The following is a 185925-nucleotide window of genomic DNA, read 5'->3' as shown; positions in this document are numbered from 1 at the left end:
CAATTCGAAAGGCCCTCCGTCGAAAGCGCAGGCGTCAACGCGCGGGGAAAATAGCGCTTACTCTGTTCATAGCTGCAGGCTCGATCAATAGAGAACATCATCGGCTTTCCGCACGGTGAAACCAGTCGGCGGGATTGCCATCTCCCTCCGCTGTGCCCAACGTCTCGACACTCCAGAGGTTCCGACGTGGGCGTCACCGCAAAGCCGCTTTTTGCACCAGAACCAGATCGGGAACAAACGCCCCGCGAGTCGGTTGTTCTGACGGCAGAAAGGAACAAGCATGTCCAAGTTGCACAAGAGCAACCCTGCACAGGTGCGGGGGGACATCCAGCACGGAAGGACCGGCGACAAGAAGCCGGGCTTCGATCCGGCCGCAGCGCCGCTTGAAACCGACGGCGAGGCGGCGGGCACTCCGCTCAGCGCGGAGGCAACGCAAAAAGCCCGGGCAGCGCAGCTTCATGGCGCACCAACTTTGTCGACCGAATTCGGCGATGCGATGCGCCCCTTCGCCACGGCCGAACCCGGTCAGTCCTCCAGGCCGCAGTTGGGACTGTCGCTGCTGATCTCAGGCGTCGTGCTCGCGGCAACCGTTCTGGTCTACGCTATCGCCGCCGATTGGGTGTGACGCCGGTTGGAGACGCCCCTCCTGCCGCAATGGAGACAACGAGGCGAACCGAAGGAGTTTCGAATGCCTGATCCTCGCCCCGATAGAAGAAACCCGCTCCCGGAACTGTCCGCCCGGGAAGAGGCGCTTTACCTGCGCCGGTCTTCGACACGCTTTCTCGAATGTGCCATTCACCTCTGTGCCACGCACATGACGCTTGAAGAGGTGGCCGAGCTGCTCGAGAAGGAAGCGGAGCAGCTGAGGCGGTTTGGCTAATCGCATCGCGTGGTCGTCAACGACTCACAGCGCAAGGAAGAGCGCCGGTGACGTTGACTGCATGCTTCAGTCGAAGATGGCCCCTTTTGCGCCCTCGTATTCCCGCGCGAGGGTTTCAATGGCGGCAGACGCCTCTTTGAAACTCCATCCGGCCTCTTCGGCCCTATGCGCCAGAGCGACCAGATCGCCGGTCATTTCTCCGCCGATGGCCGCAACAATGCTGTCCTGGGACGCTGCAGCAAGGTCCGCGACGGCCGGCCTCAGAGCGGCAATACAGTCTGCCTGCCGGCCCGGATAGTCGGCGTCTCGCTGCGGACGGGAAATCGCCTGTGAGTCCTCCATGTCTCTCTCCTTCGCGTTCAATCTGGATCCCTCTTGCAACGGAGGGAGTAATGATCGGTTTCCGCGAATTGTTCCTGCGGCGGTGGTCCACCGCTGTTATTCGGCGATGATCCGGAACACTCGAGCATGCAGAAAGGCTGCCGAACTATGAGGTGGAGTGCTGGGCGAGCAAGCCGGCTTCGCTTTCCCAGGTTCCGGAACAATTTTCTGCGTGGCGAATTATCTAGGCATCGCCCCACAGATGGGAGCGACAATCAAGTCCCCCACCTTCGCTGTAGGCAGTGTCCGCATCTGCGGGCACTGCTGGGATGTTTGCCGGCTAACGGGTAATGCCCGACGAGGTTGGCTGTGCCGAGGTAAGGCGCATGACAGACGCGCCGTCCGGTCCCGTCAGAGTAAGCGTCGCGCCATCCACTTTCCAGGTGAGCTCTTTTTTCAGCGTGCCGAGGAATCTCTGCTCCTGCTCCATTATGGCGGGGGCGCAGATGGTGCGCCCTGCTTCGACCGAGCCGAAGGCGATGGTTCGTTCCGATAGGCTGAGCACGCCGGTGAACATGTTGCAGCCACCCATGCCGCCATAAGTACCGTCCTCGCGGATATCGAGAACCGCCTCCGGGTCGCCGATAGCTCCGCCATCGCCGACGTCCTCGGCGCGCCAGGAGCCGATCAGTTCCCCCGGCACGTTCATCGCAGCGACGGGGCGCACGGAGGCAAGTTCGATCAGGACGCAGGCACAGGATGCGACCGACAGGGCATTGAGCATCGAAACTCCTGATGCGAATCGGCACGGCATTGTCGCCGCGCCGATCGTTACTCCAGCGGTGCTGCATGGAGAAGAGCGGCCGCATCTACCCTTGTTGCCGGCCGCTTTCGGCTGTAGAGCCTATCTAAATCGTTCAAACAAGAAGAATACGGGATTTTGGCAATGGCATCCGGCGACGAAGGCAAGCGCCGTCTGACGATCCTGGGCTCCACCGGGTCGATCGGAACCAACACGCTCGACGTCGTCGCCCGGGTCGGCGGGCGCGACCGCTTCGAAATCGCCGCTTTGACCGGAAACGGCAACATACCGCTTCTCGCCGACCAGGCGCGACGGATGAGTGCGGAACTGGCGGTCACCGCCGACGAACACCGCTATGGCGAACTCAAGGATGCACTTTCCGGCAGCGGTATCGAAGTCGCCGCCGGGCGGAGCGGCCTGATCGAGGCGGCCGAACGCGATGCCGGTTGGGTGATGGCGGCAATCGTCGGCAATGCGGGGCTCGGCCCCACCCTTGCAGCCGCCCGCCGTGGTGCCGACATCGCGCTTGCCAACAAGGAATGTCTTGTCTCCGCCGGCAGCCTGTTCATTGAGGCCGTCGCCAGGGGTGGCGGCCGGCTGCTGCCCGTCGACAGCGAGCACAACGCGATCTTCCAGGTGCTGGAGAACGATCAGCGCCATGCCGTCGAGCGCGTCGTCCTGACGGCCTCCGGCGGCCCGTTCCGCACCAAGTCCCTCGAGGAGATGCGGCATGTGACGGCCGACATCGCCCGCGCCCATCCGAACTGGTCGATGGGGCTGAAGATCTCGATCGACAGCGCCTCGATGTTCAACAAGGCGCTGGAAATGATCGAAGCACGCCATCTCTTCCGGCTGCGCCCCGACCAGATCGAGGTGATCGTCCATCCGCAGTCGGTCATCCACTCGATGGTCGGCTACAGCGACGGATCGGTGCTGGCGCAGCTCGGCTGCCCCGACATGCGCACGGCGATCGGCTATGCCCTATCCTATCCGAAGCGCTGCGACCTGCCGATCGAGCGGCTCGACTTCGCCAAGCTTGCCCGGCTTGATTTCGAGGCACCGGACGAGGTCCGCTTCCCGGCTTTGCGCCTGGCGCGGCGCGCCATGGAGGCGGGCGGCAGCCAGGGTGCGGTGTTGAACGGCGCCAAGGAAACCGCCCTCGAGGCCTTCATCAAGGGCCGCATCGGCTTTCTTGCCATGGCGGAGATCGTCGAAGAGGTGATGGACAGCCTCTGCGACTTGCCGGCTGCTGTGACCATGGACGATGTCTTCGCAGCGGATGAAAAAGCCCGGCAGACGGCTGCCGGGCTGATCAGTTAACAGAATTCGGTTCGTCGCACCTTACGCGACAGCCCTCGCCAGCGCACAGCGCGACCACAGGGAATGCAGGGCGCTGACCAGATGGTCGATATCGGCATCCGAATGCAGCGGCGTCGGCGTGATGCGCAGCCGTTCGGTCTTCTTTGCCACCGTCGGATAGTTGATCGGCTGGACATAGACGCCGAAATTGTCGAGCAGCAGGTCGGAGATCCACTTGCACTTGGCCGCATCGCCAACGATCACCGGGACGATATGGCTCGGATTGACCATGTGCGGGATGCCGCGCTGGTCGAGCAGCGAGCGCAGCCGACGCACGCGCTCCTGATGGGCGAAGCGCTCGAGCTGGCTTTCCTTGAGATGCCGGATCGAGGCGAGCGCGCCGGCGGCCAGTGCCGGCGGCAAGGCGGTCGTGAAGATGAAGCCGGAGGCGAAGGAGCGGATGAAGTCGCAGAGCGCGGCCGAACCGGTGATGTAACCGCCCATGACGCCGAAGGCCTTGCCGAGCGTACCCTCGATCACCGTCAGCCGGTGCATCAGACCCTCGCGCTCGGCGATGCCGCCGCCGCGCGGACCGTACATGCCGACCGCATGGACCTCGTCGAGATAGGTCATCGCCCCGTATTTGTCGGCGAGATCGCAGAACTCCTTGATCGGCGCGATGTCGCCATCCATCGAATAGACCGACTCAAAGGCGATGATTTTTGGCGCACGCGGATCAGCGGCGGCGAGCTTGGCTTCAAGATCGGCCACCGAATTGTGCTTGAAAATGACCCGCTCGCATTTCGAATGACGAATCCCCTCGATCATCGAAGCGTGATTCCCGGCGTCCGAGAAGACGATAACGCCAGGAATCTTCGAACAGAGCGTGCCGAGCGCCGCCCAGTTGGAGACATAGCCGGAGGTGAAAAGCAGCGCCGATTCCTTGCCGTGCAGATCGGCAAGCTCGCGCTCGAGCAGGACGTGGTAGTGATTGGTGCCGGAGATGTTGCGGGTTCCGCCGGCGCCGGCGCCGCATTCGTCGATCGCCTGCTTCATCGCTTCGGTGACGATCGGCGACTGGCCCATGCCGAGATAATCATTCGAGCACCAGACCGTGACCTCCTGGGAGCCGTCGGCCGTATAGCGCGTCGCCTTGGGGAATTCACCGCGGTGGCGGGCGAGATCGGCAAAAACCCGATAGCGGCCTTCCTGGTGCAGCCCGTCCAGCTCGATCTTGAAGAAACTCTCGAAATCCATCATCAACTCCAGTGCCTTGCCGTCTTTTTTCCTTCAAAGCGACCAGGGGTCAACCCCGGAACGGCCCCCACGCCTGCGGCAAAAGGCCCTTAGTTTTGAACTATTCCAAAACAGCTAACGCAACTCAATCCCTTCAACTTTGATCGAAGTCAAGCAATTGTGACAAAGGACGGCCGCAGCCGCCCTTTTTCACGACTTAAGTAGGCCCCTCAGGCCGCAGCCACCGCGCGCTTCGTCATAACCTTGACGAGGTTGGCGCGGTACGCCGCGCTGGCGTGAAGGTCTGTCAGCAAATCCGAGGCATCGACCGTCACATTCGCCACCGCATCCGGCGACCACTTGGCGGAAAGCGCCGCCTCGAGGCCCGGATGGCGGAAGACGCCGCTCGAGCCCGCCCCGGTCACCGCGACACGGACACCGCCATTGTCGCGCCCGGCCACAAAGACGCCGGCCATGGCATAGCGCGAGGCCGGATTGGCAAACTTCTGGTAGGCCGCCTTCGCCGGCGCGTCGAAGCGGACCGCGGTGATGATTTCGCCCTCCTCCAGCGCAGTTTCGAAGAGACCCGTGAAGAAGTCGCCCGCCTTGATCTCGCGCCTGTCGGTGACGATCGTCGCGTCGAGCCCGAGCATCGCGGCCGGGTAGTCGGCCGCCGGGTCATTGTTGGCGATGGAGCCGCCGATCGTGCCCATATGGCGCACCGCGGGATCGCCGATGTGACTGGCGAGGCCGCAGAGCGCGGGGCAGACGGCCCGCAATTCGGCCGAGGTGGCGACCTCCTCATGCGTGGTCGCAGCGCCGATCCGGACCGAGCGGCCATCGACGGTGATCCCCTTCATCTCCGCAATGTGGCGGAGATCGACAAGGTCGCTCGGCGCGGCGAGCCGCAGCCGCATCGTCGCGATGAGCGTCATACCGCCGGAGAGATATTTACCCTCGGTCGCGGCCGCCATCATTTGCACTGCCTCCTGGACCGAGGAGGCTCTGTGATAGTTCGTCTGGTACATCTCGGTTCCTCCCGGTCAGTTGGCGGCGTGAGCGGCTGCCCAGACTTTTTCCGCCGTCGCCGGCATGGTCAGTTGATTGTTGCCGATCGCGTCGGTGATCGCGTTGATCAAGGCCGGCGGCGAGCCGATCGCGCCTGCCTCGCCGCAACCCTTGATGCCGAGCGGATTGTTCGGACAGGGCGTGTTCGAGGTCGACACCTTGAAGGACGGCACGTCGTCGGCGCGCGGCATGGCGTAGTCCAGGTAGCTCGCCGTCAGCAGTTGACCGCTGTCGTCATAAGTGACCCCCTCGAGCAGCGCCTGGCCGATGCCCTGCGCCAGGCCGCCATGCACCTGGCCCTCGACGATCATCGGATTGATGATGTTGCCGAAATCGTCGGCTGCGACGAACTGGACGACCTTCGTCCGGCCCGTCTCCGGATCGACCTCCACCTCGCAGATGTAGCAGCCGGCGGGGAAGGTGAAGTTGGCCGGATCGTAGAAGGCGCTCTCCTTCAGTCCGGGCTCGAGGCCGGGTGGTAGGTTGTGGGCGGTATAGGCCGCAAGCGCCATCTGGAACCAGGGGACCGACTTGTCGGTGCCGGCGACCTTCAGCGCGCCGTCTTCGATGAGGATATCGCTCTCGTCCGCCTCCATCAGATGCGCGGCGATCTTCTTCGCCTTGGCCTCGACCTTGTCCAGCGCCTTGGCGAGAGCCGACATGCCGACCGCACCGGATCGCGAACCGTAGGTGCCCATGCCCATCTGCACCTTGTCGGTGTCGCCATGCACGATGTTGATGCTGTCGATCGGCAAGCCGAGTCGGTCGGCAACGAGCTGGGCGAAGGTCGTCTCGTGACCTTGGCCGTGGCTATGCGAGCCGGTCATCACCTCGATGGTGCCGACCATGTTGACCTTGACCTCGGCCGACTCCCACAAGCCGACCCCGGCACCGAGCGATCCGACGGCCGCCGAGGGCGCAAGTCCGCAGGCCTCGATATAACAGCTCATGCCGATGCCGCGTTTCATTCCGCGCTGTTCGGCCTCGGCCTTGCGTGCCGCGAAACCGTTCCAGTCGGAGGCCGCCATCGCCGCGTCGAGCGAGGCTTCATAGTCGCCGGCATCGTAATTCATGATGACCGGCGTCTGGTGCGGGAAGGAGCGGATAAAATTAGTGCGACGGAGCTCGGCCGGCGAGATGCCGAGCTCACGCGCCGCCGTCTCCATTGTCCGCTCGAGAAGATAGGTCGCCTCCGGACGGCCGGCGCCGCGATAGGCATCGACCGGAACGGTATTGGTATAGACGGTGCGGACGTTGGCGTGGATCGCCGGGATATCGTATTGCCCGGAAAGCAGCGTCGCATAGAGATAAGTCGGCACACAGGAAGAGAAGAGCGACATGTAGGCGCCGAGATTGGAGATAGTGTCGACCTTCAGCGCGGTGATCCGGTTGCCGGCGTCAAAGGCCATCTTCACGGTCGAGACGTGATCGCGGCCGTGGGCGTCGGTGAGGAAGGCTTCGGTGCGGTCGCACGTCCACTTCACCGGCACGCCGGTCCGTTTCGAAGCCCAGAGACAGACGATCTCCTCCGGATAGATGTAGATCTTCGAGCCGAAGCCGCCGCCGACGTCGGGCGCGATCACCCTCAACTTGTTTTCCGGCGCGACATTGTAGAAGGCGCTCATCACCAGCCGCGCCAGATGCGGATTCTGGCTGGTCGTGTAGCAGGTGTAATGTTCGTCGCCGGCATCGTATATCCCGAGCGTCGCGCGCGGTTCCATCGGATTGGGCGCCAGACGGTTGTTGAAGATTTTCAGCTCCGTCACATGCGCCGCGGCCGCAAGCGCCCGATCGACCGCGCCGGCATCGCCGAGCTCCCAATCGAAGATCAGGTTGTTCGGCGCTTCGGGATGAAGCTGCGGCTGGCCGTCGGCGAGCGCCTGGACCGGATCGGTGACGACCGGCAGGAAGTCGTAATCGACGACGACCGCTTCCGCCGCATCGCGCGCCTCGGCGACACTGTCGGCGACGACGATCGCGACGGCGTCGCCGACGTAGCGCACCGTCTTGTCGGCAAGCGGCCGCCAGGCGCCCATCTTCATCGCCGAGCCGTCCTTGGAGTGGATCATCCAGCCGCAGATCAGGTTGCCGATCCCGTCGGCGAGCAATTGCTTGCCATCGAGCACGTCGATGACGCCGGGCATCGCCTTGGCTTCCGTCGCCTCGATCCCGACGATGGTCGCGTGCGCATGCGGACTGCGCACGAAAACCGCATGCTTCATGCCGGGCACCGACATGTCGTCCGTGTAGCGTCCCTTGCCGGTCAGGAACCGCCTGTCTTCTTTGCGCGCCACACGCGCGCCGATGCCATCAACTCCCATTGCCTATCTCCTCCCGAGACATTCAGCTGGATTGGTTCGAGCAGTCTGCCACTCATTCCGCGGCCTGGCGCACGCCGCCCATTTCATGGGCTGCGGCGAGGATCGCCTTGACGATGTTGTGGTAGCCGGTGCAGCGACAGATATTGCCCTCGAGTTCGGAACGCACCGTCGCCTCGTCGAGATCGCTGCCGTGACGTCGGATCATGTCGACCGCCGTCATTACCATCCCGGGCGTGCAGAACCCGCATTGCAGGCCGTGATGCGCCTTGAAGGCCGCCTGCACCGGATGGAGCTCGCCGTTTTGCGCCAGCCCCTCGATGGTCGTGATCGACGACCCCGCTGCCTGTGCGGCAAGGATCGAACAGCTCTTCACCGACTGGCCATCCATATGGACGACGCAAGCGCCGCACTGCGACGTGTCACAGCCGACATGCGTACCGGTCAGTCCGAGATTTTCGCGGATAAAGTGCACCAGCAGCGTCCGGTCCTCACAGACACCGCTCACCTGGCGGCCGTTAACCGTCATTGTTATTTTCGCCATTTCGCTCCTCCGGGGTCGGTCCGTACCAAGGCGAGCGCGGCTTCAAATCGGGTGAGATACGTTCACGCGACTGAAAGTACGCGCCATGATATCAATGCCCTTTGCCAGCGGCCCGCTCCTCCCGGACCGATTGGCGACGTTGTATCATTTGTTTTTTTTCCGAATGTCGCAACCGTCTCGGCCGCAGAAGGGCAAAAAAATGCGATCTGGCATGTAACGCCGGAGACAGCGCCTTCATCTTCTGTTCAGGAAGGATCGCATTATCTTGCAGCCGGACGATCTCGCCGCCTCCAGTGGACTTTCCTGGGCGGCGGGGTATTTTCCGCATTGCAAGTTCAAGTGGAGGGACGCGGGCTGCGTCTCGCCACCATTACTGAAGAGACGGACGAAGCGGTAGGCTGACATCCGTAGAGATCGGAGAGGACAATATGAAGAAAGCCATCGCACTTGTTCTGGTCGCCCTGTCGGTCGCAAGCTGCACGCAGACGGAAAAGGGTGCCGGCATCGGCGCGGCGTCGGGCGCGATCATCGGCGGCGCCATCACCAACGACGTGCGCGGCGCGGCCGTCGGCGCCGCCATCGGCGGTGTTTCCGGCGCCGTGATCGGCAATGTCACCGAACAGCCGGGCCAGTGCTACTATCGCGACCGCTACGGCCGCCGCTACATCGACCGTTGCTGATTGCTGCGGCAATCATCAGACAGACGGCCCCGGAGCGATCCGGGGCTTTTTTGTGTGGAACAGGGAGCGGCCGAGGGATGCGAGCTATCGCGGACCTGATTTCATCCATCTAAGATCTCGAGACAACCTGAACAGCCGGAGCGACCCGCGAGGGAGTCATCGAGTCTCGCGGGGAAAAATGGCCGATGAAGCAAGTCCATCAGCTCGGTACGATCGACCTAATCGCGAGAGGGAAGATAGCTCTCCGTGTCGCACCAGAAATTGACCTAAAGCCTAATATTAATTTCAACGTCGTTACCGGCACTGTTTGCGCGGCCCGCCATCATAAGGCTGGTAACTGTTGTCTTCCGGGCGATATGACCGATAGCGGCTGAAGCAATAGCTGACGTGTTCCTGCGTCAGGACTGTACCTTCACTGGCATCGGCCGATAAGTAATCCATCTGGACTGATGGGTCGTCTACGTCTTCCGCATAGCTGTCGGGCGGTGGCGGCGAAACGTCTTCTGACGGCTCCCCGGTCGCATCCATATGGGGCGAGATGCAGGTCCGCCGGCCGCCACTGAAGGATAAGTAGCTGTTATCGTGTGGGCGGTAAGACCGGTAGCGGTTCGCACACCATTCGACGTGCGCAGCCGGCCGGTTAGATGACATCGCTTCCTCCTCGCTGGGCATCGATTGAATCGAGGCGGTGACCGTCCTGTCCAAAGGCTCCGAAGGGAGCTGCTTCTCTGCGTCATTGCCGATTGTGGTCACGCTAGGCTCCGAAGGAGGCACCTGCTCAGCCTCGTTGCCAATTCTGGTCACGCTAGGCTCCGACGGGAGGATCTTCTCGGCCCCATTTCCCCTTGCGGTAAGTCCAGGGTCTCTGGAAGAGAGATCCGTTACGGCCGAGCGGGCCGCGCGCGCAGGGAGTCGCTCGAATTGCTGGGCCGCGGTCTCCACTGCCCGCGGGTGCTCGGTCCATATTTCCGACTGATTCATGTCCAGCCGTGGCTCGCGCACTGGATTCCCGGTGAGTATGAAAGTGGCCACAGCCGCCCCGCTTAGGAATAACGCGAGAGACAGTGCGAATCCGCAAAGTCCCGCCAACAACCCTTTCACTTTAACCCTCCTTCATGGTCCATACCAAGAACGCCGCGGCTCCATCTCAAGTTCCAGCAAGGCATGAGAATGCTTGAGCCACGGGCGGCTGTCGCCCGGCCCACGGACTCCGATATTTTCAACTCACTGAGAGGGGGAGAGTGCCCTTTGTCCTCTTTCAGGATGAAGGTAGGACCGCGTCAACGCGAAGTACCGACCTCGATCGGGGAGGCTTCCCCCTTGAGCTCCAGCATACAGTCGCTGCTCGGCAAGTCACGGGGCCTGCCTCTGCTCCACGCTGCCTCTATGACCGGAAGCTCGCCGGGGCCCGCCCGAGATGCCAGGCGTGCCACTACATTCACCACATCTCCCACTGCGGTGAAATCGCCGGCCAATCCCTCCCCGACGGAACCGACATAAGCCGTGCCGGAGTGGACGCCGATGCCGATGCCGATGGCAGCCAAGGTCCACAGGGCTCGCCATGCGCGGTAGCCGAAAGCAGGCGGTGGCGGAATGGTCGGCGACGAGGGCGGGAAGGAACAGGCCAACAACCTCGTCACCGGCAAACTTGTCCACCAGCGCGTCGCCGCCGGTCAAAGATCGAGCTGCCACTCGGCGGTAGCGTGAAGCATGTCTGTGGCTGGCCCGGCTCATGCGCTCCTTGGTTTCTTCTGGGAGCGGCCGGCGGCTCGCACCGACATATTCAGCGCCACGGCGGCGCGAATGAGCGCCTTCAGCGCCTCTTCATCGATCTCGTCGTTCTGATGGATATCGATGGCACGCCTGGTATTGCCTTCGAGGCTGGAGTTGAACAGCCGTGAAGGGTCCTCCAACGCGGCGCCCTTGGCGAAGGTCAGCTTCACGACATTCTTGTAGGTCTCGCCGGTACAGATGATGCCGGCGTGCGACCACACCGGAACCCCCCGCCACTTCCACTCCTCGATCACCTGGGGATCGGCCTCTTTGATAAGCGTCCGGACCCGAGCGAGCGTCTCGCCCCGCCAATCGCTCAGTTCGTCAATTCTCGCATCTATCAGCTGAGAGGGAGAGATTTCTCCTTCCTTCGAGCCGCTCATGCTCTTCTCCATGGCTGTTGTCGCTTTCTTCATGATTGTTGTCGCTCGGCCGTCACGCACGCACGTCTTTCTGGCCGCTCACATTCGTCCGCCCGGCAATTGGCTGGCTTGCTTCACCCAATCGGCGAACTGGGACTCGTCGAGCGCGTCGTCCTCGTGAATGTGAAGATAGCGCACCTCCTTCTGCTTCGACTCGCCGGGAGGGACAGGATGCAGCGATGCGCCGCGAAAGAAAGCCACTTTGATGTATTTCGTGAAGCAATGGATGCCGAGGAACCAGCTTTGGTCCTCCATGCCGTATAGCGGCGAGTTCCATTTGACCGCCTTGCGCACATCGGGGACCGTGCGCTCGATGAGCGCGTCGAGGCGCCGCCCGACGTCGCTTTTCCAGCCCGGCATGGCCGCGATGTAGGCCTGCACGGGTGCGTCGCCGTAGCCTTTGGCGATCTGCGGGTTGCCGCCTGAAAGGAGGGTCGGCTTCGTCGCCGCTGCGGAACCCTCGCTGTTTGTTTCCGTGGTTTCGGGCACTGCATGGTGCGCCGGCAGTCCCTTCGCAGCGGCGTTCCTCGGCTTGCGGGCCGCCGATTTGGTGACCGACTTACGCGGCTCGGCCACCTTTTTTACCACCTTTGTCGACTTGATGGGCGTCTTCTCGGCCATTGAACTCACTCCACTGATAGTGTGCCGCACAGGATATGCTGCGCCGAGTGGCAGATGTTGCCATCTATACCAGCGCGTGTGCCCGAGATGATAGCGTCTCACTGTGGCTGTAACCAGCCTCCCGGTCAGGTCGGCAGTGCTTTGGGCGAGTCAGCATGTAGGCGTTCAGACGCGGCCGGCAGCGATCGAGGGACGTGCAAAGAGCGCAGCCCGAGCGATCAGCCTTCCAGCCAACGCACCTCTTCCGGAGCAAGCGCGATCTGAATGGCCGAGAGGCTGTCTTCCAGTTCCGCCACGGTCCGCGGGCCGATGAGCGGGATGATCGGGAACGGCTGGGCGATGACATAGGCGAGGGCGATGTGGATCGGGCTGCAGCCGTGCTTCTTGGCGAGTTCGATTGCGCGATCGCGGCGCTCGAAATTGCGGCCGGAATACCAGACCCGGACGATTTCCTCATTATCATGCTTGTCGCGCCCTGCCCTGTCGGTGAAAAAGCCCCGCCCCTGGCTCGACCAGGCGAAGTTGGGAATCTGCCGCTTCTTCAGCCAGTCTTTCCAGCAGTCGTCGGACGCCGCGACGCAGCCGGGCCAGATGGGATCGAGCATCTGCGCCAGCGAGAAGTTGTTGGAAAGAGCGGCCGGGCCCGCCTTACCGTTCTTCTCGGCATACACGATCGCCTCGTCCATGCGTTCGCGCGTCCAGTTGGAGCCGCCGAAAATGCCGCGGATACGCCCGCGCCGGAGCTCGGCGTCCATGGCATCGACGAATTCGCCGACCGGGATGTCCGGATTATCGCGATGCATGAAGTAGACGTCGACATAATCCGTCTTCAGCCGTTCCAACGACTGATCCAGTTGTCTGGCAATCACGTCCGGATAGCAGAGCGGCGAATGGGCGCCCTTGCCGATCAGAACGATGTCCTCGCGGTTGACCGTGCGGCTCGTATGCCAGTCGCCGAAAATCCGCTCGGTCCTGCCGGCACCATAGACGAATGCGGTGTCGAACAGATTTCCGCCCGCCTCGTAGAAGGCATCCAGCGTCAGCGAGGCGGAGGCGAAACTTGGGAAGAACTCGAAGCCCAGCGCAACCGTGGAGGCCGGCTTGGCTACGCCGGGGATCTGCCGTTTGAGCACGTTCTTGCCGGCAACGACAGCCACGCCCGCTAGGTTGGTGGTCCGCCTGGCGGCCGTCTCGATCCCGTATTCGAGACCGATGGATGCGCGCCAGCGATCGAGAACGCTGAGATTGGCGCGCGTATCTTCGGCGTTCATGCCGGGGAAGGCGAATTCGGTGCGGCCGGCACGGATCGCCTCGCCCACCGCATCGACCTCGAACGAGTAGAGATGGCGCTTCTCCTCGACCTTGATTGCCTGCTGTCCATCGTTCCGGATGATTTCGATGCACCCGACCCCGCCCTGCTGACCGGAGGCGAACCAGAAGTCCTTCACCTCAATGCGGCCTTTCGAACCGATGATGCGCAGCATGTTGTCCTGCTGTGCCATGATCGAGCAGGACACCTCCGCGACTATGTCGTTGGGGAACTTGAGGACCGCCGACGCCCACTCGTCGACGCCGGACGGCCCCAGCCGGGCAGCGCCAGACACCGTCAGCGGCTCGAGGAAGGGCTTTTTCTCGGCAGCACCGGCGAGCATACACACCATGGAGACCGGGTAGCCACCGACATCGAGAATGCCGCCGCCGGCGAGATCATTGGCAAAGAGGCGGTGCTCAGGGCTATAGCCACCCATGTCGAAGCCGAAACTCGAGCGGATAATCCGCACTTCGCCGATCGTACCGTCCCGCACCAGTTCGACGAGACGGGCCGTCTGCGGATGGAACCTGTACATATAGGCTTCGCCGGCGAAGACGCCGGCCTTTGTCGCCTCGTGGAAGATCGATTGTGCATCGAAGGCTGAAAGCGCCATCGGCTTTTCGACCAGCACATGCTTGCCGGCGCGCACCGCCTTGACCGCCCATTCGGCATGGCTGGTATGTGGCGTGGCGATGTAAACCGCGTCGATCGCCGGATCCGCGAGAAGCGTGTCGTAACCCTTCACGATGCGCGCGGCCGGAAAGCCCTCGCCGAGGCCGGGCTTGTCCGGATTGCGGGTGGCGATGGCCAAGAGGCGGCCGGTCGCCGATTGGGCAATCCCTTCGGCGAATGTCCGCGCGATGGTGCCAGGGCCGATGATACCCCAACGGATCGGTTGTTCTGAGCTCATGGAAACATCCTTTTCGGTCAGTCCTGGGAGAGGGATGGGATCGATCAGCGCAGCCGCTTGCCTTCAGCATCGACCGCTAAGCAACGCCTGACATAGCTGGTATGACCGAGATGCTCCGCGACCGCGCGGAGGGAAAGGCCGGCGGCGCCTCCGCCACTGCCTGATTGGCCGGATCGCCACGAGAGGTGCCCCGAAATGCCTGAAGCACATTGAAAACCTCCCTTTTCAATTGTCGTCCTTCAGCGAACATGGGCACATTATCGTCGGGCGAAAATCTGTCTCGCACAAAGGGAACGTGGATTTGGCGAAAAGTAAGATTGTCGAACGAGCGACCCATCAGCCGGGTGCCTGCAGCATTGAGGGCATGCCGACCAGGCTGCATTTCTTCCACGCCCATCCCCCGATAATGCTGCACGCGCATTGGCATGCGCAGATCGAGGTAAACTACGTGATGCGGGGCTCGGTGCATTACCGCATGGCCGGCCATGATCTGAGGCTCGGCGCCGGACAGATGTGCCTGTTCTGGGGCGGGCAGCCGCACCGGATGGACGAATCCTCTGACGATTCCATCTATGCAGGCGCTCATCTGCCGCTGGTGCATTTCTTCCGCATGCGGCTGCCGCCGGCAATATCGCAAATGCTGATGGGCGGCGCTACAATGCTGACATCCGCGACGGATTGTGCCGACGACCGTAACTTTCCACGCTGGCGCAGCTGGGCTAATTCCGGAGACGAGGTGAAGGCCCAGCACGCTGTGGAAGAACTGCTGCTGCGCGTCGAACGAATGTTCATGGAGCCTTACACGATTATTTCATCCGGCAAGGAATGCGAGGCCGAGAGCGCCTCGGCCCCGCCCTCGCTCGGCGTCGTGCGCATGTGCGATTTCATCGCTGCCAATTTTCTCGAGGAGATCGATGCGGTCGATATCGCCGCCGCAGCGGGATTGCATCCGAAATACGCCATGAACTTGTTTCGCAAGTCGACGGGCATGACGCTGATCAAGTACGTGACCCTGCTGCGGCTTTCACGGGCGCAAGCCATGCTGATGAATGGCAACGACGGCATTCTGCAGGTAGCCCTGGATAGCGGCTTCGGTTCGGTGAGCGCCTTCAACAAGGCTTTCCGGCAAATCGCGGGCATGCCGCCCTCGGAATTCCGCCGCGACGTTCGCGCCGCGGCTAGGTGAGCGTCAAGAAACGTCCGTTTACCTGCCTGCATCTCGCCTCTCCAGTCCGGCAATCGACGGTTTTCCAAGCGTTGGCCTTTCCGGCGAGGGAGACCTGATCAACACTTTCGCCCCGTCAGGTCCGGCGGGGGAGTTCAACGCCGCGCGAAATTCAAGATCTCGAGGGCCCCCCGCTTCACTTGCCGGCCGTAATCAGTGGCTTCGTCGGAATCCCGACGTAGTTGTTACTCGCATCATTGATGTTCCGGTGCCAAAGTATCCGAAGATCCGCAACGAGCGATGAGCAGTGAATGGACCTGCGCCTCGGCCACGAGGCGCGGCAATTCCCACAAATTTGGAGGTGTAAGCCATGACCACAGCCACCGAGAACGGACGGAAAGGCGGGGAGCCCGCCATGCACACACCACCGGTCGTGTCGCCGCAGGCGTGGGAGACCGCCCGCCAGCAGCTGCTGGTGAAGGAAAAGGCCCAGACCCGCGCCCGTGACGCGCTCGCCGCCGAGCGCCGGCGTATGCCGTGGATGGCCGTGGAGAAGGCGTATCAGTTCGACGGGCCCGCCGGCAAAATCAGCCTCACCGACCTGTTCGACGGTCGGCGTCAGCTGATCGTCTATCGCGCATTCTTCGAGCCAGGAGTGTTCGGCTGGCCGGATCACGCCTGCCGCGGCTGCTCCATGGTGGCCGATCAGGTCGCCCACCTCGCCCACCTGAACGCCCGTGACACCACCCTCGTTTTCGTCTCGCGGGCACCCCAAGCAGATATCGCAAGGTTGAAGGCGCGGATGGGCTGGGAGATGCCGTGGTTTACCATCACGGACAGCTTCGACGCCGACTTCGGCGTGGACGAGTGGCACGGCACGAACGTGTTCTACCGCGACGGCGACCGCGTCTACCGCACCTACTTCATCAACAACCGCGGCGACGAGCAGATGGGGAGCACCTGGAACTATCTCGACATCACGCCGCTCGGCCGTCAGGAAGTCTGGGAGGATTCGCCCGAGGGCTATCCTCAAACGCCGACCTACAAGTGGTGGAACTGGCACGACAGCTACGTCGAAGGTGCTGCGCCCGACAAGAAGTGGGTCGAGGTGTCGGACGCCGGAGAGGCGGCGTTCCGAAACGAGGACGTGAACACGAAGCCCTGAGCCATGTCCCGGTGCATCCGACAGGTGGCGGCGAGATCGACGCTTCCGGGGGTGGAGAAAAGCAGTTGGCTACCTATTTCGGAAGAGAGCGGATGGGGAAACACGGCCGAAATCTTGGCTTCACAGCGAAAGGAACACTCAAAATGGCAAAGAATACGATTTGCCTCTGGTACGACAAGGACGCCGAGGCTGCCGCCCGCTTCTACTCCGAGATCTTTCCTGACAGCGTGGTGAGTGCCGTGCACCGTGCACCGGGCGACTACCCAGCCGGCAAAGAGGGCGATGTGTTGACCGTCGACTTCACGGTTGCGGGCATTCCTTGCATCGGCCTCAACGGGGGTCCCGCGTTCAAGCACAACGAAGCCTTCTCGTTCCAGATCGCTACCGACGATCAGGAGGAGACCGACCGCTACTGGAATGCCATCGTCGGCAACGGCGGCCAGGAGAGCGCATGCGGCTGGTGCAAGGACAAGTGGGGGATTTCCTGGCAAATCACTCCACGCGTCCTGACTGACGCGATGGCGGCCGGCGGCGATGAAGCAAAGCGCGCGTTTGATGCCATGATGACCATGAAGAAAATCGATGTCGCCGCGATCGAGGCGGCACGGCGCGGCTGACGCTCCATCGGTCGTGCAGCCAAATTGCTGCCAGAGCGTGTCGCTTGCAGACATGCTGTGCCCTGCGCTCCGCGCAAGGCTGCGATGTTACCTAGGGCACTATTCAGCGATGCGGATTGATCTATCCTCACCATTGTCAAGTGCAGCTCCTCCTCCCGCTGCGCACGACCTCGATCGGTTCCACTCCTCCTCCCAGGACCGATTGGTTTCAAGACCCCGACGCCTCCTCCCGGCTCGGGGTCTTTTTGTGTCGCACCGCGCGTCAACATCCTGCTTCCTTGACCACCACCCGCCTTCCCTTACAATCCCTCCCGGACACAGAGGAGTTCCGCCATGAGCGAAGACGCCTTCAACATGTCGACCCGCAAGTTCCTGAAGGAAGTCGGCATCACCTCGCAGCGCAAGATCGAGGAGACGGTGCGCGACGGGCAGACCGGCGGCAAGAAGCTGAAGGTCCGCATGACGCTCACGGCAGAAGGCACCGACCTCAACCACGTGGTGGACGGCGAGATCGAACTTCCATGAGAAGCATCAAGCGGGACGTCTCGTCCCACGTCATTTCCCTGAGGGAACACGTCAGCACCGGACTCATCCACCATTGGCTTCAATGGCTACGGCGTCGTTGTCCGCAAAGCTGGGGGAGCCATCACGAGCTACCTTGGCGAGCGGCCGCCATTCACCCATTCCGCTCATTCCGGACCGCTTCGACACGGCCGCTCTAGCCCGAAGTCGCCTGAACCATGGCGGTATCTATCCTCCTCCTTTGTGCCCGAAGCACCACAGAACGAGTCCTTTTGCCGAGAATCCGACCAGAATCGACGCTTCGGGGGTGGATGCGGCCGGCCCTGATCGTTAACAAATGGAAAACTTTGGCCTGCTAGAGTGCCCATTGCCGCACATGCAGGCAGTGAGTAAAGAGTCGCCTGAAACGGGATGCGGAGGATGTCTCCACCACGCTCGAGTATTGCGTATCGAAAGGCGGCGACGGCATTCGCTCTTGCGGCCTCGACGGCGCTCGGGCCGATTTTCGCCGGCCAGGCTCACGCGATCCGAATCTTCGGCATGCGCTTTTTCGAGAGCGCCGAAGAACAGGTTCAGGTTCTCGATCCCGTCAACTATGCCCTGACTTTCGAGCCCGGCACGGACGATGAGGAACTGCGCGAGGCGCTCGAAAACGCCTCGCAACTCAACCAGGATCAGGAAAAGCCGGTCTCCGGCGACCTCGGCCTCTTGATCAAGGCGCGCGACGACCGGGAGCGGCTGCTTGCCGCCCTCTATGAAAAGGCGCACTACGGCGGCACCATCACGATCCTGATCAATGGCCAGGACATCGACAGCCTGCCGCCCGACCCCTCCTTCCCCGATGGCCAGGCCGTGCCGGTGACGGTGCGCGTCATGCCTGGGCCGGCCTTCGCGCTCAATTCGATAAGGTTCGAGGGCGATGCCGCGGGGCTCGATCCGGCGACCTACGATCTGACGCGCGGCGCCCGCGCCGACTCGACGCTGATCATCAAGGCGGGCGAGCAGATCGTCACCGATCTCAAGGAACAAAGCCGGCCGCTCGCCAAGATCACCGAACGCAGCGTCGTCGCCGACCATGCCACCTCGACCGTCGACGTGACGATCAGGGCGGATTCCGGACCTGTCGCGCCCGTCGGCGCTCTCACCGTCACCGGCACCAAGACCGTCGACCCGGGTTTCGTGCGCGACTATTCGCGGCTCAATCATGGTCGGCCCTATTCGCCGGAGAACATTCGCAAGGCCGCCGAGCGGCTGCGGACGCTGAACGTCTTCTCCAGCGTCACCATCGTCGAGGCCGATCAGCTTGCGCCGGATGGCACGATCCCGATGAACATCCAGGTATCCGAGGGCAAGCACCGCTATTTCGGTTTCGGCGGCCAGGTCTCGACAACCGACGGCCTCGGTCTGCAGGGCTATTGGGGCCACCGCAATCTCTTCGGCCGTGCCGAGTCGCTCCGCATCGAGGGCTCCGTCGACCGGATCGGCGAGACCACCGACGTCGGCGGGCTCGACTATTCGGCCGGCATTCTCTTCGCCAAGCCCGGCGCCTTCGGGCCGGCATCGACCTTCACGGCGAGCGTCAAGGCGGCAATCGTCGATCCGGATGCCTATAATGCCAAGACGATCACCGCCGCGGCCGGCGCCGGTTTCGAGCTTTCACCCGAGGATACGGTATCCGTCGGGGCGGAGCTGGGCTGGGCGGATATCGACGACGCCTTCGGCTCGAATTCCTATCTGACCGCGGCGATCCCGCTCGAATATGTCCGCGACACCCGCGACGACAAGCTGAACGCCACGGAAGGCTACCGGGCGATGCTCAACGCGAAGCCGAGCTATGAGATCGAGGGAAAGACCTTCTTCAGCTCCTTCGAGACCTCCGCCTCCACCTACTATGCGCTGGGCAGCGAAAAGCGTTTCGTGCTTGCCGGCAAGCTTGGCGCCGGCGTGCTTGTCGGCGGCGACGAACTTTCCGACATTCCGGCGACCCGGCGCTTCTTCCTCGGCGGCGGCGGCTCGGTGCGCGGCTATGCCTTCCAGGAAATCAGCCCGCGCAATGCCGATAACGAGCTCACCGGCGGCCGCTCCTATGTGAACGGCTCGCTGGAGGTCCGCATCGCGGTAACCGATACGATCGGCCTCGTGCCCTTCATCGACGCCGGCAGCGTATCGTCAGGCACGGCGCCGGATTTCTCAGACATCCGCGCCGGGGCCGGCATCGGCCTGCGCTATGCGACGCCCTTCGGCCCCATCCGTCTCGACTTCGCGGTACCGCTCAACAAATATCCGGGCGGCACCGACTACGGCATCTATGCAGGCATCGGCCAGTCTTTCTGATGCTAGGCTGCGATGCCGTGGTAGAATAGGCAATTCCGCCCTACAGCGCCGTGCGTCTTCTCAGACGCACAAAGGTCGCTGCAGCACTTTGAATCGCTGCATGTTTCCCCAAATCGGCTACGATTCAAGGAAACATGCAGCAGGGGCGATGCGCTTCCGTGCTGCCGATTCCAGAGCGGCGTAAGATGGTCTATGGATAGGACATGAATCAGGTCATCGGCACATTTGGATCAGCGCTGCGCTACTTTTTCGCCTTTCTCGGCGCAGCTTTGGTCGCGTTGGTTCTCCTCGTCGCGTTTCTGGGCTTCACCGTGCCCGGCGCGCGCGTCGTCGCCTGGGCGATCGAAAAATATGCGGCAACCCCCGACCAAATCGTCCGAATCTCCGATCCGGGCGCGCTGCTCACCGGCGACTTCACCGCCGGAACCGTGACGCTCTTCGACGGCGAGGGGATTTATGCGGAGGTCCGCGACCTCTCGGTCGCCTGGACCCCGGCCGAACTTCTGTCGATGCGCTTCGATGCAAGCAGCATCTCGGCGGCTTCCGTCCGCCTCGAGCGGCTGCCGGTCCCCTCCACCGAAACGAAAGAGGTGCGAAGCACACTCGCCCTGCCGGTGGACGTGAACATCGATGCCCTCGATCTCAAGGAGGTCGTCATCGGCAAGGCGATCGCCGGCCAGGACCAGTTCCTGACCGCCAAAGGCAGGGTCAACGCCACCAACTCGAGCATCGCACTCGCCTTCGATGCGGCCGAACGTGACCGGCCCGAGGCGCGCGCCGTCGCCGATCTCGTCTTCAATCCGGCCGGAAACGAGCTGAAGCTCGAGGCTGAGGTCGCCGAACCCAAGGGCGGACTGCTGGCGAAACTGCTGCGGCTGCCGGGCGAACCTTCGGTCGATATCCAGCTCACCGGACAAGGACCCCTCTCCGACTGGACGGGCTCCGGCACCGCATCGCTCGACGGCAGCGAGATTCTGCGGCTTGAGGGACAACACGTGCTGACGGCCGACGGCATGCACAACCTGAAGCTCTCCGGCGGCGGTGCTTTCGCCCAGCTGATGCCGCCCGCCTTCAGGCCGCTTTTCGAGGGATCGACCAGCATCGACCTGACCGCCGCCTTCGACGAAAAGAGCCGTATCCGGATCGAAGCGGGCAAGCTTGCGACCGGCTCCCTGACGCTGAACGCCTCGGGAACGGTTGACAGCCGCGGCGAGAACAACCTTCAGGCAAGCGTAGCCGGCGCCAGCGGCCCGTTCGATTTCCGCTGGCCGCTGAAGGACGGAGAGCTGCAGGCACGGATCAACACCGCCAACCTGTCGCTGATTGGCGATGGACAATCGGCGATCCTCGACATCGCCGCCGATGTCGCCTCGCTCGGCCTGCCGCAGGGGAATCTCGGCGCCATCCGGCTCTCGGCGCAAAGCGACGCCTTCAACCTCGAAACGCAGTCGGGGTCGCTGAAGACGGCCGTGGAAATCGGCGAAACCCGCTTCGCAAGCGCCGATCTTGACCGGGCGATCCAGGCTCCCGTGAAGCTCGCCGGAACGATCGCGATCGCACCGGACGACATCCGCTTAGACCCCGTGACGATCGAGAGCGCCAGCATCGGCGGCTCCGTGACGGGCAGCCTCGATCGCGCCGATATCTCGCTCGAGGCGGCATTCAAGCTCTTTGCCGTTCCGGCCGTGCTGCCGACGGGGCTCGCGGAAAAGTTCGAGAAGACGATTGCCGTCTCCGGCAATCTGGTGACCGAAGAGGACGGCAGCGTCCAGGTGAGCGGCCTCGAACTCCAATCCGAAGCGGTCGAGGCCTCCGGCTCGCTCACACTTTCAGGCGAGACCCTGACGGCCGATTTAAAGGGCACGGTCCCAGATCTCGGCCGATTTCTGCCTGAGGCAAAAGGTAGCGCGGCCTTCCAGGCCGCCGCCTCCGGTCCGTTGAGCAAGCTCGGCGTCAAGGCGGAGATAAAGTCGAGCGGCGCGACGCTCGCCGGGCGCAGCTTGAGCGATCTGACGATCAATGCCGATGCGACGGCGACGCCCGGCAGCCCCGAGGCGAAGCTCTCCGCCACCGGCACGCTCGACGGTCAGGTGATCGACATTCGCGCCGACGTGGTCTCGAAAGACGGCCGCACGTCCGTTCCCGCACTCGAAGCGAAAATCGGCGGCAACACGCTCACCGGCGCGATCGACCTGACGGCGGACTTCAAGCCGAACGGCAAGCTCGACTTCAGCCTCCCAGACCTTGGGCTTCTCGCCGCCATGGTCGGCCAGCAGGCCTCCGGTGACCTTGCCGGTTCGGCAACGCTGCAGACCGTAAACGGCGTCACGTCGGTCGCAATCAAGGCCAGCGGCAGCAGCGTGCAGCGCGACGCGCTGACGATCGCCAAACCGGCGGTCGATCTCGGTATCGCAGACATTGCCAGGCTCGCGATCAAGGGCACTGTCAGCGCGGAGAGCATAGCGCAGGGTGAAAACCGGGTCTCGGACCTCAATCTCGCTTTCGAACAGCAGGGCGGCCGTACCGGCTTTTCGGCCGAGGGCCTCTATGACGGCGCACCGTTGACGGCGGCGGGCGAGCTGACGAGCGACGCCGGCCGCACCGAGATCCGCCTCGCTTCCCTCGCGGCGACACCGAGGCGACTGCCGCTGCAACTCGCAGAGCCGACCCTGATCGCGATCGAAGGGGGCATCGTTCGCCTCGATGGCCTCACCATCCAGGCGTCGACGGGTACTGTTACCGTCTCCGGCACCGCCGGCGACAGACTCGACCTTAGCGCGAGGCTGAACAACCTGCCCGCCGTGCTCATCAATAGCTTCGCGCCGACCCTTGACGCGGAAGGCATCGTTGCCGGCACCGTCGATATCGACGGTGAAACGCAGGCGCCGGTGGTCGCCTACAACCTCGCCTGGCGCCGCGCATCCGTATCCTCTTTGCGATCCGGCGGACTTGCCGCGCAGGATCTGACCGCCAAGGGCACGGTCACCGTCACGGAAACAACCATCAGCTTCGATCCGACGACGATCGAAAGCCCCGGTTTCCGCGGCAATCTCACCGGCAGCCTCGCCCGTGCCGAGAAAACGGCAACGGCGAATTTCGAAGTCCAGGCCGAGCCGAGCTTTCTGCCGGGCGGTCTGGCAACGAGGTTCGACACGCCGGTGACCGTCTCGGGGAAGGTCGAGACCGGCGGCGATGGCAGCGTCAAGCTGAGCGCCCTCGAGGTCCAGTCCGGCACGGTCGACGCCAGCGGTTCGGCGGCCATCGCCGGAGGCCAGCTGACGGCCGAAGTGGAGGGCACGCTGCCCGATCTCGGCAAGCTGCTCCCCGATGCGGAAGGCAAGGCTGGCTTCAACGCCGCGATTTCCGGACCGCTCGATGCGCTCGCCATCAAGGGAGAGCTGACTTCGAGCGGCGCAAGGCTGGCCGGCCGCTCGCTGTCGGACCTGATAGTCACCGCCGACGCAACGGTCAAACCGGGGAGCCCGCAGGCGAAACTCACCGCAACCGGCGGGCTCGACGGCCAGGCGATCGACGTCAGGGCCGAAGTGGTTTCAACGGAAGGCCGCACATCCATCCCAACGCTCGAGGCGAAGATCGGCGACAATCGCGTGACGGGCGCGATCGACTTGACGGCGGATTTCAAGCCGAACGGCACCATCGACTTCAACCTGCCCGATCTCGGGCTGGTCGCTGCCATGGCCGGCCAGAAGGCGTCCGGGGACCTTTCGGGTTCGGCTTCGATTGCGACTGCGAACGGCGTGACCTCCGTCTCGGTCAAGGCCAGCGGCAGCAACATCAAGCACGACGCGCTGACGATCGCCAAGCCGGCGGCTGATATCCGCATCGCCGATATCGCCGCTCTGGCAATCCGCGGAACCGTCAGGGCCGAAAGCGTCGCACAGGGGCAGAATCGCATCTCCGCCGTCAACCTGACCTTCGAACAGCAGGGCGGCAGGACAGGCTTCGATGTCGCCGGTCAATATGACGGCGCTCCGCTCTCGGCCAAGGGCGATCTGGCGAGTGCCGGGGACCTCACCGAAATCCGCCTCGCTTCCTTCGCGGCAGCGCCGCGGAGACTGCCGCTGAAGCTTGCCAGACCGACGGTCGTCGCCATTGAGAATGGTGTCGTTCGCTTGGGCGACCTGACCATTCAGGCATCGAGAGGCACGATTGCCGTCGCCGGGACCGCCGGCGCGACGCTCGATATCTCGGCGAAGCTCAATGCCGTGCCCGCCGGCCTGATCAACACCTTCGCGGCGACGCTCGGCGCCGAAGGGACGATCGACGGAACGGTCGAACTCAGCGGCACCGCCGCTGCGCCGATCGTCAACTACGATCTGCGATGGAGCGGTGCTTCGGTTGCGGCTGCGCGGGGCGCTGGGGTGACGGGGCTCCAAATCTCCGCGAAGGGGCGGTTTGCCGGCAACCGCGTCACACTTGATGCGACCGTCTCGGGACCGGGTGGCCTCTCCTTCCGGGGCGGCGGCCAGGTCGACGTCGGCGGCAACATGCCGATGTCGATGAAATTCGCCGGCGACGTTCCCTTCGCCCTGCTTGCCGGCACGCTTGCCGAACAGGGCTTCACCCTCACCGGCGCGGCGAAGGTCGATCTTTCCCTCTCCGGTTCGGCCAGAGCGCCGCAGATCACCGGTACGGTCTCGACCGCCGGCGGCCGGCTCGTCGACGTCAGGCGCAATCTCGCCCTCAATGATCTTGCGGCCAATGTCACGCTCGACGGCAGGCAGGCGACGATCACTAGGCTTTCCGGCAATCTTGCCAGCGGCGGATCCATCGAGGCAAGCGGCACGGTGGGCATCGCGGCCGGCTCCAATTTCCCGGCCGACCTCAGAATTCGCCTCAACAACGCCACCTATGTCGACGGCACCGTCTTCACCGCCAACCTCGCCGGCGACCTGACGCTCAAGGGCCCGCTCGTCGCGACGCCCGTGCTGGGCGGGCAACTGACGATCCGCAGGGCCGCGATCACCGTGCCGGAAAGGCTGCCGACCTCACTCTCGGCGATCGACATAAAGCACAGGAACGCGCCTGCCGGGGTGCGGCAGATGGCACGCGACGTGCGCAGGGAAACGTCTGCATCCGGCGGTGCGGGCGTCAACGCCGGCGGCGTCATCGCCTTCGATCTCGCCGTCCGCTCGCCGGGGCAGTTCTTCGTGCGCGGGCGCGGCATCGATGCCGAACTCGGCGGCGACCTGACGATCCGCGGCACCGCCGTCCGGCCGAGCGTCTCCGGCGATTTCGACATGCGGCGCGGCCGGCTCGAAATTCTCGGCAAGCGGCTGACTTTCACGGACGGCCATATCGGCTTCGGCGGCGACCTTATTCCGACGCTCGATCTCGACGCCACCTCGAGCGCCGGTTCGACCACCATTACGGTCAACATCGCCGGGCCCGCCAACAACCCGACGGTGACCTTCTCCTCCTCTCCGGCGCTGCCGCAGGACGAGATCCTTGCGCAGCTGATCTTCAACCGATCGCTGAACAACCTGTCGGCCTTCCAGATCGCCCAACTCGCCTCCGCCGTCAGCCAGCTCGCCGGCGGCGGCTCGACGTCGCTGCTTGACGGCCTGCGCAACAAGCTCGGCGTCGACGACCTCGATATCACCACCGACGAGAGCGGCGGCGCCCAGGTGCGGGCCGGCAAGTACCTCAACGACCGGACCTATCTCGAATTGCAGCAAGGCTCGGATTCGGCCTCCAGCAAGGCGATCATCAATCTCGACATCGGCCGCGGCGTGAAGCTGAAGGGCGAGGCGGCCGGCGACGGCGCGGCCGCCGGCGGCATCTTCTTCGAGCGAGAGTACTAGGCCTTCTCGCCCCAAAAAGACCCCTCACCACCCCTCCCCACAAGGGGGTAGGGCTTCCCGGTGGCACCCACCGCACGTGAACCGAAACGGTGGGTCCTTGTGGTCAACGTGAGCACAAAGGTCGACATTGAGACGGAAACGGGGCGGCCAGTAAGCCCCTCTCCCTTGTGGGATGGGGGGAACCTGAGCCAAGTGCACGACCCCCACTCAAGCCGCATTCCGCTCCACCCCGAACGCGTCCAGAAGTTCGCTTTCGTCGATGGCCGTGAACAGTGCCCAGATATGGCCGAACGGATCGATGAGCGCGGCGACGCGGTCGCCCGTCGGCAGGGTCTCGACGGCGTTGCGCAGGCTGGCGCCGGCGCCCATCGCGCGCGCGAGCACGCGATCCACATCGCCGACATGGAGTTCGAGGATCGCCGCGGTCGTGCCGAGCGCGTGCGGCGAGCGCGGCCCGCCGAGGTGCGGCTCTGCATCCCGGCGCGGATTGGCTCCGGCCACCCGGAAGATCGAGTCACCGATGCCGAGATCGGCGCTCGTCAGAATGCCGCTCCATTCATGGCGCTGGAGCAGTTCGGCACCGAAGACGTCACGATAAAAGGCGATTGCGCGCTCCTCGTCCCCATGCCTGACGAACAGTTTGATGCAGATCTGCCGCGCCATTGGACCGCCGCCGGAAATGGCCATGACATCCTCCCCTTGTTCGCTGAGACACAACATCTTAAACGAATATGAGAACAAATCAAGAACAAACCGCAACAGGCGATCAGAAGGCACCGATCATCTTGCTGGTCTTGAGCAGGATGTTCGTTTCCGTGACGGTGATGCCGTCGATAAGGCGAATGCGGCGCAGGGTTTCGTCGAAACTTGCCAAATCGCGGTCCTCGAGCTCGGCGATGAAATCCCAGCGGCCATTGGTGCTATGCAGTGCCCTCACCTGCGGCAGGCCGCGCAATTGCTCGGCGACGCGATCGGCCATCTTGCCGTGAACCTCGATCATCACGACGGCGCGCACCCCTGAGGCGGGGATTTCGGACCCCGTCCGGATGGTGAAGGCGGCGATCGTTCCATTCGCCACCATGCGGTCGATGCGCGCCGCGATGGTCGCGCGCGATACGCCGGTCATGGCCGAAAGCGTTGAGACCGGGGTTCGCGCATTTTGCCGAAGGGCGCTGATGAGGGCCTGGTCGAGATCGTCCATTCTCTGTCACTTTGTCAAGGATTGCTTATCAGTATGCGAAGAGTAGCCTTCTTATCGGCAGTTTTCCATCTTTTTGCTGTCACAGCTTTTGGCGATAATCCTCGCCTGAACCCACAGATTCGAAGGAAGAGAAGAGGCGGACATGAAGACCATCACGTTGATCGGTGCACCGATCGAGGAAGGTTCCGGACGCCGCGGCGCGGCCATGGGCCCGACGGCGCTCAGGATTGCCGGCATCGATACGGTCCTCGCAGAACTGGGCCATACGGTTCACGACGAAGGCGACCTGCGACCGTTACCAGCGCGCGACCTCCCGAACCATCCGGGCGCCAATAATCTGCAGATGGTCGCCGCCTTTGCCCGGGGCCTCAACGACGCGGTGCACGACACCGCCCGCAAGGGGCATTTTCCGATCATTCTCGGCGGCGACCACGCCCTCTCGATGGGCAGCGTCTCCGGCATGGCGCGCTACGCGGACGAAGTCGGCCGGCCGCTCTTCGTGCTGTGGCTCGACGCCCATGCGGATTTTAACTCGCCATCGACCTCGCCATCCGGCAACATGCACGGCATGCCGGTCGCCTTTTTCTGCGGCGAGGCGGAATTCACCCCGATCCTTGCCCCCAACCGGCCGCTCGTCGATCCGAAAAAGGTCTACCAGGTCGGCATTCGTTCCGTCGATGCACGCGAGCGCGAGGAGATCGCCGAACACGGCGTCAATGTCTATGACATGCGCGCCGTCGACGAGATCGGCATGGCCCATATCATGCATCAGATCCTCGACGAGGTGCGCGCCGCCAACGGCCTCTTGCACGTGAGCCTCGACGTCGATTTCATGGATCCGGAGTTTGCCCCCGGCGTCGGCACCACCGTTCCGGGTGGTGCCACCTTCCGCGAGGCCCATCTCATCATGGAGATGCTCTGCGACAGCGGCCTCGTCTCCTCGCTCGATGTCGTCGAACTCAACCCGTTCCTCGACGACCGCGGCAAGAGCGCCCGCATCCTGGTGGAGCTGACGGCGAGCCTCTTCGGCCGTCGCATCCTTGACCGTCCGACCCGGAGCGCCTGAGAATGGTTCGATCCGTACCGCCGCCTATCCGAAGCGGCGGCCGGAAGCAGACAGGGGAGAGGCATTGATGAAGACCACGGCAGGCCTGATCGAGACCGAACATCTGCTCGGCGCTCACAATTACAAGCCGCTCGACGTCGTGCTGACGCGCGGCGAAGGCGTCTTTGTCTGGGATATCGAAGGCAATCGCTATCTCGATTGCCTCTCAGCCTATTCAGCCGTCAACCAGGGCCACTGTCACCCGAAGATCTTCAAGGCAATGGTGGAGCAGGCGCAGAAGCTGACGCTCACCTCCCGCGCCTTCCGTAACGACCAGCTCGCTCTCTTTTACGAGGAGGTCGCCGCACTCACCGGCTCGCACAAGGTGCTGCCGATGAATTCCGGCGCCGAGGCGGTGGAGACGGCGATCAAGGCCGTTCGCAAATGGGGATACGAAGTCAAGGGCGTCGCCGACGACCAGGCCGAGATCATCGTCTGCTCCAACAATTTCCATGGCCGCACGATCGGCATTGTCGGCTTCTCAACCGATCCCGAGGCGCATGACGGCTTCGGACCCTTCGCGCCTGGCTTCAAGATCGTCCCCTTCGGCGACATCGATGCCTTCCGGGCAGCGATCAGCGAAAACACCGTCGCCTTCCTGGTCGAGCCGATCCAGGGCGAGGCCGGCGTCATCGTGCCGCCCGCCGGCTATTTCAAGGCGGTGCGCGAGCTTTGCACGAAGCATGGCATCACGCTTGTTCTCGACGAGATTCAGACGGGCCTCGGCCGCACCGGCAAGCTGCTGGCGGAAGAGCACGAGGGTATCGAAGCGGACGTGACGCTGATCGGCAAGGCGCTCTCCGGCGGCTTCTACCCGGTTTCTGCCGTGCTTTCGAATTCGGAGGTCCTCGGCGTCCTGAAACCGGGCCAGCACGGATCCACCTTCGGCGGCAATCCGCTCGCCTGCGCGATCGCCAGGGCGGCACTCAAGGTGCTGAGCGAAGAGGACATGATCGAAAATTCGGCGCTGATGGGCGAGCGCTTCATGAAAAGTTTGACCGACATTCGCTCCAACATCATCAAGGAAGTCCGCGGCCGCGGCCTGATGCTCGCCGTGGAACTCGTGCCGGAGGCCGGCGGCGCCCGCAAATATTGCGAGGCGCTGAAGGAGCGCGGCATCCTCGCCAAGGACACCCACGGCGACACGATCCGCATCGCCCCGCCGCTCGTCATCACCGCTGCGGAGGTCGACTGGGCCCTCGAGCATTTTGCGGCGGTACTCGCTTCTATCTGAGCCGTGCCATGGCCACGGACCGGAATGCCAGTCCTTCAAGGCTTCGCAACAAGCAAGTCTTAACGATTCCCGGCCTAGGATGCCGCCAAAGCGCAAGGCGGGCTCCCCGCGCATGATGCGGCTTGCGCCTCGCCGGATGTCGTCGGCGGACCACATCACCAGGTCGCGCCTCGCGGGCGCCGACGGGAAGCCGGAAGGAGCTTTAAATGACAGGCACGTTGAAGACGGCTGGATTTGACGGCGAGACGCTGGAGATCATCGCGTTCCGCCTCCACGATCAGGAATTCTGCGTCAAGACGACGACGATCCGCGAAATCCGCGGCTGGGCGCCCTCGACGCCAATCCCGCATTCGCCGCCGGAAGTGATCGGCGTCATGAACCTGCGCGGCACGGTGATCCCGATCATCGACCTCGCCCACAAGCTCGGCATGAAATCGACCGTCGCCAACGAGCGCAGCGCCATCGTCGTCGCGGAAGTCCACAATATGGTGATCGGCCTCGTCGTCGACCGCGTCTCCGACATTCTGACGGTGCAGGGCAGCCAGGTGCAGCCGGTGCCCGAAGTCACCGCCTCCTTCGACAAGAGCTTCGCCGAAGGCATCATCGCCAACGAGAACGGAATGATCTGCTTCCTCAACCTCGCGCGCATGTTCAAGGAGCGCGAGGTGGAAGACCTCGCCGCCTGACGTTAGTTTAGTCCCCGCCGACCAAGGCCGTCTCGTCCTCGCGAGACGGCTTTTTTGTTGTTGGCGTCGTTGGGCATCGGACAGACAAAATTCGAGTAGCAAATACAACCTCGCGCGAGGCGGAGGCTCTCTACGGCCTCCTCCGGCAATTCCGGATCGGTGAGGACATCAACGGTGGCCCGACCGACATTCGCGCCGATGCGCCGGCACGGCTTCCCGCAGCAAGACCGACAAGAGGCGCCCAAAAGCGAAACCTGGCGGTCGTGCCCGCCGCCGAAGCCTGGCAGAACTTCTGAGTTCAATCCCCGAACCCCACGCTCGAAGAAGGGGAGGTGGCATCAGTGGCCGCCCTCCCCGCAAGACCATTTTGAGGTTAAGCCAAGAACTTTGCAGGCCCCTCCCCACAAGGGAGGGGCTCGGCGCGTGCGGCCGCCCACAGTGCCAGTTCCAACTTCCAAGCCTTCAGGACCGGTCGAGTCGGGAACGGGGTGGCACGGCATCGAAAGCCCCCTTGTGGGGAGGGGTTGGGGAGGGGTCTTTTTGCGTGCTGCGTCGGTAAGCGCCTCTTCCGGCTACTGTCCCTGGGCTACGCCGCTTCCGGACGGCGGATCTTCGGCGCTGCTTCAAGGACCAACGGGTTCAGTCCCTCGCCGCCGTGCTCGATATGCTCGAACAGTTTGCGGCGCATGCGCGGCTCCCAATATTTGTTGATGTGCGTCGCCACGCCTTGCGCCGCCTCTCTCGCTGGCTGGCTCTGGAAGAAGGTCGCGATCTGGTTCGCCATGTGGATCAGCTTGGCATTGGTATCTGCAGACATCGCGACAGCTCCGCTTCTCTCAAAATGAATCAGTGCGGGAGGCGCGCGTGGAAAACGGCGCCCGTTCTTCCTCGTCCCGCTCAATGCGCTCTGGGTGGGTAAAGATTTCGAATTCGTCGCCGCGCACAAGCGCGATCAGTGTCATGCCGGCCTCCTCCGCCGTGCGGATCGCAAGCGCCGTCGGCGCCGAAATGGCGATGATCACCGGGCTTCCGGCAATCGCCGCCTTCTGAACCATCTCGACAGAGACGCGCGACGTGACGACGACGGCGCCTTGTGTGCCCTTGAAACCGGCGCGTGCGGCGGCACCCGTCAGCTTGTCCAGCGCATTGTGGCGACCGACATCCTCGCGCACCGCGATCAGCCCCTGGCCCGGCACGTAGAACGCCGCGCCATGCACCGCACGCGTCTCGATGTGCAGCGGCTGCTGGCCGTTGAGCAGGCCAACGGCCTGTACGACATCCTCATCGGAGAGCCTCAGCGACGAGCCGGAAACGTCCGACGTCGCTCGCACGGCTTGCTCGATCGATTCGATGCCGCAGAGCCCGCAGCCGACGGGCCCGGCCATGTGGCGGCGGCGCAAACGCAACGCCTCGTTCTGCTCGTCCCTGAGGCTGATTTGCAGGTCGATTCCGTTGTCCTCGGCGACCACCTCGACCGTTTCGATTTGATCCGGGTCGGTGATGATGCCTTCCGTCAGGCTGAAGCCGATGGCGAAGTCCTCGAGATCGGCGGGCGTCGCCATCATCACGGCGTGCGTCGACCCACCATAGCTCAGCGCAATCGCTGTCTCCTCCGGCACGACGCGCGATTGCCGTACGAGCACGCCCGCACGCCGCGCGTCTTCCGGAACCTTCGCCGTCGTCCTGAAGCGGGTCCTGTCGGCCGCGCCGACCGTGACGGCAGTGGGAGAGGACGGAAGTCGTTTGCCTACCATTCCTTCTCCTACTCCGCCGCCTCCAGCTTGCCGGCGATCCGCCGCGATTGGCGGGCCTGCTCGTCATAGTCGACCTGCCAGTCCGAGGGGCCGTTCGACGGCGACACCTGCACGGCCGTCACCTTGTATTCCGGGCAGTTGGTCGCCCAGTCGGAAAAGTCCGTGGTGATGACGTTCGCCTGCGTCGTCGGATGGTGGAAGGTGGTGTAGACGACACCAGGCGCGACGCGGTCCGTGATGAGCGCCCGGAGCGTCGTCTCGCCCGAGCGGCTGGCGAGCCGGATCCAGTCGCCGTCGCGGATGCCGCGCTGTTCGGCGTCATGCGGATGGATCTCCAGCCGGTCTTCCGGGTGCCAGACGACATTCTCCGTGCGACGCGTCTGGGCGCCGACATTGTAGTGGCTGAGGATGCGGCCGGTGGTGAGCAGCAGCGGGAAGCGCGGCCCGGTCCTCTCGTCGGTCGGCACATATTCGGTGCGGATGAACTTGCCCTTGCCGCGCACGAAGCCGTCGACATGCATGATCGGCGAACCGAGCGGCGCCTTTTCGTTGCAGGGCCACTGCACCGAGCCCATCTTGTCGAGATAGTCATAGGAGACCATGGCGAAGGTCGGCGTCGTCGCGGCGATTTCATCCATGATCTCGGACGGATGGCCATAGTTCCAGTCGAGACGCATGGCCTGGGCGAGTTTCTGCGTCACCTCCCAGTCGGCATAGCCGTTCTTCGGCCGCATCACCCGGCGAACGCGATTGATGCGGCGCTCGGCATTGGTGAAGGTGCCGTCCTTTTCCAGGAAGGTCGAGCCGGGCAGGAAGACATGCGCATAGTTGGCCGTCTCGTTGAGGAACAGGTCGTGCACCACGACACATTCCATCGCCGCGAGACCGGCGGCCACGTGCTTGGTGTCCGGGTCGGACTGCAGGATGTCCTCGCCCTGGATATAGAGCGCCTTGAAGGTGCCTTCGACCGCTGCGTCGAGCATGTTGGGGATACGAAGGCCCGGCTCGTTGTTGAGCGTCACGCCCCACAGCTTCTCGAAGGTCTCGCGCGTCGCGTCGTCCGAAATATGCCGGTAGCCCGGCAGCTCGTGCGGGAAGGAGCCCATGTCGCAGGAGCCCTGCACGTTGTTCTGGCCGCGCAGCGGATTGACGCCGACGCCGGGCCGACCGATGTTGCCGGTGACCATGGCGAGGTTGGCGATCGCCATGACCGTGGTCGAACCCTGGCTGTGCTCGGTGACCCCGAGGCCGTAATAGATCGCGCCGTTGCCGCCGGTGGCGTAAAGGCGAGCAGCCCCGCGCACCAGTTCGGCCGGAACGCCGGTGTAAGCCTCGGTCGCTTCCGGGCTGTGGTAGGGCTCGGCAACGAACGCCGCCCAATCCTCGAATTCCGACCAGTCGCAGCGCTCGCGGATGAAGGCTTCGTTGGCGAGGCCCTCGGTGACGATGACATGCGCAAGCGCCGTCAGGATGGCGACATTGGTGCCGGGTTTGATCGGCAGGTGGTAGGAGGCTTCGACATGGGCCGAACGGACGAGATCGATCCGGCGCGGATCGATGACGATCAGCTTGGCGCCCTCGCGCAGCCGCTTCTTGAGCCGCGAGGCGAAGACCGGATGGCCGTCGGTCGGGTTGGCGCCGATGATGATGGCGACATCCGTGTGCTCGACGCTGTCGAAATTCTGCGTGCCGGCCGAGGTGCCGAAGGTCTGGTTGAGGCCGTAGCCGGTCGGCGAATGGCAGACGCGGGCGCAGGTATCGACATTGTTGTTGCCGAAGCCGGCGCGCACCAGCTTCTGCACCAGATAGGTCTCCTCGTTGGTACAACGCGACGAGGTGATGCCGCCGACGGAATCTCGGCCATACTGATACTGGATTCGGCGGAACTCGGAAGCGACGTGCGCAAAGGCCTCTTCCCAAGTGACCTCGCGCCAGGGATCGGTGACCTTGTCGCGGACCATCGGGTTGAGAACGCGGTCCTTGTGGTTCGAATAGCCATAGGCGAAACGGCCCTTGACGCAGGAATGGCCGCGGTTCGCCTGGCCATCCTTCCACGGCACCATGCGGACAAGCTCCTCGCCGCGCATCTCCGCCTTGAAGGAGCAGCCGACGCCGCAATAGGCACAGGTGGTGACGACCGAATGCTCCGGCTGGCCGATCTCGATCACCGATTTTTCGGTCAGCGTCGCCGTCGGGCAGGCCTGCACGCAGGCGCCGCAGGAGACGCATTCGGAGGAGACGAAATCCTCGCTCATGCCGGCGGAAACACGCGAATCGAAGCCGCGGCCGCTGATCGTCAGCGCAAAGGTGCCCTGCACCTCTTCGCAAGCACGCACGCAGCGCGAGCAGACGATGCACTTCGCCGGATCAAAGGTGAAATAGGGATTGGATTCGTCCTTCGGCGCCCATTGGCGATTGATCTCGCCATTGTTGCGCGCCTTCACATGGTTCGCGCCATCATAGCCATAGCGCACGTCACGCAAGCCGACGGCGCCGGCCATGTCCTGCAGCTCGCAGTCGCCGTTGGCGGCACAGGTCAGGCAGTCGAGCGGATGGTCGGAGATATAGAGCTCCATGACGCCGCGGCGCACATCCTTCAGCCGCTGCGTCTGCGTCGAAACGCTGATGCCGGGCGCGACCGGCGTCGTGCAGGAGGCCGGCATGCCGGCCCGCCCCTCGATCTCCACCAGACAGAGCCGGCAGGAGCCGAAGGCCTCCATCATGTCCGAGGCGCAGAGCTTCGGCACCTCGACGCCCGCTTCCATCGCCGCCCGCATGATCGACGTGCCTTCCGGCACGCTGATCTCCCGCCCGTCGATCATCAGCGTCACCAGCTTTTCGGATTTGGAAGCAGGAGTGCCATAGTCGATTTCACGCACCATATTCATTGCACTGCTCCCATGCCGACTACACTAGGGGTCAATCGTTCTCGCGCTGTTTGCGCCGAAAACTCGACAAGCTCCAGCGGCGGCAAGTCTTCAGAGAAGGCCGAGAAGGTCATGCGGCCGTCTTCGTGCCAATAAAACACTTCGAGCACTGCGTGCGTTCCGCCACCAATTTGCTCGTTGACTTCAATATACATCCCATCGCGCTGTATCATTCCGCAGCGTCCACCGCCGGCGCCGGCGAAAAGTCCTCCGGGAAATGCGTCATGGCGCTCATCACCGGATAGGGCGTGAAGCCGCCGAGCGCGCAGAGCGAGCCGAACTTCATCGTGTTGCAGAGATCGGCGAGCAGTTCGCGGTTCTTTTCCGGCTCGATGCCGGCCGCGATATTGTCCGCCACTTCGACGCCGCGCATCGAGCCGATGCGGCAGGGCGTGCACTTGCCGCAGCTTTCGACCGCGCAGAATTCCATGGCGAAGCGGGCCTGCTTCAGCATGTCGGCCGTGTCGTCGAAGACGACGATGCCGGCATGGCCGATAAGCCCGTCCTTCGCCGCGAAGGCCTCGTAGTCGAAGGGCGTGTCGAACAGCGCCCGCGGGAAATAGGCGCCGAGCGGCCCCCCCACCTGCACCGCCTTGACAGGACGGCCGCTCGCCGTGCCGCCGCCGATCTCGTCGACGATTTCGCCGAGGGTCAGGCCGAAGGCGGTCTCATAAAGGCCACCGTGCTTGATGTTGCCGGCAATCTGGAGCGGGATCGTGCCGCGCGACCGGCCCATGCCGAAATCGCGGTAGAAGGCGGCGCCCTTGTCCAGGATGACCGGCACCGAGGCGAGCGAGATGACGTTGTTGATGACGGTCGGGCAGTCGAACAGACCTTTGTGCGCCGGCAGCGGCGGCTTGGCGCGCACCAGACCCCGCTTGCCCTCGAGGCTGTTCAACAGCGAGGTCTCCTCGCCGCAGACATAGGCGCCGGCGCCGGTCCGAACTTCCATGTCGAAGGCATGCGCCGATCCGAGCACCGATTGACCGAGCACGCCGGCGGCGCGGGCGATCTCGATCGCTTGCGTCATGGCGGCAATGGCATGCGGATATTCGGAGCGGGTGTAGACGTAGCCCTTTGTCGCACCGGTGGCGACGCCGGCAATCGCCATGCCCTCGATCAGCACGAAGGGATCGCCTTCCATGATCATTCGGTCGGCGAACGTACCGCTGTCGCCCTCGTCGGCGTTGCACACGATGTATTTCTGGGCGCCTGCGGTTTCGAGGACGGTCTTCCACTTGATGCCGGTCGGGAAGCCGGCACCGCCGCGGCCGCGCAGGCCGCTTTCGGTCACCTCGGCAACGATCGCCTGCGGCTGCATGGCAACCGCTTTCTCGAGGCCGCGCAAGCCGCCATGGGCGCGGTAGTCGTCGAGCGACAGCGGATCGATGAGGCCGCAGCGGGCGAAGGTCAGCCGCGTCTGCTGCTTGAGGAAGGGAATTTCTTCCGTCTTGCCAAGACAGAGCGGGTGCGCAGCGCCTGAAAGCAGCCCCGCATCGAGAAGTGAGGCGACGTCGCGCGCCTTAACCGGACCGTAGGCGACGCGGCCCGCCGCGGTTGCGACCTCGACCAGCGGCTCCAGCCAGTGCATGCCGCGCGAGCCGTTACGAACGATCATCGCGTCGAGACCGCGCGCCGCGATCGCCTCGGCCATCGCCGTCGCCACCTTTTCGGCGCCAAGCGCAAGTGCTGCGGCATCGCGCGGAATGTAGATCTTGACGGTCATCGGCGTGCCTCCGCGACCAGCGCCTCGAGCTCCGCGTCGTCAACCCGGCCATGCACCTCGCCGTCGAGCATCGCCGACGGCGAGCAGGAACACAGTCCAAGACAGTAGACCGGTTCGAGCGTTACCGCCCCGTCCGGAGTGGTCTCGTGGAAATCGATGCCGAGCAGCGCCTTGGCACGCTCCGCGAGCCGGTCACCGCCCACCGCCTGGCAGGATTCGGCGCGACAGAGTTTTAGGACATGCCGCCCGGCCGGATGTTCGCGGAAATCATGATAAAAGGTGACGACGCCATAGACTTCGGCGCGCGACAGGTTGAGTTCGCGGGCGATCACCGGCAGGCATTCCTGCGGCACATAGCCGAACTCGTCCTGGATCTCGTGCAGGATTGGCAGAAGCGGACCTTCGAGCGCTTTGAGTTCGCCGACAATCGCCAGCGTACGCTCGGTCACGTCTGCGCCTGGCAGATGAATATTCACGCGAAGAGCCCTCCCGGCTCGTGGTGCGCCGCGATCAGAGCCCTGCTCGATCGCCAGCACGCCCAAACTCGATTCTCGCAGAGCCCGGAGCCTCGTCGGCCTCTGCACAGGCTACAAGCTTCGCGCTTAAGGCCAGAAGGGTCAATAATGCTGTTCCGTTGATCGATAGAAAAAATCTATTGAACGCCGTTGCGCTCGCTGAGGATGCGCGCCTCGTGCAGCAGGGCGGAGACCAGCGGAGTAAACGGCTCGCGGTAGGTCGCGACCAGACCTACCGTATGGTGCACATCCGGATCGATGATCGGGATCATCCGGATATCGTCGTGAAAGCCAAATGATTTCGCAACGTTATAGGGCATGATGCTTGCCCACCGCCCGGTCCGGACGTGGGAGAAAAGGACGATCATCGAATTCGATTCGAGCGTCGGGCTTGCCACCGCGCCGGCTTCGGCGAAATGCTGATTAATGATACGCCGGTTCTGCATGTCGGCCGTCAATAGACAAAGCCGAATATTGCTAACGTCTTTCCAGGTCACGCTGTCGCGATCCGACAGGGCTGTGCCGGCGGCGGCAACCAGATGATATTGCTCGATCTGCAGCGGCACGCTGGTGACTCGGCCGAGCGGTTCGTTCTCCAGATAGGTAAGCCCCGCGTCGATTTCGAGATTTTCGAGCAGCGCCAGGATCTGCAGCGAGGTGGTCGAAAGTACCGAGAAGGTGACGTCGGGATGCTTCTCCTGAAACGGTGCCGTGATGAGCGGCACCATGGAGAGTGTTGTCGGGATGGCGGCAAGGCGAATGTGGCCGGAGAGCCCCTTGCGCGCCGCGCGCATCTCCTCGCGCATTGTGCGCGCATCGCCGACGATCCGCCGCGCCCATTCGAGCACCCGCTGGCCTTCGGGGGTCAGCCCCTGAAAGCGGGATCCTCGATTGACAAGAATGACGCCGAGCTGGTCCTCCAGCTGGCGGATCGCCGCCGACAGCGTCGGCTGCGTGACGCCGCATTCCTCCGCCGCACGACCAAAATGCCGTTCGCGGGCGAGGGCGAGAAAGAACTCCAGCTTGTCGATCATGCCTGCCCCATAAGTTAAAGAGTAAGTCGCCGCTCACCCTAGGCCTCTCCCCGCATGCGGCGAAAGGGGACTGAGACTGTGCGGCATATCCCTTCGCCCCGTTCGCGGGAAGGTGCCGGCAGGCGGATGAGGGGGCGGAAGGCGCACGCCCTTCGTAGTCCCGCTTAGGCGATCAGCTGGCCCCCGTTCACCTCCAGCACCTGGCCGGTGATATAGCCGGAAAGCGCATGCGAGGCGAGGAAGAGATAGGCGGGCGCACAGTCCTCGGCGGTCCCGAGTCGCCCGAGCGGGATCGATTTGCGGGTCGCCTCGAGCTTCTCGGGCGTTGAATAGCGCTCGTGGAAATCGGTGGTGATGGTGCCGGGCGAAACGCAATTGACGCGAATCCCGTCCGGCGCCAGTTCGCGCGCCAGCGCCTTGGAATAGGTGGCGACGAAGGCCTTGGTGGCGGAATAGATCGACGAGCCGGCGCTGCCGCCGGAGCGCGCCGAGATCGACACGGTGTTGACGATCGCCGGATGCGTGCCCTTCAGCAACAGCGGCAGCATCGACCGGGTCATCTCGACGACCGAGGTCTGATTGAGCTGGACGATCGTTCGGTACTCGTCGTCGGTCAGGTCTGCCGCCGGAAAGCGACCGACCATCGTGCCGGCATTGTTGACGAGCACGTCGAGGCTTTCGAAACGGCTTTTCACCTCGTCGGCGAGCGTCTCGACGCCTCCGGCGGCAAGAAAATCCGCCGCCGAGAGGAATGCCCTGCCCTCAGCCGCCGCCAGGTCGAGAAAATCTGGGCGCGGACCGGAAATCGACCGGCCGACATGGACCAGCACCCGCGCACCGCAATCGAGGAACTGCCGGGCGACCTCGAGGCCGATGCCCCGACCGCCGCCGGTCACCACCACATTCATGCCCTTGAACAAGGCCGGATGATACATGGGCTTTCCTTCCTCCTCGCGAAAAACCACGCTGGCGCATCCAAGGATGGATTGCAACACTGGCATCGGCACTAGCGGCACCGAAGATAAAACCGCAATTAATCGCTGATTCTGAAATTGCGTGGCTTTCGTTTTTGCATATTATGAAAGAAAACGAAAGCAGAGGGAGCGAAGCATGTACCTCACTGGACGGCAAGCGGAGATTCTGGACCTAGCAAAGGCGGAGGGCCGCGTGCTCGTCGAGGAACTCGCCCAGCGTTTTTCGGTGACGCCGCAGACGATCCGCAAGGATCTGAACGACCTCTGCGATGCCAGGGTGCTCAACCGCATTCACGGCGGCGCGATCTTTCCGAGCGGCAAGGAGAATGTCAAATACGACGCCCGCCGCCAGATCGCCGCGGCGGAAAAGCAGGCGATCGGCCGCGCCGCCGCCGCACTCATCCCCGACAACGCCTCGCTCTTCATCAACATAGGCACCACTACCGAAGCGGTCGGCGAGGCGTTGCTCGACCACAAGGAATTGATGGTTATTACGAATAATATCAATGTTGCCAATCGCTTGCGCGTCTTTCCCTCGATCGAGGTGGTGATCGCCGGTGGCGTCGTACGCGGCTCGGACGGCGGCATCGTCGGCGAGGCGGCGGTCGACTTCATCAACCAGTTCAAGGTCGATTTCGCCGTCATCGGCGCCTCCGCGATCGACCCTGATGGCGCGCTTCTCGATTTCGATTTCCGCGAAGTGAAAGTCGCGCAAGCGATCATCGCCAATGCGCGCCACGTGATCCTGGTTTCCGATTCGACAAAGTTCGAACGTACCGCGCCGGTCAGGATCGGCCACATTTCCCAGGTCCAGACCTTCATCACCGACCGGTGCATCGTTGAAAACGTTCGGAAAATCTGTTCCGAGCAAGGCGTCAAGCTGGTCGAGACCGAGGACTGACCGCACCCATCCAGGGACTGACAAGATTCGAGAAGCATTCGTTTGACATTCGAAATATTTTCGTTTTAACTGCCTTCACTTTCGCGATTGCGTCAATTTGTGCGTTGCGAAAAGTGGGAGGGGAAATCGCGGTGTCAGAGCAGGCAATCTTCGACGTCTTTGTCATAGGCGGCGGCATCAACGGATGCGGCATTGCGCGTGATGCGGTCGGCCGGGGATATTCCGTTGCGCTCGCCGAAATGGACGATTTCGCCTCCGGCACCTCGTCCGGCTCCACCAAGCTCATCCATGGCGGCCTTCGCTATCTCGAGCACTACGAATTCCGGTTGGTGCGCGAAGCGCTGATGGAGCGCGAGGTGCTTTGGGCCATGGCGCCGCACGTCATCTGGCCGATGCGCTTCGTCCTGCCCTATCACAAGGGCGGCCCGCGCCCTGCCTGGCTGATCCGACTCGGCCTATTCCTTTATGATCATATCGGCGGGCGCAAGCTGTTGCCGGCCACGGGCACGCTGGATATGACCCGCGATCCCGCCGGCGCGCCGCTGAAGCGCCTCTTCACCAAGGCCTTCGAATATTCCGACGGCTGGGTCGACGACGCCCGTCTCGTAGTGCTCAATGCCCGCGATGCCGCCGACCGCGGCGCCCGCATCTTGGCGCGCACCCGCGTCGTTTCGGCCCGGCGCGAAAACGGTCGCTGGGCGATCGAAACCGAGGACGCCCAGACGGGAGGGCGCGAAACAGTCCGCGCCCGCATGCTCGTCAACGCCACCGGTCCCTGGGTGGACCGGGTGCTCGGCGACGCGATCGGCAAGAAGGACGTCCATAATGTCCGCCTCGTCCAGGGCAGCCATATCGTCGTGAAGAAGCAATTCGACGACCCGCGCGCCTATTTCTTCCAGAATCCGGACGGGCGGATCATGTTCGCCATTCCTTACCAAGGCGATTTCACCCTGATCGGCACCACCGACCGGGATTTTACCGGCAATCCCGCCGAGGTGCGCATCAGCGATGCCGAGATCGACTATCTCTGCACCTCGGCCAGCGAATATTTCAGCGAACCGGTAACCCGGCAGGATATTGTCTGGACCTATTCGGCGGTGCGCCCGCTCTTTGACGACGGCGCAAGCAAGGCGCAGGAGGCGACCCGCGACTATGTGCTGCGCCTCGAAGGCCAGAATGACCAGGCGCCGCTGCTCAACGTCTTCGGCGGCAAGCTCACGACCTATCGGCGGCTGGCCGAATCGGCGCTCGATAAGATCGGCGAGGCGATCGGCGCAAAGGGCAACAAATGGACGGCCACGTCGCACCTGCCTGGCGGCGACTTTCCGGCAACCGGCTACGACGCGGAAGTCGAAAGGCTGAAGGCGCGCTACCCTTTTCTCGCTGCTTCGCATGCCCGCCGGCTGGTCCGGCTCTACGGTACGCATGCTGCAAAGCTGCTCGGCCGTGCCGCGAGCCAGACGGATCTCGGCAAACACTTCGGCGCGGATCTTTACGAGGTCGAGGTCGACTGGCTGATCGGACAGGAATGGGCGCGGCGTGCCGAGGACGTGCTCTGGCGCCGCACGAAACTGGGATTGAAGCTGACGCCGGCCGAGATCGCGGAGTTGGAGGACTACATGCACGGCGCCGTCAATGCCGCCGCCTGATCCCGCGATTGAAACTGCCGATGGCTGGGTGGAACACCGGAGAATTCAATGCTTGAAATGAAGAACATAACCAAGGTCGTGGGCGGGGAGACGCATATCCACCCGACCGACCTTGTGCTGGAGAGGGGATCGCTGAACGTGCTGCTCGGCCCGACGCTCTCCGGCAAGACGTCGCTGATGCGGCTGATGGCCGGTCTCGACAAGCCAGCCTCCGGTTCGATCCATTTCGACGGTGCCGACGTCACCGGCGTACCCGTGCAGCGGCGTTCCGTTGCGATGGTCTATCAGCAGTTCATCAACTATCCGGCGATGACGGTCTACGACAACATCGCCTCGCCGATGCGCATCAAGGGTTCCGACAACGCAGTAATCGACCGGGAGGTCCGCAAGGCCGCCGAACTCTTGAAGCTCACCGCCTATCTCGACCGCACGCCCCTCAATCTCTCCGGCGGCCAGCAGCAGCGCACCGCGCTCGCCCGCGCCATCGTCAAAAATGCCGATCTGGTGCTGCTCGACGAGCCGCTCGCCAACCTCGACTACAAGCTGCGAGAGGAACTGCGCGAGGAACTGCCGAAGATCTTCGCCGCCTCCGGCGCCATCTTCGTCTATGCGACGACCGAACCTTCGGAGGCGCTGCTGCTCGGCGGCAACACCGCCTCGTTGAGCGAAGGCCGCATCACCCAGTTCGGACGCACCATCGACGTCTACCGCCGTCCGGCCGACATCATCACCGCCCGCACCTTCGCCGATCCGCCGCTCAACACGATCGAGCTGGTGAAGGCGGGATCGGATTTCACACTCGAAGGTAAGCCGGTCCTTTCCGTCCCCGCGCATCTTGCGGCGGTTTCGGACGGCCCCTGCACGGTCGCCTTCCAGCCGCACCACCTCTCTTTCGACCGGCCCGAGGGAAGCGGCGATCCGCTCATCGTCAAGACGGCGATTTCCGAGATCGCCGGGTCGGAAAGCTTCATTCACGTCGGCTTCGCCGATGCGCGCTGGGTCATGCTGGCGCCCGGCATTCACGACATCGAACCGGACGCGACCCTCGACGTCTTCGTCGACACCCGCCACCTGATGGCCTTCGGGCCGGATGGCCGGGCAATCGACGGGACCGCATAAGGAGGCGCTGGGAGGAGACCATGGCACGCATCAATCTCGAACATGTCCGCCACGCCTATGGCGCCAAGCCGAAGTCGGAAGCCGATTACGCGCTGAAGGAAGTCCATCACGAATGGAACGACGGCGGCGCCTATGCCCTGCTCGGCCCTTCGGGCTGCGGCAAGACCACGCTGCTCAACATCATTTCGGGGCTGATCAACCCGTCTGAGGGTCGCATCCTCTTCGACGGCACCGATGTCACGCATCTGACGACGCAGCACCGCAACATCGCCCAGGTGTTCCAGTTCCCGGTCATCTACGACACGATGACCGTCTACGACAACCTCGCCTTCCCGCTGCGCAACCGCCATGTGCCGGAGGCCGAGGTCGACCGCCGCGTCAAGGAGATCATCGAGATGACCGGCCTTGGCGGCTGGGCCAAGAAGACCGCACGGGGGCTGACGGCCGACCAGAAGCAGAAGATTTCGCTCGGCCGCGGCCTGGTGCGCTCCGATGTGAGCGCCATCCTGTTCGACGAGCCGCTCACCGTCATCGATCCCGAGATGAAATGGGTGCTGCGCTCGCAGATCAAACGGCTGCACAAGCAGTTCGGCTTCACCATGGTCTATGTCACGCACGACCAAACGGAGGCGCTCACCTTCGCCGACAAGGTCGTCGTCATGTATGACGGCCAGATCGTCCAGATCGGCACGCCGGCCGAGCTCTTCGAGCGTCCGCGCCACACCTTCGTCGGTTACTTCATCGGTTCGCCGGGCATGAACGTCCTGCCGGCCGAGATCGCCGGCAATAGAGCGGCAGTGGGCGGCGAAAGCATCGCCCTCAATTTCCAGCCAAGGGTCGCGCCCGGTGCCAAGACCGAACTCGGCATTCGTCCCGAATTCATCTCGCTCGGGCGCGACGGCATGCCGGTGGCGATCACCAAGGTCGAGGACATCGGCCGCCACAAGATCGTGCGCGCCCGCTTCGCCGATCGGCCGATCTCGATCATCGTCGACGAGGACGGCGAGATCCCGGCCGAGCCGCGTGTCAGCTTCGACCCGAAGGCAATCAACATCTACGCCGATTCCTGGCGCGTCGGCGAGGAGGCCTGACCATGGAAAAGACCTGGAACAACAAGGCCTGGTTCATGGTCCTGCCGGTCCTGGTGCTTGTCGCCTTCTCGGCGGTGGTCCCCCTGATGACCGTCGTCAACTATTCGGTGCAGGATACCTTCGGTAACAACGAGTTCTTCTGGGCCGGCACCGACTGGTTCCTTGATGTGCTCGAATCCGACCGCTTCTGGGACGCGCTCACCCGCAACCTGATCTTTTCGTCGATCATCCTGGCGATAGAGATCCCGCTCGGCATCGTGATCGCCCTCAACATGCCGAAGAAAGGCATCGGCGTGCCGATCTGCCTCGTCCTGATGGCGCTGCCGCTGCTCATTCCGTGGAACGTCGTCGGCACCATCTGGCAGGTCTTCGGCCGCGTCGACATCGGCCTGCTCGGACGCACGCTCGCAGCGCTCGGCATCAACTACAACTACGTGCAGAACCCGCTCGATGCCTGGGTGACGCTGATCATCATGGATGTCTGGCACTGGACCAGCCTCGTCGTGCTGCTCTGCTATGCCGGTCTCGTATCGATCCCGGACGCTTACTACCAGGCCGCCAAGATCGACGGCGCTTCGCGCTGGTCCGTGTTCCGCTACATCCAGCTTCCGAAGATGAAACGGGTCCTGCTGATCGCCTTCCTGCTGCGCTTCATGGACAGTTTCATGATCTATACGGAGCCTTTCGTCGTCACCGGCGGCGGCCCGGGCAACTCGACGACCTTCCTGTCCGTCGACCTCGTCAAGATGGCCATCGGCGAGTTCAACCTCGGCCCCGCCGCAGCCCTCTCGATCATCTACTTCCTCATCATCCTGCTGCTCTCGTGGATCTTCTACACGGTGATGACCACGAGCGACGCGCAGGGCTGAAAAAGGAGGAGGAACACATGATGACCAACAAGCAACCGCTTTCGCAACGCCTCTCCTGGCTGGTGCCGACGATCTACATCGTCTTCCTGCTCCTGCCGATCTACTGGCTCGTCAACATGAGCTTTAAGGAAACGAGCGAGATCCTCAGTACGTTCTCGCTCTGGCCGCAGAACCCCACACTCCGCAACTACACGGTGATCTTCACCGATCCCTCGTGGTACAACGGCTACATCAACTCGATCACCTACGTCGTCTTGAACACGCTGATCTCGGTGACCGTGGCGCTGCCGGCGGCCTACGCCTTCTCGCGTTATCGCTTCCTCGGCGACAAGCACCTGTTCTTCTGGCTCTTGACCAACCGGATGGCGCCGCCGGCGGTTTTTGCGCTGCCGTTCTTCCAGCTCTATTCCGCCTTCGGCCTCATCGACACGCATATCGCCGTAGCGATCGCCCACTGCCTGTTCAATGTGCCGCTCGCCGTCTGGATTCTCGAAGGCTTCATGTCCGGTGTGCCGAAGGAAATCGACGAGACGGCCTATATCGACGGCTATTCCTTCCCCCGCTTCTTCGTGAAGATCTTCGTGCCGCTGATCGCCTCCGGCATCGGTGTCGCCGCCTTCTTCTGCTTCATGTTCTCCTGGGTCGAACTGCTGATCGCCCGTACGCTGACGACGACTGCCGCCAAGCCGATTGCCGCGACGATGACGCGCACGATTTCGGCCTCCGGCCTCGATTGGGGCGTGCTTGCCGCCGCCGGCGTGCTGACGATCATCCCGGGCGCGCTCGTCATCTATTTCGTCCGCAACTACATCGCCAAGGGCTTTGCCCTGGGGAGGGTCTGATGGCAATCATCGCCACGCGCAAGAACCGCTGGCCAGTCGCACTGGGCGCCGTGCTCGTCGTCTATGTCGTAGCTGCCGGCCTGCTCTTTTCAGCTCTGCCGATCAAGGACGGCAAGCGCGACTGGTTTGCCTCGCTGATCCCGGGCGGCTGGATGGCCTGGTCATTTCCGACCGCCATGTTCTTTCTGACGATCTTCGCACTGCTGTCGCTGATGGCTGTGTGGGAATATGCCCGACCCGGCGGCAACCCACGCCTCGGCATCCTGCGCTTCGAGACGACGCGCGGCGACCGGCTTTTCGTATCGCTGCTCGGAAGCGCATTCATTCACCTCGGCTGGCTGGGGCTCGTCGGCGCAAATCTCTGGTGGGCGGTCGCCCTCTCGGCGATCTACGCCGTCGGTGTCTTCCGCTACGTCTGAGGACGAAAATGAAGGGCGCGCTTACCCGGGCGCCTTTCGAAACTGCAAGGAAACGCAATCGCAAAACCCAAGGGAGGACTTGATGCGACGGCACCTTTTCACAACGACGGCGGCCATGCTGCTGGCACTTACCGGCACCGCCTTCGCCGGCATGGATGAGGCAAAACAATTCCTGGACAAGGAAGTCGGCGATCTGTCCACGCTCGACCGAGCTGGGCAGGAAGCCGAAATGCAATGGTTCGTCGATGCGGCGAAGCCCTTCGCCGGGATGGACATCAAGGTCGTTTCCGAGACCATCGCCACGCATGAATACGAATCGAAGGTGCTGGCCCCGGCCTTCACCGCCATCACCGGCATCAAGATCACCCACGATCTGATCGGCGAAGGCGACGTCGTCGAGAAGCTGCAGACGCAGATGCAATCGGGCGAAAACATCTATGACGCCTATATCAACGACAGCGACCTGATCGGCACCCATTGGCGCTACCAGCAGGCGCGCAGCCTGACCGACTGGATGGCAAACGAGGGCAAGGACGTTACCAACCCGAAGCTCGACATCGACGACTTCATCGGCAAGTCCTTCACCACGGCCCCGGACGGCAAGCTCTACCAGCTTCCCGACCAGCAGTTCGCCAACCTCTATTGGTTCCGCTACGACTGGTTCAACGACGAGAAAAACAAGGCGGACTTCAAGGCCAAGTACGGCTACGATCTCGGCGTTCCGGTCAACTGGTCGGCCTATGAGGACATCGCCGAGTTCTTCACCGGCCGCGAGATCGACGGCAAGAAGGTCTATGGTCACATGGACTACGGCAAGAAGGACCCGTCGCTCGGCTGGCGCTTCACCGACGCCTGGCTGTCGATGGCCGGCAATGGCGACAAGGGCATCCCGAACGGCAAGCCGGTCGATGAATGGGGTATCAAGGTCGACGAAAACTCGCGACCCGTCGGCTCATGCGTTGCTCGCGGCGGCGACACCAATGGCCCGGCTTCGGTCTATGCGATCCAGAAATATCTCGACTGGATGAAGGCCTATGCCCCGGCCGCTGCCCAGGGCATGACCTTCTCTGAGTCCGGCCCGGTTCCCTCGCAGGGCGAGGTCGCCCAGCAGATGTTCACCTACACGGCCTTCACGGCCGCCTTCGTGAAGGAAGGTCTGCCGGTCGTCAACGAGGACGGCACGCCGAAGTGGCGTTTCGCTCCGAGCCCGCACGGCGTCTATTGGAAGGACGGAATGAAGCTTGGGTACCAGGACGCAGGATCCTGGACGCTGATGAAATCCACCCCGGACGATCGCGCCAAGGCCGCCTGGCTCTATGCGCAGTTCGTCACCTCCAAAACCATCGACGTGAAGAAGAGCCATGTCGGTCTCACCTTCATCCGCCAGTCGACCCTCGACCACCAGAGCTTCACCGAGCGCGCACCGAAACTCGGCGGCCTGATCGAGTTCTACCGTTCGCCGGCCCGCCTGCAATGGTCGCCGACCGGCACCAACGTGCCTGACTATCCGAAGCTGGCACAGCTGTGGTGGCAGGCAATCGGTGACGCTTCTTCCGGTGCCAAGACGGCGCAGGAAGCCATGGATTCGCTTTGCGCCGAACAGGAAAAGGTGCTGCAGCGCCTCGAACGCGCCGGTATCCAGGGCGACATCGGTCCGAAGCTCGCCGAGGAGCACGATCTCGAATACTGGAACGCGGAAGCCGTCAAGGCCGGCAACCTCGCTCCGCAGCTGAAGGTCGAGAACGAAAAGGACAAACCGGTCACCGTCAATTACGACGAACTGGTCAAGAGCTGGCAGACGAACTAAGCCATTGACAAAGGCGCCGCCCGGAGTTTCGGGCGGTGCCGCGATACCGGAGATGCGGCACCGGGGCTGGAAACAGCCCCGGTTTTCGTTACTGCATGTTTGGTCAAACCGTACCCGATTTAAGGGCAAAAACATGCAGTAGAGATCTCCCGCCCAGGGAGATCTCACCACACTTCGATCGGTACCGAAGCATCCATCTCTCCGGCGAGGTTAGAAGAGCGGCATGGACTCGCTTTAAGGATTTGATCGATGATCGCTGCCGCCAAGACAAACATCGCTTTCGAACTATTGCTTCTTCTCGCGCTCGCGACGCTCTGGGGCGCTTCTTACACGTTCATCAAGATCGGCGTCGAAACCATTCCGCCGATAACGCTGATCGCCGCCCGGACCTTGATCGCCGGGGCGATCCTTCTCGCCGTCATCGGCTGGCGCGGTCTCTCGCTGCCGCGTGACGCGGCCACTTGGCGGCGCCTTCTGTTCCAGGCCTGCCTCAACAGCGTCCTTCCGTTCACGCTAATCGCATGGGCCGAGCGCACGATCGACGCCGGCGTCGCAGCGATCCTCAATTCCACCACGCCCATCTTCGCCTTCCTGCTGACGGCGCTAATCACCCGCCACGAGGCGGTTACCACGCGCAAGTTCGTCGGCGTCGTTGCCGGGCTGACAGGCACGAGCTTGGTCATCGGTTTGGAGGCCTTTCGCGGGATCGGTGATCAACTCGCGGCACAGATCGCGGTGGTCATTGCGACGGTCTGCTATGCGGGCGCCGCGATCTTCGGCAAGGGGTTCAAGGGCCTGGATCCAATCATCCCCGCCGCCGGATCGCTGATCTCGGGCGCCGCTCTGCTCGTCCCGGCGAGCCTGATCATCGACCAGCCGTGGACGCTCGCGCCTTCGGCCCAGTCTCTGGCGGCGCTCCTCGGCCTCTCGGTCTTCTCCACGGCACTCGCCTTCGCCATCTATTTCCGGCTGATCCAAACGCTCGGCTCCGTCGGTGCGACGGCTCAGGCTTACGTTCGCGTTCCCATCGGCGTTGCGATCGGAGTGCTGTTTCTCGGCGAGACGCTGTCAGCGACCGCGTGGCTGGGGCTCGGCTGCGTCATCCTCGGCGTCGCCGCCATGACCATGCCCGCCGGACGCGCGGTGCCGGCGGTCGTCCCGAAAGGCTGAGCGCTCAGTCCTTGCGCTTCCGGCAATAGAGCTCCAGCCGGTGGCGCACCAGGTCGTAGCCGAGCTCGGCGGCGATTTCCGCCTGCAACTGCTCGATCTTGTCGGAGCGGAACTCGATCACGGCACCCGTTTCGATGTCGATCAGATGGTCATGATGCGGCACGTCCGCCGTCTCGAACCGGGCAGTCGCGCTCTCGAAGGCATGACGCTGCACGACGCCCTGCTGCTCCAGCGCCGACAGCGTGCGATAGACGGTCGAGAGCGACACCGTCGCGTCGATTTCCTTGGCGCGCCGGTGCAGTTCGCTTGCATCGGGATGGTCCTCGGCCTCGGCCAGAATCTTGAGGATCGCCGCCCGTTGGCGCGTGACGCGCACGCCGCCCTCGCGCAGGATTCCCTCCAGTTCCTCGATCCGATTCTTCGTCTGTCTCATCCGGCGACACTAGCCAAGGGCCGTCTGTTTGAAAATAGCTAGTTGCAAATGGTTCTCATTTGCATTGACTTATGCAGGCCATTCGCTTACCCATAATGTAGGTCTGCAAAGAGGAGAGCTGAATGATCGATTCGACGAGGCGCATGATACTGGCGGCAGCAGCGGCAATGGCTGCCTTTTCCTTCCTGCCCGGCACGGCCGCCGCAGCGGAAAAGTTCAAGGCCGTCACCACCTTCACGGTCATTGCCGATATGGCGCGGAACGTTGCCGGCGACGCGGCGATCGTCGAATCCATCACCAAGCCCGGCGCCGAGATCCACAACTACCAGCCGACCCCGCGCGACATTCTCAAAGCGCACGATGCCCAGCTTGTCCTCTGGAACGGCCTCAACTTGGAGCTCTGGTTCGAAAAATTCTTCCAAAACTTCGACGACATTCCGGGCGTGGTGGTCTCCGAAGGAGTCGAGCCGATGGGTATCGCCGAAGGCCCTTATACGGGCAAGCCGAACCCGCATGCCTGGATGTCGCCGTCGGCGGCAATGATCTATGTCGACAATATCCGCGATGCCTTCGTGAAGTTCGACCCCGACAATGCCGAGGCCTACAAGGCGAATGCCGAGGCCTACAAGAAGAAGATCGAGGCGACCATCGCGCCGATCAGGGCCGAGCTCGAGAAGATCCCGGCGGAAAAGCGCTGGCTGGTCTCCAGCGAGGGCGCCTTCAGCTATCTCACGCGCGATTTCGGCCTGAAGGAGCTCTATCTCTGGCCGATCAACGCCGACCAGCAGGGCACGCCGCAGCAGGTGCGCAAGGTGATCGACGCGGTCAGGGTCAACCACATTCCGGTCGTCTTCTCCGAAAGCACCATCTCGCCCGATCCAGCCAAGCAGGTGGCGCGCGAGACGGGTGCCAAATACGGCGGTGTGCTCTATGTCGATTCCTTGAGCGAGGTCGACGGACCGGTCCCGACCTATATCGATCTCCTGCGTGTCACGTCCGAAACGATCGCGAAAGGTCTTTCGCAATGAACCTTCAGGTAAAGGCCCGGCCTACGCCGCGGCCCGGCCCTCTGGACGAGGGCAGCGGCATTCGCGTCAGCAACGCCACCGTGACCTATCGCAACGGCCACCGCGCGCTGCATGACGCCTCGTTCGAAATCCCGACCGGCACGATTGCCGCGCTGGTCGGAGTCAACGGCAGCGGCAAGTCCACGCTGTTCAAGGCGATCATGGGCTTCGTCCGGCTGGCCAGGGGCGATATCTCAGTCCTCGGCCTCACCGTGCCGCAGGCGCTGAAGAAGAACCTCGTCGCCTATGTGCCGCAGGCCGAGGAGGTCGACTGGAATTTTCCTGTCCTCGTCGAGGACGTGGTGATGATGGGCCGCTACGGCCACATGAACATGCTACGCATACCGAAGCGGGCCGATCACGAGGCGGTGGAGGCAGCGCTGGCGCGGGTCGGCATGAGCGAGTTCCGCAAGCGTCAGATCGGCGAGCTTTCCGGCGGCCAGAAGAAGCGCGTCTTCCTTGCCCGGGCGCTGGCCCAGGAGGGCCAAGTCATCCTGCTTGACGAACCCTTCACCGGCGTCGATGTGAGGACCGAAGACGCGATCATCCGCCTGCTTCTCGCACTTCGCGACGAGGGACGCGTGATGCTCGTCTCCACCCACAATCTCGGCAGCGTGCCGGAATTCTGCGACCGGACCGTGCTGCTGAAGAACACCGTTCTCGCTTACGGCCCGACCGAGACGACCTTTACCCGCGACAATCTCGAACTCGCCTTCGGCGGCGTGCTGCGTCATTTCGTGCTCGGCGGGGAGAGCCTCCACGATGACGCCGATCCGCGCCAGCTTTCCGTCATCACCGACGACGAACGCCCCCTGGTCATGTATGGCGCGAAGGGTCGGATGGTGACCCAACCGGCGAAGCCCGAGGCTGAGGCGGACAGCGAATGATCGCCCTGCTCGCCGAACCCTTCACCTATGGCTATATGCTGAATGCCATGTGGGTCAGCGCGCTTGTCGGCGCCGTCTGCGCCTTCCTCTCGGCCTATCTGATGTTGAAGGGCTGGTCGCTGATCGGCGACGCGCTCTCCCATTCGATCGTCCCCGGCGTTGCCGGCGCCTATATGCTGGGGCTCCCCTTCTCGCTCGGCGCCTTCTTCTCCGGTGCACTTGCCGCCGCCGCCATGCTGTTCCTGAACCAGCGCACGCGGTTGAAGGAGGATACGATCATCGGCCTGATCTTCACCTCCTTCTTCGGCCTCGGCCTCTTCATGGTGTCGCTGTCGCCGACCTCGGTGAACATCCAGACGATCGTGCTCGGCAACATCCTCGCCATCACCCCGGCCGACACGCTGCAGCTCGCCATCATCGGCATCGTTTCGCTCCTGATCCTGTCGGCGAAATGGAAAGACCTGATGGTGACCTTCTTCGACGAAAGCCACGCCCGTTCGATCGGCATCAACACGACGCTCATCAAGGTGCTGTTTTTCACGCTGCTCTCGGCTTGCACCGTGGCGGCACTTCAGACGGTCGGCGCCTTTCTCGTAATCGCCATGGTCGTGACGCCCGGCGCCACCGCCTATCTGCTCACCGACCGCTTCCCCCGCCTCATCCTGATCAGCATCGTGATTGGCGCCCTGACGAGCTTCGTCGGCGCCTATGCGAGCTATTTCCTCGATGGTGCAACCGGCGGCATCATCATCGTGCTGCAGACTGCGATCTTCCTGCTCGCCTTCGTGCTTGCTCCGAAACATGGGCTGCTCGCCGCGCGCCGCCGCGCATCCGAGGCGCTGGAGACCGCATGATGCCATCGCTCGATATGCTCCTTGCCGTCTTCGAATTCGAGTTCATGCGCAACGCCCTGCTGATCTCGGTTCTGGTCGCGATCCCGACGGCGATGCTCTCCTGCTTCCTGGTGCTGAAGGGTTGGTCGCTGATGGGCGACGCGATCTCGCATGCGGTTTTCCCGGGCGTCGTCCTCTCCTACATCGTCGGCCTGCCGCTTGCCGTCGGCGCCTTCGCCGCCGGCATGTGCTGCGCGCTACTCACCGGCTATCTCAAGGAAAACAGCCGCATCAAGCAGGACACGGTGATGGGCGTCGTCTTTTCCGGCATGTTCGGCCTTGGCCTGGTGCTCTACACCAGCATCCAGAGCGACGTGCATCTCGACCACATCCTCTTCGGCGACATGCTCGGCATCGGCTGGGGCGACATCCTGGAGACGGGCCTGATCGCGCTTCTCGCCGCCGGCATCCTCTCCTTGAAATGGCGCGACCTGCTGTTGCACGCCTTCGATCCGGGCCAGGCACGTGCGGTCGGCCTGCCGGTCGGGTGGCTGCATTACGGGCTGTTGGCAATCCTGTCGCTAACGATCGTCGGCGCCTTGAAGGCCGTCGGTCTGATCCTCGCCATCGCCATGCTGATCGCCCCCGGGGCGATCGCCTTCCTTCTAACGCGGACGTTTCGCTCCATGCTGATCGTCGCCGTCGTCGTCGCTGTCGCCGCCTCCTTCTCGGGCGTCTATCTCTCCTTCTTCATCGACAGCGCCCCGGCCCCGACCATCGTCCTCCTGATGACGGCGATCTTCCTCTTGGCCTTCGCCTATTCCACCTGGCGGACGGCGCGCATGGAAGCGCAGCGGACACGCGTGGAGTAGAAAATCAGACGCCCCATCCCCTCCCCCTTGCGGGGATGGGGAGGGGTTCTTCGCCCAACGCCAACCGCGCCTTTTCGAGCATGAAGTCTCTTGGACGCCGGCGCCATGATCCCGTATGGTGCGCCGTCTAAAAAGTTTGAGCGGTCGCGGACGAAACCGCCGACCTGCTCTTTGGCGGAGCAACGGTGGCATGGAGAAGAAGCAGAAAGGCCGGTCCGGCGTCGCTTTCTTCCTATCAGCCGTGGCGCTGATCTTCACGGCGATCCTGGCGACCGCGCTGCTTGCCAACGAGCAACGCAATCTGAAACATCTGCTGACGGCGATGGGGCTGCAGGAGGTGCTCCCTGCAGCCCCGCAAGTGCCGGCGTCGAAGCCAATCCGTCAACGACTCAAGAAAGCGGAGCCGTCGAGAGTGCTGCTGCCGGTTCGAACATTCGAGGACCTGCATACGCCCGAGCAGCAATTCATCCGCCAGATTCGCAGCGACCCGCGCGCTCTGTGCGAGGGCCTGCGGGACGCGGGCTTCCGCGAACTCGCATGGAAATCCGCCGAGAGCGGCCGATGGGAATGTTCCTCGCTCGTTCCTTTTGCCCGCCCGGGCGTGGAGAAAAGCTCGTCGATCTTCATCCTCGTCAAAGGCACCGACGAGAATGAAATAACCTCCTTCCGCGTAAAGCTCAACATAGAGCATCCCGACGATACCCAGGCGGTTACCAGTGCCGCGGCGACGGCCGCTTCGGTTTTCCTGAGTGAGGTTCACTGGGCCGACAGCGAGAGCATCGCCTTGAAGATTCAGGCGCTCGGCGAATTCGATCTCAAGCGTTTCGGCAGCCGTATCCAGTTCAGGCGGGAATCGGGCGACACGCCACGCTACAATTTCCTCGCCAATCAGGCGGCGCGTGCACGGCCGAAGAGCGCCGCCGAGCTCTACTTCGACCGCGAGAAATGGCTTGCGCCCGGCGATGGCTCGATCGTTTCCGTCATTCGCGGCCCAGGCGCCTGGAACACCGGATCCGGTAGCAGCGCGCGCTGAATGGCGGAGCCGGTCAGCGGTCGATGCGCGTCGAGAGAATGATCGATGACAGCGTCTTCTCGACACCCTCGATTTCACCGATGCGATCGATCAGCAGATCCAGCTCGCTGATCGAGGCTGCCGCGACGATGGCAATCAGGTCGAAGCTGCCGCTAACCGAATGCAGTGTGCGGATCTCGCGGATCGCGCCGAGTTCCGGCGTGACACGGCTCAGCGCCCGCGCCGCGATGGTGATCAGCACATGCGCCTTCACCAGCCCCTTTTCATAGCTTTCGGCAAGCCGCACGCCATAGCCGGCGATCACCCCCTCGCGCTCCAGCCGCTCGATGCGAGCCTGCACCGTCGTACGCGACAGGCCGAGCCGCCGCGCGATCGTCGCGGTCGGCATGCGGGCGTTCTCACTGAGGACGGCAAGAAGTTCGCGGTCTTTGTCGGTAACTTGCATATCGCCGATCCACTTCGGCAATACGCCGATTAAGCACCGACGATGTAGCTATTTTGCCGCTTCGAATCAACATCCACTTAGCGGACAATAGCAAACGAAGAGGCTCATACCCCGGGGATAAAAATTATGAGAGACATCGTTGTCATCGGCGCTGGCAAGATCGGCTCGACGATTGCCAGAATGCTGGCCCATACCGGCGACTACCGCGTCTGCGTCGCCGACCACAGCGCCGAGCAATTGCAGCAGGTCGAGAGCCACGAGGCGATTTCCACTGCCGTCATCGACATCGCCGACAGACAAGCCCTCGTCGGCCTGCTGACCGGCAAGTTCGCCGTCCTCAGCGCCGCACCGTTCCACCTGACGGTGGCGATCGCCGAGGCTGCCGCCGAAGCGGAGGTCCACTATCTCGACTTGACTGAAGACGTCGAATCGACCCGCCAGGTCAGGGCGATCGCGGCCGACGCGAAGACCGCCTTCATCCCGCAATGCGGTCTCGCACCGGGCTTCATCTCGATCGTCGCCAACGATCTCACCAGTCATTTCGACACGCTTGAAAGCGTGCGCATGCGCGTCGGCGCCCTGCCGCAATATCCGTCGAATGCTCTGAACTACAATCTCACCTGGAGCACCGACGGCGTCATCAACGAATATATCGAGCCGTGCGAGGCGATCGTCGAGAGTGCGCTGATCGAGGTTCCCGCCATGGAGGAGCGCGAGGAATTCTCGCTCGACGGCGTCACCTACGAAGCCTTCAACACCTCCGGCGGCCTCGGCACGCTTTGCGAGACGCTGAAGGGCAAGGTCCGCACCCTCAACTACAAGACGATCCGCTACCCGGGCCATGCAGCGATCTTCAAGGCACTGCTGAACGACCTCGGCCTGCGCCATCGCCGCGAGGTCCTGAAAGACATCCTAGAGAACGCGCTGCCGACCACGACCCAGGACGTCGTCGTCATTTTCGTCACCGTCTCCGGCTTCCGCCAAGGCCGCCTGATCCAAGAGACCTATGCGAACAAGGTCTATAGCGGCGTTGTTGCGGGACGCATGCATAGCGGCATCCAACTCACCACGGCCGGCAGCATCTGTGCCGTCCTCGACCTGCTCGCCGAAGGCAAGATCCCGACCACGGGCTTCGTCCGCCAGGAAGACATTTCCCTCGACACCTTCCTCGCCAACCGGTTCGGGCACTACTACGCCCAGAAGCACGAAACGGAACGCGCTGCCGGCTGAAGCGGGCTGCATGCCGGCGAGATGGAAATGCCCGGGTCGATCCCGGGCATTTTTTCGTTGCGGCATGGGAATCAACCACTCCAAGCCGGGAGCGATGAGACCCGGCAAAGCGGGATAGGCACAAAGGTCGTCAAGGGGCTCGTTGCAATCAGCTCGGACGCGCTGAAGCACAAAAAAGCCCGCGCGAGGCGGGCTTTTTGTCTATCCGTCGTTTCCCTTATCGGGATGTCCCTTTCAGGCGGGGATGACGATCTCCCCGAGCGTCGTCAATTCGGCGATGAACTGTTCGATGCGGGTCTTCTTTTCGTCGATCGCGCCTTCAAGCTCGGCACGCGCCTCATCGATGCGGTTTTCGAGCACGGTGCGATCGAGCTCGTCGACGTGGACCGCCGATTCGGCGAGCAGCGTGCAGCCGGTGGGCAGGATATCGGCGAAGCCGCCGAAGACGGCGAAACGCTCGGTCTTGCCGTCGGCGGTTTTGACCGTGACCACACCCGGCTTGATCGTCGTCATGGTCGGGGCGTGGTTGGCCATAACGGTCATCTCACCCTCGGTTGCCGGAATGACGACTTCGGTCACCTGGGCGGAAAGCAGCAGGCGCTCCGGGGAAACAAGCTCGAAATTGAAACTGTCGGCCATGACCATTCACTTCTGGTAAGCGCGCCGCGGATCGGCGGCTGTGCATGTTCTCAGCCGCTTGCGCCGCGGCGGAATGAAAGCCGTGGCGCGATCGGTCCGCGCCACGGTTCACGATGCCTATCAGGCCGCTTCGGCAGCCAGCTTCTTGGCCTTCTCGATCGCTTCCTCGATGGAGCCGACCATGTAGAAGGCAGCTTCCGGCAGGTGGTCGTACTCGCCGTTGACGAGGCCCTTGAAGCCCTTGATCGTGTCTTCGAGAGCAACCAGCTTGCCCGGCGAACCGGTGAAGACTTCGGCGACGAAGAACGGCTGCGACAGGAAGCGCTCGATCTTGCGGGCGCGGGCAACGGCGAGCTTGTCCTCTTCGGAAAGCTCGTCCATGCCGAGGATGGCGATGATGTCCTGGAGCGCCTTGTAGCGCTGCAGGGTCGACTGCACCTTGCGCGACACTTCGTAGTGCTCTTCGCCGACGATCATCGGGTCGAGCATGCGCGACGTCGAGTCGAGCGGATCCACGGCCGGGTAGATGCCCTTTTCGGCGATCGAGCGCGACAGAACGGTCGTCGCGTCGAGGTGGGCGAACGAGGTCGCCGGCGCCGGGTCGGTCAAGTCGTCGGCCGGAACGTAGATCGCCTGAACCGAGGTGATCGAGCCCTTGGTGGTGGTGGTGATACGTTCCTGCATCTGGCCCATGTCGGTGGCGAGCGTCGGCTGGTAGCCCACGGCCGACGGAATGCGGCCGAGCAGAGCCGACACTTCCGAACCCGCCTGGGTGAAGCGGAAGATGTTGTCGACGAAGAAGAGAACGTCCTGACCTTCGTCGCGGAACTGTTCGGCAACCGTCAGACCGGTCAGAGCGACGCGAGCACGCGCGCCCGGCGGTTCGTTCATCTGGCCGTAGACGAGTGCGGCCTTGGAGCCTTCGCCGCCGCCGTGCTTGTTCACGCCCGATTCGATCATTTCGTGGTAAAGGTCGTTGCCTTCGCGGGTACGTTCACCCACACCGGCGAAGACCGAATAACCACCATGCGCCTTGGCGACGTTGTTGATCAGTTCCATGATCAGAACGGTCTTGCCGACGCCTGCGCCGCCGAACAGGCCGATCTTGCCGCCCTTCGCGTAAGGCGCGAGCAGGTCGACGACCTTGATGCCGGTGACGAGGATCTGCGCTTCCGTCGACTGTTCGACATAGGAGGGAGCGTCCTGGTGGATCGCACGGCGGGCCGAGGTTTCCAGCGGGCCGGCTTCGTCAACCGGCTCGCCGATGACGTTCATGATGCGGCCGAGCGTTTCCTTGCCGACCGGAACCGAGATCGGGCCGCCCGTGTCGGTGACCGACTGGCCGCGAACCAGACCTTCGGTCGAGTCCATGGCGATCGTGCGGACAGAGTTTTCGCCGAGATGCTGCGCGACTTCGAGAACTAGGCGGTTGCCCTTGTTGTCGGTCTCCAGCGCGTTCAGGATCTGCGGGAGCTGGCCTTCTTCGAAGGCGACGTCGACGACGGCGCCGATGACCTGCGTGACGCGGCCGACAGCACCCGTAGCCACAACAGCGGCTGTCTTGGCGGTAGCTGCCTTACGCGGTGCAGCGGGCTTCTTCACCGCCGCGGTTTCTTTCGGGGTAGCTGCCTTAGCCATAATTCTTACCCTCTTCTCGTAATCTTAGAGCGCTTCCGCGCCAGAGATGATTTCAATGAGTTCCTTGGTGATCTGCGCCTGCCGCTGACGGTTGTAGTTGAGCGTCAGCTTGTTGATCATTTCACCGGCATTGCGCGTCGCATTGTCCATGGCACTCATCTTGGCGCCCATTTCGCCGGCGACGTTCTCGAGCAACGCCCTGAAGATCTGGACGGAAATGTTGCGCGGAATGAGATCGGTGAGGATGGCCGCAGCGTCCGGTTCGTATTCGTAGATCGCTGATGCGCCGTCTGCCTCGGCAGCAACCGTGTCGGTCGAGGCGGGGATCAGCTGCTGGGCGGTCGGAATCTGCGAAATGACGGACTTGAACTCGGAATAGAACAAGGTGCAGACGTCGAACTCGCCCTTTTCGAAAAGTTCGATGACCTTGTGACCGATCCGGTCGGCGTTCTCAAAGCCGATCTTCTTGACCTCGCGCAGGTCGACGCGGTCGATGATCAGCGACGCGAATTCCCGCCGCAGGATATCGAACCCCTTCTTGCCGACGCAGATGATCTTGACCGTCTTGCCCTGGGCGAGCAGCTTGCGCACGTGATCGCGGGCAAACCGGGCGATCTGCGAGTTGAAGCCGCCGCAGAGGCCGCGTTCAGCCGTGCAGACGACCAACAGGTGCGTGTTGTCCTTGCCGGTGCCCGTCATCAGCTGTGGCACGCTGTCGTCCGCGCCGACCGCCTGGGCGATATTGGCGAGAACGGCAGCCATGCGCTGCGAATAGGGCCGGGCGGCCTCGGCCGCCTCCTGCGCACGCCGAAGCTTGGCCGCGGCGACCATCTTCATCGCCTTGGTGATCTTCTGCGTCGCCTTGACGGAGGCGATCCGGTTCTTCAGATCCTTAAGTGAAGGCATCCGTTGTCCGTCCTAACTGAAATCCGCTCAGGCGAAAGACTTGGCGAAGCTGTCGATTGCGGCCTTGAGCTTGCCCTTGACGTCGTCCGAGATCGCCTTTTCCTTGCGGATGGCTTCCAGCAGGTCCTTGCCTTCCGAACGCAGATAGGAAAGCAGGCCCTGCTCGAACTTGCTGACCTGGTTGACGGGCAGCTTGTCGAGGTAGCCGTTGACGCCGGCGAAGATCACCGCAACCTGCTCTTCCGTCTTCAGCGGCGAGAACTGCGGCTGCTTCAGGAGTTCGGTCAGGCGGGCACCGCGGTTCAGGAGGCGCTGCGTCGCGGCGTCGAGGTCCGAGCCGAACTGCGCGAAGGCCGCCATTTCGCGGTACTGCGCCAGTTCGCCCTTGATCGAGCCTGCGACCTGCTTCATCGCCTTGATCTGTGCGGCGGAACCGACGCGCGAAACCGACAGACCGACGTTAACGGCCGGACGGATACCCTGGTAGAACAGGTCGGTTTCAAGGAAGATCTGACCGTCGGTGATCGAGATCACGTTGGTCGGAATGAACGCGGACACGTCGTTGCCCTGGGTTTCGATGACCGGCAGAGCCGTCAGCGAGCCGGCGCCATTGTCGTCGTTGAGCTTTGCAGCGCGCTCCAGCAGGCGCGAATGCAGGTAGAAGACGTCGCCCGGATAGGCTTCGCGGCCCGGCGGACGGCGGAGCAGCAGCGACATCTGGCGGTAGGCGACGGCCTGCTTCGAAAGGTCGTCATAACCGATCAGGGCGTGCTTGCCGTTGTCGCGGAAATATTCGCCCATCGTGCAGCCGGCGAACGGCGCCAGGTACTGCATCGGCGCCGGATCGGAAGCGGTCGCGGCGACGATGATCGAATACTGCAGCGCACCGCGCTCTTCGAGCACCTTGACGAACTGCGCGACCGTCGAGCGCTTCTGGCCGATGGCGACGTAGACGCAATAGAGCTTGTCACCTTCCGGACCGTTGTCGTGAATGGCCTTCTGGTTGAGGATCGTGTCGAGAATGATCGCGGTCTTGCCGGTCTGGCGGTCGCCGATGACGAGCTCGCGCTGGCCGCGGCCGACCGGAATGAGTGCATCGATGGCCTTGAGGCCGGTCGACATCGGCTCATGCACCGACTTGCGCGGAATGATGCCGGGCGCCTTGACGTCGACGCGGGCGCGCTGCTTGGCGTTGATCGGGCCCTTGCCATCGATCGGGTTGCCGAGCGCGTCGACGACGCGGCCGAGCAGTTCCGGACCGACCGGAACGTCCACGATGGCACCGGTCCGCTTGACCGTGTCGCCTTCCTTGATATCGCGGTCGGAGCCGAAGATAACGACACCGACATTGTCGGCTTCGAGGTTCAGCGCCATGCCGCGAATTCCACCGGGGAATTCGACCATCTCGCCTGCCTGAACATTGTCGAGGCCATAGACGCGGGCGATGCCGTCACCGACGGAGAGCACCTGGCCGACCTCGGAGACTTCTGCTTCCTGGCCGAAATTTTTGATCTGATCTTTAAGAATTGCGGAAATTTCCGCGGCGCGGATATCCATCAGCCGACCTCTTTCAGTGCAAGCTTAAGGGTAGAGAGTTTGGTGCGAAGGGAGGTGTCAATCTGGCGGGACCCGACCTTGACGATCAGACCTCCAAGAATAGACGGGTCGACGGTGACGTTGACCGCCACGTCTTTGCCGGTAACGCCCTTGAGCGTCGCCTTCAATTCGGTTTCCTGCGCCGCTGTCAGCGCATGCGCCGACGTGACGTCGGCGGTGATTTCGCCACGGTGGCGTGCGGCAATCAGGCGGAACGCCCTGATGCTGCCTGGCAGCGCGAAGAGGCGGCGATTGCGCGCCACCACCTTGAGGAAATTGCCGACGAGCCCGGAGAAGCCAAACTTCTCGACGAGTGCCGAAATGGCCTTGAACTGATCCTCGGCAGAAAAGACCGGGCTCACGACCAGGCGCTTCAGGTCGTCGCTGCCGTCAATCAGCGCCTGGACGCGATCGAGATCGGCACCGACCGCCTCGACCGAACCAGCCTCCAGGGCGAGTTCGAAGAGCGAGGACGCATATCTTTCTGCAACACCGGAAATAAGCTGGGATGTGTCGGCCACGGGCACAAGCTTCTCTCAAAATCATCCAAGAGCGTCAGCAGCGGCGAACCGATTACGTAACATCTTGAATTTGCTGCAATAACTCGCAGGCTATCGAGGCCTTTCGACCCACTTCCCCCGCAATTCGCGGTTCGTCTAGCATAGGATGTTTGGACTCGCAACACGCCAACGGCAGGAATGCGGCATAACACCGCCCCCTTCGACGGAATTTTGCCGTAAATTCACGTTGCCCGGATTTAGGCTTGACGTGGGCCTGTCAGATGAACCCGAAAACATAAGCAAGCGGCAGGATCGCAAGCGCCGTCTGGACGACGAGTGCTGACCAGTTGAAAAGCGTCGCGCCGTTGTCGCTCATCATCGACAATATGCGGCCGAACGCCGCGAGCGCAAAGGCGGCCCCGACGGCGAGATAGACCATCGGCTGGGCAAGCAGGATGGCGCCGAGGCCGAGACCCACATGCATGCCGCCCATGGTGGAGCGCGCCTCCGCCAGCCCACCGCGCCGTCCCTCGGCAATGCCGATACCGGCGGCGCGAAAGGCGAGACGCGGCGCGAAGAGCATGACGAGACCGATCAGCATCGCCGCCCCCGCCGCGCAAAAAGCCAGGAACTCCCCGGTTTCCGTCGGGATGTAGAACTCCATTGCCGTCCTCGCCCGTTACCCCCTGCGCCCTCCTCCGCATGACGTCGGACAGGTCGCGCAAAGAGGTCTAGCGCATGTTCTGTCCGATGTGAATCGGCTGAATGGCAAAGAACGAAGTGCCGTCACAGAAAACTCTGCGGATCGACATCGAGCTGCACGCTGATCGATCCGCGCTCTTTCGGCCCCCCCGCAATCATCGCCTTCACGAAGGACTGCATGTCGCTGTTGCGCCGTCCGTGGACAAGCAGCCGGAATCGGTGGCGGCCGCGGATCAGTGCGAGCGGCGCTTCCGCCGGCCCGAGGACCGAAATGCCGTCGACGCGCGGAGCGGCGTTGCGCAAGGCGCGTGCATGCCCCTCGGCATCGCTGCGCGTGTCGGCAGAGACGATGATCGAGGCAAGCCTGCCGAAGGGCGGCAGCGCCGCCCGTTCCCGCTCGTGGATCTCGCGGTCGTAGAAGGCGTCCGAATCACCAGACACGATGGCCTGCATTACCGGATGCTGCGGCTGATAGGTCTGCAACAGACCGAGGCTCTTCAGGCCCGTTCGTCCCGCGCGCCCGGTCACCTGCGACAGCAATTGAAAGGTCCGCTCGGCCGCACGAGGATCGCCATTGGCAAGGCCGAGATCGGCATCGACGATGCCGACCAGCGTCATCATCGGGAAATTGTGCCCCTTGGCGACGAGCTGCGTGCCGATGACGATATCCGCCTCGCCGCGGGCGATTGCTTCCAGTTCCAGCCTTAGCCGCTTGACGCCCATCAGGTCGGAGGAGAGGACGATGGTGCGGGCTTCGGGAAAATGTCGCTCGACCTCCTCGGCGATGCGTTCGACCCCCGGGCCGCAGGCGACCAGGTGATCGAGCGTGCCGCATTCCGGGCAGGCCTCGGGGGTGCGTTCCGAATAACCGCAATGATGGCACTGGATCTGGCCGCGAAAGCGGTGCTCGACCAACCAGCTCGAGCAGTCCGGGCACTGGAAGCGATGACCGCAGACGCGGCAGAGCGTCAGCGGCGCGTAGCCGCGGCGGTTGAGGAACAGGAGTGACTGCTCGCCGCGGCCGATCGCCTTGCCGACCTGGTTCAAGAGCACCGGCGAGAGAAAGCCGCCGCGCTCCGGTGGATGGCGGCGCATGTCGACGATGCCGAGATGCGGCAGCGCCGCATCGCCGAAACGGGTCGGCAGGTGGATCGGCCTGTAGCGGCCGACCTCGCCGTTCACCCGGCTCTCGACGGAAGGCGTTGCGGAAACGAGTACGACCGGAAAGCCGCTGAGCCGCCCGCGCACCACTGCCATGTCGCGGGCATTGTAGAAGACCCGGTCCTCCTGCTTGTAGGCAGGGTCGTGCTCCTCGTCGACGATGATCAGGCCGAGCTCCTCGAAGGGCAGAAACAGCGCCGAGCGGGCGCCGGCGACGACGCGCACCTGGCCGGTCGTCACCTGCCGCCACACTTTTTCGCGCATGCGCGGCGCGAGGTCGGAGTGCCACTCCGCCGGCTTGGCGCCGAAGCGATACTGGAAACGCTCGAGGAAACTGGCGGTGAGCGCGATCTCCGGAAGCAGGATCAGCACCTGCTTGCCGGCCCTAAGCGTCGCGGCGACCGCCTCGAAATAGACCTCGGTCTTGCCGGAACCGGTGACTCCATCGATCAGCGAGACCGAAAACTTTCTTTCTTCGACGGTCGTGAGCAGGTCGGCGGCGGCCTCCTTCTGCGGCCCCTCGAGGCGCGGCGCCGCGAAATCCGGATCGGGTGCGGCGACCACCGGCGGCGGCGGCATGAACACCGTTTCGAACACGCCCTGTGCGGCAAGTCCGTCGATCACTCCCGTAGAAACACCGGCTGCGTGGGCAAGGCCGGAGCGGGTCCAGGAGAAGCCATCGCTGGCCGTTGCAAGGACGCGCTCGCGCGCGGCGGTCATCCGTTCAGGGCGCCGCTCGGTCAGACGCAAGGCTTCGACCATCGGCTCGGGATCGAAGGCGGTCGGCGCGCGCAGCGCCATGCGGGCGACGAGGCCAGGTGGCGTGATCGTATAGGACGCCACCCAATCGAGAAAGGCGCGCATGTCGCAGGTGAGCGGCGGGCAGTCGAAGACCTTCTCGATCTCCTTCAACTTCTTCGGATCGACTGTGCCGTCGTCGAGGCCGTCCCAGACGACGCCGACGACAAGCCGCGGCCCGAGCGGCACCTGAACGATCGAGCCCGGCTCGACCGCCATGCCCTCTGGCACCGCATAGGAGTAGGGCCTCGGTGCCGGCATCGGCACCAGGACGGGCACCACGCGGCGGTCGAAGAGAGCGCCGAATAAATCGGTTGAATCAAGCGTCATTTTGCCGTGACCTTGCCACCGCTTTCGGTTAAAGAAAACTGCACAGCGAACCGCCGCCTTTGCAGGAGCAAGGGTTTGTCACGGTTCCACCCGAGTTTCAACGCGCGCGATTTCCGCCGTGGATTTTCCCGTGAGCGGAGAGGCGCCTGAACGGCTTAGTGCCAGAGGAAGACTCCCATGAAATTTTTCGTTGATACCGCCGATGTGAAGGAAATCCGGGAACTGAACGATCTCGGCCTGCTCGACGGCGTCACCACCAACCCGTCGCTGATCCTGAAGTCGGGCCGCGACATCGTCGAAGTCACCAAGGAAATCTGCTCGATCGTCGAAGGCCCGGTTTCGGCCGAAGTCACGGCAACCGAATACAGCGAGATGATGAAGGAAGCGGCTGCTCTTGCGAAGATCGCCGACAATATCTGCATCAAGCTGCCGCTGACGCTTGACGGCTTGAAGGCCTGCAAGGCGCTGACCTCGGACGGCCACCACACCAACGTCACCCTTTGCTTCTCCGCCAACCAGGCGCTGCTCGCCGCCAAGGCCGGCGCGACCTTCGTTTCGCCCTTCATCGGCCGCCTCGACGACATTGCCGTCGACGGCATGGACCTGATCCGCGAAATCCGCCACATCTTCGACAACTACGGCTACGAGACGGAAATCCTTGCCGCCTCGATCCGCACCGTTAACCACGTCAAGGAAGCCGCCCTGATCGGCGCCGACGTGGTCACTGCCCCGCCGGCCACGCTGAAGGCGCTGGTCAAGCACCCACTGACCGACAAGGGCCTGGAAATGTTCCTCGCCGATTGGGCCAAGACCGGCCAGAAGATCGGCTGATCGACACCGAGCTCGCGCACTGTATTGCAGGGCCTCGCAAAGATGCGGGGCCCTTTTGTCATTTCACCGGACTTTTGGATTTCTTCCAAATAGCGAAGCAGGGCAGCCGGCGAGCTATTCTTCCTCGTCAGCCGCCGAGGACATGCCGCCCTCCTCGGCGATCTCATAGGCAAGCTTGCCGCGCACGGCCGATTGGACGAGTTGCAGTGCGCGGTAATTTGCCGACGCCGTTCTCGCCGATGAAGAGGTTGACCCCGGTCAGATCCATGCGGATCGATCGCAGCGAACGGTAGTTCTCGGCAAGCATCGAGCGCAGCAAGCATGGACAAGTCTTAGCCGATCGGCGGCGCCACAGAACCATCAGGTCCCGATTTTCGTTTCTTCGGCAGAAGCGCGGGCAGAAAACTGCATAGTCGGCTTAGCCAAAATGGCGAAAACGGCGTCGCTATCGCGCGCAAGCTCGAGGACCGTATGGCGCTCGAGGGAGCGGGTCACTTCCATCGGGTCGCCATCAAGCGCCTCCGGAGGGATGAGATTGCCGACGCGAAAATCGAAAAGGTCGCCCTTCTTGTTCAGGAGCTCATGGAACACCGTCATGTCGCGCAGTTCCGTCGACCATTTGGCGAACCAATAGAACAGTCCGGAATTGCGCGCGCTCATATGCACCGGCAGGATCGGCAGGTTGTACTTGCGGGCAAAGCCGACGGCAGAGCTTTTCCAGGGGCGTTCATTGAGGCGCCCATCGGCCCAGTAGGCGATGCGACCGGACGGAAAGAGCACGGTTGCCTTACCTTCCTCAATCGCCCGGTTGGTGACCTGCAAAGTCTCGCGCGCCTTGAGCTTGCTCTTGTATTCCTCGCGCCATTCGACCGGGATGACCATCTCGACGAAACGTGGATTGATGCGGATGGCGTCGCGATTGGCGAAGAACATCATGTCGGGGCGGCGGCTCTTCAAGAGATCGAAAACCGCAATGCCGTCGGCGATGCCGGTCGGGTGGTTGCTGACGAGGAGAAATCCACCTCGTGCCGGAATCCGCTCCGCCTTGTCGACGCGGATGTCGAGATCGAGCAGCGAGCTCAAGTGTTCGAAAGCCTGGAAGCCCGGCATATTGGCGACGGAATTGGCGAACTCGATCGCCTTGCGGTAGTTGAGCAAGGTGTGGAGAAAGGGCCGCATCACCGGCCACAGAGGATGGCGAACGATCTTCTGGCCGCGCTCGGCGATCAGCGTGTCGACGATATGACCGGGCCGCCCCTGCGAGACCAGCGCAACTGCCTCTGCAAAATGCGCCAGCGCGCTCGCCGAATCACGTCTCGCCATGGTCCCATCCGCCGTTGCTGACCGAAGATCGCAATTCAATATGATCGAAGAATGACAAATTCCAAGAGGATGTTAGCGAAAACATAAGGGCCCGGCGGCATGCTCGGCAATGGAAAACAGTCAAAGAGCGATCGTCGGACCGACAATGAACGAACTTCTAGTGATAGGCCATCCCGAGGTGATAGCGGAGCGTCAGCGGTGGCTTGCAAACCTTGCGGAAGAACGCCGCCTGGCCGACAAGACGATCGAGGCCTATGAGCGGGACACGCGGCAATTCCTGACCTTTCTTACCGGGCATCTCGCCGGGCCGCCCAGGCTCGCAGATATCCGCACGCTCAGGCCGGCCGATCTGCGCGGCTTTCTCGCCCAGCGCCGCAAGGCCGGCGCCGGCGCGCGCACGCTTGGGCGCGGGCTTGCGGGGCTGCGCTCGTTCCTGCGCTACCTCGAGAAAAACGGCCTTGCCAACGCCGCCGGCGCCGGAGCCGTGCGCTCGCCGAAACAGCCGAAGTCGCTTCCGAAGCCCTTGACCGATCGGGATGCCCTGAAGGTCGTGACGGCGGATGCGCAGCTTGCCGAGGAGCCGTGGATCGTCGCCCGCAACGCGGCCGTGCTCACCCTCCTTTACGGCTGCGGATTGCGCATATCGGAAGCGCTCGACCTGACGCCCGACGATTTTTCAGGGGCGGCGTCGCTGCGCGTCACCGGCAAGGGCGGCAAGACCCGGATCGTCCCGCTGATCGCCGCGGCGATGGAGGCGGTGGCGACTTACCGGAAACTCTGCCCCTATCATGTTGGCTCTGGAGAGCCGCTCTTCCGCGGCGCTCGCGGCGCCAAGCTGCAGCCGGCGATCATCCAGCGCGAGATGCAGAAGCTGCGCTCTGCCCTTGGCCTTCCCGATTCGGCGACGCCGCATGCGCTGCGCCATTCCTTCGCGACTCATCTGCTCGCCGGCGGCGGAGATCTCCGCACCATCCAGGAACTGCTCGGCCATGCCAGTCTCTCGACGACGCAGGTCTATACCGGCGTCGATTCGGCACGGCTGCTGGAAATCTACGATCGAGCCCATCCGCGCGCCTAAAAGGGGCAAGATCCAAAAACGCTCACGCTTTTTTTCATCCGGCTCTACAATCGCCAGGCTCGCGCGTTAACCAAGCGCGTTAAGGAAGCTGTGACGGAGGGGGCTTAGTGTCACACTCATGACGACGATGACCAGACCCGTTCGCGATTTCGCGGCCAAGGCGGCCGACGGCCTGTCGTGGCTGATCGCACTCATGCACGTGCTGTTGGCCGCAAGCCTCCTCGCAGCCTTGCTCTCCGTCTCGGAGGCCGAGGCCGCGGAAGGCGACGACTGCGGTGGCAGCAATATCCTCGCAGGTCTCGAGCGGTCCGATCCGGCCCGTCTGGCGGCGATACGCCGCGAGGCGGATGCCGTACCGAACGGCAAGGGCCTGCTCTGGAGGATCGAAGGGCAAGGATTGGCGCCGTCCTTCCTGCTCGGCACCATGCATGTGACCGATCCGCGCGTGCTGGCCATGCCCGCCGGCGGCGCGGAAGCCTATGCCGGATCGCGGACCGTCGTCGTCGAATCCGACGAGATCATCGACGAGAGAAAGGCGAGCGCCGCCATCATGATGCGCCCCGATCTCACCATGTTCGCCGACAACCGGACGATTAACGATTTCCTGGAGCCGAAGGACCGAGCACTTCTCGAAAACGGCCTCAAGGCGCGCGGCATTCCCCTGCCGCTGGTCGCCAAGATGAAGCCCTGGATGATCGCCAGCTTCGTCGCCCTGCCGGCCTGCGAATTCAGCCGCAAGGCTGCGGGCGCATCGTTCCTCGACAAGAAGCTCGCCGAGGATGCAGTGAGCCAGGGCAAGACGCTGAAGGGACTGGAAAGCCTGGTCGAGCAGCTTTCCGCGATGGATTCGCTTCCCGTCGAGTGGCATCTAAGGGCGCTGATCGACACGCTCGCGCTCGGCAAGACGATCGACGACGTGCTGGCGACGATGACCGACCTCTATCTCGCCGGCGACACCGGCATGATCATGCCGATGATGCGGTCGGTGGCCGAAAAGATCTCGCCCGGCGATCTCGGCTACGCCGATTTCGAGCAGCGAATCATCATCGATCGCAACCGGATCATGTCGGTGAGGGCTGAACCCATCCTGAAACAGGGCAACGTCTTCATGGCTGTCGGCGCGCTGCACTTGCCGGGCAAGGAAGGACTTGTCGAACTCCTGCGCCAGCAGGGCTTCACCCTCACGCCGGTCAACTGACCGGCCGGCGCGCCGGTTCGTTGACTTGAGCGAGCAAGGCCGGAACGATCGCCTTGTGAAAGGGCGTGATCGCGGCGAGATAGAAATAGCCGAACAGGTTCCTGCGGCGCACCAGCGTCGTGACGCCGATCACCTGGCTGTCGGCCGGCCCATCGCGCACCTCCACGACGATCCGGAAATCCAGATGCCGGTCGTCGAGGCCGAGGACCATCTCTCGATCGCTGCCGCTGAGGATCGGGAAGGCACCGACGAGGCTGGCATCTCCGGACGGGGCGCCGGCCTTGAGGCTGAGCGGCGCAACGACGCGATTGCGCAAGGCCAGGAGGCTGCGAATCCAGCGCGGTGCGCTTCCAAGCGCCCGCCGTGCCGCTTCATGCGCCGTCATGCGTTCGCCGAGAAAGAGAAGCTCATAGCAGTCCGCCCAGTCGGCCCCGGGCAGGCAGGCGTTGGGCAAGCGGGCGGCAACGCTGCGAGGTTTCATGAACGCGTCCTTTCGCTATCGCCGGTTGGCTCCGGCGGCGGTCTGAGGGTGGAGCGTTCATGATTGCGCCGGATGACGACTGAAGGCAGGGGGCGGCTTGTCGCAGCCCCCGCGCCAATTGTCACACGGACCGATCACATGTGGATCGGCTTGAAGAAGGTCGCAAGCGCTGCTTCCTTGACCGCCTCCGACATGGTCGGATGCGCGTGGCAGGTGCGGCCGAGATCCTCGGACGATCCACCGAACTCCATCAGCACGGCGATCTCGTGGATCATCTCGCCGGCGCCGAAGCCGATGATATGGCCGCCGAGCACCCGGTCGGTCTCCTTGTCGGCGAGGATCTTCACGAACCCGTCGGCCTGGAGCATGGCGCGGGCACGGCCATTGGCGGTGAACGGGAATTTGCCGACCTTGTAGGCGACGCCGGCCGCCTTCAGTTCCTCTTCGGTCTTGCCAACGGAAGCGACCTCCGGCTGGGTGTAGACGACACCCGGAATGACATCGTAGTTCACATGGCCGGCCTGTCCGGCGATTATTTCCGCCACGGCCACGCCCTCGTCCTCGGCCTTGTGAGCGAGCATCGGCCCGCGCACCACATCACCGATCGCGTAGACGCCGGCGATGCTCGTCTGGAAGTGGCGGTCGATCTCGACCCGGCCGCGCGCGTCGAGCACGACACCGGCCTTGGCGAGACCCATGCCTTCGGTGCAGGGCTTGCGGCCAGTCGCGACCAGCACGACCTCCGCATCGAGGGTCGTTGCTTCGCCGCCCTTGACCGGCTCGAAGGTCACCCTCACAGCGTTTTCCGACTTCACGACGCCGGTCACCTTGGCACCGAGCTTGATGTCGATGCCCTGCTTCGCCAGCATCCGCTGGAGCTGCTTGGCGACCTCGCCGTCCATGCCGCCAAGGATCGTGTCGAGGAACTCGACAACAGTTACCTTGGCGCCGAGACGCGCCCAGACCGAGCCGAGCTCGAGGCCGATGACGCCGCCGCCGACGACGATCATGCTGGCCGGGACCTTCTCCAGCTCGAGAGCGCCGGTCGAGGAGATGATCACCTTCTCGTCGAACTCGAGCTCGACGCCCGGAATGCCGGCGACATCCGAGCCGGTGGCGATGACGACGTTCCTGGCTTCGAGAACCTGTTCCTCGCCCTTGTCGTTGGTGACGGAGACCTTGCCTTGGCCAAGCACCTTGCCGGTACCCTGGAAGCCATCGATCTTGTTCTTCTTGAAGAGGAACGACACGCCGTCGACATTGGCCTTAACGGTGGCGTCCTTGTGGGCCAGCATTTTCTGGAGATTGAGTTTCGGGCTTGCGACCTCGACGCCCAGCGCATCGAGGCCATGCGCGGCGTGATGGAACATCTCGGAGGCATGCAGCAGCGCCTTGGAAGGAATGCAGCCGACATTGAGGCAGGTGCCGCCATAGGTGCTGCGCTTCTCGACAACCGCAACCTTCATGCCCAGCTGCGCCGCCTTGATGGCGCAGACATAGCCGCCGGGGCCGCTACCGATAACGATGAGATCATAAGCCATGTGATAATCCTTCTGGGAGGCTTGTTGAAAGGGCGGTCATCGCCCGCCGCTGACATTGAGGATGGCTCCCGTCACATAAGCCGCCTTATCCGACAGGAGATAGAGAATTGCGTCGGCCACTTCGCCGGCCGTGCCGGGGCGCTGCATCGGGATCGACGGCGCCATGTCGCGGGCCCGATCCGGCAAGCCGCCGGACGCATGAATATCCGTGTCGATGATGCCGGGGCGAGCGGCATTCACACGGATACCCTCGGACGCCACTTCGCGTGCGAGACCGACGGTGAAGCTGTCGATCGCGCCTTTCGTGGCGGCATAGTCGACATATTGACCCGGCGCGCCCAGCACGGCCGCGACGGAGGAGAGATTGACAATCGAGCCGCCCGATCCGCCGTGCCGCGTCGACATCCGCAGCACGGCTTCGGCCGCGCAACGGATCGCGCCGGTCACATTGACGCGGAACATCCGTTCCAGCCGCTCCGTCGCGATGTCATCGATCCGCTGCGGCGACCCGATAATGCCGGCATTGTTGACCAAACCGTCGAGCCGGCCGAAGGCGGCATCGACCGCCGAAAAGATCGCCTTCACCCCATCCTCGGAGCCGACATCGCCCTGGATGGCGATCGCCGAGCCGCCTGCCCCGGCGATTTGACGAACGACATCGTCGGCCGCCTGTCGGTTGGAGGCATAGTTGACCGCCACTTGCCAGCCTTCCGATGCCGCGGCTAGGCAGACGGCGGCGCCGATGCCGCGGCTGCCGCCCGTGACGAGAAGGACACGCCCGCCACTCATCCGGCACATCCTTTGAACGCGAAGACGTCGGAACTGTCGGACGAGGCCTTGCCGTTGCCCCAGGCGCTCGACTGGCGCAGCGACGGGCCGAAATCCGGGAGCAGGATCTGCCGGGCAGCTGGTGCATCCTCGGCCTGAAGCAAGCCGATCGTGCCAGCGCTATCGACGGCATAGATCGGGCCCTGCCATACGGTGCAGGCCGTCAGTTCGGCGCCCGTCACGTCCCCCGTCGGACAATCGTGCATGACGATCCCGTTCGGCCGTTCCGGTTCCCCGGAGGGCAATACGACGCCGTCGAGCGACACTCCGGTGCCCGCGACGCTGATCTTGAAATGATTGCTGGTGACCGCCGCTTCCGATCCGACCGGCTCGAAGCGCAGCTCATAGCCACCGGCCGGATCGGCATAGATCGCCTGGACCTGCTTGCAATCCTCGGCAAGCGCCGGGAGAGCGGCCAGTGCCAGCGCCAAGGAAGCAAGGATGGCTGTCCGGCCGGACATCTTCAGGCAGCCTTTTCGGTCGCGAGCTTCAGGCCGAGCGCAATGAAGACGAGGCCGCTGGTCCGGTCGATCCACTTGCTCGCCCGCGTGAAGGTGGCCCGCATCCGTGGCGTCGTCATGAACAGGCTGACGCCGACGAACCAGAGGATGAGAGCGCTCGCCATGACAAGGCCGTAGCCAAACTTCACGAGCAACGGCGTGTGCGCCCCGACAACCGTAGAGAAGATCGACAGGAAGAAGAAAACCGCTTTCGGATTGAGCGCATTGGCGGCGAAGCCAAGCGCGAAGGCCTTCAACGCCGACTGGCTCCCACGCGCCCCGGCGTCCTCGGCCTGCTCTACGGTAATCTCAGTCTGTCCGGCCCTAAGCGCCTTGACACCGATATAGATCAGGTAAGCGACACCGCACCATTTGACGATGTTGAAGAGGTAGATCGATTGCGAAATGATCAGCCCAAGGCCGAGGACGGTATAGCTGACATGGAACATCAGCGACGCGCCGATGCCGAAAGAGGTGATGATCGCCGCCCGCCGGCCGTTCACAAGCGACTGGCGCATCACCATGGCGAGATCCGCTCCAGGCGAGACGATGGCGAAGGAAAAGATCGCCATCAGCGATGCGAGTTCGATCAGGTAAGCGCTCATGGTTGCCACCGGTGCGTTGAAGATCAAGATGAAGCCGCAAGAGCCTGAATGCGCGCATAGCGTGCTTTGCAGACACTAGCCTCCTGCTTCATCGCTGTCGAGCGGGCCGCATCGACGGTTGCGCGCGGCGGGAACGAAACGGGGGCTCACGCCCCCGCCTTGGCTTAGAGGTCGAGCACCAGACGTTCCGGATCCTCGAGGCTGTCCTTGACGCGCACCAGGAAGGTCACGGCTTCCTTGCCATCGACGATGCGGTGATCGTAGGAGAGCGCCAGATACATCATCGGACGGATGACAACCTGGCCGCCGATCGCGACCGGGCGGTCCTGGATCTTGTGCATGCCGAGGATGCCCGACTGCGGCGCATTGAGGATCGGCGAGGACATCAGCGAACCGTAGACGCCACCGTTGGAGATGGTGAAGGTGCCGCCCTGCATGTCGGCCATCGACAGCGTTCCGTCGCGTGCCGCCTTGCCGAGACGGCCGATTTCCTTCTCGATTTCGGCAATCGACATCTGATCGGCATCCCGTACGACTGGCACGACAAGGCCCTTGTCGGTGCCGACGGCCACGCCGACATGGCAGAAGTTCTTGTAGATGATGTCGGTGCCGTCGATCTCGGCGTTGACAGCCGGCAACTCCTTCAGAGCATGCGTGACGGCCTTGGTGAAGAAGCCCATGAAGCCGAGCTTCACGCCGTGCTTTTTCTCGAAGATGTCCTTGTACCTGTTTCGCAGGCTCATGACGGCGCTCATGTCCACCTCGTTGTAGGTGGTGAGCATCGCGGCGGTGTTCTGCGCGTCCTTGAGACGCCGGGCGATCGTCTGACGCAGGCGGGTCATCTTGACGCGCTCTTCGCGGACGGCGTCTTCTGCCGGCGCCGGCGCACGGGCCTGGATCTTGGCCGGTTCGGCGGCTGCGGGCGCCGAAATTCCCTTGACGACAGCGGCGAGCACATCGCCCTTCAGCACCTGACCGCGCTTGCCGGAACCGTCGAGCTGGTCGGCGGAAAGATTGTTTTCGGCGATGAGCTTAGCGGCCGCCGGAGCCGGCGGCATGGAGGACTGAGTCTGCGGTGCGGCGGCTGCCGGCTTCGCGGCGGGAGCAGCGGCAGCGGGCTCGGCCTTCTTCTCGGCCGGCGCCGGAGCGGCTGCGGCGGCACCCGCGCCTTCGGCGATCTGGCCGAGCAACGCGCCGAGACCGACGGTCTCACCCGCCTGCGCGACGATTTCGCTGAGCGTGCCGGCGGACGGCGCAGGCACTTCGATCGTCACCTTGTCGGTCTCGAGCTCGAGGATCGGCTCGTCGGCCTTGATCGCATCGCCGACCTTCTTGAACCAGGTCCCGACGGTCGCTTCGCTGACGGATTCGCCGAGGGTAGGAACGCGGATTTCTGTTGCCATGATTTTTGTTCCGTTGATCAGATATCTGTTTCTGTCGATTGGCAGGCGGCGAGGGACTTGATCAGCCCCCCAGCGCATCCTCGAGGAAGGCGTTGAGCTGCGCCATGTGCTTGGACATCAGGCCCGTCGCCGGGGAAGCGGCGGCCGGACGGCCGGTGTAGCGCACCCGCTGATACTTGGCGTCGATATGGGCAAGAACCCATTCGAGGTAGGGGTCGATGAACGACCAGGCGCCCATGTTCTTCGGCTCTTCCTGGCACCAGACCATCTCCGCGTGGCGGAAGCGGCTGAGCTCATTGATGAGCGCTTTCGCCGGGAACGGGTAGAGCTGCTCGACGCGGAGCAGATAGATGTCGTCGATGCCGCGCTTCTCGCGCTCTTCGAGAAGATCGTAATAGACCTTGCCCGAGCACATCACGACGCGACGGATCTTCGAATCCTTCTGCAGCTTGATCGGACCGTCCTTGATGACCTCGGCGTCGTCCCACAGCAGCCGGTGGAAGGAGCTCTCGCCGGCCATTTCCGACAGGCTGGAGACCGCCCGCTTGTGGCGCAGCAGCGATTTCGGCGTCATCAGGATCAGCGGCTTGCGGAAGTCGCGCTTCACCTGGCGGCGCAGGATGTGGAAGTAGTTTGCCGGCGTCGTGACGTTGGCGACCTGCATGTTGTCTTCCGCGCAGAGCTGCAGAAACCGTTCGAGACGCGCGGAGGAGTGCTCCGGTCCCTGGCCTTCATAGCCGTGCGGCAGCAGGCAGACGAGGCCGGACATGCGCAGCCACTTGCGCTCGCCGGACGAGATGAACTGGTCGAAAACCACCTGAGCGCCGTTGGCGAAGTCGCCGAACTGGGCTTCCCACAGCGTCAGCGCGTTTGGACGGGCAAGCGAATAGCCGTATTCGAAGCCGAGCACCGCCTCTTCCGAGAGCATCGAGTTGATGACCTCGTAGCGCGCCTGGGTAGGCGACAGGTTGGCGAGCGGAATGTAGCGTTCCTCGGTCTCCTGATCGTAGAGGACCGAGTGGCGCTGCGAGAACGTGCCGCGCTCGCAGTCCTGGCCCGATAGGCGGATCTTCGTGCCCTCGGTGACGAGCGTTCCGAAGGCGAGCGCTTCCGCCATCGCCCAGTCGATACCCTCGCCGGTCTGGACCATGTTGGCGCGGTTCTCCATGAAGCGCTGGATGGTGCGATGCGCGCTGAAGCCAGCCGGGATCTCGGAGATCTTGCGGCCGACTTCCTTCAGCTGCTTCATCGGCACCGAGGTCCGGCCGCGGCGCTGCTCATCCTGGTTGTCGGCGGTGCGCAGGCCCGACCAGGCACCGTCGAGCCAATCGGCCTTGTTCGGCTTGTAGGACTGGCCGGCCTCGAACTCCTGCTCGAGACGAGCGCGCCAGTCGGCCTTCATCTTCTCGACCTCGCCGTCGTTCATGAGTCCTTCGGCGACCAGCCTTTCCGAATAGACCTGGACGACCGTCTTGTGGGCGCGAATGGCCTTGTACATCTTCGGCTGGGTGAACGCCGGCTCGTCGCCCTCGTTGTGGCCGAAGCGGCGATAGCAGAACATGTCGACGACGACCGGCTTGTGGAACTTCATCCGGAACTCAGTCGCAACCTTGGCCGCGTAGACCACGGCTTCCGGGTCATCGCCATTCACGTGGAAGATCGGCGCTTCGATCATCTTCGCCACGTCCGAAGGATAGGGCGAGGACCGAGAGAAGGCCGGGTTCGTGGTGAAGCCGATCTGGTTATTGATGATGAAGTGCACGGTACCGGCAACGCGGTGGCCGCGCAAACCGGAGAGACCGAGGATTTCTGCGATGACGCCCTGGCCGGCGAAGGCCGCGTCGCCATGCAGCAGCAGCGGCATGACCTTGACGCGTTCGCGCAGCGGAATGATGTCGCCCTCGAACACGGTCGCCATCTGGTCCTGCTTGGCGCGCGCCTTGCCCATGACGACCGGGTTGACGATCTCCAGATGCGACGGGTTCGCCGTCAGCGACAGGTGCACCTTGTTGCCGTCGAATTCGCGGTCGGAGGAAGCGCCGAGGTGGTACTTGACGTCGCCCGAGCCTTCGACGTCGTCCGGCGCATAGGAGCCGCCCTTGAACTCGTGGAAGATGGCGCGGTGCGGCTTGGCCATGACTTGGGAGAGGACGTTGAGGCGGCCGCGATGGGCCATGCCGAGAACGATCTCCTTGAGACCGAGCTGGCCGCCGCGCTTGATGAGCTGTTCGAGCGCCGGAATGAGCGACTCGCCGCCGTCGAGGCCGAAGCGCTTGGTGCCCTTGTACTTGACGTCGATGAACTGCTCGAAGCCTTCCGCCTCGATCAGCTTCTGCAGGATTGCCCGCTTGCCCTCAGGCGTGAATTCGACGCCCTTGTCCGGTCCCTCGATCCGCTCCTGGATCCAGGCCTTCTCCTCAGGGTTGGACATATGCATGAATTCGACGCCCATCGTCGAGCAATAGGTTCGCTCGAGGATTTCGACCATTTCGCGCACGGTCGCGTATTCGAGCCCAAGCACGTTGTCGATGAAGATCTTGCGGTCGTAGTCCTTCTCTTCGAAACCATAGGTTTTCGGTGCGAGCTCGTCGTAATCCTCGACCGGATCGGCGAGGCCCAACGGGTCGAGCTTGGCATGCAGGTGGCCGCGCATGCGATAGGCGCGGATCATCATGATGGCGCGGACGGAATCGCGCGTCGATTGATGAACCTCGGCCTCGCTGACCGGCACGCCGGTCGCGGCAGCGGCTTCCTCCGCCTTCGCCTTGACCTTCTTCTCGACGACCTTTTCGACGGTGCCCCAATCGCCGTCGAGCGCGGAGACGAGTTCGCCATTGGCGGCGATCGGCCAGTTCTTCTTCTTCCAGGAGGCTCCCTTGGCTGCCTTCACCACATCTTCGGGCCTGTCGGCAAGTGCCTTGAAGAAGGACTGCCATTCGGCCGAAACGGACGACGGGTCCGCTTCATAGCGCGCATAGAGCTGCTCGATATAGGCGGCGTTGGCGCCGTCCAGAAACGAAGTGAGCTGGAATTGCTCGTTGGCCTCTTGCCTTGTCATGGTCTCTCGCGGACTTGGGTCCGCCTCCTGACTCTAAGTTGGGTCGCCGGATTGTCCGGTCATGTTTGCCTGAAGTCCGGATCAGGATGGCCTTCGAAAGGTCGGACATCCGTCCTTCATCATCGTGTCGTTCGTGGCTCTATCGGGGCGGCACCGGAGCCGCCCCGGGAAAGTTCGTCAGCCCTTCAGGACTTCGACGAGGGTCTTGCCGAGGCGGGCCGGCGACGGCGAGACGCGGATGCCGGCCGATTCCATCGCCGCGATCTTGTCTTCCGCGCCGCCCTTGCCGCCGGAGATGACGGCACCGGCATGGCCCATGGTGCGGCCGGGAGGCGCCGTGCGGCCGGCGATGAAGCCGACCATCGGCTTCTTGCGGCCGCGCTTGGCTTCGTCCTTGAGGAACTGCGCCGCATCCTCTTCCGCCGAGCCGCCGATCTCGCCGATCATGATGATCGACTTGGTCTCGTCGTCGGCGAGGAACATTTCCAGGACGTCGATGAATTCGGTGCCCTTCACCGGGTCGCCGCCGATGCCGACAGCGGTCGTCTGGCCGAGACCCTCATTGGTGGTCTGGAACACCGCCTCGTAGGTGAGCGTGCCGGAGCGCGACAGCACGCCGACCGAGCCCTTGCGGAAGATGTTGCCCGGCATGATGCCGATCTTGCATTCGTTCGGGGTCAGCACACCCGGGCAGTTCGGGCCGATGAGGCGCGAAGTCGACTTCTCGAGCCGCGCCTTGACCTTGACCATGTCGGCGACCGGAATGCCCTCGGTGATGCAGACGATCAGCGGAATTTCCGCGTCGATCGCCTCGATGATCGCCGCCGCGGCACCGGCCGGCGGAACATAGATGACCGAAGCATTGGCGCCGGTCGCCTCACGGCCCTCGGCAACCGTCGCGAAGATCGGCAGTTGCTCGCCCTTGGAACCGGTCCAGGTCTCGCCGCCCTTCTTCGGGTGGATGCCGCCGATCATCTTCGTGCCGTTATAGGCAAGCGCCTGTTCGGTATGGAAGGTGCCGGTCTTGCCGGTCAGGCCCTGGACGAGAACCTTGGTGTCTTTGTTGATCAGGATGGACATGAAACCTCAGGCTCCCTTGACGGCTGCAACGATCTTCTGGGCGGCATCGTCCAGATCATCGGCGGAGATGACGTTGAGGCCCGATTCATTGATGATCTTCTTGCCGAGTTCGACATTGGTGCCTTCGAGGCGGACGACGAGCGGCACCTTGAGGCCGACTTCCTTGACCGCAGCAAGCACGCCTTCGGCGATGACGTCGCACTTCATGATGCCGCCGAAGATGTTGACCAGGATGCCCTTCACGGCCGGATCGGCGGTGATGATCTTGAAGGCGTGGGTGACCTTCTCCTTGGAAGCGCCGCCGCCGACATCGAGGAAGTTCGCCGGCTCGGCGCCGTAGAGCTTGATGATGTCCATCGTCGCCATGGCAAGGCCGGCGCCGTTGACCATGCAGCCGATATTGCCGTCGAGGGCGACATAGGCGAGGTCGTGCTTCGACGCTTCGATTTCCTTCTCGTCTTCTTCGGTCGTGTCGCGCAGCGCGACGACGTCCTCGTGGCGGAAGAGCGCATTGCCGTCGAAGGACACCTTGGCATCGAGGACGCGCATGCGGCCGTTCTTCATGACGATCAGCGGGTTGACCTCGAGCAGGCTCATGTCCTTCTCGACGAAGGCCTTGTAGAGGATCGGGAAGAGTTTTTCGGCGTCGGCGCGCGCTTCGCCTTCGAGCTTCAGCGCATCGGCCAGCGCCTTCAGGTCGTCAGCGGTGACGCCCTTATTGGGATCGATCGCAACGGTGACGATCTTTTCCGGCGTATGCTCGGCAACTGCCTCGATATCCATGCCGCCCTCGGTCGAAACCACGAAGGCAACCTGGCCGACGGAGCGATCGACGAGGATCGAGAGATAGAGTTCGCGGTCGATGTCGGCGCCGTCCTCGATATAGAGGCGGTTGACCTGCTTGCCGGCCGGGCCGGTCTGCTTGGTCACCAGCGTATTGCCGAGCATATCCTTGGCATTGGCAACGACCTCGTCGACCGATTTCGCCAGCCGCACGCCGCCCTTGGCATCGGGCCCGAGTTCCTTGAACTTGCCCTTGCCGCGGCCGCCGGCATGGATCTGGCTCTTCACGACGTAAAGCGGTCCCGGCAGCTTTTTCGCGGCCGCTTCGGCTTCGTCGGCGGAGAAGATCGCGACACCTTCCGCGACCGGCGCGCCGTAGCTCTTCAGCAGAGCCTTGGCCTGATATTCATGGATGTTCATGAGTTCTTTCCTGTCTGATTGGCCTGTCTGATTGGCCCGGCGGCGGTTACTTCAGGCTGGGCGCAATGCCGATGCAGGCTTCGCAAAGGCCGGCCACGGCACCGACCGACTTGTCGAAGGCTTCCTTCTCGCCCTTGTTGAGGTCGATCTCGATGATGCGCTCGACGCCGCCGGCGCCGATGACCGTCGGCACGCCGACATACATGTCCTTGACGCCGTACTGGCCGGAGAGATGCGCCGCGCAGGGAAGCACGCGCTTCTTGTCCTTGAGGTAGGCTTCAGCCATCTCGATCGCGGAAGCCGCCGGAGCGTAATAGGCCGAGCCGGTCTTCAGAAGGCCGACGATCTCCGCGCCGCCGTCACGGGTGCGCTGGATGATTTCTTCGAGGCGTTCCTTGGTGACCCAACCCATCTGGACAAGATCGGTCAGCGGAATGCCGGCGACGGTCGAATAGCGGGCGAGCGGCACCATCGTGTCGCCATGGCCGCCGAGAACGAAGGCGGTGACGTCCTGGACCGAAACGTTGAATTCCTGGGCGAGGAAGAGACGGAAGCGCGAGGAGTCGAGCACGCCTGCCATGCCCACAACCTTGTTCTTCGGCAGGCCGGAGAACTTCTGCAGCGCCCAGACCATGGCGTCGAGCGGGTTGGTGATGCAGATGACGAAGGCGTTCGGAGCATATTTCTTGATGCCGGCGCCGACCTGTTCCATGACCTTCAGATTGATGCCGAGCAGGTCGTCGCGGCTCATGCCGGGCTTGCGCGGGACGCCGGCGGTGACGATGCAGACGTCGGCGCCTTCGATCGCCGCATAGTCGCTGGCGCCCGTCAGCGATGCGTCGAAACCTTCGACCGGCGAGGACTGGGCGATGTCGAGGCCCTTACCCTGGGGGACGCCGTCGGCAATGTCGAATAGGACGATATCGCCCAGTTCCTTCAGGCCGGCGAGGTGCGCCAGCGTGCCACCAATCATCCCTGAACCAATAAGTGCGATCTTGTTGCGCGCCATGAATGTGCTTCCTTTGTGATCCATGATCGAGGCCTGAAACGCGGCAAACGCCAAACCTTCGCGGAAAGCCCTTAAACGGCAAATGGTAAAATATCAATCGATACTTTTTGGCGAAGCAAATTCAATCGGTTAGAACATAAAATTCTTACGTAAAGGTAAGATTTGCCGTCACTGTTGCGTCACTGAAACGCCGTATTTTCAGTATGTTGGGCGGCATATTCTTCGCTCTGCATCTCGATGAGGCGTGAAACCGTGCGGTCGAATTCGAACCCCTCGGTACCCTTCTTGGCGATCAGTAGCCGTTCCGGTTCGGCGGCGGCCGAGGCGAAGAGGCGGGCACCCTGGTCGTAGAGCGCGTCGACCAGGATGATGAAGCGCTTCGTTTCATTGCGCATATGCGGACCGAGATGCGGAACGCGGTCGACGAAGACCGTCCTGTACTGCGACAGGATGGCGAGATAGTCGGCCGCGCCGAGCGGCTGCGCGCAGAGATCGGCGAAGGAAAAGCGGGCGCAATGACCGACGGCGGCCGGCACACGGATCTTCCGCCCCTTTCGTCCGATCTCCGTCGAGGTGACGGGCGCGCCGCCGGTCTCGACATACCAGGCGCGATCCATTGCGGCTTCCGCATCCGATCCGAGCGGCGACAGCCAGACGGGATGCCCGTCCGTCTTGCGCAGGCGATAGTCGGTATCCGTGTCGAGCGAGATGATTTCCGTGCTGGCCTTCAGGAGGTCGATGAAAGGCAGAAAGAGACCGCGGTTGAGGCCGTCGCGATAAAGCTCGGACGGCTCCACGTTCGAGGTCGCCACGAGAACGCAGCCCTTGGCGAAGAGCTCGCCAAAGAGGCGCCCGAGGATCATCGCATCGGCAATATCGGTGACCGAGAACTCGTCGAAACACAGGAGCCGTGCCTCGGCGAAGAGCTCCGAAGCGACCGGCGGTATCGGATCGGCCTGCTTGGTCTCGCCGTTCTTGAGCTTCTGCCGGTGCTTGTAGATGCGCTCGTGCACATCCGCCATGAACTCGTGGAAATGGGCGCGCCGCTTGCGCTGTATCGGCACCGCGCCGAAGAACATGTCCATCAGCATGGTCTTGCCACGGCCGACGCCGCCATGGATGTAGAGGCCCTTGACCGGCGGGTGGTCCTTCTTGCGGGCGGCGAACAGCCAGCCGAGCGCATTGGCTTTGCGCGACGGCCGGCTGGCAAGCAGCTCCGCCGTCAGATGGTCGAGCCGCCTTGCTATCGCAAATTGAGCCGGATCACGCTGCCGCTCCCCGGCCGCAACGAGCGCCTCGAGCTTGTGGAGAATGCTGTCGTCAGGATTGAGCACGATGCACCTGGATGGACCAGGGGCTGTTTTGAAAGGTGAGACTTAAGGCTGCAGGCGGAAGCCCCACCCCGACAACAGGCCGTAAAGAGGTCCGGCAGGAAAGCCGGACCGGAGAGTAGGTCAACGGCTGAGGCTAACCGGCTGGCCGCCATTGGTAGAGCCGTCGAAGCGTGAATCGGCGGTCTTGTAAAGGCGGGCGATCGGGGTGCCGTTGCGATCCTTGAGCACGACCTGCTTGCCGGCCACCTCCCAGGATCCCATGGTCGTCAGTTCGCCGGCGCAGCCGCGGGTACCGCCGCGCGAGCCGCTTCCGAGATTGGTCAGCGTCAGGAACATGTCGCAGGAACTGCCGGCGCTCGAAACCCGCCAATTGCCGACCATCGATTCCTTCGTCACGTCGAGGCCGCCGGTGGCGGCGGCCACTTGCGTGCCCCCCGGCGCGCCGGGTGCCGGCGTGCCGCCCGTCGGAGCGCTCGGGAATTGCGAGGTGTTGGTCGTCGGATCCGGGAGCTGGCCCGACGAGACCGACGGCACCGGCTGCGCTTGCAACGGGGCAGGCGCGGCAGAAACATCCTGAGAACCGAAGCCACCAAAGGATGTCCGCTGGCATCCGGTCAGCGCAAGCACAATAACAAGCCCCGCCGCCGCATGAAAAACCCGCATGTGTTTACCCCCGATATTGTCCGCGAACCATGATGCAATGCGATAATAAAGGCCGAATTACAGCAAATCCACCTGTGAGATCAAGGCGTCGCATTTCGGTCTTGGCTGTTGCACGATGGAAACGATTGAGATCGGGCGCGGAAAAGCGGTTCTGACCATTCGTCCGGAGACGGAATATTGGGCTCAGTGGCTGACACCGGCATAGGCGCGTTCGCCCCAAAGCGCTTCGACTGCCCGGTTTCGGCCGCAGCCGTTGCGATAGTACCAGTAGCGGATCGGATTCCGCCCCGCGAAATCCTGATGATAGTCCTCGGCAGGCCAGAACTTCGAGGTTCCTTCGACGGGCGTGACGATCGGCCTGCCGAGTTCGGCCTCGGCCTTGATCTTCTCGGCCTTGGCCTGCATCGCCTGCTGCTCGGTGAGCGCGTGGATCGCCGTCGTGTAGGAGAAGCCGCGATCGCAGAACTGGCCGCCGCCATCGGTCGGGTCCGTCGTGTGGAACAGCACCCCGACGAGATCCGCATAGGAGATCTTGTCGGGATCGAACTTGATCCGCACCACCTCCCGGTGTCCGCCCTTCGCATAGTTTTCGTAGGTCGGATTCTCGCTCTTGCCGCCGGCATAACCGGAAATCGTCTCGAGAACGCCGGCCACGTCGTCGAAGTCGCTCTCGACGCACCAGAAACAGCCGCCGGCGAAGATCGCATATTGCGGCTCGGCCGCCCGCGCCGGCGACAGGAAAAGGCAGCTCACGGCGATTCCGAAGGCCAGGCGAAGCATGGGCGACCCTCCACCTTCTATTACCTATGCGCCTCGCGACGGCTTTCAAATCACTTAGCGACACGTCGACGTGAGTGCCGTGATACGCAAACGGCGGGCTCAGAGCCCGCCGCCGGATTGGCATCGATTGTTGGAGCTGCGCGCTCAGAACCGGCGCTCGACCAGCATCTTCTTGATCTCGCCGATCGCCTTGGCCGGGTTCAACCCCTTCGGACAGGCCTGGGCGCAGTTCATGATCGTGTGGCAGCGGTAAAGCCGGAACGGATCCTCGAGGTTGTCGAGGCGCTCGCCGGTCGCCTCGTCTCTGGAGTCGATCAGCCAGCGATAGGCTTGCAGCAGAACGGCAGGACCCAGATAGCGGTCGCCGTTCCACCAGTAGCTCGGACAGGAGGTCGAGCAGCAGGCACAGAGAATGCACTCGTAGAGCCCGTCGAGTTTCTGGCGGTCTTCGTGGCTCTGCCGCCATTCCTTGGCCGGCGTCGGCGACACTGTCTTCAGCCACGGCTCGATCGAGCGGTGCTGGGCGTAGAAATTGGTCAGATCCGGCACCAGGTCCTTGACGACCGGCATATGCGGCAGCGGGTAGATCTTCACCGACCCGTTGATCTCGTCCATGCCCTTCGTGCAGGCGAGCGTGTTGGTCCCGTCGATGTTCATCGCGCAGGAGCCGCAGATGCCCTCGCGGCAGGAGCGGCGCAGCGTCAGCGTCGGATCGATCTTGTTCTTGATGTAGAGCAGGCCGTCGAGGACCATCGGGCCGCAATCGTCGACATCGATATAGTAGGTATCGACCCGCGGGTTCTTTCCGTCGTCCGGATTCCAGCGGTAGACGCGGTATTCGCGCAGCTTCGTCGCGCCGACCGGCTTCGGCCAGACCTTGCCTTCGGTGATCTGCGAGTTCTTGGGAAGAGCGAGTTCAACCATGTGCCTTAGTCCTCGACATCAGTAGACGCGCGCCTTCGGCTCGATCTTTTTGGGATCGATGCCGTCGGCGATAAGCTCGGCATGGACCGGACGATAGTCGAGCCGAACCTCGCCGGTGTCGTTGACCCAGGCGAGCGTGTGCTTGCGCCAGTTGACGTCGTCGCGGCCGCCGAGCGGGCCGTCCTTGTAGTCCTCGCGGGCATGCGCGCCGCGGCTTTCCTTGCGCGCCTCGGCGCCGTAGACCGTGGTGATGGCGTTGGCCATCAGGTTCTCGAGTTCCAGCGTCTCGACCAGGTCGGAGTTCCAGATCATCGACCGGTCGGTTACCTTGACGTCCGGCATTTCCTTCCAGATGGCGGAGAGGCGCTGGCAGCCGGATTCGAGCGACTCTTGGGTGCGGAATACGGCCGCGTCTTCCTGCATGGCGCGCTGCATCTTGTCGCGCAGCACCGCCGTTGAGGTGCCGCCCCTGGCATGGCGCAGCCGGTCGAAGCGCTCCATGATCCGGTCCGAGGCAGCCGTGTTGATCTCCGGCACCGCCTCATTGCGGTCGATGATCTGGCCGGCGCGGATCGCCGCGGCGCGACCGAAGACGACGAGGTCGATCAGCGAGTTCGAACCGAGGCGGTTGGCGCCATGCACCGAGGCGCAGCCGGCTTCGCCGACGGCCATCAGGCCGGGCGCGAGGCGCTCGGGGTTCTGAGCGTCGGCGTTCAGCACCTCGCCCCAGTAATTGGTGGGGATGCCGCCCATATTGTAGTGGACGGTCGGCAGCACCGGGATCGGTTCGCGGGTCACGTCGACGCCTGCAAAGATCTTCGCCGATTCCGAGATGCCGGGCAGCCGCTCGTGCAGCACCGCCGGGTCGAGATGGTCGAGGTGCAGGAAGATATGGTCCTTGTTCTTGCCGACGCCGCGGCCTTCGCGGATTTCCATCGTCATGCAGCGCGAGACGACGTCGCGCGAGGCCAGATCCTTGGCCGACGGGGCGTAGCGCTCCATGAAGCGCTCGCCTTCCGAATTGACGAGATAGCCGCCCTCGCCGCGCGCTCCTTCGGTGATCAGACAGCCGGCGCCGTAGATGCCGGTCGGGTGGAACTGCACGAATTCCATGTCCTGCAGCGGTAGGCCGGCGCGCGCGATCATGCCGCCGCCGTCGCCGGTGCAGGTATGCGCCGAGGTCGCCGAGAAATAGGCGCGGCCATAACCGCCGGTCGCCAGCACCACCATCTTCGCTGCGAAGCGGTGGATCGTGCCGTCATCGAGGTTCCAGGCGACGACGCCGGTGCAGCGCCCGTCATCCGACATGATCAGGTCGAGGGCGAAATACTCGATGAAGAATTCGGCGTTGTTCCTGAGCGACTGGCCGTAGAGCGTGTGCAGGATGGCATGGCCGGTGCGGTCGGCGGCCGCACAGGTGCGCTGCACCGGCGGGCCTTCGCCGTAGTTCTGCATGTGGCCGCCAAAGGGCCGCTGGTAGATCTTGCCTTCCTCATTGCGCGAGAACGGCACGCCGTAATGCTCGAGTTCGTAGACCGCCTTCGGCGCCTCCATGGCAAGGTATTGCATGGCGTCGACGTCGCCGAGCCAGTCGGAGCCCTTGACGGTGTCGTAGAGATGCCACTGCCAGCTATCGGGCGTCATGTTCTGCAGCGAGGCGGCGATGCCGCCCTGGGCCGCGACCGTGTGCGAGCGCGTCGGGAAGACCTTGGTGATGCAGGCGGTCTTGAGGCCCTGTTCGGCCATGCCGAGGGTCGCACGCAGGCCTGCGCCGCCGGCGCCGACGACGACGACGTCGAAGGCGTGATCGACATATTGATAGGCCTTGCCGTTTGCAGCGGGGGAATTGATCAATGCCATGACGAAATTACCCTGCGAAAGCGATCTTCAGGACGGCGAAAAGACAGAGCCCGCCGATCGCGATCGCAAAAAATGTATTGAGGATGAGAAGCGCGATCTTGGCGCCCTCCGCATGAACGTAATCCTCGATGATGACCTGCATGCCGAGCCGCATGTGGACGAGCGCGGAGGTCACGACGAGACCCATGATCACCGCGACGAACGGATTCGACAGGGCCGCGACGACATCCGCGTGCGGCGCCCCGGCATAGCGGGCCACGAAGAAGACGAAGAAGATCAGGAGCGGAATATTGGAGACGGCCGTCAGGCGCTGGCGCCAGAAATGGTCCGTGCCTTCCTTGGCCGAGCCGAGACCGCGAACTTTGCCGAGGGGTGTGCGCATATCCATGGTAAGTCCCCTCGTTAGCGAAGCAGAGAGCCGATGATCCAGATGACGAGCGTCAGCGTCACCGATCCGACGAGCATCGCCTTGGCCACCTTGGTCGCGAAGTGCTTTTCATAGCCGTAGCCGAGGTCCCAGACGAGATGGCGGAGCCCGCCCAGCATGTGGTGCATCAGCACCCAGGTGTAGCCGAAGAGCACGAGCTTGCCGATCAATGTTCCGAACAGCCAGTTCACCCAGTCGTAATAGGCCGCGCCCGAAGCCGCGGCGATCAGCCACCAGGCGACCAGGATCGTGCCGAAATAGAGTGCGCCGCCGGTAATGCGGTGCATGATCGACATGACCATGGTGGGGATTGGCTTGTAGATTTGAAGATGCGGCGAAAGCGGCCGGCTTCTTGTGACATTCGTCATCGGAACCTCACGTAATGACCGGAATTCACGCCCTTAAAGTAGACTATATTCATCCGGTATCGCACCCGATTGTGCGCAATTCAGTCATCCGGACCTTTAATCACCATATTGCTTAACGACAAGTATGTTTGCGGTGCAAAATAAATAAAATCGATTAGACGAAAAGCGGCATTTTCCTGCCCGCCGGAGACATCCTGGCGTTAACGATGTGGGCGGAAAAGCCAATCGAATCCGTGACATTTCCCGGCTCTTGCATCAGGATGCGGTTAAGAATTCGTTAACCGCAATCCGGAGGGCAGGACAGTATGAATCTGTTGCGTGCAGTCCATACGGCCAAAGTTCTACTCCTGGCCTTCACGCTGGCTATCCCGGTCGGCCTGCCTGCGACAGCCGGGAGTGGTGAGGGTCTGCCGGAAGTAGAGACGCGCGTACGGCATGTCCGGCTCAAGCATCGCCCCCCACACCATTCCTGGCGCAAGGCGCGACATCATCGTCATTTCGCCGGCCATCGACGCCACCGCTCCGTCAACGCCAGCATCGATGACTTTTCCTCCTTCGAGACAGGCGGCCTGGGCGACGTTCAAACCCGCACCCGCCATATCCGGCGGAAGCACTGGCCCTTCCACGCCGCGCGCCGTGACCGCAATCGCGGTCCCGTGGTAGTCATAGTAGGAAGGGGCTACGACGCCGGCAGCTACAGCGGCGGCATCGATGGCGGCTATGATTTTCCGTCCGGGATTCCCGGCCTCGGCACCTATGCCGGCAACCTTTCGGCCTACCAGCAGCCGGGCAATGGCATCTATTTAAGTCAGGCCGGCAGCTATTCCTATTTCGCCGAGGACGACGTCGAGCCGGCCCCGCCGGCGGAGCGTCCGAAGATCATCGTCGTCTCGCCGCAAACCAATGCCAGCGCCTGCTCATGGGAACACGGGATCTGCGTCATTCGGCCATAGCAGTTCCGGCCGTCAGCGGTCGACGACGGAGGAATCAAACCGCCAGACCGTCGTCCGCTTCACGTCGCTATCCTCGAGCGCCCTTGTGACCGGCACCTCATAGGTCGCAAGCGCGGTCATCCGCTGGCGCGGGCAATAGGCGCGCCCCGGATCGCCGACGATGACCAAGGCGCCGGCGCGTTTGAGCGCGTCGAACCACGGCTGAAGCAGATCGGCAAAGCCCTTGTCGTAGAAGACGTCACCGGCGAGATAGACGTCGGCGGCGCGCTCGCGGCCGATGATGTCCTCGCCGAGGAAGCGCACCGAAACGCCATTCAGTTCCGCATTGAGCCGCACGGCCGTCTCCGCCCAGGGATCGATATCCACGGCGAGCACTTCGGCAGCGCCGGCCAGCATGGCGGCGATGCCGACGAGGCCCGAGCCGGAGGCGAAGTCGACGACGCGGCGGCCGCGCACAATTTCCGGATGATCGAGGACATAGCGGGCGAGCCCTTGCCCGCCGGCCCAGGCAAAAGCCCAGAAGGGCGGCGGCAGGCCGACCTCCTCCAGCTCCTCCTCGGTCTTCAGCCACAGATCATGCGCTTCGCTCGCGAGGTGCAGGCTGACCTCCGGCACATGCGGCGGTGACAGAATGCCGGTATTGGCACGGATGAAGCTTTCCGGAACGGTTTTCAAGACTGGAGACTCAGAGTATGACCGAGGCGGGAACGGTTCCGGCTCACCGCGGCAGATTGTCGAACCCGCCCATGCGGCAGATCTCGATCCACTCGTCCTCGGTGACCGGCTGCACGGAGAGGCGCATCGAGGTCACCAGCGACATCTTGGCGAGCTTCGGATTTTCCTTGATCTCCTTCAAGGAGACCGGACGCGGCACGTCCATGACGGCGCGGATGTCGACGCAGTCCCAGCGGGCATCGCCTTCGGCGGTCGAATCCGGATGCGACAGGGCGCAGACCTCGGTAATGCCGACGATCTCCAGCCCCTCGTTGGAGTGGTAGAAGAAGCCCTTGTCGCCGATCTTCATCGCCCGCATGTTGTTGCGTGCCAGATAGTTGCGCACGCCGGTCCATTCGGTTCCCTCGGCACCGGCGTCCTTCTGCATCTGCCAGGACCATTTGTTCGGTTCGGATTTGTAGAGCCAGTAAGCCATTGCCCCTCAAGCCTCCGGATTGTTGAAGACCCAGTTGTAGGCCTTGATCTCGACCTTCGAAAAGAGACCCGCCTTCGCATAGGGGTCGGCTTCGGCGATCGCCTTCGCCTCTTCGATCGTATCGGCCTTGACGATCACCAGGCTTCCCGTCGGCTTGCCGTCCTCGCCGAGAAAGGGGCCGGCAATCCTCAGGATGCCCTTGGCATTGAGCTCGTTGAGATAGGCAACGTGGTCGGGCCTCGTGTCGAGCCTGAGCTGCAGGGCGCCCGGCTTGTCCGTGCATAGAAGTGCGAAGAGCATGGTTCCTCCTGACTATATTGATTGGCGCGGAATGGGGCGGAAAACCGCTTTACACTTTCCCTTATCCCGCCGCCGGATTATTCCCGGGTCCGGATCATTCCTGGGTGATCGGCCGCGACATTAATTGTTCGAGCGCGGTGCGGACATCGAGCCTGCCGTCGATGATAGCGGCAACCGCCTCGGTAATCGGCATCTCGACGCCGAGGCCCTTTGCCACGCGCGCCGCCACCGACGCGGCAAAAGCGCCCTCGACGAGCTCGCCGCCGCCCCCGTTGGCGCGGCCGTTCTTGCCGAGCGCGATGCCGAAGCGCAGGTTGCGCGACTGGTGGCTCGTCGCCGTCAGCACCAGATCGCCGAGCCCCGACAGGCCGCGCACCGTGTCGCCTTCGCCGCCCCTTGCGGCGATGAAGCGCGACATTTCCGCAAGGCCGCGGGAGATCAGCGCCGCGCGAGCCGAATCGCCGAGGCCCGCCCCTTCGACGATGCCGCAGGCGATCGCCAGGACGTTTTTGAGGGCGCCACCGAGCTGGACGCCGATGCGGTCCGTTGACGGGTAGAGCCGGAAGGTCGGTCCGGAAAGGGCCTCGGCCAGTTCCGTCGCAATTGCCATATCAGGCGCGGCGACCACCATCGCGGTCGGCAGGCCCTTGGCGATGTCGGCGGCAAAGCCGGGACCGGAGAGAACTCCGACACTGTGGCCGGGCAACTCCTCGCCAAGCACGTCCGTCAGGAGCTGGCCCGTCGATTGCTCCATCCCCTTGGCACAGGTGACGATCGTCGCATCGGCGCTGATCGCCGCGCCATAGGCCTGCGCCGCAGCGCGATGCTCCTGCGACGGCATGGCGAAGAGCACGATATGGGCTCCGGCAAGCACGGCGGCATCGGAGGAAAAGGCAAGACCTGCCGGAAGCGCAATGCCGGGCAGAGCCTTTTCGTTGCGGCCGGTCCGGCGGCATTCCGCGGCGACGTCGTCGCGTCGCGAAAGCAGCGTCACGTCCGCCTTGTTCTTTGCCGCCGCGACGGCGGCAAGTGCCGTTCCGAAGGCACCCGCACCGACGACGACGATCTTGGTCACGATCGTTGGATTATCGCTCATCTTCTGTCCATTATGCCTTGGCCCCGCGCTTGCCGGAGCCGATCAAAGCCTGCGCCCGGGTGTCGAGCGGCCAACGCGAACGCGGCGCGACGTCGAGGCCGTCGGCCGGCAGCCCCGCCGCCAGCCGTTCTGCCCCTGCCCAGGCGATCATCGCCGCATTGTCCGTGCAAAGCTCAAGCGGCGGCGCGACAAAGCGGAAGCCGTGGGCGTCGCAAAGCGCCTGCAGCGTCGCCCGGAGCGTCTGGTTCGCGGCCACACCCCCGGCAACGACAAGCGCCGGCAGATCGACCGAGGCATATTCCGCCTTGCAGCGCTTCAGCCCGCGACCGACCCTATCCTTCAGCGTGCGCGCGATGGCGCGCTGGAACGAGGCGCAGATGTCGGCGATATCCTGTTCCGTGACCGGTTCGAGGGATTGCGCCGCCTGCCGCACCGCCGTCTTCAACCCGGAGAAGGAGAAATCGAGCCCGGCATCGCCGACGAGCGGCCGGGGAAAGTCGAAGCGCTCGGGATCGCCCGTCCTGGCCGACCGCTCCACGGCAGGCCCGCCGGGATAGGGTAGGCCGAGCAGCTTTGCCGTCTTGTCGAAGGCCTCGCCGAGCGCGTCGTCGATGGTCGTACCCCAGCGCTCGTAGTCGCCGACGCCCTTGACGAGGATCAGCTGCGTGTGGCCGCCCGAAACGAGCAGCATCAGATAGGGAAAGGAGAGCCCGTCCGTCAGCCGCGCCGTCAGCGCATGGCCTTCGAGGTGGTTGACCGCATAAAGCGGCTTGCCGGTCGCCCGAGCGATCGCCTTGCCGGTCATCAGCCCGACGATCAGACCGCCGATCAGACCGGGACCGCTCGTCGCGGCGATCGCATCGATGTCCTTGAGCGTCACGCCGGCACGCAGGAGCGCTTCCTCGATCAGCGTGTCCAGCGCCTCGACATGGGCGCGCGCAGCGATCTCGGGCACGACGCCGCCATAGGCGCTGTGCTCTTCGAGCTGGCTCAGCACCACGTCGCCGAGAATCCGGCCGCTGCCATCTTCATCGCGCAGCACGACGGAAGCCGCGGTTTCGTCGCAGCTTGTCTCAATGCCGAGGATGCGCACAGGCGGGGACATTACGTGGTATACTCAAAGATTGCGGTCACCGTGAAAGGTGGGTACACGGAACTCATACAGCGCCGTGCGTCTTTCAGACGCACAAAGGACGCTGTAACGCTTTGAAGTGCTGCATGGTTTTATCCTTAAATCGATTCCGATTTAAGGAACGATGCAGTAACAACGGATGGCCAGGGATGCAAACAAAACCTTTCCGCATCGGCACGCGCGGCAGCCCGCTGGCGCTCGCCCAGACCCATGAGACGCGCGACCGCCTGGCCGCCGCGCATGGTCTGCCGCCGGAAATGTTCGAGGTTGTCGTGCTCTCGACGAAGGGCGATCGCATCACCGACCGGCCGCTCGCAGAAATCGGCGGCAAGGGCCTGTTCACTGAGGAGCTCGAACAGCAGCTTCTGTCGGGCGATCTCGACTTCGCCGTCCATTCGTCGAAGGACATGCCGACGAAGCTGCCCGACGGGCTGTTCCTCTCCGCCTTCCTGCCGCGCGAGGATATCCGCGACGCCTTCATCGGCGGCACCGCACCGCGGCTCGTGCAACTGCCTGAGGGCGCCACCGTCGGTTCGTCGTCGCTGCGCCGCCAGGCGCTGATCCGCCGGCTGAGACCCGACATCAATGTAATCACCTATCGCGGCCAGGTCGAAACCCGGCTGCGCAAGCTCGCCGAGGGTCAGGTCGACGGCACGCTGCTCGCCTATGCCGGCCTGAGGCGGCTCGGCATGACCGACGTGCCGACCGAACTGCTTGATCCGAAGGAGTTTCCGCCGGCACCGGCCCAGGGCGCGATCTGCATCGAAAGCCGCGTCGGTGACAATCGCGTCAACGCGCTGCTCGCCGCGATCGACGACCCGCGCACCCATGAGGCTGTCGCCTGCGAGCGCGGCTTCCTGGCAACGCTCGACGGCTCCTGCCGTACGCCGATTGCCGGCTACGCCCAATCGGACGGTACGCATATCCGCTTCTCCGGCATGATCCTGACGCCCGACGGCACGACCTGCCACCGCATCGAAATCGACGGCAAGGCTGCAGACGCGACGGAGCTTGGACGCAGGGCCGGCGAGGAGATCCGCGCCAAGGCCGGACCGGGGTTCTTTTCGAGCTGGGCCTGACCGATGCGCGTGCTCGTCACCCGTCCGCGTCCGGCAGCCGAAAGAACAGCGCTGAAGCTTGCAGCGATGGGACACCAGCCGGTCGTCCTGCCACTGATGCAGGCGCAACATTTTGCCGGTGCGGTGCGCGCCGGGTTCGAGCGCCGCCATGACGCGATTGCCGTGACCAGTGCGGAAGCCGTCCACGCTCTGGCCGGGCTAGGTCCCGCACTTGACGCGCATCTGGCGACACCGTTTTTCGCCGTCGGCGCGGCGACGGCGCGCGCCGCCGCCGAGCTCGGCTTCGCCGACATCCGGGTCGGGGCAGGAACGGGAGAAGCGCTCGCCGAGACTGTTGCCGGCTTACTCGGCCCGGAGATGGGATCGCTTCTTTATTTCGCCGGCTTGCCGCGCGCCGATGGTTTCGAGCATGCGCTGCGTGAGCGGTCGATCGACCATGTGACCGTCGAATGCTACCGGATGAGCCCCGTCGGCCACGCGCCGGGAACACTGCCGGCTCTCGTCCAGTCCGGCCCATTTGACGCGGTGCTGCTCTACTCGCGCGAAACGGCTCGGCGCCTTGTCGCGCTCCTGCGCGAGAGCGGCCTTGATTGCGCCGACGTTTCCGCCCGTTACCTTTGCCTCAGCGCGTCTGTCAAAGAGGTGCTACCGGCCGGCGTTGCAGCGGATGTTGCAGCAGCACCGGACGAGAAAAGCCTGCTGAGCCTCCTCTGAGACGGGATCAGCAAAGACGGCGCCGATTTTCCGCTCACTTCGCGGGGGTTGGTGGGGTCATGTGTGGCAAATGCCGCAAAAACGGGACACAGGGACTTTCCCTGGTGCGCTTCCCTGACTAGGTTTGGCTGAAGAGCCCGACAGAACGGTAATGAGGTCACTATGGTATCGGAAAAGCCGCCGCGCCGCTCGCAACCGGAAAAGGAACCGCTGACGATCGACCTCGAGGCGGAGAGAACCGTCACCGAAGAGACCGAGTCGATCGCCAGCCAGGAGCCGGTGACCGACGAGCCGACGGAGATCTCAGCGACACCGGACACGACGGAGACGGTCGCGGGCGACGCCGACGCGGATGAGGCCCAGAAGAATGAGGTCAAGGCGGATGAGGCGGGGAAAGAAGACGCCGAGCTGAAGGCGGAGGCAGGAGAAGACCGCGCCGACGCAGCCGCCGCCGCGTTCGACGAGGAGCCTCCGCATCTGAGCAACCGCACGACTCCCGAGCCCGGGAGAAAACAGGCGACGAGCGCCGGGGCGCTTGCCGCCGGCATTTTCGGCGGTCTCGTCGCGCTTCTCGGCGCCGGCGTGTTGCAATATGCCGGCTATGTTCCGGCGCCTGGGCCGGATCGCAGCAACGGATCGGTCGAGCAGAACCTGGCGAGCGAAATCGAAGCGATCAAGGCCGAGCTTCAATCGCGCCCGGATGCTCCGGCAGCCGCCGTCGATATCGCTCCCCTGGAAAGCCGCCTTGCCGCACTTGAACAGGCAGCCCCCTCCGGTGCGAACGCTCCCGATGTCACGGCGCTCCAGGCCGAGGTCGCCAACCTGACCAAGGAAATCGCCGCACTGAAAACCGAGCTTGCCGATGCCCGGCAGTCGGCGGACGCCGCCAAGGCCGAACTTGCCGGCCGCATCGATCAGGCGGAGCAGAAACTCAACGAACCGGTCAACGACATCGAGATGGCGAAGGCCGTCGCCGTGACCGCACTGAAGACGGCGATCGATCGCGGCGGACCGTTCCTCGCCGAGCTCGACGCGCTGCGCAGCATCGCGCCCGAGGATGCGGCGGTAAAAGAGCTTGCCGACGACGCCGCGACCGGCGTCGCCACGCGGACGGAACTGCGCAGCGCATTTCCGGCAGCGGCCACGGCGATGCTCGACGCCCTCCATCAGCCCGATCCGAACGAGGGCATTCTTACCCGTCTCTTTTCGAGCGCCATGTCCGGCATTCGCGTCCGGCCGGTCGGCAGCGTCGAGGGCGACACGCCGGAGGCGGTGATCGCCCGCATCGAGGACAAGCTCAACAATGGCGATCTCAAGGGGGCTTCGCTGGAATGGGAAAGCCTCCCCGAGTCAGCGAAAACCGCCGGTCAGGATTTCAAGACGAAGCTCGACCAGCGATTGCGCGTCGAGACCGCCATCGGCGCGGCCGTGGCGGCAACCATGACGCGAACCGGCACGCAAGGCTAAGAAAAGGAAGAAGACTACATGGTCCGGATACTGTTCTTCATCCTGCTCGTCCTCGCGCTCGCGCTCGGCTTTGCCTGGCTCGCGGATCGGCCGGGGGAATTATCGCTGATCTGGCAGGGCCAACGCATCGAGATGAGCCTGATGCGCGCCGCCACCATCCTGATTTCGCTCTTCGCCGCGATCCTCATCGTCGCCTGGCTGATCCGTACGATCTGGCTGTCGCCGCACACCGTGACGCGCTACTTCCGCGCCCGCAAGCGCGATCGCGGCTACCAGGCGCTGTCGACCGGACTGATTGCTGCAGGAGCGGGCGACGCGACACTGGCCCGCAAGATGGTAGGCCGCGCGCGCGGTCTGATCCGCATCGACCAGGAACCGCTCATCCATCTGCTGGAGGCGCAGACGGCGCTGATCGAAGGCAAGTATGACGACGCGCGCAAGAAATTCGAGCTGATGGCGGAAGACGCGGAGACGCGCGAGCTGGGCCTGCGTGGCCTCTATCTCGAGGCCAAGCGGCTCGGCGCCAACGAGGCCGCCCGCCAATATGCCGAACGGGCTGCCGAAAAGGCGCCGCATCTGTCCTGGGCGACCCTGGCGACCCTCGACCAGCGCAGCCAGGCGGGTCAGTGGGACGAAGCGATCCGTCTTCTGGACCAGAGCCGCGCCGCCAACGTCCTCGACAAGAAGGAAGCGAACCGGAAGAAGGCCGTGCTGCTCACCGCGCGAGCGACGAGCAAGCTTGAGGCCGACCCGAAAGCCGCCCGGGACGACGCGCTCGCGGCGCTGAAGCTCGACGATCGGCTGGTGCCGGCAGCGCTCGTCGCCGCGAAGGCGCTGTTTCGCGAGGACAACCTGCGCAAGGGTGCTTCGGTCCTCGAGAAGATCTGGAAACAGGACCCCCATCCGGAGGTGGCCCGGCTTTACGTGCGGGCGCGCGGCGGCGATTCCGCCGTCGACCGGCTGAAGCGCGCCAAGAGGCTCGAAACCCTGCGCGGCAACAATGCGGTTAGCCTGGCAACGGTCGCCGAGGCAGCGCTCGAGGCACGCGAGCTGGAGCTCTCCCGAATCAAGGCCGAAGCGGCCGCAAGGCTGGCGCCGAGCGAGAGCATCTTCCTGCTGCTTGCCGACATCGAGGAGGCCGATACCGGTGACGAGGGCCGCATCCGCCACTGGATGGCGCAGGCGCTCAGAAGCCCGCGTGACCCGGCCTGGACCGCCGACGGCGTGACCTCGCCGACCTGGCTGCCGGTGTCGCCGGTGAGCGGTCGGCTCGACGCCTTCGAATGGAAGGCACCCCCCTCGCCACTTGCCGGAACGACCGAGAACGGTCGTCTCAGCGGCGACGACGCGATCCGCAGCCTGCCGCCGGTCGCTCCCGACCAGCAGATGACCATACGAGAAGCGCCGCCAACGGCCAAGGCCGAAGAAAGCCGGCCAGTGCTGGAAGCGGAGCTCCCAACGCCGACACCCACCCCGATAAAGGTGCCTGAGCGCAAGGAACCTGTCGCTCCGCCCGCCAGGAGCGAAGAGACTCGCCCCGAGGAAGAAGAGGAGGCGCCCTTCTTCGGGCGGCCGCCGGACGATCCCGGTGTTCGCGAGCGAGCTGTGGAGGAAGGCAACAAGGCCGGCCTCCGGCTGTTCTGAGTTCTGGTTTCGATGGCTGTGGGCACAAGGCATGTTTGAACGATTTCGAGCGTTTCTCGAGGAACTGACGGTTCCGTCCGCGCGTATCGACAAGGACGATCCGCGCGTCGCGGTGATCGGGCTCTGTTTCCAGGTGATGGAGGCGGATGGCGCCATCCGTACTTCGGAGCGGCGCAAGATGCGCAAGATCATCAAGGAGCACTACGAGCTCGACGATGCCGCCCTCAATGCCCTGGTCGCGGCGGGCGAAACGGCCGAGAGCGAGGCGATCGACTTCTACCGCTTCACCTCCGAGATCAAGCGCCACCTCTCGGAGGACCAGCGCGTCGAGCTTGTCGGCATGTTGTGGGAGATCGTCTACGCCGACGGCGCGCGCAGCGAAATGGAGGACCACGCTATCTGGCGGATCGCCGATCTCCTCGGCGTATCCGGCCGCGACCGGGTCTTGAAACGGCGGGAGGCAGCCGCCAAGATCGACATGGTCGAGGAGGAGAACGAGGCACAACAGGAAAGCTGACGATGCCGCCAGAAGCCGCCGACGACAAGAGACCGATCCTCATCGTCCTTCACCAGGAGCGTTCGAGCGCAGGCCGCGTCGGCCATATTCTTGAGCAGAAGGGCTTTTCGCTCGATATCCGCCGGCCGGCGCTTGGCGACGAGCTGCCGCCGACGCTCGAGGGTCATTCGGGAACAATCATCTTCGGCGGGCCGATGAGCGCTAACGACGAGGAGGAATTCGTTCGCCGCGAGATCGATTGGCTGTCGGTGCCGCTCCTTGAAAACAAGCCCTATCTCGGCATCTGCCTCGGGGCCCAGATGCTCGCCCGCAATCTCGGCGGCAAGGTCGCTCCCCACCACGAGGGCATGACCGAGATCGGCTGGTATCGGCTCGAGGCCACCGAAGCCGGCAAGGCGCTCCTCGACTGGCCCGCCATGGTCTACCACTTCCACCGTGAAGGCTTCGACCTTCCGAAGGGCGCCGAGTTGCTCGCGACCGGCGACACCTATCCGAACCAGGCCTTCCGCTACGGCGAGAACGCCTGGGGCATCCAATTTCACGGCGAACTGACGCGGGCGATGATGCATCGCTGGGTGGTGCACGGCGCCCACCGCTTCGTCCTGCCCGGCGCCCAGATGGGCAAGGCGCATCTCGAGGGCCGGATGATTCACGACCACCCCTTGCGGACCTGGATGGAGAATTTTCTCGAGCTGATCTTTTTGGGTGGCGACAAGGGGATCACTGCAACCGGGGAAAAGCTGGCGTAACGGACGGCTTGCGGGGGAGCTTGGAATTTCACCCCTCCCCACCTGTGGGGAGGGGTTGGGGAGGGGCCTGTCACTGCCCTTCCCGCTGCCCCTCCGGCACGTCCAACCTGTCGATCCGGCGCAGCTGCGGGAAACCGATCGCCCAGAGCAGCGATACGAGAAGCGTGCCGAGCCCGCCGAAAACGACGGCGAAGACGGCGCCGAAGCCCGACGCCATCGTGCCGGCGCGGAATTCGCCGAGCTCGTTGGAGGCGCCGACAAAGACCGCGTTGACGGCATTCACCCGGCCGCGCAACTCGTCCGGGGTCCAGAGCGCTATCAGGCTCTCGCGCACATAGACCGAGATCATGTCCGCCGCACCCATGACGACGAGCGCGGCAATCGAGATCCACGGCGTCGCCGACAGGCCGAAGACGATCGTGGCAAGGCCAAAGAGGGCGACGCCAATGAACATGTAGAGGCCTGCGCGGTTATGGACCGGGTGGGCGGCGAGCCAGATGGCCATGCCGACGGCGCCGACGCCGGGGGCGGCGCGCAACAGACCCAGCCCCCATGGCCCGAGCACCAGGATATCGCGGGCAAAGACCGGCATCAGCGCCACGGCGCCGCCGAGCAACACCGCGAAAAGATCGAGCGAGATTGCCCCGAGCACCACCTTCTCGGCCTTGATGTAGCGGAAGCCGGCGGTGATCGTCTGCCAGCTCTGTGCCGAGGCGGGCGTGCGCTGGGCAGGCTTCGGCACGGCGAACACCATCAGCGCCGCCGCCGCGAAGAAGCAGAGGCTGACCGTATAGGGCACCGTCGGTCCAAAGCCGTAGATCAGCCCGCCCACCACCGGCCCGACGATCGTCGCCGTCTGCCAGGAACTCGAGTTCCAGGCGATCGCATTCGGCAGATCCTCGGCCGGCACGAGATTGGGCGCCAGCGATTGCGCGGCCGGCGTCAGAAAGGCCCGCTCGATGCCGAAGACGATGAGGATTGCGTAAACCGGCCAGGGAGCGAACAACCCGGACACCGTGAGGATCAGCAGTGCCGCGGCGCAGAGCGTGCCGACGAGCATGCAGAGCCCCATGATGACGCGGCGATTATAGCGATCCGCCACGCTGCCGGTGACGAGAATGAGGACAAGCGACGGCAGGAATTGGAACAGGCCGATCAGGCCGAGTGCGAAAGGATCCCGCGTCAGATCGTAGATCTGCCAACCGACCGAGACCGACATGATCTGCACGGCGAAATAGGCAAGGAAGCGCGAGAAGAAATAGCGCCGATAGCCGACATGCCGAAAGGCGGCAAAGCGATGCGCGTTGTGGACGGCCGACATGACGGAACACTCCCGGGGAAAATTACGCCCCCGCATCGTTAAACATGATGGCGCCGGGCAAAGCGTCGTACTTGCTCGTTTGGTTCCCAATGTCTACATGTCTGGCGACAAAGAATTGGAGACGGGCATGATTGCTGTCATCGGCACCTTGAATTTCATCATCAACATCGCGTGGTTCCTGATCATCGCGTCGGCGATCTTCTCCTGGCTCTATGCCTTCAACGTGATCAACGTGAACAACCAGGCGATCAACATGATCGGCCGCTCGCTCTATCAGCTGACCGAGCCGCTTTACCGACCGATCCGCCGTTTCCTGCCGGACATGGGCGGCGTCGATCTTTCGCCGCTCGTCGTCCTGGTGATCCTCTATTTCATCCAGCTCTTCCTGAACACGACGATCGCGCCGGCGCTGATCCGCTGACGGCATGCGCGGCGCGCTGACCAGCTTCGGCGATCATGTGCGCCTGACGGTGCGGCTGACGCCGAACGGCGGCAGAGACGCGATCGCCGGCCTGGAAACGGCGGCCGACGGCGAGGAGCATCTCAAGGTGCGGGTGCGGGCGGTGCCGGAAAAGGGCAAGGCGAACCGGGCCCTGATCGCCCTGTTGGCCAAGTCGCTCGGCCTCGCCAAGAATAGAATCGCGCTCGTTTCCGGCGACACGCAGCGCAAAAAAATCCTCCGGATCGAGGCCGACCCGGAGGAAATCAGGAAGCGTCTCAGCGAACTCGTGAGAGAGACTGGCTAGTTACTTCTTCGCCTTGGCGCGTTCGACCGCTTCGCGGATCAGCTGCTTGGCGACAACCGCATCCTTCCAGCCGAAGATCTTCACCCACTTGCCGGGCTCCAGATCCTTGTAGTGCTCGAAGAAGTGCTCGATCTGCTTCAAGGTGATTTCCGGCAGGTCGGTGTAGTCGTGAACCTTGTCGTAGCGCTGGGTCAGATGACCCGAGGGGACCGCGATGATCTTCTCGTCCTGGCCGGAATTGTCTTCCATCATCATCACGCCGATCGGGCGGACGTTGATGACGCAGCCCGGCACCAGCGGGCGCGTATTGCAGATCAGCACATCGATCGGATCGCCGTCATCGGAAAGCGTGTGCGGGACGAAGCCGTAATTGCCCGGATAGGTCATCGGAGTGTAGAGGAAGCGGTCGACGACCAGTGTGCCGGCTTCCTTGTCCATTTCGTACTTGATCGGATGCCCGCCGACCGGGACTTCCACAATCACGTTGACATCTTCCGGTGGGTTTTTTCCGATGGAAATCGCGTCGATCCGCATGAGCACCTCCAGGGTCGTTTGAAAAGTCGCCCGTCGGATAAAGGGAAACATGCCGCGATGCAACATGACTTTCGTTCCGGGGGCGGAAATGCTGTAGGTAGGCGGCGCGGCCAAATATGGGCAGAGCGGATTTTTGTCCTGGAAAAAGGCAATGGGGTGGGGGAGCGCCGGGAGACCTCTAACCCTGCACAGTCACACCCTGTGACGAAGCCATGGGCTTAAGGAAACAGGCGGGGGAGCGCTTACTTCCAGACGAGGCCGACCTTCTTCAGGTATTTCTCGCCGAAGTCTTCCATGCCCTCGGCAATATCGCGACCACCGGCCGACAGGAAGAAATTATAGGCGAGGTCGCTGTCCTCGAGGCACCAGACGACCAGCCCCTCGCAACCGAGCGATTTCAGTAGGCTTTTCGCCTCGCCGAACAGCATGCGCCCGAGACCGAGGCCCTGATATTCGGGACGAAGATAGATTTCGTAGATCTCGCCTTCCTGCGGGAGCGCCCTTGCGCGGCTCAGGCCCAGCGTCGCATAGCCGGCTATCGTTCCGGCTACATCGACTACGAGCAGCGTCGCCGGCCCGCGCGTCGCCTTCCTCCACCAGGTCTCGTCGCGCCGGTTGACCATCTTGACCAGCGGGCGGTGCGGGATGATGCCGCCATAGGCCTGCAGCCAGGAAGCGCGATGCACATCGGCGATCGCCGCCGCCTCATGCGGCTCTCCGGGCCTGACCTCGATCGAAACAGTCTTCATGACCTGACTCTAAACACACGACACGGCGAACCGGAATCCCGCCAGGCTGCCGCGCCACGTTAACCCACAGGCAACTTTAACGGCATCCGTTCGAAGGTTAACGTGTTTTTAACTTTATCCGCAAGCCGCCCGCGAAAGGCACACACAGCAAAAAACCCCGGATCGCTCCGGGGTTCTCATGCGTCTGTCGATTTTCTCGAATTTTACGCCGCGCCGGCCGTACGGGTCTTTTCGAAGCGCTTGCGCTCATTCGGATCGAGATACATCTTGCGGAGCCGGATCGATTTCGGCGTGACTTCTACAAGCTCGTCATCCTGGATCCATGAAAGCGCGCGCTCCAGAGTCATGCGGATCGGCGGCGTCAGGCGAACGGCTTCGTCCTTGCCAGCGGCACGCATGTTTGTGAGCTTCTTGCCCTTCAGAACGTTGACTTCCAGGTCGTTGTCACGGGTGTGAATGCCGATGATCATCCCGGCATAAACCTTTTCGCCCGCCTCGATGATCATCGGGCCGCGATCCTCAAGGTTGAACATCGCGTAAGCCACGGATTCGCCGGCATCGTTGGAGAGCAGAACGCCGTTGACGCGGCCGCCGATCTCGCCCTTGTAAGGCTGGTAGTCGTGGAACAGGCGGTTCATGATCGCCGTGCCGCGCGTGTCGGTCAGGAGTTCCGACTGGTAGCCGATGAGCCCGCGGGTCGGCGCGAAGAACACCAAGCGAACGCGATTGCCGCCGGAGGGACGCAGCTCGACCATCTCGGCCTTGCGCTCCGACATCTTCTGCACGACGACGCCGGAATGCTCGTCGTCAACGTCAATGACGACTTCTTCGATTGGCTCCAGCAATTGCCCGCTTTCGTCCTTGTGCATGACGACGCGTGGACGCGAAACGGCAAGCTCGAAGCCCTCGCGGCGCATCGTCTCGATCAGCACGGCAAGCTGCAATTCGCCGCGGCCGGAGACGAAGTAGGAATCCTTCTCGGACGATTCCTCGATCTTCAGCGCAACGTTGCCTTCGGCTTCCTTGAACAGGCGGTCGCGAATGACGCGCGAGGTCACCTTGTCGCCCTCGGTGCCGGCAAGCGGCGAATCGTTGACGATGAAGGACATGGTGACGGTCGGCGGATCGATCGGCTGGGCTGTCAGTGCCTCTGCCACGGACGGATCACAGAAGGTGTCGGCGACGGTGCCCTTGGTGAGACCGGCGATTGCGACGATGTCCCCGGCATGGGCCTCCTCGATCGGCTGACGCTCGATGCCGCGGAAGGCGAGGATCTTCGAGATACGCCCGGATTCGAGCAGCTTGCCGTCCTGGCCCAGCACCTTCACGGCCTGGTTCGGCTTGACGGAACCGGAGTGGATGCGACCCGTGATGATGCGCCCGAGGAAGGGGTTTGCCTCCAGGATCGTGCCGATCATGCGGAACGGGCCTTCGGCAACCGTCGGCTCGGGAACATGCTTCAGAACCAGATCGAGCAGCGGTCCCATTCCCTGGTCCTTCGGACCTTCGGGATTGACGTTCATCCAGCCGTCACGACCCGAACCGTAGAGGATCGGGAAATCGAGCTGTTCGTCGGTCGCGTCCAGCGCGGCGAAGAGGTCGAAGACCTCGTTGATGACTTCCTCGTGGCGGCCGTCCGGCCGGTCGATCTTGTTGATCGCGACGATCGGCTTCAGGCCGACCTTCAGCGCCTTGCCGACCACGAACTTGGTCTGCGGCATCGGGCCTTCGGAGGCATCGACCAGCACGATTGCCCCGTCCACCATCGACAGGATGCGTTCGACCTCGCCGCCGAAGTCGGCGTGGCCGGGGGTGTCGACGATGTTGATGCGCACGCCCTTCCACTCCACCGAGGTCGCCTTGGCGAGAATGGTGATACCGCGTTCTTTTTCCAGATCGTTGGAATCCATGACGCGTTCGGCAACGCGCTGGTTTTCGCGGAACGAGCCCGACTGCTTCAGAAGTTCGTCGACGAGCGTGGTCTTCCCATGGTCGACGTGCGCGATGATCGCGATGTTACGAATGCTCATTTTTTGTCTCGGAAAGTTCGTGGGCACGCGCGACAAGGCGGGTACCGCTTTTCAGTTGCCGCGCTCATACAGGTTTTTTTGCGATTGCGAAAGGGGGCGGCGCTTGAGACCGGGCCTGCACAAACCGCTGCGGCACTCAAGCGACGGCCGCCGGATCGAGCGTCACGCGCCACAGCTCCTTATCCTGCCGGTCCATGAGCCGCACGGTCAGTTGCTCCGTCTGGCCGTTGACATCGACGATTCCGAAGAATTGCAGGCCCGCCGACGGCGGCAGATTGCTGTCTGCGCCGCCGGCCGACGCCTTGATGAAGCGGACTTCCGGTCCGAAGGTCATATCGAGTTCCTTCGGCCCATAGGTGCCGGAATGCAAGGGGCCGGAGACGAACTCCCAGAAAGGCAGGAAATCCTTGAAGGCGGCACGCGACGGGTCGTAGTGATGGGCGGCGGTGTAATGCACGTCGGCCGTCAGCCAGACGATGTTGTCGACCCCATTGTCGCGGATGAAGCGCAAGAGATCGGCAAATTCCGTCTCGCGCCCCCCCGGCGCGCCGCCGTCACCATTGGCGATCGCGTCCGATCCACGCTTCCTCGAATAATCGTCCCAGACGACGAGACCGATCGGCATGTCGCAGGCGATCACCTTCCAGGTGGCGCGCGAGGCGGCGAGCTCACGCTTTAGCCAATCGGTCTGTCGCCATCCGAAAAGCCCGGCATCCCCCTCCCCCTGGTTGGGGCCGCGATAGGAACGCAAATCGACGAAGAAGACGTCGAGCAGTGGACCATAGGCGATCTTGCGGAAGATGCGCCCCGGCTGGGTCGGCAGGGTGCGGATCGGCGTCATCTCGTGGAAGGCGCGCGCCGCACGGGACGCATAGACGGCCACGTCCTTCTCCGGATAGCGCGGGTCATCGCGAAGATCGGTGGAGGCCGACCAATTGTTCAGAACTTCGTGGTCGTCCCATTGATAGAAGGTCGGGCAGACGGCGTTCAAGCCGCGCACATGCTCGTCGAGCAGATTGTATTTCCACTGGCCGCGATATTCCTCGAGCGTGCGGGCGACGTCGCGCTTTTCCGGCGTGACGATGCGATTCTTCCACATGCCGCCGTCGCGAAGCTTGATCTCGTCGGGGATCGGGTTGTCGGCATAGATCGTGTCGCCGGAATGGATGAAGAAATCCGGCTCGTGCAGCCGCATGGTCGAATAGGTCTTCATGCCAACCTCGTCGATGCCCCAGCCCTGACCGGCCGTGTCGCCGGACCAGACGAAGCGCACCGAACGCCGGCGCAAGGGCGCGGTGCGAAAGCGCCCGACGATCGGCTCGGAAACGCGGTTGCCGTCATAGAGATCGGTGGCGGTGAAGCGGTAGAAGATGTCCTGGTCCGGCAGCAGATTGTCGAGCCGGCACTTCACCGCGCAATCGGTCTTCGGCGTCGCATCGATATCGGCAAGCCGGATGGCACTCGAGAAGCTCTCGGTGGTCGAATATTCGACCGCGACGCGCGACGGGCGGTCCACCCGCGTCCAGATTATGCCTGATTGCGGATCGACATCGCCGGACTGGACGCCATGCAGGAATTCCGGCCTCCCGTAGCCGCGCGCATAGAACGGTGTCGCAAGTCCGGAGGACGCCATGAGGCCGGCGGCGCCGGCCGATAAGAGAAAAGAACGCCTGGTGAGCGTGTCTCGAACTGCGGCCAAATCCTGCCTCCGGTCCCGTTTCGCGAATCATCGTCTTCGCGAGCGGACCTTTGGCGAGCCGCATGTCAGCGGCTTTACAGATGGATGAAACTATTTGAACGGATTGGCGACAGTTCTGTGAAGGCGCCGGAACGGCGGGACCGGCGATGCTCAATGCACGAAATCGTAATGGTCCCGTATGCGGTGGTTGAAGTAGCCGCCAGCCGAGTCCGCATCCGCGAGTTCCTCGTAAACACGCTCCGGAACGTCGAGGTAATGGTACGGGCGATCATTGCCGACGAACCAGATGCTCAAGATCCGACGGGGCGCATCGTACCTTGCCTGCCTGATTGCAGAGGAATCCAAGAACGATTGCAGCAATGGCATTGACGCCTCCCGACTGGATACCAGAAGTCGCAGGACGTTGATTATATATCAATCGCACAACTTATGAACGATAGCCTACTTCGACTGTCGTCCATGCGCCTGCTATGAAGGAAGACAGGCGCCGCGCCTAACGAGGTCCTTTGCCTTTGACCCGATCGAACACGCCCTCATCCAGTGACCGGCTCGAAGCCATTCTCGCGCGTCTGGAGCAGCGCCGGGACGAAGAACGCGTTTTCATGAAGATCTATGCCGAATCCGCCCGCGCCGCAGCGGCAGCCGCCGACCGCAGGCGGCAGGAAGGAACGGGCCTCGGCCCGCTCGACGGCCGCATCGTCTCGATCAAGGACCTCTTCGACGTGGCCGGCGAGCCGACCCTTGCCGGCTCGATCACCCGCCGTACTGCGCCGCAGGCGTCGGCAGATGCAACAATCGTCCGACGCTTGCGCGCCGCCGGCGCCGTCATCATCGGCAAGACGCACATGACCGAATTCGCCTTCACCGCCATCGGCCTCAATCCGCATTATCCGGTGCCGGGCAATACCCTCGATCCGAAGCTCATTCCCGGCGGTTCCTCCTCGGGCGCTGGCGTTTCGGTGGCGGAAGGCACGAGCGAAATCGCCATCGGCTCCGATACCGGCGGCTCGGTCCGCATCCCCGCCGCCCTGCAGGGCCTCGTCGGCTTCAAGCCGACCGCCCGCCGCATGCCGCTCGACGGCGCCTTCCCCCTGTCGCCGAGCCTCGATTCGATCGGCCCGCTCGCGCTCAGCGTCGCCGATTGTGCGCTGGCCGACGCCATCATGGCCGGCGAGACGCCGAAGCCGCTTAGCTCCCTGCCGCTCGACGACCTGAAGTTCGGCATTCCGAGAGGCGTTCTGCTGGAAGGCCTCGCGCCCGATATCGCCGGAGCTTTCGAGGCAAGCCTGCAACGGCTCGCCGGCGCCGGCGCAAAGCTCGCCGAATGCGAGATAGACGATCTCCTCGCCCGCTTCGGCGAAGCCACCGCAATCGGCTCCCTCGCCGGGCTCGAAGCAAGCCGCATCCATGCGGACTGGCTGATGGGCGAGAATGTGCCGGTCGATATCCGCGTGAAATCCCCGCTCCGCCGCCGTCTCGCCGTTCCCGACGCGGCGCTCGAAAGCCTGCTGCAGACGCGGCGCGCGCTCGCCCGCGCCATGGACGAGCGCTTGAAGCATTTTGACCTGGTCCTGCTGCCGACGACACCGATCCCCGCCGTCCCCATCGCCTCCGTGGTGGATGACAAACAGGAATATCGCCGTATCGAGGGTCTGCTGTTGCGCAACACCGAGGTCGCCAACCAGTTCGACCTGACGGCAATCACCCTGCCGATGCCCGGCACCGCGCTCCCGGCAGGACTGATGCTGATGGGGCGAAACGGTGCCGACGGAACGCTGCTGCGGGCGGCTGCTTCCGTGGAGCGTGTGTTACAAGACGGCTAGCGCATGTGCGTCTGAAAGGATGCACGGGCTGTAGCCCGCCGACCGCCTCAATGCATCGTCTGGGCATCATCCTCGCCGAGGATCCGAAAGGCATCTTCGAGCGCAGCGACCAGAATATCGGTAAGCTCGTCGCCGTCATTGTCCATCAGGTAGAGGGCCACCCTGGCGTCCTGCGGGTCGCTATAGTGCTCAATAGTGTCAGACATTCATTGTCCTTTCTTCGCCACGTCACATCCGGCTGTTGGCGCGATGATAGGAAGGTCGGCTTGTGCAGAGCTTGACGTGCGCAGCCCTCATCCACGACGTTTCATTCAAACACGGCAGCCGCGAGTTGCGCCGTCCCATCCGGACGTACAAGGCGGCTCATGTTTTTCCTCGCCCGCGCCTCTCGGGCAGGGTAGATGACATGGAAATCGAGCCTCGAGATTCATGATGTCGAAGAAAACCAAGCGCGATGACGTCCACCTGGAGCGGCTGAAGACCGAGTTTCCGGACATCCATCGCGCCCTCCTCGCGGGTGAGATCGCCTCGGCGCGCAAAGCCCTCGTCATCGCCGGCATCAAGCCGGAGCGCACCCGCCTCGAGAAGCTCAAGAACTCCTGGGCGAAAGCCACGGAAAGCGAGCGTGACGCTTTCCTGGCCTGGGTTTCAGCCACGGGCGCGAGCCCGGCGACGGCGGCATCATTCTCCCCTCCTCCCTCTTCAGATTCGCGGAACGCGGAAACGCCTATCGCGAGCGGCCGCTATCTGCTGCCCTCCACCATCGCCGAGATCCAGGCGATCATGGTCCGGCGCAGGCTGACGCCTCGGGATGTGATGCACGAGATGGGATTTGAACCCGACGGCCAGTCCCTCACCGGCGCGTTAGCCCGCGGCGCGAGCCTCAGACTGTCGGTGATTGCTGCCCTGGAGGGCTGGCTGCGCATCAACCAGCAGAGCTAAGTTGATCGGTACAGCCCTTGGACAGGGGCGCCGCCTTCTCGCGGGATCTCGATGCGATGGAGCAGAAAAGATGAGCTTCGACAAACTGCTCGGCATCGACGTCGGCTACTCCCGATCCCGCCCGACCACCGGCGTTGCCTGGAACCTTGGCGAGGAGTTCGGCTCGGCCAGGACGCACAGCGACTGGGAGCGGCGACAGCGAAGCATTCCCGCCTCGGCCGCATTCGCGGTGATCGCTATCGACGGACCTTTGACGCCGCCCGAGGCGCCCGACACCCTCGATCGCTTCTGTGAGCGTCTCTTCATCCGCGGCGCCTTCCAGACGCGCTGCAAGCCGGGCCTCAGTCACCATGGTCATGGTCGCGATCTCCGGAAAGCTGCCGCGGAGACGGCCGCGCAAGTCAGGCACCTCGCAGCCGCCCCGATCGGCAGATCCGTCATCGCCGGCGCCGCGATCATCGAAGCCTTCCCCAACGCTTTTCTCGGCGTTCTCTTGGAGGACGAGCGGTTTGCCATGACGAGAGCCGCGAAGCGCAAGAAGTTCGACTGGCTTTACGACCATGCGGTCGAGTCGGGCGTTATCAAACACCTCCTCGATTTCATCGGCTGGAACAATGAGAGGTTGCTCCAGCAAATCGCCGTCGAAGGCGACCACGAAAAGCGAGCGGCCTGGATCTGCCTGCTGACGGCCGCCTGCGCCGCCGCCGGCAAATCGGAAGTCGTCGGGGACGAGAAAGGAGGCTGGTTCTGGCTGCCGCCGTCAGAGCTCTGGGCGGATTGGGCGAGGGAGACATTGGCGAGGAACAGGGCGGCGATCGCGGCGAGCGCGATTTTGGGGGCTGGTTGAGTATGTTTAATGGCGGAGAGGGGTCGTTCGTTGCGGGCAATAATTAGAACCGTAGTCGTGCTGCCTGCCGCCGCCCGCCCGCGCGATGTCATCTACCTATGCCTCGGCACATCCGTGCGATCAGCGACACTCCACCATAAATTTGTACTGACACAGTCCGCGCGTGCGAAGGTGTTTGCTTCCGCCGGCCTTCCAATGCCGTGACGCAATGGCCAGAGCTGGATCGGGAAACTTGGACAGGGGTTATAAGTGGAATTTCTGCCTGAACACGGCATAGAAGCCGGGAACAGGAGTTTTCTAAGTGACGCGATTATTCTTCGATCAGACGCTTCTTCCCCGGGGGGAGCCCCTGCTCGATCAACCTGTCGAGGTAGTCGCAGTAAGGACTGCCTTCATAGAATGGGTGGGCCGCCTCTCGGACGTATTCCGCATTCAGGTTTGGAAACTTCTTCAAAGCATCAGAGATCCAGATCTTCACTTCATCGGTATTGCCCGCCCTGAGAGCGAGCAACGCTGCCCCAATGAATGGATAATAGGTTGTGCGTTCGAAGGATGCGCCTTCCCGTAGATGCATCCGGGCCGTTGAGAGGTCATCGGGCTCGCCTCTCAGCATCAAGCCAATACCGAGTAGTGTCTTGAACGCAAACATAGACGGATCGTGAGGACTGAGATCGATGGCATTTTGTGCGGCTCTAATCGTCGTATCGGCGTCCCTGAGCCGCACGGCTGCCATTCCATGTGCGAAGTGAAGAAACGCGTAGTTGGGATTTAATGCAAGGCCCAGTACAGCGACAGGGATGGCCTCAGCCGCTCGCCCGTCCACCGTAAGAAGGAGCGACATCATCGCATACGCGATATCGCTACGCCTGTCGATTTCTAAGGCCTTCGTGGCGAACGATAGTCCTTCCTTGACAGCAACAGGCACGTCTGCGGCACGCCCCCAAAGGACGAGTGCGTATCGGTGGCGAGCTAAATAGGCGTAGGGAAGTGCGAAATTCGGATCGTGTTCGAGCGCTTGTCGAAGGAACCTCTCGGCAGTGGCTTGAGAACCTGCTTCGAAGGAAAGCAATTCAGCAAAGCCGCGGTGACAAAGTTCCCAAGCAGTAAGGTTGTCCGTCGATTTGGCGAGGGCGAGGCCCCGTTCGTGCGCTCCCAGTTCTGGTTCGATGCCCGCGATAATCCGGCGCGTTATCTCGTCCTGCACATCAAAAAAATCGGCGATCGGACGATCCCACCGCTCGGCCCAGATGTGTGCTCCGGACAGCGCGTCGATTAGCTGTACAGTGATCCTCAACCGATCACCGGACCGCCGAACCGATCCTTCCACGACATAGCGCACACCAAGTTCCCGGGCGATCTTGCGTACGTCCTTGGCTGTTCCCTTGTAGGCGAAAGTCGAGTTGCGAGCGATCACGAACAACCATCGAAAGCGACTTAGTTCCGTGATGACGTCTTCGACCAGTCCGTCGACAAAGAAGTCCTGATCGGGCGTGGCAGAAAAATTCTGGAATGGGAGAACCGCGATCGAAGCACGTTCCTGTCCAGAGAGCCTAACCGGGCTGGGCGCCGTGCCGTCCAGCTCGACCTGCCACACGTCAATTGGTTCGGGGATGTTCTTAACGGACTGTGGCCCGAGCCACGTCATCCCAGCCTCTATCTTGCCTTTCACATGATCGTAGATTGCACGAGATATGCAGATGCCTCCGGCGGGTGCGATGGTTTCTAAACGCGCAGTGATGTTGACGCAGTCGCCGAGGATGTCGTCCCCATCGATCACCACGTCTCCCAGATGAATACCAATCCGGAAACGCAGACGTCGGTCTTCCCTTTGAGGAGACTCGCGCGAGATCAAGTTGCGCTGCATTAGAAGAGCCGCTCTTACCGCTAACACTGGCGATGGGAAATCGACTAGGAGCCCGTCGCCCATGGTTTTGACGATGCGGCCACCGCCTTCCATAATTGCCGGGTCAATCACGTAGATTCGCGCATCGCGCAGCCGCGAAATGGTGCCTTCCTCGTCTGCCGCCATGAGACGAGAATAGCCGACCAAATCGGCAGCCATTATTGTGGTAAGGCGACGTTCCACACTTGCCCCTCCGCCAAGAAAATACAGTACCGCCTGATAAGCAAATGCGAAAGCGCTCTGGAACCGGGCGAATCAGGATAGGTACGAAAAATCCAGATTGAATGCCCTGATGTCGCACCCAAAGGGATCCGCTTCTCTCTTCGGCTTTCCGATGCCGAGCGGGAATGGTGGCAGCGTAGAAAGAGCAGCGACTGCGGCGCGTCCACAGCGGCAGCGCGGGTCGTCTGGTTGTGCTTGCACTGGAGGGGCTTGGCGTTTTCGTTCTTGTTCCTCTTCTCGTTCTGGGCAATGCAACCTAACAACCCGACGAGCCGTTGCTCGAGAGCAGACGTTCGCAGCCAAAGCTCCGAACGGCGGCACGCGGCCAGGAGCCTGCTTATATGCTGGCGATGGAGAACGTTACGATCCGACCCTAAGCGGCCGCACGTCCACGCGATCCGGAGGACAGCAGTGGGGTCAGAAAACGGACGCACGAGAACTACGGAAAGGACAAGGGTCACCTCCTTCGCATCGAACCGCTGGAACTCGCCGGTTAGGACACCGATCGACACCTCACCTCGGCACGTCTGGGCATAACTTGAACGACGGCCATCGCGCCAGCAGGCCGCGACCGCGAAAATCAGCAGCACGATCCGCCGTTTCCGCGATAATCGAGCGAACCACCCGATTGGTGACGAGGCCATCGCCGGCCGCAACTGGCTTGGTCAAACGGTGTCGCCGTCCAGATGACTGCAACGTTATTACGTAACTTTCCATTTGACGATTGTAATAACGTAACATATCGAGGGAGCAGACACATGCACTCTGCAGCCAGCTTAGTCACAGGAAAATATTTGGAGGTCTGAATGCGCACACTGCGCGTGCTCTTCACTGCGGTTGCACTCGGCGTCACCGCAGCGCTTAACCCGGCCCATGCCGCGGTGCTCAAGGTTGCCGGCCCATGGGAGATTGCCGGCACTGATCCAGCCCAGACAGGTTATGTCTTCAGCAGATTGCAGGTCGCCGAAACGCTTGTGACCGCCAACCACGAAGGCAATCTCGTCCCGGCCCTCGCTAAACAGTGGAGCGTCAGCAGCGATGGTCTCATATGGCGCTTTACGCTCCGAGAGGATGCCCAGTTTCACGATGGCACGCCGGTGACCCCGCAAGCGGCTGCCGCCAGTCTGAAGCGAGCCCTTGCAGGTGTCGGCGTGCTCTCTCAAGCGCCGCTTGGCGAGATCACCAGTCAAGGGCGGGACGTCGTGATCCGGCTGACGAAACCGTTCTCTGCCCTGCCCGCCTATCTCGTCCATTTCAGCACGATCGTGCTGGCGCCTTCGTCATTTGATGCGGCGGGCAAAGTTACGCAGATCGTTGGATCCGGACCCTACAAGGTGAAGAGCCTCACCGCTCCGGCACGGCTGGAGTTGCAGGCCTCAGGCCGCTGGTGGGGCGGCAAGTCCGCGATCGAGGAAGTCAGCTATCTCGCAGTGGGACAAGGCGAAACCCGAGCGCTGATGGCGGAAAGCGGCGAAGCCGATCTGGTCTTTTCGATGCTGCCGGTCTCGGTGAATCGTTTGAAAGCCAATCCGAAACTCGATGTGCAGATTGCCACCATCCCCCGCACGCGCATCCTCAAGGTCAATGCGGCGTCCCCATTTTTCGACCAGATTGAGGAACGGCAGGCGATCAGCGCAGCGATTGATCGGGCCGGTCTCACCAAGGTGATCCTGCGCAACGCCGATCTTGCTGCAACCCAGCTATTCCCGCCTGCGATGAAGGGCTGGAATTCCCCCGAGGTTCAGCCGCTCGTGCGTGACGTCGACAAGGCGAAGGAACTCCTGGCCACGGCCGGCTGGAAAGCCGCCAGCGACGGTATTCTGGAAAAGGACGGCAAGCGGTTCAGCGTGACTCTGCTTACCTATTCGAGCTGGCCTGAACTGCCGCCGATCGCGACGGCACTCCAGGCCCAGCTTAGACAGGTGGGAATCGAGGTAAAAGTATCCGTCGGCAACAGCTCGGAGATTCCGGCGCGCCATCAGGACGGAACGCTGGAGATGGGGCTGATCTCGCGACTCTATTCCATCGTGCCGGATCCCGTCGGAACGCTGCTCCAGGACTATGGTCCCGGCGGAAGCGACTGGGGTTCGATGGGCTGGGACAACAAGGAAATCCAGAGCGTCGTCGAACAACTTGCGGCGACGAGCGATGCGGCGGCCCGCGCTCCGCTTCAGAGTCGCGCGGTGGAGATCCTGCAGCGAGAGCTGCCAAGCATTCCAGTGACCTGGTCGGAGCTCGCCATCGTCTCGAACAAGAGGATCACCGGAGTCCAGGTCGACCCCCTCGAAGTGAATTACGGCTTGTCGGCAATCCGCTGGGCAGAGTGACGGGTAAGGTTATGAGAAACTTCCTTCTAGCGCGCCTGCTCCAGGCGGGGCTAGTGGCCATCGTGGTCGGCGCCTTGTGTTTCGTGCTCATGCGCGTGCTGCCCGGTGACGCCGCCATGCGCATTGCTGCCGGCCGCTACGGGCCGGATGCACGGATTGCCGAAGCGGCAGAAAAGGTCAGGCTCGAACTAGGCCTCGATCGGCCGCTTGCAGCCCAGTTCCTGGAATGGCTAGGCAGCCTCTTGCGCCTTGACCTCGGACATTCGCTCGTCACGGGTTCGCCGGTCGTCCATGAGCTGAAGGTGCAGCTCGGCGCTTCCGTGTGGCTTGCCGCATCGGCGCTCGCGCTATCGCTTCTCATCGGACCAGTCATTGGCCTCTTCTCGGGACTGAAGGCGGGCGGCGCGATTGACCGACTGGGCTTGGCGGGTGCGGCAATTTTCCGCGCCATTCCGCCGTTCGTGCTGGGTCTGATGCTGATGCTGGTCTTTTCGAAGCAGCTCGGCTGGTTACCGCCAGCCGGTTTTGGCTCGCCGCGTGAGATGCTGCTTCCCGCGCTGACGCTCGCACTCGGGCTTGCGGCCATGTCGAGCCGGGTGATGCGCAACTCGGTCGCTGCCGTTGCTAAGGCACCCTATTTCGCCTTCGCCCGATACAAGGGGCTGCCGGAATCCGTTGTCGTCCTTCGGCATGGGCTTCGCAACGCCGCCATCCCTGTCGTTTCCTATACCGGACTGCAGGCCGTGTACCTCGTCGAAGGCGTCGTCGTCGTGGAATCGCTCTTTGCCTATCCGGGCATCGGCCACGCGCTGGTCCATGCGGTTGTCGAACGGGATATTCCCATGGTGCAGGGGACGGCGTTGCTGATGGGGCTGATGTTCGTCGTCATCGCCACCATTGTCGACCTTCTGACGCAGTGGCTCGATCCGCGTGTGAGGAGAACGGCATGAGTACGACCGACGAGCTGTCCATTTCTCGGCCGGACCGGCGACTGACCAGGGGGCGCATGTTCGGCGCCGGCATTCTAAGCCTGGTCGGTGGCTTTGCGTTCATCGGGCCGGTGCTCATTCCTGCCGATCCTGCGGCGCAGGATTTTAGCGCCAGCCTCGCTCCGATCGGCGGCGACTACTTGCTCGGAGCCGATCATTACGGGCGCAGCCTCCTCGCGCGTCTCGCCCACGGCGCTCGTCTTTCCTTCGGCCTCGCACTCCTGACCATGCTCTCGGCCGCGATCCCAGGCGTTCTCCTCGGTCTTGTCGCCGCCTGGAAAGGCGGCTGGACAGAGCGGTTCCTGGAACTGACGGCCACAATTGTGCTGGCACTGCCCGGTTTGATGCTGGTGCTCCTGCTGCTAGCCTTCGCGCCCGGCAATTATGGCCCGCTGTTCCTGGGCCTTTCGCTTACCCTGTGGGTAGAGTTCTATCGTGTAACGAAGGCGACGACGAAGACCATCCTCGCGCAGCCGCATATCGAGGCGGCGCGCATGCTCGGCTTTGGCTCGCGCTACATCCTTGTCAACTATGTCTTGCCGGTGATCGCACCGATGATCGCAACGCTTTCGGCCTTTGCTATGGCGACGGCGATCATCGCCGTGTCGACATTGAGCGCCATCAGCGTTGGGCTGCAGCCTCCCACGCCCGAACTCGGCAGCATGATCGTGGAGCTCTTGCCGTATTACGCGGAGGCGCCGGTGCATGTGCTGCTGCCGGCATTGCTGATCTTCCTGCTCGTCCTCGGCCTCCAGCTTCTCGCACAGGGAGATCATCCATGAACGTGCGCCCCGGAATCCAGGAACTTTCCATAGCCGCACTCTCCGTGGAATGGGCCGCAGGGCGGATCGTTTCAGACGTCTCCTTCACGGTCGGCAGAGGGCGCCCGTTGGCGTTGCTCGGCGAGAGCGGGTCGGGCAAGTCGCTTGTGGCGCAGGCCATTATGGGAAATCTGCCGACCGAACTGCGGGCCACTGGAAAGGCGCTGCTCGACGGTGTTGATCTCTTGGCTGGTTCGCCGCCCGAACGACGCGCGCGTTGGGGACGCAGTATCTCGCTTCTCCCTCAGGAACCGTGGCTGGCGCTCGACCCAACAATGCGAATTACGCCGCAAATATCCGAGGTCCACCGGTTTGTGAAAAAGAAGAGCCGAGGGCTGAGCCGTTTGCTGGCTAGAGACAATCTTGCCGAAGTCGGTCTTGGACATGCCGGCCAACTCTATCCGTTCGAGATGTCGGGTGGAATGTCCCAGCGCGCCGCAATCGCGATCGCCCACGCGGCCGAGAGCGATCTGTTGATCGCTGACGAACCGACGAAAGGACTTGATGTGGCGCTGCGCGATTCCGTTACGGCGCGGCTGCGGCAAGAGGTCGAGCGGGGACGTTTGCTGCTGACGATCACCCATGACGTCGCGGTTGCACGGGCGCTGGGCGGAACGGTAGGAGTGATCCTGGACGGGCGGCTTGTTGAATACGGGCCTGTGGAAAAGCTGCTCGCGGCGCCGGCGCATCCCTACACCCGCGCATTGGTCGGTGCCGATCCGGCAAGTTGGCATCGACAGAGACCGACCGCCTCGGGTGGGCCGGTACTTGCCGGGCGTCGATTGGCGAAAGCCTTCGGAGAGAAAGTGCTGTTTTCTGAACTGGATATTGAGATTCGTGCCGGCGAGATCGTCGCGATCGCCGGCCAGAGCGGTTGCGGCAAGACCACGGTCGGAAACATTCTGCTCGGGCTTACGGCAGCCGATTCAGGCACCGTCGAACGGCAAACGGGTGTTTCGCCGCTAAGGTATCAGAAGCTCTACCAGGATCCGCCCGCCGCTTTCGCGCCGCGTCAAAGCATTCGCAAGGGACTGACCGATCTGGTCACGGCTTCGGCTGTCGGCAAATTTGCTCGATCGCCTGCCAAGTGAGATCTCTGGCGGCGAGCTGCAGCGCTTCGCCATCCTTCGGGCCCTTTTGCTCGACCCAGTGTTTCTGTTTGCGGACGAAGCCACGTCGCGCCTCGATCCGGTCAGCCAGAAGGACGTCATTGAATTCCTACTCGAAATCGTCCACGAGACCGGCCTCGGTGTGTTGCTCGTTACCCACGATCGCCATCTCGCCGAGCGCGTATCGAGTCGGATCATTGATATGGGCGAGGCTAGAGAAAAGTAAATCGCCAGCATCAGTGTAACGCTCCGCGCGGCATATCCGCTGCTGCGGGCAGGCTAAGGTGTAGCCACGTCGTCAGCGATGAGGTGAGGTCCGCGTTTGCGGGAGCAGTTACTTCGCCGCGAGTCGCCGGTCGAGCGCGTCGAGGACCCGGCGGGTCAAGGCGGGGTAATCTTCGTCGAAATGGTGGCCGCCTTCGATGGCGACCACGTCGACGCCGGAGGATTTCAGCCCCGGACAGGCGTCGTCTTCCTCTTCCGTGCCGTAGATGCATTGGACCAGCGACGGATCGATCGCCCTGACATCATCGACCGGATCGCCCGCGCTCGCCTCGCCCTCGGCGCCGAACCAGCCAAGGACGGAAATCTTGAAATCCGCCCGATGTGACATAGCCATCAGCGTCACCTGGCGCACGCGCGCGCGGGTGGCGGCGGGCAGCAGGTTATAGGTGCGCGGCAGGATATCGGCACCGAAGGAATAACCGACCAGCAGCACGTTGCGGACATTCCAGCGCTTTCGATAATAGCTGATGATCCGGGCGAGATCGTCGGCGGTCGCCTGCGGCTGGCGCTCGGACCAGAAATAACGGAGAGAATCGATCCCGACCACCGGCACACCCTGCTGCTGCAGGGCATTACCGACCTCCTTGTCGATGTCGCGCCAGCCACCATCGCCAGAATAGATCACGGCCACGGTGTCGCGTGACGGTTTCGCGTCGAGGACGGTGAGCGGCAGACCGAACGGGTTGTCTGTTTCGTCGCCCTCCTGCAGATATTCCGAGAGTGCGCCGGACAGGGCGGCATAGGCGTCGTCCTCCGTGTCCGTGGTCTCGATGTCCGGGTGCTTGTCGACCAGCGCGGCGACATGTTGGCGCCCCTCGGCGGACGCCGCGGGTGAGAACGTGACGCTGACCGGGTCCGGCAAGGGTCCGTCGGTCAAGCCATAGACCAGACGATCACCCTTGCGGGCCTTCTCGGCCGGCGTGCAGAGCTGCCTGGTCAAGGCAATGCCCTCTTCGGGATCGACTGCGAGGGTCTTGCCGATCGTTGCGGCGGGAGATTGGGCGGCGATAGCCAGCGCCATGGCACCGCCAGCGCCGACCCCGGCGACGACCGGCGGCCGGTAGGCACCGCTAGCGGCGGCGCGCTGAACCTGCTGGCTCAAGGATTCGATATCCGAGACGGTGTAAATGCACTCTCCGTCGTCCTTGGCGAGCGCTGCCAGATAGGCCTTGAGATCGATGCCGACGACGAGTGCATTCTCCCCGGAAAGGGAGCGCGCAACAGCATCTTCCTTTTCCGTCCAGCCGTCCGCGCCGGAAAGCAGCACGACGAGCCCGGATGCGTCCTGCTTCGGGAACAATATATGCGGCGACGGGATCATGCCGGTGTCGAATCTCGCCTCTTCGGCCGCTGAGGGGAGGCTTGCCGCCGCAGCAATCAGCGTCGCCAAGGCAGCGCCTTTCCAGATTCTTGTCATGCGGATCATTTCTTGATCACTCCCTTGATGCCGCCACCGATCAGGAACGTCGCGTCCATCAGCGCGAGGATCGGATTGAGACCGCCGCTCGCCGCCAGATAGCGCGGCTGCCAGTGCGGGTGGAACTTCGACTTGAAGGCGCGCAGACCTTTGAAATTGTAGAAGCGCTCGCCGTGCTCGTAGAAGGTCCGGCCGGCGCGATCCCAGACCGGCGCCGTGCTGCGGGAGGACATGCCGGAAAGCGGCGCCATGCCGAGATTAAAGCGCCGGTAGCCTTGCGCCTTGAGGTATTCCATCAGTTGAGCGAACAGGAAGTCCATCGACCCGCGCGGCGCCTCCGGGGAGAAACGCATGAGGTCGACAGAGCCCTCTACCTTATTGGCGGTGACCAGTATGTTGGCGAAGGCGACGATGCGCCCCTCACACTTGAGGATCGCAACCGGCTGCGTCACCAGATATTGTGGATCGAAGGCGCCGAGCGAGAAGCCTTTCTCCCGGGCGCTGTGATGGTCAAGCCAGGCATCGGAAATAGCGGCGAGCTCCGGCAGGATCGCCGGTACGTCCGCGGGCTCCACCACCGAGAACTCCAGACCATCGCGCTGGCCCCGGCTTACCTGGTGGCGCAAGGTCGCCCATTTGCCGCCCTTCATCTCGAAGCGCGTGAGATCGACCTCTGCAAGCTCACCGAGGCGGAAAGCCCTGAGGCCTGCATCGGCGTAATAGGCAAGGCCGCGCGGCGAAATCTGGTAGAAGACGGCACGGCAGCCATTGGCGCGGGCCGTCTCGATGAACTGCCAGATGAGGTCCGGCCAGGCCTCCACCGGGCCGACGGGATCGAAAAGCGCGATCCACGAGCGGCCCCAACGGCCGTACATGATGAAGGCGCGGCCGTCGGCAGAGAACATGATGCTCTTGTCGCCCATCCGCACGAGATTGGCGTCGGACATGTCCTGCGTCTCGACGATGGCGAGCGCCCGCTCCATATCCTCGTCGGAGGCAGGCGCGATCGCAGTCGCGGCCGGACGCATCAGGCTCCAGATGGCCACGGCGGTCGCGCCGATCGTCACTCCGAGCAGCGCGCGAAGACCGCGCGGCGCCTCCGCCGAGAATTCGAACTGCCACCAGAGTTCGTGGCTGTACTCGACGTTGCGATAAACGAAAAGCAGGACGACGAAGGCACCGAGGCAGATGACGCCAAGGGCAGTAAGCCAGGGCAGCGTCAGCGCCTGGCCGAAGAGCGAAGCCGGACGAACGAAGAGACGGCGGCTCGCGAGCAGTCCGACAAGGAAGAAGGCGAGCATGCCGGCCTCTCCGAGCGCTACCGCCTTCACCAATGAGAGCAGGAGCGCCGCGAGCGCGATCACGATCGCCGCCCACCAGGCGCCATCAAGCCGCAGCGCCAGCCCTCGCGCCACAATGAAGAGCGCCAGCCCGAGCAGGCTCGCGAGGAAATGCGCTCCTTCCACGATCGGAAGAGAGACATAGTTCGCGAGGAAGGCCAGATTCTCGTCCGGCGTCGGCGTCACACTCGACAGCACCAGCATGAGGGAAAGCACCAGTGCAAGCGTGGCAAGCAGAAGCGGCGTCATGCGGCCGCCGGCTCGGCGCAGGCTGGAGGCGACCGGATGGCCGGCAAACTGGCGCAGCTCGATTCCGACGATGGCGACGATCGCGATCAGCAGCGGCAGCACGTGGTAGATGACGCGATAGAGGACGAGCGCACCGAGCACCGCGTCGACATCGGCCGCTTGCCCGAGTGTCGCGACGATCACGGTCTCAAAGACGCCAAGGCCCGCGGGCACATGGCTGAGCACGCCGAGACCGACCGCGACGGAATAGATCGCAAGGAGAGCCGGCCAACCGATCGTTCCGGCCGGAAGTAGGACGTAAAGGACAGTCGCGGATGCGGCGAGGTCGAGCGCCGTCACCAGAAACTGTCGCGACGACGTTCTCGAATCCGGCAGCCGCAGAGTGAGGCGGCCGATGTGGACTTCATGGGCGCTGCGCGCCGCGACCATGATCGCGAGCATGCCGGCAAGAACGACGACGGCTATCGTCCTGAGCCAAAAGGCATCGAGCCCGATGAGCGGTGCGACATACTCGCCGACCGCAAGCAGACTCAGGCAGGCGACTGCCGCGAGGCCCAGTCCGAAAGCGAGCGTAACGAATGCGATGACGCGGGCAATCTCGTCCGGTTCGAGCCCGAGACGCGAATAGGAGCGATATCGGATCGCGCCGCCGCTCAGCGCCCCGAAACCGGCTGTGTTGCCGACCGCATAGGCGCAGGCGGCCGTGAGCGCGACATCGGCATAGGGCAGCTTGCGCCGAATGTAGTCAAGGGCGCTGACGTCGTAGAAGGTGAGCGCCAGGAAACTCAAGCCGGTGAACAGAATGGCCGCAACCACTGAACGCCAGCTCGTTTCGGCCAGTGCCGAGACGACGTCGTCATATCGGACCTCGGCAGTCAGATGGAAGATCGCGGCACCGAAAAGAGCAATCAGGACGAGCGTGCCGATGGCGGAAAGATAGCGCTGGTTGCGCCTCAGCAACGGCCGCCACCCGGTTCCAGCCATTTGCGCCTGATTTGCTTCAGCCCTGCCTGAGAAAAACGTCATGAATAGTCCTCCCGCTCACCCGTGGCTAACCGCATCGGTCGGGTGACGGTTTGCCTCGCGGTTCGAGCATTGAACAGCCGTTTGATACCGTCGGCGAGCTTCTCCATGTAGAGATAGATCACCGGCGTGACGAAGAGCGTCAGCGGCTGCGAGACGAGCAGCCCGCCCACCACGGCGACGCCGAGCGGCTGGCGCAATTCCGCGCTGGCGCCAGTGCCGAGCGCGATTGGCAGCGTGCCCATGAGCGCGGCGAGCGAGGTCATCATGATCGGCCGGAAGCGCATCAGGCAGGCGCGGTGGATCGCCTCTGCGGCAGGCATGCCGGTGCGCTGGAAAGACAGCGCCACGTCGATCATCATGATCGCATTCTTCTTCACGATGCCGATGAGCATCAGAAGACCGATCACCGCGATGATCGACAGGTCGAATCCCCCGAGGCTGATCGCCAGCAGCGCCCCCGAGGCTGCCGAGGGCAGGCCGGAGAGGATCGTCAGCGGATGGATGAAGCTCTCGTAGAGAATGCCCAGGACGATATAGATGGTGAGGATCGCTCCGAGGATGAGCCAGGCCTGGTTGGACATCGCATCCTGGAAGAGCTGTGCCGTGCCGTAGTAGCGCGTCGTGACCTCCGACGGCATGCCGATTTCGGTCTTCAGGCGGCTGATCTCGTCGACGCTGTTGCCGAGCGCCACGCCGGCGGGGAGATTGTAGGAGATGGTAACTGCCGGCAACTGCCCAAGCTGGTTGACGGTGAGTGGCCCGGGAGACGTGTCTATGCGGGCAAATGCGCCAAGCGGCACCAGCGTGTTGGCGGCGGTCGGCACCTGCAATTGCGCGAGGGCGGCCGCAGACCAGTTCTTCGCCGGATCGAGCTCCATGATGACCTCGTAGCTGTCGCCCGAGGTGTAGATGGTCGAAATCTGCTCGGAGCCGAAGCCGCCATAAAGCGTCGAGCGCAGCACGTCTGCCGTGATCCCGAGTGCGGCGGCCTTGTCGCGGTCGATCACGAGCTCTGCCTGGGGCGCATTGTTCTGCAGATCGGAGTTGACATCGGTGAAGAAGGCGCGGTCCTCGCGCATCGCTTCCGTCAGCTTGTCCGCCCACTCGTTCATCAAGCTTTGATCCAGGCTCTGGACGACGAGCTGGTATTGGCTGGCGGAGCTGCGTGCGCCGACGGAGAGGTTCTGCACGGGCGTGATGTAGCTCCGGATGCCGGCAATGTCGCCGAGTTGCGAACGCAGTTCGGAAAGGAGCCTGGGCAATGCCGGCCGTTCGCTCGTCGGTTTCAATTCGACGAAGAGTCTTCCCGAATTCGAGGCCGAGGAGCCGCCCGTGCCGACCGAACTCGCCACATGGGCGACATAGGGCGAATGCGCAAACACGTCTTCAACCTTGGCCTGCAGTGCCGACATCGCCGCGAAGGAGATGTCCGGCCGCGCCTGCGTCGTCACCTGCAGCTGGCCGATATCCTCCTGCGGAAAGAAGCCCTTCGGAGTCGTCCTCACCTGATAGATCGTCAGACCGATGGTGGCGAAGAAGAGGATGAGGACGGCGAAGCGATGGCGCATGCAGAACTTCAGGAGACGATCATATCCGCGGAGCATCGCCTCAAAGCCGCGCTCGAGCCGCGCATCGAGCTCATGCCTTTCCTGATCATGCTTGGGCATCTCCGGCAGGCGTGCCGCAAGCATCGGCGTCAGCGTCAGCGACACGAATGCCGAGGCGAGAATCGCGATCGTGACGACCACGGCAAACTCGTTGAAGATCTTGCCGATCACGCCGCCCATCAGGAGCACCGGGATGAACACGGCGACAAGCGACAGCGAAATCGCGATGATCGTGAAGCCGATCTCCCTTGAGGCGGAGATCGCCGCCTCGAAGGCGCTTTGTCCTTTTTCCTCCATATGCCGGACGATGTTCTCCAGCATGACGATGGCGTCGTCGACGACGAGGCCGACGGAAAGCGTCAGCGCCATCAGCGAAACATTGTCGATCGAGAACCCCAGCGCATACATGGCTGTGAAGGTGGCGATGATCGAGATCGGCACGGCGAAGGCCGGAATGAGCGTTGCCCAGAGCCGACGGACGAAGAGGAAGATCACCAGGATCACCAGCCCGATCGTGATGGCCAGGGTGAGTTCCACATCGTCGACAGCGCCGCGCACGGACTGGGAGCGGTCGTTGAGCATCTCCAGCGACGCTGCCGCCGGCAGGGACTGGCGGAACGATGGCAGCATCGCCTTCACCATGTCGACCACGGCAACCGTATTCGCGTCCGGCTGACGCTGGACGGCAAGGATGATCGCGCGCGAGCCGTCATGCCAGCTCGCGGTCTGAGTGTCCGCAACCGAGTCGATGACCTTGGTCACGTCGCCGAGCCGAACGGCCTTGCCGTCCGCGCTCTTGACGATCAGCTTGGAGAAGGCGGCGGCATTGTCGAGTTGTGTGTCGGCGACGATCGTCATCTGCCGCCCGGTGGATTGCACGGTGCCGAGCGGCGAATTGTCGTTTGCCGCCGCGACGGCCGTCTTGAGAGCGTTAAGCGAAATGCCGCGGGCGGCGAGCGCGTCGGGATCGATCTCGATGCGAACGGCAAACTGCTGGCTGCCGAATATCGAGACTTCCGCGACGCCGTCGAGCGTCGACAGCGCCGGCGAGATCACCTGCTCCGCCAGCGCGTCGAGTTTGGTGAGAGGCACGGTATCGCTCTTCAATGCGAGCAGCAGCACCGGCGCATCCGCCGGGTTCACCTTGCGGAAGCTCGGCGGCGAGGGCATGTCCTGCGGCAGCGTGCGCAATGTGCGGGTAATGGCCGCCTGAACGTCGGCGGCAGCGGCGTCGATATCGCGGCTGAGTTCGAACTGGATGGAGATCGAGGTGGAACCGAGGGCGTTCGTCGTCGAGATGCTGTCGATCCCGGCGATCGTGTTGAACTGCTTGATGAGCGGCGTCGCGACCGAGGTCGCCATCGTCTCGGGGGAAGCGCCCGGCAAGGTGGCGGAGACGTTGATCACCGGAAAATCGGTCCGCGGCAGCGCCGCGACCGGGAGCACCGTATAAGCAAAGAAGCCTGCCGCCACGAGTGCCAGGGACATCAGCAGCGTGGCGACCGGGCGGCGAATGCAGAATTCGGAGATGGACATGACCGTTTTCCGTCTCTTGCGGCGAACCTCGCTTCGACCGCGGCTTCAAAATATCGGGGCGGACGGGTGCTGTGCCCCGTCGCGCTGGCCGAAGTCACTGCTGCTCCGCAACCCGCGCCTTGTCACCGGCCTTGAGATTGTTCTGGCCCTCCGTCACCACCGTGTCGCCCGCCGCAAGGCCCGAGCTGATCGCAGCCTCCTGGCCGTCATTGGCCGCGACGACGACCGGGCGAACTTCGACCGTGTCTTCGGGGGTGACCCGGTAGACGAATTCGCCTTTTTGGCCGGTCTGGACGGCAACGGCGGGAATGACAGCGGCTTGCGGCAGGGTCTTTTGCTCGATGTCGACCTCGACATATTGCCCCGGCCACAGCTTCTGTTCGCCATTGTCGAACTTGGCGCGCATCATCACCGTCCCTGTCGCCGTATCGACGGCGGAATCGATGAAGTCGAGTACGCCCGCGCCGACGACCTTGCCGCTACCGCTCAGCCGCGCTTTGACCTGCGGCGGGGAACCGGCGTCGAGCCGCGACTTGAAGCTCTCCAGATATTCCTCCGGCAAGTGGAACGCGACTTCGATCGGATCGATGGAGGTGATGGTGACGAGGCTCGTCGGCGAGCCGCTGCCGGAAGTGCCGACGAGATCGCCGATCGTCACCTGGACGGCACCGAGCCGGCCGTCGATCGGTGCACGAATGCTCGTATAGCTGAGTGCCACCTTGTCCGCGTCCACAGTCGCCTGATCCGCGTCGACGGTCGCCTTGGCGGATTGCTGGGCGGCGAGCGCCGTATCATAGGCCTGCTGCGTGCCGCTTTTGTCGTCGCGCAGCGTTCGTGCCCGGTCGAGTTCGATTCCGGCATCGGTCAGGAGGGCCGTGTCCTTCGCCAGTATGGCCTGGTCGCGGTCGAGTGCAGCCTTCAAGGCGCGATCGTCGAGCGAGAACAGGAGATCGCCCGCCTTGACCATCTGACCGTCCTTGACATGGATCTCGGTGATCTGGCTCGAGACGCGAGCGTTGACCGTCACGGTCTCCGGAGCGTTCACATTGGCGAAGGTTCTGACGACGACGGGAAAGTCCTGCGCTTTCACTTCGGCGACTTCGACCGACGCTCCCCGAGGGCCGCCGCCGGGTGATTTGCTACCGCTGGACCGCTGTCTCGAACCCTGTGCACCTGAGCCCTGTGGATCGGTGCCGGCGCCGTCGCCGGTGGCGAGAAGTGCCGGCACCTTGGCCGCGAGCGGCGCGATCGCTATTCCGCCGAGCATCGAGCCGAGAGCGACCATGGCGATGACAACACGGCTATACATTACATGCACTCCGCTTTTCCGGGAGCGAGGCATGAGGAGATCATGCTCATTCCCTTCTATGATAAGGACCCGGTTCCATGAATTCAGAGGCTCGCGCCGAGCCCACAAAGCTGTGGACACCCGCTGCATCTCAGAAGAACTGGGTCGGCAGATCGAGGGGTTAGGTGCAGCCCGCATGTGCGGGCTGCATATGCTGGAGTCCCTCCAATCCAAGACAACTAACGAGCCCCGGGTTCGGGCCCGTTAGGAATGAGCCTGCGCCTGGCTTACGCGTGGTCGAGAGGCAGTGCGACGAAACGGGTGGTGCCGCCCGACTGGATCCGCACCAGCGCAGCAGACTTGCCTTCCTTCCGGAGCGACATCAGGTCCTGGCGGAAATCCCTGGCATTCGACACCGCCTTGCCGCCGACGTCGAGGATGATGTCGCCAGCGGAGAGACCATGCTGTGCGGCCTCCCCGTTCGGATCGACGGCGACGACGACCATGCCTTTTTGGTCGGTACCGGCGACCTTGCTTGCCGGAGCAATCAGAAGACCGAGATTTTGCTCGGTGGGCGGTACGCTGCCGCTGTCGTTCGCCGCGACGACCTCAGGAGGTCGATCGGCGGGCATCGTGCCGAGTGTCAGCGAGATGTCCTGCATTGCGCCATCGCGGAGCACGGTCAAAGTCGCTGAACTGCCTGGCGCCATCTTGCCGATCTTCTGCGCCAGTTCACGCGGATCGTTGATCGCGGTGCCGTCGACGGCGGTAACGACATCGCCCGGCTTGACGCCGGCCTTCGCCGCCGGGCCATTCGGCTCTGCCTCGTCGATGAGCGCGCCCTTAGCCTGCTTCAGGCCGAGGCTGTCGGCGATATCCGGGGTGATCTGCTGTTGTTGGATGCCGAGCCAGCCGCGCGTGACATGGCCCTTGTCCTTCAATTCAGCGATCACCGCCTTCGCCGTATCGGCCGGAATGTCGAAGCCGATGCCGACCGAACCTCCGGACGGCGAGAAGATCGCCGTGTTGACGCCGATGACATCGCCATTGACGTCGAAAGCCGGCCCGCCCGAATTGCCGCGATTAATCGGCGCATCGATCTGGATGAAATCGTCATAGGGCCCGGCGCCGATATCGCGCCCTTCGGCGGAGACGATGCCGGCCGTCACCGTGCCGCCGAGGCCGTAGGGATTGCCGATGGCGATAACCCAATTACCGACACGTGGCCGCTCCTCGGCAAATTTGACATGAGGAAAATCGCTGCCCTCGACCTTGATCAAAGCGAGGTCGGTCTTCGGATCGGTACCAACGACCTTTGCCGTGTAATTCTGCCCGTCATTGGTCGTGACCTCGACCAATTTGGCATGATCGACGACATGATTGTTGGTCACGGCATAGCCGTCCGCCGAGATGAAGAAGCCGGAGCCCTGCCCGATCATCACCCCGCTTCCACCGCCACTATCGGGAGAACCGTCTTGACCGTCGTCTGCGGTCGGTTGCGTTCCATCAAGCTCCACCCGCACGGAAATGACCGCAGGCTTCACCCGCGCGACGATGCCGGCAAAGTCGCCCGGCTCGGCTGCGGCTGGCGGTGTCGCCGCCTGCGCGGCGGCATTCCAGCCGAGCGCATTAGGATGGTGCAGCGCGACGGGTTCCATCACGATCGCTGCGAGGCTCAGCACGGAGACGGACGAAAGGGCCGCCAGAGCCGCCGTCAAGCGGCGAGCCCGCGAGTTCTTGGTTTTTACAGATCTGGCCATGACGTGTTTCCTTCTAGTAAGTCGAAGTTGCCGATCGCGGCTGTCAAGGGTGATGCACACGGTGTGCCAGATACTAGATGATTGATTTTACGTGATGTTTTCCGAGTGATTCGCGAGTGGCAGTGGATATCAACCACTCGGATCGGGCTAATCCACCACTCCCGTGGCATCGCCTCCGGTAAAATCGATGACGACCCGCGTTCCACGGTCGGTTGCGTGGACGGTCACAACGGCCCCGAGCTTCATCGCCATCGCCTCTATGATGAGTTGTCCAAGCCCCGTGGAACCCTCTGCGGAACGCGATCGGCTACCTGTTCCATCGTCCTCGACGCAAAGGCGAATATCGCTTCCGGACGACGCATGCAGAGCCACGCGAACGGGACCGTTCCCGGAGGCGTATGCGTGTTTCATCGCATTGATGATCAATTCGGTCACAATAACGCCCACCGCTACCGCACGGTCCGGGTCAATCACGACCGGATCGGCCGCAAGCGAGAGCCAGCCTTCCTCGTTCGCGGAGGCGCCGATGTCCGCGACGAGCGCATGGAGATAGTTGTCGAGCGCGACTGTGCGCACATCGTCCGACGTATAGAGGCGTTTGTGCACCTGGGCGACAGCAAGCACGCGGCCATAGGCGGAGGCGAGAGCTCCCTTTACGTGCGCATCATGGCTCACGTCGCTTTGCATCAGGAGGAAGGAAGAGACGAGTTGCAGACTGTTGCCGACCCGATGGTTCACTTCGCGAAGCAGCACGGCTCTTTCGGCCGCGAGCGACTCGAACCGATCACGCGCGGCGCGGACCTCCGCTTCCGCCGACTCCTTCTCGCGCCGCAGCTTCGCCTGAGCCAGGGCACCTTCAATCGCGACCCGCAACAGCGCGAGAAACTCGCCCCCGACATCCTTGATGACGTAGTCTGCCGCGCCTGCCTTGAGTGCGGCGATCGCCACACGACCCTCGTCCGAGCCGGTCACGTATACCACCGGCGGAGCTTCAGGATCGACGCGGATGGAAGCGAGGGTCTGAAGCCCATCCTGCCCCGGCATGTAGTGATCGAGCGCCACGACATCGATCCCGCCTGCGCGCAAGCGGCGAACCCCCTCCTCGCCTGTCGTTGCAAGCTGGACGCTATAGCCGTGCCGCTCGAACTCCTTGCTGACCAAGCGCCGAAGGGCGGGATCGTCGTCTATGTAAAGGAGCCGGATGGGCGCCATCACGAATTCTCCGCCACTTGTATGACCGAGAAAAAGAGCCCCAATTGCCGGATGGAATGGGCGAAGCTTTCATATTCGACCGGCTTGGTGATGTAGACGTTGCAGCCAAGATCATAGCACCGCTTGATCTCGTCCTGATCGTCCGTTGTTGTCAAAATCACCACGGGCGAGCGCTTCAGATGCTCGTCTGCCTTGATGCGTTTCAAAATATCGACGCCCGACATGTCAGGCAGGTTGAGGTCGAGCAGTATGAGCAGTGCCCGGCCGGCATGCGCAGTTCCCGCGCCATCCCGGCCGAACAGATAGGCAATTGCGCTCGTGCCGTCGCGGAACGCGACAATGTCGTTGCGTACGCCGGCCCGCCTAATATTTTTCTCTATGAGGCGCGCGTGGCCCTCATCGTCCTCAATCATGACGATCGTGACGTGCGTTGTCATGGGTTTCTCTCCGGCAAAGCGCTCAGTGCGTGGCGCGGCAGCGTCATCGTGAAGGTGCTCCCGCGGCCAGGGTCGGAACGGACGGTAATGGCGCCGCCAAGGCGGCGGACAAGAGTGCGTACATATGTGAGGCCAATTCCCTCCCCTGGACGGTCCTGGGGCCCTGACCGGCGGAATATCTCGAAGATACGTTCGCGGTCCTTCGGGTCGATGCCGCGTCCGTTGTCGTTCACCTCGTAGACGACCTCCGACGGCATCGCCCGACCAGTCACCCGGATCTGGCCGGGTGTGTCGTCGCGAAGGTACTTCAGGGCGTTCTCCAAGAGATTGGCGAAAATCTGCTCGAGAGCAAGGCGGTCGCCGACGCATGGCGGAAAGGACTCGATGATGATTGAGGCCCCCGACTCCTGCGCCTGGTAACTGAAGCCGTCGGCCGCTGATCGGGCCAGCTCCGTCATATCGATCAATTCCAGGCGGAGCTCGCGGCGGCCTTCGCGGGTGAGCTTGAGAATGGCCTTGATCAGCCGATCCATGCGCGTGATCGAGCTCTTGATAAAGCCCAGCGCTTCATCGAATTCGTGCGCAAGCCGCTCATCCGGTTCGGAATCGACTTCAAGGCGTGCTCTGAGCAAGGAAATGCGTCCAAAGAGCTCCTTGCGTAGGACCTCCAGCTCACCTGTAAAGCCCATGATGTTGACAAGCGGGGAGCGCAAGTCGTGGCTTACGATGTGGGCGAAGTGCTGGATTTCCTCATTGGCTTGCCGCAGTTCGGCGGTGCGTTTCGCAACGGTTGCCTCGAGTGACTCGTTTGCCTCTTCCAGCGCCCTCTGGGCAGTCTTCAGCCGTCCGGTCGAGTGACGCACCAGAGCGACCGAGATCGCGGCCAAGGCAATGATCAGCGATGCCCCGAAAAGACTCGCGACCAGGAGCAAGTGCGCCGTGCTCTGCGAAGCGCCGATCGCTTGTGAAAGCAACTGCTGTTCGTGCCGGACAAGCTGCGCAACATTTGTCCTAATGTCCTCGGCTCGCGACTGCACCAGCGCATCACTTCCAAGAGAGGGGGAACGCTCGAGCTCGCCGCTTTCCCGTTTGGCAACGGCCTCTTCGAGAAGAGCGAGTTCCGCCGTTACCGCCGCGTCGAGCCTTGTGACAAGCGGCAGACGGCTTTCCTTCCCCACATTACCAGATAGCGCCGCCTTCGCTTCAGCCAGTGCAATCTTCACCGCCTCCAGGTCGGCGAGAAAGGCGTCACGATAACGTTCAGCTCCGGTAAGCAGCAATCCGCGCTGATCGCTTTCGGCCCGCCAGATCTGACCCTGCAAGTCAAGAAGTTTTTCCTTGGCGTTGAGGGTCCAGATCACCTGCCTGGAATCACCGCGCGACTGGGCCACCAACCATACGGATGTTCCGCTGATCATCACAAGGATCGCGAAGCCGAGCGCGAGAAGGAAGGGTTGGCTGGCGGCGAGAGAAGGAGAATATCTCGACATCATGTTGGCACTCCCCCTTCAAATCCGCGCGATTGCAAGCTGCCACGGCTCACTGTTGATCGAGGTCGGGCATTACGCACAGCAAACATGTTCCACAACGGTTCCACGATCAGGACGACGCGACGGGGTCTGTTTCCAACCGGCTGCTATCCCCGCTCCTATTATCGTCTTGCGCTCTTCCGAATTCGACTCCTTTCGCCTCCACACCGAAGCCGGCCAGAAGCACAACAGCGACGGCGACGACGCCGACGACCATGGCAAGGGCGAAAGCATAGTCACCGTTGTAGTGCTCGGCGAGCCCAGCCTGCAGAGTTGCATTGGCGGAGGCGAGGAGGTTGCCTAGTTGATAGGTGACGCCCGGGAACGTGCCGCGGATTTCGTCGGGCGACAGTTCGTTAAGGTGCGCGGGGATGATGCCCCATGCGCCCTGGACAGCGAACTGCATGAGGAACGCGCCGAGCGCCAGCAGCAGCGGACCGGATGAGTACACCCAAAGCGGAATAACGGGAATGGCAAGCAGGGCTGCGAACACGATAGCGCGCCGGCGGCCGATCCTTTCCGACAAGAGGCCGAAGGTGATGCCGCCAAAGATCGCGCCGATATTGTAAACCACGGCGATCGCTCCAACGGTGGTCGTTGAGAACTTTTGCTGCACCTCGAGGAAGGTTGGATAGAGATCCTGCGTGCCGTGGCTAAAGAAGTTGAAGGCTGTCATCAGGAGAATCGTATAGATCGCCAAACCCGCATGCCGCCGCAGTGTGCGCCACAAGGCGCTCCGATCGGGCTTTTGGCGGCGCGCCAGGAAGACTGGCGATTCGTCGATATTCGAGCGGACATAGAACACGATGAGCGCAGGCAGCACGCCGATCATGAACATGCCCCGCCAACCGACCAGCGGAAAAAGCAGGTAGAAGGCAAGAGAGGCGAGGAGATAGCCCGCCGGGTAGCCGGCCTGTAGGAGCCCGGAAACGAGGCCGCGAGTCTTCGGCGGGATCGTCTCCATCGTCAATGACGCCCCAACGCCCCATTCACCGCCCATCGCGATGCCATAGAGCGCTCGCAGAATGATGAGCATGGTCAAGGTCGGTGCGAAGCCGGACGCGAATTCAAGTGCCGAATAGAGGAGGATGTTGACCATCAGTACCGGCCGGCGGCCAAAGCGGTCGGCAGCGTAGCCGAAGATGAGCGCTCCCAAGGGGCGCATGGCCAGCGTCAGCGTGAGAGCGATGGTGACCCGTTCAATGTCTGTCCCGAATTCCTCAGCCACATATTTCATGACAAAGACAAGGATGAAGAAGTCGAATGCGTCGAGCATCCAACCAAGAAAACTCGCGACGACGGCGTTGCGCTGCGGCGAGGTCAGGGAGCGCAGATCTGATAGTATGGGCATGTTTTCCTCCTGGTTAGGCGGTTCGCGGCGGCACTGAGTTGGTGCGGCGTCGCTCGCGATCATGTGACGCAGACCCGGCGCGCCGGTTTGTCCCGGATGATGGCGGGCATCTTTTTGCCTCATCAGCGCTGCCGCCGTGGACCAGGATCACCAATCAAGGAACGGGCCAACAGCCTGATTGGGGCTTTCGATCAGCTTTTCCAAGCAAACCCGCATCGCCGAACCTTCACGGTCCCGCCTGCGATGGTTTTCGGATCTGGGCCACTTCAGCCAATTGGTGGTTTTCAACCACCTCTGTAGGAGGTAGCGTAAACAAACCACAGCCAGGATCGCGCAGCCGCCGAAAGTCGAAGTACGATGAGTGACGAGCTTCTGATCATCGAGGACGACGCCATGCTAGGCATCGACCTCAAACGATATTTCGAACGCGTGGGCTGGAGGACGCGCCTCGTCCGCAGCCTCGAGGAAGCGGGCTCTTTCGTCTTCGGATCTGGCTATGAAGGGCTCGTCGTGCTGTCGGATCTGCACTTGCCCGACGGTAACGCGCTCGACCTCTTGGAACGCGCCCGCGGCGAGGGCGACAGCCGCGAATGGATATTCCTCACCGGCTTCGGCGAGGCACCGGATGCGGAGCGAGCCAAGCGTCTCGGCGCCTTTGACTTTCTGACCAAGCCAATGGATCGGGAGCGGCTCGAGCGCATCGTTGCCGCAGCACGGCGCGGCGCGCGCGCCCAGAGGCGGATCGCCGACGAAGCTTCGCAGCAGCGCAATCGCTACATCCCGGCCGCCTTCATCGGTCGCAGCAAGGATGCCGCGCGCGTACGCGATACACTTGAAAGGCTGTGCCAAATCCCGCTCAGCAGTGTCATCATCTCGGGGGAGACCGGCACCGGCAAAGGCCTTGCGGCGCGGATCCTGCATCACAGCGGCACGCGCGCCGACGGCCCCCTCGTCGAGGTTAACTGCGCAGCCTTGCCGCGCGACCTCGTGGAGTCCGAGCTTTTCGGCCATGAGGCCGGTGCCTTTACCGGAGCGAAAGGCAGCCATCGCGGCTTCATGGAACAGGCGAGCGAAGGCACACTGTTTCTCGACGAGATCGGCGAACTCGATCTCGACCTTCAGGCAAAACTCCTCAAGGCGCTCGAAGACAAGGCAATCCGCCGAGTCGGCGGCGAGCGGATGATACCCGTCGACGTGCATGTCGTGGTGGCGAGCAACCGAAATCTGCCGGAACTCGTGGCCGAAAAAGCCTTTCGGGCGGATCTCTATCACCGGCTCAACGTTTTCCAGCTCGATCTGCCTCCATTGCGGGCCCGCAAGGCGGACATCGACGAGATCGTCGACGGTCTCATTCGCGAGTTCAACGCGATTGCCGGCAAGCGGGTTAAACGCGTTCCTCAATCCGTGCGCGCGCTCCTTGCCGCATACGACTGGCCCGGAAACGTCCGCGAACTGCGCAATGTGGTGGAGCGGTCGGTGCTTCTTTCCACCGGCGAAGAGCTGTCGGGCGAGTGGTTGCAGATCGCGCCGGGCGGTACCCTCGCGAAGACGATGGCTGCAGGCGACGTCATCTCTCTTCCGTTGGACGGCTCCATGACGTTCGATGCGATGGAGAAGTTGATAGTGGAGTCGATCCTGCAGCGCGAAGGCTACAATGTCCTGGCGGCAGCGCGGAGGCTTGGCCTCACGCGCGAAACCCTGCGGTACCGCATGGCTCGGCATGACCTGCAGCGGCAGAACGCGCCGCGCTGAGCGCCACGCAAGCCACCGATGAGTGGTGGATATCCACCTTCCACTCTCCTGTCCCACCCCAATAGCTTAACCCAACCAAAAGCTTAGCTCTCTGGCGCGGCGCTTGCTTCCATGCTGTGGCGGGCCATTCCGGTTGCCCGCGCGCGGTAGCCGTTGAATGGAGGCAAATCGGTGCCGGCCATTCCGACAGAACACTCGCCCGTATATCAGGAGGCTTCGATGCATTTGAGCCAACTTCACTACCTCCCTCTTCCTGCGCCTCTTTTTTCCGCCCTGGCGCTGTCGTTCCTTGTTCTGGTGGCGCTGATTCAGCTCGGAGTGCTGCAATATGCGTATACACGCCTGGGCATCAGCGCCCGTGCTGCGCTGCTCCTTCTCCTCGGCTCCCTTCTCGGCAGCTACCTCAATCTTCCTTTGGCGGAATTGCCTGGTCAGGAAGTCCTCTCCGGCCGAGTGGTGGATTACTTCGGCATGCGTTACGTCGTGCCAGTCTTCGTCGATTGGCCTGGGACCATCATCGCGGTGAATGTCGGTGGGGCGCTCATCCCGACATTGATGTCGATCTATCTGCTTTCGAAAAACGGGCTGTGGGGCCGCGGCTTGCTGGCGACCGCCGTCGTCGCCGCCGTCTGCCACTGGCTCGCTCGACCGGTGCCCGGCCTCGGCATTGCGTTGCCGGTGTTCGTTCCCGCGATCAGCACCGGTCTCGTGGCTCTGCTGCTTTCCCGGCAACATGCGGCGCCGCTTGCTTACGTCGGCGGCAGCCTCGGCACCCTCGCCGGGGCAGACCTGCTCAATCTCGGAAATCTGCGAGGGCTGGGCGCTCCCGTCGCCTCGATCGGTGGCGCCGGAACATTCGATGGGATTTTCGTCACTGCGATCCTTGCCGTGCTCATCGCGAGCCTCTCGCGCGGCTCGCCGTTGAGCCGGCTGTCCTCAGCCGCGACAATGCCGGAAGCGCCCACATACGGACCCCCTGAGGCTGGTGGTCGTCACCCATGACCTGGGCGCAATCACCAAGTCAGAATGGGCTGGGCGACGTGAATAAGGCCGAACTCTCAACGGAAACGGGGTGTTGCTGCACTGGCACGTGGCTTGCTTGATGATATGGCAACCCTACTACCGACAGGAGCTATCTCTCCCCGGTGACTGACATCGCTGCTTCGAAGTGCGGAGACGAGAATGCAAAACAAGACTATTACCGAACTGGCGGACCGCTGGATGGATGAGGATCCAGGCGACCTCACTGAACTCGAGCAGACGGTTTTGCAAAGCGCCATTGAGAAACGCGCGGTTTCCAGGGATCGCAACGAGGCCTATGAGAAGGAACTGACATTTGGCGAACGCGTAGCGGACGCAATCGCCCGGGTAGGCGGCTCGTGGACGTTCATCTTCGCCGCCTTGGCATTTCTGTTGCTGTGGACTGTCGGAAATAGCCTGCTGCTCGGGCGCGACCAGTTCGATCCGTATCCTTACATCCTGCTCAACCTCGTGCTGTCGATGCTCGCTGCACTTCAGGCGCCGGTGATCATGATGTCGCAGAACCGGCAGGCAGCGCGCGACCGTCTGGATGCCGCGCACGACTATCAGGTCAATCTCAAGGCTGAGATCGAGATTTTGGCGCTGCACGACAAACTCGATGAACTGCGGCGCAACGAGATCCTGCAGATACGCGACCAACTAACTGAGCTGGCGACCCATCTGCAGCGCATCGATAAAAATGCAATCGCGGGGAGCCGGCCGGAATAACGGAGAGGGTTCAACTATGGGAGTCCCGACCGTGCTTGTTTCGCTGCAGACCTGGGCACGACTGGTGGTTCCATCGACTCTGAGGAATACATGAAGAAGCACGATACAAATTACACTTTCACTGCCCGGCCTGTCGCGATCCCTCCTTTTTTATCGAGACGAATGATGGAGACATCTTTATTTTTCGCCCACATCGGCCGACGTCTTACAATAACACTCTACATTCATTAATAACGCATACCAATTGTCGGCAAATACGGCGAATATTTGATGAACAATAGTTATATTATATTAATTATTATTAATATGACAGAGTGTAGGTGGCTAAATATTCTTTTTCTAGAGGCTGAATACTGCTGAACGAAGATCGCAAAGCGGCAGTATGAGACAGCCCCGACTGGAAGCTCATGCTTCCCCAATTCTAGGAGACTCAAAAATGCGCTCGTTCATCAAGACGTCTGCAATCGCTGCTCTCGCCCTGTCAATAGCCGCAGGCGGCGCCTTCGCAGCCAACCATCATGGGCACGAGGATCGTGGCATTTCCTCGCGGGGCCCCGAAAACGGGGATTACTACCAAGGGGTATTCGGCGACGACGACGGGACAGCGCCGCCGGTACCGGTATACCAAACCACAGCATCCGTCGCCGTGCATACACCACGGCTCAGCAATATTCTCGGAGAGCTTCGCGCTGCCAATCACCGCATGGATACCAAGCGCTCGGAGGGCGAACTCAGTGCAGTGACCTTTAACCGGCTGCGGCGCGAGGAAGCCAACATTCGCGCACGAACTGTCCAGGTGGCGGACCTGCACGGTGGCATGATTCCAAAGGAATTCTACGCACACCTGCAAAAGGACGTTCGTCGGCTTGACGGAGAGATTGCCCGCTCAGCCTGATGGCCGGATGCTAGGCCGTAAACCTGTCTGCGAAGCCGGTCTGTTTCGGCGGAACCGGCCATCTAGAGAACCGCCGCAGCTTAGCTGCGGCGGTTTTGCTGATTCTCAGCTGCACCCGTTCTGGACTGAGCAACGGAATACCGGAATACATTGTGCGATCTAATGAGCACGAACGAGAACATCTGCCGCTGCGAGCCTCACGCGGAGGTAAGGCCGCTCTCGACCCCCAAAGCCGGACATCCATTCGGGCGAAGCAAATGACCGCTAAGAGTGTGGGTTCCCGTCATTCTTAAAAGTCAAAGCCAAGGCCGCGATGGTGCGGACCGCGGGCTGGTGGCGGGCGGGGTCGCCATCAGACCACGAAGCCGCAGGCGGCGGGCGGGGTGCGTGTGTCCATGTTGCGGCCGCGGTTCAGGTGGTCGTCGATCTCGGCGGCCGCGCCGATCATGCGACCGTATAGGAAGACGGTGAAGGCCGCGGTCTCCAGGTCGCGCTCGGTCAGGGTGCCGGACTTGAAGTCCTTCCACAGCAGCGCCAGCAGCAGCGCCGCAATTACCGCGTCAACGTTGACGCAGAAAACGTAGGGCGAGGCCCCCTGACTGTGGAGTGCCTGGACGAGCTCGCGGTAGAAGGCGTGGAAGACGTTGTACTTTCCTTGCCGCGCCATGAATTCCGCGATGAAGCGCTCGCGCGGATCGTGGTTGACGGGCTTGCCTTTGAAGACCGGGTGGTGGACGCCGGGGAGCGCGCGGACCTCAGTGCCGAGCTCCTTGGCCTGGGCCTTCTCGCGGCGGTACGTGCGCGCGAACGCCGTCGCCATCGCCTTCAGGTCGAGGCCGTGGGCTGGGTCGGAGGGGTCGGTCAGCCTGGTGTCCTTGAATTGCTCGAGCAGGAAGGCCATGCCCTCGAAGCCGTTGCCTCCGTGGCTGTAGCCGGTATGGGTAAGGAAGCCGACCATCGCCTTGTTGATCTGCACGCGCGCGGGCGTCTGTGGCCCGTCCGCCGAGACCGCGCCCTTGGCACCCTGAGCCGAGATCGACCCAGGGCCGTTCGAAATCAGGAGCCCGACGAGCATCTGCAGCGGCAGCGCCTCCTCGGGGGTGGGCTTCTTTCCAGTCATGGCGAGGAAGCAGAGGTCGGCCATCGTCCATTGCCCAAAGCGCTCGTCGCGGGGGATGCCCCATAGCGAGCCCGGCCGGTGGTGCTCGCCGGAGATCGTCGCGCCGACCATGACGCCATAGAGCCGCAGGTACCAGGGCAGTGTCTCGGCGGTAAGGCGCGAGATGCGCTTGCGCATCAGCGGCCCCCAGGCGATCGTCGTGGCGATGGCCGCGAGAATTGCGTCCCGCGACAACCGGCCGCCGAGGCCCCCAAGGAACTTCAGGAACGCCGACCTGCCGCCGCGGGCCGCGATCGCCGCCAGCATGGCCTCTGGACGCGGGTCGGCTGCCTCGGCCTCGGTGGCCAGGAACAGCGCCCGGGTGGCGTCGTCGCAGACAATCCCCGAGGCGTCGAATTCCTCGTCGCGCCCGTCCCTAAGGCCAGAATGGGCGAAGAGCCCGATCAGTGCCCTGGTACAGCCGAGCGCCCGCTCCACGCGCTTCGGCCCGACGATGGCGGCGGCGGTTGCCATCACCGCATTCGGAGCATTGCCGGCCTCCCGCGCCGCGTCGGCGGCGACAAGGATCGGGTCGCCGACTAGGTTGACCTCGGCTGCGACCGCGACGTCGAGTATCGCCCGGTCGTTCTCGGTGGCGATCTCGTGCACGAGCGGCAGGGCGAAGGTCGCCTCCAGCGGCTCAAGCGCGAGATCGAGCACTGAATGGCCGTGCACGCTCGTCACCTGGGTTTTCGGGTCCATGACCGCCGCGCCGGACTTGTCCTTCATGTTCTGCCGCGCAACCACCGCCCCGACCTGGGCGCCGAGCGCGGCGATCTGGCCGGCGTAGGGCTCGGGCGCGGTGACGGCCGGCATGGCGAGTTCGGGCGGCAGCCGCAGGCCCTGGTCGTTGGCGACCCAGGGCTTTAGCGCGAGGTCCCCACGCGGCGCGAAGTCGGGCGCGGCGCCGTTGAGCGCCATCACCGCGGTGAGGGCGGCGGGGATGTCGGCGATGTTGGTGACGACGGCGCCCTTCGCGGACACGACCGGGTTCTCGGGCGTGAAGAGGCCAGGCACGCCGAAGGCCTCCATGAACCAGCGCTCCTTGTCCTCGGCGCTGTCGCCCGTGCCGGCCATCGCGCCGGCATGCCCGACGGCACGGGTCAGCTTCGACTTCCAGCGGCCGACTACGCAGGCGACGACGGGCTTCGTCCAGTCGATGCCCTGCTCGTAGTAGCCGCCGGGTTCGGCATAGAGCACCGCCGCCTTGGAACGGTCGTCGTTGCCAAAGGCGTGGGCGAAGTCGGGCGCGGCGTAGTGGATGTAGACGTCTTTGCCGGAGGAGACGAGCGTCGTCGTGCCCCAGCCCGCAGTGCCGAGATACTGAGCGATCGTCGTGGTGAAGCCGCCGGAGTTCGAGAAGATCGCGACCGAGCCTTTGAGCAGCGACTCCTCCGGCTTGTCGCCGCCGAGCGCGCCGCCGATGCGCACGCGGTTCCACGAATCGGCGACGCCGAGGCAGTTGCCGCCGATGATATCGATGCCGTTCGCCTGAGCCATCGCCCGAATCTCGCGGGCGTCGTGCACCGCGATCTTCTCGGTGATGATGACGATCTTGCGCAAGCCCGGGTTCACCCGCACGAGCTCGGCCACGCCGTCGCGCACGCCCGACGGCGGCAGGTAGACGACGCCGGTGTCGAAGGCGTGGCCGGCGTCGAGCCCCTCGCGCACGTTGTTGAAGACCGGGATGTCGCCCACGGGCGTCTTCAGCACCTGCCCGCCGCGGCCGGGCGAGGTGCCGAAGACCACGTTGCCGCCGGAGAAGGCGTGGCTGGTCGGCGTGACCGTGCGCGACTCGCCGCCGAGGATGTTGAGTACGCAGACCCGGTCGTCGCGGGTCGCGATATCGGCCAGTGACCGGAGGCCGAGGAAATAGGGAAAGCCTTCGATGCCCTTGTGATACATTTCCGTCCCCCCCTCAGGCCGCCGCGGCCTTGAGCCCCAGCGTCGCGGCGATCTCGTCGCGGCCGCCGGCGCGCATCCACGTGTCGACGCGCTTGGCGTAGTTCACGACTTCGGAGATCGCGCTGTCGAAGCCGAAGAAGCGGTAGGGCAGGCCGAGGGACTCCAGCGTCTCGGCGAGGTTGCCCATACCGCGCACCAGATTCGGACCGCCGCGTCCTACGACGACGTAGAGCGGCGTCGGCCCGTGCGCGGCGAAATATTCGCGCAGCGCGTCGCCCATGCCGCGGAAGGTCTCGAGGATGTCGGTGTTGTTCGACTTGCCGCCGATGATGAAGAGCACGTTGGTCTGGGCGAGGAAGTGCCGGTAGCAGATCGAGGCCACCGCCTTCATCTTCTCGTAGGGCGGGTTGCCGCCGAAGTCCGACGAGATGATCGCCGCCTCGCCCAGCACCTCGGTGACGAGGCTGTTGGCGCCGCCGCCGAAGGTCGGGGCAAGGATGGTGCCGCTCTCGTTGATCACGAAGACGTCCGACTGGCCCTGGTGGGTGCGGAGTTGGTTCACCTCCTGCTCGAAGGCAGAGATGTCTGCCGCGAACAGCTGGTCCGGCAGCCCGAGCCGACCCACGCGCGGATCGTCGCGGTCGAAGCCGCACTTGAAGTCGCAGGCCACCGGCGTCAACCGCCCGTCGCGCCCGGGACGCATGCGGATCGGATTCAACTCCAGCGTCGTCATGCCGTAGTGGTGCATCAGCTCCCAGAGCTTCGGCAGGTGCTGCACCAGCGGCGAGATGATCTCACGCGGCGCGCCAATGTCCGTCAGCGCGTTCGCCACCACGAAGGCCTTGAGCCCCGTGAGCGCCTCGAAGGGCACGGTGGCGATATCGGACTTATCGAGATCCTCGATGTCCACGCCGCCGCGGTGGGTCAGCGTCATGGTCGGCGCGCGGAAATGCGTGTCGTCGGTGATGGCGAAATAGACCTCGTGCTCGGCGGGGACGCCGGCCTCGAAGGTGACGCCGTTCGCCTTGGCATAGGCGTTGTCGTGGCGGTGCTCGGCGAAATAGAGCCGCTCCTTTTCGGCGAGCGCCTCCTTGAGCGTCCGCGCCTTACCGATCAGCCCCGCCTTGCCCTTCTTGCCGACGCCGCCGCGGAACACCGGCTTGACGAAGATCAGCCCGTGCCGGGCGATCAGGTCCTGGATCGCGTCCTCGCCGGCGTCAGGCCCGAGCACCTCGGACACCGGGAAGTCGACATAGCCGAGCAGCCTCGATCCGTAGAGCATTCCGTTGAGTTGCATAGCCGTTCTCCCCAATGACCGAGGCGCGTTCGGTCGTTTGACCTGTGTTAGGCTCAGACGCTCGCGGCAACAGCGTTCAGCTAGACTCAGTTCTGTTTTCGCCTTGGCGCCGGCCCGCATTGCTGCCGACCGGCTCCGTCGGCGCCCGTCAGGTAGCCCGGCTCTCGGTCGAGTGCGGGCTCCACTTGATCAGCCGGGCCTCGGCGATGTCGAGGATGCGGTCGATGATCAGTACGAATACAGCGAGGATGATGATGCCGGCGAAGACGCCGACCGCGTCGAAGTTGCCTTCCGCCTGAGCGATCAGATAGCCAAGCCCGGCGGAGGAGCCGAGATACTCGCCGATAATCGCCCCGACGACGGCAAAGCCGACCGAAGTGCGCAACGAAGACAGAATCCAGCTTGCCGCTGCGGGGAAGTAGACGTGGGTCAGCAGGCTCGAGCGCTTGGCCCCGAGAATCCGCGCGTTCGCCAGCACAACCGGGTTGACTTCCCGCACGCCCTGCATGGCGTTGAAGAAGGTGATGAAGAACACCAGCGTCACCGATAGCGCCACCTTCGACCAGAGCCCGAGGCCGAGCCAGAGCACGAAGATCGGAGCGAGCACCACGCGGGGGATGGCGTTCAGCGCCTTTATGAACGGGTCGAGGATGCGATAGGCACCGCGGCTAAGCCCCAGCCAGACGCCGGCCGCCACGCCGAGGGCGGTACCGATCACGTATCCGAGCACTGTCTCGGTGAGCGTGATCGACACGTGCTTATAGAAGCCTGGATCGATGATCCACGCCACGATCTGTTTCATGATGTCGACCGGAGCCGGGAAAAAGAAGACGTCGATCACGCCTGCCGTGACACCGAGCTGCCAGCCGCCGACAATTACCACCAGCAGCACGACCTGGATTAAGCGTTCAGTCATGGCGTTCATAGCTTTTCTCCACTTCGCCGCGCAGGGACGACCAGATGTTGCGATAAAGATCCATGAAGCGTGGATCGAGCTTGATTTCGGCGACGTCGCGCGGGCGTTCGAGATCGACGGGGAAGCTGTCGATCACGCGCGAGCGCGGTCCGGCAGCAAGCACCACCACCCGATCCCCGAGCGCAATTGCCTCCTCAAGGTCGTGTGTGATCATCACCACGGCGCGCCGTTCCTCCTGCCAAAGCCGCAACAGCTCGTTCTGCATCAGGTGGCGGGTATGGATATCGAGCGCCGAGAAGGGCTCGTCCATCAGGATGACCTTGGGGCCGGTGATCAGCGCCTGGGCCATCTGCACGCGCTTGCGCTGGCCGCCGGAAAGCTGGTGCGGATAGCGATGCTCGAACCCCTTGAGTCCGACTTTCGCCAGCCATCTCATCGACAGCTCGCGACGTTCGGCAGCGCCGACGCCCTTGAACATGGGACCGAGTTCCACGTTCTCGATCGCGGTCTTCCACGGAAGCAATGCATCCTGCTGGAACAGATAACCGATGTCGTTCTGGATCCCGCGCACCGGCTGACCATCGATTGATACGGTGCCACTCGCAGGTTTCAGCAGGCCGGCAATCGCATTGAGTATGGTGCTCTTGCCGCAGCCGGTGGGGCCAACGATGGCGAGGAACTCGCCATCGGAGACTTTCAGGTTCACATCTTGCACGGCCACGTAGGCGCCGAAGGCCATGGTGACGGAGTCGAGGGAAACCATCGACTTTGCTTGATGAGGGTTGTCCGTCGGGGGTGCGGTTTCTACTACGGCCAATGCCATAACCTCCTCCTGTCAGTTGGCGGCGACGTTCGGGACCTTGCCGACGAACTCGTTCGTGTAGGTTTTCGTAAGGTCGATTTCAGCCGCCGCGACTTTTTCGTTGAAGCTCTTCAGGACGGCGAGCGGAGTCTTGATATCTTCCTCGTTGATGCGCCCGTCCGTTGAGAAGATCGCCTTCGCGTTCTCTACCGCCTTGATGTAGGTGTCACGATCGCCGGAGATGAACTCCTTCGGGAGCTTGTCGACGATCTCTTCCGCGGAGTGGCTATTCATCCACTCGAGCGCTTTGACCGTCGCATTGGTGACCTTCTGGATGGTCTCCGGATTTTCCTCGATGTAGCTCTGTGTGGCATAGAGGACGGAGGTTGGGTAAATCCCGCCATAGATCGCCTTGGCACCGTCGTCGCTGCGCCCGTCGATCAGGATCTTGCCGACGCCCTTGGCCTCGATGAAGGTCGCTGCCGGGTCGTAGTTGACGAGGAGGTCGACCTTGCCCTGTTCAAGGGCGGCGACGGCCGCAGACCCGGAGCCAACGCCGATCAGCGAGACGTCGTCCGCGGACAAGCCGTTGCGCTGCAGGTAATAGCGGACGAAGAAATCGGAAGACGAGCCCGGTGAGGTGATCCCGATTTTCGCGCCTTTGATCGTTTCAGGCTTTGCCGGGTCGAACGTGCTCTCCCTCCCGCCTGCCAGCACAAGACCGGAATTGCGGGCGAGTTGCACGAACGCCACGACGGCCTTGTTCTGCGACTGCATCTGGATCGTGTGGTCGTAGAAACCGACGGCGATATCCGTCGAGCCGGCAACGAGCGCCTGGAGCGTCTTCGAGCCGCCCGACGCAAAGTTTTCGACGGTCACCTCCAGGCCTTCCTTTTCATAAAGGCCGAGCCCCTGCGCGACCGGAAAGGGAAGATTGTTGAGGTTGTAAGAGCCGACGCTGATGCGGACCGGATCCGCCAACGCCGAACCGGCAAAGGCGACGGTTGCCGCGAGGGCGAGCATGAGCTTGCGCATGATATTCTCCTCCTGTTGGTGGCGCCCTCCCGGCGGCCACGGTTATTATGCCGCGCAACCCAGTTGCGTGACAGGTTTTGCGAAGACATGTCCTTCGAACAGCCGCCTGGCGGTGCGAAGGATTCCGGCAACGACCTTGCCGTCCCTTTCATGAAGCTTGACGTCCAGGTGGCCGCTCGGGTGCTCAATCGAAAGCACCACCGGCGGTTTGCGCGTGCCGACGAGAAGGGAAGCAACGGTGCCTTCATTGATGCAGGCGGTGGCAATCCCCACGGCCCCGGTCGTCGCCAGCGAAGGGTGACATTGATGCGGCATGAAATACCGTACGCTGATGTCGCCTCCCGACTTTGGCCGGGAAATGAGCACGGGCTTCGGCGTCACCTGGTTCCGCACGTCTCCAAGGCCCATCCGTTCGCCAGCAGCGATGCGCAGCTTTTCCAGCCGGTCAAGCAGCGTCTTATCGGCATTGAGGTGGGCCGCCGTCTCGAAGCCGCTTGCGCCGATCGAGTCTGCCTCGATCAACATCATCGGCATTGCGCAGTCGATGCAGGTGACAGCCACACCGTCGATCAAGTCGACAGGCTTGCCGGTGGGGAAGAGCTGTCCGGTACGCGCGCCGGCTGCGTCCATGAAGGTCAGTGCGATCGGCGCTGCGCTGCCCGGTACACCGTCGATCGCCGCTTCGCCGAGGTAGGAGACGTTGCCATTCGGCGTGGGAACGTCGGCTTCGATCATCTTGCCGGTGTTGACGTTGTGGATCCGGACGAGCGTCGTTTCGCCTCGGGCCGGAACGAGACCCGCCTCGATGGCAAACGGGCCGACCGCAGCAAGCATGTTGCCGCAGTTCGGTGAGGTGTCGACGATCTGTTGGTCGACCCGCACCTGGGCAAAGAGGTAATCCACGTCAGCACCAGGGATGGTGGCAGGTCCGACGATGGCCACCTTGCTCGTGACCGGGTTGCCGCCACCGATGCCATCTATCTGCAACGGATGACCCGAGCCCATGACGGACAGCAGGATCTTGTCCCGCTGACTGGCAGCCGCGGGAAGATCGCTTGCCAGGAAGAACGGACCCTTCGAGGTGCCGCCTCTCATCAGTACGCAAGGGATCGCCAGCAGGTCGTTCATCGCTTGTGCTTCCATTGGAATTATGTCATCGCCGTATCAATCGGCCTATTTGATCCAATTATCGGAAGTACGGTTGATTTGTGAAATTCTAAGAATCGGGAAATTGATGCAAGATGAGCATTAATTGTGAGATCCTTGATCTTCGGGCGTTCTTGAGCGTGGTCGAGCTGGAGAGCTTTCATCGCGCTGCCGATGCGTTGCATCTGTCGCAGCCCGCCCTGAGCCGCCGGATTCAAAAACTCGAGCAGGCGATTGGAGCGCCCCTCCTGGAGCGAACGACGAGGCATGTGTCGTCGACGGCGCTCGGAACAGAACTCATTCCGCTTGTGCGGCGCATGCTGGAGGAATTCGACGGTTCCCTGTTCGCCGCACGCGACGTTGGACCCAATCGAGGCGGATTGGTAACAATCGCATGCCTCCCTACCGCAGCATTCTACTTCCTGCCGACCGTCATTCGCCAGTTCAACGAGGAGTATCCCAACATTCGCTTTCGTATCCTCGACCTGCCCGCGACCGACGGCCTCCAAGCCGTGGCACGCGGTGAGGTCGAGTTCGGCATAAATATCACGGGCACATCGGATCCGGACTTGATCTTCGACCGGCTCGTAGAAGATCCTTTCGTGTTGGCAGCGCGCAAGGATCATCCCCTCGCCGCCAAACCCGCAGTCGGCTGGGCAGACCTCGAGCCCTACCATCTGATTACCGTTCATCGATCGAGCGGCAACCGAACCTTGCTCGACGCAGCCCTAGCAAAATCGAATATCAAGCTGCGTTGGTTCTACGAGGTGACCCATCTGTCCACTTCGCTCGGTCTGGTGGAGGCCGGCCTCGGAATTTCGGTCCTACCGCGCATGGCGACCCCGCAGGATGACCATGCGTTCTTGATCACACGCCCGATTGGCGATCCCGAGATATCGCGCACCATCGGCGTGGTCCGCCGTCGCGGCGGCACCTTGTCGCCGGCGGCGGAAAGGTTTCTCAAGATGCTGATGGGCGTATGGGGCAGTAATTGAAGGCGAGCCCCTTTACGCGTCCAGTTTAGGTGAACACCGCAATCGTGGAAGTACCTTGACCGTTCCAGCACATGATGGGGCTACGCCCGGATCAGGAGCGCGAAGAAGTGCTCTGACGCAATCGACCCGTTGCGGACATCCGGACCGAAGCACCGAATGACAAAAAGGTACGCTCAAGGCGGACGTTGATTTCTCGCCTTAGTCGGCTCCAAGCAGTCACCCAGAAATTCGATGAAGCGTTGCGTCGTTGCCGGAAGCGGGCGCGTTTCGATGGCGGCGAAGACAGAGCGGGGCAGTGACGCAGACGGCCATCGGCCAAATCCTCGGCGCCAGAAGGGCGATGTCTAAGTCGAGCGTGGCCAGCTATCCGACATGCGGCGCATGCAGCCGATTTGAGGAATGTCGAAGTGGCTTAACTGCCAGCGGTCTCGAACAGGAGCGCTCGAAAACAGGACCGCCGCACTGCTCGTTCGTCGGTATTGCCTCGGCGTTCTCGTCGCATCGGATGCAAGGAGACGCGAAGGGCGAGCAGGCGGTTGCGTTACACATTGCTCAGGCATCAGTTCAACTCAATACGTTCTCCCGTTGCCGCCGAGCGTTTCACCGCATCGATTACCCTCAAGGTTTCGAGCCCCTCACGCCCGCTGACAAGCGGCGGTTCGTCTCCGCGGATCACCTTGCAGAATTGCCTGATCTGCAGGACGAGCGGGTCCTCGTCGTCGACCTCGATACGCTTTTGGTCAAGTGGCTCCCACCAGCTCCGTTTACCAGGATTGCGCCAGACCTCGAGCGACGGAACAGCCAGCGACCCGTGCGTTCCTCCGATCATGTAACAGGATTGCTCGGTTCTGGGATAGGCCGGATTCTCTCCGGTTGTCATCTCCCAACTCCACGGTGCGACCACCGAGTCCGAGACTGTCGCAGTTCCCAAGACTCCATTCTTGAACTCGATCAGGATCACAGCCGTTTCCTCAACTGCGTTGCCGCGCACCGCGTTGGACTCGCGTGCCTGAACCGCGGCCACATCGCCGAAAAGGTAACGCAGATTATCGACATCGTGGATGAGATTGAGGAAAACCGGCCCCGCACCGCGCTCACGACGCCACGAGATGTCGAAGTAATCGTCGGGCTTGAACAGCCAGAACATCGCATTGACAACAAGAACGCGGCCGAGCTTCCCGCTTTCGATGATTTCCTTTGCCTTCTGCATCACCGGATTGTGTCGGCGGTGATGGCCGGTCAAAAGAGGAACACCTTTTGCCTCAGCCGCTGCGATCAGCTTTTCCCCGGATATAATGTCGTCGGCGATAGGCTTCTCGATGAGTGCGGGAACGCCGGCTTCAACAGCTTCCAACCCGTTCTGGACGTGAGCCTGGTTGGGCGTAGCCACGATGATCCCGTCAGGTCGGTCTGCGGCAATCATGTCCGCGAAGCTTGTAAACCACTTCACGCTGGCTTCCTTGGCAATAGTCTCGCCAACCGGCGTGGGATCGACCACGGCACTGAGTTGCGCCGAGGGCTCGGCCAGGACGTGCTGAATATGGCGCTTACCGATGAGGCCTGCGCCAAGTACGGCCAGCTTAACCCGTTGGGTCATGGTCACCTCAGCCCTTGCTCGCCGCCTTGATCATTGTCGCCGCGCGCCGGATGCCAAGCTGGTATCCTTCTGTTCCAAGGCCGCAGATCACGCCGTCCGCGCGGTGCGAAACGAACGAATGGTGTCGGAAACTTTCGCGCTTGTGCACATTGGAGATGTGGATCTCGATCACAGGCCCTTCAAATGTGTTCAGAGCGTCGAGGATGGCGAGTGAGGTATGGGTAAAGGCTGCCGGATTGATGACGATGGCCGCACCGTCCTCGCGCGCCTCATGAATCCAATCGATGAGCTCGTATTCCCGGTTACTCTGATGAAAGCGGATTTCATGGCCGAGTTCGGCTGCCAGTTTGCGGCAGTCCGCCTCTACGTCTGCAAGCGTTTCATGCCCGTAGATGTGCGGCTGGCGTTTGCCAAGCAGATTGAGGTTTGGTCCATTGAGAACGTAGATCAGGCTCATAGTATATTTTCCTTCTTGAGCACGCTGTCCCGGTCAGACGAACGCGATTGCTTGAACAGCAAAATCAGGGTCCGACTCGTAGAGATCTGCGCGCAAGCCGAGCCTTCCCGCTTCGAGAGCAGGCGCGGCGATCGCCCGCGCGGCGTCGAGAACGGCAGTGAGAAGCTTCTGCTTGGTCTCTGCAGCACGACCCGGTGCCATCCGCACGATAATTTGGATGAAATGATTATCGACATGCTCATCGCCCACGCAGGAGTATGTCGCCTCCCGCGCAAGCGTGCGCACGGCGGAAGGTTTCACAAGGCCGCCATCGCGAACGCAGCGATGCACGCTCAGCGTGAGCCGGTCCATGGCTACATGCTCGCCTGCGCCCCGGCTATAATCGATAATGATATGCGGCATTTGGGATCTCCCCATCAAGCCGACAGGCGGCACAAGTCCATAAAGTGACGGGACATGCGCTCTGCGTCGGGTGCTATCCCGGTGAATAATTCGAAAGCCGCTGCTGCCTGGTAGACGGTCATGCCGCCGCCCCGAAGGGTCCGGCAGCCTCTTCTTTCGGCGAGAGCAAGGAGCTCTGTGACGAGCGGCATATAGACGATGTCGGCGACCCAATGCCGTGGCAGCAGCCATTCCGGGTCGATCGGCAAACCAGGATGGCTCTTCATACCCGTCGGTGTCGCGTGAATAAGGCCGTCCGCGGAGCGCAGGGTGCTGCCGACATCCGTCGTGGCACGAGCGCAATCCCTTGAGAACCGATCGTTCAACTGCCCAGCCAAGGTTTCTGCTCGTGTCGAATCCTGGTCAAAGATCGATAATCGCTTAATACCGAGCTTGATTGCGGCATGCGCCACGGCGACACCGGCGCCGCCGGCGCCAAGCAGGACGGCATGCGACTTCGCGACGTGAGGAAGGCCGCGCTGGAAATTCTCGTAGAAACCGTACCAATCAGTGTTGTGGCCGATCCTCTCGCCGTCACGAAAGACCACGGTGTTGACCGCACCGAGCATCCCTGCATCCTCGGAAAGGCGGCTGAGGTGGGCGATCACCGACTGCTTGCACGGATGTGTAATGTTGCTTCCGGCAAAACCGCGCCGCTCTTCCTCGTCGAGGAGGTCCGGTAGCGCCGAGGCAGGAAGGCCTCGCTCGGCCAGATCGAGAAGCTCGTAACGGTAATCGAAGCCCTGATGTCGAGCCTCCGTTTCGTGGAGCGCCGGGGACTTTGACATCTGGATGTCGGCGCCGATCAGTCCCACGAGGAATTTCTTGTCGTGCATTGGTATCGCTTTCGAACGTCAGTGGTGGGCAAGGATTTCGCCGAGGAAGGTTTTCGTGCGTTCGTGCTTGGGGGACTTGAAGAAGATCTCCGGTTCGGCCTCTTCGACGATTTCTCCGGAGGCCATGAAGATGACGCGATCAGCGACCTGGCGGGCAAACCCCATTTCGTGCGTGACACAGATCATCGTCATGCCGTCACGGGCGAGCCCGATCATGGTGTCGAGAACCTCCTTCACCATTTCAGGATCGAGGGCAGAGGTTGGTTCGTCGAAGAGCATGACCTTCGGCTCCATGCAGAGCGCGCGAGCGATGGCAACGCGTTGTTGTTGCCCGCCGGATAGCTGCGCAGGATACTTTTCGGCCTGGTCAAGGATTCGAACGCGCTCGAGATATTTTCGAGCCAGTCGCTGTGCGTCAGTGTGGCTTGTGCCTCGAACACGCATCGGGGCGAGTGTACAGTTTTGAATTACGGTCATGTGCGGGAAGAGATTGAAGCTCTGGAAGACCATTCCCACTTCGCGCCGTATCGCATCGACGGATTTGGTGCTTCCGTCCAGTACCTGACCCTCGACGACGATCTTGCCGTCCTCGATCGTTTCGAGGGCATTGATGCAGCGGATTAACGTTGACTTCCCGGAGCCTGACGGCCCGCAGAGGACGATTTTTTCGCCTTTGCGGACCGACAGACTGATGGATTTCAAGGCATGGAAAGCGCCGTACCACTTCTGCACGTCCTCAAGGGAAATCAGCGTCGGTTGATCGTTTGCGGAATTGAGCACGGAACTCTCCATTTGGGCTTTAATTGACGGTGAACGGGATGTTCGGAATGGATTCCGGGAACTGCGGCAGATCGATCGCCATCCACTTCTTCGTGATGGCGGCCAGCTCACCATTGGCCTTGATTTTGTCGATGAAGGCGTTGACGGCTTCGTTCCAGTCCTTCTCGCCGAGACGGGTCCCGACGCCGTTGTAGGTCGTCAGAAAGTCAATCTTGCGCTCATAGGTGCCGGCACTCGCCGCATCCAGACGCTGACCATAGAACTGGTTGCCGCCAACCGCCTTTACCTGTCCGGAGATGAGAGCCTGGATGGTTGCGGCGTCGTCATCAAAGCGGCGAACCGTTGCGGTGGATCCGACGGCGTCCGTTACTGCCTTATCCTGCGAACTGGACTTCGGAACGCCGATCTCCCATCCCGCAACGTCTTCAGGCTTCGTAACCGTGTCGGACTTCGCCGCATAAAGCGAAATCGTGTTGGCGGCGTAGGGCTTGCTGTATTGAATTGATTTCGCACGTTCTTCCGTCATCGCCATCGTTGCGAACAGGATATCGACTTTCCCGGTCGTAAGAGCTGGAATTCGGTTGGCAACGGCGAGCGGCTGGAATTGAACCTTCACGCCCAACTCCTTGGCAAAAAGGTTGGCGACGTCAGCGTCGAAGCCGTCCTGCAGGCCGCTTGTGTTGACGAACCCCCATGGCGCATTGTCGCCCTGGATGCCGACCACAAGCGTGCCCTCTGCCTTGATTTCCTCTACAGTTGCCGCAGAGGCGGCGGCAGCGCCAACGGCTGCGAAGGCAACGGTTGCCAGTGCAAGCCCGAGAAAATTCCTACGATTGTTATGCATGCTTATTCTCCTCCTCAAGAGTTTTGCTTCGAGCGAAGCGGTTAGCGGGCAGCTTTCGCCATCCGTTTTTCGAGGCCACTTCCCGCATGGGAGAGCGGCCAGCAAATGATGAAGTAGATTGCGCCGACGATCCCGAAGACGAGCAGCGGACGATAGGTCTGGTTTGAAATGATCTGGCCGGCGCGAGTTAGTTCAATGAAGCCGACGATTGCTGCTAGCGACGTGCCCTTGATGAGCTGGACCAGGAAGCCGATCGTGGCCGGCATCGAGATTTTCAGGGCCTGCGGCAAGATGACGTCTTTCATCCGCGAGACATAATGCAGACCGAGGGCGTTGGCGGCTTCCGTCTGGCCCTTCGGCACAGCCTCGATGGAGCCGCGCCAGATCTCTCCCAGGAAAGCACTGGCATGGAGCGTGAAGGCGATTGCGACCGCGATCCACGCGTTGACCTCGATGCCCAACAGCGCAACGCCGTAATAGACAACGAAGAGCTGCATCAGAAGGGGCGTGCCCTGGAAGACGCCGATGTAGCCTGCGGTGATTGTCCGGGCGACCTTCTTCTTCGAGGTGCGCAGCAGCGCGATCAGGATTCCGAATATCCCCCCGCCGATGAAGCCCACGATCGCGAGCAGCACCGTCCACTTCAAACCCTGCATCAAAAAGAAGAATTCATTTTCGCCGATGGGACCCATGGCTGCCTCCTATCGCGTCGGGTAGTTGAAGTAGTGGCGAGAAATGAGGGCAAAGAGGCCCATCATCAGCGTCGAAATAACCAAGTAGATAGCGGTCACCGTGAAATAGACTTCGAAGCTGCGGAAGGTGTCAGACTCAATGCGCTGAGCGGCCGAGGTCAGTTCGTAAGCGGCGATTGACGTGCAGACAGACGTTGTCAGTGTCAGCATGATGAACTGGCTTGTGAGCGAGGGATAAATCGCCCGCAGCGCCGGCTTGAGCACGATGAGCCGGAAGACGTCCGCCTTGTGCAGTCCAAGTGCGAAACCTGCCTCGATCTGGCCGCGCGAGACGCTCTCGACCCCGCCTCGGATGATCTCGATTGCGTACGCCCCACCATTGATGCCGAGGGCAATGATCGCCGTGACGGTCGGATTGAGGCGTATGCCCATGAGAGGAAGGGCAAAATATATGAAGAAGATCTGCACCAGAAATGGCGTATTACGCACGACCTCGACGAAGACGATGACGGGGGTGCGCGTGATCTCGCTCTTGGAAGTCCTTGCAACAACGCCCAGGATTCCGATGACGAGTGCGAGGAGCATCCCAGCCAACGCAAGGCCAAGCGTTCCAAGCGAACCCCATAGCAATTCCGGGGCGCGGTCGAGGACCGCACCGAAATCAAACGTATAAGTCATGTAAGACTTCCTCCCTCCGACCGGCCTACGCCGCGTCGGCGCCGGATCAATGATCCGGTTTCAAAATCCCCAGTGCGCTGTCATGCAGATGTTTTAGATGTGCCTCCGGGTCCACCGGCCCGACGAGTGGCACTTCAACCGAGATAGCAGCGCCGTATTCGGTTGCCGCCCAGAGGTCCTTCAATGGCAATTCGCCTTCTCCAGGAGCGAGCCTGCCGCTTCTGGCCTCGGCGATCATTGCGTCCGATGTTTTGGGAGCAGGCCCGCGGACGTCGCAAAGCTGGACGTGTTTTACCTTCCCTGCATTTGCGCGAAGCTCGTCGATCGAGGCTCCGTTTCGGAAGAAATGAATCCCGTCAACGAGGGCACCGGCATTCTCTGCTCCACAGGAATTCACGACCGCTACGCTGTCGCCAAAGGTTCTTACCGTCCGCCAGCCCATGTTTTCGATGTCGACTGACATGCCATATCGCGCCGCGAGGGCGCAAAACTCCGAAAGGTTTGTGGCAAGACGGCCGCCGTCGCGATCATCGCCGCAAACACTCAGCCTGCGCGCCCCTATGTTCGCAGCGGCTGCCACGGTCGCCTCATGGGAGGCCGCAACGAAGTTCTCGTCGATCACGAAGAACTCAATATCGAACACCTTGATGCCTTCGCCATCGGCAACTGTCTTGAATTCCTGGGCACTCTGGCTGCCCACCGGCAACTCGTAGAAAGGGGCTCCGGGAAAGGCGGGGTGCAGACGCAGCCCTATCGACGCAAAACCCGCCCGAGCAGCTATCACGGCGAATTCCTTGGGCGGCAGCGCGATGGATGAAAAATGCGCCACGCCCAGTTCAAGGCCCGGTCTTGGCGTCGCGACGGTCATCACAAGATCCCCTTTGTCGCGAGGTGATTGCGCAGATTGGTTCCCGTGCGGTGAATATGCTGACGCAACATATCGCACGCATAGTCCAGATCCCGCGCGACGGCTCCCTGAGCGATCTCACTGTGCTCCTGGCTGACGTTGCGGTCACCCGACGTGCGGGTCAGAAACACCCGGCGATAACGGTCGTTGAGATTAAGAAGCAGTCTGCAGAAATGGAGCAGGATCGGCTTCCCGCAGCCAGATATGAGTGTCAGATGAAATTCGCGGTGGAGCTCTTCCCAGCGCTCCAGTGTCTCTGGCCGAGCCGCGTCGCGCTCGGTGCGGTTAAGGCGATGCAGCGCGCGCATGACGTTGCCCTCCCACTCCACATCGCCGACCCGCATGGACTCGCGAAGCGCAAAGACTTCAAACTCTTCGCGCAGGGTGGTGATCTCTTCCAGATTGGCCAAGGAAATTGATGAAACGCGGTAGCCGCGATTGTCCTCGAACTCCACTAAACCGTCCGATATCAGCCGCGCCAACCCTTCACGCAGCGGACTGAGGCTTACGTTGAACGTCTTGCGCGCCTTGTCGAGATTGATCTTGCTGCCGGCCTGAAGCTCGCCGGAGATGATCGCTTCACGAAGACGGGATGCAAGCTGGCTCCCAATTGTGTTTTTGCCGTCATCGAGAAAGCCAGAAGACGATGGAGCATCTTCTGTCGTCGGAGCAAATGCGCCGTCGTCATCCGGTACCATTGTTCCTCCCAAGGCTCCCCCGAACTAATTGTCGATGATCGATACAATAAACGATTATTCGTGTCAACTTGAGAGCGCTGAAATCTACACAAAGTTAAGCCTCAGCTTCCTCTTCGCAAACGATATATAATAGAATCAAGGTATTGCATGCAAACGTCCTGTTTCTTTTGGCTTATTGGCGCCGCGAGAATGCACCGCGGCCTTGACAGATAATCGATTATTTTGATAGTCGGGGAAATCGGGAGGTAGCCCACATGGTGATCAAAACTGAAAGCGATCTGACGCCAGCCGTCCTCGCTGTGATGAATCGCACTGAAGACCCCCGCCTGCGAGAAATCCTCGTCGCGATGGTCAAGCATCTTCATGCCTTCGTGCGCGAGGTTCGATTGACGGAGGTCGAGTTTCGGGAGGCGACAGCCATGCTGAATGAGATCGGGAAGCTGCATACTGATCACCACAACGAGTTTGTGCTGATGGCCGGTTCTCTTGGCGTGTCCTCACTTGTCTGCCTGCTGAACAATGGCGACAGAGGACAGACTGAGACCTCCCAGTCGCTGTTGGGCCCATTCTGGCGCCTCAACTCTCCGCGAGTCGAAAATGGCGGGTCGATTATCCGATCCGAGACACCGGGCACTCCCTTGTTCGTGCATGCCAAGGTCGTTGACCGCGACGGTAAGCCAATTGCCGGCGCGGAAGTGGATGTGTGGCATGCCTCTCCCGTCGGTCTTTATGAAAACCAGGACCCGGACCAGGCCGAGATGAACTTGCGCGGCAAATTCATGACCGACGAGCAAGGTCGGTTCTGGTTCAGGACCGTCAAGATGGTCGGGTATCCGATACCGGTCGATGGCGTGGTCGGACGCCTGCTCAAAGCTCAGGGACGCCATCCGTACCGACCAGCGCACCTGCACGCACTGACCTTCAAGCACGGGTACAAGACGCTGATTTCCCAGGTCTTCGACCCCAGCGACCCGAACATCGACTCCGATGTTCAGTTCGGTGTCACGGCAGCGCTGACCGGCGACTTCATTCGTCATGAGGAGCCCCATCCGACCGAAACGGATATTCCTGGTCCGTGGTTCTCGCTCGACTACACCTATGTCATGGAACCCGGCGAAGCCGTTTTGCCGCGTCCCCCGATCAAATAAATCACTATCAGCAGAGCAAACGATATGATCACCGAAGAAGAACGCCAGGCCGCGGCAGACGCGCTGCTCAAAGCTGAAATCGAGCGGAAGCCGATCATACAGCCTAGCGAGACCTACCCGAACCTCGAACTCGAGGACGCCTATCGGATTCAGGCTTTGTGGGCGGAGGCGAGGGTGGCCAAGGGCGCACGGATCGTCGGGCATAAGATTGGCCTGACGTCACGCGCAATGCAGATGGCTTCGAAGATGACGGAGCCGGACTACGGCTGCATTCTTGACGATGCGCTTTACAACGACGGAGCGCAGATCAGGGCTGACTTGTTTATCAAGCCGCGCCTCGAGGTCGAGCTGGCCTTTGTTATGGGTGAGGATCTCGTCGGGCCCGGCACCAGGATCTATGACGTCATGCGTGCGACCGAGTTCGTTGTCCCGGCGCTCGAGATTATCGACTACCGGACCGAAGTCCCTCGAGCGATCACCGATACCATTGCGGACAACGCGGCTTTCGGTGCCCTCGTCGTTGGCGGCCGTATAATTCGCCCGATGGACATTGATATCCGTTGGGTCGGAGCGACTCTTTCCAAGAACGGCATCATCGAGGAGTCGGGCGTGTCGGCGGCGATCATGGGACATCCGGCAGCCGGCATCGCGTGGCTGGTCAACAAACTTCATGCTGTGGGCGGTGGCCTGAAGAAGGGACAAATAGTCCTGGCCGGCTCCTTCACGCGTCCTGTCGATATCGCGAAAGGTGATGTCATTCAGGCCGACTATGGCCCTGTTGGCTCCATCGGCGTGTCGTTTGTGTGAGGTGCTAGATGGAACATCCTGTCAATCGATTCAAGCAGAAGCTTCTTTCTGGTCAAAGTCAGATCGGCCTGTGGTGTGGCTTGCCGGGAAACTACGCCGCGGAAATCGTCGCGCCTTCAGGTTTCGATTGGCTCCTGTTCGACACGGAACATTCTCCGGGTGACGTTCTGACCGTCCTGCCACAATTGCAAGCGGTCGCACCATACGACGTTTCCCCAGTCGTCCGCCCGGCCATCAACGACCCCGTTCTCATCAAACGTTTCCTGGATATTGGCGTTCAGACACTGCTCATTCCCTACGTTCAGAACGCAGAAGAGGCGAAAGCCGCAGTCGCGGCGGTGCGATATCCTCCGGACGGAATTCGTGGTGTTTCTGCCCTGACGCGCGCCACTCGGTTCGGCCGAGTTGCGAACTATGCGGAAAATGCGGAACGGGAAATCTGCCTGTTGCTGCAAGTTGAGACGCGTGAAGCGCTTGGCAACCTCGAGTCGATTGCCTCGGTAGAGGGAGTGGATGGGGTATTCGTAGGACCGGCAGACCTGGCAGCGAGTTTCGGACACAGGGGCCAACCGAGCCACCCGGAGGTGGTCGATGCAATTGTCGACGCGATTGAACGCCTGAAAGCGTTGGGCAAGCCTGCGGGCATTCTTACCCCGGATGAGAAGTTTGCGGCACGGTGCATCTCACTGGGAACACTATTTACTGCCGTTGGTGTCGATGTCGCTGTTCTGGCAAGGGGATCGGAAGCACTCGCGGCACGATTTGCATCGCAAGGAGCGTGCCGCGATGCCGGAACGTGATGAACTCCTCACTGAAATCGCACCGACGGGAGTCATCAGAGCGGCGGTCAACATGTCGAATGCCGCACTTGTCCAACTCGATCCAGTGACAGGCGTTCTAACAGGGCCGAGCGCGCAGATCGCGATCGCACTTGCGGCAGAACTCGACTGCAGTTTGTCGCTGGTTCGATACGGATCGGCCGCTGACATTCTCGCGGCTGCCGAAGGCAACGAGTGGGACGTTGCATTCATTGCTTCCGATCCGTCACGTGCCGACAGGTTCTCCTTCTCGCCCTCCTATACCACGGTGACCGCCAGCTTTCTGGTGTCAGACAGTAGCCCGCTGGGCAGCGTCGAGCATGTCGACGTCAAAGGGGTACGCATTGCCGCCGCCAGAACCGCTGCGTATACAAAGCAGCTTGAGCGACAGATTAGAAATGCAATCCTCCTCCATACCGAAAATCCCGCCTCCGCCCTGGACATGCTTGTATCCTCCCAGTGCGATGCGGCTGCGGGCTTGACCGAGTCCCTGTCACGTTTCTGCGAAGAGAAACCAGGTTTCCGCGTTGTTGAGGGGACATTCTCGAAAGTGCCTCAGGCGATCGCTGTGCATCGGAGGTGCGTTCACGCTTCAACCTTCCTGTCGGACTTCATCCAGCAGCATTGCAGTGCGGGTAAGCCGAGCAATTGAAGCAGTTGGCGGGACATGCGAGGGAGCCAGGTCGAGGGGACGCGACACGTTAACTCCCGAATAGTCAATTGGAATCCTCTTCCTTCTCAAGCGTTCCGACTCGGAAGTTCATGTTTCGTTAAGCCTTAGCGTACGATGAAAGGGTTGGCGGCGGCCGTGCCCTGGATCCTGGGCGTGTGCTTCGTGGTGCTGGCGCAGCAAGTCCTTGCCGTAGTCGTTGCCATTCGACGTCCTGACGACCGTGTGGATGTGCCCGCGCGTCGGCCACGCCCCGCCGCCACCGCCAGAATGGCCCAGATCGGCGCTCCTCCCCCAGCACCATGACCGCCAGGAAAACTGCGAGCGCGATCGCGACCGACTGGGTGAGCATCATCAGGCGGCGGCGCGGAAGCCGGTCGGCGGTTTATTGCCGGGTGATACGATTGCGTTAGGGACTATCGTCCTTTCCGTGCCGATCGCATCGCGAAAGTCTCTTTCCTGGACGATCGCTACTCCCGCAACCACCGTCAGCTTGTCAAGCCAGGAAGAGCTTCGACGCAAGCAACAAGACGGCAGCTAAAATTCGTCCTAGTACGGGCCGGCACGATTGGCCGAAAGGTCCCGCTTAGCGGCCGATTCGCTCGTTCGCTCGAACTTCCGCAGTCTACTCACCCACGACGCTGATGAAGGCGAATTCTGGACCCGTTGAGGACATCGCGCGCTACCGCCCAGAACTTCCGTATTCGTTGCGCAAAGCAGACCGTTGTGTTGGCCTCCTCAGAATTTCGACCGGCCGCTTTGGAGCTCGCGCCTTAGGCCCGCATCCGAACACAGCCGCATAATGCGAAGATCGATTCTCAGCCTCTCGAATGAAAGGCATTGTAGGTTTCCGCGGTCGAGTCGACGTCCTCGTAGTGCTGGCTCCAGCCCCGTGGCTGTGCTCCAAGGCGCCTTCAAGCAAGCACGATTCTCATAACCGCTTCAGAATGGCTTCTGATGCCTTCTCCGCGATCATGATCACCGGCGAGTTCGTGTTGCCGGAGACGATCGTCGGCATGATGGAGGCGTCAACGACACGCAATCGGCCGACGCCGTGCACGCGCAGCTTCGCGTCCACCACAGCCATAGGGTCACTCCCCATCTTGCAGGTACCGACCGGGTGAAAGATGGTTGTCGCAATGTCCCCGGCGCGGCGGATCAAATCCTCGTCGCTGTCGTGCTCGCGGCCGGGAAGCATTTCCTGCGGCCGGAATTGCGCAAGCGCCTTCGTTTCCATCAGGCTGCGGGCGTGGCGAATGGAGTTCGCCGCAAGCAATCGGTCGCCGGCGGTGGAGAGATAGTTTGGGCGTATTTCAGGTGGCTGTGCCGCATCACGCGCGGTGACATGCGCTGTGCCGCGGCTCTCTGGCCGAAGATTGCAGACGGACACCGTAACGGCTGGATAGCGGTGCAACGGCTCACCGAGCCGGTCCGTGCTAAGCGGCTGAACGTGATATTCGAGATCGGCCGTCGCGACCGCCGGATCGCTCTTGGCGAAGATCCCGAGCTGGCTCGGCGCCATTGAGAGCGGGCCGGATCGGCTAATGGCATATTGCAGCCCCATGCCGGCGCGGCTGAAGAGGTTGTGATAGAGCTGGTTGAGTGTGCGCGCGCCTTCGATCTTGAATACGGTGCGGATCTGCAAGTGATCCTGAAGGTTCTCGCCGACGCCCTGAAGTTCGTGGTGGACGGGGATGCCGAGGGCGGACAGCAGGGCCGGTCGACCGATGCCCGACAGCTCCAGGATTTTGGGCGAGTTGATGGCGCCAGCCGACAACACCACTTCGCGTGATGCACGAGCGACCCAGAGGCGGCCGCCAAGGCGGAAACGCACGCCGGTGACCATCTTGCCGTCAAACTCCAGCCGTTCGGTCTCGGCCCCGGTCAGGACGCGCAAATTCTTGCGCTTCATTGCCGGCCGCAGGAAGGCTTTGGTCGTATTCCAGCGCACGCCGCCGCGCTGGTTGACTTCGAAATAGCCGGAACCCTCGTTGTCGCCGCCGTTGAAATCATCCGTCTTCGGAATGCCGAGCTCCTCCGCGGCATCACGGAAGGCGTCGAGGATCGGCCAGGAGAGACGCTGGCGCTCGACGCGCCACTCGCCGCCCGCCCCGTGAATGGCGGACTTGCCGCGGTAATTGTCCTCCGACTTCAGAAAATAGGGCAGCACGTCGTCCCAGCCCCAGCCCGCATTGCCCGCCTGCCGCCAGCCGTCATAGTCGGCAGCCTGCCCGCGCATGTAGATCATGCCGTTGATCGACGAGCAGCCGCCGAGCACCTTGCCGCGCGGATAGTTCAGCGCGCGGCCGTTGAGGCCGGCTTCGGGTGCCGTCTTCATCAGCCAGTCGGTGCGCGGATTCCCCATGCAGTAAAGATAGCCGATCGGCACATGCACCCAGTGGTAGCGGTCAGAGCCCCCCGCTTCGAGCAGCAGAACCCGGTACTTCGGATCGGCCGAGAGCCGGTTTGCGAGAACGCAGCCAGCCGAACCGGCACCGACGATAATGAAGTCGTATATGCCTTCGTCCACCGGCATTTCAGTGTCATGCATGGTCATGCTGCAACTCCAGCCTCCCGGCCTGTGGTTGCCGAAAGCCGCCGCCAAAGCGGGGTCATCGCATCTGCTACGTCCCTGTAGAGCGCATAGCGGCGATGGTAGTGCGCGGCGAGCGCGCTATTCGGTCTGTAGTGCCGGTCGACACGTACCATGGCGGCCGCGCCGTCGGTGAAATCGGCGAAGAGGCCGACGCCCGTCCCCGCCGCGATCGCTGCACCCAGCGCGCCCGTTTCCCGCGAGGTGGTGACGGAGACGGGAACTCCGAGCACATCGGCAAAGATCTGCGGCCAGAGTCGGCTGCGCGAACCGCCACCGGACAGGACCGCCTCGTCGAAGCTGGCCCCCGCGTTACGAATCGTCCCGATATGATGGCGGTGGCCGAAGGCGACGCCTTCTAGCAGGGCACGGATCAGATGCCCCTTGCTGTGCCAGCCCGCGATTCCATAAAAACCTGCCCGCGCGTGGCCGTCCTGCTGGGCGCCGTAGAGATAGGGGTGATAGAGCGGATCGTCCGCAGCGGGTTCGACGGCAGCTGCCAGCGCGCAGCAGGCGTCAAAGGGCGAGAGGTTCTCCGCATGCTCCCCCTCGAAGAACTCCCGCACCAGCCATTCGAGATTGACAGCAGAGGTGGCGCTGTTTTCCATCGCCATGTAGCGGGTGCGGTCGAAGGTTGACGACATGAAGACGGGACCGTCGAGATCGGGACCGTCTATGATGACCTGGTTGATGCTCCAGGTGCCCGCGATGATCGAGGCGCTGCCGGTGCGCGCCACGCCGGAACCGAGGGCCGAGGCGACGACGTCGAAGAGTCCGCCGATCACCGGCGTGCCCGCGGCAAGCCCGGTTTCTTTTGCCACCGCCTCCGTCACCGTGCCGGCGATATCGGCGCTTTCGACAAGTGGCGGCAACAGGTCCATGCAATCGGCAAGCCCGTATGCCTCCATCAGTGCCTTGTCGTAGCTGCGCGCCCCGAGGGCAAGCAGGCCGGCGCCCGACATGTCCGAGACCTCGCTGACGCGGCTCCCCGTCAGGCGGTTGACGACGAAATCCTTGGAGAAGAACACGGTGCCGATGCGCTTGAAGACGTCCGGGCGATTGCGCTTCAGCCAGGCGAGCAATGTCGGAGTCTGCGAAGGCCACGGGCGCTGGCGGGCGATCGGATAGGTTCGATCGCCCACACCTTCCGTCGCCCATTCCTCGACGAGGCCCGTCGCACGTGTGTCGAGCGACTGGATGCCGAGGAGCGGTTCACCGTCGCGGTCGAGCGCATAAAGTCCGTTACCATGGCCGGCGCAGCCGATCGCGGCGATTTGGGTCGCGGCGATGCCCGCCCTGTCGAGGCAGGTGCGGATGACGCGCTTGGCATTGGCCCACAGTTCGCCGAGGTCGCGCTCGACATGCCCGGGGCATGGCATGCGGCTGTGGCCCTCCTCCCCCGCATGTGCAAGTTCCCGGCCGGTCCGGTCGAAGATCACCGCCTTGATGACGGTGTTGCCGGCGTCGATCCCCAAAAGATAGTCTCCCATTCGGAACCCCTCCCAAGGTTCGTTTACGCTCTCACCCCTGCTGATAGAGCGCGAAGGCGTCCTCGCCGCCGGCATCCTCGTGCACGATCGCCATCAACCCGCGCACCACGGCGCTGGGATTGGCGTGCTGGTAGATATTGCGCCCATAGACCATGCCCATGGCGCCCTGCCGCATCAAGGCGGCTGACTTGTCAAAGACTGCGCGAAGATCCTCCTTGCCACCGCCGCGCACCAGAACTGGGCAGCGCGCCGCCTCGACGACACGATGGAAATCCTCCGCATTGGTCGTCGGGTCCGCCTTGACGATATCGGCACCCATCTCGCGGGCAAGCCGCGTCAATGTGACGATCTTTTCAGCATCGCCATCGACCATGTAGCCGCCGCGGTCCGTCACCGGCTGCATGACGAGCGGTTCGATCATCAGCGGCATGCCGTATCTTTCGCAGTCTGCCCGCACGCGCGAAATGTTCTGGACGCACTGACGGAAGAGATCGGGTTCGTCGGGCAGCATGAAGAGGTTGACCACCACGCAGGCGGCATCCATCTGCAACGCACCGATCAGCGGCTCGGTCTCGTTCTGCAATACCGCCCACATGTCGCGATGGCGGATGCGGTTATATGGGTTGCCCATGTCGATGCGCATGACGAGCGCCGGCTTGTCCTTACCGGGAACGTCCTGCAACAGGTCGGCCTGGCCGTAGTTCATCTGGATCGCGTCAGGTCTGGCCTCGATCAGCGCCTTTACGACGGCCGGCATGTTCTCCAGCCCATCGAGGAAGGACGGCTCGTTGCACACGCCGTGATCGATCGCCACGTCAAGGCAACGGCCGTTGCCGAACAGCCGGTTCATCCGGACCTTGCGGTTGTTTCGCATAATTCACTCCTTTGTTCGTTCCTTGCGGAAAGGGTTGCCTCCGCGACGCCGTGGCGCTCGCGCATGAGGGTGAGAAAACGGCTCAATTCCTCGGCCTTGCGCTGCTCCGGCCAGCCCTTTTCGGCTGCAAGCAGGTCGAGCGTGGCCTCGGCCATGGCAAGCGAAAGCTCGCCGGTGATGGCAAGTGTCGTGCGTCGGAGGAGCAGGTCGTCCACATGCTCGACCGCCTCCGTGCGGATGAGATGCAGGAGCTCCCGGGCGCTGTAGCCGGCATGGGGCAAGCGGTGGTCCTGCCCCGCGGCGGTGAAGCGAGCGACGTCCTCCGCGTCTGTGCCGTAGCGCTCGAAAAGCGTTGCGGCGCGATCGGGGGAAAGGCCTGTCGATTCCGACAGGTCCCGGATCCAGCCGCTATGGTCTTTCGGAAATTCACGTCCGCCGCCGAAAGTGCGATCCGCCGTGTTCACGCGGCGGCTCTGGCCGAGCCGTTCCAGCGCCATGTCGGCAGCGAGTTCGCCGAAGGATCGGAAAGTCGTCCACTTGCCGCCGATCATGCAAATGACCGGCGGCCCACTCTCGCCGCCTTCGAGCACGGTGCAGAAATGGTCGCGCGGGATGCGGCCGGTGAAGCTATCGTTGCTGGCCGGCAGCGGTCGCACGCCTGCGAACTGAAAGACGATCTCTTCCGGTCGGATGCGCACACCCGGCAGCACGTAGGCAAGCGATTGCAGGATATAGTCCCGCTCTTCGGCCTCGCACCGCACTTCATCGGGATCGTCGACGCGGATATCCGTCGAGCCAACCAGCACCTTGCCGAGGTAGGGAAACAGGATGCAGATGCGCCCGTCCTCGTTCTCGTAGTAGATCATGTGCCCGTCGAGCATGTCGTGGAGTGCCGGATTGTCGATGATCAGGTGCGAGCCCTTCGTGCCACCCATCACCGGCGCGGGTCGGTCGTCTGCAGGAAACAGCGTGCCGTTTGCCATATCGATCCAGCCGCCGGTGGCATTGACGACCAGCCGCGGCCGGATCGGGAATTTATCTCCGGAAAGCTTGTCATGCAGCAGGAATTCCCCGGCATCGGCCTGCACGAGCGTCGCGTAGTTGAGGGCGCCGGCATTCGCCCCGGCGGACAGAGCGTCGCGCAACAGCTCGATGCCGATGCGTTCGGGATGACTGACCCAGGCATCGTGATAGGTCGCCGAGCTCAGGATTGCCGGATTGAGCGCCGGCCATTTTTCCAGCGTTGCCTTGCGTCCGCGAAATTGGTGGCGCGGCATCAGCGCCTGCTTGCGCGTCAGGAAATCGTAGATGCCGAGGCCAGCCTTGATGGCGACGGCACCACGACGGCTGGGACGGCGGGTGAGGCGAAGAAAGCGCACGATGCCGTTGGCGAGACCGGAGAAGAGGTCGAAGATCGGCACCGTGGTCGGCAGCGGAGCGACATAATGGGGGGCGTTGCGCAGCAGCCGGTCGCGCTCGACGAGCGACTCCCGCACCAGGCTGAACTCACCATTCTCCAGATAGCGCAGGCCACCGTGAACCATGCGCGACAGCGCAGCACTTGCGCCGGAACAGTAGTCGCCCTTCTCGACCAGCAGCACGCTCGCGTTCTGCAGCGCCAACTCGCGGAAGACGCTGATCCCGTTGATGCCGCCGCCGAGGACGCACACGTCCACCTTCGGGCTTTGGCGCAGCCCGTGCAATGTCTCTTTCCGGTCCATGATGACAGTCCGTTATCCGTCCATGTTGGCCAGCTTCACCGAAACGGCCGTTTCGATGGCTGCCAGATCTTCATCGGAAAGCCGCAGCGTGCCCGCTCGCGCATTGTCGAGCGCCTGCGCCGGGTTGCGCGCGCCGCACAGGGCAAAGGTCACGCCCGTCTGGTTGAGTGTCCAGGCGATCACCGTCTGCGCGATGCTTGCGGCGTGCCGCTCCGCGACGGGCCGAATCGCCTCGGCGAAATCCCTGGCCTTCTGCCGGTTGGCCATGGAAAAGCGCGGATTGTCCTTGCGCTGGTCATCGCCTGAAAACGCCCGGTTCGGTTCGATCGTGCCGGAGAGGAGACCGAGCGCGAGCGAGGAATAGCTGAGCGTCGACACGCGATTGGCAACCGTGAGCGGCAGCAGTTCCGACTCGATCTGGCGATCGATCATGCTGAACCGTTCCTGGATCGCGTCGAGCGATCCGGTACTGATGTATTGCTCCAGCTCCTCACGGCTGACGTTGCTGGCGCCGATCGCGCGGATCTTGCCGGCTCGCTTCAGCTCCTCCAGAGCCGCAACCGTCTCCTCGATGGGCGTCGTCGCGTCCTGCCAATGAGTGATATAGAGATCGATATGATCGGTGCCGAGGCGGCGCAGGCTTTGCTCAACCTCATGGATGATCGAGTCCCGACCGAGATAACGATGGACTGGCTTGCTGTCCTGGTCGAAGAAGTGGTCGCCTTTCTTGGTATGCCACACGAGACCGCATTTCGTGGCGATTGCCGCCTTGTCGCGGCGGCCCGCGATCGCCTTGCCGACGATCTCTTCCGAGCGGCCGAGGCCATAGGCCGGCGCCGTGTCGATGAGGGTGACGCCGGCCTCGAGCGAAGCCTGAATGGCGGCAATGGATTCCGCCTCATCCGTTCCGCCCCACATCCAGCCGCCGATCGCCCAGGTGCCGAGGCCGACGGCCGATGCCTTGACGCCGGAGCGTCCGATCTCGCGGGTTAGCTGCTCACCGCTCATGCGGAAAATCCTTCCTCGGAGGCAATTTCAAGAATACGCACGCCGGTCGCCTCGTCGGTTACGAGCGTGTCGAGATGGTTGCCCCGCATGACGCTGAGAATCGGGCCCGCCTTGTTCGGTCCGCTCGCGACCCCGATCTTGGTCGGGATCGCGGCAAATTCCTCAAGCGTCAGCGACACCAGCGAACGGTTGAGGCTGTAGTCGCAAACCCGGCCTCGTTCGTCGAGCAGGTGGGCGAGCAGTTCGCAGGTCGCGCCGGAGCGTTCGATCGCCGCCCGGTCGGTGCTCGAAGACGGATGCAGATCGTAGTAGCTCGAGTCGTCGGTAAGGATCGAGCCGATGCCAACCACCGCCACCTTCGCCTCGCGCGCCCGTTTGAAGACGTCGGCGACGGAGCGCATGCTGATCAGCATTTCGCGCTGCTTGGCATCGTCGGCGAAGAGGGGCGCGTGGATCTGGTAGGAGCGTCCGCCGAGCCGGTCGGCCATCAGGGTCGAGACATGATTGACATCGGTGTAGTGCTTGCCCTGCACGCAGCCCGTCGCCGGGATGACCTCGACATCGAAACGACGCGGCGGCTGCAGGCCGGCGACGACGGCGCTCACGCCCTTGCCGCCGGTGATGCAGATTGTGTCGCGGTCGCCGATCTCCTCGAGCAACAGCCGTGCCGCCGCCTCGCCGACCGACTGGAGCGCAGTCTGCGGATTGCCGGAAATGGTCGGCACCACGACCGCGCGGCTGATGCCGCCGAGCGCGAGCAGTCGATCCTCCAAGTCAACCAGCGGCTCGACCGGCGATTTGATCTTGATCTCAACGAGACCGAGCTGGCGGCCGCGCTTGATGAGGCGGTTGACGGTGGCTTGCGAGATGCCGAGTTGGTCGGCGATCTGGGCCTGCGTCAGACCCTCCATATAGTGCAGGACGAGCGCCTGGTGCATCTGGCGGGCGATGACGATCTCCTCGCGCGGTGCTGTCGTCCGGAGTTTCGGATTGGCGATTGGCATGTCAGGCGGCCTTCCGATTGTGCAGGAAATGGTCGATGGAAACGGCAGCGAGCAGAATGCACCCCTTGATCATGTCCTGCCAATAGACGGAGACGTCCAGCAGGATCAGCGAACTGGTGACGACAGAGAGAAGCGCTATGCCGAGGATGGCGCCGAGGATCGTGCCGGAGCCGCCGTTGAGCGAGGCGCCACCGATTACCGCCGCCGCAATGATGTTGAGTTCCATGCCGACGCCGAAGGTGGGGGTCGCGGCACCGAAACGGGACATGTAGATGGCTCCCGCCACACCGGCGAGCGTCGAGCAGAGCACCGTCACCCAGAATTTCACGCGATTGGTCTTGATGCCGGAATAGAGCGCCGCCTTCTCGTTGCTGCCGGTGTAGAAGACCTTGCGGAAGGCGGTTGCCCGGCGCAGCAGGAAGTCGAACAGGATGACGACGGCGACGAAGATCAGGATGACATAGGGAACGCCGTAAAACGTGCCCTGCCCCACCGCCTTGAAGCCCGACGGCAGTGTGAAGAGCGAAAGCGGCGTGCCCTTTGTGATGATGAGGCAAAGCCCGCGTACGATCACCATCGCGGCGAGCGACGTGATGAAGTGGTTGAGACCCACGACCGTCACGAAGAAACCCATGATGCTGCCAATCGCGCTGCTCGCGGCAATGCCTACAAGAGAGGCCGCCCAAGGGTCGACGCCGGCTAGGAAGAGCGAACCCGAGAGCACCATGGCAAAGCAGACGACGGAGCCAACCGCGAGATCGATGCCGCCGACGATGAGCAGGATCGTCATGCCCACGACGACGATGCCCTCAACGGAAAAACTCATCAGCATGGCGCGGAAGTTGCCGAGTGTCAGGAAATGCGGCGAGGCAAAGCTCATCATTACGCAGAGTGCAAGGATGATCGCGATCAGCCCCGCCTCGCGCATCCTGCCCATGCGCTTCCAGGACGATGTCTTCGGCGCGCCTGCCACAATCGTGTCGAGTGCCATTCCCGTCCCTCCCAATTTCTCGTCACGCTGCATGGCTCGCCGCCCTTGCCGTTCCCACCCCCGAGGCAAGGCGGATCACGGCCTCTTCCGTCATTTCGTCGGCGCCGAGTTCACCAGCGATGCGCCCCTCCCGGACGACGAGCACGCGGTCCGAGAGACCGAGCAGCTCTGGCATCTCCGAAGATATGACGATGATACCGATGCCCGAGCAGGCAAGCTCACGCAGCAGCCGGTGAATTTCCGCCTTCGCGCCCACATCGATGCCGCGCGTCGGCTCGTCCATCAGGATCACCTTCGGCTTCACCGCGAGCTGCTTGGCGATCGCGACCTTCTGCTGGTTACCGCCTGAGAGCGATTTTACGGGTGCCTCGACACCGCCCATCCGCACTGCAAGCCGTCGGGCGAAATCCTCAGCAAGCGCGGCCTCCGCACGCCCGTTCATGAGACCGACGGCATTCGTCAGCGACTTCAGTTCCAGCACGGAAATGTTCTGCGCGATCGACATCTCCAGAAAGATGCCAGCGCCCTTTCGGTCCTCCGACAGATAAACGACCCCGGCCTTCACCGCATCGGAATAGGAATTGATCGTCTGCGTCTTGCCGCGGAGGCGTACCGCACCGGCCGTGCGCGCTCGAAGCCCGCATATACCCTCGGCGATTTCCGTGCGGCCGGATCCGATCAGGCCGCCAATGCCAAGAATCTCGCCCTTGCGAAGCGCGAAGCTGACGCCATGGAAACGCTCGCCGTCACCAATGTTGTCCACCTCGAAGACCAGCTCGCCAGACGCCTCACCGGGCCTAAGCTTTTCCGGGTAGAGCTGCGTGATCTCGCGCCCCACCATCCGGCGTACCACGTCATCCGGCGTGATGTCGGCAATGCGATCGGTACAGACGTAACGGCCATCGCGGAACACGGTCACCCGGTCACAGAGGCTGAATATCTCGGCCATGCGATGACTGATATAGATGATTGATATGCCGTTCGCCTTGAGATCTCGGACAATCGAAAAGAGCTGCTGCGCCTCGCTTTCGGTCAGCGCCGCGGTCGGCTCGTCCAGGATCAGCACCCGGCAGTCGAGCGTCAAAGCCTTGGCGATCTCGACGAGCTGCTGGCTGGAAATCGGTAGGTCCGCAACCTTGCGGCCGACATCGATTGCGCCCAGCCGATGCATTACCGCCTGCGCGTCACGTTCGAGCGCGCGGTAGTTCATGAAGGGGGCACGGCGGCGGTTGGTCGCCGCCATGAACATGTTTTCCGCAACCGTCACATCCGGGCAGAGGGCGATTTCCTGATGCACCAGACCAATGCCGAGCGATTGGGCGACGGCTGGTGAGGATATCCGCACGACCTTCCCGTCCATGCGGATCTCGCCCTCGGTCGGCTGCAGTACGCCTGCGATGATGTTCATCAATGTCGACTTTCCGGCGCCGTTCTCGCCGCAGAGCGCATGGATCTCACCGCGTTCGAGTATGAAATCGACGTCCGTCAGCGCCTTCACCGCACCGAAGTGCTTGGTGACGCGATGAATTGTCAGCACAGGCTCCGCCATCGTGTTCCTCCCCTACCCGAGACCATCCGCGCTATGAGGCGCGGATGGCGCAATTCCGCAGCTTACTCCTCGATGCCCTTCGTGCCGCGACGTTTCAGGTATTTGTCCCAATAGAAGTCATCGGCATTTTCCGCCGTCACGATGGAGAGGCCGTTGTCGACGACCGGGATGCTCATCGGGTTGAAGCCGGATCGCTTGGCATCGTTCATCGGATCGATCAATTCCGGATGCTTGGCGAGCCACAGCAACATGAAGCCCATATAGCCCTGCATGCCCTGGTTCGGGTTGATTGAACCGAAGACCTCGCCAGCCTTGATCATGTCGAGGATATTGGCGTTGACGTCCGCGCACATGACGAGGACCTTGCCGCCGCTTTCCTTGTTGGCCTGGGCGGCGCCGATTGCCGAATTCGCTTCCGGCATGAAGACGGCGCCGAGGTTTGGATTGGCCTGGATGATGCTGTTGAGGCCCTGATAGGCCTTGGTCGGATCCTGATTGGAGGCAGCGCGGCCGACCAGCTTCATGTCCGGCCACTGCTCCTCCATGCGGCCGATGAAGGCCGCGATGCGCTTGTCGTGGTTGCCCTGGCCCGGATTTTCCAGAACCGCATACTCGCCCTTGCCGCCCATCTTTTCGGCGATCGCGTCGGCGGCATAGATGCCTTCGCGGGTATTGTCCGAGGTGATGAACGACACGCGCTTGGAGAGCGGCGAGTCGGCCGCGAAGGTCACGACCGCCGTGCCCTGGTCGATCGCGCGGTTGATCGGCTCGATGAAGGGGTCGGAGTTCATCGGATGGACGAGAATACCAGCCGGGTTCTGTGCCAGTGCCTGGTCGAAGGTGGCGATCTGTTTGTTGACGTCATATTCCGGCGTGCCCGTATATTCCGTTTCGCAGCCGAACTGCTGGCCCGCCTGCTTGAACATTTCATAGACCGGAAACCAGTATTCGACGCCCGAGACCATGACGTTCATGACGTATTTTTCGCCCGGTTTGCAGCGGAACGGGTTCTCTGTCTCGGCGGCTGCGGAATCGGCAAAAAGCGTTGCCGCAAGGACCGCCATCGCGGTCGTGCTAAAAAAAGTGCGCAAGTGTCCTCCTCGAGGCCGAAGCCCCTCCCAAAAATCCCGAAGGCGCCGAACCGACGCCGATCTCAGTGAAGACCGGATTTCCTCCTCGAAGTCCGGTATGGGCAGCTAAATGCAAAGCGCATGGCCTGTCAATATAATTCATCGTATGAATTATAATTCATACGCTCGCAAAGGGCGACAGCCGGGCGGTGAGGACGTGACCAATCCTCTGCTCCCCACTCCACCCGAAAAATCGCTTCTCGAAGTACGATCCATGCGCTTGAAGATTGAGTGCTAAGGTGTGGGGGTGGCTTTTGGGAGGAAAGCTATGTCTAGCTGGAACTCGGGCCGCATCATCGGTCAGAAGCCTCCATTAAAGCCGAAGGAGGTCTGGGCCATCCGCACCCGCCTCCAGATGTTGGGTGCAGTGCGCGACCTGGCGCTGTTCAACCTCGCGATCGACAGCAAATTGCGAGCTTGTGATCTCGTCGCGATCTCAGTTGGCGATGTTTCGATTTCCGGGAGGGTTCGCGAGCGGGCGATCATTATTCAACGGAAGACCGACCGACCCGTGCAATTCGAGATCACCGATCAAACGCGGGAGGCTATCGCGGCATGGATTGGAAGTCGCAGGCTCGGTGAACGGGATTACCTGTTTCCAAGCCGCGTGCACGTATTGCCGCATCTGTCGACGCGGCAATATAGCAGGGTCGTTGAACGGTGGGTGTCGAGCATCGAATCCCAAACGCTACGGCACACACTCGATGAGGCGGACGAAGGCGGCCCACATTTACAAGAAGACGGGCAATCTGCGCGCCGTCCAGCTCTTGCTCGGCCACAAGAAGCTGGAGAGCACCGTACAGTACCTCGGAATCGAGGTGGACGACGCCCTGGCCATCTCTGAGCAGGTTGAGTTGTAGTTACTCGATAGCGGCGCTTCGAACAGAGGCGCCGCTATCGCCACGCGGAAGCCAAATTCGACCCGGTCGGTGATCACCACGGGAGCAACATTCAAGGCCGCGATGGTCAATTATCATCCCGGCGCAAATGGCCGGGCTCTTGGCGCACCAGGCAGGGCTCGCCATTCAGTCGGGCTCGCGTCCGTTCGATCCGGTCGCCTTCGAATCGGCGCTGCAGCCCGGCATGCATATAGTCGGCGACGCGATCATCGGCGGGGTATGCCGAAATCCGCCTTCTGCGCTGACAGCCGGGCCAAAGCCTGCGCCTTTGCCATCGCGGCCGATCTCACCGAATCAGCGCGTTTCCCGGCGCATTTGTTCAACACCTGCCGCACCCTTCTCGGCCCGACGATGCGTTCAGCAACGCCATCAGCTTCAAGCTCGTCGACGGGAAGCTCAAGAGAGTCATCGGGTTTGTCAGCAAGGTCGAGGAAAGCTCCGAGGTCGCTGGCAGGCTGCGCTCGCGGCGGAAGCCGGAAATGACGCCTTCACGCACCATGTGTTTGGCTGAAACGAAACTCAACTCCGCTCGACGGCCGGACCGGCCATTGCGGAAATGCCGGTGCCATTGTGTATACGCTCCGCCTTGGCGCCGGATCGTTGCTCCGGGACCAGCGCTGGAACAGGATCGGGCAGCCGCTCTAGCCGCAGCGAATTCACCACCACGAGGATGCTCGAGCCGGCCATGACCGCCGCCGCAAGGATTGGCTGCAGAAGTCCGAATGTTGCGAACGTCAGCGCGACAAGGTTGTAGCCGAACGCCCACATAAGGTTGGTCAAGATGGTCCTGCGGACCGCGCGGGCCACGTCGACGATCCAGGGCAGCATCCACAATCCATCCGCAGGCAGCACGAGCGCCGCAGTCTCGCGGGCGAGATCGGTGGCGGAGCCGACGGCGATACCGACATCTGCGGCGGCCAATACCGGGCCGTCATTCAGTCCATCGCCGACCATCGCCACCGAACCGTGGTCATGGCGGAGCCGATCCAGGGCCAGCCGTTTGGCCTCCGGCGAAAGGCCCGCTTTGACGTCCTTGATCCCAACCAGGGCCGCGATCCGCTCCGCCGCTTGCGCCAAGTCGCCGGTCAACAGTGTGGCGTCGAGCCCGCGCTCACGCAGGGCCGCGATCGCGCCCTGCGCCTCTGGAAGCGGTGAGTCATCGAGCGACAGCACGGCTTGAACCCGCTCGCCCCAACCGACATAGACCACCGAATGACCGCTCGCCTCCAGCGTTCGCGCACGCTCGGTCAGGAACGGGGAAAGCGGCCAGCCCAGATCATTCATCAACCTGCCGTTCCCTACCGCCACGGGCCGGCCTTCAGCGCTGCCGCGGATGCCACGGCCGGGAATCGTCCGAACATCGCGGGTGACGAGCGGCGTGATGTCCCGCTGAGCGGCGCCTGCGGCGATAGCCCGCGCCAGACCATGCTCGGAAAGCCGCTCCAGACCGGCGGCCCGCGCCAGTACTTCGTCGATGCCGACCTCCTCGCGGTCGACGCCGACGAGACGCGCTTTGCCCGCAGTCAGAGTGCCGGTCTTGTCGAAGGCGAGTAACCGTACACGCGCGAGAGTCTCGAGCACGCCGGGGTCGCGGACGAGGCAGCCGTGCCGCGCCAGCCGGCCGATGCCGAGAGAAGTCGCCATCGGAGCAGCGAGGCCGACGGCACAAGGACAGGCAACCACCAGTACCGAGAGGCCAATCAGCAACGCCCTATCGAACGGCAATGACTGCGCCCAGTAAACGATCGTTAGACCGCCGAGGGCGAGGACCAGCGGCACGGACACGCCCACGGCGCGGTCTGCAACGCGCTGGGTTGAACTGCGACGGCCCAGCGCTTCGCGCACCGACCGGCAAATCCGCGCCCAGCGGGTTGCGGTTCCGTCACCGCTGCTTTGTATCAGGAGCGGGCCGTCGATATTGATGCTACCGGCAATCACCTTGGAGCCGGCGCCCTTTGTCACTTGCCGGCTTTCTCCGGTAATCACGGCTTCATCGGTGTTCGATTCCCCCTCGACAACCACACCGTCGACCGGAATGCGCTCGCCTGGCCGGACCCGCACCAGCATGCCGGCCGACACCTCCCGCACCGGACGGCGGATCTCTGCCGCGCCATCGACCACGGTCGCGCTCTCGCTTTCTGCGGCCAGAAGAGGTTCGAGGTCGCGCGCCGCCCTTGCGCGGCCAACAGCCTCGAGATAGCGGCCAACGGTGAATAGCATCAGCACCATCACGGCGGTGTCGAAATAGACATGCGTGCTGCCCTCGAACACGGCCAATGCCGAATAGAGGTACGCGGCAGCGACGCCAAGCACGATGAGTGCCGACGACGTCACTCGTCCCTGAATGCCATTGAGCCACATTTCGCGCAGATAAGGTCCGCCGAGAATCACGACCGCCGGCGTCGCGAAGATCCAGAGCAAAAAGTGAACCCACGGCAGCACGCCCGCATCGACCCCGGTGAACGCGTCCGAATAGAGGAGGAGGCTGAACATCATGATATTCATGGAGAGAAAGCCTCCCACGCCGAGCTGGATCAGAAGCCAGGCGGCTTCCCACTCTTCGTGTCTGCCGCTCTTCACCTGAAAGGCGATGCAGCAGCCGTAGCAGCAGAATGCGCAAGCCTCGCCGTTGAGCCTGCGCTCCATCGGGCGCAGGCCGACAGGCAGTGAACAGTGGCTACAGAGTATGTCGTCATGCGCAGTCATGCGGGATGTCCGTTCAGCCAGGCAAGGCCGATATGCGCGTGAGAGGGCAGGAGACCACGGCCGAGCGTGATGAGACCGAGCAAGAGAATAAAGCCACCGGCCAGCCGCACGCCGCGCCGCCGCGAGGCTGGCCCGAGTATCCGGCCAACGCCACCCATCATCAACATAGCGGGGAAGGTTCCCAGTCCGAACCATGCCATCACGAGGAACCCGGGAAGCGCTCCGGCGGTGCTCGCCGCCTGGGCGGCGAAGGCATAGACCAGGGGACATGGCAGGAAGCCGTTGAAAACGCCAAAGGCGAGCGGTGCGGCGCTGCTCCGGGCCGTCAACAGACCGCGCAGGGACAATGCAAATGTGCTGCCGCCAAATCCGATCGCGAGGCGATGAAAGAACTGCAACAAGCCGAAGAACTGCAACGCCATGGCAATCATGAGCAGGCCAGCGACGATCGCGAGAATTCGTTGACCGATGTCGAGGGTGCCGTTCAAGAGCGGCACCGCCGTTAGACCTTGCGTGGTGCAGATGACCTGACCGATCGCACCCGCGAGCCCGCCCAGAAAGCAATAGGTTGTCAACCGGCCGGTATTATAGAGCAGGTGGCGAAGGACGGTTGCGCCTCCGCCTCGCTGATCGCGGCCCAGCGCGCAGGCAAAGCCGCCGCACATGCCGACGCAATGAAAGCTACCTGCAAATCCAGCGGCGAAGATCATGAGGTAGTAGATCATTGGCGTTTTCGCTGCGCCGCTATAGCCGCACAAGATAGAAAAGATAGATGATAAAGCCGACGGTGCAGCCGCCATAGATGAGGAAGCCGAGCATCTGCGGCAAGCCGGCGTCAGCGAGCTTGAAGACGGTGTCCTGTAGCATCCACGCCTCCCATGTCAGCCGAAATAAAGACGAAGCACGTTTATCGCCACCTCGAAGGCCAGGAAAAGGAGGTTCAATGCGGCGATCCCAAGGAGAATTTTTGCTATCAACATCTCCATCATTCCTGCCTTATCAGCCCTTGCGACAGTCTTCTTAGAACAGACGGCCGGGGCCGAGCCCGCCCCAATAAACATACATGTAATACAGCCCCCAGGCGAACAGCAGCACGTAGACGACGAGAAGCCATAGCGGAATGAATCCCACACGAGCCTGTATCAGGCCGCCCGCATAGTCCTCCAGTTCAGGGTGCGAGCTTTGACGCACATCCAGTTCCGGATGCCTCGGGCTCTCCGGATCGCTGCTCTGCAGATCGCTCATTTTCCATTTCCCTTTCAAAAAACCCATTGGCGGCTTTGTCGGTGCCGCTCAACGCGCCGGATAGGACGCCCCAGATGAACAAGAACAGGGCCGCCAGGCTCATAAGCATGGCGCCCACATAGGGTCCGGTGACTTCAAAACCGAGCATGCGCTAACCTCCAGCGGGTGCCTGTTTCTCGCCAGGCGGAGCTGGCGGGCCGGACGCTGGCACCGACGGATCGGGCACATAGGCTCGCTCAGGCTTGTCAGCGACCAATTCCAGATTGTTCAGCGCCGCGCGGGCCTCCTTCGTGATCGAGAGCGGCTGCAGCGAGAGCGGGTCTTTATAGGCGGAAAGCGCCACCACGAAATAGGAAAGCGCCCACCGGTCCTCGTCCGGAAACGCATTCCGATAGGACGGCATCGGCGTGCCGCTGAGGCCGGTAGTTATCGTCCGGAAGATGTCCTCGACGGCCGGGCCAGACTTGAACTGGCCGCTGGTGAGGTCGGCCGGCACCATCGGGAAGCCGAGGTCATCCTTGAGGCCGGCGGCTTTCTCGCCATCGCCCTTGCCCCCTTGGCCGTGGCACTCCCAGCACTTCGCCGCCTGCCAAACCTCCTTGCCACGGTCCAGCATCGTCTGGGACGGGGTCGGCGGGCGCCCGATATATAACGGTGGGCCAGGCGGTTCCTCGACGAAGAAAGCGTAAGGAGCGGCGGGATCGGAACGGTCAACCGCGAGCTCATACTTGATGTACTGGATCACCGCCAGCCGATCGTTGAGCGGCAGTTCGTACCAAGGGGGCATTGCCGTGCCGCGGATGCCGCGAGTAATGGTGCGCAGCATGTCGCCGTCCGTGGGCAGGGGCTCCTTTGTCAACCTGAACTTGAAGACTGCGGACGTGAAGTCCCTGGGCCGCTGGTTGAACATAAAGGTGGCGGCCGGCCCGTTGCCGTCGCCTTTGACACCGTGGCAACCGATGCAGCGGCGCTCATAGACTTCCTTGCCGTAAGCAATCCATTCCTCCGAGCGCGGCATAGTCGCATCCATGACCTCCAGGCTTTGCGGCTCGAAGAGATCGCGCCATTTACCCCGGTTCGTGCCGAGCTTCTGGACGTAGGAAACGAGCGCCGCCAACGCTTCCGTTTCCGCCGCGATGCTGACGGTTTCTCCTGTGTATTCGTCGTTCGGCGTGAGGATGATCGGCCTTCTTTCGCGCGCCTCCAGCGGCACGAACAGCAACCCGTCCGCGTTCGGCGTCAACTGGATCGCTCGTTGGCTGTCGAAGTCGAACAGGCCTTCGGTGACCTCTGTCCTTTCCACGGTCCGATTGCCAGCGCCGTCGTCAACGATACGGATGGCTGCATCGGGCTCGTGGAAAAGGCCGCGATACGGCGCCATTATCGAGTCCGGCACCAGCATCCGCGGATTGTAGAAATGGGCCAAGTGCCATTCGTCGCTGTATTTCAGGCCGACGCGCGTCAGGTCCGGTCCGATCCGGCGTGTGCCGAACAGGTGGGGCACGTCATAGGCGTATTCGCCCGCCTCGCTAACCGGTCCCCAGCGGCGGATCTCGCCGGTCACTGGACGCACGAATTGCGAATGGCAGTACCAGCAGCCCTCGCGCAGGTAAATGTTGCGGCCGCGAAGCTGCTGCTCGGTGTAGTCTGTCGCCTCTGAAACCATCCATTTCAGCTGGCCGAAATCGGTGCGCACCACCGAGGTCACGCGAGTAGTTCGCGAGGATGGCTCCACGAAGGGCAGCACGCCCTGCGTGATCACCGCGAGGGTGATGCAGAAGACGCCGGCGAAAAGCGCGAAGAAGCGAACGTTCACCGCTCGAGCCCTCCCGCCGGGGACGGGATAGGGGCTCCCACCGGCCCGCGGACGCGTCGCGCCTCAGCCGCCGGGCTAGTCAGCGCGGTCAGCATCAGATTCACCACCAGCAGCGACATGCCGATATCCATGCTGATACCTGACAGGGTCCGCGCCAGCCAATAGGGTTTCACCCAGACGAGCGAGTCGAGCCATTCGACCCCATTCATCCATTGATAACCCTGCTGCAGCCCGCCCGCTGTGAGGACCAGGCCCATGGTCGCGATGCCGACGGTGATCAGCCAGAACGACCAGTTGCCAAGTTTGAAGGACCAGAGTTCGCGCCCGAACAGCCGCGGCCAAGTATAGACGAGGCCCCCCATCGCCCAGACGACGAAGGTGCCGAACACGGTGAGGTGCGAATGCGAGATGACGAAATCGGTGAAATGGGTCGGCTGCTGCAGCTGCCGCAGCGCCTCGGTCGAGCCTTGGAAGCAGCCGACGAGATACATGAGCGAGCCCATGATCAGGAACTTCGCCGGCAGGTTCCTGCCGAACTCATGCCACTTGCCCATCATCGTGCCGAAGAAGTTCACCAGCACCGTCCACACCGGAATGATCAGCAGCATCGACGTGACGACGGCCAAGGTCTCGGCCCAGTCGGCGATCGGACTGTAGAGGTAATGGTGGATGCCGACGAACGGGTAGAACAATGCCAGGGACCAGAAGCCTACCAGCGAGAGCTTGTGGGCATAGAGCGGATTTCGCGCGCTGACCGGCAGGAAATAGTAGATGATCACGTAGCCTGCGGGCGTTAGCCACAGCCCGACGATGTAGTGGAGGTAGAGGCCATGGAAGGCGGCGCTGTTGATGCCCGAGATCGTGTATGGCAGGATGAAGCTTCCAAGCACGAAGTTCATCGTCGTCCACACGAAAGTGGCGATCAGGTACCATAGCGCGACATAGATTGCCGGCTCGAGCCTTCGGCTGATCGTGATCAGGAACTGCGCGGTAGCAACAGCCACCACGATGAAGAACGCGACCTTCGCGTAGAGCGGAAGCTCTCCGGCTTCCAAACCGTCACTGTCGCCGATCAGCAAGCCGACCAAACCGGCAAGTGTTGCGATGTTCCAGACCCATGCGAGAAGAACCGACCACTCCGACCATATTACCCGCACCCCCGACAGACGCGGTACAAGATAGTAGCAAAGGCCGATGAAAAGCGTCGAGAAGGCGCCGAAGATGACTCCATTGACGTGGACCGGGCGCAGCCGGCCGAAGGTGAGCTCGAGGTTCCCAGATCCGAGATAGTCGGGATAGTTGAAGGTGCTCGAGATCAAAACGCCGACGGATGGCGTCACCATGAGCCAGAACATGCCAAAATAAAGCCAGGTCCGCACCACCCGGTTGTCGACCAGCGCATCCAGGTCCACATTCGCGAAGTTGCCGCGCAGCTCCATCCCAGTCTCTGCCAACGCATAGACCTCCCCGCGCGGTTCCTGGGCCGCACGACTGCTTCAACCCCACCGATGGCCGACTCGCGACGCGCTCCCTGCAGCCGGTGCCCGGTCTATCGACTAGACTAGTATTTACGTGGCACCAACACCAAGCCGGTGTTCGAACAGGTGATGTACGCCTCGGGCGCCATCATCGCCTCCGATTGGGGATCGATCTTCTCGCCCTGGTTCGGCTTCTCGATGCACCAATAACCCGCTCATCGTCATAGAAGCCACCTCATGAGGACGGGGGGCAACTTTTAAAAATAGAGCTAAAACAGTACCATGTCTAGCCACGGCGGAGATCGCGATTATGCAGTTGAGCGATGCGCCGAAAGTTGTCATCCGGAAGGAGGCGGCCATGCAAAGACATACAAAGGAAGCTTCGGAGCTTAAGGAATTGATCCTCGCGGATCTTCATAAGGAACCGGGATGCGAGCACGTCACCGATTTTGTGATTCAGCGGCTCGAAACCAAGGAGAATGGGGCAAACTGGACTGTCAAATATCTCGATCCTAATCAAGAGAAAGTCTGTGAGACGATTCTGATAAACATCGCGCGAATGTTGCAGCTCAACTTCGACCTTCCTGAACGCGAGCCGTGAGAACGGTACGAGTGGGATCGGCGCGCATCGCGCTTCGACAAAATTGACTCACGCGGGTGCCCGGAGACCTTCGAGGCGTGGCTCGTAGGCAAGGGCGTCATCTCGGTAGTGGCCCACGGGTGACAGAGGAGCTCTACCGCTCTAAACCGGCAGGATTGAGCTAGAATTCAATGTCGAGATTGTCTTCGTGATCGTGGTGTCCGGGAAGCTCGGGCGGCGGCGGACCTGGCACCTCGGCAACCATCGCCTCAGTCATGATCATTAGACCGGCCATTGAGGCGGCACCCTGAAGTGCTGTGCGCACGACCTTGGTGGGATCGACAATGCCGGCCACCCACAGATCTCGAAACGTTTCGGCTTGCGCATCGTAGCCCCATCCGTAGTCATCGTTTTGGAGAATTCTAGCTGCGATGACCGAGCCGTCCTCGCCCGCATTGGACGCAATCTGCTTCGCCGGCCACGTTACGGCTCCCTTGACGATGTCGATGCCGGCCTGCTGGTCGGGATTCGCGACCTTCAACGTCCGGATCGCCTTGCTTGCGCGCAGCAGTGCGACGCCGCCGCCCGGCAGGATGCCCTCCTCTACGGCGGCACGGGTGGCATGCATGGCGTTGCGGATACGGTCCTTCTTCTCCCTGACCGCCGACTCGGTCGCGCCGCCGACGCGGATCACCGCAATCCCAGCGGACAGCCGTGCCAGCCGCTCCTGGAGTTTTTCCCGATCAAAGTCGGACGTAGCTAGTTCAAGCTGCGCCTTGATCGCAGCGATCCGCCCAGCGATGTCCGCGCTTGACCCGCCTCCTTCCGCGATTGTGGTATTCTGTTTGTCGACTCTAATCTTCCGGGCACGTCCGAGACGGTCGAGCGATATGCTCTCGAGCTTAAGACCTAGATCCTCCGAGATAACCGTTCCGCCGGTGAGCAGTGCAATGTCTTGCATGATCGCCTCGCGGAGCTCGCCGTAGGCCGGCGCCTTGACAGCAGCCACTTTGAGGCCGCCACGCAGCCTGTTGATAACAAGCGCCGCCCTGACTTCAGCCTCGATGTCTTCGGCGATGATGAGAAGTGGCTTGTCAGCCTGTACGACCTTTTCCAAAAGCGGCAAAATTTCGCTAAGGCTAGACAGCTTCTTCTCGCAAACGAGGATAAGTGCCTCTTCCATTTCCACCCGCATTTTGTCTCGATTGGTGACGAAATAGGGAGAGATATAGCTGCGGTCGAACTGAATGCCGGTGATGACTTCGCTTTCGGTTTCGAGCGATCTCCCTTCCTCGATCATGATCACGCCGGCGTTGCCGACCTCCGCCATAGCCTCGGCGATGATGTGGCCGATCTCTCGATCTCCATTGGCCGAAATCGTAGCGACCTGCGTGATCTCGACATTTGAAGCGACAGCTCTTGCATTCTGTTTCAACTCCGCGACGACCGCCTCGACCGCACGATCGATCCCGCGCTTCAGGTCCATCGGGTTCATGCCGGCAGTGACCGCCCGGACACCGCCCCTGAGGATTGCGTCGGCGAGGACCACCGCTGTCGTCGTTCCGTCGCCCGCCTGATACGAGGTTTTGATGGCGACCTGCCTGAGCAACTGAACGCCCATGTCCTCGAATCGGTCCTCGAGTTCGATTTCCCTCGCGACCGTCACACCGTCCTTGGTGATTTTCGTGCCAAAGGATCGGTTGATGGCTACGTTTCGCCCGCGCGGCCCAAGCGTGACAGCGACAGCACGCGCGAGCGTGTCGATGCCATGCAGCATGCTGTCGCGCGCCCGGAAAGCGAGCCTGATCTCCTTGGCCGTCATGTCTCCCTCCCTTTCTTGCGTCGCGCATCTGAGCGGATGACCAAAGGACGCAACGATGCTTTTTGATTGGCGCGGTCTTTTTAGGGCAATGCGGTGCCTCTTCTTTCCGCCGCAGAGGCGGTACTTTCGCGTGGCAGCCCGAGTTCATCCCAAACCTTGCACCGCGCGGGCCGTACATGCCGACGGCATGGACCTCATCGAGGTAAGTCATGGCCCCGTAACGTTCGGCAAGATCGCAGATGTGGCGGATCGGGGCGATATCGCCATCCATCGAATAGAGGCTTTCGCACGCGATTAATTTCGCCCGCCCCTGCCCGGCCGTCCTCAGCAATTCCTCGAGATGGCCGAGATCATTATGACGGAAGGTCCGCTGTTCGCAGCCCGACTGCCGTATACCCTCGATCATCGAATTATGGTTGAGTGCATCCGAGAGAATGACACAATCGGGGACCAGTTTCGCAATCGTCGAGATAGCTGTCTGGTTTGAGACATATCCTGAGGTGAAGACCAGCGCTGTTTCCTTGAGATGAAGATCCGCGATCTCAATTTCCAGCTCGACCAGCGGATGACTTGTTCCGGATATATTACGCGTGCCCCCCGCGCCTGTTCCCAGACGCTTCGCGGCTTCAGTCATGGCGCCGATCACACTCGGGTGTTGCCCCATGCCCAGATAGTCGTTCGAACACCAGATAACGACTTCTTTCGATCCGCTCGGTCCGTGCCAGATTGCGCGCGGAACATTCCCGGCGATCCGTTCGAGGTCTGCGAATACGCGATACCGATGCTCGGCATGGAGCTGGGCCGTCGCCTTGGCGAAGAAGCGATCGTATCGAGCTGTCACGAACCTTTGAGCGCGAGACAAGCTTTCAGACATGGCCTCCTTGTCTCCGAGTCGCAACCGTTCGACGATTCACTCGCGATGCTTCGTCATCACTTGCCGCAGCATATCGGCCATGGAATCACCGGACATACCGGCCCGCAAGCCGCGAACGAACTTGCCCTGAGGGTCCATGAAATAGATGTATGTGCTGTGGTCAACGATATAATCGGCGCCTGTTTCCAGCAGATGGTGGTCGCTGTAAGCGCCATATTTCTGCGCCACCGCGGCGATCTGCTCCCCGCTTCCGCTCAATCCCAGGATCCGCCGGTCGATCGCGCCGGTATATTGCCCCATGACAGCGGGCGTATCGCGTTCGGGATCGACTGTGATGAAGATTGGCTGCACCTTCGCTGCCTCGGGGCCAAGTCTGTCGAGAGCGATGGCAATCTCGCTCAGCGTCGTTGGACAAAGACTCGGACACGAGGTGTAACCGAAGAAGACCAGCATCCATCTGCCGCGGAACTTCGCGTCGGTCACCACGGCGCCACCCGGTTCGATGAGGCTGAACGGTCCGCCCACGGTCACCGGCGACGCTGCGAATCCAGGCACGGTGCTTACGAATACCGCAGCCGAAAACAATCCATGGAAGACCGCGCGTCGGCAAGTCGAACCCCAAAGCAGGCCGTTCCGCCTCTCCATGTCGTGCCTCCTCATCGCAGGCCAACATCCTTTGCTGCACGCGTTCAGCGGCGATGCCAACCGGATGCCTGGCGAGGCCGAAGGACTGCTCCGATAGCTCAGCCTTGCAATGGATACGAAGAGATATGACGCGGCCGGGAGCTTCCCGCTGGCGTCTATCTACATTCGTCGCCAGCCCTGCCAAAATCGCGATTTCGCCTTGATATTAGAATCATTCTGAAGGAAAATACAATGTTTCCTTCAAGGCGAGGGAGGCTTGCTGTGACAAAGCACCGCTTCTTGTCTAAGTTTCTTGGAACCGCTGCGGTTATGATGATCGCACCGCCGGCTCTATCCTATGAGGTAAGCGCCGTGACCGGAGGCGGGTCGATTGAAGGCGTCATCGTCTATCGCGGCGACGTTCCGACGACCAAAATCATACCGACGAAAGATGTTGAGGTTTGCGGGCAACCGCGGGACGAACCGCTAATCCGCGTTGGCGCCGATCAGGCGGTCGAAAGCGCGGTTGTATATCTGGTCGACGTCGCATCGGGAAAGGAATGGCCGGCACCCGGCAAGACGCCCGAGCTAAACAACCTGAAATGCCGGTTTGAACCCCAGGTGCAGGTGATCGCGGCAGGCCCGCTCGATGTGATCAACTCGGACCCGGTGCTTCACAACACGCACGGCTTTTACGGCAAGCGCACCGCCTTTAACCTGGCCCTGCCGAACAAAGGCCAGCGCATACCGGTAGAATTGCCGCGGCCGGGCACCGTCCGTATCGACTGCGACGCACATGGTTGGATGGAAGGCTGGATTTACGTGGTGGACAATCCCTACTACGCGGTCACCGGCGCTGACGGCAAGTTTTCCATCACTGACATCCCGCCGGGCGACTACAAGCTCGTGGCAGTGCAGCCCTTTATCGGACCCATAGAAATGCCCGTTAAAGTCGAGGGCGGGAAAGCCACCAAGTTCGACATCGAGCTCAAGAAGAAGTAGCATAGTAACGTGTCGGCGTGAGAGACGTAAAATAAAGAACAAGAAAAGCACTGACTGGCTTACATGCCATGTCTGCCTCTGAGCCGAGTTCTTCTTTCGGCCTAAGAGGAGGATTCGTCATGTCTGACGAGCTTGATCGCATTCGCCGCGAAATGCATTCGGTACTGCAACCCGAAGGGGTTCGGCCCGATGACTCGCTGAAAATTACCCGCCGCACCTTTATCCACGGATCCCTGATCTTCGGCGCGGCAACTGTCGGTCAGGCCTTCGCCTGGTGGCCGCTGCTCAACACGCTCGATATTGCTCACGCGGCCGAGACGCCCTTCAAGTTTGCCTGGATCTCCGACACCCATCTCTATCCAAGATCCCTGAACACACGCTTCGTAGACAAGGTGGTGCGTGCGGCCCAAGAAGTCCAGGCGATGGATCCGCCGGCCGATTTCCTGATTTTCGGTGGTGACCTGGCCCAACTTGGAAAGATAGAAGAGCTGGAACTCGGCGTCGACCTGCTGAAGGAGATCAAGATCCCGAAACATTACATCCCCGGCGAGCACGACTGGTACCTCGACATGGGCAAGAAATGGGGCGAGCTGTTTGGCCAGCCCAACTGGACCTTCGACCATAAGGGTGTGCGCTTCATTGGCCTCGACACCGTCAGCCGCGGACCGGACTATTGGACGGCCAAGAACATGACGCCCGAAGAGCGGATGGGGCATATGGCCACACTCGACGGCACCGTCGCCGGACCATGGGCGGGCGTCGGCCGGGATCAGCTCGACTGGATGGAAAAGACCCTCGCCGACTGGGACAAGCAGCGCCCCGTCGTGATCTTCAGCCACAACCCCCTTTACGAGTACTATCCGCCGTGGAATTTCTGGGTGCGTGACTGGCGCGAAGTCCATGAGGTGCTGAAACCGTATGCCAAGGTCACGAACATTCACGGTCACGTGCACCAGGTCCTCTACAACGAGATCGGGACGTTGCGTTCGATTGGGATGTTGGCAACGTCCTGGCCGTGGCCCTATGCCCCGGAAGGTTTGCCGAAGCTAACCAAGCCGATGATCCGTGTCGACCCCGGCGATCCCTATGATGGAGTCGGCTGGAGCAAGATCGATGTGGCGGCCAACGACCAGTTGGAAACGGAATATATCATGTGGGGGCGCAAGGAAGTCTTCGTGCAATCCCCGGAAGACCATGACAAGCATGTTTCTGAGGTTATTCGCCCAAGGATCGCCGACAACATGTGGCCATATCGTTAGCGGAGGAAGGGTCATGACAACCCATTCGAAAATCCGCTGTTCACTGCGGCGCTTCCCCTTGATTGGGGGAATTGCCATTGCCGCCGTTTTCGCGGGACCGACCAGCGCCCATAAAGATCCGGTAAAGCAGGAGCAGTTGAAGCTCTACCAGGAAGTGTTCATGGAAGAGGTCAGGAAGGGTGACCTTCTCTTCCATGGTGACCAGAAGATGGCCGAGCAGCTAGGTGTTGCCGACGACCTCTCGAAAACTGGCATGGCCTGCGCGATGTGTCATCCCATGGCGTCCGACACACACCCCCAATCCTTCCCGAAGTTCCAAGCGCAGATCGCTAAGTTCGCTACCCTCCGCGACATGATCAACTGGTGCATCGAGAAGCCGAACCAGGGTGTGAAGATCGATCCGGAATCGGAGGCAATGAAGGCGCTCGAAGCCTACATCACGTGGTCCAACACCGGTTCGGTGCTGCAGCCGGGCAAGTTTTAAGGCGGCCGCTGTCCGCATGAGCGCAACGGCCATCCTTGCGTGAACCCGAACTGGCGCGGGCAAGGGAGGCATGTTTTGGCAAAGACTGCACTCGTCTTCCCGAAGGGGGATGATGCCTTGGATCTAAGTCGACCGTTCTCACCAATCTCCTCTGGGCCTGGCTACAATCTCATCGCATTGACGCCGCGCATGACGCCGCGTCCCTCCGATTTCTGAAGCCGATTCTCGCGGCGGCCGTCATGGCGGATCGAGCGTTCTCGTCGTTATGAATTCGATGGGCTCCAGCGCCTGCCGGACCCGGATCCATCACGCTGGTCGGCAGACCCAGTTATTCCTTCAGGAACCTCCGCCGAACACGTCCGCAGTGAAGGCGGAATACCAGCCCACGGCGTGATGGGCGGTGCGGCGGCGGACCTCAGCGCTCTCGCCCACCTTGCTGATGAACATTCTTACGGTTTTTATTCTTCCGCCCTCGGGTACGAAGGTGAGGGCATTGGTGAAAGCGTCGTGGGGCGCTAGAAACGTGTAGCACGAGTTGAACAGGTGCGGCGGAAACTGACGCGAGCCCGTGAGGGAAGCCGCAATGGCAAAAGCGCATGCTTTGGCCTGGCTGTTGGCAGAGAAGGCAGACTTCGGCATGTCGCCGCCGATAATCGAGTCGCCGACGACGTGGATGCCGGGCTGCAACGTCGACTCGAACGTCACAGGATCGACTGGGCACCAGCCGGATGCGTCAGTGAGACCTGCCTTCTCGCCGATGAGCCCCGCCTTTTGGGCTGGAATAATATTGGCGACCGCCGCCCTGAACGTCTCGCCTTCTGTCACCACCGATCGCGCCGCAACATCTACGGCTTTGATTGCCCCGATGAACTGAGACGGTAGCCATTCAATCATGCCCGGATAGTGGCGCGACCACGCATCCTGAAACAGTTCCTGACCTGAAAACTTATCCTTCGCGTCGAGAATGAGTATCTTCGATTTGGGTTTGAACTGCTTGAAATAGTAAGCGACCAGCGAGGCCCGCTCATATGGGGCCGGCGGGCAGCGGAACGGGTTTGGAGGCGCAGCGATAACGAACACACCGCCGTCGTCCATGCTTTTGAGTTGTCGGCGCAGCAGTTCACTCTGGGGTCCGGCAATCCACGCATGCGGCATGATCTTTGCCGCTGCCTCATCATAGCCCTCGATCTCGCCGAACTTGAAGGCGATCCCCGGTGCGACGACGAGGCGGTCATAGGAGAGCTTTGTGCCGCCGCGAAGTTCGACAGCCCTTCCTGCAGGATCGATAGCCACCGCGCTGTCGCGGATGATCGTTATGCCGTGGCCTTCGGCCAGCATCTCCAGGCCGAAAGTCAGGGAGGCGAGCGAGCGAAGACCGGCAAGATAGAGGTTGCTGGAGAAGCAAGTGACGTGGGTGGAGTTCGGTTCGACCAGTGTGACGTCAATTGACTTCATGTCGCCGAGGTATCGGGCAACCGTTGCGCCGCCGATGCCGCCGCCAATTACTACAACCTTAGCCCGCCCCTGACCGCGAACAATGTGTGGCGCGGCCAGCGCCAGCAGCGCTCCTCCGATCAGGCCGCCGATCTGGCGACGCGTCCAATCCGTCACGGCTGCCTCCCGGCGTTGGCTCTGTCAGCGAGATAGCGCGCTGTTGCGGCCAGCTCGTCGTCACTGAGCGACAATGCGACCGCATGCATTACAAGACTGGGGCTTTCACTTGCACGAAACGCGAGCATGGCTTTCACGATAGCCTGTTCGTCCAGTGCCGCAATCGGCGGGATGGCCTGCCCGCCGCCAGTTGGGTCGTGACAGGACGCGCAGGTCGCGGCAATCTGCGCGCCTTGACTGACGTCCGCAGGAGCGGAACTTTCGGGAAAAAGCAGGATTGCGGAAAGCAAAAGACCAAGCAACCATCGGATTTCGGATGCGAGACCCTTCGCACGCGAGACAAGCGCGGCCGCCCGTTCCCGCTTCATGTCAGGTGACCACTATGTCATGATACAGCGAATAGGTCGCGCCGCCGTCCTCCCGCCAGGAGAACTCAAGGCGACCGTTTTCCGTCGCGAGCAACTGGAACTCAAGGAACGGATTGGCCGAGACGGCTTCGTGCAGATCGGTACGGAAGACCTCGAGGCCGCCGTAGCGGCAGACGAACTGATTGATGATCTTCCGCGGGATCGTCTTGCCCGCGGAATCGGTGCGCAGCCCCGTCTCCATCTGGTGCTGGATGATGGCCTTGACCGTGAACACCTCGTTTTTTGGTACCGAGCCTGGAACCATCACGCGGGGTACGGGAGTGGTCACGCCTACCTCCTTGCGCCACTTTCAGAGACAGCCATTGGTGGCGACAGCCACCCAGGCCTGTGCCATCAGCAGGTTACCGTTGCTCATCTCAGCAAGTGCCACCACATGTTGCGGGGCGGCCAGCCGGACGCGCGTCGAGACGCGGGGAAGGCTGCGACCCGGAACGAAATGAAATTGTGCCACTTCGACGAGCGGGTTCTTCGGAGCGAATACACGGACGGATTTGACGTGATCGGCCTCGGTCATCGGACTGTCGACCGAGATGCTCATAGGCACCGTATAGCCGGTCGAGAATTCCGCCGGCATCACGAGGCGAAGCCGATTCGAGGGCGTTGCCTTTCGCCCAGTCACACGGAAGAGAAAGTCCTCTACCTCATCCGCTCCCCGGGAATGCTTCGGCGCCAGCAAGGCAACCGCACATGCCACTGTTCCCATTGTGCTGGTCAGCATATGACGTCGCGTCAGGCTCATCGCTGTGTCTCCGGGACGGCTTGCACGCAGTCAAAAAGGAATTTCGTGCCTTCAAACGTCGCCACCGCGGTTCTGGGAAGAGTACACCCTGTCCCTTGCCCCGTAAATTGCGCACGATCCAGAGTTCATCGGCATTACATTGAGGCATCCCCCCTATGCTGGCTGCGGCGATTATCGAACTTGACCAAATTGCTTCGTTGGGGTGGCAGGCACTGGTCGACCACAACGGTTCGAGGAGAGGCCGTAGATTTGTGCAAACGTCGTTTGAGGAAGGAAGAAATTTGAGCGCGAGGAGACAACCTGAAACACCGAATCTTTGGGACACGAGCTCGCTGCTGAATCAAGCCCCGGTCACGAGGACAGCGGCGAGTATCAGCCCCTATCAGCCAAGAGCAAAAATCCCCGCGGGGTAGACGGGGATGATGATTGAGTTATGCCTTAATTGGTTGCAGGCGGTGCGCATAAGATGGTCTCAGCTTGGATCATTTCATAGCATCTCAGCAGATCTCTCGTGCCGCAGCGACAGCGTGAACGCCCCAAATTCGCGGGCGTCTGAACGGCGCCTTCGTCCCGTCCTAGCGGACGCCCAGGGATCTTCTTCTGGACGTCTGTTCACCACCGAGGCTGTGTGAAAACTCCCGCTCATGATAGACTACCTCGAGTTGAGCGGGGG

The 185925-nt window shown here is 62.6% G+C and carries 167 protein-coding genes and 3 pseudogenes; 62 read left to right on the top strand and 108 right to left on the bottom strand.

Annotation, left to right across the window (positions count from 1 at the left end):
• Window positions 1–280: 280 nt before the first annotated feature.
• Window positions 281–625, top strand: coding sequence for a hypothetical protein (locus CO676_RS19480; RefSeq protein ID WP_014766134.1), 345 nt, complete (start codon window positions 281–283; stop codon window positions 623–625).
• Between the two features lie 63 nt (window positions 626–688).
• Window positions 689–880, top strand: coding sequence for a hypothetical protein (locus CO676_RS19475; protein WP_097522277.1), 192 nt, complete (start codon window positions 689–691; stop codon window positions 878–880).
• A gap of 66 nt (window positions 881–946) precedes the next feature.
• Here CO676_RS19475 and CO676_RS19470 read toward each other — a convergent pair whose 3' ends face one another.
• Window positions 947–1222: a hypothetical protein gene (locus CO676_RS19470; RefSeq protein ID WP_014766136.1), complete on the bottom strand. Its 276-nt coding sequence runs from the start codon at window positions 1220–1222 to the stop codon at window positions 947–949.
• Window positions 1223–1541: 319 nt separating this feature from the next.
• Window positions 1542–1985: an META domain-containing protein gene (locus tag CO676_RS19465; protein ID WP_144340156.1), complete on the bottom strand. Its 444-nt coding sequence runs from the start codon at window positions 1983–1985 to the stop codon at window positions 1542–1544.
• A 162-nt stretch (window positions 1986–2147) separates the two neighbouring features.
• Between CO676_RS19465 and dxr the strand changes: the two genes are divergently transcribed.
• Window positions 2148–3323 carry a 1-deoxy-D-xylulose-5-phosphate reductoisomerase gene (gene dxr / locus CO676_RS19460; protein ID WP_097522276.1) on the top strand — a complete coding sequence of 392 codons (1176 nt, stop codon included), beginning with the start codon at window positions 2148–2150 and terminating at the stop codon, window positions 3321–3323.
• 21 nt (window positions 3324–3344) lie between these two features.
• Here dxr and hemA (CO676_RS19455) read toward each other — a convergent pair whose 3' ends face one another.
• The 4 genes from hemA (CO676_RS19455) to CO676_RS19440 form a co-directional block, all read right to left on the bottom strand.
• The gene (hemA, locus tag CO676_RS19455; protein WP_014766139.1) at window positions 3345–4559 is read right to left on the bottom strand and encodes a 5-aminolevulinate synthase; all 1215 of its coding nucleotides are present in this window, start codon (window positions 4557–4559) and stop codon (window positions 3345–3347) included.
• 209 nt (window positions 4560–4768) lie between these two features.
• A complete protein-coding gene (locus tag CO676_RS19450) occupies window positions 4769–5566 on the bottom strand; it encodes a xanthine dehydrogenase family protein subunit M (RefSeq protein WP_097522275.1) in 798 nt (265 codons plus the stop codon).
• A gap of 15 nt (window positions 5567–5581) precedes the next feature.
• Window positions 5582–7927, bottom strand: a complete 2346-nt coding sequence (locus CO676_RS19445; protein WP_097522274.1) for a xanthine dehydrogenase family protein molybdopterin-binding subunit — start codon at window positions 7925–7927, stop codon at window positions 5582–5584.
• A gap of 52 nt (window positions 7928–7979) precedes the next feature.
• Window positions 7980–8468: a (2Fe-2S)-binding protein gene (locus CO676_RS19440; protein WP_014766142.1), complete on the bottom strand. Its 489-nt coding sequence runs from the start codon at window positions 8466–8468 to the stop codon at window positions 7980–7982.
• A gap of 428 nt (window positions 8469–8896) precedes the next feature.
• Here CO676_RS19440 and CO676_RS19435 point away from each other — a divergent pair, with 428 nt between their 5' ends.
• A complete protein-coding gene (locus tag CO676_RS19435; RefSeq protein WP_014766143.1) occupies window positions 8897–9148 on the top strand; it encodes a YMGG-like glycine zipper-containing protein in 252 nt (83 codons plus the stop codon).
• Window positions 9149–9442: 294 nt separating this feature from the next.
• Here CO676_RS19435 and CO676_RS36140 read toward each other — a convergent pair whose 3' ends face one another.
• The 4 genes from CO676_RS36140 to CO676_RS19410 form a co-directional block, all read right to left on the bottom strand.
• On the bottom strand, window positions 9443–9901 hold the full coding sequence (locus CO676_RS36140) for a BA14K family protein (protein ID WP_245424363.1): 459 nt from the start codon (window positions 9899–9901) through the stop codon (window positions 9443–9445).
• Between the two features lie 977 nt (window positions 9902–10878).
• A complete protein-coding gene (locus CO676_RS19420; RefSeq protein ID WP_097522271.1) occupies window positions 10879–11337 on the bottom strand; it encodes a DUF1801 domain-containing protein in 459 nt (152 codons plus the stop codon).
• A 45-nt stretch (window positions 11338–11382) separates the two neighbouring features.
• Window positions 11383–11964: a DUF1801 domain-containing protein gene (locus tag CO676_RS19415; protein WP_097522270.1), complete on the bottom strand. Its 582-nt coding sequence runs from the start codon at window positions 11962–11964 to the stop codon at window positions 11383–11385.
• Between the two features lie 218 nt (window positions 11965–12182).
• On the bottom strand, window positions 12183–14186 hold the full coding sequence (locus CO676_RS19410; protein WP_097522269.1) for an aldo/keto reductase: 2004 nt from the start codon (window positions 14184–14186) through the stop codon (window positions 12183–12185).
• 295 nt (window positions 14187–14481) lie between these two features.
• Here CO676_RS19410 and CO676_RS19405 point away from each other — a divergent pair, with 295 nt between their 5' ends.
• The 6 genes from CO676_RS19405 to CO676_RS19380 all read left to right on the top strand — a co-directional run bounded on the left by CO676_RS19405 (window position 14482) and on the right by CO676_RS19380 (window position 25814).
• Complete coding sequence (locus CO676_RS19405) at window positions 14482–15372, top strand: helix-turn-helix domain-containing protein (RefSeq protein WP_097522268.1); 891 nt, start codon at window positions 14482–14484, stop codon at window positions 15370–15372.
• Window positions 15373–15721: 349 nt separating this feature from the next.
• A complete protein-coding gene (locus tag CO676_RS19400; protein WP_179875557.1) occupies window positions 15722–16516 on the top strand; it encodes a thioredoxin family protein in 795 nt (264 codons plus the stop codon).
• A gap of 143 nt (window positions 16517–16659) precedes the next feature.
• Window positions 16660–17133 carry a VOC family protein gene (locus CO676_RS19395; RefSeq protein ID WP_014766151.1) on the top strand — a complete coding sequence of 158 codons (474 nt, stop codon included), beginning with the start codon at window positions 16660–16662 and terminating at the stop codon, window positions 17131–17133.
• Between the two features lie 333 nt (window positions 17134–17466).
• On the top strand, window positions 17467–17658 hold the full coding sequence (locus tag CO676_RS19390) for a DUF6494 family protein (RefSeq protein ID WP_014766152.1): 192 nt from the start codon (window positions 17467–17469) through the stop codon (window positions 17656–17658).
• Between the two features lie 417 nt (window positions 17659–18075).
• Entirely contained in the window at window positions 18076–19989 is a 1914-nt protein-coding gene (locus tag CO676_RS19385; protein ID WP_097522267.1) for an autotransporter assembly complex family protein, read from the top strand.
• 203 nt (window positions 19990–20192) lie between these two features.
• On the top strand, window positions 20193–25814 hold the full coding sequence (locus tag CO676_RS19380) for a translocation/assembly module TamB domain-containing protein (protein ID WP_179875556.1): 5622 nt from the start codon (window positions 20193–20195) through the stop codon (window positions 25812–25814).
• A gap of 207 nt (window positions 25815–26021) precedes the next feature.
• On the opposite strand, the gene CO676_RS19375 is transcribed toward CO676_RS19380, so the two are convergent.
• Together CO676_RS19375 and CO676_RS19370 are read right to left on the bottom strand one after the other, a co-directional pair.
• Window positions 26022–26501: a VOC family protein gene (locus CO676_RS19375; RefSeq protein WP_097522266.1), complete on the bottom strand. Its 480-nt coding sequence runs from the start codon at window positions 26499–26501 to the stop codon at window positions 26022–26024.
• Between the two features lie 79 nt (window positions 26502–26580).
• On the bottom strand, window positions 26581–27015 hold the full coding sequence (locus CO676_RS19370) for an Lrp/AsnC family transcriptional regulator (RefSeq protein ID WP_014766156.1): 435 nt from the start codon (window positions 27013–27015) through the stop codon (window positions 26581–26583).
• A 142-nt stretch (window positions 27016–27157) separates the two neighbouring features.
• On the opposite strand from CO676_RS19370, the gene rocF reads away from it, so the two are divergent.
• The 3 genes from rocF (at window position 27158) to CO676_RS19355 (ending at window position 30040) form a co-directional block, all read left to right on the top strand.
• The gene (gene rocF, locus CO676_RS19365; protein ID WP_097522265.1) at window positions 27158–28081 is read left to right on the top strand and encodes an arginase; all 924 of its coding nucleotides are present in this window, start codon (window positions 27158–27160) and stop codon (window positions 28079–28081) included.
• A gap of 67 nt (window positions 28082–28148) precedes the next feature.
• Window positions 28149–29354: an ornithine--oxo-acid transaminase gene (rocD, locus tag CO676_RS19360; RefSeq protein WP_097522264.1), complete on the top strand. Its 1206-nt coding sequence runs from the start codon at window positions 28149–28151 to the stop codon at window positions 29352–29354.
• Window positions 29355–29560: 206 nt separating this feature from the next.
• Entirely contained in the window at window positions 29561–30040 is a 480-nt protein-coding gene (locus CO676_RS19355; RefSeq protein ID WP_014766159.1) for a chemotaxis protein CheW, read from the top strand.
• 586 nt (window positions 30041–30626) lie between these two features.
• Here CO676_RS19355 and CO676_RS19345 read toward each other — a convergent pair.
• The 8 genes from CO676_RS19345 to CO676_RS19310 all read right to left on the bottom strand — a co-directional run bounded on the left by CO676_RS19345 (window position 30627) and on the right by CO676_RS19310 (window position 38931).
• Complete coding sequence (locus CO676_RS19345) at window positions 30627–30857, bottom strand: formate dehydrogenase subunit delta (RefSeq protein WP_014766160.1); 231 nt, start codon at window positions 30855–30857, stop codon at window positions 30627–30629.
• A gap of 19 nt (window positions 30858–30876) precedes the next feature.
• On the bottom strand, window positions 30877–31794 hold the full coding sequence (gene fdhD, locus CO676_RS19340) for a formate dehydrogenase accessory sulfurtransferase FdhD (RefSeq protein WP_097522263.1): 918 nt from the start codon (window positions 31792–31794) through the stop codon (window positions 30877–30879).
• Window positions 31795–31802: 8 nt separating this feature from the next.
• Entirely contained in the window at window positions 31803–34682 is a 2880-nt protein-coding gene (fdhF, locus tag CO676_RS19335; protein WP_097522262.1) for a formate dehydrogenase subunit alpha, read from the bottom strand.
• Window positions 34679–34894, bottom strand: a complete 216-nt coding sequence (locus CO676_RS19330) for a hypothetical protein (protein ID WP_041414716.1) — start codon at window positions 34892–34894, stop codon at window positions 34679–34681. The genes fdhF and CO676_RS19330 overlap by 4 nt, the downstream gene beginning before the upstream one ends.
• The gene (locus tag CO676_RS19325; protein ID WP_097522261.1) at window positions 34891–36447 is read right to left on the bottom strand and encodes an NADH-quinone oxidoreductase subunit NuoF; all 1557 of its coding nucleotides are present in this window, start codon (window positions 36445–36447) and stop codon (window positions 34891–34893) included. The genes CO676_RS19330 and CO676_RS19325 overlap by 4 nt, the downstream gene beginning before the upstream one ends.
• Window positions 36444–36923, bottom strand: a complete 480-nt coding sequence (locus tag CO676_RS19320; protein WP_014766165.1) for a formate dehydrogenase subunit gamma — start codon at window positions 36921–36923, stop codon at window positions 36444–36446. Before CO676_RS19320 ends, CO676_RS19325 begins: the two co-directional genes overlap by 4 nt.
• Window positions 36924–37099: 176 nt before the next feature.
• Entirely contained in the window at window positions 37100–37996 is an 897-nt protein-coding gene (locus tag CO676_RS19315; protein ID WP_097522260.1) for a LysR family transcriptional regulator, read from the bottom strand.
• 164 nt (window positions 37997–38160) lie between these two features.
• Window positions 38161–38931, bottom strand: a complete 771-nt coding sequence (locus tag CO676_RS19310; protein ID WP_014766167.1) for an SDR family oxidoreductase — start codon at window positions 38929–38931, stop codon at window positions 38161–38163.
• Window positions 38932–39106: 175 nt separating this feature from the next.
• On the opposite strand from CO676_RS19310, the gene CO676_RS19305 reads away from it, so the two are divergent.
• From CO676_RS19305 to CO676_RS19265, 9 genes are all read left to right on the top strand, one after another.
• Window positions 39107–39871: a DeoR/GlpR family DNA-binding transcription regulator gene (locus CO676_RS19305; protein ID WP_014766168.1), complete on the top strand. Its 765-nt coding sequence runs from the start codon at window positions 39107–39109 to the stop codon at window positions 39869–39871.
• Window positions 39872–40002: 131 nt separating this feature from the next.
• Complete coding sequence (gene glpD, locus CO676_RS19300) at window positions 40003–41520, top strand: glycerol-3-phosphate dehydrogenase (protein ID WP_097522259.1); 1518 nt, start codon at window positions 40003–40005, stop codon at window positions 41518–41520.
• A 48-nt stretch (window positions 41521–41568) separates the two neighbouring features.
• Entirely contained in the window at window positions 41569–42639 is a 1071-nt protein-coding gene (locus tag CO676_RS19295; protein WP_097522258.1) for an ABC transporter ATP-binding protein, read from the top strand.
• Between the two features lie 20 nt (window positions 42640–42659).
• Window positions 42660–43730, top strand: coding sequence for an ABC transporter ATP-binding protein (locus tag CO676_RS19290; RefSeq protein ID WP_014766171.1), 1071 nt, complete (start codon window positions 42660–42662; stop codon window positions 43728–43730).
• 2 nt (window positions 43731–43732) lie between these two features.
• Window positions 43733–44599, top strand: a complete 867-nt coding sequence (locus CO676_RS19285) for a sugar ABC transporter permease (RefSeq protein WP_014766172.1) — start codon at window positions 43733–43735, stop codon at window positions 44597–44599.
• A 17-nt stretch (window positions 44600–44616) separates the two neighbouring features.
• Complete coding sequence (locus CO676_RS19280) at window positions 44617–45441, top strand: carbohydrate ABC transporter permease (RefSeq protein WP_014766173.1); 825 nt, start codon at window positions 44617–44619, stop codon at window positions 45439–45441.
• Window positions 45441–45860: a DUF2160 domain-containing protein gene (locus CO676_RS19275; RefSeq protein WP_014766174.1), complete on the top strand. Its 420-nt coding sequence runs from the start codon at window positions 45441–45443 to the stop codon at window positions 45858–45860. Before CO676_RS19280 ends, CO676_RS19275 begins: the two co-directional genes overlap by 1 nt.
• Window positions 45861–45942: 82 nt before the next feature.
• Window positions 45943–47667: an ABC transporter substrate-binding protein gene (locus tag CO676_RS19270; protein WP_014766175.1), complete on the top strand. Its 1725-nt coding sequence runs from the start codon at window positions 45943–45945 to the stop codon at window positions 47665–47667.
• Between the two features lie 249 nt (window positions 47668–47916).
• On the top strand, window positions 47917–48837 hold the full coding sequence (locus CO676_RS19265; RefSeq protein ID WP_014766176.1) for an EamA family transporter: 921 nt from the start codon (window positions 47917–47919) through the stop codon (window positions 48835–48837).
• 4 nt (window positions 48838–48841) lie between these two features.
• On the opposite strand, the gene CO676_RS19260 is transcribed toward CO676_RS19265, so the two are convergent.
• Window positions 48842–49270, bottom strand: coding sequence for a Fur family transcriptional regulator (locus CO676_RS19260; RefSeq protein WP_097522257.1), 429 nt, complete (start codon window positions 49268–49270; stop codon window positions 48842–48844).
• Between the two features lie 122 nt (window positions 49271–49392).
• Here CO676_RS19260 and CO676_RS19255 point away from each other — a divergent pair, with 122 nt between their 5' ends.
• The 5 genes from CO676_RS19255 to CO676_RS19235 all read left to right on the top strand — a co-directional run bounded on the left by CO676_RS19255 (window position 49393) and on the right by CO676_RS19235 (window position 53962).
• On the top strand, window positions 49393–50298 hold the full coding sequence (locus tag CO676_RS19255) for a metal ABC transporter substrate-binding protein (protein ID WP_097522256.1): 906 nt from the start codon (window positions 49393–49395) through the stop codon (window positions 50296–50298).
• Window positions 50295–51224 carry a manganese/iron ABC transporter ATP-binding protein gene (locus CO676_RS19250; RefSeq protein ID WP_097522255.1) on the top strand — a complete coding sequence of 310 codons (930 nt, stop codon included), beginning with the start codon at window positions 50295–50297 and terminating at the stop codon, window positions 51222–51224. Before CO676_RS19255 ends, CO676_RS19250 begins: the two co-directional genes overlap by 4 nt.
• A complete protein-coding gene (locus CO676_RS19245) occupies window positions 51221–52078 on the top strand; it encodes a metal ABC transporter permease (RefSeq protein WP_014766180.1) in 858 nt (285 codons plus the stop codon). Before CO676_RS19250 ends, CO676_RS19245 begins: the two co-directional genes overlap by 4 nt.
• The gene (locus CO676_RS19240; RefSeq protein WP_014766181.1) at window positions 52075–52929 is read left to right on the top strand and encodes a metal ABC transporter permease; all 855 of its coding nucleotides are present in this window, start codon (window positions 52075–52077) and stop codon (window positions 52927–52929) included. The genes CO676_RS19245 and CO676_RS19240 overlap by 4 nt, the downstream gene beginning before the upstream one ends.
• Before the next feature lie 190 nt (window positions 52930–53119).
• A complete protein-coding gene (locus CO676_RS19235; protein WP_014766182.1) occupies window positions 53120–53962 on the top strand; it encodes a DUF6030 family protein in 843 nt (280 codons plus the stop codon).
• Window positions 53963–53975: 13 nt separating this feature from the next.
• Here CO676_RS19235 and CO676_RS19230 read toward each other — a convergent pair whose 3' ends face one another.
• Window positions 53976–54407, bottom strand: a complete 432-nt coding sequence (locus tag CO676_RS19230; protein ID WP_014766183.1) for an Lrp/AsnC family transcriptional regulator — start codon at window positions 54405–54407, stop codon at window positions 53976–53978.
• Between the two features lie 126 nt (window positions 54408–54533).
• Between CO676_RS19230 and CO676_RS19225 the strand changes: the two genes are divergently transcribed.
• Complete coding sequence (locus CO676_RS19225; RefSeq protein ID WP_014766184.1) at window positions 54534–55637, top strand: saccharopine dehydrogenase family protein; 1104 nt, start codon at window positions 54534–54536, stop codon at window positions 55635–55637.
• 234 nt (window positions 55638–55871) lie between these two features.
• Here CO676_RS19225 and CO676_RS19220 read toward each other — a convergent pair whose 3' ends face one another.
• The 7 genes from CO676_RS19220 to CO676_RS19190 all read right to left on the bottom strand — a co-directional run bounded on the left by CO676_RS19220 (window position 55872) and on the right by CO676_RS19190 (window position 63907).
• On the bottom strand, window positions 55872–56276 hold the full coding sequence (locus CO676_RS19220; protein WP_014766185.1) for a F0F1 ATP synthase subunit epsilon: 405 nt from the start codon (window positions 56274–56276) through the stop codon (window positions 55872–55874).
• 120 nt (window positions 56277–56396) lie between these two features.
• On the bottom strand, window positions 56397–57914 hold the full coding sequence (gene atpD, locus CO676_RS19215; protein WP_014766186.1) for a F0F1 ATP synthase subunit beta: 1518 nt from the start codon (window positions 57912–57914) through the stop codon (window positions 56397–56399).
• A 24-nt stretch (window positions 57915–57938) separates the two neighbouring features.
• Complete coding sequence (locus tag CO676_RS19210) at window positions 57939–58820, bottom strand: F0F1 ATP synthase subunit gamma (RefSeq protein ID WP_014766187.1); 882 nt, start codon at window positions 58818–58820, stop codon at window positions 57939–57941.
• Between the two features lie 27 nt (window positions 58821–58847).
• Window positions 58848–60377, bottom strand: coding sequence for a F0F1 ATP synthase subunit alpha (gene atpA / locus CO676_RS19205; protein ID WP_014766188.1), 1530 nt, complete (start codon window positions 60375–60377; stop codon window positions 58848–58850).
• Complete coding sequence (locus CO676_RS19200; RefSeq protein WP_014766189.1) at window positions 60377–60943, bottom strand: F0F1 ATP synthase subunit delta; 567 nt, start codon at window positions 60941–60943, stop codon at window positions 60377–60379. The genes atpA and CO676_RS19200 overlap by 1 nt, the downstream gene beginning before the upstream one ends.
• 250 nt (window positions 60944–61193) lie before the next feature.
• Window positions 61194–61580: a hypothetical protein gene (locus CO676_RS19195; protein WP_014766190.1), complete on the bottom strand. Its 387-nt coding sequence runs from the start codon at window positions 61578–61580 to the stop codon at window positions 61194–61196.
• A 122-nt stretch (window positions 61581–61702) separates the two neighbouring features.
• Entirely contained in the window at window positions 61703–63907 is a 2205-nt protein-coding gene (locus tag CO676_RS19190; RefSeq protein ID WP_097522254.1) for a primosomal protein N', read from the bottom strand.
• A 177-nt stretch (window positions 63908–64084) separates the two neighbouring features.
• Between CO676_RS19190 and fsa the strand changes: the two genes are divergently transcribed.
• Window positions 64085–64738: a fructose-6-phosphate aldolase gene (gene fsa / locus CO676_RS19185; RefSeq protein WP_014766192.1), complete on the top strand. Its 654-nt coding sequence runs from the start codon at window positions 64085–64087 to the stop codon at window positions 64736–64738.
• Window positions 64739–64870: 132 nt separating this feature from the next.
• Here fsa and CO676_RS19180 read toward each other — a convergent pair.
• Window positions 64871–65099 (bottom strand): annotated as a pseudogene (locus tag CO676_RS19180) (hypothetical protein); the annotation flags it as partial.
• Window positions 65099–66061, bottom strand: a complete 963-nt coding sequence (locus tag CO676_RS19175; RefSeq protein ID WP_097522253.1) for a GNAT family N-acetyltransferase — start codon at window positions 66059–66061, stop codon at window positions 65099–65101. The pseudogene CO676_RS19180 and the gene CO676_RS19175, both read right to left, overlap by 1 nt.
• Window positions 66062–66206: 145 nt before the next feature.
• On the opposite strand from CO676_RS19175, the gene CO676_RS19170 reads away from it, so the two are divergent.
• Window positions 66207–67139, top strand: coding sequence for a tyrosine recombinase XerC (locus tag CO676_RS19170; protein ID WP_097522252.1), 933 nt, complete (start codon window positions 66207–66209; stop codon window positions 67137–67139).
• A gap of 118 nt (window positions 67140–67257) precedes the next feature.
• Window positions 67258–68337: a TraB/GumN family protein gene (locus CO676_RS19165; RefSeq protein WP_097522251.1), complete on the top strand. Its 1080-nt coding sequence runs from the start codon at window positions 67258–67260 to the stop codon at window positions 68335–68337.
• Here CO676_RS19165 and CO676_RS19160 read toward each other — a convergent pair.
• The 17 genes from CO676_RS19160 to sdhC form a co-directional block, all read right to left on the bottom strand.
• Entirely contained in the window at window positions 68330–68818 is a 489-nt protein-coding gene (locus CO676_RS19160) for a DUF2867 domain-containing protein (RefSeq protein WP_097522250.1), read from the bottom strand. The genes CO676_RS19165 and CO676_RS19160 overlap by 8 nt on opposite strands.
• 134 nt (window positions 68819–68952) lie before the next feature.
• Window positions 68953–70359 (bottom strand): dihydrolipoyl dehydrogenase, encoded by a 1407-nt coding sequence (gene lpdA / locus CO676_RS19155; protein WP_097522249.1) that lies wholly within the window; start codon window positions 70357–70359, stop codon window positions 68953–68955.
• 36 nt (window positions 70360–70395) lie between these two features.
• Window positions 70396–71148: an SDR family oxidoreductase gene (locus CO676_RS19150; RefSeq protein WP_097522248.1), complete on the bottom strand. Its 753-nt coding sequence runs from the start codon at window positions 71146–71148 to the stop codon at window positions 70396–70398.
• Window positions 71145–71648 (bottom strand): hypothetical protein, encoded by a 504-nt coding sequence (locus CO676_RS19145; RefSeq protein WP_014766200.1) that lies wholly within the window; start codon window positions 71646–71648, stop codon window positions 71145–71147. Before CO676_RS19145 ends, CO676_RS19150 begins: the two co-directional genes overlap by 4 nt.
• 2 nt (window positions 71649–71650) lie before the next feature.
• Entirely contained in the window at window positions 71651–72292 is a 642-nt protein-coding gene (locus CO676_RS19140) for a LysE family translocator (protein ID WP_097522281.1), read from the bottom strand.
• Between the two features lie 164 nt (window positions 72293–72456).
• Window positions 72457–73695: a 2-oxoglutarate dehydrogenase complex dihydrolipoyllysine-residue succinyltransferase gene (odhB, locus tag CO676_RS19135; RefSeq protein WP_097522247.1), complete on the bottom strand. Its 1239-nt coding sequence runs from the start codon at window positions 73693–73695 to the stop codon at window positions 72457–72459.
• A 61-nt stretch (window positions 73696–73756) separates the two neighbouring features.
• Window positions 73757–76753 carry a 2-oxoglutarate dehydrogenase E1 component gene (locus tag CO676_RS19130; RefSeq protein ID WP_014766203.1) on the bottom strand — a complete coding sequence of 999 codons (2997 nt, stop codon included), beginning with the start codon at window positions 76751–76753 and terminating at the stop codon, window positions 73757–73759.
• A 177-nt stretch (window positions 76754–76930) separates the two neighbouring features.
• Window positions 76931–77833 (bottom strand): succinate--CoA ligase subunit alpha, encoded by a 903-nt coding sequence (gene sucD, locus CO676_RS19125; protein WP_014766204.1) that lies wholly within the window; start codon window positions 77831–77833, stop codon window positions 76931–76933.
• A gap of 6 nt (window positions 77834–77839) precedes the next feature.
• Entirely contained in the window at window positions 77840–79036 is a 1197-nt protein-coding gene (sucC, locus tag CO676_RS19120; protein ID WP_014766205.1) for an ADP-forming succinate--CoA ligase subunit beta, read from the bottom strand.
• A 46-nt stretch (window positions 79037–79082) separates the two neighbouring features.
• Window positions 79083–80045: a malate dehydrogenase gene (gene mdh / locus CO676_RS19115; RefSeq protein ID WP_014766206.1), complete on the bottom strand. Its 963-nt coding sequence runs from the start codon at window positions 80043–80045 to the stop codon at window positions 79083–79085.
• A 179-nt stretch (window positions 80046–80224) separates the two neighbouring features.
• Window positions 80225–81379, bottom strand: coding sequence for a cell division protein ZapE (gene zapE / locus CO676_RS19110; protein WP_097522246.1), 1155 nt, complete (start codon window positions 81377–81379; stop codon window positions 80225–80227).
• A 120-nt stretch (window positions 81380–81499) separates the two neighbouring features.
• The gene (locus tag CO676_RS19105) at window positions 81500–82042 is read right to left on the bottom strand and encodes a protease inhibitor Inh/omp19 family protein (RefSeq protein ID WP_014766208.1); all 543 of its coding nucleotides are present in this window, start codon (window positions 82040–82042) and stop codon (window positions 81500–81502) included.
• Between the two features lie 183 nt (window positions 82043–82225).
• A complete protein-coding gene (gene msrA / locus CO676_RS19100) occupies window positions 82226–82822 on the bottom strand; it encodes a peptide-methionine (S)-S-oxide reductase MsrA (RefSeq protein WP_097522245.1) in 597 nt (198 codons plus the stop codon).
• A gap of 144 nt (window positions 82823–82966) precedes the next feature.
• Entirely contained in the window at window positions 82967–83746 is a 780-nt protein-coding gene (locus CO676_RS19095; protein WP_014766210.1) for a succinate dehydrogenase iron-sulfur subunit, read from the bottom strand.
• 18 nt (window positions 83747–83764) lie between these two features.
• The gene (sdhA, locus tag CO676_RS19090) at window positions 83765–85606 is read right to left on the bottom strand and encodes a succinate dehydrogenase flavoprotein subunit (RefSeq protein ID WP_097522244.1); all 1842 of its coding nucleotides are present in this window, start codon (window positions 85604–85606) and stop codon (window positions 83765–83767) included.
• A gap of 7 nt (window positions 85607–85613) precedes the next feature.
• Window positions 85614–85994 (bottom strand): succinate dehydrogenase, hydrophobic membrane anchor protein, encoded by a 381-nt coding sequence (gene sdhD / locus CO676_RS19085; protein ID WP_041414719.1) that lies wholly within the window; start codon window positions 85992–85994, stop codon window positions 85614–85616.
• Window positions 85995–86008: 14 nt separating this feature from the next.
• Complete coding sequence (gene sdhC, locus CO676_RS19080; protein ID WP_014766213.1) at window positions 86009–86401, bottom strand: succinate dehydrogenase, cytochrome b556 subunit; 393 nt, start codon at window positions 86399–86401, stop codon at window positions 86009–86011.
• Window positions 86402–86706: 305 nt separating this feature from the next.
• Here sdhC and CO676_RS19075 point away from each other — a divergent pair, with 305 nt between their 5' ends.
• On the top strand, window positions 86707–87354 hold the full coding sequence (locus tag CO676_RS19075; RefSeq protein ID WP_097522243.1) for a hypothetical protein: 648 nt from the start codon (window positions 86707–86709) through the stop codon (window positions 87352–87354).
• A 12-nt stretch (window positions 87355–87366) separates the two neighbouring features.
• Here the strand turns inward: CO676_RS19075 and CO676_RS19070 are convergent, their stop codons facing one another.
• From CO676_RS19070 to tsaD, 5 genes are all read right to left on the bottom strand, one after another.
• Entirely contained in the window at window positions 87367–88029 is a 663-nt protein-coding gene (locus CO676_RS19070; protein ID WP_097522242.1) for a methyltransferase, read from the bottom strand.
• A 43-nt stretch (window positions 88030–88072) separates the two neighbouring features.
• Complete coding sequence (locus CO676_RS19065; RefSeq protein ID WP_097522241.1) at window positions 88073–88504, bottom strand: EVE domain-containing protein; 432 nt, start codon at window positions 88502–88504, stop codon at window positions 88073–88075.
• A 6-nt stretch (window positions 88505–88510) separates the two neighbouring features.
• Window positions 88511–88804 carry a YciI-like protein gene (locus CO676_RS19060; RefSeq protein ID WP_097522240.1) on the bottom strand — a complete coding sequence of 98 codons (294 nt, stop codon included), beginning with the start codon at window positions 88802–88804 and terminating at the stop codon, window positions 88511–88513.
• 94 nt (window positions 88805–88898) lie between these two features.
• Window positions 88899–89900, bottom strand: a complete 1002-nt coding sequence (locus tag CO676_RS19055; RefSeq protein ID WP_097522239.1) for an NAD(P)H-dependent glycerol-3-phosphate dehydrogenase — start codon at window positions 89898–89900, stop codon at window positions 88899–88901.
• Window positions 89901–89910: 10 nt separating this feature from the next.
• Entirely contained in the window at window positions 89911–91005 is a 1095-nt protein-coding gene (tsaD, locus tag CO676_RS19050) for a tRNA (adenosine(37)-N6)-threonylcarbamoyltransferase complex transferase subunit TsaD (RefSeq protein ID WP_097522238.1), read from the bottom strand.
• 176 nt (window positions 91006–91181) lie between these two features.
• Here tsaD and hemC point away from each other — a divergent pair, with 176 nt between their 5' ends.
• The 6 genes from hemC (at window position 91182) to CO676_RS19020 (ending at window position 97202) form a co-directional block, all read left to right on the top strand.
• Window positions 91182–92111 (top strand): hydroxymethylbilane synthase, encoded by a 930-nt coding sequence (gene hemC, locus CO676_RS19045; protein WP_041414721.1) that lies wholly within the window; start codon window positions 91182–91184, stop codon window positions 92109–92111.
• A gap of 3 nt (window positions 92112–92114) precedes the next feature.
• On the top strand, window positions 92115–92825 hold the full coding sequence (locus CO676_RS19040; protein ID WP_097522237.1) for a uroporphyrinogen-III synthase: 711 nt from the start codon (window positions 92115–92117) through the stop codon (window positions 92823–92825).
• Between the two features lie 162 nt (window positions 92826–92987).
• Window positions 92988–94292: a COG4223 family protein gene (locus tag CO676_RS19035; protein ID WP_097522236.1), complete on the top strand. Its 1305-nt coding sequence runs from the start codon at window positions 92988–92990 to the stop codon at window positions 94290–94292.
• 18 nt (window positions 94293–94310) lie between these two features.
• Window positions 94311–95936, top strand: a complete 1626-nt coding sequence (locus CO676_RS19030; RefSeq protein ID WP_097522235.1) for a heme biosynthesis protein HemY — start codon at window positions 94311–94313, stop codon at window positions 95934–95936.
• Between the two features lie 31 nt (window positions 95937–95967).
• A complete protein-coding gene (locus CO676_RS19025; RefSeq protein WP_014766224.1) occupies window positions 95968–96453 on the top strand; it encodes a TerB family tellurite resistance protein in 486 nt (161 codons plus the stop codon).
• Between the two features lie 2 nt (window positions 96454–96455).
• The gene (locus CO676_RS19020) at window positions 96456–97202 is read left to right on the top strand and encodes a glutamine amidotransferase (RefSeq protein ID WP_014766225.1); all 747 of its coding nucleotides are present in this window, start codon (window positions 96456–96458) and stop codon (window positions 97200–97202) included.
• Between the two features lie 70 nt (window positions 97203–97272).
• Here CO676_RS19020 and CO676_RS19015 read toward each other — a convergent pair whose 3' ends face one another.
• On the bottom strand, window positions 97273–98523 hold the full coding sequence (locus tag CO676_RS19015) for an MFS transporter (protein ID WP_014766226.1): 1251 nt from the start codon (window positions 98521–98523) through the stop codon (window positions 97273–97275).
• A gap of 127 nt (window positions 98524–98650) precedes the next feature.
• Between CO676_RS19015 and CO676_RS19010 the strand changes: the two genes are divergently transcribed.
• Both CO676_RS19010 and CO676_RS19005 read left to right on the top strand, forming a co-directional pair.
• Window positions 98651–98944, top strand: coding sequence for a YggT family protein (locus CO676_RS19010; protein WP_012709685.1), 294 nt, complete (start codon window positions 98651–98653; stop codon window positions 98942–98944).
• A 4-nt stretch (window positions 98945–98948) separates the two neighbouring features.
• A complete protein-coding gene (locus CO676_RS19005; protein WP_097522234.1) occupies window positions 98949–99269 on the top strand; it encodes a DUF167 domain-containing protein in 321 nt (106 codons plus the stop codon).
• Here CO676_RS19005 and ppa read toward each other — a convergent pair whose 3' ends face one another.
• From ppa to CO676_RS18980, 5 genes are all read right to left on the bottom strand, one after another.
• Window positions 99270–99803 carry an inorganic diphosphatase gene (gene ppa / locus CO676_RS19000; RefSeq protein WP_041415656.1) on the bottom strand — a complete coding sequence of 178 codons (534 nt, stop codon included), beginning with the start codon at window positions 99801–99803 and terminating at the stop codon, window positions 99270–99272.
• A 242-nt stretch (window positions 99804–100045) separates the two neighbouring features.
• On the bottom strand, window positions 100046–100552 hold the full coding sequence (locus tag CO676_RS18995) for a GNAT family N-acetyltransferase (protein WP_014766230.1): 507 nt from the start codon (window positions 100550–100552) through the stop codon (window positions 100046–100048).
• 203 nt (window positions 100553–100755) lie between these two features.
• Window positions 100756–102582, bottom strand: a complete 1827-nt coding sequence (gene typA / locus CO676_RS18990; RefSeq protein ID WP_014766231.1) for a translational GTPase TypA — start codon at window positions 102580–102582, stop codon at window positions 100756–100758.
• A gap of 136 nt (window positions 102583–102718) precedes the next feature.
• Window positions 102719–104281, bottom strand: coding sequence for an alkaline phosphatase (locus CO676_RS18985; protein WP_097522233.1), 1563 nt, complete (start codon window positions 104279–104281; stop codon window positions 102719–102721).
• A gap of 150 nt (window positions 104282–104431) precedes the next feature.
• A complete protein-coding gene (locus CO676_RS18980) occupies window positions 104432–104647 on the bottom strand; it encodes a KTSC domain-containing protein (protein ID WP_097522232.1) in 216 nt (71 codons plus the stop codon).
• 146 nt (window positions 104648–104793) lie between these two features.
• Here CO676_RS18980 and CO676_RS18975 point away from each other — a divergent pair, with 146 nt between their 5' ends.
• Complete coding sequence (locus CO676_RS18975) at window positions 104794–106104, top strand: amidase (protein WP_097522231.1); 1311 nt, start codon at window positions 104794–104796, stop codon at window positions 106102–106104.
• A gap of 47 nt (window positions 106105–106151) precedes the next feature.
• On the opposite strand, the gene CO676_RS18970 is transcribed toward CO676_RS18975, so the two are convergent.
• The gene (locus CO676_RS18970; protein WP_097522230.1) at window positions 106152–106310 is read right to left on the bottom strand and encodes a hypothetical protein; all 159 of its coding nucleotides are present in this window, start codon (window positions 106308–106310) and stop codon (window positions 106152–106154) included.
• A gap of 226 nt (window positions 106311–106536) precedes the next feature.
• Here CO676_RS18970 and CO676_RS18965 point away from each other — a divergent pair, with 226 nt between their 5' ends.
• Both CO676_RS18965 and CO676_RS18960 read left to right on the top strand, forming a co-directional pair.
• The gene (locus tag CO676_RS18965) at window positions 106537–107046 is read left to right on the top strand and encodes a hypothetical protein (protein ID WP_097522280.1); all 510 of its coding nucleotides are present in this window, start codon (window positions 106537–106539) and stop codon (window positions 107044–107046) included.
• A 70-nt stretch (window positions 107047–107116) separates the two neighbouring features.
• The gene (locus CO676_RS18960; protein ID WP_097522229.1) at window positions 107117–107893 is read left to right on the top strand and encodes a DUF429 domain-containing protein; all 777 of its coding nucleotides are present in this window, start codon (window positions 107117–107119) and stop codon (window positions 107891–107893) included.
• Between the two features lie 310 nt (window positions 107894–108203).
• Here CO676_RS18960 and CO676_RS18955 read toward each other — a convergent pair whose 3' ends face one another.
• A complete protein-coding gene (locus tag CO676_RS18955) occupies window positions 108204–109979 on the bottom strand; it encodes an adenylate/guanylate cyclase domain-containing protein (RefSeq protein WP_097522228.1) in 1776 nt (591 codons plus the stop codon).
• Between the two features lie 845 nt (window positions 109980–110824).
• Here CO676_RS18955 and CO676_RS18945 point away from each other — a divergent pair.
• The 5 genes from CO676_RS18945 to CO676_RS36135 are packed head-to-tail and all read left to right on the top strand — an operon-like array spanning window position 110825 to window position 115490.
• The gene (locus CO676_RS18945; RefSeq protein WP_014766238.1) at window positions 110825–112345 is read left to right on the top strand and encodes an ABC transporter substrate-binding protein; all 1521 of its coding nucleotides are present in this window, start codon (window positions 110825–110827) and stop codon (window positions 112343–112345) included.
• A gap of 11 nt (window positions 112346–112356) precedes the next feature.
• Entirely contained in the window at window positions 112357–113295 is a 939-nt protein-coding gene (locus CO676_RS18940; protein ID WP_014766239.1) for an ABC transporter permease, read from the top strand.
• The gene (locus CO676_RS18935) at window positions 113292–114116 is read left to right on the top strand and encodes an ABC transporter permease (RefSeq protein WP_097522226.1); all 825 of its coding nucleotides are present in this window, start codon (window positions 113292–113294) and stop codon (window positions 114114–114116) included. The genes CO676_RS18940 and CO676_RS18935 overlap by 4 nt, the downstream gene beginning before the upstream one ends.
• Window positions 114113–115246: an ATP-binding cassette domain-containing protein gene (locus tag CO676_RS18930; protein ID WP_245424362.1), complete on the top strand. Its 1134-nt coding sequence runs from the start codon at window positions 114113–114115 to the stop codon at window positions 115244–115246. The genes CO676_RS18935 and CO676_RS18930 overlap by 4 nt, the downstream gene beginning before the upstream one ends.
• Entirely contained in the window at window positions 115224–115490 is a 267-nt protein-coding gene (locus CO676_RS36135; RefSeq protein ID WP_245424361.1) for an ATP-binding cassette domain-containing protein, read from the top strand. Before CO676_RS18930 ends, CO676_RS36135 begins: the two co-directional genes overlap by 23 nt.
• A gap of 108 nt (window positions 115491–115598) precedes the next feature.
• Here the strand turns inward: CO676_RS36135 and CO676_RS18925 are convergent, their stop codons facing one another.
• From CO676_RS18925 to CO676_RS18885, 9 genes are all read right to left on the bottom strand, one after another.
• Window positions 115599–116975: an AcvB/VirJ family lysyl-phosphatidylglycerol hydrolase gene (locus CO676_RS18925; RefSeq protein WP_097522225.1), complete on the bottom strand. Its 1377-nt coding sequence runs from the start codon at window positions 116973–116975 to the stop codon at window positions 115599–115601.
• Entirely contained in the window at window positions 116972–119581 is a 2610-nt protein-coding gene (gene mprF, locus CO676_RS18920; protein WP_014766243.1) for a bifunctional lysylphosphatidylglycerol flippase/synthetase MprF, read from the bottom strand. The genes CO676_RS18925 and mprF overlap by 4 nt, the downstream gene beginning before the upstream one ends.
• Entirely contained in the window at window positions 119578–122724 is a 3147-nt protein-coding gene (locus CO676_RS18915; protein ID WP_097522224.1) for an efflux RND transporter permease subunit, read from the bottom strand. The genes mprF and CO676_RS18915 overlap by 4 nt, the downstream gene beginning before the upstream one ends.
• Window positions 122725–122818: 94 nt before the next feature.
• On the bottom strand, window positions 122819–124033 hold the full coding sequence (locus CO676_RS18910; protein ID WP_097522223.1) for an efflux RND transporter periplasmic adaptor subunit: 1215 nt from the start codon (window positions 124031–124033) through the stop codon (window positions 122819–122821).
• 266 nt (window positions 124034–124299) lie between these two features.
• On the bottom strand, window positions 124300–125772 hold the full coding sequence (locus CO676_RS18905; protein WP_097522222.1) for a trypsin-like peptidase domain-containing protein: 1473 nt from the start codon (window positions 125770–125772) through the stop codon (window positions 124300–124302).
• 147 nt (window positions 125773–125919) lie between these two features.
• Window positions 125920–126984, bottom strand: a complete 1065-nt coding sequence (locus CO676_RS18900) for a response regulator (protein WP_097522221.1) — start codon at window positions 126982–126984, stop codon at window positions 125920–125922.
• Window positions 126984–127421: a response regulator gene (locus CO676_RS18895; protein WP_014766247.1), complete on the bottom strand. Its 438-nt coding sequence runs from the start codon at window positions 127419–127421 to the stop codon at window positions 126984–126986. Before CO676_RS18895 ends, CO676_RS18900 begins: the two co-directional genes overlap by 1 nt.
• A complete protein-coding gene (locus tag CO676_RS18890; protein ID WP_097522220.1) occupies window positions 127418–128914 on the bottom strand; it encodes an ATP-binding protein in 1497 nt (498 codons plus the stop codon). Before CO676_RS18890 ends, CO676_RS18895 begins: the two co-directional genes overlap by 4 nt.
• A 106-nt stretch (window positions 128915–129020) precedes the next feature.
• A complete protein-coding gene (locus CO676_RS18885; RefSeq protein WP_097522219.1) occupies window positions 129021–130301 on the bottom strand; it encodes an MFS transporter in 1281 nt (426 codons plus the stop codon).
• 357 nt (window positions 130302–130658) lie between these two features.
• Between CO676_RS18885 and CO676_RS18880 the strand changes: the two genes are divergently transcribed.
• The 4 genes from CO676_RS18880 to CO676_RS18865 all read left to right on the top strand — a co-directional run bounded on the left by CO676_RS18880 (window position 130659) and on the right by CO676_RS18865 (window position 134697).
• The gene (locus CO676_RS18880; RefSeq protein WP_097522218.1) at window positions 130659–132053 is read left to right on the top strand and encodes a sigma-54 dependent transcriptional regulator; all 1395 of its coding nucleotides are present in this window, start codon (window positions 130659–130661) and stop codon (window positions 132051–132053) included.
• 219 nt (window positions 132054–132272) lie between these two features.
• Window positions 132273–133055 carry a DUF1614 domain-containing protein gene (locus CO676_RS18875; protein ID WP_014766251.1) on the top strand — a complete coding sequence of 261 codons (783 nt, stop codon included), beginning with the start codon at window positions 132273–132275 and terminating at the stop codon, window positions 133053–133055.
• Window positions 133056–133235: 180 nt separating this feature from the next.
• Window positions 133236–133802 (top strand): DUF1003 domain-containing protein, encoded by a 567-nt coding sequence (locus CO676_RS18870; RefSeq protein WP_014766252.1) that lies wholly within the window; start codon window positions 133236–133238, stop codon window positions 133800–133802.
• Window positions 133803–134238: 436 nt separating this feature from the next.
• Window positions 134239–134697, top strand: coding sequence for a hypothetical protein (locus CO676_RS18865; protein ID WP_097522217.1), 459 nt, complete (start codon window positions 134239–134241; stop codon window positions 134695–134697).
• Between the two features lie 352 nt (window positions 134698–135049).
• On the opposite strand, the gene CO676_RS18860 is transcribed toward CO676_RS18865, so the two are convergent.
• From CO676_RS18860 to CO676_RS18835, 6 genes are all read right to left on the bottom strand, one after another.
• Entirely contained in the window at window positions 135050–137761 is a 2712-nt protein-coding gene (locus tag CO676_RS18860; RefSeq protein ID WP_097522216.1) for a CoA-binding protein, read from the bottom strand.
• 13 nt (window positions 137762–137774) lie between these two features.
• Window positions 137775–139058, bottom strand: a complete 1284-nt coding sequence (locus tag CO676_RS18855) for an ATP citrate lyase citrate-binding domain-containing protein (RefSeq protein ID WP_097522215.1) — start codon at window positions 139056–139058, stop codon at window positions 137775–137777.
• Window positions 139059–139206: 148 nt separating this feature from the next.
• A complete protein-coding gene (locus CO676_RS18850; protein ID WP_097522214.1) occupies window positions 139207–139983 on the bottom strand; it encodes an ABC transporter permease in 777 nt (258 codons plus the stop codon).
• The gene (locus CO676_RS18845; protein WP_097522213.1) at window positions 139967–140797 is read right to left on the bottom strand and encodes an ABC transporter ATP-binding protein; all 831 of its coding nucleotides are present in this window, start codon (window positions 140795–140797) and stop codon (window positions 139967–139969) included. The genes CO676_RS18850 and CO676_RS18845 overlap by 17 nt, the downstream gene beginning before the upstream one ends.
• 12 nt (window positions 140798–140809) lie before the next feature.
• Complete coding sequence (locus CO676_RS18840) at window positions 140810–141811, bottom strand: ABC transporter substrate-binding protein (protein ID WP_097522212.1); 1002 nt, start codon at window positions 141809–141811, stop codon at window positions 140810–140812.
• A 45-nt stretch (window positions 141812–141856) separates the two neighbouring features.
• Entirely contained in the window at window positions 141857–142939 is a 1083-nt protein-coding gene (locus CO676_RS18835; protein WP_097522211.1) for a 4-oxalomesaconate tautomerase, read from the bottom strand.
• Between the two features lie 113 nt (window positions 142940–143052).
• Here CO676_RS18835 and CO676_RS18830 point away from each other — a divergent pair, with 113 nt between their 5' ends.
• The gene (locus CO676_RS18830) at window positions 143053–143952 is read left to right on the top strand and encodes a LysR family transcriptional regulator (RefSeq protein WP_097522210.1); all 900 of its coding nucleotides are present in this window, start codon (window positions 143053–143055) and stop codon (window positions 143950–143952) included.
• Between the two features lie 559 nt (window positions 143953–144511).
• Here CO676_RS18830 and CO676_RS18825 read toward each other — a convergent pair.
• The 10 genes from CO676_RS18825 to CO676_RS18780 are packed head-to-tail and all read right to left on the bottom strand — an operon-like array spanning window position 144512 to window position 151882.
• On the bottom strand, window positions 144512–145549 hold the full coding sequence (locus CO676_RS18825; RefSeq protein WP_097522209.1) for a Gfo/Idh/MocA family oxidoreductase: 1038 nt from the start codon (window positions 145547–145549) through the stop codon (window positions 144512–144514).
• A gap of 7 nt (window positions 145550–145556) precedes the next feature.
• Window positions 145557–146006: a type II 3-dehydroquinate dehydratase gene (gene aroQ, locus CO676_RS18820; protein ID WP_014766255.1), complete on the bottom strand. Its 450-nt coding sequence runs from the start codon at window positions 146004–146006 to the stop codon at window positions 145557–145559.
• Window positions 146007–146039: 33 nt separating this feature from the next.
• Window positions 146040–146408: a 5-carboxymethyl-2-hydroxymuconate Delta-isomerase gene (locus CO676_RS18815; RefSeq protein ID WP_041414727.1), complete on the bottom strand. Its 369-nt coding sequence runs from the start codon at window positions 146406–146408 to the stop codon at window positions 146040–146042.
• A 14-nt stretch (window positions 146409–146422) separates the two neighbouring features.
• A complete protein-coding gene (locus CO676_RS18810; protein ID WP_179875555.1) occupies window positions 146423–147283 on the bottom strand; it encodes a shikimate dehydrogenase in 861 nt (286 codons plus the stop codon).
• 18 nt (window positions 147284–147301) lie between these two features.
• The gene (locus CO676_RS18805) at window positions 147302–148075 is read right to left on the bottom strand and encodes an amino acid ABC transporter ATP-binding protein (RefSeq protein ID WP_179875554.1); all 774 of its coding nucleotides are present in this window, start codon (window positions 148073–148075) and stop codon (window positions 147302–147304) included.
• A gap of 7 nt (window positions 148076–148082) precedes the next feature.
• Complete coding sequence (locus CO676_RS18800; RefSeq protein ID WP_097522207.1) at window positions 148083–148907, bottom strand: transporter substrate-binding domain-containing protein; 825 nt, start codon at window positions 148905–148907, stop codon at window positions 148083–148085.
• 41 nt (window positions 148908–148948) lie between these two features.
• Window positions 148949–149599, bottom strand: a complete 651-nt coding sequence (locus tag CO676_RS18795; RefSeq protein WP_085033579.1) for an amino acid ABC transporter permease — start codon at window positions 149597–149599, stop codon at window positions 148949–148951.
• 9 nt (window positions 149600–149608) lie between these two features.
• On the bottom strand, window positions 149609–150277 hold the full coding sequence (locus CO676_RS18790) for an amino acid ABC transporter permease (RefSeq protein ID WP_097522206.1): 669 nt from the start codon (window positions 150275–150277) through the stop codon (window positions 149609–149611).
• Between the two features lie 46 nt (window positions 150278–150323).
• Window positions 150324–151145, bottom strand: a complete 822-nt coding sequence (locus CO676_RS18785; protein ID WP_097522205.1) for a sugar phosphate isomerase/epimerase — start codon at window positions 151143–151145, stop codon at window positions 150324–150326.
• Window positions 151145–151882, bottom strand: a complete 738-nt coding sequence (locus tag CO676_RS18780; RefSeq protein WP_097522204.1) for a GntR family transcriptional regulator — start codon at window positions 151880–151882, stop codon at window positions 151145–151147. The genes CO676_RS18785 and CO676_RS18780 overlap by 1 nt, the downstream gene beginning before the upstream one ends.
• Window positions 151883–152136: 254 nt before the next feature.
• Here CO676_RS18780 and CO676_RS18775 point away from each other — a divergent pair, with 254 nt between their 5' ends.
• The 4 genes from CO676_RS18775 to CO676_RS18760 are packed head-to-tail and all read left to right on the top strand — an operon-like array spanning window position 152137 to window position 155307.
• Window positions 152137–153030 (top strand): intradiol ring-cleavage dioxygenase, encoded by an 894-nt coding sequence (locus tag CO676_RS18775; RefSeq protein ID WP_097522203.1) that lies wholly within the window; start codon window positions 152137–152139, stop codon window positions 153028–153030.
• A 24-nt stretch (window positions 153031–153054) separates the two neighbouring features.
• Complete coding sequence (locus CO676_RS18770) at window positions 153055–153837, top strand: fumarylacetoacetate hydrolase family protein (protein ID WP_014766265.1); 783 nt, start codon at window positions 153055–153057, stop codon at window positions 153835–153837.
• Between the two features lie 8 nt (window positions 153838–153845).
• Entirely contained in the window at window positions 153846–154637 is a 792-nt protein-coding gene (hpaI, locus tag CO676_RS18765) for a 4-hydroxy-2-oxoheptanedioate aldolase (protein ID WP_097522202.1), read from the top strand.
• On the top strand, window positions 154624–155307 hold the full coding sequence (locus CO676_RS18760) for a transporter substrate-binding domain-containing protein (RefSeq protein ID WP_097522201.1): 684 nt from the start codon (window positions 154624–154626) through the stop codon (window positions 155305–155307). The genes hpaI and CO676_RS18760 overlap by 14 nt, the downstream gene beginning before the upstream one ends.
• Before the next feature lie 949 nt (window positions 155308–156256).
• Here the strand turns inward: CO676_RS18760 and CO676_RS18755 are convergent.
• The 9 genes from CO676_RS18755 to CO676_RS18715 form a co-directional block, all read right to left on the bottom strand.
• Window positions 156257–157882 carry a GMC family oxidoreductase gene (locus CO676_RS18755; protein ID WP_179875553.1) on the bottom strand — a complete coding sequence of 542 codons (1626 nt, stop codon included), beginning with the start codon at window positions 157880–157882 and terminating at the stop codon, window positions 156257–156259.
• Window positions 157879–159408, bottom strand: coding sequence for an FGGY-family carbohydrate kinase (locus tag CO676_RS18750; protein WP_097522200.1), 1530 nt, complete (start codon window positions 159406–159408; stop codon window positions 157879–157881). The genes CO676_RS18755 and CO676_RS18750 overlap by 4 nt, the downstream gene beginning before the upstream one ends.
• A 31-nt stretch (window positions 159409–159439) precedes the next feature.
• Window positions 159440–160282, bottom strand: coding sequence for a class I fructose-bisphosphate aldolase (locus tag CO676_RS18745; RefSeq protein ID WP_097522199.1), 843 nt, complete (start codon window positions 160280–160282; stop codon window positions 159440–159442).
• Window positions 160255–162003, bottom strand: a complete 1749-nt coding sequence (locus CO676_RS18740) for a glycerol-3-phosphate dehydrogenase/oxidase (RefSeq protein ID WP_179875552.1) — start codon at window positions 162001–162003, stop codon at window positions 160255–160257. Before CO676_RS18740 ends, CO676_RS18745 begins: the two co-directional genes overlap by 28 nt.
• A 12-nt stretch (window positions 162004–162015) precedes the next feature.
• Window positions 162016–163011, bottom strand: a complete 996-nt coding sequence (locus CO676_RS18735) for an aldo/keto reductase (RefSeq protein WP_014766272.1) — start codon at window positions 163009–163011, stop codon at window positions 162016–162018.
• Window positions 163008–164015 carry a sugar-binding transcriptional regulator gene (locus CO676_RS18730; protein ID WP_097522197.1) on the bottom strand — a complete coding sequence of 336 codons (1008 nt, stop codon included), beginning with the start codon at window positions 164013–164015 and terminating at the stop codon, window positions 163008–163010. Before CO676_RS18730 ends, CO676_RS18735 begins: the two co-directional genes overlap by 4 nt.
• Before the next feature lies 1 nt (window position 164016).
• Window positions 164017–165006 (bottom strand): ABC transporter permease, encoded by a 990-nt coding sequence (locus CO676_RS18725; protein ID WP_097522196.1) that lies wholly within the window; start codon window positions 165004–165006, stop codon window positions 164017–164019.
• Window positions 165007–165028: 22 nt separating this feature from the next.
• The gene (locus tag CO676_RS18720) at window positions 165029–166555 is read right to left on the bottom strand and encodes a sugar ABC transporter ATP-binding protein (RefSeq protein ID WP_014766275.1); all 1527 of its coding nucleotides are present in this window, start codon (window positions 166553–166555) and stop codon (window positions 165029–165031) included.
• A gap of 62 nt (window positions 166556–166617) precedes the next feature.
• Complete coding sequence (locus CO676_RS18715) at window positions 166618–167646, bottom strand: substrate-binding domain-containing protein (RefSeq protein WP_014766276.1); 1029 nt, start codon at window positions 167644–167646, stop codon at window positions 166618–166620.
• A 307-nt stretch (window positions 167647–167953) separates the two neighbouring features.
• On the opposite strand from CO676_RS18715, the pseudogene CO676_RS18710 reads away from it, so the two are divergent.
• A pseudogene (locus tag CO676_RS18710) lies at window positions 167954–168545 on the top strand (tyrosine-type recombinase/integrase).
• Between the two features lie 558 nt (window positions 168546–169103).
• Here the strand turns inward: CO676_RS18710 and CO676_RS18705 are convergent.
• From CO676_RS18705 to CO676_RS18680, 6 genes are all read right to left on the bottom strand, one after another.
• Window positions 169104–171230: a cation-translocating P-type ATPase gene (locus CO676_RS18705; protein ID WP_097522195.1), complete on the bottom strand. Its 2127-nt coding sequence runs from the start codon at window positions 171228–171230 to the stop codon at window positions 169104–169106.
• A 56-nt stretch (window positions 171231–171286) separates the two neighbouring features.
• Window positions 171287–172015 carry a sulfite exporter TauE/SafE family protein gene (locus CO676_RS18700; protein ID WP_097522194.1) on the bottom strand — a complete coding sequence of 243 codons (729 nt, stop codon included), beginning with the start codon at window positions 172013–172015 and terminating at the stop codon, window positions 171287–171289.
• Window positions 172016–172034: 19 nt separating this feature from the next.
• Entirely contained in the window at window positions 172035–172157 is a 123-nt protein-coding gene (locus CO676_RS36795; RefSeq protein ID WP_014766280.1) for a hypothetical protein, read from the bottom strand.
• Window positions 172158–172310: 153 nt separating this feature from the next.
• A complete protein-coding gene (locus CO676_RS18695; protein ID WP_014766281.1) occupies window positions 172311–172535 on the bottom strand; it encodes a hypothetical protein in 225 nt (74 codons plus the stop codon).
• Window positions 172536–172686: 151 nt separating this feature from the next.
• Window positions 172687–174351, bottom strand: a complete 1665-nt coding sequence (locus CO676_RS18685; protein ID WP_097522193.1) for a cbb3-type cytochrome c oxidase subunit II — start codon at window positions 174349–174351, stop codon at window positions 172687–172689.
• The gene (locus tag CO676_RS18680; protein WP_097522192.1) at window positions 174348–175790 is read right to left on the bottom strand and encodes a cbb3-type cytochrome c oxidase subunit I; all 1443 of its coding nucleotides are present in this window, start codon (window positions 175788–175790) and stop codon (window positions 174348–174350) included. The genes CO676_RS18685 and CO676_RS18680 overlap by 4 nt, the downstream gene beginning before the upstream one ends.
• A 397-nt stretch (window positions 175791–176187) precedes the next feature.
• On the opposite strand from CO676_RS18680, the gene CO676_RS18675 reads away from it, so the two are divergent.
• On the top strand, window positions 176188–176430 hold the full coding sequence (locus CO676_RS18675; RefSeq protein WP_017265636.1) for a hypothetical protein: 243 nt from the start codon (window positions 176188–176190) through the stop codon (window positions 176428–176430).
• Window positions 176431–176590: 160 nt separating this feature from the next.
• Here CO676_RS18675 and groL read toward each other — a convergent pair whose 3' ends face one another.
• The 3 genes and pseudogenes from groL to CO676_RS18660 all read right to left on the bottom strand — a co-directional run bounded on the left by groL (window position 176591) and on the right by CO676_RS18660 (window position 179750).
• Window positions 176591–178231 carry a chaperonin GroEL gene (gene groL / locus CO676_RS18670; RefSeq protein ID WP_097522191.1) on the bottom strand — a complete coding sequence of 547 codons (1641 nt, stop codon included), beginning with the start codon at window positions 178229–178231 and terminating at the stop codon, window positions 176591–176593.
• 133 nt (window positions 178232–178364) lie between these two features.
• Window positions 178365–179105, bottom strand: a pseudogene (hemA, locus tag CO676_RS18665) (5-aminolevulinate synthase); the annotation flags it as partial.
• Between the two features lie 36 nt (window positions 179106–179141).
• Window positions 179142–179750 (bottom strand): SCO family protein, encoded by a 609-nt coding sequence (locus CO676_RS18660; protein ID WP_097522190.1) that lies wholly within the window; start codon window positions 179748–179750, stop codon window positions 179142–179144.
• A gap of 261 nt (window positions 179751–180011) precedes the next feature.
• Here CO676_RS18660 and CO676_RS18655 point away from each other — a divergent pair, with 261 nt between their 5' ends.
• The 3 genes from CO676_RS18655 (at window position 180012) to CO676_RS18645 (ending at window position 182474) form a co-directional block, all read left to right on the top strand.
• Window positions 180012–180731: a hypothetical protein gene (locus CO676_RS18655; RefSeq protein WP_097522189.1), complete on the top strand. Its 720-nt coding sequence runs from the start codon at window positions 180012–180014 to the stop codon at window positions 180729–180731.
• Window positions 180732–180850: 119 nt separating this feature from the next.
• Window positions 180851–181990 (top strand): metallophosphoesterase, encoded by a 1140-nt coding sequence (locus CO676_RS18650; RefSeq protein WP_014766289.1) that lies wholly within the window; start codon window positions 180851–180853, stop codon window positions 181988–181990.
• Window positions 181991–182003: 13 nt separating this feature from the next.
• Window positions 182004–182474: a hypothetical protein gene (locus tag CO676_RS18645; RefSeq protein WP_014766290.1), complete on the top strand. Its 471-nt coding sequence runs from the start codon at window positions 182004–182006 to the stop codon at window positions 182472–182474.
• 336 nt (window positions 182475–182810) lie between these two features.
• Here CO676_RS18645 and CO676_RS18640 read toward each other — a convergent pair whose 3' ends face one another.
• The 4 genes from CO676_RS18640 to CO676_RS18625 all read right to left on the bottom strand — a co-directional run bounded on the left by CO676_RS18640 (window position 182811) and on the right by CO676_RS18625 (window position 185252).
• On the bottom strand, window positions 182811–184085 hold the full coding sequence (locus tag CO676_RS18640) for an NAD(P)/FAD-dependent oxidoreductase (protein ID WP_014766292.1): 1275 nt from the start codon (window positions 184083–184085) through the stop codon (window positions 182811–182813).
• Window positions 184082–184387 carry a c-type cytochrome gene (locus tag CO676_RS18635; protein WP_245424356.1) on the bottom strand — a complete coding sequence of 102 codons (306 nt, stop codon included), beginning with the start codon at window positions 184385–184387 and terminating at the stop codon, window positions 184082–184084. The genes CO676_RS18640 and CO676_RS18635 overlap by 4 nt, the downstream gene beginning before the upstream one ends.
• A gap of 67 nt (window positions 184388–184454) precedes the next feature.
• Window positions 184455–184757, bottom strand: a complete 303-nt coding sequence (gene soxZ / locus CO676_RS18630) for a thiosulfate oxidation carrier complex protein SoxZ (protein WP_041414738.1) — start codon at window positions 184755–184757, stop codon at window positions 184455–184457.
• Window positions 184758–184802: 45 nt separating this feature from the next.
• Entirely contained in the window at window positions 184803–185252 is a 450-nt protein-coding gene (locus tag CO676_RS18625) for a thiosulfate oxidation carrier protein SoxY (RefSeq protein WP_014766295.1), read from the bottom strand.
• Window positions 185253–185925 lie beyond the last annotated feature (673 nt).

Origin of the sequence: Sinorhizobium sp. BJ1 (genome assembly GCF_002531555.1) — a bacterium.
Classification (GTDB): domain Bacteria; phylum Pseudomonadota; class Alphaproteobacteria; order Rhizobiales; family Rhizobiaceae; genus Sinorhizobium; species Sinorhizobium fredii_B.
The sequence above is the reverse complement of the archived record's forward strand: the minus strand, read 5'-3'. Positions and strand labels throughout refer to the sequence as shown.

What these genes read in the sequence shown, in the direction of transcription:
- CO676_RS19470 (WP_014766136.1), bottom strand. Translation starts at nt 1,222, where the DNA reads ATGGAGGACTCACAGGCGATTTCCCGTCCGCAGCGAGACGCCGACTAT.
- CO676_RS19190 (WP_097522254.1), bottom strand. Translation starts at nt 63,907, where the DNA reads ATGACGCTTGATTCAACCGATTTATTCGGCGCTCTCTTCGACCGCCGC.
- CO676_RS19270 (WP_014766175.1), top strand. Translation starts at nt 45,943, where the DNA reads ATGCGACGGCACCTTTTCACAACGACGGCGGCCATGCTGCTGGCACTT.
- CO676_RS18735 (WP_014766272.1), bottom strand. Translation starts at nt 163,011, where the DNA reads ATGAGCGGTGAGCAGCTAACCCGCGAGATCGGACGCTCCGGCGTCAAG.
- rocD (WP_097522264.1), top strand. Translation starts at nt 28,149, where the DNA reads ATGAAGACCACGGCAGGCCTGATCGAGACCGAACATCTGCTCGGCGCT.
- dxr (WP_097522276.1), top strand. Translation starts at nt 2,148, where the DNA reads ATGGCATCCGGCGACGAAGGCAAGCGCCGTCTGACGATCCTGGGCTCC.
- CO676_RS19410 (WP_097522269.1), bottom strand. Translation starts at nt 14,186, where the DNA reads ATGAGCTCAGAACAACCGATCCGTTGGGGTATCATCGGCCCTGGCACC.
- atpA (WP_014766188.1), bottom strand. Translation starts at nt 60,377, where the DNA reads ATGGATATCCGCGCCGCGGAAATTTCCGCAATTCTTAAAGATCAGATC.
- CO676_RS18785 (WP_097522205.1), bottom strand. Translation starts at nt 151,145, where the DNA reads ATGACCGTCGCGACGCCAAGACCGGGCCTTGAACTGGGCGTGGCGCAT.
- CO676_RS18865 (WP_097522217.1), top strand. Translation starts at nt 134,239, where the DNA reads ATGCGCTCGTTCATCAAGACGTCTGCAATCGCTGCTCTCGCCCTGTCA.
- CO676_RS19310 (WP_014766167.1), bottom strand. Translation starts at nt 38,931, where the DNA reads ATGTATCATCCGGCCTTGTTCAAGGGCATGAATGTGGTGGTGACCGGC.
- CO676_RS19225 (WP_014766184.1), top strand. Translation starts at nt 54,534, where the DNA reads ATGAGAGACATCGTTGTCATCGGCGCTGGCAAGATCGGCTCGACGATT.
- CO676_RS19315 (WP_097522260.1), bottom strand. Translation starts at nt 37,996, where the DNA reads ATGATCGACAAGCTGGAGTTCTTTCTCGCCCTCGCCCGCGAACGGCAT.
- CO676_RS19015 (WP_014766226.1), bottom strand. Translation starts at nt 98,523, where the DNA reads ATGTCGGCCGTCCACAACGCGCATCGCTTTGCCGCCTTTCGGCATGTC.
- CO676_RS19160 (WP_097522250.1), bottom strand. Translation starts at nt 68,818, where the DNA reads ATGAAACCTCGCAGCGTTGCCGCCCGCTTGCCCAACGCCTGCCTGCCC.
- CO676_RS19105 (WP_014766208.1), bottom strand. Translation starts at nt 82,042, where the DNA reads ATGCGGGTTTTTCATGCGGCGGCGGGGCTTGTTATTGTGCTTGCGCTG.
- CO676_RS18800 (WP_097522207.1), bottom strand. Translation starts at nt 148,907, where the DNA reads ATGCATAACAATCGTAGGAATTTTCTCGGGCTTGCACTGGCAACCGTT.
- CO676_RS19220 (WP_014766185.1), bottom strand. Translation starts at nt 56,276, where the DNA reads ATGGCCGACAGTTTCAATTTCGAGCTTGTTTCCCCGGAGCGCCTGCTG.
- CO676_RS18780 (WP_097522204.1), bottom strand. Translation starts at nt 151,882, where the DNA reads ATGGTACCGGATGACGACGGCGCATTTGCTCCGACGACAGAAGATGCT.
- sdhD (WP_041414719.1), bottom strand. Translation starts at nt 85,994, where the DNA reads ATGGATATGCGCACACCCCTCGGCAAAGTTCGCGGTCTCGGCTCGGCC.
- CO676_RS19465 (WP_144340156.1), bottom strand. Translation starts at nt 1,985, where the DNA reads ATGCTCAATGCCCTGTCGGTCGCATCCTGTGCCTGCGTCCTGATCGAA.
- CO676_RS19140 (WP_097522281.1), bottom strand. Translation starts at nt 72,292, where the DNA reads ATGAGCGCTTACCTGATCGAACTCGCATCGCTGATGGCGATCTTTTCC.
- fsa (WP_014766192.1), top strand. Translation starts at nt 64,085, where the DNA reads ATGAAATTTTTCGTTGATACCGCCGATGTGAAGGAAATCCGGGAACTG.
- CO676_RS18750 (WP_097522200.1), bottom strand. Translation starts at nt 159,408, where the DNA reads ATGGGAGACTATCTTTTGGGGATCGACGCCGGCAACACCGTCATCAAG.
- CO676_RS19480 (WP_014766134.1), top strand. Translation starts at nt 281, where the DNA reads ATGTCCAAGTTGCACAAGAGCAACCCTGCACAGGTGCGGGGGGACATC.
- CO676_RS19025 (WP_014766224.1), top strand. Translation starts at nt 95,968, where the DNA reads ATGTTTGAACGATTTCGAGCGTTTCTCGAGGAACTGACGGTTCCGTCC.
- hemA (WP_014766139.1), bottom strand. Translation starts at nt 4,559, where the DNA reads ATGGATTTCGAGAGTTTCTTCAAGATCGAGCTGGACGGGCTGCACCAG.
- CO676_RS19440 (WP_014766142.1), bottom strand. Translation starts at nt 8,468, where the DNA reads ATGGCGAAAATAACAATGACGGTTAACGGCCGCCAGGTGAGCGGTGTC.
- CO676_RS19395 (WP_014766151.1), top strand. Translation starts at nt 16,660, where the DNA reads ATGGCAAAGAATACGATTTGCCTCTGGTACGACAAGGACGCCGAGGCT.
- CO676_RS19370 (WP_014766156.1), bottom strand. Translation starts at nt 27,015, where the DNA reads ATGGACGATCTCGACCAGGCCCTCATCAGCGCCCTTCGGCAAAATGCG.
- fdhF (WP_097522262.1), bottom strand. Translation starts at nt 34,682, where the DNA reads ATGAATATGGTGCGTGAAATCGACTATGGCACTCCTGCTTCCAAATCC.
- hpaI (WP_097522202.1), top strand. Translation starts at nt 153,846, where the DNA reads ATGGAACATCCTGTCAATCGATTCAAGCAGAAGCTTCTTTCTGGTCAA.
- CO676_RS18705 (WP_097522195.1), bottom strand. Translation starts at nt 171,230, where the DNA reads ATGGAGCGCAGGCTCAACGGCGAGGCTTGCGCATTCTGCTGCTACGGC.
- CO676_RS18930 (WP_245424362.1), top strand. Translation starts at nt 114,113, where the DNA reads ATGAACGTGCGCCCCGGAATCCAGGAACTTTCCATAGCCGCACTCTCC.
- CO676_RS18880 (WP_097522218.1), top strand. Translation starts at nt 130,659, where the DNA reads ATGAGTGACGAGCTTCTGATCATCGAGGACGACGCCATGCTAGGCATC.
- CO676_RS19020 (WP_014766225.1), top strand. Translation starts at nt 96,456, where the DNA reads ATGCCGCCAGAAGCCGCCGACGACAAGAGACCGATCCTCATCGTCCTT.
- atpD (WP_014766186.1), bottom strand. Translation starts at nt 57,914, where the DNA reads ATGGCTAAGGCAGCTACCCCGAAAGAAACCGCGGCGGTGAAGAAGCCC.
- CO676_RS19065 (WP_097522241.1), bottom strand. Translation starts at nt 88,504, where the DNA reads ATGGCTTACTGGCTCTACAAATCCGAACCGAACAAATGGTCCTGGCAG.
- mdh (WP_014766206.1), bottom strand. Translation starts at nt 80,045, where the DNA reads ATGGCGCGCAACAAGATCGCACTTATTGGTTCAGGGATGATTGGTGGC.
- CO676_RS19175 (WP_097522253.1), bottom strand. Translation starts at nt 66,061, where the DNA reads ATGGCGAGACGTGATTCGGCGAGCGCGCTGGCGCATTTTGCAGAGGCA.
- CO676_RS18795 (WP_085033579.1), bottom strand. Translation starts at nt 149,599, where the DNA reads ATGGGTCCCATCGGCGAAAATGAATTCTTCTTTTTGATGCAGGGTTTG.
- CO676_RS18805 (WP_179875554.1), bottom strand. Translation starts at nt 148,075, where the DNA reads ATGGAGAGTTCCGTGCTCAATTCCGCAAACGATCAACCGACGCTGATT.
- CO676_RS19195 (WP_014766190.1), bottom strand. Translation starts at nt 61,580, where the DNA reads ATGGAGTTCTACATCCCGACGGAAACCGGGGAGTTCCTGGCTTTTTGC.
- mprF (WP_014766243.1), bottom strand. Translation starts at nt 119,581, where the DNA reads ATGACGTTTTTCTCAGGCAGGGCTGAAGCAAATCAGGCGCAAATGGCT.
- CO676_RS19030 (WP_097522235.1), top strand. Translation starts at nt 94,311, where the DNA reads ATGGTCCGGATACTGTTCTTCATCCTGCTCGTCCTCGCGCTCGCGCTC.
- CO676_RS18770 (WP_014766265.1), top strand. Translation starts at nt 153,055, where the DNA reads ATGATCACCGAAGAAGAACGCCAGGCCGCGGCAGACGCGCTGCTCAAA.
- CO676_RS18725 (WP_097522196.1), bottom strand. Translation starts at nt 165,006, where the DNA reads ATGGCACTCGACACGATTGTGGCAGGCGCGCCGAAGACATCGTCCTGG.
- CO676_RS18885 (WP_097522219.1), bottom strand. Translation starts at nt 130,301, where the DNA reads ATGCCCATACTATCAGATCTGCGCTCCCTGACCTCGCCGCAGCGCAAC.
- tsaD (WP_097522238.1), bottom strand. Translation starts at nt 91,005, where the DNA reads ATGTCCCCGCCTGTGCGCATCCTCGGCATTGAGACAAGCTGCGACGAA.
- CO676_RS18870 (WP_014766252.1), top strand. Translation starts at nt 133,236, where the DNA reads ATGCAAAACAAGACTATTACCGAACTGGCGGACCGCTGGATGGATGAG.
- CO676_RS19380 (WP_179875556.1), top strand. Translation starts at nt 20,193, where the DNA reads ATGAATCAGGTCATCGGCACATTTGGATCAGCGCTGCGCTACTTTTTC.
- CO676_RS18740 (WP_179875552.1), bottom strand. Translation starts at nt 162,003, where the DNA reads ATGGACCGGAAAGAGACATTGCACGGGCTGCGCCAAAGCCCGAAGGTG.
- CO676_RS18925 (WP_097522225.1), bottom strand. Translation starts at nt 116,975, where the DNA reads ATGATCCGCATGACAAGAATCTGGAAAGGCGCTGCCTTGGCGACGCTG.
- CO676_RS19400 (WP_179875557.1), top strand. Translation starts at nt 15,722, where the DNA reads ATGACCACAGCCACCGAGAACGGACGGAAAGGCGGGGAGCCCGCCATG.
- sdhA (WP_097522244.1), bottom strand. Translation starts at nt 85,606, where the DNA reads ATGGCATTGATCAATTCCCCCGCTGCAAACGGCAAGGCCTATCAATAT.
- CO676_RS19165 (WP_097522251.1), top strand. Translation starts at nt 67,258, where the DNA reads ATGACGACGATGACCAGACCCGTTCGCGATTTCGCGGCCAAGGCGGCC.
- CO676_RS36795 (WP_014766280.1), bottom strand. Translation starts at nt 172,157, where the DNA reads ATGCTACAGGACACCGTCTTCAAGCTCGCTGACGCCGGCTTGCCGCAG.
- CO676_RS19095 (WP_014766210.1), bottom strand. Translation starts at nt 83,746, where the DNA reads ATGGTTGAACTCGCTCTTCCCAAGAACTCGCAGATCACCGAAGGCAAG.
- CO676_RS18875 (WP_014766251.1), top strand. Translation starts at nt 132,273, where the DNA reads ATGCATTTGAGCCAACTTCACTACCTCCCTCTTCCTGCGCCTCTTTTT.
- CO676_RS19055 (WP_097522239.1), bottom strand. Translation starts at nt 89,900, where the DNA reads ATGAGCGATAATCCAACGATCGTGACCAAGATCGTCGTCGTCGGTGCG.
- CO676_RS19375 (WP_097522266.1), bottom strand. Translation starts at nt 26,501, where the DNA reads ATGGCCATTTCCGGCGGCGGTCCAATGGCGCGGCAGATCTGCATCAAA.
- CO676_RS19255 (WP_097522256.1), top strand. Translation starts at nt 49,393, where the DNA reads ATGATCGATTCGACGAGGCGCATGATACTGGCGGCAGCAGCGGCAATG.
- CO676_RS18995 (WP_014766230.1), bottom strand. Translation starts at nt 100,552, where the DNA reads ATGAAGACTGTTTCGATCGAGGTCAGGCCCGGAGAGCCGCATGAGGCG.
- CO676_RS18745 (WP_097522199.1), bottom strand. Translation starts at nt 160,282, where the DNA reads ATGCGAAACAACCGCAAGGTCCGGATGAACCGGCTGTTCGGCAACGGC.
- odhB (WP_097522247.1), bottom strand. Translation starts at nt 73,695, where the DNA reads ATGGCAACAGAAATCCGCGTTCCTACCCTCGGCGAATCCGTCAGCGAA.
- CO676_RS19240 (WP_014766181.1), top strand. Translation starts at nt 52,075, where the DNA reads ATGATGCCATCGCTCGATATGCTCCTTGCCGTCTTCGAATTCGAGTTC.
- CO676_RS19250 (WP_097522255.1), top strand. Translation starts at nt 50,295, where the DNA reads ATGAACCTTCAGGTAAAGGCCCGGCCTACGCCGCGGCCCGGCCCTCTG.
- CO676_RS18855 (WP_097522215.1), bottom strand. Translation starts at nt 139,058, where the DNA reads ATGCAACTCAACGGAATGCTCTACGGATCGAGGCTGCTCGGCTATGTC.
- CO676_RS19005 (WP_097522234.1), top strand. Translation starts at nt 98,949, where the DNA reads ATGCGCGGCGCGCTGACCAGCTTCGGCGATCATGTGCGCCTGACGGTG.
- CO676_RS19330 (WP_041414716.1), bottom strand. Translation starts at nt 34,894, where the DNA reads ATGATACAGCGCGATGGGATGTATATTGAAGTCAACGAGCAAATTGGT.
- CO676_RS19385 (WP_097522267.1), top strand. Translation starts at nt 18,076, where the DNA reads ATGTCTCCACCACGCTCGAGTATTGCGTATCGAAAGGCGGCGACGGCA.
- CO676_RS18910 (WP_097522223.1), bottom strand. Translation starts at nt 124,033, where the DNA reads ATGTATAGCCGTGTTGTCATCGCCATGGTCGCTCTCGGCTCGATGCTC.
- CO676_RS18965 (WP_097522280.1), top strand. Translation starts at nt 106,537, where the DNA reads ATGTCGAAGAAAACCAAGCGCGATGACGTCCACCTGGAGCGGCTGAAG.
- CO676_RS18680 (WP_097522192.1), bottom strand. Translation starts at nt 175,790, where the DNA reads ATGGAGCTGCGCGGCAACTTCGCGAATGTGGACCTGGATGCGCTGGTC.
- CO676_RS18895 (WP_014766247.1), bottom strand. Translation starts at nt 127,421, where the DNA reads ATGACAACGCACGTCACGATCGTCATGATTGAGGACGATGAGGGCCAC.
- lpdA (WP_097522249.1), bottom strand. Translation starts at nt 70,359, where the DNA reads ATGGCTTATGATCTCATCGTTATCGGTAGCGGCCCCGGCGGCTATGTC.
- rocF (WP_097522265.1), top strand. Translation starts at nt 27,158, where the DNA reads ATGAAGACCATCACGTTGATCGGTGCACCGATCGAGGAAGGTTCCGGA.
- CO676_RS18935 (WP_097522226.1), top strand. Translation starts at nt 113,292, where the DNA reads ATGAGTACGACCGACGAGCTGTCCATTTCTCGGCCGGACCGGCGACTG.
- CO676_RS18915 (WP_097522224.1), bottom strand. Translation starts at nt 122,724, where the DNA reads ATGTCCATCTCCGAATTCTGCATTCGCCGCCCGGTCGCCACGCTGCTG.
- CO676_RS18890 (WP_097522220.1), bottom strand. Translation starts at nt 128,914, where the DNA reads ATGATGTCGAGATATTCTCCTTCTCTCGCCGCCAGCCAACCCTTCCTT.
- CO676_RS19210 (WP_014766187.1), bottom strand. Translation starts at nt 58,820, where the DNA reads ATGCCTTCACTTAAGGATCTGAAGAACCGGATCGCCTCCGTCAAGGCG.
- CO676_RS18700 (WP_097522194.1), bottom strand. Translation starts at nt 172,015, where the DNA reads ATGATCTACTACCTCATGATCTTCGCCGCTGGATTTGCAGGTAGCTTT.
- CO676_RS19475 (WP_097522277.1), top strand. Translation starts at nt 689, where the DNA reads ATGCCTGATCCTCGCCCCGATAGAAGAAACCCGCTCCCGGAACTGTCC.
- CO676_RS18660 (WP_097522190.1), bottom strand. Translation starts at nt 179,750, where the DNA reads ATGGAGAGGCGGAACGGCCTGCTTTGGGGTTCGACTTGCCGACGCGCG.
- CO676_RS18970 (WP_097522230.1), bottom strand. Translation starts at nt 106,310, where the DNA reads ATGTCTGACACTATTGAGCACTATAGCGACCCGCAGGACGCCAGGGTG.
- fdhD (WP_097522263.1), bottom strand. Translation starts at nt 31,794, where the DNA reads ATGGTAGGCAAACGACTTCCGTCCTCTCCCACTGCCGTCACGGTCGGC.
- groL (WP_097522191.1), bottom strand. Translation starts at nt 178,231, where the DNA reads ATGACGGCCAAGGAGATCAGGCTCGCTTTCCGGGCGCGCGACAGCATG.
- CO676_RS19450 (WP_097522275.1), bottom strand. Translation starts at nt 5,566, where the DNA reads ATGTACCAGACGAACTATCACAGAGCCTCCTCGGTCCAGGAGGCAGTG.
- hemC (WP_041414721.1), top strand. Translation starts at nt 91,182, where the DNA reads ATGCAAACAAAACCTTTCCGCATCGGCACGCGCGGCAGCCCGCTGGCG.
- CO676_RS19130 (WP_014766203.1), bottom strand. Translation starts at nt 76,753, where the DNA reads ATGACAAGGCAAGAGGCCAACGAGCAATTCCAGCTCACTTCGTTTCTG.
- CO676_RS19420 (WP_097522271.1), bottom strand. Translation starts at nt 11,337, where the DNA reads ATGAAGAAAGCGACAACAGCCATGGAGAAGAGCATGAGCGGCTCGAAG.
- CO676_RS19295 (WP_097522258.1), top strand. Translation starts at nt 41,569, where the DNA reads ATGCTTGAAATGAAGAACATAACCAAGGTCGTGGGCGGGGAGACGCAT.
- CO676_RS19285 (WP_014766172.1), top strand. Translation starts at nt 43,733, where the DNA reads ATGGAAAAGACCTGGAACAACAAGGCCTGGTTCATGGTCCTGCCGGTC.
- CO676_RS18760 (WP_097522201.1), top strand. Translation starts at nt 154,624, where the DNA reads ATGCCGGAACGTGATGAACTCCTCACTGAAATCGCACCGACGGGAGTC.
- CO676_RS19075 (WP_097522243.1), top strand. Translation starts at nt 86,707, where the DNA reads ATGAATCTGTTGCGTGCAGTCCATACGGCCAAAGTTCTACTCCTGGCC.
- CO676_RS19260 (WP_097522257.1), bottom strand. Translation starts at nt 49,270, where the DNA reads ATGAGACAGACGAAGAATCGGATCGAGGAACTGGAGGGAATCCTGCGC.
- CO676_RS18695 (WP_014766281.1), bottom strand. Translation starts at nt 172,535, where the DNA reads ATGAGCGATCTGCAGAGCAGCGATCCGGAGAGCCCGAGGCATCCGGAA.
- CO676_RS18840 (WP_097522212.1), bottom strand. Translation starts at nt 141,811, where the DNA reads ATGCGCAAGCTCATGCTCGCCCTCGCGGCAACCGTCGCCTTTGCCGGT.
- CO676_RS18940 (WP_014766239.1), top strand. Translation starts at nt 112,357, where the DNA reads ATGAGAAACTTCCTTCTAGCGCGCCTGCTCCAGGCGGGGCTAGTGGCC.
- CO676_RS19345 (WP_014766160.1), bottom strand. Translation starts at nt 30,857, where the DNA reads ATGTCTGCAGATACCAATGCCAAGCTGATCCACATGGCGAACCAGATC.
- CO676_RS19305 (WP_014766168.1), top strand. Translation starts at nt 39,107, where the DNA reads ATGTACCTCACTGGACGGCAAGCGGAGATTCTGGACCTAGCAAAGGCG.
- CO676_RS19355 (WP_014766159.1), top strand. Translation starts at nt 29,561, where the DNA reads ATGACAGGCACGTTGAAGACGGCTGGATTTGACGGCGAGACGCTGGAG.
- CO676_RS18730 (WP_097522197.1), bottom strand. Translation starts at nt 164,015, where the DNA reads ATGCCAATCGCCAATCCGAAACTCCGGACGACAGCACCGCGCGAGGAG.
- CO676_RS18905 (WP_097522222.1), bottom strand. Translation starts at nt 125,772, where the DNA reads ATGGCCAGATCTGTAAAAACCAAGAACTCGCGGGCTCGCCGCTTGACG.
- CO676_RS18755 (WP_179875553.1), bottom strand. Translation starts at nt 157,882, where the DNA reads ATGACCATGCATGACACTGAAATGCCGGTGGACGAAGGCATATACGAC.
- CO676_RS19265 (WP_014766176.1), top strand. Translation starts at nt 47,917, where the DNA reads ATGATCGCTGCCGCCAAGACAAACATCGCTTTCGAACTATTGCTTCTT.
- CO676_RS18980 (WP_097522232.1), bottom strand. Translation starts at nt 104,647, where the DNA reads ATGCCATTGCTGCAATCGTTCTTGGATTCCTCTGCAATCAGGCAGGCA.
- CO676_RS19230 (WP_014766183.1), bottom strand. Translation starts at nt 54,407, where the DNA reads ATGCAAGTTACCGACAAAGACCGCGAACTTCTTGCCGTCCTCAGTGAG.
- sdhC (WP_014766213.1), bottom strand. Translation starts at nt 86,401, where the DNA reads ATGACGAATGTCACAAGAAGCCGGCCGCTTTCGCCGCATCTTCAAATC.
- CO676_RS18945 (WP_014766238.1), top strand. Translation starts at nt 110,825, where the DNA reads ATGCGCACACTGCGCGTGCTCTTCACTGCGGTTGCACTCGGCGTCACC.
- sucC (WP_014766205.1), bottom strand. Translation starts at nt 79,036, where the DNA reads ATGAACATCCATGAATATCAGGCCAAGGCTCTGCTGAAGAGCTACGGC.
- CO676_RS19445 (WP_097522274.1), bottom strand. Translation starts at nt 7,927, where the DNA reads ATGGGAGTTGATGGCATCGGCGCGCGTGTGGCGCGCAAAGAAGACAGG.
- typA (WP_014766231.1), bottom strand. Translation starts at nt 102,582, where the DNA reads ATGAGCATTCGTAACATCGCGATCATCGCGCACGTCGACCATGGGAAG.
- aroQ (WP_014766255.1), bottom strand. Translation starts at nt 146,006, where the DNA reads ATGAGCCTGATCTACGTTCTCAATGGACCAAACCTCAATCTGCTTGGC.
- CO676_RS19325 (WP_097522261.1), bottom strand. Translation starts at nt 36,447, where the DNA reads ATGACCGTCAAGATCTACATTCCGCGCGATGCCGCAGCACTTGCGCTT.
- CO676_RS18825 (WP_097522209.1), bottom strand. Translation starts at nt 145,549, where the DNA reads ATGACCCAACGGGTTAAGCTGGCCGTACTTGGCGCAGGCCTCATCGGT.
- CO676_RS18835 (WP_097522211.1), bottom strand. Translation starts at nt 142,939, where the DNA reads ATGAACGACCTGCTGGCGATCCCTTGCGTACTGATGAGAGGCGGCACC.
- CO676_RS18810 (WP_179875555.1), bottom strand. Translation starts at nt 147,283, where the DNA reads ATGCACGACAAGAAATTCCTCGTGGGACTGATCGGCGCCGACATCCAG.
- CO676_RS19280 (WP_014766173.1), top strand. Translation starts at nt 44,617, where the DNA reads ATGATGACCAACAAGCAACCGCTTTCGCAACGCCTCTCCTGGCTGGTG.
- CO676_RS18845 (WP_097522213.1), bottom strand. Translation starts at nt 140,797, where the DNA reads ATGGCATTGGCCGTAGTAGAAACCGCACCCCCGACGGACAACCCTCAT.
- CO676_RS18850 (WP_097522214.1), bottom strand. Translation starts at nt 139,983, where the DNA reads ATGAACGCCATGACTGAACGCTTAATCCAGGTCGTGCTGCTGGTGGTA.
- CO676_RS19010 (WP_012709685.1), top strand. Translation starts at nt 98,651, where the DNA reads ATGATTGCTGTCATCGGCACCTTGAATTTCATCATCAACATCGCGTGG.
- CO676_RS18860 (WP_097522216.1), bottom strand. Translation starts at nt 137,761, where the DNA reads ATGTATCACAAGGGCATCGAAGGCTTTCCCTATTTCCTCGGCCTCCGG.
- CO676_RS19275 (WP_014766174.1), top strand. Translation starts at nt 45,441, where the DNA reads ATGGCAATCATCGCCACGCGCAAGAACCGCTGGCCAGTCGCACTGGGC.
- CO676_RS19390 (WP_014766152.1), top strand. Translation starts at nt 17,467, where the DNA reads ATGAGCGAAGACGCCTTCAACATGTCGACCCGCAAGTTCCTGAAGGAA.
- CO676_RS18775 (WP_097522203.1), top strand. Translation starts at nt 152,137, where the DNA reads ATGGTGATCAAAACTGAAAGCGATCTGACGCCAGCCGTCCTCGCTGTG.
- CO676_RS19150 (WP_097522248.1), bottom strand. Translation starts at nt 71,148, where the DNA reads ATGAGTGGCGGGCGTGTCCTTCTCGTCACGGGCGGCAGCCGCGGCATC.
- CO676_RS18625 (WP_014766295.1), bottom strand. Translation starts at nt 185,252, where the DNA reads ATGAGCCTGACGCGACGTCATATGCTGACCAGCACAATGGGAACAGTG.
- CO676_RS18815 (WP_041414727.1), bottom strand. Translation starts at nt 146,408, where the DNA reads ATGCCGCATATCATTATCGATTATAGCCGGGGCGCAGGCGAGCATGTA.
- CO676_RS19170 (WP_097522252.1), top strand. Translation starts at nt 66,207, where the DNA reads ATGAACGAACTTCTAGTGATAGGCCATCCCGAGGTGATAGCGGAGCGT.
- CO676_RS18650 (WP_014766289.1), top strand. Translation starts at nt 180,851, where the DNA reads ATGTCTGACGAGCTTGATCGCATTCGCCGCGAAATGCATTCGGTACTG.
- CO676_RS19040 (WP_097522237.1), top strand. Translation starts at nt 92,115, where the DNA reads ATGCGCGTGCTCGTCACCCGTCCGCGTCCGGCAGCCGAAAGAACAGCG.
- CO676_RS18645 (WP_014766290.1), top strand. Translation starts at nt 182,004, where the DNA reads ATGACAACCCATTCGAAAATCCGCTGTTCACTGCGGCGCTTCCCCTTG.
- CO676_RS18790 (WP_097522206.1), bottom strand. Translation starts at nt 150,277, where the DNA reads ATGACTTATACGTTTGATTTCGGTGCGGTCCTCGACCGCGCCCCGGAA.
- CO676_RS18900 (WP_097522221.1), bottom strand. Translation starts at nt 126,984, where the DNA reads ATGGCGCCCATCCGGCTCCTTTACATAGACGACGATCCCGCCCTTCGG.
- CO676_RS18720 (WP_014766275.1), bottom strand. Translation starts at nt 166,555, where the DNA reads ATGGCGGAGCCTGTGCTGACAATTCATCGCGTCACCAAGCACTTCGGT.
- CO676_RS19035 (WP_097522236.1), top strand. Translation starts at nt 92,988, where the DNA reads ATGGTATCGGAAAAGCCGCCGCGCCGCTCGCAACCGGAAAAGGAACCG.
- CO676_RS19245 (WP_014766180.1), top strand. Translation starts at nt 51,221, where the DNA reads ATGATCGCCCTGCTCGCCGAACCCTTCACCTATGGCTATATGCTGAAT.
- CO676_RS19145 (WP_014766200.1), bottom strand. Translation starts at nt 71,648, where the DNA reads ATGTCCGGCCGGACAGCCATCCTTGCTTCCTTGGCGCTGGCACTGGCC.
- CO676_RS19435 (WP_014766143.1), top strand. Translation starts at nt 8,897, where the DNA reads ATGAAGAAAGCCATCGCACTTGTTCTGGTCGCCCTGTCGGTCGCAAGC.
- CO676_RS19415 (WP_097522270.1), bottom strand. Translation starts at nt 11,964, where the DNA reads ATGGCCGAGAAGACGCCCATCAAGTCGACAAAGGTGGTAAAAAAGGTG.
- CO676_RS18675 (WP_017265636.1), top strand. Translation starts at nt 176,188, where the DNA reads ATGCAAAGACATACAAAGGAAGCTTCGGAGCTTAAGGAATTGATCCTC.
- sucD (WP_014766204.1), bottom strand. Translation starts at nt 77,833, where the DNA reads ATGTCCATCCTGATCAACAAAGACACCAAGGTTCTCGTCCAGGGCCTG.
- CO676_RS19235 (WP_014766182.1), top strand. Translation starts at nt 53,120, where the DNA reads ATGGAGAAGAAGCAGAAAGGCCGGTCCGGCGTCGCTTTCTTCCTATCA.
- CO676_RS19060 (WP_097522240.1), bottom strand. Translation starts at nt 88,804, where the DNA reads ATGCTCTTCGCACTTCTATGCACGGACAAGCCGGGCGCCCTGCAGCTC.
- ppa (WP_041415656.1), bottom strand. Translation starts at nt 99,803, where the DNA reads ATGCGGATCGACGCGATTTCCATCGGAAAAAACCCACCGGAAGATGTC.
- CO676_RS18960 (WP_097522229.1), top strand. Translation starts at nt 107,117, where the DNA reads ATGAGCTTCGACAAACTGCTCGGCATCGACGTCGGCTACTCCCGATCC.
- CO676_RS19290 (WP_014766171.1), top strand. Translation starts at nt 42,660, where the DNA reads ATGGCACGCATCAATCTCGAACATGTCCGCCACGCCTATGGCGCCAAG.
- soxZ (WP_041414738.1), bottom strand. Translation starts at nt 184,757, where the DNA reads ATGGTTCCAGGCTCGGTACCAAAAAACGAGGTGTTCACGGTCAAGGCC.
- CO676_RS18830 (WP_097522210.1), top strand. Translation starts at nt 143,053, where the DNA reads ATGAGCATTAATTGTGAGATCCTTGATCTTCGGGCGTTCTTGAGCGTG.
- msrA (WP_097522245.1), bottom strand. Translation starts at nt 82,822, where the DNA reads ATGCTTCGCCTGGCCTTCGGAATCGCCGTGAGCTGCCTTTTCCTGTCG.